Consider the following 227,044-nt stretch of genomic DNA (forward strand, 5'->3'; position numbering starts at 1 on the left):
TACTCCTTACTGACCGATAGCGAACCAGTACCGTGAGGGAAAGGTGAAAAGCACCCCGACGAGGGGAGTGAAACAGTACCTGAAACCGGACGCCTACAAGCAGTCGGAGGGACATCAGTCCTGACGGCGTACCTTTTGTATAATGGGTCAACGACTTGGTCTTACGAGCAAGCTTAAGCCGCTAGGTGAAGGCGCAGCGAAAGCGAGTCTTAAAAGGGCGCATGAGTTCGTGGGATCAGACCCGAAACCAGGTGATCTAGCCATGTGCAGGATGAAGGTACGGTAACACGTACTGGAGGTCCGAACCAACACCCGTTGAAAAGGGTCTGGATGACGTGTGGCTAGGGGTGAAAGGCCAATCAAACCTGGAGATAGCTGGTTCTCCGCGAAAGCTATTTAGGTAGCGCCTCGGACGAATACCTGCGGGGGTAGAGCACTGCATGGATGATGGGGGCCCACAGCCTTACTGAGTCTAAGCAAACTCCGAATACCGCAGAGTACTATCCGGGAGACACACGGCGGGTGCTAACGTCCGTCGTGAAGAGGGAAACAACCCTGACCTGCAGCTAAGGCCCCTAATTCGTGGCTAAGTGGGAAAGCATGTGGGACGGCCAAAACAACCAGGAGGTTGGCTTAGAAGCAGCCATCCTTTAAAGATAGCGTAACAGCTCACTGGTCTAGATAAGCTGTCCTGCGGCGAAGATGTAACGGGGCTCAAGCCACGAGCCGAAGCTCAGGATGCATAGCGATATGCGTGGTAGCGGAGCGTTCTGTGATATAGAACGCTGTCTGTTCTGTTTAAGCGGGTCGCCGCGCTCAAGTAGCGTAGCGGTAGCGCAAAGCAGTGAAGACAATGTTCTGTCTGTGAAGCCGGGCCGGAAGGCATCCGGTGGAGAGATCAGAAGTGAGAATGTTGACATGAGTAGCGACAAACAGGGTGAGAGACCCTGTCGCCGAAAGTCCAAGGGTTCCTGCTTAAAGCTAATCTGAGCAGGGTAAGCCGGCCCCTAAGGCGAGGCCGAAAGGCGTAGTCGATGGGAACCAGGTTAATATTCCTGGGCCGTGAGATGGTGACGGATCCCGAGTGTAGTTTGCCCTTATCGGATTGGGTGAGCTGCTTAGGGGTTCCTGGAAATAGCCTCTCTATAAGACCGTACCCGAAACCGACACAGGTGGACTGGTAGAGAATACCAAGGCGCTTGAGAGAACCACATCAAAGGAACTCGGCAAAATGCCTCCGTAAGTTCGCGAGAAGGAGGCCCCACTTGCAGGCAACTGTGGGTGGGGGGCACAAACTAGGGGGTGGCGACTGTTTACTTAAAACACAGGGCTCTGCGAAGTCGCAAGACGACGTATAGGGTCTGACGCCTGCCCGGTGCCGGAAGGTTAAAAGGAGGGGTGCAAGCTCCGAATTGAAGCCCCGGTAAACGGCGGCCGTAACTATAACGGTCCTAAGGTAGCGAAATTCCTTGTCGGGTAAGTTCCGACCTGCACGAATGGCGTAACGATCTCCCCGCTGTCTCTGATGTGGACTCAGCGAAATTGAACTGTGTGTCAAGATGCACACTTCCCGCGGTTAGACGGAAAGACCCCATGAACCTTTACTATAGCTTCGCACTGGCATCAGGATTGTGATGTGCAGGATAGGTGGTAGGCATCGAAGCGGGGACGCCAGTCCTCGTGGAGCCATCCTTGAGATACCACCCTTCGCACTCTTGATGTCTAACCGCGGCCCGTTATCCGGGTCCGGGACCCTGCGTGGTGGGTAGTTTGACTGGGGCGGTCGCCTCCTAAAGTGTAACGGAGGCGCGCGAAGGTTGGCTCAGACCGGTCGGAAATCGGTCGTTGAGTGCAATGGCAGAAGCCAGCCTGACTGCAAGACTGACAAGTCGAGCAGAGACGAAAGTCGGCCATAGTGATCCGGTGGTCCCAAGTGGGAGGGCCATCGCTCAACGGATAAAAGGTACTCTGGGGATAACAGGCTGATGATGCCCAAGAGTCCATATCGACGGCATCGTTTGGCACCTCGATGTCGGCTCATCTCATCCTGGGGCTGGAGCAGGTCCCAAGGGTATGGCTGTTCGCCATTTAAAGAGGTACGTGAGCTGGGTTTAGAACGTCGTGAGACAGTTCGGTCCCTATCTGCCGTGGGTGTAGGAGACTTGAGAAGAGTTGCCCCTAGTACGAGAGGACCGGGGTGAACGAACCACTGGTGGACCAGTTATCGTGCCAACGGTAGTGCTGGGTAGCTATGTTCGGACAGGATAACCGCTGAAGGCATCTAAGCGGGAAGCCCCCTTCAAAACAAGGTCTCCCTTGAGGGCCGTGGAAGACCACCACGTCGATAGGCCAGAGGTGTAAGTGCAGCAATGCATTCAGCTGACTGGTACTAATTGCCCGATAGGCTTGATTTGATCCGGAAAAAGCCGGACCAAAAGCAACCACGACTTGAACACAGGATCAAAACGATCCCTGATGTTGTAAAACCCTCCCGGCAAACATGCCGGGACGGGGTCTTCCTCGGTTTGGTGGTCATAGCACGAGCAAAACACCCGATCCCATCCCGAACTCGGCCGTTAAGTGCCGTCGCGCCAATGGTACTGCGTCTCAAGACGTGGGAGAGTAGGTCACCGCCAAACCTAGAAAGACCCCATACTCTCAAACGATAATCCCTCTCTCGACACAAAAGTAGCGCTCCCACAAAAGCGCAACTCCCGCGGGATGGAGCAGCCCGGTAGCTCGTCAGGCTCATAACCTGAAGGTCGTAGGTTCAAATCCTACTCCCGCAACCACCGATACAGACCCCGAAGGATCAAACCCTTCGCTTCCAGCCCCGGCTTTCCGCCGGGGCTCTTTGCGTTGCGATGAACGGTTCCCCATCTGACCGTCATCCAAAGGACTTTCAGCAAGCTGAAGAATGCCCGCCAGATCGCCAATCAATTCCATATGATGGCCGCCGGGAGCACCCCTGTCAGGGATCATCCGCACCTCCGAAATCAGCCCTCGCAGGATCTCCGTCGCCTCCCGCTTCAGTCCCGGTGCCTGAAGGGACTCCGGATGATGTCCCCAGACGTGGTGTAGCTTGCGGTGGCCATCGGGTTTCTCGGTAGGGTCGGGTTGTGACCACCAACCTGAACCGAGGACTACACCCGATGACCAAGCCCATGATGGTGCCGCGCGAACTGACGGCTAGCACGATTTCAGGCTCCGGATTGTTCCAGGTAGAGATCGGATGCAGCCCGACATCCGCACCGGGTCCGACCGCGCTCAGGACCTGCGCCTTCGAAAAGACCTCGGCATCGGGGCCTATGCCGACCTCCAGATACTGCGACCATAACCCTTCGGCGATCAGCAGCGTTTTGACCTCTTGCGCCTCGGGACTCCCCGCGCGGATGTCGCGCAGGCTGTCGCCGATCAGCGCGCCCACGCGGGTTCTGATTGCAGCGGCGCGGGCGGGATCGCCTGCGGATTTTTCCTCGATCACGCGTTCGACCATGGATCGGGCAAAGGTCACGCCGCAGGCCTTGATCGCCTGAAGATCGCAGGGGGCAAGAAAGTGCAAAACGCTGGATCGATCGGGTTTCCTGCAATCGTATCGAGCGATCCGACGTCCGTGCCGGGGCATGTCGCAACATAGGCGGCAGGCGTGTCCATCTCGCAGATGTCGCGCACGGTCGGTGCGGTGCGAGACGTGATGTCAACGACGACGCCCCGGCGCACAGTCACCACAGATGGTCCCGCGACCTCGGGCCGCCAAATACGTCCAAGCCAGATACCATTCGGATCGTCGATCATTCCATCCCCCATATGTCGAAGAAGGTTGCGGCACGCGTCAGCCTTCTCTAGGAATGTAGTATTGTATACTAAGCTTCAGGGGCAACCATGATCTCGCGCGTGCTGACACTCAATCAAGGTGATCCAAGCGAGGCGAGGCTTTATTACCTGCCGCATCTCGTGGCCGAGGCGGCCGGTTTCTTCGCGGAAGAGGGGCTGGAGATCCGGTTGCTCACTGCGGCGGAGGGTGGCGATACCATCGCGGGTGGGCAGATCCCGTCGGTTCTTTCGGGAATGGCGGACCTGACCATCGGTGGGCCGATGGTAACAATGAAGATGGCTGAAGAAGGCACCCGGCTGGTCAACTTCTGCGCAGCCGTGCGCAGCAACCCGTGGTTCATACTCGGAGAAAAGCCAGAGCCGGATTTCGATCTGACGAAACTGGCAGGCCAGGTCGTGGTGGATGTGGCGCAGGTCGGCACGGCAGGATTCATCTTCGATGCGGTGATGGCCGAGCGTGGAATTGCGGCGATACGCATTGGTGGGGCCTTTCCGCACGGGGGCCACCGCTATGCCATCCACCATCTTCATGCCACTGCAAACGCAATTGCCGAACGGCGGATCGCGCCCTTGGCCGATCTTGCAGGTCCGACGGGCGGCGTTCCATGGAGCGCTTATATTGCACGGCCGGACACCATTGCAGCCATGCCCGAGAAGTTCGCCGCCTTTCGTCGGGCAATCGGTGCGGCGCTGACGTTGATCTCCATGGCCGAACCTGCGGAAATCGCTGCAATGATCGCGTCAAGCTTTCCCGATCACGGCATCGACGCGCTGACCATGGCCATAGCGCTCTATCGTGATGCCGATCTTTGGCCCGCCACGACCGCCATCCCGCGCGAGGATTTCGACCGCTTCGGTGCGTTGCTGATGCGCGCGGGGTGGTTGACGCGCATGCCCTCTTGGGCCGACCTGACGGAGACGAGCGATGCTTGACAGGATCATCACTGGCGCGACTGTCGTTCTGGACAGTGGTGCCACCCACGTTGATGTCGGGATCGCTGATGGCCGGATCGCGGGTCTTTATGCGGCCGGAGCCGCGCCCGATGCGGCGGATCGCCTGAAGGCCGAAGGCCTTGTCCTTATGCCGGGAGCGATTGACGCGCATACACATTTCACGGCCTCGCCGGACGGGGTGGAGGATGAGATCTTTGCCGGAACGCAAGGCGCGGCCGCGGGGGGCGTGACCACTGTGATCGAGATGCCGCATTCGCTGCCCCCCGCGATCGACCTCGCAGGATTTGCCGCGAAACATGCGCTTTGCGCGGCGAATGCCGCCGTGGATTTCGCGCTTTGGGCGGGGTTGGATGGGGTCAATGCGGGGCAGCTTCGGGCCCTGCACAAGGCGGGGGCCATCGGCTTCAAGGGGTTCCTTTGCAGCCCGCGTGCGGATGGTGCCGCCCCCGACCCAACGGCGCTTCCGGCCATCGGCGACCGCGCATTGCTGGAGGCGATGCGTGTCGCGGCCGAGATCGGAGCGCTGGTCGGCATCCATTCCGAAAACCACGACATCCTGCTTGCGGCACAGGCGCGTCTGCGGGCCGAGGGTCGTATGGACATGCGCGCCCATGCCGAAGCCGGGCCGGAACTGGCCGAGATCGAGGCCGTGCAGCGGCTGATCCTGTTTGCCGAGATGACCGGGGCAAAGACGCATGTCGTGCATATGGCCTCGGCCCGAGCGGCTGACCTTTTGAATGCGGCACGGGGGCGTGCGGATCTGACAGCGGAGACCTGTCTGCATTACCTCTGCCTCGACGAGGAGGACCTGGTGCGGATCGGTCCTGTTGCGCGGTGTGGCCCGCCCTTGCGCCCGCGTGCGGTCGCGGATGCCTTGTGGGATCGGGTGATGGCGGGCGCAATCGACATGATCGCCTCGGACCATTGCCCCTACGATCCCGCACTGAAACACAATAATCTCCCGGTTTGGGAGGCTGGCATGGGCCTGACCGGTATCGAGACCAATGTGCCTTTGTTGATGAGCGAGGGTGTGATCGCGCGGGGGTTGCCGCTGCACGCGTTCGCCCGAATGACCGCGACCGCGCCAGCCCAACGCTTCGGCCTGAAACAGAAGGGCGCGATCCGCATCGGGCTGGATGCCGATATGACGTTGTGGGACCTGAACGGCAGCACCACCGTGCGTGGCGACGCATTTCATGGTCGCGCGAAGTTCTCCGCCTTTGAGGGGACGGTGATGCGCGGGCAGCTTCGGCGCACGATCTTGCGCGGCGAAGATGTCTTTGCAGATGGCCACGATTTGGGGCGGCGCGGGCAGGGGAGGTTTCAGCGCGCCTGAACCTCTCCATCCCCCATCCAGAGCGTCAGGGCATAGAGCCCATCGATCATCCGGCGCAGAAACGCATCGACCGCCGCCTCGCCCCCACCCGTCAGGGCAGAAATCACGGGCCGGGTTGTAACCGCAAGATCTGCGCCCAGCAGGCGCGCAATCAGGATGTCCGCAGGATGGCGGATGCCGCCGTCGATCAGGATTTGGGCCTGCGGAACCGCCGCACGAACCCTTGGCAGCTGATCAAGCGCCGGGGCCCAGCGGTCGCTTTGACGCAGACCGATGTTGGACACGGCAAGACCGGCGGCACCTGCCTGCATCACCGGCATTGCATCGCCCGGATGCAGGACGCCCTTGACGATCAGCGGCAGCCGGGCGTCGTAGGCGGCTTGGACGGCGTCGCGCAAATCCTCTGCCCCCCAGATCGGGAGCGCTGGAAGTGGCGCAACGCCGATGGCGTTCGATCCGTCCAGCATCGTGCCGATGGTCTGCCAGCCACGTCGCCGCAGCTCTGCCCCGATGTCGAAGCCACCCGGGCGCTGACCGGGGCGCGGATGCGACGGGGCCATCAGGGTCAGGACGATGCCCACCGCCCCCGCATTTGCCGCACCCTTTATGATACGGGTCACGCGGTCGACCGAACCGGCGGCGCGCAACTGCAGCCACGTCTCGGGGTTGGCGGCGGTGATCTCGTCCAGCGGCGTCACGGTTTCCTCGGATACCACCATCGCAAGGCCCATGCGCTGCGTAGATCGCGCGACAGGCAGCAGGCCCTCGGGGTGAAAAACCCTGTCACCCGCAAAGGCGCCGATGACCAGCGGAGCCGCCAATGGGCGTCCCGCCAGCGACGCGCGCAGATCGGGCGGCTCTCCGCCGAACAGGCGTGGGACCAGCTCGAAGCGTTGGAAGGCCGCGACATTGGCATCCTCGACCCCAAGCGCGTCATCTGCCCGCCCGATCATGTAATCAAAGAGCGCGTGGCCCAGAGCATTTCGGGACGCTTCTGACATGGGAAGGTCATGGTGCGGCATTCAACGCTCCGTCGCGGGCTGCGGCAGAGCGGGGGGAAGGCGTTGCGGCTCGGGGGCATCGCGCACCTCCTCCTGCCGGAGATAGGCGGCAAAGGTTTCCGTCTGTGGTGCATCGAGGATGGAGGGCGGCCCGGATTCCACCAGCTTGCCATCCTTGAGGAAGACGATCGTATCCGCGACGCTGCGGGCGAACCCGACGTCATGCGTGCTGATGACCATTGTCAGACCGGTATCGGCCAACCCGCGGATGGTGGCGTTTACCTCGCGCACCAGTTCGGGGTCCAGCGCCGAGGTCGGCTCGTCGAACAGCAGCAATTGCGGATCGCTGGCAAGAGCACGGGCGATGGCGACGCGCTGTTGCTGGCCGCCCGACAGCTCGTGCGGCAGGCGGTAGGCGAAGTCGGCCAGACCGACCTGTGCCAGTGCGCGGTTGGCTGCGGCGCGGGCCTCGTCCTTGTTACGCTTTTGCACGATGGTCGGGATGCTCATCACGTTCTGTTCGGCGGTCAGATGGTCGAACAGAGCGAAGTTCTGGAAGACGATGCCGATCCGGGCGGCGATGCGGTTCTTCGTCAGCGCGCGGGGGCCAAGCGCCGCCCCGTGGGCGTTCTGTCCGATCAGCACGTCGCCGACACGGATGCTGCCCGCCTTGGACGGCACCAGCGCCATGATCGTCTTCAGCAATGTCGATTTGCCTGAGCCGGAGCGCCCCAGAAGCACCACCACCTCGGACCGTTTCACGACCAACGACAGGTCCTTCAGAACGGTCTTATTGCGATATGCGACCTCCAGATTGTGGATGTCCAGCATGCGCTCCGCTTGTCCCATCCTTGCCGGCTGGGCGGGGCTTTGCGTTGGCGCGGGGGGGCGGCGACGTGCGGCGCGATTGGCGCGGGACTCGAGGCTGACGCGGTTCTCGGCCCAGAACTGGCCGCCAGCCAGAACCGATGACATGATGATGTAGATCGCGCCCGAAGCCAGCAGCACCGGCAGAAACTGGAAATTCGTTGAAACGATGGTCTGCCCACGCATCGTCAGCTCCGCCACGCCGACGACCGAGGCGAGCGAGGTCGATTTCAGCAGGCCCACGCTTTCGTTGCCCAATGTCGGCAAGATCGCCCGCAGCGCTTGCGGGATCACGACATGGATCATCTCGGCCCGGCGGGAGAATCCGAAGGCCTGCGCCGCCAAACGCTGGTCGCGGTTCGCCGACATGATGCCGCCTCGAATGATTTCGGCGCAATAGGCCGTTTCGTTGATGGTCAGCGCCAGAAGGGCGCTCCAGAATGGAGACAGACGAATGCCGAATTGCGGCAGCACGTTGTAAAGGATGATCAGCTGCAACAGCACCGGCGTCCCGCGCAGAAGATAGATGTATGTTTTGACCGGATAGCGCATCCACCACGCGTTCGAGAGGCTGGCAAGCGCAAGGAAGAATCCGATCAGGATGCCGCCCGTCAGCGCCGCCACCATGAGCTGGATCGCGATGACTGCGCCTTCCCACAGATAGCCGAGTGTCAGGTAATGCAGGAAGTTGTCCATTCCACCGTCCTAGAAAGGGATTGCCCCCGCACATGGCGGGGGCGGGCAGGTCAGTTGAAGATTTCGACAGGGCGCTGGGCGTCGGCGCCTTGGCCCCACTTGTCCATGATCAGCTTCTGCACGCCAGAATCCTGGATCACCTTGATGCCGTCCAAAATCGCGGCCTGAAGTGCCTCGTTTTCTTTGGCAATGGGATAGCCGTTGCGGATCGGCAGATCGACGTCGAAGGCTTCTTCAAGGTTGGGATCGGCGGCGGCCAATCCTGCTGCGACCGCCTTGGAGGTCAGATGGATGTCGGCACGGCCCGATTGCACGGCAAGGATCGCGCTGTCGGTGTTCTGGACCAGCAGCACGTCGACGGCCGGGTTCCCGGCCTCGATGCATTTGGCGGTCTGCTCAGGGGCGAGCGTCGTCGCCTCGAAGGTGCCGGCGGCGGCAGAGATTGTCATGCCGCAAAGATCGTCCAGCGATTGCAGGTTCTTGGGGTTGCCCTTCGGCACCACGGATCCGTCCACCACCTGATAGGACGATACGAACGCCACCTGTTCCTGCCGTGCCGGGGTCACGTAAAGCGACGGGCCGATGTCCAGCCGACCCGACATGATCGAGGTGACCAGCACGTTGAACGCGCCAAGCTGGAAGGTGTAGTCAAAGCCAAGACAGGCGCCCAGACGATCGAACATGTCGGGGTCCAACCCCTCCAGATCCTCGGGGTTGCCGTCCACCGGCTGCTGGAAGCCTTTGTTATACCCGCCAAGGCCGACGCTCAACGTTTTGCCGACCAGATCGGGATGCTGTTCGCGCAAGGCGATACATGCCGGCATTTCGGTGAAATCGGCGGGGGCGGGCTTCAGCTCGTCCGAGGCGCGAGCGCTGGCCAGAACAGGCGAAAGCACCGTGCTTGCAGCAAGCAGTGCGGGGAGGATATTCGCAAGTTTCATCTGTGTTTCCCTGATGGATTTCGCACATTCCGCGTCTTGGGGCGCGGTAGGGTGCTGCGGCGTTCCTCGCCGATGTGTTGTAGCATTGTATACTATTATACTCTTGGCAAGAGTGGAATTTAGGCTTATCAAGAGAAAAGACGTCAGGGGAGCGAGCAGGCCATGCAGGTCACGACATCGGCAGAAGGGTGGACTGCGGCACGGCCGCGGACGTTGGTGGATCACGTGATCGACCAGATACTCTCCGCTGCGGCACGCGGCCTGATATTGCCTGGCGACCGGCTTGTCGAAAAGGATCTGAGCGCTTCGCTGAACATGAGCCGCGTGCCGATCCGCGAGGCGTTGCGGGTGCTGGAAAGCCAAGGTGTCGTGACAAGCGAGCCCTACAAGGGCATCCGTCTTATGGAAATAACGCAGGATCGGCTGTCCCAGATCCTGGATGTTCGCACAACGCTGGAAACGCTGGCCGCCACCCGCGCTATCGAGGCGGGTCGGAACGCAGGTGAGGCTCTGGCTCCGCTTCGCCGCTCGCTGCAGGAACTTCGTTTGATGGGCGAACGGGGCGAGGTTTTCAGTTTCGCCTCGGCCGATACGGCGTTCCACATGCAACTGGTCTGTCTTGGGGGCAACCAGCCGCTCGTCACGCTTTGGCAATCGCTGGCACGGCAATTGACCGTTATCATAGGGCTGGCGGTGAACAGCAAGGACATGAAGACCATCGTCTCAGAGCATGAACGGTTGCTGGACACCATCGCTTCGGGCGATTTGGCGGCCGTGCGCAAGGAGTTGACTGAACACATCATCACCGAGGGCATGAAGGTCGATTTCGACCTCCTGCACGCACGGCGGATGGCGGCGCAGATCACCGCCGCCTGACTCTCCCCCAGCAAAGACCAACAGGACAACATGAGGAGCGGCCTTGGCCGATTGACGACGCATGAAAATCACCGACATCGAAACCTTCTACCTGCGCCTGCCAAACGTGGAGGCCCGCACCGACAGTTCTCAGGACACGCTGCTGATCAAGGTCAGCACCGATGCCGGCATCGTCGGCTGGGGCGAGGTGGACAGCAGCCCCTCGGTCGTGCAGGCGATCATCGGCGCGCCTTACTCGCATACGATGGTGTCGGGGTTGAAGCGCCTGCTGATCGGCGAGAACCCGATCGAGACGGGGCGGCTTTGGGACAAGATGTATGACGCCACGATCTTCTACGGTCGCACGGGCGCGGTCCTGCAGGCGATGGCGGGGATCGACATCGCGTTGTGGGACATCAAGGGCAAGGCATTCAATCAGCCCATCGTGACTCTTCTTGGCGGGGCGCTGCGCGACCGCATGCGGGTCTATTCGTCCAATATGTTCCAGTTTTCGGTTCAAGATACCGTCGCCCGCGCCAAGGCGGCCGTCGATACGGGCCATACCGGCGTCAAGTTCGGGTGGGAGCCTTTCGGGCAGCATGAAAAGACCGACCTTGCCTATGTCGAGGCGATACGCATGGCCATCGGCGACGACGTCGATTTCATGCTGGATGTGGGCCACGCTTGGGACATGAAAACCGCGCTGCGCCGCGCCCGATTGTTTGAACCTTACAACCTGTTCTGGATCGAGGAGCCGCTTCATCCCGAGGATATCTCCGGCTATGGCAAGCTCTCGGCAGGGGCGCAGCAGCGTATCGCCGCGGGTGAGCAGGACAGTTCCGTCGCGCAGTTCGAACGGCTGATCGATGAAGGCGGCGTCGATGTTGTGCAGATCGACCTGACTCGCGCAGGCATCACCCAAGGCATCCGCGTGGCGAACTACGCGCTCAGCAAGGGGCGCAAGGTCTGCAACCACAACTTCACCACGGATATCAACACGGCGGCCTCGCTGCATTTCCTTTGCGCGATCAAAAATGCGCTGGTGATGGAGTATTGCGTGGAACCGAACGACATCGCCCGCAAGCTGGCGCTGAACCCCGTCAAGTTCGAAGACGGCTATGCTCTCCTGCCGTCTGAGCCAGGTCTGGGTGTAACCCCCGATCCCGCAATCATCGAGAAATATCTGGTGAAGTGAGGGGGCGCGCCCCCCTCAATACCCTTTCGTCGGGTCTACAAGGTTCACCAGCGTCTCGCCCGCGCGGAACCGGCGCAGGTTTTCGGCAAAGATCTCCATGCAGCGGTCAATGTAACCCTCATGGTCGTCGACGCTGCAATGCGGGGTCGCGATCAGACCTGGCCAATCCCAAGCGGGGTCGTCCTTGGGCATCGGCTCGGCGTGGAACACGTCCGAAACGAGGCCCGACAGCCGAGGAAGCGCCGCGCCTAGCGCGTCCTTGTCGAAGACCGCGGCACGGCTGACATTCACGATTCCGGCGCCGTCCGCCAGCAAAGCCAGCTCCACCGCCCCGACGACTCCCGTCGTCTCGGTCGTAGCGGGCAGGGTGTTGATCAAAAAGTCCGCGTCCGGCAGCACCTTCCTCAGTCTCTCAAGCGTCACCGCAGCCTCGACCGGGACCGCGCACGTTCCCGACCGGGTGACCGCGATAACGCGCATTCCGCGTTCATGCAAAAGGCGGATCGCCGCGCCACCGATTGCCCCCGCCCCAAGAATCACGGCGCATTTTCCGCGCAACGGACGCACGAAATCCTGCGCCCAGTCGTGTCGGGCTTGCGCGGCCAGAAAGGAGGGGATGCGATAGTTTAGCATCAACACCGCTGCGAGCACGAACTCCGCCCCTTTCTCCGAATGAACCCCCGACGCGTTTGTCAGCATGACATCAGGCGGCAGGGTCGGCAGATAAGCTTCGACGCCTGCCGAAATAACCTGAACCCAACGCAGATGGGGCGCGCGCTTGCGCAGCGCACCGATATCGACTTTGGCATTTGTCAAAAGGATGTCGGCCGGACCGATCTCCGCCGCCAGGCATGCCGGATCATGAGTGATGGTCAGGGGCGCAGAACCTGCAATACCACGCAGCCGCCCGGCATCGAAGCGCAGATCAGGCGATGCGGAACCGCTGTCGAGAACATGGATGCGCGAGGTCATGAGGCCTCCGGTGCGATGGCGGTGGCCTCGACCTCGATCAGCAGTATTTTCGGCTGGAGCGCGACGATAAGCGTTGATCGACAGGGGTAGGGGGCCGCGAAATACTGCTCGTATATCGCGTTCAACTCCGCAAAATCTTCGGCTCGGGTCAAGAAGCATGTCACCTTGATGACATCTGCCATCGTCACACCGGCCTGCTCGATCAGGGCGCGAATGTTGCGGAAAGCCTGATGGGCCTGTTCGGCAAAGCCCGGCCCCACGATTTGCGCCGTATCCGGATCGATGCCGACCTGACCCGAGGTATAGACCCAAGATCCGCGCCGCAGGGCGGGCGTCAAGGGGGCCGGACCAAGTGGCCGGGAATCCGGGGCATGGCCGGGATAGTTTACGATACGCATGAATTCTCCACTGTAAGATTGTATACTATATCTATTCCAATGTGAGCAGGCGATCCATCATAATCCGCGATCTGGCTGGCATTGCGAATATGTACAAGCCAGTCCTCCACGCGCATTTCAAAGGGTCAGCACTGTGACTTCGTTGCCGATCCAAAACCCGCTTGGCTTGATCGAGGCGCACCGCCAGATGCTGTCCGAAGAATGCCCCATCGCGGCGACATCTGGAGCTTTCGCCCAGGCTTGCTTAAAAAATCTGGCCGCCTAACGTGCTGCTTTTCTTCTGCGATTGTGCTGATTGCGGCCCCTCAAGCAAAGGGAGGTATCGTCAACGCCCATTTCAGGACAGTTCCTGAGAATAGGCCGTCAGGCTGTTCGTGATCTGCATGGCAAATCGGGCGGAGGATACAGGCAATGTTCGCCCTCGTTTCTGGCCAAGAAAGAGATTTCCGGCCGAAATATCCCGGTCGGACATCGGGCGGGAAACGAGACCGGCGTCTTCATACTTCAGACCTATGGGAATCTGAAAGCCGATCGCGCCTTCATGAAGCGCGTAATGGCGGATGAGATCGAAGCTGTCCGATTCGATGACTGGTGCAAGCGTCTGCCGCAATTTGCGCGCCCCCATTTCCAAGAGGTGGCGCACCCCGTATTGTTTCGATGGAAGGACGTAAGGCCGCTGCAGAACGTCGCGCATCCGGATTTCGGTCTTTGCGGCCAGCGGGTCGTCTTTGTGCAGGATCGCGTGAACCGGCTGCGGCAAGGCATGCAAAATTTCAAAGTCCACAAGATAAAGCGGTTCGAACACCAGGGCGAGATCGGCGGCGAAGTTGGCAATCTGTCCCTCGGCCTGCTCGCGATCTCCGACCTTCACGGCAAAAGTCACTCCCGGATGTTTTGCGCGGTAGAGCGCGATCTGTTCGGGCAGGAAATAAGGCGTCAGCGCCTGCGAACAGGCAATGGACACATGACCCCGCCGTTCGCCCGACAAATCCGCCACCTGTGATCGCAACCGTGCCAGATCGGAGCGGGAACTGCGGTAGTGGTGCAGCACCATCTCTCCGGCCGGATTGAGACGGACGCCTGAGGGCAGGCGTTCGAAGATGTCAAAGCCGAACTCCTCCTCGAACCGCCGGATTCGACGGTTCAGGGCCGATCCCGTCAGGTTCATATCGTCCGCCGCCCGACGGATTGATCCGGTTCGCGCCACCGCCTCAATAAGTTGAAAGTCGTAAAGATGCTTCATTACAATGGTCTACCACAGGGTGGTTCTTTAAATGAACCACATAGGTGAATTATTAGCATTTTTCACGCGCACCCCGCCGTGCCAAAAACCGCAAGGAATGACCCGAGCCGGAAAGCGCCTCCATGTTTCACACCGTTCTTGTCGCCAATCGTGGGGAAATCGCCTGCCGGATCCTGCGCACATTGAAGGTGATGGGCCTGCGGACGGTGGCCATTCATTCCGACGCGGATGCTGACGCACCGCATGTCACGATGGCCGATGTCGCCGTGCGGCTGCCGGGGGACAAGGCCGCCGACACCTATTTGCGTGGCGATCTGATCCTTGATGCGGCGCAGGCGCATGGCGCGCAGGCGATCATTCCCGGTTACGGATTCCTGTCGGAAAACGCGGATTTCGCCGAGGCATGTGCCACAGCGGGAATTGTCTTCGTTGGGCCTACGGCGGCACAGATCCGGCAATTCGGCCTGAAACACACCTCCCGCGAGTTGGCGGCGGCGGCAGGCGTGCCTTTGGTGCCGGGGACGGATCTTCTACCCGATCTTGCAACGGCTTTGGCCGAAGCGGGCCGGATCGGCTTTCCTGTCATGCTGAAGTCCACGGCGGGGGGCGGTGGCATTGGCATGGTCCGCTGCGCCGATGCGGCGGGGTTGGAGGCCGCGTTCGACACCGTGCGGCGTCAGGCATTGAACTTCTTCAAGGATGCAGGCGTATTTCTGGAAGCCTGCATTGACGATGCCCGCCATGTAGAGGTGCAGATTTTCGGCGACGGGCAGGGCACTGTGGTGGCCTTGGGCGAGCGTGACTGTTCGCTTCAACGTCGCAACCAGAAGGTGGTGGAGGAAACGCCCGCCCCCGATCTGCCCGCTGCCACGCGCACAGCCATGCTGGCCGCCGCCCGCGATCTGGGCGCCAGCGTCGGATACCAGTCGGCCGGCACGGTGGAATTCATCTATGATCGCGCACGGGACGCGTTTTACTTTCTTGAGGTCAATGCCCGCCTGCAGGTCGAACATCCCGTGACCGAAGCGGTTCTGGGCATCGATCTGGTCGACTGGATGATCCGCACCGCTGCAGGCACCCCGCCGGACCTGACGGCGGTGCCCGCGCCGAACGGGTCGGCGATCGAGGTCCGCATCTATGCCGAAGATCCCGTCCACGATTTCCAGCCCGCTGCGGGAGAGTTGACCGAGGTGCGCTTTCCCCACGACGTGCGCGTGGACGGCTGGGTGGACACAGGATCGCGGGTCACGCCCTATTATGATCCGATGATCGCCAAGCTGATCGTTCACGGCACCACGCGTGCGGATGCGATAGCCAAGATGCGTGCCGCGTTGGATGCCTCCCGCCTGTCGGGCATCGCGACGAACCTCGATTACCTGCGGACGGTGGTCGCGTCGGAGGTGTTCACCTCGGGCAAGGTCTCCACCCGGGCGCTGTCGGACCTGACCTATGCCCCGCGCGCGGTGGAGGTGGTGGTTCCCGGCACCTATACCACCGTGCAGGATTATCCGGGCCGGACGGGTCTTTGGCATATCGGCGTGCCTCCCTCGGGGCCGATGGACGATTTTGCCTTCCGTCTTGCCAACCGGATCGTTGGCAACGATGCGGCAGCGGCCGGATTGGAATGCACGCTGGCCGGTCCGACGCTGAGGTTCCACACCGACACCGTCGTCGCCCTGACGGGGGCAAGCGCCGAGGCGACGCTGGACGGCGTGCCGGTGGCCTTCTGGGCCCCCATCGCGGTGACGGCGGGCCAGGTTCTGACCGTGGGAAAAGCCCTGTCGGGCTGCCGCACCTATGTCGCCGTGGCGGGTGGGCTGGATGTGCCGGAATATCTGGGCAGCCGGTCCACCTTCGTTTTGGGACAGTTCGGGGGCCATGCGGGACGCGTGTTGCACAAGGGCGACGTAATCCCGCTGGGGACCCACGTTCCGCGCGCCGCCGCACCCACCCCGAAGGCGCTGATCCCGACCTATGGCACGGAATGGGAGGTGGGCGTCCTCTACGGTCCCCATGGCGCGCCGGATTTCTTCACGTCCGAGGCGATCGAAACGTTCTTTGCCACGGATTGGGAGGTCCATTATAACTCCAACCGTCTGGGCGTGCGCCTGATGGGTCCGAAACCCACATGGGCCCGCAGCGACGGGGGCGAAGCGGGGTTGCACCCGTCCAACATCCACGACACCGAATATGCCATCGGCGCAATCAACTTTACCGGTGATATGCCCGTGATCCTGACCCGCGATGGGCCGAGCCTAGGCGGCTTCGTCTGCCCCGCGACCATCGCCAAGGCCGAATTGTGGAAGATCGGGCAGGCCAAACCGGGCGACCGTATCCGCTTCATGCCCATGACCTTCGATGACGCCTTGGCGCTGGAACGCGCGCAGGACGCCGCGATCGATTCACTGACCCCGTTGGCCGATCTGCCCGCACCCTTGCCGCCTTCGCGGATGCCGGTAGGCACGGTATCAGCCACGGTTCTGGCCGAGTTGCCCGCCCAAGGCGACCGTCCCGCCGCCGCCTACCGGCAGGCAGGGGATCGGTATATCCTGCTGGAATACGGCCCGAACGAACTGGACCTTCGGTTCCGTTTCCGCATCCACGCGCTGATGAAGGCGTTGACGACGGACCCCATCGACGGGGTGCTGGAATTGTCGCCCGGCATCCGGTCGCTCCAGATCAACTATGACGGGCGGGTGATCCATCAGCGGGACCTGATTGCCCGTCTGCTGGCGGTGGAAGAAACGCTGACCGACACGTCGACGATGAAGGTGCCGACCCGCGTCATACATCTGCCGATGGCGTTCGAGGATTCCGCCACGCTGGATGCGCAGACCCGTTACCGCGAAACCGTGCGCGCCACCGCGCCGTGGATGCCCAACAACGTCGATTTCATCCAACGCATCAACGGTCTGTCGGCCCGCGATCAGGTGCGCGAGATCGTATTTTCCGCCAGCTATATGGTGATGGGCTTGGGCGATGTGTATCTTGGCGCGCCCTGCGCCGTGCCGATCGACCCGCGGCATCGGTTGCTGACATCGAAATACAATCCCGCCCGCACATTCACGGCGGAAGGGACGGTGGGTATCGGCGGCGTCTATATGTGCATCTATGGGATGGATAGCCCCGGCGGATATCAGTTGGTCGGCCGCACCCTCCCCATCTGGAACAAGTTCACGCGCAATCCCTGCTTTGCGGCGGGGGAGCCGTGGCTGCTGCGGTTCTTCGATCAGGTCCGGTATTACGAGGTGACGGAGGAGGAGCTGCAACGCCTGCGCGCCGATTTCCGCGAAGGCCGCGCGACTGTTCGGATCGAGGAGGAGGAGTTCGACCTTGGCGCCTATCACGCCTTCCTTGAGGCGGAGGCGGACAGCATCGCCGCGTTCAAGGCCGGTCAGAGCGCCGCCTTCCGCATGGAGGTGGCCCGCTGGCAGGAGGACGACGCCCTTGCCGCGCTGGAGGATGAACATCCGCCGGAGGACGAGGTCGCGGGCGATGCGATCCTGGCCGAACTGCACGGATCGATCTGGAAGGTGCTGGTGGACGAAGGGCAGATCGTGGCGGAAGGCCAGCCCATCATCATTCTTGAGGCGATGAAAACCGAAATCACCGTCACCGCCACGGTGGCCGGAACCGTGGCCCGCGTCCACGCCCGCCCCGGACGCACCGTTGCCACGGGTGACCGCCTCCTGGTGATCGAGGCGCATTGAGAAACATCATGACACACGCATTTCCCACCATCGCCGCCCTTCATGCCGCCTATGCCTCAGGTGTCGGAGCTTCCGAAATCGTGGCACAGACATTCGCCCGCATTGCCGAAGTGAATGACCCCGGCATATTCATCACCCTGATCCCCGAGGAGGACGTGAGAGCGGCGGCGGATGCGCTTGGCCCCTTCGATCCGGCCAAGCCGCTTTGGGGCGTGCCATTCGTGGTCAAGGACAATATCGACGTGGCGGGCCTGCCCACCACCGCCGCATGCCCCGCGTTCGAACATATCGCCACGGACACGGCATTCGCCGTGCAGAAGCTGCTGAATGCGGGGGCGATCCTGATTGGCAAGACGAACCTCGATCAGTTCGCGACGGGACTGGTGGGGGTGCGGACGCCCTATCCGGTGCCGAAGAACTCCATCGATCCCGGATATGTGCCCGGGGGATCGAGCGGCGGGTCGGGCGTGGCCGTGGGGCACGGCATCGTCACCTTCGCGCTTGGAACCGACACGGCGGGGTCGGGGCGGGTTCCGGCGGGGCTGAACAACATCGTGGGGCTGAAGCCGACATTGGGCACCGTATCGGCGCGCGGGATGCTTCCCGCCTGCCGGACGCTGGACACGATCTCTGTCTTTGCCGGGACCGTGGGGGATGCGGAAACGGTGTTCCGTGCCATGGCCGGATACGACGCCGACGATCCGTGGTCGCGTGCCATATCGGAGGCCCTGCGCCCTTCGGGCCTGCCGGACGGGCTGCGGGTGGGTGTGCCGGATGCGGGCAGCCGTCGGTTTGCGGATGATGCCTTGTCGGAAGCTGCGTTCGATGCCGCGCTGGGCGATCTGGACCATCCTGCAACCAGCATCGACATGACGCCGCTTTTCGATGTGGCGGCATTGCTTTATGCGGGGCCGTGGGTAGCCGAACGCTATCACGCCATTCGCGGCGTGATCGAAGAGAGGCCGGACGCTTTGCATCCCGCAACGCGCAAGGTCATCGGCGCTGCGACGGGGTATTCGGCGGCGGATGCCTTCGACGGCATTTACCGCCTGAAGGCGCTGACCCGCGAGGCAGAGCGGATTTGGGACAAGATCGACGTGCTGGTCGTCCCCACGTATCCTCGCCCGCGCACCCGCGCCGACCTGAATGCGGATCCGATCGGCCCGAACAGCGAGCTTGGCACCTATACCAATTTCGTGAATCTGCTGGACCTGTGCGCCATTGCCGTGCCGTCGCATTGGCGGGCGGATGGGTTCCCATCGGGCGTCACGCTGATTGCGCCGAAAGGGCGGGACGGGTTGATCTCCGCCCTCGGGGCGCGGCTTCATTCTGCGGCGGGCGTCGCCATTGGCGCAACCGACACGCCCGTGCCACCCGTGACCCGCACGCCAATGCTGGCGGAGGGGGAGATCGAGGTTGTCGTCGTTGGCGCGCACCTGTCGGGAATGCCGCTGAACCATGAACTGACGGGACGGGGAGGGCGGTTCCTGCGCGCGGTGACGACCACGCCCGATTACCGTCTGTTCGCGCTGGCGGGTGGGCCGCCCTTCCGCCCCGGACTGATGCGGGTGGCGACGGGGCAGGGCACCGCCATCCAGACCGAGGTCTGGGCCGTTCCCGCACAGCATTTCGGCAGCTTCGTGGCGGGTATTCCCGCGCCGCTTGGCATCGGCACCGCGCGGTTGGCTGACGGCACCGCACCCAAGGGTTTCATCACGGAGGCCGAGGGTCTGACCGGCGCCACCGACATCTCGCATTTCGGCGGGTGGCGGGCCTATATGGCCAGCCTGTCGCAGCCTGCATAAACCAAAGCCTGACGCGCGATCAACGCGCGTATCCCCCCAACACCGGAGATTACCATGACCCTTTCCTTCCGCCTGCCGCTTGCCGCCGCGTTGGCCGCCAGCATCGCTTTGCCCGCCTTTGCCCAACCGACCGGAGAGCCGATCAAGATCGGCGTTCTGCATTCGCTGTCGGGCACGATGGCCATTTCCGAAACCACGCTGAAGGATACCGTCCTCATGCTGATCGATCAGCAGAACGCGGCGGGCGGCGTTCTGGGCCGTCCGCTGGAGGCGGTGGTGGTCGACCCCGCTTCGGACTGGCCGCTGTTTGCCGAGAAGGCGCGCGAATTGCTGACCGTGTCCGATGTGGACGTGATTTTCGGCTGCTGGACCTCCGTCAGCCGCAAATCCGTCCTGCCGGTAATCGAGGAACTGAACGGGCTCATGTTCTATCCCGTCCAGTATGAGGGCGAGGAATCGTCGAAGAATGTCTTCTACACCGGGGCCGCGCCGAACCAGCAGGCCATTCCGGCGGTGGATTACATGATGGAGGAGCTGGGGGTCGAGAAATTCGCGCTTCTGGGCACCGACTACGTCTATCCCCGGACCACGAACAACATCCTGACCGCCTATCTGGGCGACAAGGGCATCGCGGAAAGCGACATCTTCGTCAACTATACCCCGTTCGGGCAATCGGACTGGTCGAAGATCGTCGCCGATGTCGTGGCGCTGGGTGCAGATGGCAAGCAGGTGGGTGTCGTCTCCACCATCAACGGTGACGCCAATATCGGGTTCTACAAGGAACTGGCGGCGGCAGGCGTGTCGGCGGACGATCTGCCGGTCATCGCGTTTTCGGTCGGCGAGGAGGAATTGTCGGGTCTGGATACCAGCGATCTGGTCGGGCATCTCGCGGCGTGGAACTACTTCGAATCCGCCGATACGCCGGAAAACGCGGCCTTCATCGAAGGCTGGCACGAATTCACAGGCGACGACAGCCGTGTGACCAATGACCCGATGGAGGCCACGATGATCGGCTTCAAGATGTGGGTGCAGGCGGTTGAAGAAGCGGGCAGCACCGATGTCGATCCCGTGCGCGAGGCGATGTATGGCCAGACCGTTCCGAACCTGACCGGCGGCACGGCTGAGATGCTGCCCAACCACCATCTGACCAAGCCCGTCCTGATCGGCGAAATTCGCGCCGATGGCCAATTCGACATCATCAGCCAGACCGACCCTGTGCCGGGCGATGCCTGGACCGATTTCCTGCCGGAATCGGCGGTGCTCGAGTCCGATTGGGCCGAGCTTGATTGTGGGATGTATAACACCCGGACCGAAACCTGCATCCAGCAGCAATCCAACTACTGATGCCCGAGGGGCGCCCTTTGAGGGCGCTCCTGACCTGCCAAGGGGCGACGATGCAGATACTCCTTTCCATCTTCTTCATGCTGACATTGGCCCTGCCGGTGGCCGCGCAGGATCTGGCGACCGTCCTGAACGCCAACCGCGACCAGATCGTCCAGCCGTCCCGCACCAGCATCGGGCCGGTCATCGATGCGATTGCAAACAGTGGCGATCCGGCCGTGCGCGATGTCCTTGCCGCGTGGGAAGGCCGCCGGCTGGCCGTGCGCCAAGCCGACGGGGCTTTCGTGATTGCGGATGGTGACAGGCTGACCGATCTCCGCGGTGCGGCACTGCCCGCCGCAGATGTGACCGTGCTGCGGCCGAACGCGGGGGTGCGGGGGCTGATCGCCTCGGCATTGGTGCAATTCCAGTTGACCGATCCGGATCCGGTGGCCCGGGGGGCCGCGCGCGATGCCATCGCGCGAAATGCCGCCCCCGAACATCTGCCGTTGGTCCGCGAGGCATTGGCGAACGGTTCCGATGCCGACTTGGCACGGTTGGAACGGCTTTTGACCCTGCGCTTCGACCCTGATCCGGCGGCCCGCGTGGTCGCGATCCAGGGATTTGGCGCCACATTGTCATTGGACGTGCGCGCGGCGCTGAACCCGCTTCTTGCCACCCGTCGCGTGGCCGCGTTTGACGAACCTGTCGGCAACATCGCCCGCATCCTGTCCGTCGCGGACCTGGGGCGGGAGGGGGCTTACGACCTGCTTGTGCAAGCGAACCTTGCCCCCGCCCGCCTGACGCCGAACGACGCGCATCGCGCGCTGGTCGCCAATATCGTGAACGGGCAGGTGGCGGGCGTTCCGGTCGCCGCGCTCGACACGGCCGAGGCGCGCGAGGGTGCCTACTCCGCGCTGGAAGCGGCAGGCACCGTTCCGACGGCCGCAACCGAGGCGGAGGTGGATTCGATACTAGACCGCGCGCATTTCGCGGATGTCTATGTCGAGCCGGACGCGGTGGTGACCGATGCCGCCCGCGCCGCCCTTCTGGGAATTCAGGCGAAGTTGGGCGCAATGCAGGCCGCAGACCTGGCGCTGGATGCGCTGTCGCTTGCGTCGATCTATTTTCTTGCCGCTATTGGGCTGGCGATCACCTTCGGCGTGATGCGCGTGATCAACATGGCGCATGGTGATTTCATCATGATGGGGGCCTATACCGGCTATGTCGTGCAGCAGATCGTGCCGGACCGAACCCTGTCGCTGGTCGTGGCACTGCCGCTGGCATTTCTTGTGACCTTTGCGGCGGGGGTGGTGCTGGAACGGCTGGTGATCCGCCATCTGTATCATCGCCCGCTGGAAACGCTTCTGGCAACTTTCGGCGTGTCGATCATGTTGCAGCAATTGGCCAAAAACATCTTCGGCACGCAGGCACGCCCTCTGACCGCGCCGGACTGGCTAAGCGGGTCATGGGCCCTGAACGACATCGTGGGAATAAGCTGGATCCGCGTGGCGATCTTCGTTCTGGCACTGCTGTTTCTTGGCCTTTACCTGTTCATCATGCGCCGCACCCGGCTGGGGCTGGAGGTGCGGGCCGTGCAGCAGAACCCGACGATGGCCGCCTCGATGGGCATTTCCCCGAATCGGATCAACATGCTGGCCTTCGGACTTGGATCGGGGATTGCGGGCATTGCCGGTGTGGCGATCGGGCTGTTCGCGCAGGTTACCTCCGAACTGGGGCAGCAGTATATCGTGCAAAGCTTCATGACCGTGGTCGTGGGGGGCGTCGGCAATATTTTCGGCACATTGGCCGGGGCCGCGCTGATCGGGTTCCTGCAAAAGGGGATCGAGTGGCTGAACCCCTCGAATACACTGGCGGCCCAAACCTACATGATCCTGTTCATCATCATTTTCATCCAGTTCCGGCCAAGGGGCATCATTGCCCTGAAGGGCCGCGCGGCGGGGGACTGACATGCGGCGTTCGACAGTGATTTTTCTGGCGCTTTTGCTGATCTTTACCGCCGTCGTGACGATAATGGCCGGGGCGGGGATGGTCTCCACCTCGTTCGTCAAGACGTTGGGGATGACGCTGTGCCTGTGTCTGGCGGCGGTGGCGATGGATGTGGTGTGGGGCTATGCCGGTATCCTCAGCCTGGGGCATATGGCGTTCTTCGCACTTGGGGGATACCTGATCGGCATGTGGCTGATGTATGCGCGGACCGAGGCGATCGTGGTGCAGGCCCTGTCGGGTGCCCCCTTGCCCGCCACGGCGGAGGAAATTCGACAGGGCATCGGCAATCAGATTTTCGGTGTGGTGGGATCCTCCGACATTCCGTGGGTGTGGACCTTCGCGGACAGCCTGCCACTGCAACTGATGCTTGTGGTGCTGGTGCCGGGGGGGCTGGCAGGAATATTCGGCTGGCTCGCCTTCCGCAGCCGCGTGACGGGGGTGTATCTTTCGATCCTGACGCAGGCGATGACGCTGGCGCTGGCACTTTATCTGTTCCAGAATGACAGCGGCCTGCGCGGCAATAACGGACTGTCGGGGTTGCAGAACCTGCCGGGGGTGTCCGCACCCCAGGCGGTGACCGCGGTGTGGCTGTTCTGGGCCTCGGCTTTCGCCTTGGCGTTGGGTTATGCCGGCACGGCGTGGATCGTGGGGGGCAAGTTCGGGTCGGTCATCCGCGCCATCCGCGACGACGAGGCGCGGGTCCGCTTCCTCGGCTATCCGGTCGAAGGGTTCAAGCTGGTGGTCTTCACCCTGACGGCGGTGATCGCGGCCGTTGCAGGCGCGCTGTATTATCCCCAAGCAGGCATCGTTAATCCGGCAGAGATGATGCCCATCGCCTCCATCTATCTGGCGGTGTGGGTGGCGATCGGCGGGCGCGGACGGCTGTATGGTGCCGTGATCGGGGCGGCGGTGGTCTCGCTCCTGTCCAGCTGGTTCACCGGTGGACGCGCCCCTTCGGTCGATCTGGGATTTTACCGCATCGACTGGGTCAACTGGTGGCAGGTTCTGCTGGGCCTGACCTTCGTCCTGGTCACCTTGTTCGCCCCACGTGGCATCGGCGGGCTGTTCGACCGGAGGAAGACATGAGCGCACTTCTGGAAGTGCGCGGCATCTCCGTCACCTTCGACGGGTTTCGCGCAATCAACGACTTATCTTTTGCCATCAACGCCGCCGAACTGCGCGCGATCATCGGGCCGAACGGGGCGGGCAAAACCACGTTCATGGACATCGTGACCGGCAAGACCCGCCCTGACAGTGGCGACGTCCTGTTCGGCGAGGTGCCGAAATCCCTTCTGCGCATGAACGAGGCGCAGATCGCCCGCGCGGGCATCGGACGCAAGTTCCAACGCCCCACTGTGTTCGAGGACCAAGACGTGCGCGCCAACCTGATGATGGCGCTGAAAAAGCCGCGCAACCCCTTCGCCGTCCTGCGATTCCGTCCGACAGCCGAGGATCATGCGAAGGTGGACGCGCTGGCGGACGAGGTCGGTCTGGCCGACCACCTGCCGCGCATTGCAGGCGAGCTTTCGCACGGGCAAAAGCAGTGGTTGGAGATCGGCATGCTTCTGGCGCAGGAACCGCGCCTTTTGCTGGTGGATGAACCGGCGGCGGGAATGACACTGGCCGAACGCGAAACCACGACGGCCCTCCTGCGCCGACTGGCGGCCACACGCGCGGTAGTGGTCGTGGAACACGACATGGATTTCGTGCGTCGCCTGGGATGCCGCGTGACCGTTCTGCATGAAGGGGCGGTTCTGGCCGAAGGCTCGCTTGATCACGTCACCTCGGACCCGCAGGTCATCGAGGTTTATCTGGGACGCGGATGATGCTGAAGACCGAAAACCTGACCCTTCACTACGGCCAGAGCCTGATCCTGCACGGTATCGACATGGAGGCGCGGGCGGGCGAGGTCACCTGCATCATGGGAAACAACGGGGTGGGCAAAACCTCGCTTCTGAAGGCCATCGCAGGGACCCATCCGCGATCGGGCGGCAAGGTTCGGCTGAACGGGGAGGATTTGCCCGTATTGCGCCCCGACGCCATGGCGCGGCGGGGGGTGGCCGTGGTGCCTCAAGGGCGGATGATCTTTCCCCTGCTGACGGTCACCGAAAATCTGGAGACGGCGTTCGCGACTCTGCCGAAAACCGATCGCCGCATTCCGGCAGAGGTCTATGACCTGTTTCCCGTCCTGCACGATATGGCCCGCAGGCGAGGCGGCGATCTCTCAGGCGGCCAGCAGCAGCAGCTGGCCATCGCCCGCGCGATGATCATGCGCCCCAAGCTGCTTTTACTGGATGAGCCGACGGAAGGCATCCAGCCGAACATCATCCAGCAGATCGGGCGGGTCATCCGCTATCTCAAGGATAAGGGCGATATCGCCATCGTGCTGGTGGAGCAGTATTTCGACTTCGCGTATGACTTGGCCGACCATGTCTATGTCATCAAGCGCGGCGTTGTGGAAGTCGAGGGCCCGCGCGATACGCTCGGGCGAGAACGGATGAAAGCGGCCGTCAGCGTCTGAAATCAAATCAGATATTTCTTATATTTGCGATATGGTCTCTGAAAGCAATGGCCGGAGCTGATTCAGGCGTCCCGAAGGAGGGAATTGATCAGGGACCTTTTCTGACCGATTTATGTGCCGAGAACGCACTTGTGGCCTTACTTTCCCAAGTCTCGCGATCCCTCATCCAGATGATGGCGCACGGGGTTCGGAGAGTTCTGCCGATAAAGGCATATGCGCTCCTCCTGCTTGCGCACATAGAACGAGGCCGTCTCGCCCGTCAGATCGACCAGCCGGTGCAGTTCGGGCCGGATCTTTTCGCCCAGATCGAAGCGCCGCCGGAACAACGCGCCCAAGCGCCAGACATTCGCGCCGAGCGCGTATCGCTGGTCGGAATCCCGTGTCACGAAACTGAACAGGATCAGGGAATTGAGCAGTCGGGGAAGGGAGCTTTTCGAGATCCCCGTCTCCGCCGCCAATTCAGTAAGGCTGAACGAACTGCGCTCTTCTGAGAAGGCATCGAGGATCGACAACGCCTTCTCGACCGCTTCGACACGCTGTTCTGAGGACATTGGGGCTGTTCCATTGAGTGAAACCAGGGTTCCGCACTGTGGACACGTCCTGCGGGATTGTCCACTGTTGCGGCAGACGGCGGGGAGGCCGTTACAAGGAGGATGATCATGAACACATCGCGCGCCCTGGGTGCATTTGCGGCACTCGTCCTGTCGGCGGGTTCGTCGACCGCCCAAGATTACCCTGACCGGACAATCAGCATGGTGGTTGCCTACAGTGCGGGCGGCGGCACTGACATCGCCGCTCGGACACTCGTTCCCTACATCGATAAATATCTGCCCGGCGACCAGACCATTGCGGTCATCAACAAGCCGGGTGCCGCAGGTGAACTGGGTTTCAGCGACATCGCCAAGGCGGCCCCGGACGGTTACACTATCGGCTTCATCAACACACCGACAATCCTTACCATTCCGATCCAGCGCGACACGTCTTTCGCATTTGAGCAGATCAAACCCATCGCCAACGTTGTATTTGATGCCGGGTCCCTTGTGGCGCTGCCTGATAATGATTTTGGTGATCTGGCAGGCCTGATCGCCGCGGCCAAAAAGGCTCCGGGCACCATTACCTATGGCACCACGGGCATCGGGTCAGATGATCACTTGTCAATACTGGCCCTTGAACGGGAGGCGGGCATCACGCTTCGGCATGTGCCGTTCAGTGGCTCGTCGGAAATCCGTGCGGCGGTCCTGGGCGGTCACATCGCGCTCGGCTCCATGAATATTGGCGAAGTGATCAACAGCGTGAACGAGGGGGAAATCGTGACTTTCGGCCAGATGGCGGCCCAGAGATGGGAAGGGGCGCCCGACGTGCCGACCTTCCGCGAACAGGGTATCGACATCGTATCGGGCGCCTATCGCGGTGTGGGTGCGCCCGCAGACCTCGATCCTGCCATTATCGATATTCTGTCCGAGGCCGTGGGCAGAGCTGTGGCCGATGAGGACTTCCGCGCCGCCGCTGCAAAACAGGCGTTGCCGCTTGATTACCAAGCTTCGGATGAATTCACGGCCACTTTGATCGAACTGCAAGGACTTTACCAAACGCTCTGGGACGAAAACCCTTGGGTCGATTGATATGTCATCGCGTGACGACTTCGCCGTGCCCTCCCGCTGGCTGATCGCGGCAGAATTTGGTGCCGCCATCTTATTGGCCGCGCTTTTCGCCACGCTGGCGTGGGTGGGCAGCGGGTATGGTGGGACCGCCGCCTTCATGCCTTTGGCGGTATCGACACTCGGCACCCTCGCTTCTCTGGCATGGGCCATAGGGTTGTTGCGCAAATACCCGCGCAATGAGGGGGGGACGACAATCTCGCTGGCGTCCTTGCGCAGGCTTGGCACCCTGGTGGTGCTTTTCGTGACGTTTGTGGCCGCTATCCCGCATTGCGGCTTTTTGACCGCGACTTTCGTCTTCGTTGGGGTCACGCCCATCCTGATGGGCCTGCGCCCGGCGTGGCACGCGGTGATCGCGGCGGCCTGCCTTTCAGGGCTGCTCTGGCTCGTATTCGCCGTCCTTCTCAAAAGCCCTCTGCCCGCGGATATCATTTTCGATCGCCAAGGAGTCTTCGCGTGGATATTCTGACACACCTGGCGGACGGCTTCGCCAATGTCCTGACGCCGACCGTTGTATTGGCGATGTTCGGCGGCACCATAATGGGGGTGCTGATTGGTGCCTTGCCGGGGTTGTCGGCAACGATGGGTATCGCAGTGCTCATCCCGTTCACCTTTGGAATGCAACCCTTGATTGCACTTGGTCTGGTGGCGGGTATCTACAACGGCGCGATGTACGGCGGATCGATCCCCGCGATCCTGCTACGTATTCCCGGAACGCCCGCAGGTATCGCCACGGTCTTTGACGGTTACCCGATGACCCGGCAGGGCCGCGCTCGGCTTGCCCTGCGGGTGTCACTTTATTCCTCTGCCTTCGGATCGTTCGTCAGCGCGCTCTGCCTGATCCTGCTGTCGCCTCCCCTTGCGGCATTGGCCCTGAAGTTCGGTCCGGCGCAGTTCTTCTGGCTCGCGATCTTCGGCATGCTCTGCATTACGTCGGTGTTGGGGGGATCACTTTCAAAGGGTATGATCGCGACCTGCGCAGGGCTGCTGATGGGGCTTGTCGGGATCGATCAGATCACCGGCGCCGAACGCTATACTTTTGGCGCCCCTTACATGCTGTCGGGGTTTTCCATCATTGTCGTGCTGACTGGTCTTTATGCCATCCCGCCCGCGCTTGAGCTGGTCGAAAAGGCACTTCGTGTTTCGGGCAACGATCTTGTGACCGGCAAGCAGGCTGACGACGCCTTTTTCATGCGTTCGTTGCTGCCGGTCTGGCTGCGGTCGTCAGTGATCGGCGTGATTGTCGGTATCATGCCCGGTGCAGGTGGCAACATCGCAGCGGTCATCTCTTGGAATGAGGCTCGCCGCCGCGCGAAAGAGGGTGACCGCTATGGCGATGGCGAACCCAAGGGCATAGCGGCGGCCGAATGCGCCAACAACGCCGATACGGCGGCGACGTTGATACCCGCGCTCACGCTGGGTGTGCCGGGGTCTGCCGTGGCGGCGGTGATAATGGGGGTGCTTTTGGTGCATGGCCTGCGGCCAGGGCCTGCTCTGTTTCGCGAAACCGCCGAAATCACATATGGATTCATGATCGCGATGGGTATCACGGCCCTGATGATGATCCCGGTCGGCCTGTTCGGATCTCGGCTCTTCATTAACGCTTTACGTCTTCCGCCGCTGTTGCTCGCTCCGGGCATCGTGGTGCTGACGTCGATCGGTGTCTACACTGTGGGCAACAGCATTCTTGATGTTTGGACCATGCTCATCGTCGGATTGGTCGGCTATGCAATGGAAAAGCTTCAAATCCCCACCGCGCCCGCCGTTCTGGCAGTCATTCTGGGTCCGATGGCGGAATCGGAATTGCGGCGAGCGCTGCTTATCAGCGGCGACGATCCCGCGATCTTCTTCACGGGTGTTGTGAATTGGGTCTTCATCTTGCTGATCGCGGTGATGCTGGCGCTTCCGTTCCTCAACCGAAGAGGCAAACGCCACAACATGATTGAAAATGAGAAGGTGGAAACATGATCAAATACTCCAACTATATCGATGGCGGCTGGGTCGAGCCAGCGTCGGGGCGTTGGATGGATGCGGTCGAGCCGTTCTCTGGGAAGACGTGGGCCGAGGTCCCACGCTCGGACGCGACCGACGCCGATCGGGCGGTGCGCGCGGCCCATGCCGCAATGGACAATCCCGACTGGGTGGGGCTGACCCCAACCGCGCGGGGCGCGCTGCTGCGCCGCTTTGCCGACTATATCCAAAGCAACTCCGACCGTCTGGTCGAGGTTGAACAGCGCGACAACGGCAAGCTGGTGGCCGAGGTCCGGGGCCAGGTCGCCAATATGGCGCAGTGGCTTAATTACTATTCCGGTCTGTGCGACAAGGTTGGCGGCCACGTGGTTCCGATCAACAAGCCGGGCGTCTTCAATTATGTGAAATACGAACCCATCGGCGTCGTCGTGGCGATCACCGCGTGGAACTCGCCCCTGTCGCTGACCGCATGGAAGCTTGCACCAGCGCTGGCGGCGGGGAATGCCATCGTCGTCAAGCCGTCCGAGTTCGCTTCGGCTTCGGTGCTGGAACTGGCGCGTCTTGCCGATGAAGCCGGGATGCCGAAGGGGGTGATCAACGTGGTGACGGGGATGGGCGACGAAGTGGGCGAGGCGCTCGTCTCTCACCCCCTGACCGCCAAGATCGCCTTCACCGGGGGTGAGGCAGGTGGGAGGCACGTCGCCATGGCGGCGGCTCGTTATTTCAAGCCGGTGACGCTGGAGCTTGGAGGGAAGTCGCCCAATATCATCTTCGATGATTGCGATTTGGACCAGGCCGTCAAGGGGGCCATCGCAGGCATCTTCGCCGCCGCAGGCCAGACCTGCATGGCCGGCAGCCGGGTGCTTGTCCAGAAAAGCGTTCTGGAACCATTTCTTGAAGCCTTCACCGCCGCGACCGAGGCAGCCCGGATTGGCGATCCGGCAGATCCGGACACCCAAATCGGGCCGATCTGCACCCGACCCCAATTCGACAAAATCCTTTCGATGATCGCCATGGCGCAGGAAGACGGCGCACGCCTGGTAACCGGGGGCGATATCGTGAGCGGGCCCGGTCTGGGTCAGGGACAGTTCATCCGCCCCACGATCCTGACCGATGTTACAAACGACATGCGCATCGCGCGACAGGAGGTCTTCGGCCCCGTGGCCAGTGTCATTGCCTTCGACACCGAGGAAGAGGCCTATGCTATCGCCAATGATACCGATTATGGTCTTGCCGCCGCCGTCTGGACCCGCGATCTGGCGCGCGCCATGCGGGCCGTCGACCGTATCCGCGCGGGCACCGTGTGGGTGAACAATTACCGCACCACCAGTTTCGCAACCCCGTTCGGCGGCTACAAGCAATCGGGCCTGGGGCGTGAGGGCGGGGTGGACGCCTTCAAGGATTATCTGGAGACAAAAAGCGTTTGGATCACCCCCGAACCCAACCGTGCCAACCCCTTCGTTCTGGGATAAGTCGATGAAAATTCCTGAATATTCCCGAGCGGCGGTGCTGCGCCGATACAGTGCCCCTTTGAAGATCGAGAACGTGCCCATTCCGCAAGTGATTGAACCGGGGGCCATCCTTGTGAAAACCGATTGCTGCACCATCTGCGGCACCGACGTTCATCTTTCTAACGGTGGCCTGGCGCGACCGGTCGAACTGCCGGTAATCGTCGGCCACGAAATGACCGGCTCGATCGTGGCGTTCGGGTCGGGGGCCGAACGCGACAGCGTCGGACAGGATCTGCGCATTGGCGACCGCATCGTCTGGACCCGGACCAATTGCGGCCACTGCTACATGTGCACCGTCGCGGCCAAACCAACTCTCTGCCAAAACGCCCGCGCCTACATGTATGAGACGATGGAACGCGCGCCCTACCTTCTTGGCGGCTTTTCGGACTATGTCTATGTTCTGCCGGAATCGGGGCGGGTGAAGGTGCCGGAAAGTGTGGCCAGCCCTCTAGCCAGCATGGCCAGTTGCGCCTTCCGGTCGGTCATTCATGCGGTCGAGGAACTTGGCGAGGTCCGGCATACTGATACCGTCGTGGTTCAGGGCACCGGTCCGCTTGGTTTGTTGGCGACGGGCGTGGCCCGGATGTCGGGCGCGCGCCGCGTGATTGCGATCGGCGCCCCGGATGGCCGCCTTGATCTGGCGCGGGATTTCGGGGCAGACGACGTGCTGTCGGTCGAAAGGACGTCGGCCGAGGAACGACGTGCCTTCGTGCTGGACGCCACCGGTGGACGAGGCGCCGACGTGGTGATGGAATTTGCAGGTAACCCCCACGCGTTCACGGAAGGTCTGCATCTGGCGCGTCGCGGCGGCAGCTATCTGCTGGTGGGTCAACTAGGTCAGGGCGAAGTGACGATCAAGCCGTCCACCTTCGTCAACCGCAACCTTCGGGTTTTGGGATCGCTTGCCGGCGGTGCCAAGGATTACTGGGCGGCGATGGAGTTCATCCGCCGCCACGGAACCGATTTGCCATTTGGGCGTCTGATCTCGAACAGCTATGGTCTTGACCAAGTCAATGATGCCCTGACTGCCATGAGGAACCAGACCGAGGTCAAACCCGTCATCACCTTCGGGAACATGGCATGACCTCGCAAAGCCGATCCGTCTCCCCCCTTTCGGGCATCCGGGTTCTGGACATGACGAACGTGCTGGCGGGCCCGTTCGCGTGCCAGCAGCTGGCGCATCTGGGGGCCGAGGTCATCAAGATCGAGATCCCGGGGCGCGGCGACCTTGCCCGTCAGTTGGGCGCATCGCGGGATCTGTCGGCCGATCTGATGGGCGTGTCCTTTCTGGCGCAGAATGCCGGGAAAGGGTCGGTGGAACTCGATCTGAAGACCGACGAGGGCAAGGCCGATTTTCTGGCCCTGGTCGCAACCTCCGATGTCGTGGTGGAGAATTTCCGCCCCGGCGTGATGGATCGGCTGGGACTGGGATGGGAGGTGCTGCGCGCCCGCAAGCCCGATCTCGTCTATTGCGCCATTTCGGGCTTCGGTCAGACGGGTCCATGGGCGAACCGCCCGGCCTATGACCAGATCATCCAGGGGGCCGCCGGGGTCATGGCCGTCACCGGCACGCCCGAGGTGACCCCGCTGCGCGTCGGCTTTCCCGTGGCGGACACGATCGGCGGGCTGACCGCCGCCATGTCGATCTGCGCTGCCCTGGCCGATCGTGGCGAGGCGCGGTTCATCGACGTGTCCATGCTGGAGGCGACGGTGGCGACGATGGGCTGGGCCGTGTCGAACTGGCTGGTGGCGGGGGTGCCGCCGGCGGTGATCGGCAACGAGAACATGACGGCGGCCCCCTCCGGCGCGTTTCAGACGCGCGACGGGCTTTTGAACATCGCCGCCAACGAACATCGCCAGTGGGAGGCGCTGTGCCGCCATATCGGCTGCGACCATCTGCTGACCCATCCCGATTACCGCCAGCGCGAGGATCGCAAGGCCAACCGCGATGCCCTGCGGGGGGAGATCGAGGCGGCGCTGGCCCGCAAATCCGCCCGCGAGTGGGAGGCGGAGCTGAACCCGATCGGCGTGCCGAGCGGCGCGGTCCTGAAGGTCGAGGAGGTTCTGGCCTCCGAACACCTGTCCCAACGCGGGCTCGTCCACGACTTCGGGCCCATGGAGGGGGTCGCGGGGCAACGGCTGTCGCTGGTCGCCTCGCCCGTGACCATCAACGGCCAGCGGCCATGCGTCGCCGCCCCGCCGCCGCGGCTGGGTCAGGACACCGAACGATACCTGCGCGGGCGGGACAAGGAGAAAACACGATGACCGACCCCTCCGTAGAGGACTGGTGGACGACCTCGATCATCCGGATGGAGCCGGGCGTGATCGAGTTCCGCGACCGCCCCATCGAGGATCTGATCGGCACGGTCAGCTTTCCGCAGATGATCTGGCTGATGCTGCGGGGCGATCTGCCGACCCCCGGTCAGGCCAGACTGCTCGAGGCGGCGCTGGTCGCCTCGGTCGATCACGGGCCGCAGGCCCCGTCGATCGCCATTGCGCGCATGGCCGTCACCTGCGGGGTGGGGCTGAACAACGCGATGGCCTCGGCGGTGAACGTGCTGGGGGATGTCCATGGCGGCGCGGGGGAACAATTGGTGGAGCTGTTCGGCCGGATCGACCGGGCGGGCGGACCCGCGGCAGTGCCGGAGGCGCTGAAGGCCCATCGCGCCGAACACGGCAAGTTCGTTCCGGGGTTCGGGCACCGGTTCCACAAGGACGGCGACCCGCGCGCGCCGCGCCTTCTGGGCCTGGTCGACGATCTTGCGGCCCAGGGAGAGATTTCCGGCCGGTTCGCCGCCATCGCCCGGGCCATCGAGGCCGAGCTTGCGCGAGGAAAACCCCGGGGCGTGCCGATGAACATCGACGGCGCCACGGCGGTGATCTTCGCCGAACTGGGATTTGCCGCCCCGCTTGCGCGCGGCATCTTCTGCCTGTCCCGCTCGGTCGGCATTCTGGCCCATGCCTGGGAACAGAGCCAGCAGGGTGGCCGCAACAAGGGGCCGATGCCGCCAAACTATCTTTGGACCTATGGCGGGGCGCCGGGCGCGTGACGGCCCGCTACAGCCGACCCACGATCCTGTCCGCCACACGCAGGGCATTCGCGATGATGGTCAGCGTCGGGTTCACCGCACCGATCGACGGGAAAAAGCTGGCTGCAGATTGGCACGCAGAACTGATCGGGTTAAGGGCATGGTTCCATTGCAAACTAAGTCATGTGAATCATCCTCCGACGTGGTGAGCGAAGGGGGCAACGAAGTGATCCACATCTGCTCACCATTTTACACAGAGTGACCTACTCCCTGGAAATCAGACAGTGACGGAAGCTACGATCTGACGTTTGCTGGTCTTCATGACGAGGAGATCAGGGATGCGGAAACGCAGGAAACCATGACGCGGGCTTCAAGGCTTGGGTTGCGCTCATGGCCGTGAAGGGCGAGCGCACGGTGTCGAAGCTGGCCGCCGAATACGGCGTGCATCCGACGATGATCCATCAGTGGAAGAAATCGCTGCTCGACGGGGCTGCGGATATCTTCGAGCGCGGCGGCAAGAAGCCTGCGACGGAGGTGGATGAAGAGACGGTCCGGTCATTGCATGCCAAGATCGGGGAGCTGGCTGTCGCCAACGATCCTCCGCAAGGCCTACGCGGCCCCACTGGGGCCACGGTCCTTCCTCCGATGTCACGAAAGCTCAAGCCGTGGACCGTAAAGTGAGGCGTGGGATGGTCGAACGGAACCATCCTGCGCTGTCGATCGGGGACGCAGTGCCGCCTGCTGTCGATCTCGCGCTCGTCGTTCTACCACGAGCCTGCGGGCGAGACGGATCAGAACCTCAGCCTGATGCGGCTAATCGACCGACAGTTCCTCGACACGCCGTTCTATGGGGTTCGCCAGATGACCTGGCACCTGCAGAACGAGGGGCATCGCGTGAACCAGAAGCGCATCCGGCGGCTGATGCGTGGCAGAGCGCCTGATGCCGATCTATCAGAAGCCCAACACCAGCAAGCCGAGGAAGGGACACAAGACCTATCCCTATTCGCTGGGCGGACTGCGGGTCCATCGCCCCGGCCAGGTCTGGTGCGCCGATATCACCTGGCTGCCGATGCGGAGCGGCTTTTTGTATCTGGTTGCCATCATGGACTGGTTCACGCGCAAGGTGCTGGCGTGGCGAATATCGAATACGTTGGAGGCTGACCTTTGCGTCGAAGCGCTGAACGAGGCCATCCACCGCTTCGGCGCGCCCACGATCATGAACACCGATCAGGGCAACCAGTTCACGTCCTTCGCTTGGGCAGATCGGCTGAAGCGCGTCGGCACCCGCATCTCGATGGACGGCAAGGGGCGGTGCATCGACAATGCCGTCATCGAGCGCCTGTGGCGATCGCTGTAGTATGAATGCGTCTCCCTGCATGCTTGGGACACAGGGTCTCAGGCAAAGGCTGCCACCGGAGCTTGGGTCCCCTTCTATAACCATCGCCGGTCACACACTGCCCATGGCGGGCTGCCCCCCGCCGTGGTCTACTTCAACAGAACCGAAACCGACCGGCAGGCAGAGGCAATCGCTTAAATATCCCCAAAAACTGTCAAAAGATCGGGGAGTAGTTCACAACATGGGTATCGGCGGCATAACACCTGCACAAAAAACTGAGAATGGCTGCGTGAGTTTTAGGGCCAAACCCCGGTAAAACCGGGAGGAGTACCAGCCAACCGTTCTGCGCGCGATGCGTAGGCATAAGACCGTCGACAATCCGGCACCGCGCAAACGCGCGAATGGGCGATCGGGTTGGGGCGCGGATGTCGAACGGCGATCTAAAATATTCCCGTGGGTGCGGTAAGGCGCGCCTCATATCCCAGCCCGAAGCCCAGAAGTTCGCGATCCCCGCGTGGACGACCGATCAGTTGCAGCCCGACCGGCATTCCGTCCACGAACCCTGCCGGAACATTCAGGACCGGACAGCCGGACAAGGTGGCGGGGGCGACCACCTCCATCCATCGATGATAACTGTCCATCCGGCGCCCGGCGATGGATTTCGGCCAGTCATGCCCGATGGCGAACGGATGCACCTGCGCCGACGGCAGGGCCAGAATGTCGAACCGGTCGAACAGGGACAGGATGCGCGCATACCATTTCGCCCGCGTCATGCTCGCCTGGAGTATATCGTTCGCCGTAAGGGCGAGGAACCCCTCGACTTCCCACCGGGCTTCCGGTTTCAAGAGCGCCCTTTTTGCCAAATCGGCGTGAAGCGGGGACAGGCGGGCGGAGAGATTGAAGTGCCGCAGCGTCACGAACGCCTGCCACAATTCTTCGAAATCCGTGTCCGGGGTGACAGCCTCCATCCGACTTGTGGCCAGGGCATTCTCGCATGTTGCCAAGATCCCATCCTCGAACGGAAGATGCCCGCCCAGATCACCCAGCCATCCGACACGGCACTGCGCGAAATCCCTTGGGGTGATCGACAGATCCTGATCGGGCAGGCTGAGGGGGGCGCGAGGGTCATAGCCCGCCTGAACCGTCAGCAGCAGATGCAGGTCGCGGATGTTTCGCGCCATGGGACCGTCCGTCGCCAATTGCCCGAAGAACGGATCCGCCGACGGGACGGCCGGGACCAATCCTTGGGAAGGGCGATAGCCGAAGATGTTGTTCCAGCCGGCGGGATTTCGCAACGACCCGCCAAAATCGCTGCCGTCGGCCATGGGCACCAGACCAAGCGCCACCGCCACGGCTGCGCCCCCGCTGGACCCGCCCGCGCTGCGCGTAGAGTCGAACGCGTTCCCGGTCGCGCCGAACACCGTGTTATAGGTGTGCGATCCCAGCCCGAATTCCGGCGTGTTCGTCTTGCCGATGATGATGGCCCCCGCCTTCCGGATGCGCGCTACATGCAGGGCGTCGGACGTCGGAATATCCTCGGCGAACAACGGCGAGCCCATCGTGGTGCGAAGGCCCTTGGTCTGGCTCAGGTCCTTGATCGCGAAGGGCAGGCCGTGAAGAGGGCCCGCGGAAGGGGCGGCATCCGCCTGCCGCGCCTCCTCCACCACCTCCGCCAAGGGGCGCAACGATACGATGGCGTTATGCACGGGGTTCAGGCGGGCGATGCGGTCGTAGACCGCTTCGACCAGCCGGGCGGAGGTCAGGCTCCCCTCGCGCAACCGTTGCAGGAGGATATGGGCGGGCAGGGTGGGCAGATCGGACATGGTGTTCCCGGATGGTGATGGCAGGAGGGTGGGGGCCTTAGCCCGCCGCGCCCCGCGTTTCGACCAGACGCGCCAGAAGGCTCGCGCCAAGGGGCAGGGCCGCATCGTCGAACACGAAGCCGGGATTGTGCAGCGGCACCGTCCCGCCATGCCCCAAGGTGCAGTAGGCCCCCGGCACGATGCGCAGCATGTCGGCCATGTCCTCCGACCCCATTTGCAGCCCATCCTTCAGACCGGCCTTGTCCATGCCCACCACGTCCCGCGCGGCGGTGACCAGATCGTCGGCACGGGCGGGGTCGTTCATCAGCACGTCGAACACGTTGCGGATCGAGACGTCGATCTCCACCTCATGCGCGATGGCAAAGCCCTGACAGATCGCGCGGATGCGGCGGGCGATCAGCTCCTCGTCCGCGGTGTCGAAATAACGCACGGTCCCCGACAGCCGCGCCGTTTCCGGAATGACGTTATAGGCCGCGCCCGCGTGGAACTGGGTGATCGACACGACGGCGGGTTTCGTGGGGTCCATGTTTCGCGCGACGATGCCCTGGATTTCCTTGACGATCCCCGCGCCGATGACGACCGGATCGCGGCTGACCTGCGGCATGGCCCCGTGGCTGCCGACGCCCTTGATGTCGATGTCGAAGAAATCCGCCCCCGCCATCGCCGCCCCCGGCTTCACCCCGATCACCCCATGATCGTGATAGGGGGAGTTGTGAAGCCCATAAAGCTCGTCACAGGGAAAGCGGTCGAACAGCCCGTCCGCGATCATCGCGCGCGCGCCGCCCAAGCCTTCCTCGGCCGGTTGGAAGATGAACACCGCCGTGCCCGCGAAATCCCGCGTTTCGGCCAGATAGCGGGCGGCCCCCAGCAGCATCGTCGTATGCGCGTCGTGGCCGCAGGCGTGCATGACGCCGGGCGTGCGGGAGGCGTAGGGCAGGTTCGTCATCTCGTCGATCGGCAGCGCGTCCATGTCGGCCCGCAAACCGATCCGGCGTCCGGGACGAGCGCCGTGCAGCACCCCCACCACACCCGTCTTGCCGATGCCCCGCGTCACCTCGATCCCCCATCCGGTCAGCAGATCGGCCACGAGGGCCGAGGTCCGCACCTCCTCGAACCCCAGTTCGGGATGGGCGTGGATGTCGCGGCGAATTGCGGTCAGGTCGTCGGCAAACGCGTCGATATGGTCGAGGGGGGGCATGGCGTATCCTATGCTGTGATGATGTCACGGGACACCATTCGACATGGTCCGTGCAACCCTCTCGTGGTCTCCATGCCGCCCCCATCGGCCGATGCCCAAATTGCGGGCGCGGGCGCGTCTTGATTGGGCACTGGGCAGTCCCGAGCGGGGCGGGGGCGATTTGGCCTTGTCCGTGCCGGAGGGGGGGCTTTGTATGAAAAGGACACTACGGGAGGGATCGTTCGTGAAAAACCTGTCGCTAAGCCAGCGCACGCGCAAAGTGGTTGAATGGACCGAACGGGGCGTCGTCGCCTCGCAGCACCGGCGGGCGTCGGAGGCGGGGGCCGAGGTCCTGCGCGCCGGTGGCAACGCATTCGACGCGGCCATCGCCACCTCCTTCGCCATCGGCGTGGTGGAACCGTGGATGAGCGGGCCGATGGGTGGGGGCATGATGGTCCTGTGGCCCGCCGAGGGAACGCCCGAAACCATAGAATTCGGAATGCGGTCCCCGAAAGATCTGGATCCGGCGGATTATCCGCTGATACCGGGGGCGACCAACCCGGACCTGTTTCCGTGGACGCGGGTTGAGGGGGACCGGAACGCCTATGGCGGTTCGGCGGTGGCCGTGCCGGGCACGGTCGCGGGGATGGCGATGGCGCATCAACGCCACGGCACGCTTCCCTGGGCCGACCTGCTGGCCCCCGGCATCGCCCTCGCGCGGGAGGGGTTGGAGGTCGATTGGTATGCCGCGCTGATCATCGCCTCGGCCACGCGGCAATTGGCGCAGGACACGGATGCGGCGGCGATGTTCCTTATCGACGGGCAATGGCCGAACATCGGCGGCTGGACCTCGGCGCGCGATGTGCATCTGGACCAGAGCGCGATGGCCGCCACCCTGACCCGACTGGCCGAGGCGGGGGCCGGGGACTTCTATTCCGGCGATATCGCACATGCGCTGGCCGATGACGTTCAGGCCAAGGGGGGCCGTCTGTCGGTGGCCGATCTGGCCGCCTATCGCGCGCGGGTGGCCCCGACGCGGCAGTTCGCGCATAACGGGGGTGTGGTGCACGCGGCGTCCGGTCTCAGCGCGGGGGCGGAACTGGGGGCGGCCCTTGCGGCCGTGAAGGGCGGCGTGGGGCCGGACAGCCTTGCCGCGCTTGCGGCGGCGCTGGGCGATGCCTATCGCGCCCGTCTGGAAAGCTCGGGGGATGTCGCGCCCACCTGCACCACCAGCTTTAGCGTCGTGGATGCGGCCGGAAACATGGTGACGGTGACGCAGACGCTGTTGTCGATCTTCGGCGCGCATGTCGTATCGCCGAACACGGGGATGCTTCTGAACAACGGGATCATGTGGTTCGATCCGGAACAGGGGCGGCCGAATTCGCTGGGGCCGGACAAGGCCTGCCTGATGAACGTTTGCCCGATGGTGGGGGAGGTGGGGGATCGCCGCTTTGCGCTTGGTGCGGCGGGCGGGCGCAAGATCCTGCCCTCCGTCGCCTGCCTGACACATTACATCATGGATGGCGGCATGTCTTTGGAGGAGGCGTTCCACCACCCCCGTCTCGACAATACCGGCGCGGGGATGATTACGGCGGATGACAGCTTCGCACCCGATGTTCTGAACGCCCTTGCACAGGTGGGCGCGGTCAAGACGGCCCGGCGGGGGGTGTTCCCCTATGCCTTCGCGGTGCCGGCGGGCGTCATGCGGCAGGGGGGCCGGAACTGCGGCTGCACCGAGATCATGACGCCATGGGGGGACGTGGCCTTCGGTTAGGCCAGCGTCGTCAGCAGCCCCACCATGATCCGTGTGCGGGGCACGATCATGTCCTCGTGGATATGTTCCTCCAGCGTATGCAGACCCGCACCGATCACCCCGAGGGAACAGAGGCTCGGCACCCCCATCGCGCCGGTGAAATTGGCATCCGACCCGCCGCCCTGACTGCGATGCGGCATATCAAGCCCCAGTTCCGCCGAAAGCCCGCGCGCCAGATCGTAGATCGCCATGGTGCCAGGCATCTCCGGCTCCCATACCGGGCGGGTGACGCCGCGCGTGACGGTGAAGGTGACCCCGTTGCGGTCCCCGCTCAGCGCCAGCATCCGGTCAACGCCCGCGTCCAGATCCTCCTGCCGTTTCGCCATGGACAGGCATTGCGCGCGGGCAAAGGACGGCACGCAGTTCACCCACTGCCCCGAGGACAGGTCGTTGCAGGAAAAGGTGCAGTCCTCGGTCGTCATCTCCTCGATCTCGATGATCCGGCGGGCCAGTTCGCGCACGGCGCTGACCCCGCCCTTCACATCCGCCCCCGCATGGCTGGGGCGGCCGGTCGCCGTCAGATCGAAACGCGCAATGGCATAGCGGCCCGTGGTCACGCCATTGTCGGGATGGCCCGGTTCGGGGCAGAGCACGTATTTCGCCCGCCGCGCCTCCATCTCGATCAGGCGGCGGGTGGCGGGGGTGCCGATCTCCTCGTCCGGGGTGAACAGGGCGGTGATGGGCAGCGGCGTCGCAAGACCCGCCTCCTGTATCCGGCGAATGGCCTCCAGCGTGATGTAGTTGCCGCCCTTCATATCCTGGATGCCGGGGCCATAGACCTTGCCCCCCTCGCGCCGGAAGGGGTTTTTCGCCAGCGTGCCCACCGGATGCACGGTATCCATATGGCCGGAAATCAGGATGCCGGGCGCGCCCATGTCGGGATGGGGAAACCGCGCGCGGACCGACCCGCCAAGGCCCATCGTGCCGGGGATGCGTTCGACGGTCGCGCCAAGTTCGGCGCAGTCCACGGCGACAAGGTCCATCATCCTGTTCAGGGCATCGGCGTCATAGGTCGGGCTTTCGCATTCGATCCACGGGCGCATTCCGTCAATGATGGTGTCGGTGTCGAAGGGCAGGGTTCTCCAATCGGTCATTCGGTCCTCTCAGGCGGGTTGGAACGCGGGGCCAAGCGCCCCGATGCGGCGGCCGGGCCGCAGACGCGTCCACGGCAGACGGGCGGGATCCACCGCCATCGGGCCGGGGGCGGCGCAGACCAGAAGGTGGCTGGCGATGGGATCGAAATCGGCGCGGAAATGGACCGAGCTTTTGACGATCAGGATCGGTTCCTCCTCGGGGATGATGCCGACCTGACGGAACATGCCGCGATCGGCCATCTGCGCCTTGGCCGACACGGTGACGATGCGCAGCGCGCCCACCCGCAGGCAGGCCGATGGCCCCATCTCCATCACCCGGCCGCGGTAATAGGGGCCGGTGGCGGTGAAGGTGCCGTCCGACAGCGCCTCGACCGTGGCCTCCACCTCGAACGGTGTATCCCCCGCCACCCCCGACTGCCCGCCAAGGGTGAAGCGCCGCGTCGCGCCCACGCCCGCCGCATGGGCCGCCCGCGCGGCGGCGGGGTCATAGAGGTTGCCGATCGCCCCCCGCGCGCCCGCCGCGACCATCGCGCGGATCATGCCGGTGGTGTTGCTGTCCGCCCCCGCGCCGGGATTGTCCTGCGTGTCCGCGATCACGACAGGGCCGTGGCGCGACCGCAGGTACAGCGCCTCGGCCACGCCATCCTCGGGGGTGAAGACCCGCCCGAGGAACGCCGGTTCCTGGGCGTTCACCGCCGCCAGCATCGCGTCGGCGGCCCGGTCCGCATCGGGACCATAGGCGAGGATCGTCATCTGGCATTCGGGAAAGTCGGCGGCGGGAAACCCCATGTTGAAGCTCATCGCGCGGTCGTTGCCCGCAAGGTCCGCAAGGCGGGCGTAAAGCCCGCGCGCCGGATCGGCATGGGTGCATTGCCACGCGATCGCCGTCAGGAAATCGGGCACCCGCATCGCCTTGGTCGGGCGACTGCCGTCCAGCATCGCCCCCAGCGACCGCGCGCCGCGCAGGCCCGTTTCGGCCATATCGACATGCGGATAGGTGCGATAGCTTTCCAGAACATCCGCCAGATCGAACATCGCCTGCGTGACATTGGCGTGCAGGTCCAGACACACCACCACGGGCACATCCGGTCCGATGGCGGCGCGCAGACGGGCCAGCAGCTCGCCCTCTCCGTCGTCGTGATGTTCGGTCACCATCGCCCCGTGCAGATCAAGAAACACGCCATCGACGGGCCCAAGGTCCACGATCCGCTGGATCAGTTCGCCCGCGATACGTTCGAACGCATTCTCCGTCACATGGGCCGAGGGGGAGGTGGCGCAGAACAGCGTGGGCAGCAGTTCCCACCCCGCCGCCCACCCGTGACGGATCGCGCCGGAAATGGCCGCGTTGATGTCGGCGCACGCGGTCAGAATCTCGTCGCCGCGCAGCATCCGGCCCGACCCGCCCCCATGGGCGAAATCGTCATAGGTGGCCTTGGTCGGGGCGAAGGTGTTGGTCTCGTGCAGAAAACCGCCAAGGGCGATACGGGGCATGGGCATCCTTTCAGGCGGCGACGGGGCGGAAATTGGCGAAATCCCAGTCCCGTCCGGGGGCTGCGGCCAGAAGCGCGCGGGTGTAGTCGTGCTGCGGATTGCCCAGAACGGCGGCGGCGGGGCCGATCTCCACCACCGCGCCCTGCCGCATCACGGCCACCTCGTCGCAGATCTGGGCCGCGACGCGCAGGTCGTGGGTGATGAACAGGATGGCGATGCCGGTCCGCGCCTGCACATCGGCCAGAAGGTCCAGCACCTGCGCCTGAACCGACACGTCCAGCGCCGACACCGCCTCGTCCGCCACCAGAAGGTCCGGCTCCATCGCCAGCGCGCGGGCAATGGCGATCCGCTGGCGCTGTCCGCCGGAAAACTGATGCGGATAGCGGGCGGCAGCCGTGGCGGGCAGGCCGACCAGTTCCAGAAGCTCCGCCGCCCGCGCCTTGGCCGCCCGGCGCGAGGTGCCGTAGTTGCAAGGCCCCTCGATGATGCTCTCCTCCACCGTCAGGCGGGGGTTGAGCGAGCGGTAGGGGTCCTGAAACACCATCTGCAGCTTCTTGCGGTAAGGGTGCAGCCCCCGGCGCGACAGACCCCCGATCTCCTGCCCCGCCACGCGGATGCCCCCCGAACTGGGGTCGATCATCCGCATCACGCAGCGCGCGACGGTGGATTTGCCGGACCCGCTTTCCCCCACGATGCCCAGCGTGCGTCCCGCCGTCAGTTCGAAGGTCACATCGCGCGCGGCATGGGTGCCCGTGCGTTTGCCCAGCATCCCCCCCGCGCCATAGATCTTGTTCAGCCCGTTGACCTGCAGCGCGGGCTTGCGACTGGCCACCGCCCGCCCCGCGCGCGGCACCAGCGACGGGACCGATGAGAGAAGCTTGCGCGTATAGTCCATCCGTGGCGCGGTCAGGATGTCCGTCACGCGCCCGCTTTCCACCAGATCGCCGCGGTTCATCACATAAACGCGGTCCGCAATCTCGGCCACGACGCCCATGTCATGGGTGATGAACAGGACCGCCGTGCCGTGCTTTTCCTGCAGCTCCTTCACCAGTTTCAGGATCTGCTTCTGCGTGGTCACGTCCAGCGCGGTCGTGGGTTCATCCGCAATCAACAGGCGCGGTTCGAGGACGAGGGCCATGGCGATCATGATCCGCTGCCGCTGCCCGCCCGAAAGCTGATGCGGAAAGCTGCCCGCGATGCGCGTGATGTCGGGCAGGCCGACCTGATCCAGAATGTCCATCACGCGGGCATGAACCTCGGCATTGGACAGGCGGGTATGGGTGTTCAGAACCTCGGCGATCTGGTCGCCCACCTTCATCACGGGGTTCAGGGCGGTCATCGGCTCCTGGAAGATCATCGACATCTTCGTGGCCCGCCGGTCCCGAAGCTGGTTCGGGGTCAGGGTCAGAAGCTCCTCGCCCTCCAGCCGGATCGTGCCTTGGGTCACCTTCAGCGACCCCTTGGGCAGCAAACCCATCGTGGCGAGCGAGCTGACGGATTTGCCCGACCCGCTTTCCCCCACAAGGCAGACGGTTTCGCCCGCCGCGATGGTCAGGGACAGGGCGCGGACCACCTCGGCCCCGTTGGGGGCATCGACCGCGACGTGCAGGTTCTCGATTTCCAGAACGGTCATCTCACGCCTCTCTTTTGCCCATGCGCGGGTCGAGGATGTCGCGGGCGGCATCGCCCAGCAGATTGATCGCCAGAATGCACAGCGACAGCGCCACCCCCGGCCAGAGGATGAGCGAGGGCTTCAGCTGGAAATACAACCGCGCCTCGGCCATGATGTTGCCCCATGTCGGCGTTTCGGTGGACACGCCCGCGCCCAGAAAGGACAGGATCGCCTCGGTCAGGATCGCGCTGGCGCAGACATAGGTGGCCTGCACCGTCAGCGGCGCGAAGGTGTTGGGCATCAGATGGCGCCACAGCACCCGCGGCATCGAAGTGCCAAGCGAGATCGCGGCCTCGACATACGGCTCTTCGCGCGCCGACAGAACAACGGACCGCACCAGCCGGACGACGCGGGGAATCTCGGGGATCGTGATCGCGGCCATCACGGTCCAGATGCTGGCCCCCATCAGCGCCACGATCGCGATGGCCAGAAGCACCGAGGGCATGGCCATCAGCCCGTCCATGATCCGCATGACGACCGCATCCACGCTGCGGAAAAAACCCGACACGAGCCCGATCGCCAGACCGATCGTCACCGCCATGATCGTGACCCCGATCCCGATGACAAGCGACACGCGCGCGCCATACACGACACGGGAAAAGAGATCGCGCCCGTAATTGTCGGTTCCAAGAAGATATTCGGCCGAGGGTGGCTTCAGCCGGGCAAGAGGGTTCTGCGCGATCGGATCATGGGGGGCAAGCCACGGCGCGAAGATGGCGGCCACCACGATCAGCAGCAGAACCACGGCGGCAAGGGTCGGCGCGACCCCCAGACGCAGCGATATCCGGCGGGTGGAAAGGGGCAGGGCCCCACGAAGGCTGTTGCCGGTCATCAATAACGGATCCTTGGGTCAAGCAGCGAATAGGACAGGTCGATGGCCAGGTTGATCAGGACGTAGATGCCCGCCGTCAGCAGGATCAGCGCCTGGATCACGGGGTAGTCGCGGGCGAAGATGCTATCGACCGTCAACCGCCCCAGACCGGGGATGTTGAACACGCTTTCCGTCACAACCACGCCGGAAATCAGAAGGGCAAAGCCGGTGCCTATCACCGTCATCACCGGCACGGCGGCGTTGCGCAGCGCGTGGCGGAACAGCACGCGGCGTTCGGCCAGACCCTTGGCACGGGCGGTGCGGACGTAATCCTCGTTCAGCACATCGAGCAGGCTGGCCCGCGTCATTCGGGCGATCAGCGCGATATAGATCGACGCCAGCGTCAGCGCCGGCAGAACGGCGCGTTGCGCGAACCCCAGCGGGTCCTGGGTCGGGGCGACATACCCCTGAACCGGCAACCAGCGCAGGTTCAGCGAAAAAAACGTGATCAGCAGATAGCCGATGACGAAGACGGGAATGGAAAACCCCAGGACCGAAAAGGTCATGACCGCATGGTCGATCCATGTCTTGTGCCGCCAGGCCGCCAGCACGCCCATCGGCACGGCGACAAGGACCGACAGGGTGATGGTGATAAGCGCCATCCAGATCGTCGGCCACATCCGGTCGCCCACCAGTTCCAGAACCGGGCGGTTGGAGATGAGCGAGGTTCCGAAATCACCCCGCAGAAGATCGAACAGCCACCCGAAGAACTGCACATGCAAGGGCCGGTCCAGACCGAGGCTTTCACGGATGCGGGCCAGTTGATCCGGCGTCGCCATGTCGCCCGCAAGGATCGCGGCGGGGTCGCCCGGCGTCAGGCGCAGCAACAAAAACACGAAGACCGCGACGATCAGCAGAACCGGAATGGCCGCCAGGACGCGGCGAAGAAGATAGGTGGACATGTCATCTCCCGTAAACGAAGGCGGCCGCCCCCGGCGGGGGCGACGTGTCGGTCAGCCGTCGGATTTGCTGACGCCCCAGAAGACGGGGAAGGGGGCGGAGACGACGCCGTCCAGCTTGTCGCTCCATGCCGAGGGGCTGAAATACTGGCCTAGGTGGATGTAGTTCACATTCTCCATCACATGCGCCTGGATCTGTTCCGCGACCTGCTTTTGCGCCTCGGCGTCCGGGGCGCTGCCGAATTCGCTCAGAAGCGTTTCGATCCGTTCATCCGTGGGCCAGCCGAACCACGACCGCTCTCCCCGGCCGCCCATCATGACGTTGCCAAGGGGGTTGGCGACTTCCGGCACGATCCAGTTGGTGAAGAACAGGTTCCAGCCGCCCTCGGCCGGGGGGGCCATGTTGGCGCGGCGGGTGACGAGCGTCTGCCAGTCCATCGGCTGCATGTCGACGTTGAAACCGGCCGCCCGCAGCGCCTGTGCCGCCACGATGGGCTGCGCGGTCAGGGTCACGACATCCGTCGGTTGCATCAGGACGACGGGTGTGCCGTCATATCCCGCCTCGGCCAGAAGCGCCTTGGCCCCTTCGATATCCCCGCCCGAGGTCAGCGTCTCCGACCCCGTCTCGGATGCCAGCGGGGTGCCGCAGCCGGTGATCGCGCCGCAGACCTTGAAGTAATCCGGATTGCCGATCCACGCGGTCAGCACGTCCTGCTGGCTCATGGCCATCATCGCGGCGCGGCGGATCTGCGGATTGTCGAACGGGGGGTAGAGGAAGTTCATCCGCCCGATCGCAACGCCGCCCAGATCGGCCAGCACCTTGGTCTGGATGCCGTCCATCCCTTCCAGCAGCGGCAGAAGATCGACGGGCACCGCCTCCATATAGTCGATCTCGCCGTTGATCAGCGCGTTCATCGCGGTCTGGGCATCGGGCATGGTCACCCATTCCACGCGATCGACCAGCACCTCCTTTCCGCCGGAGAACCAGCTCCGATCGCCGGGGGCGGGGACGTAATCCTCGAACTTGTCATAGACGACGCGGACGCCCGGCTGGAATTCCGCCTCGTTGAACACGAAGGGGCCGGAGCCGACGAATTCGGTGATGGCGGTGTCCGCCGGGGTGTTGGCGATCCGTTCGGGCATGATGAACAGCGCAAGGCCCGAGGGTTTCGCCATCGCCTCCAGCGTATAGCTGAACGGTTCGGTAAGGGTCAGCGTGAATGTCTTGTCATCCGTGGCCTCCAGACTGGCCATGCGGTCGGCCACCATCTGGCCGCCATTGTCGCGTTCCATCCAGCGCCGGATCGACGCGATGGCATCCGCCGATGTCACATCGCCCCCGTCATGCCATTTCAGGCCGTCACGCAGGGCGAAGGTGTAGGTCAGGCCGTCCTCGGACACCTCGAACGTCGCCATCTGGGGCTGAACCTGAAAATCGGAATCCAGCGCCACGAGCGAATCCCAGATCATGGCCGCATTGTCGCGTGTGATGTGGGCCGTCGTCATCACCGGGTCCAGAACGCGAAGGCCGGAGTGCATGACGGCGGTGATCGTTTCCGCAGTGGCCGGCAGGGCTGTGACAAGACATAGCGCTGTGGCCGAGGCAAACCGGGCGCATCTGGAATTGAACGTCATCGTCGATCCTTCGTGCTGTGTTTCAGGCAGGCGTCTTCACCCCAGCATCGGAACGGGTGCGCCGACCGCTCAAGGAATTTTCGGTGTGTTGGGGTGTTTTTCGCACACCGCTGCAAATACAGGCGGCCTTGGGCGGGACGGTGCGGTTTTTCCGGCGCAGGCGAACATATCGGGCATGGGCGATCACGCCCAAGGCCGGCACAGCGGGAATGACAACGCGAGCGGCGCTGCGGCGGAACGACCGTTCCCGTTCTCATCTTGATGAAAAGTTTGTCGAATGCGCGATCATGGGCCGAAATTTGCGGTGGATGATCGTCGGACCTTCATCCGCGCCATCTCCACCCGCACGGACGTTTCGTCATGCGGTTTATGGTTCCTTCCAATGACTCGTCCCCGGAAATGAAAGAGGCCATATGACCGAAGTTCTTCACGCGCTGGATGCCACCACCCTCCTTGCCGGCTATCGGGATGGAACCTTGTCGCCGGTGGAGGTGACGGAGGCGGTCATCGTGCAGATCGAACGAACGGAACCGCATCTGCATGCGATGTATGGCTTCGATCCCGACGGCGCACGGGCCGCCGCGCGTCGGTCCGAACGGCGCTGGCGTGAAGGGGCGCCGTTGACAGGTGCGGATGGGGTGACGCTGGACGGTGTTCCCGCGACGATCAAGGAAAACATCGCCACCAAAGGAACCCCCGTGCCCTTGGGAACGGCCGCCACCCGCCTTGTCCCCGCCACCGCAGATGCGCCACCTGCCGCGCGTCTGCGCGAGGCGGGGGTCGTCATCCTTGGCAAGACCACAATGCCGGAATACGGCGCGATGTCGTCGGGTGTGTCCAGCATTCACGCGACGGCGCGCAACCCGTGGAACCGCGCGATGAACCCCGGCGGATCCTCGGCCGGGGCCGGGGCGGGAGGGGCGGCGGGCTATGGGCCGCTGCACATCGGCACGGATATCGGCGGATCGATCCGCCTGCCCGCGGCATGGAACGGGCTGGTCGGGCTGAAGCCGTCCCTGGGGCGCATTCCGATCGACCCGCCGTATCAGGGGCGGTGCGCGGGGCCGATGTGTCGAACGGTCGAGGATGCTGCGCGGATGATGGCCGTCCTCAGCCGTCCCGATCCGCAGGGTCGGGACAGCATGAACCTGCCCCCCGCCATGCTGGATTGGCTGGCGCTGGATATCGACCTGGCAGGGGTGCGGATCGGATTGCAGCTGGACGCCGGTTGCGGGATGCCGGTCGATCCGCTGACAATTGACCCGGTGATCGCCGCCGCACGCCTGTTTGAAGCGGCGGGGGCGGTGGTGGAGCCGCTGGCGCCATGGATGACCGACGACCTTCTGCAGGGCGTCAACCAATTCTGGTTGATCCGTGCCGCGCAGGATCTGGCCACCCTTGACGACGCGAAGCGGGCCAAGGTTCTGCCGGTGTTTCTGGAATGGGCCGCGCCGGCGGCGAGGATGACGGCACTTGAGGCGTTCCGCGCCTATACCGCGACGATGGAGGTTCGGACCCGCACGGTGGCGGCCACGAAAGGCGTGGATTTTGTCCTGTCCCCGGTATCGCCCAACACGTCGTTTCCCGCCGAATGGTCGTATGTCACCAATGACGTGTCCCGCGCGATGGACCATATCGGTTTTACCTTGCCGTATAACATGAGCGAGCAACCCGCCGTTGCGATCTGCTGTGGTTACGATACCGCCGGTGTGCCGATCGGATTGCAGATCGCGGGTCACAGGTTCGATGATACGGGTGTATTGCGCATGGTGCGCGCGTGGGAACGGATGCGGTCCCCGATGCGTCCATGGCCGATGGACGTGCTGTGAGGGACAATTGCGACAAGGACTTTCGCGTGTCGCCGGACCGATCGACGTTCGAACGAGGGGGGAATCGTCGGGCAGGGCGTCGAAATTGCGAAACGAGCTTTGACGCTGTTGCGACCCACGCGCATTCCTCCCGCATATGGCAGGAGAGTTTCTTGGATTTCAGGATCGCAGGAAACGGCGCGCTTTCTTGACGGCGCGGGTGTGGAGCTGTTCCTGAGTGATCGAAACGAGGGGACGCCTTGGAAGGCTGCGGCGGAAATCACGGCCCACTTTCCCGTGGGCGACCTGTCGTCGCAGCGTGGATTCGATGATTTTCTGCCCCCTTCGATATCGACCGACCCACGCGCACCATGAGTTCGATGCAGGACGAAGGGCTGATCGGCCATATCGGCATCAGTCGAGGAAGGTCGCCTTGACGCTCCTCGAATGCCCGGTTTGTCCCATGATCCACGTTTGGCGCCCACAAAGATACGTGCGCACCGGCCACTGCGACGGCGAAGTATGGTGCCGCAGAAGACCGTGCTTACGCCCAGAGTTCGGGCCTGGCGTCCCCCCTTTTCGCCAGCGTTGTTGCGAGGGCGATGAGGTCGGCATCGCGGCCTTTTGGCCCTATGAGCTGGAGGCCGAGGGGCAATCCATCGGTCGGCAAAGGAACGGTCACCACCGGAAGGCCGAGGAAGCTGATGGGTTGGGTGAAGAGGCCCAGATTGGCGCGGGCGGGCTTCGCCTCTCCGTCGATCAGAAGGGTGGGCTGGTCGATGCGGGGGGCCTCCCCCAGAACGGCCGGAGCGATCAGGACGTCGTGGCGTTCAAAGACGGCGTCGATCTGGCGGGCAAATGTCGCGCGATAGGCGAGGGCGTCGTCATAGGCGGCCTCGCTCAGCGCGGCGCCGGCGATCAGGCGGTCCCGCGTGCCCGGATCGTAGGAGATGGGATCGTCGCGCAGGGCGTCCAGATGCAGGCGCCCGCCCTCATAGGCGGTGATCAGGAACGCCGCCGAACGTGCCTGATCGACCCCGCGAAGGGTCACCTCGGGAACATGCCCCATTCCGGCCGTGAACCGATCCAGCGCCGCCCGCATCCCCGCGGTCAGGTTGCGGGCGAACCAGCCGCCAAGCATGGCGCAGGATAACGGCGCGTCGGCGACATGCGATACCGTGCCGCGCAGCACGTCATCGACCATCCGCATATCCCCGGCCGTGCGGGTGAAGCAGCCCATGTCGTCGAGCGTGTGCACAAAGGGGTAAACCCCGTCCATCGGCAGGCTGTGATGCGTGGGCTTGATGCCGAAGACGCCGCACAGGCTTGCCGGAATGCGGATCGAGCCGTTGGTGTCGGACCCCAGGCTGAAGCTGACCAGACCGGCGGCGACGGCGGCCGCGGACCCGCCCGAGGATCCGCCCGCAAAGCGTTCGGGATCGTGCGGATTGCGGGTGATGCCCCACCGCGCATTGTCGGTCACAAAGCCATAGGCGAACTCGTCCATGTTCAGCGTCGCGACCAGCACGGCCCCCGCGCGCGTCAGACGGGCGATCGCCTCGGCATCCCGTGTCGCGGGGGGCGCGTGCTCCAGTCGGGCCGCCCCGGCGGTGGTGACTTCGCCCGCCACGTCGAACAGGTCCTTGACGCCATACGGAACCCCGGCAAGCGGGCCCGGATCCTCGCCCCGCGCGACCTTGGCATCAACCGCCGCCGCGTCCTGCATGGCGCGTGCCGCAAGGCGGCGCGTCACCGCCATCAGCTCCGGCGCGGCGTCGATCCGGCGCAGCGCCTCGCGGGCAACCTCCACCGCGCTGAGCGTGCCGGCGCGAACGTTGCGGGCAATGTCCGCCGCATCGAAAGAGATGGTCATTTCCCGTCCTCCGGGGCGCGCCGCAGCGTCGCAAGATGGGTGGCCAGAAGCCGTGTGTTCATCGCGACGCCGGCCACGCACGGGGCCGGGATCTCGAATCCAAGGGTCGCGCCGATCTGTCGGGCCAGCGTGGCATCATCGGGGGCGGTGTCGTGATCGGTCATCAAGACCTCCTGTCGTTCGGGGGGGCGTCAATGCGAGGTGCCTTCCAGGCTCACATGCGCCGAGACCACCTTCCAGCCGTCCGCAAAACGGACCCAGCTTTGTGTCTGGCGCCCGCGCAGATCCGAGTTTTCGCGGAAGAATTCGGCATCCGCCGTCGCGAAGCTGTCGCCATAGACGGTGATTGCCACATGGCCCAACCGGCGTCGGGGCGATCCGCCGCGCCCCTTGCGGAAGGCCCGTATCGCCTCGATGCCGTAAAGCACCTCGCCCACGCCAAAGCGGTTCGTGTGCGGCGAGGCGTGGAACAGCGCGTCCATCGCGTCCATGTCGTCCTCCATCAGGGCGCGCTCATAGGCGTGGAAGGCGGCGGTGACTTCGGCCAGCGGGGTGGGGGAGTTGATGGCGATCATGCGGGGTGAACCTTCATCCAGTGGCGGGCGATGTCGATGCGGCGGGCGACCCATACATCGGGAACCCGCGCGATATGGTCGAGGAACCGCGCCAGCGCATGGGCGCGGGCCGGACGCCCCGCCACGCGTCCGTGCAGACCGACGCTCATCATCCGGCCCCCCTCGGCGTGAAGCTGGTCGAACGTGTCGCGCAGATAGCGGTAGAACTGCGCGCCCTCGGTAAAGCCGTTCAGCGCCACGAACTTCATGTCGTTCACGTCCAGCGTATAGGGGACGATCAGCTGCGCGCGGCCATGACGCCGGTCCCAATAGGGCAGATCGTCGGCATAGCTGTCGGCGTCATAGAGGAACCCGCCCTCTTCGGACACCAGACGGGCGGTGTTGGGGCTGGTGCGCCCCTGATACCACCCCAAGGGACGCTGTCCCGTGACCCGTTCATGCAGGGCGACGGCTTGGGCAATATGGGCGCGCTCCACATCCTCGGGGATGTCCTGATAATCGATCCAGCGCAGGCCGTGGCTGGCGATTTCCCAATCGGCGGACTGCATGGCGGCCACCGCCTCGGGATTGGTTTCCAGCGCTTTCGCCACACCAAAGACCGTGACCGGAAGATCACGCGCCGTGAACAGACGGTGCAGCCGCCAGAAGCCCGCGCGGCTTCCGTATTCATACAGGCTTTCCATCGCCATCGCACGGGCGGGGTGGCGCGCGGCCCCCACCATCTCGGACAGGAACCCCTCCGACAGCGGATCGCCGTTCAGGACGGAGTTTTCCGCCCCTTCCTCATAGTTGATGACGAACTGCACGGCGGTCCGCGCCCCCTGCGGCCAGCGGGCGGGGGGCGGCGTCTGGCCATAGCCGACAAGGTCGCGCATCAGGCCGCATCCCATGCCGCAACCGCCGCCGGCACCGCCGCCCCAAGGGGCAGCCTGTGGCCTTCGGCCTGCAGACAGGCCTCCAGCGCAGCAAGGGTGATGAGCACCTTGTGGCGCATGGCGTTGTATCCCATCGCCCCCAGACGCCAGATGCGCCCCTGAAGCGGCCCGAAGGCGGTGCCGATCTCGATCTCGAAATGTGTGCGCATCATCAGACGCACACGGTCGCCATCCACACCGTCGGGGATCCACACGCCGGTCACGTTCGTCATCCGGTGGGCGTCGTCGCCGAACACGCTCAGCCCCATGGCCCGTATGCCCGCGGTCATGGCCCGACCGGCGGCGGCGTGGCGGGCAAACCGCGCGGGCAACCCTTCGGCCAAGGCGACGCGGGCGCATTCGCGCGCACCGTAAAGCATGGTCGTCGCCTCGGTGTGGTGGTTCAGCCGTTTCGGCCCCCAATAGTCCATCACCATCGCCAGATCGAAGTAGTTCGACCCGATCATCCGCCCCGCGCCGTTTTCGATATCATCGCGGGCGATGCCCTTTTCGACATGCCGCCGGTTCAGGATCCGGTCCGCCGCCGCGTCCGAGATGGTGATGGGCGACGAGCCCGACGGCCCGCCCAGGCATTTCTGCAACCCGCCCGTCACCACATCCGCCCCCCAGCGATCGCTCGCGATCTCCATCCCGCCAAGGGTCGCGGTGGCATCGACATAGACGAGGGCGCCGACCTCCTTCGCGATGGCCCCGATCCCCTCCAACGGCTGCGCCATCGTGGTGGAGGTGTCGCCATGCACCGTGCAGATCACCGTGGGCCGCACGCGGCGTGCGGCCTCGGCGATCGCGTCCAGCGGCACCACCTCGCCCCAGGGGGCGTCCACGGTTTCATACCGCGCCCCGATGCGGTGCAGGATTTCCTGAAGAAGCAGGCCGAACCGGCCGAAGTTGACCACGAGCGCGGTGTCCCCCGGTGCCAGCAGGCTGACCAGCGCGGCCTCGATCCCCGCCCGGGCCGTGCCGTCCACCAGCAGGGTCCAGCGGTTGTCCGTGCCGAAGACGGGGCGATAAAGCGCCATCACCTCGTTCATGTAGCCGGTCATCTCGGGGTCGAACTGCCCCAGAAGGTCCGCGCCCATCGCGCGCAGGACACGCGGATGGGCGTTGACCGGCCCGGGGCCCATCAGCAGCCGTTGCGGCGGGTCGATCTGGCCAAACAGGTTCTGCGGAAGCTCAGGCATGCAACTCTCCAAGTTTTTCGATGAACCCCGACATCACGGCCAGCGCCGCCTCGGCGTCGTCCGGCTCCACATGCTCCGCGGGGTTGTGGCTGATGCCGTCGCGGCACCGGATGAACAGCATCGCGGCCGGGCAAAGCGGGGCCATGTTCATGGCGTCGTGCCCCGCACCGGACACAAGGTGACGTGCGGGATGCCCCGCCGCCGCCATCGCATCATCCAGCAGGGCCATCAGCCCGGCATCGCAGGGAGAGGCGGGGAAGTCCTGGACCGTCTCAACCCGCAGATCAAGCTGACGGCGGGCGGCGATGGCCGCGATCTCGTGCAGGATCGCGGCGCTGGCGCGATCACGCCGCCCCGCATCGCCCGATCGCAGGTCGATGGTGAAGCGCACCTCGCCCGGGATGACATTGGTCGCCCCCGGAAACGCCTCCAGACAACCGACGGTGGCCACCAGATCGCTGGCGTCATCGCGGGCGGTCCGTTCGATCGCGACCATCATTTCTGCCGCGCCCGCCAGCGCATCGCGCCGCAGGTCCATCGAGGATGTTCCCGCATGGCCCGCCATACCGATAACGGTGGCCTGCAGACGCAACTGCGCCGCGATCCCCGTCACGATGCCAAGCGCCAGCCCCTCGGCCTGCAGGGCGGGCCCCTGTTCGATATGCGCCTCCAGATAGGCCAGCGCGCCGGAATGCGCCGCCGCCAGCACCTGTTCGGGCGACGTGTCGAAGGCGGCAAGCGCGTCGGCAAAGCGCGTGCCGTCCGCGTCGGCCATCTCGGGAATGCCGGTCAGGCTGCCCGCCAGCGTCTTGCTGGTCAGCATGGAGACGGGAAAGCGGCTGCCCTCCTCGTCCCCGAAGGCGATCACCTCGATGGGGAAGGGCATCCGCCGCCCTTCGGCCGCAAGGCGCGCCACGCATTCGATGCCCAGCATGATGCCCAGCGGACCGTCATAGACCCCCGCATTCCGCACGCTGTCGATATGGCTGGCAAGGATCAGCGGGGGGGCGTCCGTGCTGCCGTCATAGCGTCCGATCAGGTTCACCGCCCCGTCCACCCGCGTGGTCATTCCCGCCGCGCGCATCCACTGTGCCATGCGGTCGATCGCGGCGCGATGCGCGGGCGTCAGATAGCCGCGGTAAAGCCCGCCCTCCATGTCGGAATAGGGCGCGCGCCCCAGTTCAAGGCAGCGGGCAACCGCCCGGGCGCCCGAAGGTGTGGTCCTTACCATGCCGCCGCCTCCCCGTCGGATCGTGGATCGCTCGCCCCGTCCAGACGGCCATCGGGATGACGCACAAGCGCCCCGGCATGGCCCATCATCGCCGAACGCCCCGCGATGCGTTCGACAGCATGGCCGGCGGCCACAAGATCAGCATAAAGCGTCTCATCAAAACCTTCCTCGATCTTGAGCGTGGTGGACACGTCGCCCCAGGTGCGCCCCAGCAGCCAGCGCGGACGGCTGATCGCCTTTTGCAGGTCAACGTCGAAATAGGCGTGGCGCGTGAAGATCGCGGCCTGCGTCTGCGGCTGGCCTTCCCCGCCCATCGTGCCATAGGCCATGATCCGGCCATCCCGCAGCACGGCAAGCGCGGGGTTCAGCGTGTGGAACGGCTTGCGGCCGGGCTTCAGGGCGTTCCAGCCGTCTTTGGCAAGGCGGAACGAGGCCCCCCGGTTCTGCCAGACGATGCCGGTGCGGGGCAGCACAAGCCCCGACCCGAACTCGAAATAGGTGCTTTGTATGCAGGAGACGACCTGACCCCGCCCGTCGGCGGCCCCGAACCACGCCGTATCGCCCCACTGGCCCGGCTGCGGCCAAGGAGCGGCCCGCGTGGCGTCGATGGCCGCCAGCATACCGTCCAGCGTGGCGGGATCGTCCAGCACCGCCTGCGCGTCACGCTCCATCATCGCGGGATCGCCGCAATGACGATCGCGCCACAGGAACGCCTGCTTCGTCGCCTCGATCAGACCGTGCAGATGGTCGAACCCATCGGCGGCATCGGCCCGCATCCGGTCGAACAGCGCAAGGATCAGAAGCGAGGCCGCCCCCTGCGTCGGCGGGGCGGCGTTATAAAGCGTGCCTTGGCCCGTGGTGACCTTCAGCGGCGCGGGGCGGGTGGCGCGATGATCGCGCAGATCCGCACCCGAGATCGGACTGCCCAGACGTTCCAGATCCTGCGCGATGTCGGCGGCGAGATTCCCGGAATAGAAGCTGTCCAACCCCTCGCGCCCCAGACGGAGGAACGTCTCGGCCAAGGCGGGCTGCCGCAGGATCTCGCCTTCCGTCAGGGGGCGACCGTCCGGCTCGAACACATGGCGATAATCGCCCGGAAGATCGCGCAACTCCACGCCCTTCGCCGCCGCGATGGCGGCACCCCCCGCCGTGACCGCCACGCCGTCCCGCGCATGGGCCACGGCATCGCGCAGCAACCGCGCCAGCGGCAGCGCCCCCGCATCCCCCTCCAGCGCCGCCTGCCATGCCGACACCGTTCCCGCCACCGTGTTGGCCGCCAGCGGTCCCCGCCACGGAACGGACTTCATCCCGGCATAGAGCGAAAGCTCCGCTTTCGCCGCCGCCCCGCCGCAGCCGTGGATGGACCTGACCGTGCCGTCCGGCCCGTGGATCAGCCAGAACCCGTCGCCACCGATGCCGGTCATGTGCGGATAGACGGCCGACAGCGTCGCCGCCATCGCAACGCACGCCTCGACCGCCGTGCCCCCCTCCGCCAGCACCGAACGTCCCGCCCGGCTCGCAAGAAAATGCGGCGAGGTTGCCATCCCCTGATGCGAGGTCACCGTCTTCATCCGCATGTCCTGTCGTGTTCAGCCACAAGGTCCTCGATACAAGATCATCAACGTTCCGACATGGCCATGAAGTCTTCGACGGTCGGGGTCACACGCTCGAACTGGTCCAATTGCCGGGCATAGAGGTGCCCACCCAGTCGCCCCACCGCATCGATGCCCATCTGGTCGACATGGAGCGTTTCGGGATCGACCAGCCCTTCGCGCACGAACATGCGCTTCACCTCGCCCAGAACGATGACGCGGGCAGGGGTGATGGGAACGGTCTGCACCAGATGGCATTCGAAGGCGGCGGGGGCGGCAAGGATGCGGGGGCTGCGCACCGTTTCGCCCGCCACCGTCTCCAGCCCCGCCACCTGCAATTCGTCCACATCCGGGGGGAACTTGATCGAACATATCTCCATTTGATCCACCAGCGCGTGATCCGAGATGTGAACGGTGAATTCGCCTGTCGCAAGGATGTTCGCGGCCGTGTCCTTGGGTGTGCCGCAGGGCTTGTATTCGATGCCCACGGCCATGATCGCGGGATCGTGGGTCAGGATGTTGAAGAAGCTGAACGAACCGGCATTGGGCAACCCCTCCGCCGAGACCGTGGTGATCAGGGCGATCGGGCGGGGGATCACGGTGCCGATCAGCAGCTTGTAACGCTCTTTCGGGGTCAGGGCGGCGAAATCGAAGGCAAGGCTGTTCATGCGGCGATCCGATGCGTTTCCAGGGGCGTGTGGTGGGACAGGTTTTCGAATCCGTCCTTGGTGACCACATACATGTCGCCGATGTTGCAGCCGGCGCTTTGCGGTTCCAGCCACTGGGTGTGCAGCACGAAGACCATCCCTTCTTCCAGCATGTCATAGTTGTGGGAGGAGATGTTGAAGGCGTTCTGCCCGCCCGCCATCCCAACCGAATGGCCGAGGTTGGGATTATGCGGGCCGAAGGTCGCAGGATAGACGTGCATCAACCGGCGGCCCTGCGCCTCGTAATCGGCATCGGGGACGTATTGGCGCGGGATCTCGCGCGGGCCGCCATCCGGTGCCGTGGACCAATTGTAAGGCATGGTGCGGGCCTCGGCATCCTTCAGCAGCCCCGCCTCGACATAGCTGTCGAAGGCCGCGTTGTTCAGATCGCGGATCAGGGTGCCGGGGCGGATCAGCTTTTCCGCCGCCTTCACGCCGCGGGTGCAGGCGTCCAGCACCAGTTCCTGCCGCGCGGTCAGATCGCCGAAGGCGAACATGCGGGCGGTCTGCGCGGTGTATCCCTGATACGTCACGTTCGAGACATACAGGTTCGCCAGATCCCCCTTGCGCATCACGCGACCGTAAGGCTTGCCGCAATGGGTGCCCCATTCGTTCGCGCCGATCTGATAGCCGTCTCCGGTCTCGCCCCCGCGCGCCATCTGCGCCATGGTGAAGGCGGCGTAGATTTCGTAATCCGTCACGCCCGTGCGGGCGACGTGATAGGCGGCTTGCGTTGCCACGCTGATCAGTTGCGCGGCGGTGCGGAACTGCGCGATCTCGGCTTTGGTGCGCGTGCGCTGCATCCGCTCCAGCACGGCGGCCTGGTCCGAGAACGTCGCCTTGGGCATTTGCGCAACCAGGGCCGCGCGGAACGCGGCCGAGCGTTTGTCGCCGACAAAGCCGATGCTGCCGGCACGAAGTTCGGTCAGGCGCGCAACCGTCGCCGCGACCGTCTTTGCACCACTGTCGCCGGGGATGTCGGCATATTCGCGGCCCACGGCCCCGATCTGCAAGATGCGGTCCACGCCCACAGGCTCTCCCCCCGGGGGCAGGATGACCGATTGGGTGAAGAAGGACAGGAGAACTAGCTCCTTGTCCTCGTCCATCGGGATGATCAGCACACCTTCGCGCATCCAGTCGCACAGATAGCGCAGATAGGCATGGGCGGCGTGGAACCAGCCCACGCTGTCGCAATGGACCACCACGGCATCGAGGCCCGCGGAGACCGCCTCGCGCTTCAGCCTGCGCATCCGTTCGGCATATTCGGCGGGGGCGATGGGCAGGGCGGGGCGGAAATCAAAATCGGGTTGAAAATCACCCAGCAACCGTTCGATCGACGGGCGGGGTGCGGTATGGGCGTTCATGGGGTGTCCTTTCGACCGCCAAGACGTTGAAGGATGACAAGCAGCAGCGCCGCAGCAAGGATCAGCAGGCCCGACACGGCGGCAACCCGACCGTCAAGGCTTTCCTCCAGCATGGCGAACAGGCGCAGCGGCAGCATCGTGCGGCCCGGATCGCCCAGAAACAGCGTGACCGACACGTTGTCGAGCGACTGCATGAACACAAGGAACGCCCCCGCAACGATTCCGGGCAGGATGGCGGGCAGGCTGATGCGCAGGAACGTGCGCGCACGGGATGCGCCAAGGGTGGACGACGCCTCCTCCAGCGCCGGATCGGACCGCTGGGCCAGCCCCAGCACTGTGCGGAACATCAGCGGCGCGAATACGGCCGCGTGGCCGATCAGCACGGCGAGGAAAGACGGACCCAACCCCAAAAGGCTGAGCGCCAGCAGGGCCGCCAGGGCATAGACGAGGCTGGGCAGGACAAGGGGTGCCAGCAACACAGGCTCCACCGTGCCGGAAAACCGGCGCGGCACACGGGCAAGGGCAAAGGCCGCGGGCGCGGTGATCACCGTGACCAGAACCACGGTCGCCAGCGCCACCTCGACCGAGTTGCGGGCGGCGGTGTGGATCGGTTCGGATGCGACGGGGTCCAGCAGCAGGCGATACCAGCGCAGCGACAGCCCCTGCGGCGGAAAGGCCAGGGTGGCGCCTGCGTTGAACGACATCACCAGCGCCAGCAGGATCGGCCCGATCATGCAGGCCAGCACCGCCAGCCCCCCGACCCAGACGAAGGCCCGATACGATACGACCGACAGGCGCGAACGGACATCAGCCATGACCCTGCAACCTTTCGTGGCGGGCCAGCATCGTCAGGCCCAGCATGATGATGCCGGTGGAGGCCAGCAGAAGGATGGAGATCGCCGCAGCCATGGGCCACTGAAACAACACCCCCACCTCTCGATAGACGTATTGCGGCAGGTAGATCAGACGTGCGCCCCCGATCACGCTTTGCGTGACATAGGAGGTGGTGGCGGAGGCGAAAACCAGCACCCAACCCGCCAGAACGGCGGGGATGATCTGCGGGAATATGGCGCTGAACCATGCGCGCCAAGGGCCCGCGCCCAGTGTCTCGGCCGCCTCCAGCGTGCGGCGGTCGGCGCGGTTCAGCACGGCAAAGACAGGCAGAAGCAGCAGCGGCAGCTCGATCTGGACCAGCGCCATGATCAGGCCCATTTCCGAAAACAGCAGCGAAAAGGGCCGGTCCGTCAGGCCAAGGGCCAGCATCGACTGGCTGATCGGTCCGTTGCGGCCAAGGATGACCACCCAGGCGAATGTGCGCACCACGTTGGCGGTCAGCATCGGCAACAAGGTGCAAATCAGGATCAGCCCGCGCAACCGTGGTCCGCCATGCCAATAAAGCATCACCAGGGGCAGGGCGGCCAAGCTGACAAAGAACGTCACCTTCGCGCCAAGCGCCAACGTGCCCGTCAGCACCCCGCGCGAAAACGGATCCGACAGAAAGGCCGCGAAGTTTCCGAACCCCCATCCCCCATCCGCCCCGCGCAAACTGATGCCCAAAAGCAGCAGCAGCGGAGAGATGAAGAACAGCAGCATGAACCCGATCATGGGCCATGCCATCAACGTGTCCCTGCGGATCATCGCGGCCCCCGTTTCAGCGCACGACCAGACGGTCGAACGTCTCGGTCCATTCGGCACGGTGCGCGTTGATCGCCTGCCAATCGGGATAGACGGCGTTGGCCACCTGTTCGGGCGTGACGAATTCGGACACGACCGCCGAATAGGGCACGTCGGTGTTGGTGGGGATCATCGCCGTCGGCGCTTCGGCCAGCCTGGTCTGGGCGGCGGCGGAGATGGCGGCGTCCATGTAGGCATAGACCCCATCGGGGTTCGCGGCCCCCTTCACCAGATGGATCGTGACGGGCACCGAGGGCGAGCCGCTTTCGGGATGCGCGAATTCGCACGGCATCCCCAGTTCGCGCAGCTTCGCCACGTTGCCGGTGGAGGCCATGAAGACCGCGATTTCGCCCTGCTGATACATCGTCATCTGGTTGGAGCCGGAGGTGGCGATGGCACCCACCTTGGGCAGATAGGCTTCCAGCAGGTCGAACACCGGCTGCATGTTTTCATACGTGCCGCCATAGATCTTGTTGATCTCGGTATAGGCCATCGTTGCGGTGTTCGATCCGAACCCGATCAGGGCCACGTTGTATTCATACTGCGGATCCTCGAACAGGGCCTTGTAGCCCGCGGGCTTGTCCACGACCTGGGGATTGTAGGCGATGCCGTTCACCTCGATCGTGACGTGGGGACCGTATTCGCTTTGCGCGGCCGGGGTCAGCTTGTCCCAGTTCTTCAGGCGCGAGGGGTCGATCGGCTCGATCAGGTCGTTCTGGATCAGGATGTCGCTTTGCCCCGGCGACACCAGAAGCGCGTCATAGGGCGGTTGGCCGGGGCTGGCCATCAGGCGGGCGATCTGGTCCTGCGCCAGGGCGGGCGCAACGGTCAGGCCAAAGCCCGCCTGCTGCACCATCGGCGTCAGGAGGGTGCGATAGGCGTCTTCCCAACTGCCGGGGAAGGTGGCCGCGACCACGTTGGCGCCTTGCGCGAAGGCAGGGCGGATCAGGGCCGGTGCGGCCAGTGTCGACAGGCCGGCAAGGGTGAAGGCACGGCGGGAGAGGTTCAGTGTCATCTCAGTGTCCATCCGGGGTTGAAGGGAAGACGTGCAGTCGGGTCGTGTCGGGGGTCAGCCAGACGGGCTGGCCCTTTTCGGGGCGGGCGGCATCATCGCGCAGGATCTGCGCCTTGATGGCGGTGCCGTCGGCCAAGGTCGCATCGATCATCAGAAAGCGTCCCATCACCACGGCGCGGTCGAACCGCGCGGGAAACGCGTCCGGCGTGGGGGTGAGGGAGAGCGTCAGCTCCTCGGGGCGGCATGTCACCACGACACCGCTGCCGGGGATGAAGTTCACCGGAACGGCGATCCCGGTCCCGTCCGCGGCCTTCAGGCGGGCGGAACCGGTCACCGTGGCCGCGATCCGATTCGCGTGCCCGATGAAACCGTTGACGAACAGGCTGGCGGGGTTGTCATAGATGTCCTCGGGGGTGCCGACCTGTTCGACGCGCCCCTCGTTCATGATCACAAGCTGCTCGGCCACGGCCTGCGCCTCTTCCTGATCGTGGGTGACCATGACCGTCGTGATGCCGACATCGTCCTGCATCCGCACCAGTTCCGCCTGAAGTTCCGCCCGCAATGCGCGGTCCAGCGCGCCGAAAGGCTCGTCCATCAAAAGCGCCGCGGGTTCGGTGGCCAAGGCGCGGGCGACGGCGACGCGCTGCTGCTGCCCGCCCGAAAGGCTGGGTGGAAAGCGATCCGCAAAGGGCGTCAGGCGCACAAGATCCAGAAGCTTCGCCACCCGTTCCCTGCGGTCCTCGCGCAAAAGGTGGGTCAGCCCATACGCCACGTTTTCCGCCACCGTCATGTGCGAGAACAACGCGAAGTTCTGGAAGACCATCCCAAGCTGGCGGTTGCGGACCGGCACCTGCGTCAGATCGCGCCCGTTCAGCAGGATGCGCCCGCCGTCCGGCACGATCAGTCCCGCGATGGCCCGCAGGATCGTGGACTTCCCGCAACCGCTCGGGCCCAGAAGCGCCACGACCTTGCCGTCGGGCACAGTGAAGTCCACGCCATGCAGGACCTGTTTCCCCGCATAGCTGTGATCCACCTGGCTGATCTGCAGTCCGGTTCCGGCCATTGCATCATCCTGTCAGTTTTCTTGATTCGACGGATGCATACACATAATTCGAAAATCAATGCGCATGATGTTGCGAAACTTTACGGATCATGTCTCCGCCTACATTTTGTGCGGTTCACCCGAGTATGCGAATTCTTCGGGCGACGTGACAACGTGTGCTTGCGCCATGAATGCGCGCGTCGCATAGATTGTATGACAGCGCGGCGCGCATCTTTGAGACGGATCCCATGAAAGACGATATTGCCCAACCCGACGACATTTCCGAAGTCATTTGCGCAACGTTGCGTGCCGCGATCTTCGAAGGGGCCCTGAAGCCGGGCGACAAATTGAAGGAAGACATCCTCGCCAAGCATTTCGGAACCTCGCGCACGGTGGTTCGGGGGGCGTTGTCGATGCTGGCACAACAAAGCCTGGCCGAACGGCGGCGCAACCACGGATCCTTTGTCGCGACGCCCAAACCTGACGAGGCGCGCAATCTTCTGGCCACGCGCCGCGTGCTGGAAATGGCGGTGATGGACAGCCTGTCGGGCCAGGTCGGGGCAAGGCAGGTGGAGCGGCTGACGCAGACCATCAAGCGGGAAAAGCAGGTTCATTCCGGCAGCAACGCCACGGAAAAAAAACGGATCGCGGGCGACTTCCACTATTTGCTGGCGGAATTCACCGGAAATGACGTGTTGCGTGAGGTGTTGGAAAATATCCTTACACGCCTTTCGCTGGTGAACTCGCTTTATGAAAAATCGTCTGGATGTTCCTGCGGCACCCCGCACCATGAAGCGATCCTTGCGCAACTGAAGACCGGCGATTTCGCAGGTGCGCGCAAGGCAATGGCCAATCATCTCGACGATATCGAAAGCAGCATCGCGTTCGACGATCAGGTGACCAACGAGGATGACTTCCTTGCGATTCTTGAGCGCATGACCGCCCGAGCCTGACCAACTTCGCAAACTGCCCAAGTTTATATCGCCAGATGTCGCTTGTGCGTTCATCGGGTGCATTTTCGTCGATAAATGCAAAATCTTGCAAATGAACTTGCGAAAGATGTTGCGAATGATTGTTTCGGCGTGACCTCTGGGCTCATCTGAAACGAGATAAACAGGGGCCCACGCTTGAAGACGCTCATTCAACTTACGCTGACCGCTGTTTTGGTCGCATCCGCCGCCCATGCCCAAGGCATGACCGAGACGATGGTTGCCAAACCGGATATTGCCGCTCTGCCGGGGGTCGCCCTGAACCAGACCCTCGCCGACGCGCTGCCCGAGGATATTCGGAACGCCGGCATTCTGAAGGTCGCGACCAGCCTGACGCCGCCCATCAGCTTTCACGACGACGATGGCAAGCTGATCGGCATCGACGCAGATCTTGCCGCTGCCTTCGGGATCATCCTGGGCGTGGATGTGGAGATGACCGATGTCGGCGGCGGCCCGCATATTGTGCCGGCGATCCTGTCGGGGCGTTTCGACATGACGATCTCGGGCATCAACGACGATCCCGAATTGCAAAAGCAGGTCGACGTGATCGACTACATGTATGACGGCACCACGATCATGGTGGTGCAGGGGAACCCGCTGGCGGTCGCTTCGATGGACGATCTGTGCGGAAGGCGCGTGGCCGTGCCCGTCGGCACCTTCCAGAACCGTCTGGCGCAGGCCCATTCCGACGAACATTGCGACGTGCCCATGAACATCATGTCGCTGCCCAAGATGCCCGACGTGTTGCAGGCGATCCGCACGGGGCGCGCCGATGCGACGGTGAACGGCTATGCCACAAGCGTGTATTCGACCGAAAAGCAGGTCGGCCGTGGGGTAGGGCTGCAGGCTCTGCCGGATATCCGGCTTGCCGTGGGCTATCTGGGGATGCTGACCGCCAAGGACGACACCGCCCTGCGCGATACCGCCGCCGCAACGCTGCAGCAGCTGGTGGATTCGGGTGCCTATCAGGCGATCATGGACAAATGGGGTCTTGGCCCGCTGGCGGTCGAAAGCGTCAAGATCAACGATGCGGCCAACCTCGCGATGGAGTAAGCCGATGGCCTCCATCGACACGGAAATCCGTGCTCCGCATGTCGGACTGAAGATCCGGTGGGGGCAAGTCATGGTCGGCGGGGCGGCGCTGGCGGTCATCGCCGCGATGATCTGGGTCGTCGCGCAAAGCCAAAGCATCTACTGGTCCGAAATCCCCGCCTACATGTTCGACCCGCGCATCCTGCGCGGTGTGGTTCTGACGCTGCAACTGACGGCGGCGGCGATGGTTTTCGGCATCGCCCTGGGTGCCGTGATGGCCGCCATGGCGATCAGCCACAACGTCGTTTTGCGGGCCATTGCGGCAGGCTTTGTCTGGTGGTTCCGAGGCGTGCCGCTGATCGTGCAGATTTTTCTGTGGTTCAATATCGCTCTCTTTGTGCCGCATATCGGTCCGTTCGACATCAACACCCTGATCACCCCCACCATCGCGGGCTTCCTTGCCCTCGGTCTGCACGAGGCCGCGAACATGACCGAAATCATCCGCGCCGGCCTGAAATCCGTGGATCGCGGCCAGCGTGAGGCGGCGCAGGCCTTGGGTCTGAAACCGTTGCAGACGATGTGGACGATCATCCTGCCCCAGGCCGTGCGGCTGGTGATCCCGCCCACCGGCAATCAGGCCATCGGGATGCTGAAGGCCAGCGCCATCGTATCGGTCATCGGGATGCGCGATCTGCTGACGCAGGCGCAGCAGATTTATGCCGCCAATTACCTTATCATCGAAATGCTGTTCGTCGCCTCGATCTGGTATCTGGGCATCACCACGATCGCCTCCATCGGCCAGCATTTCATCGAAAAACGCTTCGCGCCGAAAGGGCGCACGGCTTGAAGGAGACTATCGTGAGACTGGGCATCGATTGGCAGAAACTGCCCGAGGCGACCAAGCGCGGCCCGCTGGCCAGCCTTGATCTGGTGAGCGAGTTGGGGCTGGAGGGTATCTTCTTTCCCACCGTTTTGGACATGAGCCCGACGCTGGACAGGGGCCTTCTGCGCGACATCCGCGCCAAGGCCGACGATCTGGGCCTGTATCTGGAAGCGGGCCTTGGCAAGATCAACCCTTATTGCAGCGCCGAGGCACCCGAACTGCGCGCGGCAGGACATGGCGACATCGTCGCGGGCCTGACGCGCATGGTGGAATGTGCGGCCGAAATCGGCTGTCACGAGTTGTGGATCTCCCCCGGCAACTTCAAGGGCCAGTATCCGGGCAGGCTCGCGAACGACCGTTTCCGCACCGATATCAATTGGGCCGACCAACTCGCCGCGATGGAAAAGGTGATGCACCGCATCGCCCCGGCCTTGCGTGCGCACGGCGCGCACATGAACATGGAAACGCATGACGAGATCACCTCGTTCGAGATCCTGCGCCTGATCGAGGCCGTGGGGGAAGACGTGACCGGCGCCGTCTTCGACACCGCGAACGGGTTGCAGCGCGGCGAGCATCCGGTCTGGGCCGCCCGCCGATTGGCCCCCTTTATCCGCCAGACCCATATCAAGGACGCCTATGTCGCCCGCGCCCCCGGTGGACTTGATTTTCAGGGTCGTCCCTGCGGCGACGGGATCGTGGATTTCGCGGTCATCCTCCCGATCCTGCACGCCGCGAACCCTGACCTGAACCTTTCGCTGGAAATGGCGGCCTCCTGCGCCGACAAGCCACGCGCGCCAAACCCGCGCCAATGCATCCAGATTGACGATTCCGTCTGGCGCGCCGTCCATCCCGATCTGACCGCTGACGAATACGATGCCTATATGGCGATGGTCCATGACTACGAGCGCCGCATCGAGCGGGGCGAGGTCGAAGACTGGGTCGCCTATGAGACACGCAATTACGGCTATCCCACATACCGCGAGCAGACTTACGGCTTCGATGAAGCACTCGACTATATCAAGAAATCCGCAAACTACATCGCGCAGACTTGCGAAACCGAAGGAATACGCCTCAAGGGATCGATCCGCTCGGCAGAGCCTGTCGAGTGAATGTCTGACGATGACAGGCGGACACCTATCGAGGTTTGCCGCCTGTCACGAATGTCCGATTCGCGTCGATCCGCGAGGTAGGGTTGATCGAACCGCCGGTGGTCGCCCGCGCATCGGGAGAAAAGCGGGCCTTCCTCTTGCTTGACGGCCATCTTCCCGCCGTGATTTGCGACCGGACCCGTTATCATGCGGGCGAAGACGCCTTACCGCCCCCATCCGCTACCGAGCATCCTGTGCGTCCCGTAGGCAGCGAGAGGGGAACCCAGTGCAATTTGACCCGCGGCTTTGCGTGCGATGTTGGGCGAACGCGGTCCAGACACGCCATGTGCGTATTGCCTGGCCAGAAAAGCTCTGCCTTTTGAACGTGATCACGCAGAGTGATGCATCCTGACCTTGTGGAGAACACAGGGCGTGATGCGAACGGCACCTGCCGCGCCTCATGCACCGATCCGGTTGACATAAGAGGTGCCCCAAGGGCCGATAATGACGTTGCCGCGCCCCCGCAGATACTGGATCATGAAGGGCTGATCCAGACAAAGCTGTGCAGGCACGTCTGGTTGCGCCCGCCCATGCCTAGCGTCGGTATGTCCCGTCGCGGACATTTCGCGCGGGGCGCCGAACGTATAAGGGACAAACCTTTGGGGGGATGACTGCCACATTGCCCCACGCGAATGGGGACGATTCAATGCTGGAAGACGGAAAACCTCGTATGCGCGGCCGTGGACGCCCCAGCTATCACAGCGAAGACGCCGAGGCGGCCGATCGGTTTCACAGGGCTACGGCAAGTCTTTCGTTGGATCGGGCGGATGCGGCCCCGCTTTGGGTGCAACTGAAAAACGAGCTTGGGGGGGCGATCGCGTCCGGTGCCCTTCCCGCCGGCACCCGGCTTCCGTCGGAGCAGGCCATGTGCGCGCTGCTTCAGGTCTCGCGCCCGGTCGTAAGGGCGGCGATCAGCGCGTTGGCGGGCGAGGGGCTGATCCTCAAGATGCCGCGCACGGGCATGTTCGTGGCTGAAAAAGCGCGCGAGACCGATTTTCTGGCCATGCCGATCGGGGTGTTCGAGAACATGCGCGCCAAGGGCCATCGCGTGGACACCACCACCTACGAATATCGCCTGCACGACGCGAACACGCGTGAGCGGGAGGTTTTTGGCCTGCCCGAACGTGCCAAGGTGCTGAGGATCGTCCGTGTCTATCGGCTTGACGGGCAACCGCTGACGCTGACCCACATCTCCCTTCCCGCCCACCGCGTGCCCGGCATGGAATCGCTGGAGATCGGCAACCAGTCCGTGTTCGAGACGATCCGCGCCCGTTACGGGCTGACCGTCCAACGCGCCGATCGCTGGTTCACCGCCGAAATCCCCGACCCCGACGCGGCGGTCCTCTTGGAACTGGCACATGGAAGCCCTGCAATCCGCGTGGAATCAATTGCTTACGATCATGACGGCGTCGCGCTGGAATACTATTGGGCCTATTACAACTCGCAGACGGCGCGGGTTCATATTGCCGTCAATCCCGTCTGATCTTTTCTGGTAATAACCAGATTGACAGATCCCCCGATCCGCCCCTAGGCTTTCATCAGGGAGGCCGGACATCCGGCAATATCGAAAGCGAACACGACGCGGACCATACGTGGCCGCGACCGGGGGAAGCATGTCTGCGGGCATGGCGGGGGGACGGATGGGATATCTCGATAGATTCAGGCTGACGGGGCGCGTCGCCGTCGTCACGGGGGCCGCCAGCGGCATCGGGCTGGAGGCCTGCCGCGCCTTGGCCGAACTGGGCGCCGAGCTGGAGATGCTGGACCTTGACGAAAGCGCGCTTGCCAGGGCGAAGACGGCCTTGGCGGATACGGGCGTGGGGATCGGCACGACGGTCGTGGACGTGACCGATGCCGATGCGGTGGAACGTGCCGCGGCCGCGATCGAAACACGCCGCGGGCGTATCGACATCCTGTTGAATTCGGCCGGTATCGCCCGTCTGCACGATGCGGCGGATGTCGAGGATGCCGAATGGCTGCGGGTGATGGACGTGAACGTCAACGGCACCTTCTGGGCCAGCCGCGCCTTCGGCAAGCGGATGGTCGCGGCCGGTCGGGGCAGCATCGTGAACATGGGGTCCATGTCGGGCACGATCGTCAACCGTCCGCAGAACGCCTCCAGCTATATGGTGTCGAAGGGGGCCGTCCATCAGATGACGCGGGCGCTGGCCGCCGAATGGGCGAAGGCGGGGGTGCGGGTGAATGCGCTGGCACCCGGCTATGTCGCGACCGAGATGACGCTTGCGATGCGGGCGCGGCCCGAACTTTTCGGCACATGGATGGACATGACCCCGATGGGGCGGTGCGGAGAGCCGGAGGAAATCGCCTCGGTCATCGCGTTCCTGGCGTCGGACGCATCCAGCTATGTAACGGGGGCGATCCTTGCCGTCGATGGAGGATACACGACATGGTGAACGAATACGCGCTGCGGCAGGAGATCATCGCCGCCTCCATTCGGATGAACGACAGCGGGATCAACCAGGGCACATCGGGCAACATCAGCCACCGCTTCGGGGACGGGATGCTGATCACCCCATCCTCCATGCCCTATGACACGCTGACCCCCGAAGACATCATGTATGTCGGCCCCGACGGCAGCGCCGAAGGCCGGAACATGCCATCGAGCGAGTGGCGCTTCCACCTCGACATCCTGCGCGCGCGACCCGAGCTGAACGCCGTTGTCCACGCCCATCCGACATATGCCACCACCATCGCCATCATGGGCCACGCGATCCCGCCGATCCACTACATGGTGGCGGTCTGCGGGGGGCCGGATATCCGCTGCGCCCCCTATGCCACCTTCGGCACACCGGAACTGTCGGCCCATGCCGTCAAGGCGCTGGAGGGGCGGACGGCCTGCCTTCTGGCCCATCATGGCATGATCGCCGCCGGCAAGACGCTGGCGAAGGCGATGTGGCTGGCGGTGGAGGTGGAGACGCTGGCCCGCCAGTATCACGGGTGCCTGCAACTGGGCGACCCGCCGTTGCTGCCGGTGGCAGAGATCGAGAACGTGCTGTCGCGCATGGCGGGATACGGCCACGCCTGACGGATGCGACGCGCCCGTTCCGGGGGGAGCCGGAGCGGACGCGTCCAGACTGAAGCGGACCGGGAAGCGGTCCATTAGGGAGGAGAAACGACATGACGATCAGAACCATCCTGGCCGCGACGGCGCTGGCGACCCTTGGTGCAAGCGCGGCCTTTGCGCAGGACGTGCCGTCGCTGGAAGGCAAGACCATCGGCATCACCGCCATCGGCACCGATCACCACTGGGACATCCAGGCCTATCAGGGCGCGATCGAGGCGGTGGAGGCCCTGGGCGGCGAAGTCATCGCGCTGGACGCGCAGCGCAACGATCAGACGCAGATCAGCCAGATCCAGACTCTGATTTCGCAGCGGCCCGACGCGATCATCCAGATGCTGGGCAACGTGGACGTGCTGAACCCATGGCTGAAGCGGATCCGCGATCAGGATATCCCGTTGTTCACCATCGATACCACGACCGAATATGCGATCAACAACTCCACCTCGGACAACTACGCCATCGGCACGGCCATCGCCCTCAAGATGATCGAGGATATGGGCGGGCAGGGCAAGATCCTAGTCTTCAACGGCTTTTATTCGGTTCCCGTCTGCCGCATCCGCTACGATATGCTCAAATACGTCCTGAACGACTTTCCGGGCGTGACGATCGTGGAACCGGAACTGCGCGATGTCATTCCGAACACCGTGCAGTCTGCCTATTCCGACGTGACGGACATGCTCACCCGCTATTCCGGCGATGACAGCATCAAGGCCGTCTGGTCGTGCTGGGACATCCCCCAGATCGGTGCCACGCAGGCGATCGAGGCCGCGGGCCGCGAGGGGGTGATGACCTATGGCATCGATGGCAGCCCCGAAGTGGTGGCGATGGTTGCCGATCCCGACAGCCCTGCCGGCGCCGTAGCGGCCCAACAACCGCGTGAGATCGGAGCGGCGGCCGCCCATAACGTCGCCCGCTATCTTGCGGGGGAGGAGGTTCCGCCCTTCACCTTCATGCCTGCGGTCATCGTGACCAAGGACAATGCGGCCGAAACCGCGCCGCAGTTCCTGGAAGGCACCGACGCGGCCGTGCCCGCCCAGTGATCGACGGGGCCGGCCCCGGCGGCCGGCCCATTCCCTGTGCAGAACTGGAGGCACCATGCCGGATCCATCCGCCCGCCGCCCCGTCGTCGAAATGCGCGGCATCTCCAAGACCTACGGGCCGGTGAAGGCCCTGACCGATGCCGACCTTACGATCCACGAAGGCTCCATCCACGGGCTTGTGGGTGCGAACGGCGCTGGCAAATCGACGATCATCAAGGTCCTTGCCGGGATCGTTCGACCCACCGCCGGAACCATCCGTGTGAACGGGCAGGAGGTGACACGCCTGACACCGGCATCGGTGGAACGGCTGGGCGTGCACTTCATTCATCAGGACCGCCTGCTGGTGCCGACCGCGACGGTGGGCGAGGCGATCTTTCTGCGGCATGAACCGCGCATCGGGCCGTTCCTGAACCATCGTGCCATGAACCGGCAGGCGGATGCGCTGCTGAAACAGTATTTCGATCTGACGCTTCCACCCGGAACGCTGGTGCGCGACCTGACCACGGCCCAGCAGAAGATCGTTCAGATCACTCGCGCGCTGGCGCAAAAGGCCCGCGTCCTCGTGCTGGACGAACCCACGGCGGCGCTGGTCAAGCGCGAGGTGGACAGCCTCTTCGGCGTGCTGCGCCGCCTGCGCGATGACGGGATCGCGGTCGTCTTCATCTCGCACTACATGTCCGAGATCGAGGAGTTGTGCGACACCGTGACGGTGATGCGCAACGGCACCGTGGTCGATGTCGTCGATCCACGCGAAACGCCGATCGACCGTATTGTCGCGATGATGATCAACCGCGACATGACCGAGATGTATCCCCCTCGCCACGCCACCCTTGGCGCCCCGATGCTGGAGGTGGATGGCCTGACGTTGGACGGTGCCTTCCGCGACATCGCACTTCAGGTGCGGGCGGGGGAAATCGTGGGCCTGACCGGCCTTCTGGGGTCGGGGGTGAAGGAACTGGTGCAGTGCCTGTTCGGGCTGATGCGCCCCGATGCGGGCACCATCCGCATCGAAGGGGTCGCGCCCGCCCTGCGCACGCCCATTCAGGCCGTGTCCGCCCGGATCGCCATGTTGCCCGAGGATCGGCGCGCGCATGGTGTGGCGCTTGGCCTGTCGGTGGCCGAAAACGTCTCGCTCGCGTCGCTTTCCCGCTATTCCCGCGGCGGTCTCGTCTCGCGGCAGCGCGAGGCGGAGGTGGTGGACGGTCTCATCCGCGAGTTGTCGATCAAGACGCCGACCCGCACGAACCTTGTCCGCAACCTGTCGGGCGGCAATCAGCAGAAGGTGGCCATCGCCAAATGGCTCAGCTGTCAAAGCCGTGTCTACATCCTGGACGAACCCACCGTGGCGGTGGATGTCGGCGCAAAGGTGGAAATCTACACCCTTCTGAACCGCCTGGCTGCCGAAGGCGCGGCAATCCTGCTGATGTCCTCGGAATTGGAGGAGCTGGTGGGGATGTGCGACCGCACGCTCGTCGTCTATCGCGGCGCGATCACCCATGAGTTTGCCCGCGACGATGTGGACACCGACCGCATTCTGGCCGCCGCATCCGGCGCCCAGACGACCCGACGGAGGGAGATGGCATGACCATGACCGACACCGCCCCACGCGCCGCCCGCACCGGGTTGACGCGCAAGACCCTGGGGGCCTGGGCGATCCGCCTTGGTGCGCTGGCGATGTTCGCGGCGATCCTGATCTATTTCGCGGCCACCGCGCGCGGCTTCGCCAACCCCTACAACATCATGAACGTGGTCGAACAATCGGCCATCCTCGGGCTTCTGGCCTTCGGCATGTCGGTCGTCCTGATCGGCGGCGGGTCCGAGGTGCAGACCGGCGGGATCGACCTGTCGCTGGCTGCCAATACCGGCCTTTGCGCCGCCGTCTTTGCCAACCTGTCGCAGGGGGGCACGCCCGAGGCGGTGGCCATCGCGGCGGCCCTTGCCACCGGCATGGCCATCGGCCTGCTGAACGCCATCGCCGTCGTGCGCCTGCATATCCTGCCGCTCTTGGCCACGCTTGCCGTGATGAACATCGCGGCGGGGCTGGAACTGACGGTGACGCAGAACACGGTCATCTCCGTATCCTCGCCGTTTCTGATGGGGCTGGCGATGGGATCGTTCCTCGGCATCTCCTCGCTCGCCTGGGTGTTCATCGTGTTTTCGGCGCTGATGGTCTGGGGGGTGCATTTCTCCCGCATGGGGCTGCGGCTTTATGCGGTGGGTGGTCACCGCGAGGCGGCGCGCGCGTCGGGCCTGAACGTCGACCGCTATGTCACCGGGACTTACGTCTTCGCCGGGTTGTGCGCGGGGCTGGCATCGGTGCTGATCGTGGCGCGGCTCTCATCCTCCACTCCCGGCACGGGCCAGTTGCTGCTGTCGGTGCTGGCCGCATCGCTGCTGGGCACCGTCTTTTCGCGCCGCTTCATCCCGACGATGGGCGGCACGATCCTGAGCGTCCTGTTCATCGGGTTTCTGGCCAACGGGTTCCAGCTTTCGGGGGTCTCCTCCTACTGGGTGAACGGCGTGCAGGGCGCGCTGATCCTGCTGGTCGTGGCCGTCACCTCGTTCGCACGTCCATCGGAGGGCTGATCCTTGACCACATCGACCATGCCGCGCCTGAACACCGAGCATCTGGCGAATTATGCCGTGCTGGGGGCGTTCTTTGCGATCCTCGTCTATTTCTCGGTCGCCGCACCGGGGTTCCTGAGCGCGGACAACCTGTTCAACCTTGTCGTCAACAATGTTGTGCTGCTGGCCATCGTGGCCCTTGGCATGACGATCGTGATTTCCTCGGGCGGGATCGATCTGTCGGTCGGCATCTCGCTCGATATGGCGGCGATGGTGTTCGTGATGCTTCTGGCGGCCGGCATGACCGGCGGGATCAGCGTGGCGGGGGGCATCGCCGCGGCCGGGGTGGTGGGGATGTTGAACGCCATTCTGATCACGCGCCTGCGCATCAGCCCGTTTCTGGCCACGCTGGGCATCCTGTTCATCGGGCAAAGCGTGCAGCGCCTGGCGACGCAAGGCGGCCAGCCGATCTATCTGACCCGCGCGGAATATGCGGGCACGTTCAACGCCATCGCACGCTCCACGTTCCTGGGCATTCCCACGCCCGTCTGGGTGATGGTGGGGCTGGCCATTGCCGTCTGGGTGCTGCTGCACCGCTCGGTTTTCGGACGGTATGTCCGCGCGCTTGGGGCGCAGCCGGGCGTGGCGTGGTATTCGGGCATCCGCGTGCCGCGCAACACCGCCATGGTCTATATCCTGTGCGCGCTTCTGTGCGGCGTGTCGGGGATCATCCTGTCATCGACCGTGCGCAGCTATGTCCCCCTGTCGGGCGACGGATATCTTCTGGACGCGATCGGCGCGACGTTCATCGGCACCACCCTGTCGGCGGAACGGCGGCCCTCGGTCATCGGCACGATCATGGGGGTGCTGCTGCTGGGCGTCATGCGCAACGGCCTCCTGCTGATCGGCTGGAACTTTTACTGGCAGCAAGTGGGCATCGGCGTGCTGGTGTTCGCGGTGCTGGCCATCAGCTTTGGCCTGAAGGGCCGGGCGGATTGAACAAGGATCATCACATGCCACGTTTCGACGTCAGTTCCATTGGGTTCTACGTGCTCGACATCCTCGGGCGGCCCGTGACACGCATCCCCGAAGGCGGACGTGCCGATTACATCGACGAGATCCGGATGACCGTCGCCGGCACCGCCGGGGCCACCGCGATGGATTGCGGCATCCTGGGCCTGAAGACTCAGGCCGTCACCACGCTTGGCGCGGACGAGATGGGCGATTTCATGATCGCCAAGCTGAACGGATACGGGGTGGATACCGGCTTGATCCAGCGGGACGGATCGGTCCAGACATCCGCCACCATCCTGCCGGTCCGTCCGAACGGCGAGCGTCCGGCCCTGCATGTGCCGGGCACGGCGGCCACCTTCACCATTCCCGACGATCGGCTGGAGGCGGCGCTGGATGCGCGGATCGTCCATCTGGGCGGCACGGGCCTGCTGCGTGCCTTTGACGGGGCACCCACGCTGGCCATGCTGGCGCGCGCCAAGGAACTGGGCCGCATCACCACCTTCGACCTGATTCAGGCGACGCCCGCCGTCTGGGCGCTGGTGGAGCCGATGCTGCCGATGATCGACTACTTCATTCCGTCCATCGAAGAAGCGGCGGCGCTTGCGGGCACCGACGATCCCGCGCAGGCGGCGGCGTTCTTCAAAAGGTGCGGTGCGGCGAACGTGATTCTGACCTTGGGCGGGGACGGTGTGCATGTTTCGCCCGCCGAGGGGGCGGATTTCGCGCTGCCCGCGCATGACATTCAGGTGGTCGATACCACCGGCTGCGGCGACAGCTTCTCGGCCGGGGTGATCACGGGGCTGGCGAAGGGATGGGACATTCACCGCACGGCACGCTTCGCTTCGGCGGTGGCGGCGAAGGTGGCGATGGGCCTCGGCTCGGACGGCAAGCTGGTGTCGTTCGACGACACGCTGGCCGCGATGGAAACGCTGCCGGTGCGCGGCACGAAGGCGGCTTGAAGGGGGAGGGGATGACAATGGAACCTAGAAAAACCGTTCTGGTGACGGGCGCAAGCCGGGGCATCGGCCGTTCGCTGGCCGTGGGCTTTGCCAAGGCCGGATATGATGTGGCGATCACCGACCTGCCCCGAGAGGAGGCGGCGATGCAGGACACCGCCGCCTTGGTGACCCAGGCCGGCGGCAAGGCCCATGTGCAGGGGGTGGACGTCTCGGATGCGGGTTCCGTCAAGGCCGCCATCGCGGCGCTTCTGGAACGGGTGGGCCGGATTGACGTGCTGGTGAACAACGCAGGTATCCTGAAAACCGTCATGCTGGACGAGATCGAGGAGACCGTCTGGGACGCCCATTTCGACGTGAACGTGAAGGGCGTGCATCTGATGTGCCAGGCCGTTCTTCCGGCGATGCGGGCGCGCAGGTCGGGGCGGATCATCAACATCGCCTCCATCGCAGGGCGGCTGGGGGTGCCCAGTCAGGCGCATTACGCGGCGACGAAGGCCGCCGTCATTTCGCTGGCCCGTGTGATGGCGCGGGAATACGGGCCCGAGGGGATCAACGTCAACGCGCTTTGCCCCGGCATCATCCTGACCGAGATGGGCAAGAACAACCTCGGCACCGAGGAGGCGGTAAAATACTGGGAGACCCAGACCGCCTGCCGCCGTCTGGGCCAGCCCGAGGACATCGTGGGCCCTGCGGTCTTCCTCGCATCCTCGCAAGCGGATTTCGTCAACGGCCAGTCGCTGAATGTCTGCGGCGGCCTGTATTTCCATTGAGGCGCACATGACCGATTTCAAATTTCCCCTTCCTCGCCACGATGCCTTCCTGATCGGTGGTGCTTGGGTGGCGCCGAAGGGCGGCGAAACCCACACCCTCGTCAATCCGGCGGACGAGACGCGGATCGCGGACATCCCCATGGCGAACGAGGCGGATGTGAACGCCGCCGTCGCCGCCGCGACCGCCGCCTTCGATGGCTGGGCGCAGACCCCGGTGGACGAGCGTCGCCGCCTTCTGGCCCGCTTGCTGGACCTTTACAACGGTGCCTATGAGGAGTTGGCCGAACTGATGACCCGCGAGATGGGCACGGTGCGCAGCTTTTCCTCGGCGGCGCAGTCCTGGGTAGGCCAGCAGCATCTGGAGGCGACGCTTCGCGCCATGGACGGCTTCGTGTGGGAGGAAAGCCGCGGCGATATGCGCCTGATCCGCGAACCCGTGGGCGTCTGCGCGCTGATCACGCCCTGGAACTGGCCGATGAACCAACTTGTGGTCAAGGTGGCCCCCGCGCTGGCGGCAGGCTGCACGATGGTGGCGAAACCGTCCGAATTCTCGCCCCTGTCTTCCCTGCGCTTTGCCGAACTGGTGATGGAGGCGGGCATCCCGCCGGGCGTCTACAACCACATCACCGGATCGGGACCGATTGCGGGGGCGGCGCTGTCGCGCCACCCGGACGTGGCGATGGTGTCGGTCACAGGCTCCACCCGTGCGGGGATCGCCGTGGCGCGCGATGCGGCCGAGACGGTGAAGCGCGTGCATCAGGAACTGGGCGGCAAATCCGCCAACATCATCCTGCCCGATGCCGATCTGAAGGCCCGCGTGATCGAGGGGGTGGAGACCTGCTTTTCCAACTGCGGTCAGGCCTGCAAGGCACCTGCACGGATGCTGGTGCCCCATGACCGGATGGACGAGGCCGCCGACATCGCCCGTGCCCATGTGGAGACGATCCGCGTCGGCAACCCGATGGACGCCGACACCGCGCAAGGCCCCGTCGTCAACGCCCTGCAATACGACCGCATTCAGGACCTGATCCAGGCGGGCATCGACCAGGAGGGCGGGCGCGCGCGGCTGGTCATCGGGGGCACAGGGCGCCCCGACGGGCTGAACGCGGGCTATTACATCCGGCCCACGGTGTTTTCCCACACCGATCCGAAATCCCGCATTGCGACCGAGGAGATCTTCGGCCCCGTCCTGACCATCATTGGATACGAGGATGAGGACGAGGCGATCCGCATCGCCAACGATACCGTCTATGGCCTGTCCGGCTATGTCCAGAGTGCCGACACGGAGCGTGCTCGCCGCGTCGCCCGCCGCCTGCGCTGCGGCACGGTGTTCATCAACAATGCGGACTGGACGGCGGACATGCCGTTCGGCGGCTATGGCCAATCGGGCAACGGTCGCGAACATGGAGAGTTCGGGCTGGCCGACTTCACCGAGCTGAAAGCGGTGCTGGGTCACGGCTGACATGCGCGTCATCTGGATCGCGCTGGGCCTTGCCTTGGGCCCGGCGGTGGCGATGGGTCTGGGGCGGTTCGCCTACTCGATCCTGCTGCCGGCCATGCGCACGGATCTGGGGTGGAGCTATGCCCAGGCCGGTTGGATGAACACGGCAAATGCCGGGGGATATCTTGTGGGCGCGCTTCTGGCCCCGCTTCTGGTCGGCCGATTTGGCGCGGGGCGGGCCTTTCGGGGCGGGCTTGTCGTGCTGGTGCCCGTCCTTGCTGGGCCGGTCTGCTTTCACGGGGATACGGCGCTGCTCCTGTGGCGCGGTCTGGCCGGGATGGCCGGGGGTGTCGTCTATGTCACGGGGGGCCTTCTGGCCATTGGGCTGGCGGGGGGCGGCACGGCGGGCGTCCGGGTGGTCGGCCTGTTCTATTCCGGGTCGGGGATCGGGCTGGTCGTCGCGGGCGCGGCCCTTCCACCGATCTTGGCCGTGCAAGGGGACGGGGGCTGGCTGACGGGTTGGCTGGTCGTGGGCCTCTTGGCGCTTCCTTGCGCCGCGTTGGCAGCCATCGCCGCTTTCAGGGCCGAACGTCCGATGGCGACCCGTGCGCTGCCCCTTCGGATCGGTCCCGCCCTTGTCCGATCCCCGTGGATGATCGCGGGATACATGCTGTTCGGCATGGGCAGCATCGGCTACATGACATTCATCTATGCCGCGATCACCGCAGGGGGGGACTGGACGCGCGGCATGACGTTCTGGGTCCTTCTGGGAAGCGCCTCCGTCGCCGCACCCTGGGTCTGGTCCGGGCTCCTGGGCCGAATGCGCAGCGGGCGTGCCTTCGCGCTGGTGCTGGCGGTCGCCGGGGCAGGGACGATCCTGCCCTGGATGTCGGACGGGCTGTTCGCGATCGTCCTGTCAGCGCTGTGTTTCGGGGGGAGTTTCTTCATGTCGGTCTCAGTCACCTCGCTTCATATCAAGCGCGCCTACAGTCCTGAAACCGGAGTTGCGGCGGTGTCGGCCTTCACGCTGGCGTTCGGCATCGGGCAACTCATCGGCCCGCCCCTGAACGGCGCTCTTGCCGATCACGGGGTCGCGTTGGCCGCATCGCTTCTGGTGTCGACCGCCCTCATCCTGCTGGGCGCGATGATCGGCGGGGCGCAGCGTGACCCCCAGACCGAGTGACCCGAGATTGCCACAGGATCGTGTCGAAAAACGTGGGCAGCGCGTGCGGCATTTGCCGATCCTGCGCGGCTCAACTTGGCCTGATCGGCCTCAGGTGAGTGGTCGGCTTTTGATCCAAGGTGACGATGGTTTCCGGGGCTGGTGCGCCATGCGGGTTGTGGTCGTTTCGTATAAGAATGCCCATCCAGTATTCGGTCAGAATTTTGTTCTTCACTGCGGCTTGAACCGGACACACCGACGGGGGGCAGGCCACAGCCCAAAGGCGAAGGGCGCCGAAGTTTCGTTGCACGGATTTGCGGTTCCCCGTGGGGCGTCCCTTGCGATCATTTGGTCCGACGTCTGGTAAGATGCCGCATGACGGGTCCATCACAGGGCTGTTCGACGGTGCCGAGCGCGGATTGAGGTGAACAAGGCCAACCCCGGGGCGATGACCCCCGGGCGTCATGGCTTCAGCGGCCATATTCCTCATCGGTCACCAGATCGCCCCAAGCCACGGCCGAGCCGTCCTCTGCCGCCTGGATGGCGATATGGGTGACGGGGGTGCTGTCCGTGGCGCCATGCCAGTGGTTCACGCCCTCAGGGGCGAAGACCACATCGCCCATGCGCATGACCTGCTTCTCCTGCCCCTCTTCCTGATACCAGCCGGTCCCGGAGGTCACGATCAGGTATTGCCCGACCGGATGGGTGTGCCAAGCCGAGCGTGCGCCGGGCATGAAGGTCACCTCGCCTGCGCTGACATCGTTCATGACGGGATCGAAGACCGGCGCGACGTGGACAGTGCCGCTGAACGTGTCGCTGCTGCCGGTCTGGCCGCCCCGTTCCAGCGCGGTGCTGTGTTCCATCTGCTGCGCCTGCGCCAGCGGCGCGGCAAGGATCAGGCCGAGGGTTGCGAGGGTGGTCTTCATGGGGTCGTCTCCTTGATGGATGAGGCGGCCGAGGGCCAAGGAAGTGGCCCGCCCGGAGGGCTCGGGCGGGCGTAGGGTCTTACGCCAGATGGCCTTCGAAGAAGCTCTGCAGGCGGGCGAAGGGGATCACGTCCTTGCGGTCGTAGAGATCAACGTGATCGGCACCGTCGATGATCACCAGCTCCTTGGGCTCGGCGGCGGCGGCATGGGCGTCTTCGCTGAAGTAACGCGAATGGGCCTCGGAACCGGCGATGATCAGAGCCGGGCGGGGGGCGATCTCATGCACATAGGTCAGTTGCGGCATGTTCATGAACGACATGGGCGAGGTGACGTTCCAACCGCCGTTCGAGTTCAGCGAACGGGGGTGATAGCCGCGATCGGTCTTGTAATAGGCGTGATACATCCGCGTCACCGGGTCATCGACGCCGTCGAGACTGTCCGGCAGCCCGCCCGCCCGCGCGGGCGCGTCGTCCGAGGCCGCGTCCTCCCACCGCTGCAGGCTCATGGCGCGCAGGGCTTCCGCGCGGTCTTCGGGCGTCATCGCGTCGTTGTAGCCACGCGCCATGACGCGCGACATGTCATACATGCTGGTGACAGCCACGGCGCGGACGCGCTTGTCGGCCGCCGCGGCGTTCAGGGCCATGCCGCCGAACCCGCAGATCCCGATCATACCGATCCGGTCGCGATCGATCCCGTCCTGAAGCCCCAGGACATCCACCGCGGCCATGAAGTCCTCGGTGTTGATGTCCGGCGAGGCGACATAGCGCGGCATCCCGCCGCTTTCGCCGATATAGGACGGATCGAAGGCAAGGGCCGCAAAGCCCCGCGTGGCCATCTCCTGCGCGTAAAGACCGGCGGCCTGTTCCTTGACCGCGCCGAAGGGGCCGGCAACGGCAATCGCCGGCAGAGGCGCATCGCCGCGATCGGCCGGCAGGTAGAGATCGCCGACCAGCGCGATGCCGTAGCGGTTCGTGAAGCCGACCTTGCGGTGGGTGACCCGGTCATCCTGCGGGAAGGTCTTGTCCCAGGCCTCGGTGGCTTCGGCCAATGCGGCCTCCGCACCAAGCGACGGCAGACCCAAGGCGACCGCGCCGACGCCCCCCGCAAGCAGCAGGTTGCGACGGTCGGGGTTCTGAGGGTGCAGATCAGTGTTCGTCATGTGTGGTGCTCCTGAATGATATCTGACAGGCAAGATGGACCGCCGCTGGTGGTCGGATAAGGCGGGCCATCTTCATTCCTCCCATGAATATGGTTCATGGATCCTGTGCTTCGCCTAAGCTGCGCCATTCATACGAAGGCCGCTGAGAGGTTCCGCGAGGATGGCCTGCCCGATCAGGACGCGGCGGGGCGGCATCCCGCACGCCCCACAGGCACAGGCTGGCGGCATCCATATCATGCCGCCATGAATATCGAAGTCCGCAGGCTCTGTTCTGTCCGCGCGCCTCCGATACTGACCAACATCTGGGCATGTGACTCCCCTAGACCCGGATCGCCCTCGGCGATGACGCGTCTCAATGCGGCGTCCCGGCGAAGGATTTGAAGCACGGTGTTGATGGGCCGACGCCTCTCAACGTGCGTCCAGAACCTCCTTCACCACCGGACCTGCCGAAAACGCGGCAGGCCATCCCGAGTAGAAGGCGAGATGTGTCACGACCTCTCCGGCCTCCGTCGCCGTCAGGCCATTTGCCAAGGCGCGATTCAGGTGTCCCGACAGCTGTTCGGTTTGCCCGAGTGCGATCAACGAGGTGATGGTCACGAGACTGCGATCCCTTGGCTCCAAGCCGGGACGCAACCACACTTCGGCAAAAAGCGGGTCGGTGGTAAAGGTCGCCAGACCGGGCACCGCATCACCAAGGAGGTCGTCGACCGCTTGCACGCGCGTTGCTTCGCCATCGGCGTCCTGCGGCAGAAGTTCAACCTCGCGGCCTGGAAGATCGGCCGGCACCACATCCCGTGCCTCGAATGCGGCTGCGATGATCGGCGCTGCGGCTTGGGCTGTGCCGACACCGGCATAAAACGCGAGATGGGTCACGATCTCGGACAGCTCGGTCGGCGTTACTCCGTTGGCGAACGCACGATCCACCTGTGCGGGCAGATCGGCCGTCTGCCCCCGGGCGATCAGCGCCGATACCGTGACGATACTGCGATCGCGAGGTGCGAGGTGCGGGCGGGACCAGAGATCGCTGTCCACGGTCGTCGTCAGGTAATCCTGAAGGGCGGGGGACACGGCACCGAGGGCCGCTTCCTGAGCAAGCGCAGGCATCGAGAATGACATGGCAAGGGCGAACGGGGCAAAGCGTTTCACGGGTGTCTCCTGTTATGCGGCATTGGAGACTATGATCCACGATTGCCGCAGAACAAATGAGCCAGTCTCATATCTGATAGTATATCCTCGTATCTAATCTTCCTTCGGCGCGCCCCATATGTTCGATGGCCCGGCGCGACCCGCCCGCTCTCAACGCGACGACGGACCTCGTCATGAAAGACGGACGCCATCATATCCCGCAATGGACGGAAAAAGGACCCATCATGACCATACTCGCCATCGGCACTGCCGCCAGCGATCAACCGCTGGACCGCATGGAAATCACCCGCCGCGATACCGGCCCGCATGACGTGCGCATCGACATCGCGTTCTGCGGCATTTGCCATTCGGACATTCACACCGCGCGCGGCGAATGGCCCGGCACGATGTATCCCTGCGTTCCCGGGCACGAAATCGTGGGCCGCGTGGCCGAGGTCGGTGCCCATGTCACCTCGCACAAGGTGGGTGATCTGGTTGGGGTCGGCTGCATCGTCGACAGCTGCCAGCATTGCGAGGAATGCGCCGACGGGGCCGAGAATTATTGTGACAACATGGTCGGCACCTATAACGCCCCGACCGACGATCGCCCCGGCCATACCCTTGGCAGCTATGCCAAGGGGGTGGTCGTGCATGAGCGTTATGTTCTGAAGATCACCCACCCCGAGGAACAGCTGGCCGCCGTGGCCCCCCTGCTGTGTGCGGGCATCACCACCTATTCGCCGCTGCGGCACTGGAAGGTCGGGCCGGGAATGAAGGTGGGCGTCGTGGGCATTGGCGGGCTTGGCCATATGGGCCTGAAGCTGGCCCATGCCATGGGCGCGCATGTGGTGGCCTTCACCACCTCGGACAGCAAGCGCGAGGCGGCCAAGGCCCTTGGCGCCGACGAGGTCGTGTTGTCCCGCAACGCCGACGAACTGGCGGCACATGCAAAATCGTTCGATTTCATCTTGAACACGGTCGCGGCGCCGCATGATCTGGACGCCTTTCTCACGCTTCTGAAGCGGGACGGCACCATGACGCTGGTGGGCGCGCCCGCATCCCCCCACCCCTCGCCCAATGTGTTCAACTTCATCATGAAGCGTCGCAGTCTGGCCGGATCAATGATCGGGGGCATTCCCGAAACGCAGGAAATGCTGGACTTCTGTACCAATCATGGGATCGTCTCCGACATCGAGATGATCCGCGCGGACGAGATCGAGCCCGCCTATGACCGCATGGTGAAGGGCGACGTGAAATACCGGTTCGTCATGGACATCGCCACACTGGGCTGAGGCCCCCATCCCATCGAAAGGACATCTTATGAAAATCATCCGCTCCGGCACCAATCCTTCCGCCAAGGGTCCCGAGGAGTATTTCACCGGCACCGTTCGCGTCGATCCGCTGTTCACCGCCGAGGAGCCCGGTCGCACATCGGGATCGCATGTCACGTTCGAGCCCGGTGCCCGCACGGCGTGGCACACGCACCCCGCGGGCCAGACGCTGATCGTGACCTTTGGCCGGGGCCGCGTGCAGCGTGAAGGCGACGTCGTGGAAGAGATCCGTCAAGGTGACGTGGTCTGGTTCCCCGCCGGGGAAAAGCACTGGCACGGTGCCGCTCCCGATACGGCCATGAGCCACATCGCCATTCAGGAAAGCATCGACGGCACCCCCGTCACCTGGATGGAAAAGGTCTCTGACGAGGATTACCAAGGCTGAATCCCATCCTCCGCGCCTTCGGGCGCGGGGTCCCGAAGGGAGGGAACGTTGAAACTGAATGTCATTTTGGGTTCGACTGTGCTGTCCGCCACTTTGAACGACAGTCACGCCGCGCGCGATTTTGCCGCCATGATGCCGCTGGATCTGCACCTGAGCGATTATCACGGGGTGGAGAAGGTGTCGGACCTTCCCCGCCGCCTTGCGACAACTGGGGCGCCCGGCCGCTATGATCCGCGTAGGGGCGATATCACGCTCTACGCGCCTTGGGGCAATCTCGCGCTCTTTTACGAGGACGCTCCCGCCGCCGCTGGGTTGGTTCCCCTCGGCCGCTTCGACGGGCCGGTCATGGCCCTGAGGAACGCGAATACCGTGCGTTTCGAGGTGGCGGCGGACTGACCTCGGGCGTTCCGGCCCCTGCGGCCGGGATGCGTGCTTGGACCAAATCCCGGCGCGCAGGAGGTATCGTCAGTTGGGGGTGAAACCGCCGTGGCCTTGCCGATGGCGACCGGCAGGCGGAGAACGAACGCTCACGCCGCTGCTGTGTTCGCGCATGTGGCGCCTGATAATGGCCCAGATCACCCACAGGCGGACGCCCGCGTCGCCCTTCAAAAGACCCATTTTGGACAGAATGGCCTGATGGCCGACTGGAAAGGCCCTGCACGATATGCAAGTTTCAAATGATCTATGTGTGGTGGGGCAGCGCGCGGGAGGGAGATGCGGATGCTACGTGAAAACATCACCGACCTGATCGCCTTCGCCACCGTGGCCCGGGAAAGCAGCTTCACACGGGCGGCGGGCCAGCTTGGCGTTTCACAATCTGCGCTCAGCCATTCGATCACAGGGCTGGAGAAGCGGCTTGGCCTGAGGCTCCTGACCCGGACGACACGAAGTGTCGCGCCGACCGACGCCGGTGAGCGGCTGTTGCAGACGCTGGCACCACGGCTTCAAGAAATCGAACTGACGCTGAAGGACATCGCCGACATGCGGGAGGTCCCCGCAGGCACCATACGCCTTACCGTCCCGGATTTCGCGGTCGAGAAACTCCTCTGGCCGCGACTGATGCCGGTTGTCATGGCCTATCCGGATGTGAACCTTGAAATTGTCGTCGATTACAGCCTGACAGATATCGCGGCGGATCGGTTCGATGGAGGGGTCCGCTATGGCGACTCCGTGTCGCAAGGGATGATCGCCATGCCCATCGGGCCGGATGTCCGCCAGCTTTGTGTCGCGACGCCCGATTATCTGGACCGTCGCGGGCGGCCAGGCGTTCCAAACGACCTGTTGCACCACAACTGCATCAACGTCCGTCTTCCATCTCATGGGGGCATCTACAGCTGGGAGTTCTCGCAGGGGGGGCGCGATCTGCGGATCAGGGCGCCCGGCCAGCTCACGTTCAACTCCGCCGCCCCCATGCTGGCCGCAACCCTTGACGGGGCTGGCATCTGCATGTTGCCGGATTTCTACGTCGCCGAGCATCTTGCATCCGGGCACCTGCAAACGGTGCTGGAGGATTGGTGCCCGCCGTTCCCCGGCCTGCATCTTTTCTATCCCAGTCGACGGCACTCCTAGACGGCGTTCAGCTTGGTTCTTGACGCCTTGAGGTATCGGCCCTGAGGAAGGAAACGTCGTGCGGCTCCGATTGCAAGGTTGGAGATGACCGATGATTTGGCGTGGTCTTGCTGGCATCGCATCGTCATGAGTTCGTTGCACCCGGCGCGTAGCCCACAGAGCTTCAACGTGCCAATCGCGGCCATGATGTCAGCGCGGTCCGCCACAGGGCCATGGGCCAACATTATCCGTGTTCGATCCGAAACATACGTATTTATTCGCTTGGTCCGGACATCCCCTCCGCGCCCTGACCGCGGCGCGGAACAACACTCCCCGGTTTCGCCGAACACCCGTGTGCCGGAGGGGGCCGTGTTCGCCTTTGGCGGTCACCCCGTTCCGGTGTCCGTCGATACGTGTGTCGAATAATGCGAACCCCACTCGCGCATCGCGACCAGAACCGGTTCCAACGACTGCCCCAGCGGCGTCAATTCATAGTCCACGCGCGGGGGAACTTCGGCGTGCACCGTGCGGGTGATGATCCCGGCCTCCTCCAATTCGCGCAGCTGCAGGGTCATCATGCGTTGCGTGACGGACGGGATCGCGCGCCCCAGTTCGCTGAACCGCATTCGCCCCTTCAGCAAATGGAACAGGATGACCGGCTTCCACGTGCCACCCATGACGGAAAGCGTCACCTCCACCGCGCAGCCGCTTTTGCCGTTCAACCGCCGCATCGTATTTGCCCCCAAGCCATTCGCCACGGACACTTACATTTATGTATGTAGCGGCGCAATATGTGCGTTCTTGAAGATTTCGACGCGGTTCCCCTACTAGGCAGGGACGGCCACCGCATAACGCCGGCCAAGTCTTGGGAGAAACCATGAAAGCGATCCGCCTTGCCGCCGCCGGTGGCCTTGAAAACCTGCATCTGATCGATCTTCCCGAACCGCCGGCCCCCGGGGTGGGGGACATCACGGTCCGCATTCGCGCAAGTTCCTTGAACTATCACGACCTGATGGTCGTCACCCACCCCGAGGCCGAAGGGCGCGACCGCATTCCCATGTCCGACGGGGCGGGCACGGTCACGGCGGTGGGGGACGGCGTGACCGAATTCGCGGTGGGCGACGCGGTGGTGTCCTGCTTCTTTCCGCAGTGGCAATCGGGTCGCAAGGTGCCCACCGATTTCGCGGCAACGCCCGGGGACGGCGTTGACGGGTTTGCCTGCGAAAGCGTGACGCGGCCTGCGACGGCCTTCACCCATGCCCCCGAAGGCTACAGCCATGAAGAAGCGGCGACCCTGACGACGGCGGGTCTGACCGCGTGGCGGGCGCTGGTCGTGGATGGGGGGATCAAGGCGGGCGACACCGTGTTGGTGCTTGGCAGCGGCGGGGTGTCGGTCCTGGCCTTGCAGATGGCGCGGTCCATGGGGGCGCGGGTGATCGCCACCACCTCCAGTGCCGCGAAGGCGGATCGCTTGCGCGCGCTTGGGGCCGAGACGGTCATCAACTACAAGGAGACGCCCGAATGGGGCGATGCGGTGCTTGCGGCCACGCATGGGCGCGGCGTCGATATCGTGGTTGAGGTGGGCGGCCCCGGCACCCTTGCCCAGTCGATCCGGGCCTGCGCCCCCGGCGGGCATATCGCCCTGATCGGCGTGCTGACCGGCTTTGGCGGAGAGGTGCCGACGATCGAATTGATGTCGAAGCAGCAAACGCTACAGGGTCTGATCGTGGGCAGCCGCGAGCATCAGGAGGATATGGTCCGCGCGCTGGGCGGGTTCGACTGGCGTCCGGTCATCGATCGGAGCTATCCGCTGAACAAAATCGCCGAGGCCTTCGCCCTGCAAAAGGACGGGCAGCATTTCGGCAAGATCTGCCTGACCATGTGACGGGCCTTTCGGGCGGGGTTCCGGCGGAAACGTCAGGCGGCGGCTTGGCAGGCCCCGGCCCCCCCCGCAACCTCAAAGGATGCGGGGGCGGATCCTCAGTGCCGGTGTTGGTCGGTCAGCGCATGGATATGCTCGGCCCCGATCCCGCAGCAGCCGCCGATGATGGTGGCCCCCGCCGCCGCCCAATCGCGGGTCCATCCGCAATAGGCGTGCGGATCGAGATCGTCGCGCACATCGCTCACGACATCGTTCGCATCGCCATCCTCGTCCTGCGAGGCGAAGGCGTTGGCATAGACGCCGATCTGCAGATCGGCCCCCAGATCGGCCAGCACCTGCCGCGTTACGGCGATGGCGGGGCCCATTACTTCGGGCATGGCGCAGTTGAACAGGATCGCCTGCGCCCCCACCGAATGGGCAAGGCGCACCGCGTCGGCCACCCGCTCTCCCGACCGCAGAAGCGGTTCGGGCAGGTCCGCCAGCACACCGCCGTCGCGCAGCGTGAAGGAAATCCACAGCGGTTTGTCGCTGTCGGCCACGGCCGTCGCGGCGGCCTGCGCTTCGGCAAGGCTGGAGGTGGTTTCCGCCAGCCAGAGATCGACCGAGGGGGCAAGGCCGGTCACCAGAACCGAAAGGTAGTCCTGCGCGGTGTCCGCGCGGAAATGCTCGGGCCGGTAGGAGCCGAAGACCGGCGGCAACGATCCCGCGACACGCGTGCCGGGGGCCGCATCCGCCGCCTCCCGTGCCAGCCGCCCGGCCAGCGCGGCAAGATCGGCGGCCTGATCGCGAAACCGATCCTCGCCGATGTGATAGGGCACGAGGGCATAGCTGTTGGTGGTGATGACCTGCGCGCCCGCCTTGATGAAGCGGGAATGGGCGGCGGTCACCGTTTCGGGGGCCTCCATCAGGGCCAGCGCCGACCATTCGGGCTGGCGGAAGGGGGCGCCGCTGCGCTCCAGCTCGCGGCCCATGCCGCCATCAAGGATCGTGATCGCCATGTCGTCTTTCCTTCGCACCCGTGACGCTGTGCCTCGCTCCTATCTGGATGTGTTCCATGCAACAAGGTGGGGGGCCTTCCATATCTGCGACGGTTGACTGGAATTTGATATACAAACGTGCAACAAGGGCGCGACCGACGATTTCAGGAGATGTCATGACCACACCTGTCCATGGGGTGTATCTGAGCGATATGCTGGATCTCGACGCGCTTTACGGCGACGCACTGGCGGCCTTGGGGCCGGATGTCGTTCTTCATCGGCCCGAGGATGTCCGCGATCCCGACGCGATCCGGTTCGCGATCTGCTGGTTGCCGGGGGCGGGGGCGTTCGCGCGGTTTCCAGGGATCGAACTGGCCATGTCCATCGGGGCGGGGGTGGATGCCCTGCTGACCCATCCGGGTGTGGGGCCGGACACGCAGATCGCCCGGGTGCGCGACCCGTATCAGGCGTCGTTGATGGCGGGCTTTGCCGTGCATGAGGTGCTGCACGTCCGGCGCGGGTTCGATGCGATGGCGCGGAACGCGGCCCGGGCCGAATGGCGGCCCCCCGCGCTGACCTCGCCGGATGCCACCACGATCGCGGTGCTGGGGGACGGCACGATGGGGCGGGCGGTGTCGGTGGCGTTGCGCCAGCTTGGGTTCGATGTCCGCATCGCCTGCCGCTCGGTCCCGCAGACCCCGGCGGCGGGGTGCCGATATTTCACCGGGCCGGAGGCGGTCGCCCAGGCGGCCGAAGGCGCGCATGTCCTGATCAACGTGCTTCCCCTGACCGCCGCCACGGAAAACGTGCTGGATGCGGCGCTGTTTGCGCGGCTGGCGCGGGGCGCGTGGCTGGTCCAGATCGGGCGGGGTGAGCATCTGGTCGAGGCGGATCTGACCGCCGCGCTGGCGGCGGGCTATCTTGCCGGGGCCTCGCTGGACGTGTTCCGCACCGAACCGCTGCCCGCCGATCACCCGTTCTGGCGCGACGACCGCCTGCGGATCACGCCGCATGTCGCCAGCGATTCCATCCCCGAGGTGGTGGCACGGCAAGTGGTGGAAACGGCGCGCGAACTGGCGGAGGGGCGCCCCCTGACCCTTGGCATCGACCGGGCCCGAGGCTATTGACGAAGGAGATTTCCATGACCACCGACATCAGCGCTGCGGAATGGCAGACGCGCGTGGATCTGGCGGCCTGTTACCGGCTTGCCGCGCATTTCCGCCTGACGGACCTGATCTATACCCATATCACCGCCCGCGTGCCGGATGCGGAGGGGCATTTTCTGATCAACCCTTACGGCTTTTCGTGGGAGGAGATCACCGCCTCCTCGCTTGTGAAGATCGACGTGGAGGGGAACAAGGTCGGCGCGTCGCCGCACAACGTGAACCCGGCGGGCTTTACCATCCATTCGGCCATTCACCGCGCCAATCACGATGCGGCCTGGATCATGCACACCCATTCGCGCGCCGGGGTGGCCGTCGCCACGACCGAGGAGGGCCTGCTGCCGCTGAACCAGATTGCGCTGCAGTTCCATGATCGCGTCTCCTATCACGATTACGAGGGGATCGCGCTGGATCTGTCCGAACGTGACCGGATCGTGGCCAGCCTGGGGGACAATCCGGTTCTGGTGCTGCGCAACCACGGGCTTCTGACCACGGGGGCCACGGCGGCGCAGATGTTCAACACCATGTTCTATCTGGAACGGGCGTGCGAGATTCAGGTGGCGACGCTGTCGATGGGCCAGCCGTTGCGGGCCGTGCCGAAGGACGTGGCCCGCCATGTCGCCAACCAATATGCCGGCAGCATGGGCGAGGATGACGATGTGGCGCTGGAATGGGCGGCGCATCTGCGGCTGCTGGACCGGATCGCCCCCGATTACCGGGAATAAGGCGTGGGTGGCCGCCCAAGGCGGCCACCGACATCAGGCGTGTTCGGGGGTGTTCTGGCGGGCAAGGCGCGACGCCAGGGCGGCCATCCGGCCAAGCGCGTCGCCCAGCACGTCATCGGGCACGGTCAGGGCCACGCGGATCAGATGCCCGGCCCGGCTGCCGAAGGCCGAGCCCGGCATGATGGCGACGTTCTCCTCCTTCAGAAGACGCCAGCCGAACGCCTCGCCATCCAGACCTGTGGCGGACACGTCCACCATCATGAACATGCCGCCCTGCGGCAGGCAGGCCGAAAGGGCGGGGGTGGCGGCCACGATCCCGTGGGCCAGCCGCGCCCGGCGGCCAAGGGCGGTGCGCAGCCGCTCCGACGTGTCGTAATCCCCAAGAAGCGCCGCCTCGGTCATGTCGGCGATGAAGGGCTGGTTGCCGAACAGCATGGTTTCCGAAATCGGAAGAAGCCGCTCCATGAACGGCGCGGGCCCGATCGCCCAGCCGCTGCGGAAGCCCGTCGCGGCATGGCTTTTGGAGATGGAGGAGACGACGATCGTCCGCTCCCGCAGCTCTGCCATTTCAAGCGGAGAGACGAATTCCCCGGCGAAGATGAGGGACTCATACACCTCGTCGCAGACGATCCACAAATCGTGCTCGATCGCGACCTGCCCGATGGTCCGCATGGTGGCGCGGTCGATCACCGCCCCCGTGGGGTTGTGCGGGGTGTTCAGCAGCAGAACGCGGCTTTCGGGGGTGACGGCGGCGCGCAGGTCGTCGGGATCGAGCACGAAGTCACGCTCCATCCGCAGGGGGACGGGTTGCACGTGGGCGCCGGTGGTGCGGACCACGCCGTCATAGGTGGCGTAGTAGGGGTCGCCGATCAGCACGCCGTCGCCCTTGTCGGTCAGGGCCAGTATGACCGCGAACAGCGCGGTCTGGGTTCCGGGAAAACACAGCACGTTCGAAGGCCCGATGCCCGGCATCCGCGGGGCATAGGTTTGGCACAACGCCGTCACCAGCCCGGTTTCCCCCCGCCCGTTGGAATAGCGGGTGCGCCCGCCGCGCATCGCGTCGGCACAGATGTCCACAAGGCCCGGATCGGGGGTGATGTCCGGCTCGCCCACGGTAAGGGCGATGATCGCCTCCCCCCTGGCCGTGCGGTCGCGGGCGGCGTTGTGAATGGCCCATTTGTCGCCGCCCAGATCCTTCAGGCGGTCGGTGATCGGTGCAAATCGCATGGTCATGTCCTTTCGTCAGCGCGTCAGGTGGCGCGTCAGGGTGGTGTCGGGCAGGCGCAGCAGACCTTCGGCGGCCGTCAGCGCGATGGTGGGCAGGCGCGCGGCGTCGTAAAGGCCGTGCCCCAGGGATCCCTCCAGCCACAGCCCGTCGATCAGGCCGTTCAACGCGATGGCCAGCCCTTGGCAGGTGGCGGGGTCGGCGGGGCGGTCGTGGGCGGTCAGTACTGGATGGATGAGCGCCTCCAGCACCTGCAGAAACTCGCGATAACTCTCGCGGTGGATTTCGGCATACCGGACATCGTCGCGGATATGGCCGATGAACGTGGCCCAGAGCGAGACGTTGCGCACCGACAGGTTCGGGCGCGTCAGGTTGGCGGCGATGAAACGGGCCAGCGCCTGTTCGGGCGTGTCCGAGGCGCCTTGCGCCGCATCGGCCGCCCGCCCGGTCAGACGCCCCATCAGATGGGCATAGGACGCCCCCACCATATCGTCCTTGGACTGGAAATAATGGCGGATAAGCCCGGCGGACACGCCGGCCCGTTCGGCGATCCGCCGCACGCTCGCCCCCCCCATGCCGTCTTCGGCCAGACAATCCAGCGTCGCATCCAGCAGGGCGTTGCGCCGGACATCCTCCCCAAGCCGTTGATAGCTGCGACGGGTCATGGTGTGCCTTTCACATGCTGCTTGAATTTCCGGCAAGAGCGGGCTTAATCGCGCCGTTCGGAAGGGTAAGTCCGTCCCGTGGCGGTTTTTCCCTTTCATATCCGTGGTCGTTTTAATATACAATCGTATAACAACACGAAATATCAGCGGCACGCCAACCCGGTTTCCGGGGTGCGGTGCCGCATGTTGACCCATCTGGGAAAGGAAACGCATGTCCACCCTCGCCAATGATCCGGCCCCCCGCATCGACGCCCTCGTGCGCCAGGTGGAGGAGCGGATCGTCGCCTTGCGGCGCGACATCCACGCCCATCCCGAAACCGGCTTCGACACCGTGCGGACGGCCGGGCTCGTGGCCGACGAACTGCGCGGCATGGGGATCGAACCGGTGACGGGGGTGGGCCGGACCGGCGTCGTGGCCGAGATCGAGGGGAGCGGGCCGGGGCCCTGCCTGATCCTGCGCGCCGACATGGACGCCCTGCCCATTCACGAGATGACGGGCCTGCCCTATGCCTCCACCGTTCCGGGCAAGATGCATGCCTGCGGGCACGACCTGCACACGGCGGCGCTTCTGGGGGCGGCCTCGGCGCTGAAGGAACTGGCCCCCACGCTGCGCGGCAAGGTGCGGCTGGTGTTCCAGCCCGCCGAGGAAACGCAGGAAAGCGGCGCGGCGGCAATGGTGGCCGATGGGGCCGCCGACGGGGCGGACATGGCGATCGCCTTTCACAACCGCCCGGAACTGGAGGCGGGCCGCATTCTGCTGACGCGCGGCGCCTCCACCGCATCGAGCGACGAATTCAAGGTGGTGATCCGGGGCGTGTCGGGACACGCGGCGCGGCCCCACGCGGCGGTGGACCCGATCGTGGGCGCGGCCCATGTCATCACCCAGCTTCAGACCGTCATCTCGCGCGAGATGGACCCCGCGATGTCCGCCGTGCTGACCATCGGCCATATCGAGGGCGGGCAGACCCAGAACATCATTCCCGACACCTGCATGTTCGAGGGCACGGCCCGCTGCCGCTCGCCCGAGACGCGGGACCGGGTGGAGGCGTCGTTCCGCCGCATCTGTGCGGGGGCGGCCGCCGCGATGAACCTGCAGGCCGAGGTGGACTATATCCGCGGCGTGCCGCCGTTGATGAACGACGACAAACTGGTGGACACCGCCAACGACGCGCTGTCGGCCCAGTTCGGCGCACCCGCGCTGGTGGAACAGGGCGAGAGTTTCGGGGCGGAGGATTTCTCCTATTTCTCCGAACGGATGCCGTCGATCCAGATCAATGTCGGATCACGTGTTGCAGGGCGCGACGACCGCGTTCACAACTCCGACTATCAGCCCGACGAATCCTGCATCGCGACCAGCGCGATCGCCCTGACGCGCATGGCTGTGACCCTGCTGGCCTGAGGCCGATGACCCATAAGACGAGGATAAGATACATGACCACCCTTCGCCGCGCCGCGTTGCGCGCCACCATCGCCGCCACGGCCCTTTTCGCCGGTGTTCAGGGCGCCTTTGCCGACCTGTCCGACCGCACGGTGGTTTTCGCCACCGAAGGGACGTTCCCCCCGTCCAACATGACGCGGCCGAACGGCGAACTCTATGGGTTCGAGATCGACCTCGTGAACGAGATCGCCGCGCGCGCGGGCTTTGACGTGCAGTTCATCGCGCAGGCTTGGGACGGCATGATCCAGGGTCTGGTCGACGGCAAATACAACGCGGTCGTCGATGGGGTCAGCATCACGCCCGCCCGGCAGGAGGTGGTGGACTTCTCGCTGAACTACACCACAGGCGGATCGACCTTTGTCGTGATGAACGAAAGCGGGCTGGTTCTGCCGCAGCAGGGAGAGATGGCGGATCTGGATGATGAAGCCGCCATCAACGCCACCACCGACGCCGTGGCCGAAGTTCTGAAGGGCAAGACGGTCGGTGTTCAGCAGGCCACGATCCAGTCGGCCTTCCTTGAGGAGTTTCTGGTCGGGCGTGGCGTGGATGTCCGCACCTATCCCAACGGGCCGGACGTGTATCAGGACCTGCTGACCGGGCGTTTGGATGCGGGCATCGCCTCGGTCACCAACGTGCCGGCCTTTCTGGAGCGGAACGAAGGCGTCGCGATGGCGACCGGGCCGATCTTTGCCGGGGGCGTGATGGGCAACGGGTCCGGCGTGGCGATCCGCAAGGGCGATACGGAACTGAAAGAGGGCATCGATGCCGCGCTGCGCGACATGGTGGCCGACGGCACGCTGAAGGACCTTTCGGAAAAGTGGTTCGGTCTGAACGTCACTCCGACGGAATACTGAGCACGTGATGGCGGGGGATCTTGGCCTTCTGGGCTTCGGGCCGGACGGATGGGGCATGGCGCTGTTTCGCGCCGGCTGCATGACGCTGGCGGTCTCGGTGCTGGCATTCCTGTGCGGCACCGTTCTGGGCACGATCACGGTCTGGGGGCGGGTGTCGGGCAATGCCTTCGCGCGCCGTCTGGCCGAGGTGTATGTCGTGGTGCTGCGTGGGGTGCCGGATATCCTCGTCATCTATCTTTTCTATTTCGGCGGGCGTCAGGTGGTGGCCGCTGTGGGGAGCACGCTGGGCTTTGAGGGCCCATTCGACATCAGCGGCTTTGTCGCGGGAATGCTGGCGATCGGCCTGATTTCGGGCGCGACCCAGTCCGAGGTTCTGCGCGGCGCCTATCAGGCCGTGCCCAGGGGCACGATCGAGGCGGGGCGCGTGGTGGGCATGACCCGCTGGCTGATCTTCCGCCGCATCACCGCCCCGCAGGCCTTGGTCACCGCCATTCCCGGCATGGGCAACCAGTGGCAGTCCGTCATCAAGGAATCCGCGCTGGTTTCCGTGACGGGGCTGGTGGAAACCATGCGTCAGGTCTCCATCGCGGCGGGCACCACGCAGGAGCATTTCCTGTTCTATGCCGCCGGGGCCGGCATCTATCTGATCATCACCACCCTGTCGGATCAGGTGTTCCGCCTGGTCGAACGGCGCAGTCTGGCCGGTTACGCGCCGGAGGGCCGCTGAATGGACATGATCTTTCTGCGCGACACGGTGCTGATGCTTCTGACCGGGCTGCCGCTGACCCTGAACCTTGCGGTGTTCGGCCTTCTGGGCGGGGCGATCCTTGCCTTGATCCTGAACCTGATGCGGACCACGCGGGTCGGCAACGCGGTGGCGTCCACCTATGTCTTCTTCTTTCGCGGAACGCCGCTCCTGGTCCTGATCTTCATGATCTATTACGGGCTGGCCACGTTCGCGACCATTCGCGGCAGCTTCCTGTGGCCCTTTCTGCGCGAACCGTATTGGTGCGGGCTGCTGGCGCTGGTGCTGAACGACGCGGCCTATACGTCGGAAATCCTGAAAGGGGGGCTGCGCGCCGTTCCCAAGGGCGCGGTCGAGGCCGCGCGCGTCAGCGGCATGGGGCGCATCGCCGTCTTCCGCCGCGTGGTGCTGCCCATCGCCATCCGTCAGGCGCTGCCCGCCTATTCGAACGAGGTGATCTCCATACTGAAATCGACCGCGCTGGTCAGCACCATCACCCTGATGGACATGACCGGCATCGCCCGTGAGGCGGTAGCCGAAAGCTGGCGGGCGATCGAGATCTTCCTGTGCGCCGCCGCGATCTATCTTGTGCTGTCGCTGATCGTGACGCGCGCGACGATCTGGCTGGAACGGCGCCTCTCCCCCTGGCAATTCGGAGCATGACCATGACCCTTCCCAACCCCGCCATCGCGGTGTCCGGCCTGCGGAAAAGTTTCGGTTCCAACGATGTGCTGCGCGGGATCGACCTTCAGGCCCGTGACGGCGACGTCATTTCCCTGATCGGCGCCAGCGGATCGGGCAAAAGCACCTTGTTGCGCTGCATCCCGATGCTGGACATTCCCGATGCGGGCACCGTCACCGTGGGGGAGCACAGCCTGTCCCCCCGGAACGGCCGCCTGACCCGCGCCGAGGAGGGGACGGTCCGCGCGATGCGCCGCGATCTGGGGTTCGTGTTTCAGAACTTCAATCTGTGGCCCCACCGCACCGTGCTTGAGAACGTGATCGAGGCCCCGCTGGTCGTGCAGCGCCGCAGCCGCGCCGAATGTCGCGACGAAGCGATGGCCCTTCTGGAAAAGGTGGGCCTTGCGGAAAAACGCGACGCCTGGCCCAACCAGCTGTCGGGCGGCCAGCAGCAGCGGGTCGCGATTGCCCGCGGATTGGCCCAGCGTCCCCGCGCACTTTTGTTCGACGAACCGACGTCGGCGCTGGACCCCGAACTGGTGGGCGAGGTGTTGAAAGTGATCCGCGATCTGGCCGAAGAAGGCCGCACGATGATCATCGTCACCCACGAGATGGGTTTCGCCCGCGAGGTGTCGAGCCGGACGATCTTCCTGCATCAGGGCAGGGTGGAAGAGGACGGATCCCCCGAAACGGTGTTCACCAACGCCTCGTCCGAGCGATGCCGGGCGTTCCTGAGCGGTTACTTCGCGCGGGCCTGAGGGAGACGGTCTCGTGTGACACCGGGGGGGCATCCCCCGGCCGAACCCTTCGCGCTGACCCGCGCCCGCCTACGCGGTCATTCCGAACCGCAAACCCGGAACCCGATATGGCTGGTCGTCATCGCGTCGGACTGCGCCATCCGCGCGGCAATGCGGTATCGGTGGCAATAGCTGGGGTGGCACAGATGCGACCCGCCCTTCAGCACCCGGTCCGCCCCCTTGGTTGAGGCGGTCCATTCCCAGACATTGCCGCACATGTTGAACAGGCCATAGCCGTTCGGCGCGAACGACCCTGCGGGGGCCAGGCCCGCATGACCGTCAAGGCCCGTGTCCATGTGGGGAAAGCGGCCTTGCCAGATGTTGCAGGGGTGAAATCCCGTCTCATCCGGCGGCTGGTCCCCCCAGGGGTAGGTGGGGTTGGAGAGACCGCCGCGCGCCGCGTGTTCCCACTCCACCTCTTGCGGCAGGCGCAGGCCATACCAGGCGCAATAGGCGGCGGCATCGGTCTGCGCCACCTGAACGACGGGGTGATCGGGACGCTCGGCGCTGTCGGATCGCCGGCCCCCCGGATGACGCCAATCCGCCCCCTCCACCCGCATCCACCAGGCGGGGTCCGCAACCGACACCTCGGACGCCTCCGCCTGCACATGCCCGCGAAAGACGAACCCGTGGCCGCAATGTTCGGCCTGGGTGACATGCCCGCTTTCGGCGACGAACCGGGCGAACTGCCGGTTCGTCACGGCGGTCGCGCCCAAGGTGAAGGAGCGGATCGGCACGGCGCGCATCGGCCCCTCGTCATCCTCGGGGATCAGGGGGGTATCCGTTCCCAACTGCGCCAGACCGCCGGGGATAAGAACCAGCGGATCGGGCGCGGGCAGGGCGCATCGCCCCGGTCGCCCCCCTTGCGTCGCGGGGCCCGTGGGCGCGCGGGGGGCGCAGCAGCTCATTTCCGGGACGACCGACCGCGCATGTAGCGCATCTCGGGCCCCGGACGACGACGTGCGGCGATGGCGCGGCGGACGGCAAGAAGAACACGGCGAAGATATGACATGGCGGCCCGGTCGAAATGGAATCGTTGCCCTGATATTCCAATCATGATAGCAAGATATTTCATATTTGGAATAAGCAACATGACGAGCGCGCCCACCGACCGCATAATCGACGTTCTGGAATACGTCATGAATGCCCCCGCAGGGCCGGTGAAGCAGGTGGACATCGCGCGCGATCTGGGTCTCGCCCCCGCCACGCTCAACCGCATCGTGCGGATCTTGTCCGACCGCGGCTATCTGTTCCGCACAAGCGAGAAGTATCTGATCAAGAACTTCACGCTGGACCGCATCGTCCCGATGTCCGCGGCCTATCTGGCCGAACTTCAGACCACCCTCACCTCGCTGACGGACCGTCTTGGGGCTGCGGCCGAGGTGATCGTCGTCGCGGGGCATGAGCTTTTGTGGCATTCCCGCACACCGCATCCCGACCGCGCCATCACGATCTGGGCACGCGAGGGGTTTCGACGCAGCCTGTTCGAATTCGACGCCCTGTCCTGCCTCTATCTCTCCACACTTGCGCCCGAACGTCTGGGCGAAGGGTTCTTCATCGGCGGGTTCTTCGACACCTCGACCCGTGGGGCGACCCGCCAGATTTCCTGGCTTGAATCGGAGGACGTTGAACGCGCGGTCACCGCCGCGCGGGGCCGGACCTTCGTCAGTGACGCCGCGGGCAACCATTTCGGGATCCGCCGCTTCGCCACCATCATCCGCGACGCCGAAGGGCGGTTCCTGCACCTTTTGTCGATCGCCGACGCGGCAACCTCGGTCACCGCCGAAACCGAACACCGGATAGAGGCCGCGCTTGAAGAGGAGCGCGCCCGTCTGGAACGGATCCTGCAACACGAACACCGCACGGCACGCCTTGCGGGATCGGGGCATCTGCGCCTCGTCCGATAAGCTTTCGCTACCGAAACTACAGAGAATCTGGGAGGAATATCTGTGTTGTCCATGAAACGTCGAACCCTGCTGGTTGCCGCCTTGCTGTCGGCCAGCGCCCTTGCCCCGGTGGGCGCCGCCGCCCAGCAGCAGGAGGTGAACGTCCTGATGTTCTCCATGCCCGTGACGCTGGGCCTGCAGAAGCTTGCGGGGGATTTCGAAGCTGAAACCGGCATCAAGGCCAATATCGAGGTGGTCGGCCAGAACGTGTTTGAAAGCCGCATCACCCTGTCCTTCACCGGCGGCGGCGGTGATGTGGATGTCGTGCACACCCCCGGCATCCAAGTGCAACGGTGGGTGCAGGCCGGATGGCTCGCCCCGATGACGGACGCCGTGGCCGCGCTGCCCGAGGCGGACGACATCATCCCGTCCACGCTGGAATCCTTCAAGGTGGACGGGGACACCTGGGGCGTGCCCTTCTTTGCCGAAACCGGACTTCTCGCCTATCGCAAGGATCTGCTGGACGCCGCCGGAAAGGCCCCGCCCACCACGTGGGAGGAGATGCTGGACGTGGCCGCCGCCGTCGACAGCCCGCAGACGGCCGGCGTCGTGATGCGCGCGGCCCCCGGTCAGGGCTTCAACATGTTCGTCTTTCCGATGATCATGCGCGCCTATGGCGGGGAATTCTTTGCCGATTATCCCGACGACCTGACCCCCGCCATCAATTCGCCCCAGACGCTGGAGGCGCTGAACCTTTATGTCGATCTTCTGGCCAAATACGGTCCCGACGGCATCGGCAGCTTCAACTTCCCCGAGGTGGTGGCCGCGATGCAGGCGGGGCAGGCGGCGATGACGGTGGATGGAACCTCCATCACCAGCCAGATCGTGGATGCCAGCAAAAGCCAGTTCGCGGACCGTATCCAGCTTGCGCTGCCCCCGGCCGGCCCCGAAGGCCGCTCGCCCGCTTTGGCCGTGCACGGTCTGGGGATCAGCGGCGCGGCCCGCAACGCCGACGCTGCGGCGACATTCATCGCCTGGGCCACGTCGCCGGAAACGATGACCAAGCTTGCGCTGAACGAAGCCTATCCCGACTTTACCCGCGCCTCCATCGCGCAGGATCCGGCGGTGCAGGAGAAATACGCCGCCATCCAGTCCGACTTTCTGGACCTGCGCGTGGCGGCCCTGGGCGAGGCGCGCAGCGACTACCGCCCGCTGATCCCCGAATGGCCGGAGATCGGCGCCGTGATCGGTGAAAACATCAACGCCGCCGTGAACGGCCTGATCGACCCCGAAGAGGCGCTGGAAACCGCCAGCGACGAAATGGGCTACATCACCGGCCAGTGATCGCGACGCCGGGCCCCGCGGCCCGGCACCACCCCCTGACATGACTACGGAGTTCGCATGACATCGACCCGTGCCTCGGCTGCGATGGATCGCAGCTATCGCATGATGCTGCTTCCGGCATCCCTTGCCGTGGGCGTCTTCGCCATCGCGCCCCTGGCGGGAATGTTCCTGTTGTCGGTGACCGATTACCATCTGATCCGGGGATGGAGCGGCAAGATCAGCCTGGACAACTTCCTGCGGCTGGCGGGCGACCGTCGGTTCATCTCCTCGGTCTATATCATGGCCGCGCTCAGCGTGTTCGGGGTGATCGCTCAGGTCGTGATCGGCACCATGATCGCCGTCGGTCTGGAACGGATCGTGAAATCCTGGCGGTTCGCGCGGGGCATCTTCGTGATCCCCTTCGCCGTGCCGCATATTGCAGTGGCGCTGATCTGGCTGTCGCTGTTCACGCCCACCCTGTCACCGATCAACGCGTTCTTCGACATCTTCGGCATTCCGGTGCCCGCGATGCTGACCAGCCAGACGGGGGCCATCGCCGCCATCGTCATCGCCGACACCTGGGCCACCTATCCCTTCGTCATGCTGATCGTCCTGGCCGCGCTTCAGGGCATCTCGCCCGATCTGGACGAGGCGGCGGCGATCGACGGGGCAAGCCGGGTGAAGACGTTCTTCCTGATCACCCTGCCGCTGTTGTATCCCACGCTTCTGATGGTCGCGCTGTTCCGCTTCATTGAGACGTTGAAGCATTTCCCCCTGATCTTCGTGATGACCAATGGCGGGCCGGGACGCGCGACGCAGGCGACGAACTACTACGCCTACATCCAGACGTTCCAGAATTCCAACGCCGCCTATGGTGCCGCGATCGCGGTGTTCCTGTTCGTCTTCGCCGGAGCGATCAGCTTCTATATCGCCCGCGCCAATGCGAGGTTGTCCGATGCGTGACCTGTCCCCATCCTACCGCGTCAAGAAGGGGGCGGGCGTTATCGTCATGCTGGCCCTGTTGGCGTTTTCCCTTCTGCCGATCCTGTGGACGTTGATCCTGTCCCTGCGCCCCGCGACACAACTGTTCGAGCCGATCTGGCAGTCCCCCACCGCCCTGAAGCTGGAGAATTTCGGCGCCATCGCCCGGTCGGATTTTCCGCGCGCGCTGATGAACAGCTTCATCACGGCGGGGTCGTCCACGCTCCTCGCCCTTCTGCTGGGCGTGCCGGGGGCCTTCGCCTTGTCCAAGCGGCGATTCGCGGGCAAGTTCTTTGCGTCGTGGCTGCTGTTGCTGCTGCGCATGGCGCCGCCCGTGGGCTTCGTGATCCCGTTGTTTTTGTTTTACGTGAACACCGGGCTGATCGACACCTATACGGGGCTGATCGTGGCCTACACCTCGCTGACGCTGCCCTTCGTCGTGTGGTCGATGTGGACCTCGTTCAACCAGATCCCGAACGAGCTGGTGGAGGCCGGCCTGATGGACGGCGCGTCGCTGTGGCAGGTGCTGCGCCTGATCGTCATTCCCGCCGCGCGCCCCGGTCTGGTGGCCGCGGGGGTGCTCAGCTTCCTGCTGGCATGGAACGACTTCTTCTTCGCGCTGGTCATCACGCGCGCCGACACGACGACGGCCCCGGTGGCGGTGATGAACTTCGTCTCCTATGCCAGCGTCGATTGGGGGGCCATCGCGGTCGCCGCCCTTGCCCTGACGCTGCCCATCGTGCCCGTCATCATCATCGCCAACAAATATATCGTCCAGTCGCTCGGCGGCGCGGTCAAAGGCTGAAAGACCCATGCAGAAACGCCCTAACATCGTTTTCATCATCACCGACCAGCAGCGGCTGGACACGATCCGCGCCTTGGGTCATCCGCATATGGATACGCCCATCCTCGACCGGCTGGTCGCGGGGGGGACCGTGTTTCGCAACATGTATGTCACCTCCCCCTCGTGCAGCCCGTCGCGCGCATCGCTGTTTTCCGGCACCTATCCCCACACCAACGGCGTGTTCCGCAACGACGAGCCGTGGGTCTGGTCCTGGGTCTCGCTTCTGTCGGGGGCGGGGTATCGCTGCGTGAACGTGGGCAAGATGCACACGATGCCGGTGGAAGGCCCTTTCGGTTTTCACGAACGGCATGTGGTGGAGAACAAGGACCGCGACCACCCGAACCTGCCCTTCTATCTGGACAACTGGGACAAGGCCTTCTGGACGCGCGGCCTTCGCAAGCCCAGCCGTGTCAGCTATCGCGAGCGGGGGGACTATCGCGACGCCCTTGGTGCCTTCGTGTGGGAGGCGCCCGAGGATCTGCACCCCGACGTGTTCGTCCCCAGCCTCGCCTGTCTGTGGCTTGAACGCTACAAGGGGACGGAGCCGTTCTTTCTGCAGATCGGCATCCCCGGCCCGCACCCCCCGTATGACCCGACGCAGGACTATCTGGACCGTTACGCGGGCCGCAACGACCTGCCGATGCCCATCACCTATGATTTCGACGCCCAGCAACCCGAACCGATCCGGGAATTGCGCCGTCACCACCACGCCGAGGATCACGATGCGGTCGTGCATCTGGAGCATCCGACCGAGGATCAGCAGCGCCGCCAGCGCGCGCATTATTACGCCAACGTGTCGATGATCGACGCGCAGGTGGGCCGGATCATCGACACGCTGGAGGCCCGGGGCGTGCTCGATGACACGATCATCGTCTTCACCTCGGATCACGGGGATTGTCTGGGCGATCATGGCCATTCGCAGAAGTGGAACATGTTCGAGCCGTCCGTCCATGTGCCCGCCATCGTCTGGGGCCGGGACGTGCCGCAGGGCCATGCCATCGACGATCTTGTGGCACTGTTCGATCTGGGGCCGACCATCCTGCAATGGGCCGGGATCACCCCGCCCGAATGGATGGAGGCCCGATCCCTCATTCCGCTGATGGAGGGGGAGGGCCACCGCGACCGGGTCTTTGCCGAACATGCGAACGACGCGATCCTGACCGGCACGCAATTCATGACCATGATCCGCAAGGGGGACTGGAAGCTTGTGCATTTCGTGGACAGTGCCGAAGGCCAGCTTTTCGATCTCGCCTCCGACCCGGAGGAGCGGGTGAACCGCTGGGACGATGCCGCCTGCGCCGCGCGGCGGCAGGAGATGCTGACCGACATCCTGCGCTGGCGCATCGAAAGCGATCGCAAGACCCAAGGATTCCGCCGCGAACTCGCCGGCGTCTGAACACAGGAAAGGTGCCGCAGATGGGCAGCATTACACTCGACCGCGTCGTCAAGCGCTTCGGCACGACCGAGGTCATTCCCCCGCTGGATCTGGAGATCGCGGATGGGGAGTTCGTCGTTTTCGTCGGCCCCTCGGGGTGCGGCAAGTCCACCCTTCTTCGGCTGATCGCGGGGTTGGAGGACATGACCTCGGGCCGGATCGTGATTGCCGACCGCGATGTTTCCGACGCCGCGCCGGGGGATCGGGGGCTGGCGATGGTGTTCCAGTCCTATGCCCTTTATCCGCACATGACGGTGGCCGAGAACATCGCCTTTCCCCTGCGCATGGCCAATGTCCCCGCGGCGGCGCAGAAGGAGAAGATCGCCCGCGCGGCAGAGGTTCTGAACCTCGGCTCCTATCTGGATCGGCGGCCGGGGCAGCTGTCGGGCGGTCAGCGTCAGCGGGTGGCGATCGGGCGCGCGATCGTGCGCGAACCGGCGGCCTTCCTGTTCGACGAACCCCTGTCGAACCTTGACGCCGCCCTGCGCGTCACCATGCGGCAGGAGATCACGGAACTGCACCGCAAGCTTGCGACCACCATGATCTATGTCACCCACGATCAGGTGGAGGCGATGACCATGGCCGACAAGATCGTCGTTCTGAACGCCGGACGGATCGAGCAGGTGGGCACCCCGATGGAGCTTTACGACCATCCTCGCAACCTTTTCGTCGCGGGCTTCATCGGCAGTCCGAAAATGAACCTGATCGATGGGGCCGAAGCCGCCCGCCACGGGGCCCACACGGTCGGCATCCGGCCCGAACATCTGGACACCGTGGCCGAGGGCGGTTGGGAAGGCCGCGTCGTGATGGCCGAGCACCTCGGCTCCGACACCTTCGCGCGGATCGAAACCGCCGAGGCGGGCGAGCTGACCCTTCGCGCGGATGGCGAGATCGGTCTGGCGCATGGCGATGTCGTTCGGGTGGCCCCCCGTGCCGGTCGGCTGCATCGGTTCGCGCAAGACGGAACGGCGATGCCCATGGCGTGAACCGGATATCGGGGATGGCCCCCGCACCGGGCGTCCGTGTAGGGTCGGGGGACCATCAACGGAGATCCCCATGTCGTCCCCCGTCACAGAACGCTATGGCGCCCCGGTCGCGCCCACCGCCCCGCTGAACGAGGCCACGCGCGTCATTCTTCATCATAAAAGTTGTCGCGCCTACACCGCGCAGCCGGTGCCCGACGATGTCCTGAACCTGCTGATCGCGGCGGCGCAATCCGCGCCCAGTTCCAGCAACCTGCAATGCTGGAGCGTCGTCGCCGTCGGTGATCCCGCGCGTCGGGCCGAACTTTCCGCGCTGTGCGGACATCAGCGGCATATCGAACAGGCCCCGCTGATGCTGTGTTTTCTGGCCGATCTGGACCGGATCGGCACGGTTGCGGCCCGCCACGACCTGCCGACCGACACCCTGGACTATGTGGAGATGTCGGTCGTGGGGGTGATCGACGCGTCTCTGGCAGCGCAGAACCTTGTGACGGCGGCAGAGGCGCATGGCCTTGGCACCTGCTATATCGGCGGGTTGCGAAACGATATCGGCGCTGTGCGTCAGGCGCTGAACCTTCCCGATCGGATCATGCCGGTGTTCGGTCTGACGCTTGGCTATCCCGATCCGGCGGTTCCGGCGGCGGTGAAGCCCCGTCTGGCCCCTGCGGCGGTGCTGCACCGCGACACCTTCACCCCGCCGGATTACACGACGCTGATCGATGATTACGACGCGACGATGGCCCGGTTCAACGAAGGGCAGGGCCGCGACGTTGACGATTGGAGCCTGCTGAGCGGCAAGCGCGTGGCGACCGTGGACCGGATGGCGGGGCGCGACCGTTTGCTGGGCCTGATGCGGAAGATGGGGATGGCCCTGAAATAAGGGCCGCTTGCGACCTACCGCCCGCCCCCTTCGGCGGGCCGGATCGGGGGGAAGGTGCATCGGAACCTAACGATCCCGTTATCGCTTAGTGAGGGACATCGCCACGAAAGACCGTGACGCCCAACAGCGAAGAGGAGATACGCATGTCCCAATTTCCCCCCGACAGCGACGCAAGCGGTGCGGATCACCTGAGGCAGAAGGCCGACGAGGTGCGGGCGCAGGCCGCGCATGAGGGTGCGGCCTTGAAGGACAAGGCGAAGGCCGGTCTGCACGATGCCAAGGACGCCGCGATCGACAAGGGCGAAAGCGCCAAGAACCGCGCGGCGGACGAAATCTCGCGCACCTCCGACGCCCTTCGTGCCGCCGCACGCGAGTTGGATGACGGCTCGATCCAGCACCAGATGTTCACCGAGGCGTCGAATGCGGTCGGCAGCGTGTCCACCGCCCTGACCGACCGCAGCATTTCCGAGATCGTCGAGGATCTGGCGCAATTCGGGCGCCGGAACCCCGCCGCAGTGATCGGCGGCGCGGTGCTGGCAGGTCTGATCGTGTCCCGGTTCGCCCGGGCCAGCGCCAAGGGCACGAACGCGACCGCAGAGGCGTCCCCTCAGCCGGTGGCGCCCACCTATCGCCCGAAGGAGACGTTCCATGGATGATCCCAACCGGAAATCGACAACGGGTCTGATGGGCGATCTGGTCGGCAATGTGAACGAGTTGTTCCGCAAGGAAATCCAGCTGCTTCGCGCCGAGACGAGCGAGAAGATCAGCCAAGCGTTCACCGCCGTCGGCAAGATCGCCGCAGGTCTGGTCATCGTGCTGGTGGCGCTGAACGTGCTAGCCTTTGCCCTGGTGGCCGGTTTGGCCGAACTTGGCCTGGGTGCAGGTTGGGCCGCGGTCCTCGTGGGTGTCATCTTCTCCGTGATCGCGCTGATCCTGGTGAAGAACGGCATCAACGATCTGAAGGCTGGCCATCTGGCCCCCGCGCGCACCGCCAACTCTCTGTCGAAAGACGCCAACGCGATCAAGGACACGGTATCATGAGCGACACCACCAACCCCGGAAGCAAGAGCGCGCATGAGATCGAGCGTGAGGTCGACCAGACGCGGGACAATCTGACCGCGACCATCGACGCGCTGCAGGAACGTTTCTCGGTCGAGACGCTGATCGACCGGGCCATGCAGTCGGTCACCCAGAATGGTGGGGAGGTCAGCCGCAATCTGGGCCGCACCGTGCGCGACAACCCCGTTCCGTTCATCCTGACCGGCATCGGTCTGGCATGGATGATGGCCAGCGGGAACCGTGGTCCGGCACCGGGTCCGTCCGTCAACCGTGACGCTCCGGAGCCGCCTGTGACGCCGGTTCACCCGCAACCCGTCCGGCCCGCGCCCTATTCGGCGTCGACCGACATGCCGGTGCGCAGCCCGTCCCTAACGCCCGCGCCAGGGGATACGACCTCTGGCCCGTCGCTGAAGGATCGCGCGCATGACGCGATGGATTCCGTCAGCGAGGCTGCCGGCCATGCCAAGGATCGCGTTGCCCACCGTGCCGCCTCGCTTCAGGACGCGGCAGGCGCGCGGTATGACAGTGCCCGTCAGAACATGGCACAGACGGGGTCCGATCTGTCCCACAAGATCGAGAAGTTCGTGACCGAACAACCCCTTGTCGTGGCCGCCTTGGGCTTTGCGGCGGGGGCCGGTCTTGGGGCGATGTTCCGGTCCACGCGTCTGGAAAACCGGCTTGTCGGCGACTATGCCGATCAGGCCAAGGCCGCCGCCAGCGAGTTTGCCGAAGAACAGGTCGAAACGGCAAAGGCCGTGGCGAGCGAGGTTGCCAGCGAAGCGAAGCAGATGGTGAACGAAGCGACGGACGCTTTGGACCAGAAGACGCCGAACGGAACGGACTTCGTGGAGAAGGTGAAAGACGAGGCGACCGCCGCGGGTGAACGTCTGGCCGATGCCGCCTCGCGCGGCGCGGCCGACCGGACGTCCGACAAAGGGTAAGGCCCGGTTCCTTCGGATCCGCCCAAATTTACAGCCGCCCTTTTTACGGGGCGGCTGTAAGCTTTTTACGGCAATCGGATTCCCCGGATAACCATCTGCGCAATTCCTGGCCTTGACGAAGGCCATGTGCGATATCGGCGGCCTCCATGTCGCGCGGTCGGGCGGCACACCCGATTAACGATTATAGATCGGACCCCGTTGCCACTGGCCCGCGTTCCTATGTGCATATCACAGGAGAATGGCATGGACCTCGGGATCAAAGGCCGCCGCGCGCTCATCACTGGCGCCAGCGGCGGCATGGGGCGGGAAACGGCACGGTTTCTTGCGGCGGAAGGCGTGAAGCTGTTTCTGACGGACATCGACGACGACAAGCTTGCGCCGATCGCGGCCGAGTTCGACGCGGAGTATGCGGCGGGCGACTTGTCTTCGCAAAAGGGGTGTGAGGAGTTCCTCGCGAAATCCGGTACCGATTTCGACATCTGGGTCCATGCGACCGGGGTGACCGGGGGCAAGGGCGATCCGCTGCACATGTCGGAAGACGATTGGTCGGATGCGCTGAACATCGACTTTCTGTCCGCCGTCCGCATGGCCCGCCACATGTGCCCGCCGATGATGGACCGCGGATGGGGGCGGGTGGTCTTCGTGACCTCCGAAAACGTGGCGCAGCCCTACCCGGATGAGACTGTTTACAACTCGGCCAAGTCAGCGCTTCTCAGCTTTGCGAAAAGCATTGCCATGCAGCATTCCCATTCGGGCATGTTGGTGAACTGCGTGGCCCCCGCCTTCATCGAGACGCCGATGACCGACGGCATGATGGAGAAACGCTCTGAAGAACGGGGGGAGAGCTTTGACGAGGCGGTGGAAAGCTTCCTCAAGGAGCAACGCCCCTATCTGGTGTTGAAGCGCCGGGGCAAGGCCGAGGAAGTGGCGGCGGTGATTGCGATGCTGTGTTCGGACCACGCCTCGTTCGTGACCGGGGCCAATTGGCGCGTGGACGGTGGGGCGGTCGGTTCGATCAACGTCTGATGTGCCAAGGCAGCGACCGGCAGGGCGGGGTGTGTCTGCCCTGCCGGGTGACAGGAAGGATGCCGACCGGCGGCCCGTTCGCATGGGACTCGCCGCGCGCGGCACGACATACGGACAGGACCCGACATGACCGATGACCCCTTGATGGAGCGCGCCCGGCGGCTTGGCGTCATGACGGAATACGAGGGCATGGACGGAACGGCGGTGACACCGCCTCGGTCCACGATCCAAACGCTTGTCGGCATGTTGGACACCCGCGATGCGCCGCCCGAGGCCGATTTGCGCCTGCGCGTCCCCGACGGCGTGCGCTGTCACGGTGACGAGGATGCGGCGCGGCGTTGGGGTGTGGCGGTCCAACTGTATCAATTGCGGTCCGATCGGAACTGGGGCATCGGTGATTTCGCCGATCTGGCGGATTTGGCGGCCCTGCTGGCGGCCGAGGGGGCGGATTTCATCGGGTTGAACCCGCTTCACGCCCCGTTCCTGTCCGGCCCGGAAAGGTGCAGCCCGTTTTCCCCGTCCGACCGCCGGATGCTGAACCCGCTTTACATCGCGGTGGACCGGGTCCCGGGGTTTGACCCGACCTTGGCCGATGCGGCGACGCTCCACAGGCTTCGGGGGGCCGAGCATGTGGATTATACCGGGGTGGCGGCCTGCAAGCTTGCGACGCTCCGCGGCATCTGGCGCGGGCAGGGGGCGATGGCCACGCCGGAGGTGACGCATTGGGCCCGGTTCGAGGTGGTGTCCGCCCACCGGGTGGCCTGCGGCGATGGGCCGACCTGGCGCGATTGGCCCGTGGAATGGCAGGACCCGAACAGCCCGACCGTGCAGGAGTTTATCGCCCGGAATGCGGACGAGGTCGGCTTTTACACGTGGTTGCAGACCGTCGCCGCGGACCAATTGGCGATGGTGCGACGGACCTGCCGGGACGCCGGTATGGCGATCGGCCTCTATCTCGATTTCGCGGTGGGTGAGGATCCCGGCGGGGCGGGCAGTTGGGGTGTGTCCGATGTGGTGGCGACGGCCCGCGTCGGGGCCCCGCCGGATCAGTTCAGCGACGAGGGGCAGAATTGGGGCCTCCTCCCGCTGTCGCCCGTGCGGATGGCCGAGACCGGGTCCGAACCCTTTCGCCACGCGATCGAGCCGGTGCTGGCCCAAGCCGGGGCGGTGCGGATCGATCACGCAATGGGTTTGTGGCAACTGTTCCTCATTCCGCAGGACGGCTCGGCCGCCGAGGGGACCTATGTTCGCTACCCCCTGTCGGATACCTTGCGCGTGCTGGCGGAATTGTCGCACACCCACCGGGCCCTTGTGGTGGGGGAAGATCTGGGCAACGTCCCCAGGGGCTTCCGCGCGGTCATGGAGGCGGCGGGCATCCTTTCCTATCGCATCCTGTTTTTCGAACGGGACGGCGCAGAGTTCACGCCGCCCGCCGATTATCCCGTTCAGGCGCTGGCCTGCCTGTCCACCCACGATCTCCCCCCGTTTCGCAGTTGGTGGACCGGCGTGGACAACCAACTGCGCGAGGAGCTTGGCCTTGTGACCGTCAGCGGAAACGCCGAGCGCGCCGCCGAACGGCAACAGGATCGCGACCGCCTTGTCGCCGCCCTGCACCAAGGGGAACAGGAGGTTGATCCGTCCGACATGGACGGTCTGGTGATCGCGGTGCATCGCCATCTGGCAATGGCCCCCTCCCGGCTTTTCGTCGCCCGGTTCGAAGATATGGCCGGTGAGACGGTGGCGGTGAATGTGCCGGGCACGTCGGACGATCTCTATCCGAACTGGCGGCCGAAGCTGCGCGCAACCTTTGCCGATATCATGGCCAGCGTCCTGGCCCGCAAGGTCACGTCGGCGCTAAGGGATGTGCGTCCGGCCGAGGCGGATTGACGCGAATGATCCCGGAGCATGATTTTGCGACGAAGTTGTCGGGGACATGAACGACTGGCGCACGAGATCATGGCGATCTCGGGCCAATGATCCCTTGCCGAGGTCACGCCCTATACCGTGACTGCCAGTCGGAAAGACCTCGCCACGAGGGCGATGGCATCATCGAGCAGGGCCGAACAGGAAACAGAAATTGTCAAACCGGCGAAAGAAGCCTGACAGTTCGGGCGCTGAGCGCGTGAATGCACGACAGGATTTAAGGTAAATGGCGGAGAGACAGGGATTCGAACCCTGGGTCGGCGCAAACCGACAACGGTTTTCGAGACCGCCGCATTCGACCACTCTGCCACCTCTCCGCATCAGGGGTCGTCGTGAGGCGCTCTTTACCGAGGGTGGGGGGGCTTCGCAAGAGGGTCCGGCACCTGTTTCGACTTTTTTGCGATCCGCATATCGCGGTTGACATTGGGGGTGCGATCCTTGATATGTCCGCCGTCTGGCATCGTACGTGGTGCGCAGACCCGTAATCTATTACGCCCGCAGGGGCGCGCTGTCCGAGGTTTCAACGCCGGTTCGCCGGGGCCGCAGGACGCGGAACACGAAAAGGAAAGACCATGTTCGCGGTCCTCAAGACAGGCGGCAAGCAATATACGGTTCGCACGGGAGATATCCTGCGCGTCGAAAAGCTGTCCGCGGAAGCTGGTGAAACGATCCAGTTCAACGACATCCTGATGGTGGGTGGCGACAACCTGACCGTGGGCGTGCCCTTCGTGGCCGGCGCCGCCGTGCAGGCCGAAGTCATCGCCCAGATCAAGGGCGAGAAGGTCATCCACTACGTCAAGCGCCGCCGGAAGCACTCCTCGCAGCGCACGAAGGGCCACCGTCAGCACCTGACCCTGCTGCGCGTGACCGACGTTCTGGCCTCGGGTGGCGACAAATCCGACGTGAAAGCTGCCACCGGCACCGCCGATGCGCGCCGCGCCGCACACGAATCGAAGGAGTAATCCCCCATGGCACACAAGAAAGCAGGCGGTTCATCCCGCAACGGTCGCGACTCGGCCGGCCGTCGTCTTGGCGTGAAGCTCTATGGTGGCCAGCTGGTCAACCCGGGCAACATCATCGTGCGTCAGCGCGGAACCACCTGGTTCCCCGGTGAGGGCGTTGGCATGGGCAAGGATCACACGATCTTCGCCGTGCGCGAAGGCAACGTGTCGTTCAAGAAGGGCCTGAAAGGCCGCACGTTCATTTCGGTCCTGCCAGTGGCGGAAGCCGCCGAGTAAGCCGAACCTGAACAGGTTGCATGCAACAGGGGATCGGCGTCGAAGCCGGTCCCTTTTTCGTTCCGGGCGATGCCACACAACGAAGGACGATCAGAATGACCGAAACGGCCATGGATCGCGACGTGCAGACCATCGAAACCCCGCGGCTGGTGCTGCGGCCCGCCCGCCGTTCGGATGTGGGGCTTCTGTCGCTCTATGCCGGGGATCGGCGGGTGGCGAACATGACGTCCTCCATTCCCCACCCCATGCCGCCCGGTGCGATCGACGCCTTCGTCGCCCGCGCGATGAAGCTGGGGGCGGAGGAGGCGATCTGGATCATGGACGGCACCATCGCCGGATCGGGAGAGGTTTTGGGCGTCATCAGCCTGAAGAAGATGGACCGCGACCAGTCCGAGATCGGCTATTGGGTGGCGCCCCCGTTCTGGAACACCGGAATCGCGTCCGAAGCGGTGCGCGCGCTGGTGGACGCCAACCCCCTGAGAAACTCCGAAATCTTCGCCTCGGTGTTTCAGGACAATCCGGGATCGGCCCGCGTGCTGACCAATTGCGGCTTCCGCTATCTTGGCGACGCCGAGACGTTTTCGGTCGCGCGCAACGCCCATGTCGCGACCTGGACCTACATCCGCAAGAACCAATAACCTTACAGGGTTGAGGCGGCACCGCCGATCCTGTATCGCCCGAACGAACCGCAGGAAGGCCCGATCATGAAGTTCCTCGACCTTTGCAAAGTCTACATCCGCTCGGGTGGCGGCGGCTCGGGCTGTGTCAGTTTCCGGCGGGAGAAGTTCATCGAATTCGGTGGACCGGACGGCGGCGACGGGGGCAATGGCGGCTCGGTCTGGGCCGAGGCGGTGGAGGGGCTGAACACCCTGATCGACTTTCGTTACCAGCAGCACTTCTTTGCCAAGACCGGCCAGCAGGGCATGGGCGCGCAGCGCACCGGCAAGACGGGCGACGACATCGTCCTGCGCGTGCCCGTCGGGACCGAGATCATCGACGAGGATGAGGAAACCGTCATCGCCGACCTGACCGAGGTGGGCCAGCGTCTGCTGCTGGCCAAGGGCGGGAACGGCGGCTGGGGCAATCTGCACTTCAAATCCTCCACCAACCGTTCGCCCACCCGCGCCAATCCCGGCCAGCCGGGGGTGGAACGGACGTTGTGGCTGCGCCTGAAGCTGATCGCCGATGCGGGGCTGGTGGGTCTGCCGAATGCGGGGAAATCGACCTTTCTGGCCGCCGTGTCGAACGCGCGGCCCAAGATCGCCGATTACCCCTTCACCACGCTGGTCCCGAACCTGGGCGTCGTGGGTGTGGACGGGCGGGAATTCGTCATGGCCGACATTCCCGGCCTGATCGAAGGCGCAAGCGAGGGGCGGGGCCTTGGCACGCAGTTCCTCGCGCATGTCGAACGCTGCGCCGTGCTGCTGCATCTGGTCGATGGCACGTCCGAGACGGTGGTCGAGGATTACCGCACCATCGTGACCGAGCTTGAGGCCTATGCCGACGAGCTGGGGGACAAGCCGCGCATCGTCGCGCTGAACAAATGCGATGCGCTGGACGACGACACCGTGACCCTTCTGCGCGACGCGTTGGAAGAGGAGACGGGCGGCCGCGTCCACGTGATTTCCGGTGCGGCCAATATGGGGGTGCAGGACGTGTTGCGCGCCATCTATGCGCAGATCGACGCCGCCCGCGTGGTGGAGGAGGATCCCGCACCGTGGCAGCCCTGACGCCGGATATTCGCGCCGCGAAACGGCTGGTCGTCAAGATCGGGTCGGCCCTGCTGGTGGATCGCGACAGCGGTTTGCGTCGCGACTGGCTTGAGGCGTTGGCGCTGGACGTGGCCGAGGCGAAGGCGCGGGGCACGGATGTCGTGCTCGTTTCCTCCGGCTCCATCGCGTTGGGGCGGGGGATGCTGCATCTGGGCTATGGCTCGCTTGCGTTGGAGCAAAGCCAAGCGGCGGCTGCCGTGGGGCAGATCGAACTCGCCCGCGCCTATTCCGAGGTTCTGGCCCTGCACGGCATCACGGCGGCACAGGTCCTGGTCACGCTGGAGGACAGCGCCGATCGCCGCCGTTACCTCAACAGTCGCGCGACGATGGAGACGCTTCTGGGCCTGGGCGTCGTGCCCATCGTCAATGAAAACGACACGGTGGCCACGGATGAGATCCGGTTCGGCGACAACGACCGTCTGGCGGCGCAGGTGGCGGTGACGGTGGCGGCGGATCAGTTGATCCTTCTGTCGGATGTGGACGGATTCTATTCCGCCAATCCCAAGGAAGACCCGACGGCGTATCGGTTCGACACCGTGGACGCGATCACCCCCGCGATCGAGGCGATGGCCGGCGATCCGGTGTCGGGCCTGTCGAAGGGCGGCATGAAGACCAAACTGATGGCCGCCAAGACCGCCGTGGCGGCAGGCTGTGCCATGGCGATCATGGAAGGGTCGGTGGAACGCCCGCTGAAGGCGCTGGCCGACGGGGCGGCACGGACGTGGTTCGTCGCGCATGGCGACCCGCAGGCGGCGCGCAAGCGCTGGATCAACGCGATGAAACCGCGGGGGCAGGTGCGGGTGGATGACGGCGCAGTGGCCGCGCTTGCGGCGGGGCGGTCGCTGCTTCCGGCGGGGGTGACCGCGGTGGCGGGGGCTTTCGGGCGCGGCGACCCGGTGGAGATCTGCGCCCCGGACGGCGAGGTTCTGGCGCGCGGCCTCATCCGCTATACCGCCGCCGAGGCGCGGGCCATTGCGGGCCACCGCTCGACCGAGATCGAGCAGATATTGGGATATGCCGGGCGCGCAGCGCTTGTGCATCGTGACGACATGGTTGTGTAAAGGAGACGGACATGGACGCGGCCACCTTGATGCGGACGATGGGAACGAAGGCGAAAGCCGCCGCGGCCGAGCTGGCCTTCGCCCCATCCGAGGCGAAGGCCGCCGCCCTGACCGCCGCCGCCCGCCATATCCGCGCAGCCGAGGCGGACATCCTTGTCGCCAATGCCGAAGATCTGGGCTTTGCGCGGGAAAAGGGCCTGTCGCCCGCGATGACGGATCGCCTGATCCTGAATGCCGCCCGCGTGGCCGCCATTGCCGACAGCCTGGACGCCATTGCCGCACAGCAGGATCCCGTGGGGCAGGTGATCGCGGAATGGGATCAGCCCACGGGCCTGCATATCCGCCGCGTGCGCACGCCCTTGGGGGTGGTGGGCGTGATCTATGAAAGCCGCCCGAACGTCACGGCGGATGCGGGCGCGCTGTGTCTGAAGGCGGGCAACGCCGTCATCCTGCGCGGCGGTTCGGAAAGCCTGCACAGCGCCTCGGCGCTGCACGCCTGTCTGGTTGCGGGCTTGCGCGAGGCGGGCCTGCCCGAAGATGCGATCCAGCTTGTCCCCACCCGCGACCGGGAGATGGTGGCCGAATTGCTGCGCGCGACGGACTTCGTGGACGTGATCGTCCCGCGCGGCGGCAAGAGCCTTGTGGGTCTGGTCCAGCGCGAGGCGCGGGTGCCGGTCTTCGCCCATCTGGAGGGGATCTGTCACGTCTATGTCGATGCCGAGGCCGATCCCGTGATGGCGGAGCGTATCGTCCTGAACGCCAAGACCCGGCGCACGGGCATCTGCGGGGCGGCGGAATGCCTGTTGATCGACCGTGCCTATCTGGCGCGGCACGGCGACCACCTGATCCGCGCCCTGCTGACCGAAGGGGTGGAGGTGCGGGCCAGCGCCGATCTGGCGATCCCCGGCACGGTTCCCGCGACCGAGGAGGATTTCGGCAAAGAGTTCCTCGACCTGATCATCGCCGCCACCGTGGTGGACGGCGTGGACGGGGCCATCGCCCATATCCGCCGCTTTGGCAGCCAGCATACCGAGGCGATCGTGACCGCCGACGACGCGGCGGCCGACCGCTTCTTCACCCGGCTGGACAGCGCGATCCTGCTGCGCAACGCCTCCACCCAGTTCGCCGATGGCGGTGAATTCGGCATGGGGGCGGAGATCGGCATTTCCACCGGCAAGATGCACGCCCGTGGTCCGGTGGGGGCGGAACAGTTGACCAGCTTCAAATATCTGGTGACGGCCGATGGGGCCGTGCGTCAGTAACGCAAGGCAAGGGCGGTCGGGGTCTCCGTAACCTCGACCTGCCGACCCAAGGTCGAAATGGCCCGGGCCGCCAGCAGGAAATGCGCCTGAGCGGGGCCAACCTCGCCCACGGCGCCCTGAAGCACCGGCCACAGGTCGGGCAGGGCGCGCAGGCGGGGGGCCTCCGCCTCGATCCGGTCGGGACCGTGCACGGTGATGCGCCCGCCGTAAGGCATGGCCGTCTCCAGGCATTGCAGCAGAAGAAACGCGATCTTCACCTCGCGCCGCGTGGCGGACGGGGGCTGCCAGTCGATGACCAGCCGGGTGCCGGCCGTCATCCCGTCCAGGATCTCGCGCACCTCGCGCACGGGGACCGCGCCGTCCCCGGCCGCGCCGAAGGCCAGACGGAACAGCCGGAGGCGCGCGTTGGCCTGCGCCACGCTTTGCACGATCAACTCCATTTCCGGCCCGTTCGGCGCGCCGGTCATCGCCACAAGTTCCAACCCATTGCCGATCGCGCCGATCGGGCTGATAAGGTCGTGACAGATGCGCGAGGCGACAAGTGCGGCAAGATCGTGGTCATCGGGCATGGGAGAGCTCTGCAATGAATGACATACTGGAACCCGGAATGATCGTCCGCCATCCGGGGCAGCCCGATTGGGGCTTGGGGCAGGTGCAGTCGAAGATCGGCAGCAAGATCACCGTGAATTTCGAACAGGCGGGCAAAGTCGTCTTCGATGGGCGCGAGGTGACGTTGCAGCCCGTCTTCGACGTGTAACGCGGTAAGGCAGATGCGCCCGCATATCAAGCGCGATTGCAATTCGAGGGGCGGGCGGCTACGCCTTCGGCCATGACCGAAGGTTCCCCGCTTCACCTGCGCCTTGCGCGCGACGACCGCGACCTGCGCGCGGCCCAACGCCTGCGTTATGCGGTGTTCGTGGAGGAATTGGGCGCCTCGGGCGATCTGGTCGATCATGACCGGCGGCTGGAAATCGACGCCTTCGATGCGCAGTGCGACCACCTCGTTCTGGTCGATCCGGCGCGCTCGGGTCTGGACGATGTCGTGGCCGCCTATCGCCTGCTGCCGTCGGACCGGGCGGTGGATGGGTTTTATTCCGCCGCCGAATTCGATCTGGACCCGCTGCAACGTTCAGGTCGCAAGTTGTTGGAATTGGGGCGATCCTGCGTTCATCCCGATATGCGCGGCGGGCTGGCCGTGGCGCAGATGTGGGCGGGGCTGGCCGATTACGTCGTGGCGCGGGGGATCGAGATCCTGTTCGGCCCCGCCAGTTTTCGTGGCACCGACCTGCAGGCGTTGGCCCAACCCTTGTCGCTTTTGCACCGCGACCATCTGGCCCCGCCCGAGTTGCGCGTGCGGGCGATCGGCGCGTCGGCCCGGACGATGGACATCCTGCACCCGGAACAAATCGACCGCCGCGCGGCGATGCTGGCCGTCCCTTCGCTGATCAAGGCCTATCTTCGTTTGGGCGGCTGCGTGGGGGACGGGGCGTGGATCGACCATGCCTTCAACACCACGGATGTCTGTCTGGTGATGGACACGGCCCGGATGGGCGAACGATACAATAGTTTTTCGGCGCGAAGAGGAGCGGGACATGGCGTGGCAGGATGAACGGATTTCCCACCCCCCGCTTGCGGTCGGAGGATGGATACGGTTGATCCTGCGCGCGCCGGCTTTGGTGGTGATCAATTTCGGCTGCCTGCTCCTCTTGCTTCTGCTGCGCGTGATCGAGCGTCCGATCTTCGGCCTGCGCCGCCCGCTGACGCCGTTCATCACGCAATTCGTCTGCCGCGCCTCGCTTGCGGTTCTTGGCATCCGGCTGCGCCAACGGGGTCGGGTGATGACCGAACGCGGGGCGATCGTCGCGAACCATGCAAGCTGGCTCGACATCTATACCCTGAACGCCTGCGCCCGCATTTACTTCGTGTCAAAGGCCGAGGTGGCGAAGTGGCCGGGCATCGGCTGGTTGGCGCGGGCGACGGGCACGGTGTTCATCAACCGCAAATCGAACGAGGCGCGGGCCCAACAACAGGTGTTCGAGGCGCGGCTGCGGGCCGGTCATCACCTGCTGTTTTTCCCCGAAGGCACCAGCACCGACAGCCGCCGAATTCTTCCCTTCAAATCAACGCTGTTCGCCGCGTTCTTCGCGCCGGATCTGAGGGAGGACATGGCGATCCAGCCGGTGACCGTCGCCTATCACGCGCCCCCGGGGCGGGATGCGCGGTTTCACGGCTGGTGGGGCGGCATGGGCTTTGGGGGGCATCTGAAGCAGGTGCTGGCCGCCCCGGGCGGCGGGGCGGTCGATGTCGTGTTCCACGCGCCGGTTCCCGTCGCCGCTGTCGCCGATCGCAAGGCCATGGCCGCGCAGGTGGAGGCTACAGTGCGCCATGCCCACCCGATGGGCGCCCTCACCCCAGAGGAGCGATAAGCCCGCGCAGCGCCGCCAGCGGGTCGTCCTGGCCCCAGATCTCGTCGCCGATGCCGAAGAAATCCGTGTGCGGGGCCAGCGCCGCGACCAGCTCCGGCGTCAGGGCGCCTTCGGCCACGACCGGAACCTCGATCATCTCGGACCACCAGGCGAAAAGGTCGGTATCGGCCCGGTCGCCGGTTCCCAGCGGCGTGTCGCCCACGGGGCCGAAGCCCACGTAATCGGCCCCCGCCTCGCCCGCGTTGATGCCTTCGTGCCGGGTGATGCCGCAGAAAGCACCGACGATCGCCTCGGCCCCCAGGTCGGTGCGGACCTTGCGGATCGACCGCGCCCCGTCGGTCAGGTGCACGCCGTCCAGCCCCAGCCGATCCACCAGCAGGACGTGGTTCTCGATCACAAGCGCGATGTCGCGGGCATGGCAGATCTCGCGCAGGGCGTCCGCGGCGCGCGACAGCCGCACCTCGTCCCGCGTGGCAAGCGACAGGCGCAGGCAGGCGACCTCCGCCCCGTCCAGCACGCGGGCCAGCGGGTCGGCAAAGGTCTCCGGGTCGAAATCCGCCGGCGTGGAAAGATAGATTTGCGGGCGTTCGGCGTCGGCCATGGAAAATCTCCGGATTGTCTGGCGATCCCCCTAACCTGTTTCGCATCGGTTGTCATCACGCCGCGCGCACCGTATCAGGATGCACCCGTCAGGAGAGCCGCCATGATCCCGCCCGTCTTCATCCTCGTCCGCCCCCAGATGGGGGAGAACATCGGTGCCGCCGCCCGCGCCATGTTGAACTTCGGGCAGGAGCGGATGCGGATCGTGGCCCCGCGCGACGGCTGGCCGAACCCCAAGGCGAACGCCATGGCCTCCGGTGCGGGGCGGGTTCTGGACGGGGCTGGGCTGTTCGACGATCTGCCCGCCGCGATCGGCGACTGCGATTTCGTCTTCGCTACCACCGCGCGGGGGCGGGAACTGACCAAGCCTGTCATGACGCCCGAACGCGCGATGGACTACGCCCGCGCGCTGGCCTCCGAAGGCAAACGTGTCGGCATCCTGTTCGGGCCCGAACGGGCGGGGCTGGAGAATGACGACGTGGCGCTGGCCAATGCCATCATCACCGTTCCGGTGAACCCGGATTTCCCGTCGCTGAATCTTGGACAATGCGTGCTCCTGACCGCCTATGAATGGCGCCGCCAGACGGAGGATATCGCGCCCGAGGTGATGGCCATGGGCCGGACCGAGTTCGCCACCCAGATCGAGGTGCAGAAGCTGGGCGATCATTACGAGGAACGTCTGGAGGAGGCGGGCTTCTTCTTCCCCCCGGCCAAGGCCGACGGAATGCGCCTTGCGCTCCGCAACATGTGGAGCCGCCTGCACCTGACCCGGGCCGAGGTGCAGACCTTCCACGGCATGTTGCGCCAGATCTTGCGCAAACGCGGATAACATGTTCGTCGCAATCTGAAATCTTGCACGACGTGTGTTGAACTCGGGCTATGTGCGGACAATAACCCGATCAAGCGTTTCAGCCCCGATCCCCGTCATCCTGCAGAAAGCGGTCCGCACACGTATGCTTCCCTCCTCGCTCCTTCTCGTCCTTCTCGTGCTTCCCTTCCTTGCCGGCACGATCGTGGCGACGATGCAGCGTCCGGCGCGCAACGCCAGCGCGATGGTCGCGGGCGCGACGATGGCCCTCGGGACGATGATCCTGTGCGCCTTCTGGCCGATGATGGACGCGGGCGAGGCGGTGCGCGACTACAACGCGTGGTTGCCGCGTCAGGGCATCAACATGACCCTTCGGCTGGACGGATTGTCCTGGCTGTTTGCGGTGATGGTGATGGGGATCGGGTTCCTGATCGTCATCTATGCCCGCTACTACCTTTCCTCCAAGGACACGGCGCCGCGGTTCTTTGCGCTGCTGCTGTTCTTTGCCGGGGCGATGAACGGGATGCTGCTGTCGGGCAACATCATCGTCATGACCATCTTCTGGGAAATCACGAGCCTTGTGTCCTTCCTCCTGATCGGGTTCTGGCGGTCGAACGGCAACGCCCGGGATGGGGCGCGGATGGCGCTGATCGTGACGGGGTCGGGGGGCTTGTGCCTTCTCGCCGCGATGCTGATCGTGGGATATGTCGCGGGCAGCTACGATCTGGACCGCGTCCTGGCCTCGGGGCCGGTGCTGCGCGAACATCCGTTGTATCTTCCGGCCTTGCTGTTGTTCCTGATCGGCTGCTTCACCAAGTCGGCGCAGTTCCCGTTCCATTTCTGGCTGCCGAACGCGATGTCGGCGCCGACGCCCGTGTCCGCCTATCTTCATTCCGCCACCATGGTGAAGATGGGGGTGTTCCTGCTGATCCGCTTCTTCCCCGTCTTCGGCGGCACGGCCGAGTGGTTCAACATCGTCACGGGCGCCGGAATGGCCACGTTGATCGTGGGGGCGGTGGTCGCGCTGTTCCGGCACGATCTGAAGGGGCTTCTGGCCTATTCCACCATCAGCCATCTGGGTCTGATCACCGCGCTGGCCGGGATCGGCAGCCCGGAGGCGATCGTGGCCGCCATCTTCCACGTCATCAACCACGCGATCTTCAAGGCGTCGCTGTTCATGGCGGCGGGCATCGTCGATCATGAAACGGGCACGCGCGACATCCGCAAGCTGTCGGGCCTGCGGCGTGTCATGCCGATCACGGCCACGCTGGCGGCCATCGCCTCCGCCTCCATGGCGGGGGTGCCACTGCTGAACGGGTTCCTGTCGAAAGAGATGTTCTTTGCAGAAGCCTATGCGTGGCACGGCGGTTCGCCCTTTGACGATGCGCTGCCTTATCTTGCGGTCTTCGGGTCGATCTTCTCGGTCGCCTATTCGCTGCGTCTGGTGCTGGCGGTCTTCTTCGGCCCGCTGGCCCCCGGACTGGAAAACGCGCATGAACCCACCCCGTGGATGCGCCGCCCGGCCGAGGTTCTGGTGGTCCTGTGTCTCGCCGTCGGCATCCTGCCCGCGCTGACCGTGGGGCCGATCCTTGCGGCGGCGGCGTTCGCCGTCCTTGGGTCCGACGTGCCGTATTACTCGCTGGCCCTGTGGCACGGCGTGAACGTCCCCCTGATCATGAGCGTGATCGCCGTGGTCGCCGGGATCGTGCTCTATGCCGTGACCCACAAGGCGATCGCCCGTGGCCCCGAGGGGCCGCCGCTGCTGCACCGCATTCGGGGCGCGCGGATATTCGACAGCCTCATGGTCTATGCGACGTGGCGGGCCCCGCGTAAATTGACCCGCGCCTTCGGAACGGGGCGGTTGCAGCCGCAGATCCGTCTGCTGATCCTGCTCGCTTTGGGATTTGCCGCCGTTGCCCTGTGGCCCAGCGCGATCATTGCGGGCGTTCCGGCTGTGACGGGCGTCAATCCGATCTTCGCACTGATCTGGATCGTGGGGGCGGGCTGTGCCGTGGGTGCGGCCTACATGGCCAAGTATCACCGATTTGCCGCCCTGATCCTGCTGGGCGGCGCGGGGGTGATGACCTGCGTGACCTTCGTGTGGTTCTCGGCCCCCGATCTTGGTGTGACGCAGCTCTTGGTGGAGGTTGTGACGACCGTCCTGCTGCTTCTGGGCCTGCGCTGGATGCCGCGCCGCCGGACCGAGATCGTGGAGGTGAACTCGCTGCGCGCCAAGCTGCGCCGGCGGGGCGATCTGGTCGTGGCCGTCCTGTGCGGGGCGGGCGTGGCGCTCATGGCCTATACCGTCATGATGATGCCGCAGGGCAATCTTGCCTCCGACTGGTTCCTGCAGCACGCGTATTCCGAAGGGGGCGGCACGAATGTCGTCAACGTGATCCTGGTCGATTTCCGCGGCTTCGACACGTTCGGCGAGATTTGCGTCCTGGCCATCGTCGGCCTGACGATCTTCGCCCTTCTGCGCCGTTTCCGTCCCGCGATGGAAAGCAACGAACTGACCCCGCAGCAGCGGTTGCAGAACGAATACGACGATGCGGCGGACGGGCGTGAGCGGGGGGATACCGTGCGCGACTATCTGATGGTGCCGTCGGTGATCATGCACTGGATGTTCCCGGTCATCATCCTTCTGTCGGCCGAACTGTTCTTCCGCGGGCATGACCTGCCGGGGGGTGGCTTTGCCGCAGGTGTGGCGCTGGCGATCGCGTTCCTTTTGCAATATCTGGCCGCCGATGTGACCTGGGTGGAGGATCGGCTGCGCATCCTGCCCGTGCGCTGGATCGGGGCGGGCTTGCTTGTCTCCACCTTCGTGGGCATGGGATCGTGGCTGTTCGGCTATCCCTTCCTGACGGCGCATTCGCAATATCTTGATATCCCGCTGATCGGGCAGGTTCCGGCCGCCACGGCGCTGCTGTTCGATCTGGGCGTGTTCCTCGTGGTCGTCGGGGCCGTGGTCCTGATGCAGATCGCCATCGGCCACCAATCCCTGCGGTGGAGCCGGGCGCGCGAAAAAGCCGCCGAGGAGGAGAGCTGATGGAACTGATACTGGCCCTCGCCATCGGAACGCTCGTCGCCTCCGGCCTCTGGCTCGTCATGCGGCCACGCAGCTTTCAGGTCATCATCGGCCTGTGCCTGCTGTCCTATGGCGTCAACATGTTCATCTTTTCGATGGGCCGGCTGCGCATGGGCGCGGCCCCGATACTCGATCCGTCGGTCGACATCGACCCGACGGCCTATACCGACCCTATCCCTCAGGCGCTGGTCCTTACGGCCATCGTCATCAGCTTTGCCACCACGGCCTTGTTCCTTGTGGTGCTGCTGGCGGCGCGGGGCTTTACCGGAACCGACCACGTCGATGGGAAGGAGCGCGATTCGTGAACGAGACGGCACTTTTCGATTTCGCGGGGCCGCAGCACATGCTGATCGCGCCGATCCTGATCCCCGTCATCGCGGGCGCGCTGATGCTGTTCTATGAGGATCGGCAACGTCAGTCCAAGCTGGGCATCAGCCTGGTCGCCTGCGTGCTGATGCTGGTGGTGTCGGTCGATCTGCTGCTGCGGTCGAAGGGCACCGGCCCGTCGGGCGGCAACCTGATCGGCCTTTATGTCTTGGGCGACTGGCCGACGCCGTTCGGGATCAACCTGGTGCTGGACCGTCTTTCGGCGCTGATGCTGGTGCTGGCATCGCTGCTGTCGATCCCGGCGCTGGTCTATGCCTCGGCGGGGTGGCACGGGCGGGGGCAGCATTTCCACAGCCTGTTCATGTTCCTGCTGATGGGCGTCAACGGCGCCTTCCTGACCGGCGATTTCTTCAACCTCTTCGTGTTTTTCGAGGTGATGCTTGCGGCGTCCTACGGCCTCATGCTGCACGGGTCGGGGGCGGAGCGGGTGAAGGCGGGCTTTCACTACATCGCCGTCAACCTTGTGGCGTCGCTGTTCTTCCTGATCGGAATCGCGCTGATCTATGGGGTGGTGGGCACGCTGAACATGGCTGATCTGGCGCAGCGGATGCCCGGCATCTCGGATCAGGACCGGCCGTTGGTCCATGCGGCGCTGGCCATTCTGGGGATCGCGTTTCTGGTGAAGGCCGGGATTTGGCCCCTCTGCTTCTGGCTCCCCTCGGCCTATCAGATGGCGTCGCCCCCATCGGCCGCGATGTTCGCCATCCTGACCAAGGTGGGGGTCTATGTGATCCTGCGGCTTGGGTTTCTGGCCTTTGCCCCGGGCAGCGGACCGTCCGCCGGGTTCGGGGCCGAGGTGCTGTTCGTCGGCGGCATCGCCACGATGGCCTTTGGCAGTGCGGGCATCCTCGGGTCGCAGGCGATGTCGCGGATGGCGGGCTATGCCGTCCTGATCTCCTCCGGCACGTTGGTGGCCGTCATCGCGCTGGCGATGCAGGACGGGGGCGTGCCGATCCTGGGGGCGGCCCTGTATTACATGGTGGCCTCCACCTTGGGGATTTCGGCGTTCTTCCTGCTGGTGGAACTGGCCGAACGCGGGCAGGGCGCGGTGGCGGCGATGCTGGCGCTGTCGGCTGACCTTTACGGCGCCCCGGATGAGGAACCGGAGGAGGAGGTCACGGGCCTGACCCTTCCGGCAACGATGACCATCCTCAGCATCTGTTTTGCCGCGCTGGCGGTGCTTCTGGCGGGTCTGCCGCCCTTGCCGGGGTTCCTGGGCAAGGTGATGATGCTGTCCAGCCTGCTTCAGGGGGGGCAGGGCGGCACGACCGCCTCTTGGGTGTTCTTCGCCGTGCTGATCCTGTCGGGTCTTGCCACGCTGATCGCGCTGGTCCGCGTGGGGGTGCAGACCTTCTGGGCCGGCGATGATGAAGGGCCCCGCGTCATGGCGATCGAGATCGTGCCGATTGCCGCACTGGTGCTCATGGTGCTGGTGCTGACATGGCAGTCGCGTCCCGTCATGCGGTATATGGAGGCGACCGCCTCGGCCCTGCATCGGCCGCAGGTCTATATCGACGGCGTCATCACCGCCGAACGCACCGTCGACCAACGTGAAGAGGAGGCCGCGAGCGAATGAAGCGCGTCGTTCCCCACCCGATCTTCTTCTGCCTGCTGCTGCTGATGTGGATGATCCTGACCCGATTTTCCCTGGGCCAGCTGATTCTGGGGTCGGCGGTGTCGGCAGTGGCGTGCCGCGCCTTGTCCGCCTTGGAACCAAAGAACGTCACCATCCGCCGCTGGCGCCCGATCCCCCGGCTGATCGGGGTCTTCCTGATGGACATGGCCTGGTCCAATCTGCAGGTGGCCAGGGTCATTCTGGGGCGGCGGCAGCCCCGCTCCAGCATCGTGGAGGTGCCGTTGGACACCCGCGACCGCGCCATTCTGGCCATCATGTCGATCATCATCACGGCCACCCCCGGCACGGCTTGGCTGGGCTGGAACCCCCGCAGCGGCATATTGCTGATGCACGTCTTCGACCTTGAGGAAGAAGAGATGTGGCGCGACCTGATGAAAACTCGCTACGAAAAGACGTTGAGGGAGATTTTCGAATGATCCTGCCGATCGCGCTGTTCCTTGCGCAGGGGATGCTGGCCTTCGCGCTGCTGTTCGCCTGCATCCGCATGATGCGCGGCCCGCGCGCGCAGGATCGCGTTCTGGCGCTCGACACAGCCTATGTCGTGTCGATGCTGCTTCTGATGACCCTTGGCATCCAGACCGGCACCGTCTTCTTCTTCGAAGCGTCGCTGGTCATCGCGATCCTCGGGTTCGTGGCGACCGTGGCCCTTGCGAAATTCCTGATGCGCGGTGAGGTGATCGAATGAGCACGCTGCCGCTTTGGGCCGATATCCTCGTGAGCCTGCTTCTCCTGCTGGGCGCGTCTCTGGCGCTTATTGGGGGGATTGGGCTTTTGAAGCTGGACACCTTTTACAAGCGCATCCACGCGCCATCGATCATCACCTGCGGGGCGACGGTGGTGATCGTGCTTGCCTCGATGCTGTATTTCTCGGTGAAGGGCGGGCGGTTCACCATCCACGAGATCCTGATCGCGGTATTCGTGATCTGCACCACGCCCGTCACGCTGATGCTTCTGGGGCGGGCGGCGCTGTATCGCGACCGATTGGAGAACCGCGCGCCCGCGGTGGCCAAGGACGGCGACACCACCCGTCAGCCCTGATCGCCCAAGGCCACGGTCTTCAGAATGGCATGCACCGCCTGCCCAATCTCCAGCCCCATTTGCCGGCGGGCGCGGCGGGTGATGCGGGCCACGAGGTGATCCCCGTCGGACAGAGCCAGCCGCACAAGGACCGCGCCGTCCTGGTCCGTCAGGCCGACGATGCGCCCGTTCAGGATGTTCTGGGCCGACAGACCCTCGGGCCGGTGCAGCGACAGGAGGACATCCTCGGACGCGATGCGGATGCGGACGGTGGCACCGGGCGGGGCCCGGGTCGCCAGCCAAACCGGCCCACCGGCCGTCTCGACCCGCGTCAGGCCGTCATCCTCCGTCCCATGCACAAGGCCGGAGATCACGCCGCCCAGTTCCCGACGATCCAGATGCGGGGCAAGGTCGGGATTGCCGAACATTTCGGCCGGGGTGCCGATGCGGCTGACCGCCCCCCGATCCAGCAGGATGACCTGCCCTGCAAGGCGCGTCACCTCCGCAATCGAATGGCTGACATACAGCATGGGCAGGGCCGTCTCGTCCCGCAGACGCTCCAGATAGGGTAGGATTTCGGCCTTCCGGGCGGTGTCGAGGGCGGAGAGAGGCTCGTCCAGAACCAGAAGCTCCGGTTTCATAAGTAGGGCGCGCCCGATGGCCACGCGCTGCTGCTCGCCGCCCGACAGGCCGGCGGGGCGGCGGTCCAACAGCCCCTCGATCCCCAAAAGCGCGGCGATGGCGGGCAGGTCGCGGTCCGACGGCGCGCCATAAAGAAGGTTGCGGCGGACGGACATATGGGGAAACAGCCGGGCGTTCTGAAAGACGTATCCCACCCGCCGCCGATGCGGGGGAACCCAGACGTGCCCGTCGAACAGGGTCCGACCTGCCAGCCGGATATGCCCTGCATCCGGACGAAGAAGGCCCGCTATGGCATTGGCGACGGTGGATTTTCCGGCGCCCGAGCGGCCGAAGAGGGCGGTCACGCCCCCCGCCGCGTCGAAGGCGACATCCAGCCGGATCGTAGGAAAGGCATGGCGGAGATGGACGGACAGGGTCATGCGCGCAACCGCCTTGCAAAGGCGCGGGCCAGCCATTCCGACATCAGGATCGCCCCCAGCGACAGGACCACGGACACGACGACCAGCCGAATCGCCCGCTCCTCCCCGCCGGGGGCCTGCAGCAGCGCATAGATGGCCGAGGGAAGGGTTTGCGTCTGGCCGGGAATGTTCGACACGAAGGTAATGGTCGCGCCGAATTCCCCCATCGCCTTGGCGAAGGCCAGGATGGAGCCTGCGAGCACCCCCGGCACCGCCAAGGGCAGGGTGACGGTGGCGAAGACCCGCATCGGGTGGGCACCCAGCGTGGCGGCAGCGGCCTCCAGCCCGGGGTCGATCGCCTCGAAGGAAAGGCGCATGGCGCGGACCATCAGCGGGAACGCCATGATGCCTGCCGCCAGCGCGGCCCCGGTCCAGTTGAAGGCGAAAACGATCCCCCATTCGGCCAACGCGCCCCCGATCCATCCGCGCCGCCCGAAGGTCAGAAGCAGAAGATACCCCGTCACGACCGGGGGCAGGATCAACGGCACATGGACCAGACCGTTCAGCAGGTCGCGCCCCGGAAACCGCCAGCGGGCGAGGGCAAAGGCGATGAACACCCCGAAGGGCAGGCTGACCGCCGTGGCGACGCCGGCCACCTGCAGCGACAGGCGGATGGCCTGCCATTCCTCGGGCGTGAACAGCATGTCAGGGCAGGACCTTGAATCCCTGATCCGCGAAGACCGCCCCGGCGGCGGGCTGGGACAGGTAGGTCAGGAACGCCTCCGCCGCCTCGGGATGGGTGCCACGGATCACGGCGGCGGGATAGGTGATGGGGGTGTGGCTGTCCTCGGGGAAGGTGGCCACCACGCGAACCGCGGGTTCCGCCACCGCATCCGAGGCATAGACGATGCCATAGGGCGCTTCGCCCGCCGCCACGAGGGCCAGCGCCGCGCGCACGTTGTCGGCCTGCGCCACGTCAGCGCGGACGTGGTCCCACAGGCCAAGTGTGCGCAACGCCTCCTGCCCGTAAACCCCGGCGGGGACCGAATCGACCAGCGCCATCGCCAGCTTCCCCCCCGACAGGGCGTCGGGCAGGCGTTCGATCGTTGTCTCCGGCGCGTCCGTGGCCGCCACGAGGACCAAGGTGTTTCCCAAAAGATCCCTCCGCGTTCCCATTATCGTTACCCCCGCCTCATCCACCGCGTCCATCCAGTCGGTCGAGGCGGAGATGAAGACGTCGGTGGGCGCGCCTTGGATGATCTGCTGCGCCAAGACCGAAGAGCCGGCATAGGAGATGACCAGATCGTCGCCCGACTGCGCCTTCCAGTCCGGGGCGATGGTGTCGAACGCGGTCTTGAGGCTGGCGGCGGCGAACACCGTCACGGTGTCGGCCTGGGCCATGACGGGCAGGGCGATCAGGACAAGGGGGGCAAGGCGCAGCATCGGAATATCCCGTTGTGTTTCATCGAACATATCACGTGGAACAGCGATCCTGCGCAAGGGAAAAGAAAAACCGCCCCGAAGGGCGGCGTTCACGGGGTGCCGTTCTTTTGCCACGCGGCCAGCGCCTGATCGTTCAGCGCCAGCACGGGAGAGGGGATCACGTCGATCGGCGTTGCAAATAGGCGCGACCGGCTGCGCTGCGACGTCCAGGATATGATCAGGGGGGCCAGGATCATCGGCACCACGATGGGCAGCAGCCACGGCACAAGACCGGACACGAAGAACCAGGTCGCGGCCAGGCCCGCCGCGCCGGTCAGGACGATCCACCACGTCGCCTCCCACCCCTCGGCCACGGTCAAGGTGCCGTCGCCACGGTTGTTCGTGGGCCAGCCGCTGTCGGCGCCAAGCAGAACCTGCAGCACCGACCGCGTCTGAAACATCATCAGGATCGGCGCGTTGATCGACGACAGGAGGAGTTCGGCGAAGGTCGACCGCGCCACAAGCCCCGCACCCCCGAACCGTTTGGCCCGACCCGAGGTAATCGCATCCGCCACCACAAGAAACTTCGGCAGGAACAGAAGGCCGAAAATGCCGATGGCCAGCCCGATGGCCTTCCACGTCTCGTCCGATGGAAAGATGGGGAAGGGCCAGTTTTCGACGGGGAAATAGTTCAGGGGCGGGGCGAACCACGGCGCCGCGATGGAGGAGATGAGGAATCCCAACCAGAACAGCGGCGCGATATAGGACAGGATGCCCTGCACGAAGACAAAGCGGTTCCATGGACGCAGGCCCGGGGCGGCGACGATCTTGGAATGCTGCAGGTTGCCCTGACACCACCGCCGGTCGCGCTTGGCGTGATCGACGATGTTCTCCGGCCCCTCCTCGAAGCTGCCGGCCAGATCGTCATCCAGGCGCACGACCCAGCCCGCACGGGCCAGAAGGGCCGCCTCGACATAGTCGTGGCTGAGGATGTGCCCGCCGAACGGGGGGCTTCCGGGCAGTTCGGGCAAGCCGCAGCTTTCGGCAAAGGCGCGGCATCGGACGATGGCGTTATGCCCCCAGAAAGGCCCCGTGGTGCCCTGCATCATTGCCAGACCACGCGCGAAGATCGGGGAATGGAAGCTTGCGGAAAACTGCATCGCCCGCCCGAAACGGGCGGTGGCGCGGGTCACCTTGGGCAGGGTCTGCAACAGGCCCAGCTTGGGATCCGCCTCCATCCGGCGGGCCATTTCGACGATGGTCGCCCCCTCCATCAGGCTGTCGGCGTCCAGGATCAGCGCGAAATCATAGGCCGCGCCCGAGCTTTGGAAGAAATCCTCGATATTGCCGGCCTTGCGCCCCGTATTGTCCGCGCGCCGACGATAGAACATCCGCCCCTCGCCATCGCAATCGTCCAGCAGGCGTTCGAACCAATGCCGCTCCAACGCCGCGATGTCCTCCTTGCGGGTGTCGGACAGGATGGCGAAGTGGAAATGGTCGGAATGGCCCGTCGCCTTCAGGGAGCGGTCCATCGCGACGATGCGGGCAAAGACCGTGACTGGATCCTCGTTATAGACCGGAACCAGAATCGCGGTGCGTGTCGTCAGCCCGGTGAATGGCGGAAGGGCCGGGGCCTTGGCGCGGGTCATCATGCCCAGAATGGCCTGCACCGCCCCCCACGCCAGCCAGAAGGTCGAGATCCAGATGAAGGCCGACCGGACGATATCCATCGCGTCCAACCCGTCCGACCAGCCGAATTGCAGGAACAGCAAGAACGCCCCGCAGGCCGACAACAGGCTCACGCTCAGTCCAAGGGTGCGAGAGAGATAGGCACCAGCGGAGGTGTGGGCGGACACCATGGATCAGAGACCCGCCTTCGCACGCCAAGGGCGGAACAGGCGCGCGATGAGCGAGGGTGTGGACCGTGTCAATACTTGCTTCGGCATCGCAAGCGGCGCGTTCGGAAGTGTTCCGCGAGGCGCCGAGGGGGCAGCGGGCGTCGGCTTGGGCTGGGTCGTCATGCGTTGATCCATTGATAAAGCCAGGTTTCCGACAATTTGCGTCCGTAACCGGCCAGATGTGCGCCAAGTTCCACGACCGCCCCGGAATCGCCCGTCACGTCCATGATCAACCGCCACATGTCGGTGCCCGGAATGCGCACCAGACTGACATGTTCGACCGTGCCGTTCTGGACGTTGACCACAGGTTCCAGCATCGCGTCGGCGGGCAGGTTGGCAATCACGCCGCCCCGGAAATCCACGACATACTTGCGGAAGTTGTCGCCGTTGTTCAGCCCCGAAACGCCGCCCGCGCCCGAACGGGTGTCATAGACATAGGCGAGCGACTGGTTCGGATCGGCCGCCATCGCGCCCCACCGCAGGGAATAGGCGTATTCGCGGGCGTCGCCCTTCTTGAACTCTTCATCCGGAACCCAGAAGGCGACGATGTTGTCGTTCACCTCGGAGTCGGTGGGGATCTCCACCAGCCGCACGGATCCCGGACCCCAGTCGCCGATGGGTTGCACCATGGCCGACGGTCGGCGTTCATACAGCGCCTCCATGTCTTGGAAGCTTTCGAATTCGCGGTCCCGCTGATACAGGCCGAAGGACCGGGGCGAGCTTTCGCCCAGATACGAGCCGCCAAGGCGCGGCGGGTTGTTCAGCGGCCGCCAGATGATCTCACCCGAGTTGCGCTCGATCCGCAAACCGTCGGAATCGTGAACGTTGGGGCGGAAGTCGTCGTAGTTCGCCCGGTTGGATTCCGAGAACATATACATCGACGTCAGCGGGGCCACGCCCAGTTGCTGCACATCCTGACGGGCGAAGATGCGCGCGGTGACGACCATCACCGTCTCCTCGCCCGGCGTGATCAGGAAGCGATAGGCCCCCGTGACGGAGGGGCTTTCCATCGCGGCATAGACCACGATCGTCATCGACCCGTCGGTCGGACGCTCAAGATAGAAGCGGGAGAAGCGGGGGAATTCCTCCTGCCCGCCGGACGCGGTGTTGATCGCCAGCCCGCGCGCCGACAGGCCATAGCTGTTGCCGCGCCCCAGTGCGCGGAAATACGACGCGCCCAGAAAGGCCACCAGTTCGTCATAGACGTCCGGGCGGTTCAGCGGGGTCGCAAGACGGAAGCCCGCAACGCCCGGCAGTTCCAGATGCGGTTGAAACCGGTCGGCAAGATCGTTGTAATAATCAAAGTCGTCGGTGGAGAAATGCATCTCGGTCGCCGAACCGTCCTGCACTTCGAACACTCGCACGGGATCGCTGTAGAGCCACCCCATGTGGAACGCCTCGACCCGGAACATCGATCCGGGGGCATCGGACCAGCGCGCATTGGGGGAACGGAAGTTGATCGCGCGGTAATCGTCATATCCAAGGTTGCCAAGGGCGCCGGTCGGTTTGGACGGGGCCACATACGCCTCGGTCGCGGCCGTCCGCATCTCCTGGGTCAGCATGTCGAAATCGAACGGCATCGTCACCGGCGCGGTGGGCGGCGTCAATTCGGTCGCGACCGGGGGCTGCGGATCCTGGGGCGGCGGCGGCGCGTCCTGGGCGTGGACCGGCATGGCCATCAGGGCGGCACTGGCGGCCCCGGTCGCCAGCAACGCGCGGCGGGTGAAACGGGCTGACGACGGACGTGTGCGGGACTGGGACAATGCGGGATACCAAACGTGACGTAGGATTCGGGTTGCTTGCGTATATTGCCCGTAAATTGGGCGTGGCAAGCGGATGCCGGGCCGTGGCCCCCATTTCGGCACCAGATCGCCGGTATTTCTCCGTGTCACTGCCGGAAAATTGGGCGGAGGGGGACCCGCAAAACGCCACGATGTCATGAAACTGTCACATTGGTTTTACATACAGGTCGCATTCCGCCGGTAGCCATACGGGCAAGAGGTCCGACCAAGGCCTTGGGTAATCGTATATCAGGAGACAGAGATGTCGCTCATGAAACTCACCGCGTCCACCTTCGCCATCGCCACGGCTTTTGCCGGGGTCGCCTCGGCTCAGGGCCGCGAGCAGGTGCAGGTCGCCGGGTCGTCGACCGTTCTTCCCTACTCCACCATCGTGGCCGAAGCCTTTGGCGAGAACTTCGACTTCCCGACCCCGGTCGTGCAATCGGGCGGTTCGTCGGCGGGCCTGCAGCAGTTCTGTCAGGGCGTGGGCGAGAATACGCCCGACATCGCCAACGCCTCGCGTCTGATCCGCGAAAGCGAGATCGAGACCTGCCACGCCAACGGCGTGACCGACATCATGCATGTCCAGATCGGGTATGACGGGATCGTCTTCGCCTCCGACATCAACGGCGAAGCCTTCGAATTCACTCCGGAAGACTGGTACAAGGCGCTGGCCGCGCAGGTCGTCGTGGACGGCGAACTGGTCGCCAACCCCTACACCACCTGGAACGAAGTGAATGCCGACCTGCCGGAACAGCCGATCCTGGCCTTCATTCCGGGCACCAAGCACGGCACCCGCGAAGTGTTCGAGGAGAAGGTCATGGCCGCGGGCTGCGAAGCCTCCGGCGCGCTGGAAGAAATGACGGCGATGACCGACGAGGACGCGGCGGAAGAGGCCTGCGTCGCGATCCGCACCGACGGTCGTTCGGTCGATATCGATGGCGATTACACCGAGACGCTGGCCCGCATCCAGTCGGACGCGAACGGCATCGGCGTGTTCGGTCTTTCGTTCTATGAAAACAACACCAACACGCTGCAAGTGGCGACCATGTCCGGTGTGACCCCGTCGACCGAGACCATCGCCTCGGGCGAATACCCGGTGTCCCGCCCGCTGCAGTTCTATGTCAAGAAGGCCCATATCGGCGTCATCCCCGGCCTGAAGGAATTCGTCGAATTCTTCGTGTCCGACGACATGGCCGGCCCGAACGGCCCGCTGGCCGCCTATGGCCTCGTGTCGGACCCGGAGCTGGCCCAGACGCAGGCGGCTGTCGCGGCGGAAGAAACCATGTAAGACGCGCGGAGGGGCGCCCGCCCTTCCAAATGTCCAAAAGCCCGGCCGCATCCGGCGGCCGGGCGTTCCCATGAACGAGATCCGATATGTCCGTGCTCTGGATTACGCTGATCGTGGTTGCCATCGCCGCCATCGCCTTCGCGCTCGGTCGGCGTGGGGCCATTGCCAGCACGTCGGGCGATCCCCGGCGCCTTCATTCGCTGCCCTCCTACTACGGGTGGTTCGCCTTCATGACGGCGGCCATTCCGGCCTTCCTGATCCTGATCGCATGGCTGATCGTGCAGCCCCTTGTCGTCGAACAGCGGGCCGAGGGGGCGCTGGCGTTGCCGGACAGCGTGGCCCAGGGGGACCGGGACGCGGCAATGCGCGATGTGCGGACACTCGCCTCCGCCATGCAGACGGCGGTGGGCAGCGGGGCGATGACGGCGGACAGGATCGACGGCTTTGCCACGGACCCGGCGGCACTGGCCGGTGCGCTGCGGGATGCGGGCGTGCCGAACCTGCTGACCATCACCCGGCCGATGTATGACGCCGCGCGCGCGATGCGCGACACGGCCGGGGCGCTGAACCTTGGCATGGCCATCCTTGTGATTGCGGTGGCGCTGGCCGGGGCCGTCTGGGGCATCCGCCGCTGCCGCCCCGATTTCCGCGCCCGCAACAGCGTGGAGCGGGTGACGATGGGCATCCTGATGCTCGCCTCGCTGATCGCGATCCTGACGACGGTCGCCATCGTCTTCTCCATGGTGTTCGAGACGGTGAACTTCTTCCGTCAGTATCCGTGGACCCAGTTCTTCTTCGGCACGACCTGGTCGCCGGTGTTTCAGGGGCAGAGCCAGCTTGGCATCCTGCCACTCTTGTGGGGCACGCTCTATGTCAGCCTGATCGCGCTGCTGGTCGCCGTGCCGATCGGCATTTTCTCCGCCATCTATCTTTCGGAATACGCGACCCGGCGGGTGCGCGCCGTGGCCAAGCCGCTGATCGAGATCCTCGCCGGCATCCCCACCATCGTCTATGGTCTGTTCGCGCTGATCACCGTGGGGCCGTTGCTGCGGGATTACTTCGCCCAACCGCTGGGTCTGGGATCGTCGGGATCGTCGGTGATGACGGCGGGGCTGGTGATGGGGATCATGATCATCCCCTTCGTGTCCTCGTTGTCGGACGACATCATCAACGCCGTGCCGCAATCCCTGCGCGACGGATCGCTGGGTCTTGGCGCCACGCCGTCGGAAACCATCCGCAAGGTGGTTCTTCCCGCCGCCTTGCCGGGCATCGTGGGCGCCGTCCTGCTCGCCGCTTCCCGCGCCATTGGCGAGACGATGATCGTCGTTCTGGGGGCAGGGGCCGCGGCCCGAATGGACGTGAACCCGTTCGAGGCGATGACCACCATCACCGTCAAGATCGTCAGCCAGCTGACCGGCGACACCGACTTCAACTCGCCCGAGACTTTGGTCGCCTTCGCCCTCGGCCTGACGCTGTTCGTGATCACGCTGGGGCTGAACATCCTCGCCCTCTATATCGTCCGTACCTATCGGGAGCAGTATGAATGACCGATGCCAGCATCCCCCGTTCGTCGCTGCTGACGCTGGACGACCGCACCCGCAAGCGCAACGCGGCCGAACGCCGGTTCCGCCTGTATGGCATCATCGCGATCACCATCGCCCTTCTGGCGCTGGTGACGCTGCTGACCTCCATCGTGTCGCGGGGGTCGTCGGCCTTCACGCAGACCTATGCCCAGTTCGAAATGACATTGCCGGCGGACACGCTGGACCCCCAAGGCAACCGTGATCCGGCCGAGATGGCGCGTGTCACGACGGTCGGCTATCAAAACGTCCTGCGCGACGGGGTGGTTGCCGCGGTGCGCGAACGCGGCATCGTGCCCGAGGGCATCGCCGACGCCGACATCACCGGCATCCTGTCGCCCGAAGCGGCCGCCGACCTGCGCCGCCGGGTGCTGAACGATCCCGACCTGTTGGGCCAGCGGGTGGAGATCGACGCCCTGACCCATGGCCGGATCGACGGGTTCTTCAAGGGCCGCGTGTCGATGGAAAGCGCCACGCGCGACGCCAACATCACCCCCGAACGGTTGCAGATCGCGATGGCGATGGCGGCGGACGGGCTGATGACCACGCGCTTCAACTGGGGGTTCATCACCAAACCCGACGCCTCGGACCAGCGGCCCGAGGCGGCGGGCCTGGGGGTCGCGATCCTCGGCTCGCTCTACATGATGCTCGTGGTGCTGGTTCTGGCCGTGCCGATCGGCGTCGCCTCCTCGATCTATCTGGAGGAATTCGCGCCGAAGAACCGCTGGGTCGATGTGATCGAGGTCAACATCTCGAACCTTGCCGCCGTGCCCTCCATCGTGTTCGGGATCCTGGGCCTTGCGATCTTCATCAACTTCGCCCACCTGCCGCAATCGGCGCCCATCGTCGGCGGGCTGGTCCTGACGCTGATGACCGTGCCGACCATCATTATCTCCACCCGCGCGGCGCTGAAGGCCGTGCCGCCCTCGATCCGCGATGCGGCGCTTGGGGTGGGGGCCAGCCGGATGCAGACGGTGTTCCACCATGTCCTGCCGCTGGCCATGCCGGGCATCCTGACGGGCACGATCATCGGTCTGGCGCAGGCGCTTGGCGAAACGGCGCCGCTTCTGCTGATCGGCATGGTGGCCTTCGTGCGCGATTTCCCCGCCGCGCCGCCGGCGGGCCTGTTCGATCCAGCCTCGGCCCTGCCGGTGCAGATCTACAACTGGACGCAGCGGTCGGACCCTGCTTTCGTGGAGCGGGCCTCGGGGGCGATCATCGTCCTTTTGGCCTTCCTTCTGGTGATGAACGCCATCGCCGTCATCCTGCGCCGCAAATTCGAACGCCGCTGGTAAGGGGGACCGATCATGAACGATATGCGAATTGTGGAGAGAGACGTGTCCACCACGGAAACCAAGATCAAGGCGCGCGACGTCAACGTCCATTACGGCGACAGCCACGCGCTGAAGGGTGTGGGCATCGACATCCTGAACGGCCATGTCACGGCCTTCATCGGCCCCTCGGGCTGCGGAAAGTCCACGTTCCTGCGCTGCCTGAACCGGATGAACGACACCATCGCCGCAGCCAAGGTGACGGGCCTGATCGAACTGGATGGCGAGGATATCTATGACCCCAAGGTCGATCCGGTGCGCCTGCGCGCCAAGGTCGGCATGGTGTTCCAGAAGCCGAACCCGTTCCCCAAGTCGATCTATGACAACGTGGCCTACGGGCCCAAGATCCACGGGCTGACCCGCAGCCGCGCCGAACTGGACGAGGTGGTGGAAACCGCGCTGCGCAAGGCGGCGCTGTGGAACGAGGTCAAGGATCGGCTGACCGCGCCGGGCACCGGCCTGTCGGGGGGGCAGCAGCAGCGTCTGTGCATCGCCCGCGCCGTCGCCACTTCGCCCGAGGTGCTGTTGATGGACGAGCCGTGCTCGGCCCTCGACCCCATCGCAACCGCGCAGGTGGAGGAGTTGATCGACGAGCTGCGCAGCCAGTTCGCGGTGGTCATCGTCACCCACTCCATGCAGCAGGCCGCCCGCGTCAGCCAGAAGACCGCGTTCTTCCATCTGGGCAACCTGGTGGAGACCGGGGAAACCGGGCAGATTTTCACCAACCCGCGCGATCCGCGCACCGAAAGCTATATCAGCGGCAAGATCGGTTAAGGAGGCATCATGAACAGTGACGTCCACATCCACTCCGCCTTCGACCGCGATCTGGAAGCGGTGCAGGCGATGATCATGAAGATGGGCGGTCTGGTGGAGGCGGCGATCATCAACGCCGCCGACGCGCTGGAGGCCCGCGACGACGAGGCGGCCGACATCGTGCGCCGGTCCGACAAGGCCATCGACGCGCTGGAAGAGCAGGTGAACGTCGAATGCGCGCGCATCATCGCCCTGCGCTCGCCCATCGCCGGGGATCTGCGCACCGTGCTGACGGTGATCAAGATCGCCTCCAGCCTTGAACGCTGCGGCGATTTCGCCAAGAACCTGGCCAAACGGTCCACCGTCCTGTCGCAGATGGCGCCCATTCCGGGGGCGGCGCTGGCGATCCGCCGCATGGCCAAGACGGTGGAACTGCAGCTGAAGGACGCGCTGGACGCCTATATCCAGCGTGACGAAAAGCTGGCCGCCGATGTCCGCCAGCGCGACGCCGAAGTGGACCAGATGTATAACGCGCTGTTCCGCGAATTTCTGACCCACATGATGGAAGATCCGCGCAACATCACCGCCTGTATGCATTTGCACTTCATCGCCAAGAACATCGAACGCGTGGGCGATCATGCCACGACCATCGCCGAACAGGTCATCTACCTTGTCACCGGCGCGCTGCCCGAGGAATCGCGGGCCAAGGGGGACACCACTTCCTTCGCGGGGGGCGAGGCATGAGCACCGACCGCCCGACGGTCCTTCTGGTCGAGGACGAACCGGCGCAGCGCGAGGTCCTGGCCTACAATCTGGAGGCGGAGGGGTTTCGCGTCGTCCAGGCCTCGAACGGCGAGGAGGCGCTGGTTCTGGTGGACGAAGTGTCGCCCGACGTCATCGTGCTGGACTGGATGATGCCGCATCTGTCGGGGATCGAGGTTTGCCGCCAGTTGAAGACACGCCCCGAAACGCGCGAGATGCCGATCATCATGCTGTCGGCCCGGTCGGAAGAGGTGGACCGGGTGCGGGGGCTGGAAACGGGGGCCGATGACTATGTCATCAAACCCTATTCCGTGGTGGAGTTGATGGCGCGGGTGCGGGCGCAGTTGCGCCGGTCGCGTCCGGCGACGGTGGGGGTGGTGCTGGAATGGGACAACATCCGTCTGGATGCCGAAACCCACCGCGTCTATCGCGCGGACAAGGTGCTGAAGCTGGGACCGACCGAGTTCCGCCTGCTGACCACCTTCATGGAAAAACCCGGTCGGGTGTTCAGCCGCGAGCAGCTTCTGGATCGTGTCTGGGGCCGCGACATCTATGTCGATACGCGGACCGTGGACGTGCATATCGGGCGGTTGCGCAAGGCGCTGTGCGTTTTCGGCGGGGACGATCCCCTGCGGACGGTGCGCGGGGCGGGCTACGCCCTCGGCTGAGGGTCGCCATTCGCGGCGGGAGGTGGTAACCTGCCGCTTCCTGCCAGCGGAGATGACACATGGCTGAACTGCGCGCCCATATCACCACGCTCGACCCCGTCTGGCAGCGCATCTGCGACGAGGCGACCGACACGATCCAGCGCGAGCCGCTGATGGGGGGGTTCGTCCATGCCAGTATCCTGCATCACCCCACGCTGGAACGCGCGCTGGCCTACCGTTTCGCGTCCAAGCTCGCTTCCAACGACATGAGCGAGCAGATCCTGCGCGAAATCGCGGAGGAGGCGCATACCAACGAGGCGGAGTTGGGCCAAAGCGCCCGCGCCGACCTGACGGCGGTGTTCGACCGCGACCCGGCCTGCGAGACGTATTTGCAGCCGATCCTGTTCTTCAAGGGATATCAGGCGCTGCAAGCCTATCGCATCGGCCACTGGCTTTGGACGCATGACCGCCGGGAAATGGCCTATTTCATCCAGACGCGGGTGTCCGAAGTCTTCGGTGTGGATATCCACCCCAATGCCCGGATGGGGCGGGGGGTGATGCTGGATCATGCCCATTCCATCGTCATCGGCGAAACCGCCGTCGTGGGGGACAATGTGTCGATGCTGCATTCGGTTACCCTGGGCGGTACGGGCAAGGAAGACGGGGACCGGCACCCCAAGATCGGCAACGGGGTGATGATCGGCGCCGGGGCCAAGGTGCTGGGAAACATCACCGTGGGGCAATGCAGCCGGATTGCGGCAGGATCGGTGGTGCTGCGCGACGTGCCCGCCTGTTCCACTGTCGCGGGGGTTCCGGCCAAGGTCGTGGGCACGGCGGGCTGCGACCAACCTTCCATCAGCATGGATCAGGTGATCAACGACTGATCCAACGGAAAAGGGCCGGAGGAAATCTCCGGCCCTTTGTGCGATGCAGGGGATGCTGGCCTCAGGCGAGCATCGTCATCGGGTTCTCAAGGTTGTCGCAGATCGCGGTCATCAGTTCGGCACCAAGCGCACCGTCGATGACCCGGTGATCGACCGACAGGGTCAGCGACATCATCGTGGCCACGGTCAGTTCACCATCCGCACCGACGACCGGCTTCTTCAGGCCGGCACCGACCGCCAGGATCGCGCCATGCGGCGGGCTGATGATCGCGTCGAAATTCTCGATCCCGAACATTCCAAGGTTGGAGATGGCAAAGCTGCCGCCCTGATATTCGTGCGGCGCCAGTTTCTTGCCCCGCGCGCGGCCGGCCAGATCCTTCATCTCCGCCGACAGGGTCGACAGGGATTTCTGATCGGCATCCTTCAGGACCGGCGTGAACAGCCCGCCCTCCACCGCGACGGCCACAGCGACGTCGGAGGCCTTCATCTTCAGGATACGGTCCCCCGCCCAGACGGCGTTGGCGTCCCCCACCTGCTGCAACGCAAGCGCGCAGGCCTTGATGACGAAGTCGTTGACCGACAGCTTGACGTTCCGCGCCTCCAGCTGCTTGTTCAGCTGGCTGCGGAATTTCATCAGCGGATCAAGGTTCACCGACCGCCGCAGATAAAAGTGCGGGATCGACTGCTTGGCCTCGGTCAGGCGCGCGGCGATGACCTTGCGCATTCCGTCCAGCGGCATTTCCTCGAAGCTGCGACCGTCATACATCTTCTTGACCGCATCCGCATTCGACGCCGCCGGGGCGACCGGGGCCGCGGCTGCCGCTTTCGGTGCCTCCGCCGCTTTGGGGGCCTCACCCGCCTTGGCCGCTTCGACATCGGCCTTCACGATGCGCCCATGGGGGCCGGAGCCCTTGACGCCGCTCAGGTCCAGACCCTTGTCCTTGGCGATCCGCCGCGCGAGGGGGGAGGCGAAGATACGTTGGCCGTCGGCCTTCGGGGCAGGGGTGCCGCCCTTGGCCACCGCTCCGCCGGGGGCGGGTTGGACGGCCTTCGGCTCCACCTTCTCCTCGCGACCGGCCTTTTCCTCGGCGGTGTCCTTCTTCTGGGCGGCCCCGGCATCGGCCGGAACCTCCTCGCCATCCTCGACCAGGATCGCGATGGCCGTGTTGACCTTCACGCCCGAGGTGCCCTCGGCGATCAGGATCTTGCCCATCGTGCCTTCGTCCACGGCCTCGAACTCCATCGTGGCCTTGTCGGTCTCAATCTCGGCGATGACCATGCCGGAGGTGATCTCGTCCCCCTCCTTCACGTGCCATTTCGCCAGCGTCCCTTCCTCCATCGTGGGGGACAGGGCGGGCATCAGGATTTCGGTAGCCATTCGTCCCTCCTCAGCGATAGCAGACGGATTTGACAGCCTCGATCACCTCGGCGGTGGTGACCAGCGCCAGTTTCTCAAGGTTCGCAGCATAAGGCATGGGAACGTCCTTGCCCGTCAGGTTCACCACCGGCGCGTCCAGGTAATCGAACGCCTGCTGCATGATCGTGGCCGAGATGTGGTTGCCGATGGAGCCCACCGGGAAGCCTTCCTCGACCGTGACGCAGCGGTTGGTCTTCTTGACCGATTCCAGCACGGTTTCGTAATCGATGGGGCGCAGGGTGCGCAGGTCGATCACCTCGGCCTCGATCCCCTCTTCCGCCAGCTTGTCCGCCGCTTCCAAGGCATAGGTCATGCCGATGCCGAAGGAGACGATGGTGACGTCCTTGCCCTCGCGCCAGATGCGGGCCTTGCCGAACGGAATGGTGAAATCGTCCAGCACCGGCACCTCGAACGAGCGGCCGTAAAGGATCTCGTTCTCAAGGAAGACCACCGGGTTCGGATCGCGGATCGCCTGTTTCAGAAGGCCTTTCGCATCCGCCGCCGAATAGGGCATGACGACCTTCAGACCCGGAATGGCCGCGAACCAGGCCGCGAAGTCCTGGCTGTGCTGCGCGCCCACGCGGGCGGCGGCGCCGTTCGGGCCGCGGAACACGATCGGGCAGCCCATCTGACCGCCGGACATATACAGCGTCTTGGCGGCGGAGTTGATGATCTGGTCCATCGCCTGCATGGCGAAGTTGAACGTCATGAACTCCAGGATCGGGTTCAGCCCGCCGAACGCCGCGCCGACGGCCACGCCGGTGAAGCCGTGTTCGGTGATGGGCGTATCGACCACGCGCTTGGGGCCGAATTCATCCAGCAAGCCCTGGGAGATCTTGTAGGCGCCCTGATACTCGCCCACTTCCTCGCCCATCAGGAAGACCTTGTCATTCCCGCGCATTTCTTCGGCCATGGCCTCGCGCAGGGCTTCCCGCACGGTCATGGTCTTCATCTCCGTGCCCTCGGGCCAGTCGGGCGACCGGTCGCGCTCGCCCGGAACCGATGCACCGGGAGAGGCGACAACGGGTTCGTCCATGTGCTTGGCGTCGGAGCCTTCGGACTTCTCGGGCTGCTTTTCCTGCGTGGACTGGACCGGCGCGGCGTCGATGTCGTCCGCGCTCTCGCCCTCTTCCACCAGAACGGCGATGGGGGTGTTGACCTTCACGCCCGCCGTGCCTTCGGCGATCAGGATCTTGCCGACGATGCCTTCATCGACCGCTTCGAATTCCATCGTCGCCTTGTCGGTCTCGATCTCGGCCATGACCATGCCGGAGGTGACGGTGTCGCCTTCCTTCACCAGCCATTTCGCCAGCGTGCCTTCTTCCATCGTCGGCGACAGGGCCGGCATCAGAACTTGCGTTGCCATATCTCTGCTCCCTTACGCGTAGATGTCGGTCCAAAGCTCGGCAATCGCCGGCTCGGGGCTTTCCTTGGCGAACTCGGCGGATTCGTTGACGACCGCCTTGATCTCCTTGTCGATGGCCTTCAGGTCATCCTCGGTCGCGTGGCCGCCTTGCGTCAGCAATTCGCGCACATGCTCGATCGGGTCCTTTTCGGACCGCATCTTCTCCACCTCGTCCCGGCTGCGGTATTTCGCAGGGTCGGACATGGAATGGCCGCGATAGCGATAGGTGTTCATCTCAAGGATATACGGACCCTTGCCCGCGCGGCAATGCTCGACGGCCTTTTCGCCCGCCGCCTTGACCGCCAGGACGTCCATGCCGTCCACAGCCTCGCCCGCGATGCCGTAGGCCACGCCGCGTTCCCAATAGGAGGGCGACTTGGTCGAACGTTTCACGCTGGTGCCCATGGCATACTGGTTGTTCTCGATCACGAAGATGACCGGAAGGTTCCACAGCTGCGCCATGTTGTAGGTCTCGTAGACCTGACCTTGGTTCGCCGCGCCATCGCCGAAATAGGTGAAGGTCACGCCGCCGTTTTCCAGATAGGCATCGGCAAAGGCCAGACCTGCGCCGATCGGCACCTGCGCGCCGACGATCCCGTGGCCGCCGTAGAAGTGCTTCTCGCGGCTGAACATGTGCATGGAGCCGCCCTTGCCCTTGGAGTAGCCCCCCTCACGCCCGGTCAGTTCCGCCATCACGCCGTTGGCGGACATGCCGCAGGCCAGCATGTGGCCGTGATCGCGGTAGGAGGTCAGGCGCTTGTCGCCTTCCTTCGCCGCGGCCTCAAGGCCCACGACCACCGCTTCCTGTCCGATGTAAAGGTGGCAGAACCCACCGATCAGGCCCATGCCATACAACTGGCCGGCCTTCTCCTCGAACCGCCGGATCAGCAGCATGTCGCGATAAAAGCCAAGGAGTTCTTCCTTGGAAATGTTCGGTTTCTCGGCCGGATTTTGGGGTGCCATTGCGTCCTCCTCCACCAAAAGCGGAAATAGTTTAGCCTTAAACTATTTCCTACAGCATTTTGTTCGCGGAGTGTAGGGGCAAAATATCAGCGGATCACGATCTCATCCGGGCGCAGGAATCCCAGCATGTCGCGGGCCTGCTCGTCCAGCAGATCAAGGTCGAGATATTCATCCGACAGCCGCCGCGTCTTGTTCTCGATCACATCAAGCTGGGCCTGCAGGCGGTCGCGCTCAAGTTCCAGCTGCTCGGTCTCTGCCCGGATCTGGACCTGACGGAAGACGCCGTAATCCCCCTGAACCGCCGCAAAGACGAAATAGAGGCCAAGCGTGGCCAGAAGCATGAAATAGATCGTGGCGCCAAGCGCGGGACGGTTCGTGGACATGGGGGCACTCGATCAGGCGGCGGTGCGCAATCATGCCATGCGCACCGCCGAAAGGTAAAGGGTTTCCCGAACGGGGAAACCCGCGGCCCGGATCAGGCCTGACCCTTGTAGATCGAGACGAGCTTCGCCAGCATCGCCAGCGCATCCTCGCGCGAGCGTTGGAACGAGTTCCGCCCGATGATCGACCCGTTGCCGCCGCCGGCCAGAATCGCGCGCGCGTCGTCATAGACCGCATCCTCGCCCTTCGTCGCGCCGCCCGAAAAGACGATGATCCGGCGACCGGCGAAGGAGGCTTCGACGCAATGCTTCACGCGGGCGGCCATGTCCGAAATGTCGATCTTCTGTGCGTCATAGACCTTCTTGGCCTCCGGCTGCATCAGGTGATCGGTGGACAGCTTGATCTTGATGATGTGCGCGCCCAGAAGGGCGGCCACATGGGCGGCATAAGCCGCGACGTCGATCGCCGTTTCGCCGTCCTTCGTCACCGCTTCGCCGCGCGGATAGGACCAGATGACGGTCGCGATGCCTTTGGAGGCCGCTTCCTTGCGCATCTCCACGATCTCTTCGAACATGTCGAGCGCCATGTCGGAACCGGGATAGATGGTGAAGCCGATGGCCGAACAGCCCAGACGCAGCGCATCATCGACCGAAGCGGTGACCGCCTGGTTCTTGCCCGCCGTGTCCGACATCAGGCTGTTGGCCGAGTTCACCTTCAGGATCGTCGGGATCTGGCCCGCGAAGGTGTCGGCGCCCGCTTCCAGCGGCCCCAGCGGCGCGGCATAGGCCGACATGCCCGCATCGATCGCCAGCTTGTAATGGTAGTGGGGGTCGTAGCCCGCCGGGTTCGGGGCGAAGCTGCGGGCGGGGCCGTGCTCGAAACCCTGATCGACCGGCAGGATGATCATCTTGCCGGTGCCACCCAGCTTCCCTTCCATCAGCATACGGCAAAGGTTGCCTTTGACGCCGGCGTTCTCGCCTTCGTAATTGGCAAGAATACGTTGGACGGTTCTGGACGCGCGCATGGACTACTCCTCAATAGCACTGTGAGTATGGGTGTAGGGGGCCACCCCGGCACTGGCAATCATGATGACGCTAACATACCGGAGCAGAGGGGAAAATTTTCTGAAACCGGCGGAAATCAGGCGTTGAGGGCCGTGACGCCGGGCAGGTCCTTGCCTTCCATCCATTCCAAGAACGCGCCCCCGGCGGTGGAGATGTAGGTGAACTGCGCCGCAGCCCCCGCCTTGTTCAGCGCGGCCACCGTGTCGCCGCCCCCCGCGACGGAGATCAGCTTGCCCGCCTGCGTCTGTTCGGCGGCGATGCGGGCGGCGGCGTTGGTGGCGGCGTCGAAGGGCTCGATCTCGAACGCGCCAAGGGGGCCGTTCCAGATCAGGGTCGCGGACGCCTCAAACACCTCGCGCAGGGCGGCGACGGTGGACGGACCGGCATCCAGGATCATCGCGTCCCCCGGGCAGGCGTTCACGTCCACGGTTTCCGACGCGGCCCCGGCCTTGAATTCCCGCGCGACGACGATGTCCACCGGCAGGTGAACGGTGCAGCCCGACGCCTTGGCCTTGTCCAGAATGCTGCGCGCCGTGTCGGCCATATCGCGTTCGGCCAGGCTTTTGCCGACCTCGATCCCCTGGGCCACAAGGAAGGTGTTCGCCATGCCGCCGCCGATCACCAGATGATCGACCTTGGTCACAAGGTTGCCCAACAGTTCCAGCTTGGTGGAGACCTTGGCCCCGCCGACCACCGCCACCACGGGCCGCTTCGGTGTGCCAAGCGCCGCATCAAGGGCCTTCAGTTCCGCCGCCATCAGCCGACCGGCGGCGGACGGCAGAAGCCGCGCGACCCCTTCGGTGGAGGCGTGGGCCCGGTGGGCGGCCGAAAACGCGTCGTTGACATACATATCGCCCAGATCGGCGAAGGCCAGCGCCAGCGCGGGATCGTTCGCCTCCTCGCCCGCGTGGAAGCGGGTGTTTTCCAGAAGGACGACCTCGCCCTCGCGCGCCTGTTCGATGGCCGTGCGGGCGGCGTCGCCCACACAATCGCGCGCGAAGATCACGCGCATCCCCAGATGTTTCTCCAGCGTGGGCAGGATGGCCTCAAGGCTCATCTCCGGCACGACCTTGCCCTTGGGGCGGCCGTAATGGGCCAGAAGCACCGGCGTGCCGCCCGCCTGGACGATGTCGCGGACGGTGGGGACGATCTTTTCGATCCGGGTCGCGTCGGTGACGATGCCGTCGTCCATCGGCACGTTCACATCCACACGCACCAGCACGATCTTGCCGTCCACGTCCATGTCGTCCAGCGTTTTCCAGCCCATCGGGTTCTCCTGTCTGCTGATGATCAAGTTGCACCCGTCATCGGCCCCGTCAACAGGCAGGAACGCGCGTTCCCGCCTTTTCTTGCGCGCCCCGCCGCATTACGTTGCGCCCATCATCGAAGAAGGAGAGGCCCAGATGGCCGATATCACCGATCCCGAGAACACCATCATCATGACGCTGAAAGGCGGCGATGTCGTCATCCAGCTGCTGCCCGACGTGGCCCCCAGGCATGTGGAGCGCATGAAGGATCTGGCCCGCGCCGGCGCCTATGACAACGTGGTGTTCCACCGCGTGATCGACGGCTTCATGGCCCAGACCGGCGATGTGGCGAACGGCAATGCCGAACAAAACTTCGACATTCGCCGCGCGGGCACGGGCGGGTCGGACATGCCGGACCTTCCGGCGGAATTCTCCAAGGTGCCACATGCGCGCGGATCGTTGGGCGCGGCGCGCTCGGCCAACCCGAATTCGGCCAACAGCCAGTTCTTCATCAACTTCAACGACAACTCGTTCCTGAACGGGCAATACACCGTCTATGGTCAGGTCATCTCGGGGATGGAGCATGTGGACGCGATCGTGCGGGGCGAGCCGCCGGCATCGCCCGACCGCATGATCAAGGTGCGCGTGGCCGCCGATGCGTAAGGCGCTTCTTGCCGCCGCATTTGCGGCGATGGCCGGGGCCGCCTTTGCGCAGACGGACGGCCCGGGCCCGAACCTTGTGATCGACGTGGCGGGATCCGGCGCCAACGGGCAGGTCGTGATCGACCTGTTTCCCGATGTGGCCCCCAAGCATGTGGCGCAGATCGTGCAACTGGCCCAAGCGGGCGAGTATGACGACGTGGTGTTCCACCGCGTGATCGACGGGTTCATGGCGCAGACGGGCGATGTCGAATTCGGCAAGGGTGCCGTGACGCGGCAGTCCGGCATGGGCGGGTCCGATCTTCCCGATCTTCCGGCCGAATTCTCGGACAAGGCGTTCCAGCGCGGCACCGTCGGCATGGCACGTTCGCAAAGCCCCAATTCGGCCAACAGCCAGTTCTTCATCATGTTCGCGCCGGGCGATTTCCTGAACGGCCAATACACGGTCGTGGGGCAGGTGATCGAAGGTATGGACGTGGTGGACGCCATCACGCGGGGCGAGCCGCCGGCGGATGCCGACCGGATGGTCAAGGTCGCGGTCCAGCAATAAGAAAAAGGCCCGCATCGCGGGCCTTTTTTACATCAGGGGTTCGGCGCATCGTCGCTGCGCAGCGCCTCGCGCGGGACGGGATCGATCTGCTCTTCCAGCGGGGGATCGTTGCGAGTCTTCCACAGCGAATAGGCAATGCCCGCCCCCAGCGTCCCGATGGTGATGACCAGCGAGATCAGCGTGTCGATGTGGTATCCCATCGGCACAAGCGTGATCTTGATCCCGACATAGATCAGCACGATCGCCAACGCGGTCTGCAGATACCGGAAGCGCGCCATGGCCGCCGACAGGGCGAAGAACAGCGCCCGCAGGCCCAGAACGGCGAACACGTTCGAGGTGTAGACGATGAACGGATCCTGCGTGATCGCGAAGATCGCGGGAACGCTGTCCACCGCGAAGATCACGTCCACGATCTCCACCATGATCAAGGCAACGGCCAGCGGGGTCAGCCACAGGACGACCTTGCCGGTGCGCGGGTGGGGCTGACGGACCAGAAAGCTGTTGCCGTGGAATTCCGGCGTGATGCGGAACCGCTTGCGCAGGAATTTCAGGATCTTGTTGTTTTCAAGGTCGTTATCCTCATCCACCTGCTTGAACATCTTGAAGCCGGTGAAGATCAGGAAGGCGCCGAACACGTAAAGGATCGGTTCAAACGCATTGACCATCGCCACGCCGACGCCGATCAGGATCGCACGGAACACCAGAACGCCGATGATGCCCCAGAACAGGACGCGGTATTGGTAAAGCCGCGGCACGCCCAGAAAGGCGAAGATCGACGCGATGACGAAGATGTTGTCCATCGCCAGCGACTGTTCGATGATATAGCCGGTGAAGAATTCCAGACCCGCCTGCGAGCCGCGGACGAACCAGACCCATGCGCCGAACGCACAGGCCACGAGCACATACATGCCGTAAAGAAGGAAGCTTTCCTTCGCGCTGATCTCCTTCTGCTCCTTGTGCAGAAAGCCAAGGTCGAAGACCAGAATGACGATCACCACCGCCAAGAAGGCGAACCAGAACCAGACCGGCGTGTCGAGAAAGTGTTGGGTAAAAAAGGACGCGGATTCCATTGCCGGGACCATTCTCCATTTTCAGTTGGAGCAGTTCCGACATCACGCAGCATCACGCTGCGCCAGAGGGGCCCGGCACTGCGCGCATGATCATAATGCGCGAAGGCCCCTGGGAAAAGGGGGCAGTTGTCGGAAATTTGATGGATCAGCCGCGCCGGGCGTCGGGCAGGGCGATGCGGGCCACCTGTTCGGCGATGGGATCGACACGCTGTGGATGGCGGGCGGCGTCGTGGTCGGCGGGATCGCCGATGTCCTGCCAGAAGTTGTCCTTGAAGATGTCCAGCGCCGGGAAGGTCGCCTTGTAGCCCATCTTGCGGCTGCCTGGCACCCAATATCCCAGATAGACATAGGGCAACCCCGCCTCACGCGCGATGGCGACATGGTCGAGGATCAGGTAGGTCCCGAGGCTGCTGGCCGCGAGATCGGGATCGTAGAAGGAATAGACCATGCTCAGCCCGTCATCGAACACATCGGTCAGGCAGACGGCGGCGAGACCATCCTCGCCCTGATATTCGATGACGCGACTGCGGATCGGCGTCTCCTCGATCATCGCGGCGAATTCGAAGATGTCCATATCCGCCATGCCGCCCGCCGCATGACGCGCGTCCAGATAGCGGCGGAACAGCGCATATTGATCCTCGGTCGCCCAGGGGGCCGTGGGATTGCGGCGCAGATGGCCGTTGCGGCGCAGAATCTTGCGATGGGTGCGGTTCGGTTCGAAATCCGCCACACGGATGCGCGCCGACATGCAGGCGCTGCAATCCGCGCAGGACGGGCGGTAAAGCACGTTCTGCGACCGCCGGAACCCCTGTTTCGACAGCGAATCGTTCAGCGTCTGCGCCTGATCGCCCTGCAGCGCCGTGAACAGCTTCCGCTCCATCCGCCCGTCAAGATAGGGGCAGGGCTGGGGGGCGGTCACATAGAACTGCGGCGCGATGGGAAGGGTGTGGCGCATGGGGGTCCGGCGGGAAGGCGTTTCGCGACAAAGGTAACGCTGCGAAACGCCTTCGCCAAGCGGGTATGACGATTTTGTTCCTATGCCGCCCGGTTGATCGCCACGGTGCCCATCGCAAGGTCCGTCAGGCCCTGACGGCGCGGGGTCATCAGCATCAGGCCGATCGACAGGACCTGCACCAGGAACGTGCCCATCGACAGGACATAGCCCGCAACATGCAGCGCCGCCTCGACCGGGCCCAGAGGATCGCCGTCGCGGTTCAGGAAATGGATGCCGCAGATGCGCATCCCCGGCGTGGCCGATTTCCGCGCCAGCGACCACCAGCGATAAAGAACGCCCACCGTCACGAACAGGATGGGATAGAACAACAGACCGATGAACAGCGTGAACGGCAGCGCGATCAGGGTCAGCACGAAGATGAACGTGATGTCGATCAGCCAGGCCAGAAACCGTTTGGTGACCACACCGTCATAGAATTCGGCATGAAGGTCGGGGTCGGGCAGGGCGTCCATCATTGGGGCAGCGGTCATCGGTCCTCCGGGGCAAGGGGGCGGCGCAGGGGCCGCCCGCACGGGTCAGGGCTCAGGCGTCGGACGGGGTCGTCGCCGGAAGATCGTCGCGGCGTTTCGCGCGGTCGTCCATGAAGGCGTCGAACTCCTGCTTGTCCTTGGCTTCGCGCAGGCGTTGCAGGAAGGATTCGAAGGCGACCTGCTCATCCTCCAACCGGCGCAGCGTGTCGGCCTTGTAGGAATCGAAGGCGCTGTTGCCGCTGGATTTCGCAGAGGTGAACATCTGTTTGGCGCGGGTGGCGCAGGTGGAACGGCTGAACATGCGTTTGCTCCAGATCATATAGGCGAGAAGCGCGAGGCCGACGGGCCACACGAAGATGAAACCAAGGACCATGGCGGCGATCCAGGCGAATTTGCCGCGGGCATCGAGCCAGGCCTCGGCCTGACGGGGCCAGGACAGAAGACCGCCGGACGCGGCCGTGGACGAAAGGTTCATGAGGGCGTCTCCCTGTTTACGGTTGATGTGAAGCGCTTTCACATCCCCAAGATCGGGATGCCGCCCCCCCGGCGCAAGGGGCCGATGTTAAGAATGTTTACATACTTGCCGCGCGCCCCGCTTCGCGAAACAATGCGGCATGACCCTGGCCCAACGCATCACCCGCCTGCCTTTGCCCCACGACGCCGACATCGCGGCGGATCTCCGGACCGACTGGGGCGGTGGCGATCTGGCCGATCTGGTCGCCAACACCGCCAGCGCCAGCCCCTTCCTGCGTGAGATGCTGCGCAAGGAGGGGGGCTGGCTGCGCGATGCGGTGCAGGCGCCTGAAGATGCCCTGCGGGAGGAACTGGCCCGCGACGGCGATCTGGCGGGCCTGCCGTCTCTTCTGCGGCAGATGAAGCGGCGCGTGGCGCTGCTGGCGGCCTTGGCCGACCTTGGGGGCGTCTGGACGCTGGAGGAGGTGACCGGCGCGCTGACCGCCTTGGCCGACCGCGCGGTGGACCTGTGCGTGCACCATCTGGTGCAGGCCGAAATCCGGCGCGGCAAACTGCCCGACCTGCCCGATGCGGCGGGCATGGTCGTGCTGGCCATGGGCAAGATGGGGGCGGGGGAACTCAACTACTCCTCCGACATCGATCTTGTATGCCTGTTCGACGATGCGGCGCATGACGATCCGCCGCAGGCGCGCACCGCCTTCATCCGTGCCACGCGGCGCATGGCGGCGATGCTGTCGGACAACACCGCCGAGGGGTATGTCTTCCGCACCGATCTGCGCCTGCGCCCAGATGCGGCGGTGACGCCGGTCTGCCTGTCGATCCGCGCCGCCGAATCTTATTACGAGGCCGAGGGCCGCACCTGGGAACGCGCCGCCTATATCAAGGCGCGGCCGTGCGGGGGGGATATCGCGGCGGGCCGGCGGTTCCTGTCGGCGATCGCGCCGTTCGTCTGGCGCAAGCATCTGGATTTCGCGACCATCGACGACACCTATGAGATGCGCCTGCGCATCCGCGACCACAAGGGGCTGAACGGCCCCCTGCGGGTGGAGGGGCATGACATGAAACTGGGGCGTGGCGGCATTCGCGACATCGAATTCTATACCCAGACCCGACAACTGATTTCCGGCGGGCGCGACCCGTCGTTGCGGGTGCCCACGACCGTGGGCGGGCTGGCCGCCCTGTCGCAGGCGGGCTGGATCACGCCCGGGGACGCGGCCGAACTGACCACGCTTTACCGCGCGCATCGCGAGGTGGAGCATCGGTTGCAGATGATCGGCGATCAGCAGACCCACCGCGTGCCCGTCGACCCCGACATGTTCGCCCGCGCGGCGCATTTGTCGGGCCAGACACCGAAGGCGTTCCATGACGGCATTCTGGAACGGCTGACGCGGACGGCCGATCGGACGGAGGCCTTCTTCGCGCCGGCCGAGGCCCCCGCCGATCCCGACATTCCTGAGCGTATGAGGGAGATCGTCACCCGCTGGGCCGCCTATCCCGCGCTGCGGTCGTCGCGGGCGCAGTCGGTTTTCCGTCGCCTGCGGCCCCAGCTTCTGGCCCGGTTGCATGGGGCGCCGGACCCGGAGCGGGCCCTTCTGGCCTTTGACGGATTCCTGCGCGGCTTGCCGTCGGGTGTGCAGATCTTTTCGCTTTTCGACGCAAATCCGCAACTGGTGGACCTGCTGGTCGATATTGCGTCCATGTCCCCCGACCTTGCCGAATACCTGTCGCGCAACGCGCAAGTTCTGGATGCGGTGATCGTCGGGGATTTCTTCGCCCCCTGGCCGGGTGAGGCGGCATTGCAGGCCGACCTGACCGCCCGGCTGCGCGCGATTCCCGAATATGAGGGGCAGTTGGACGCCGCCCGACGCTGGATGAAGGATCACCATTTCCGCATCGGGGTGCACCACCTTCGCGGCCTTGTCACCTCCGCCCAGGCGGGCGCGCACTATGCCGACTTGGCCGGGGCGGTGATCGCGGGGCTGTGGCCGGCGGTGGTGGCCGAGTTTTCGCGCCGCCACGGCCCGCCGCCCGGGCGCGGGGCGGTCATGCTGGGGATGGGAAGCCTGGGGGCCGGACGGTTGCACGCGAAATCCGACCTCGACCTGCTGATCATCCATGACAGCGATGCGGGGGAGGAAAGTTCCGGCCCCAAGCCCTTGGTCGCCAAGGCCTATTACGCACGGCTGACCCAGGCGCTGCTGACGGCGCTGACCGCCCAGACGGCGGAGGGGCATCTTTATTCCGCCGATATGCGCCTGCGCCCGTCGGGACGGCAGGGTCCGGTGGCCACCGCGCTGGCCGCGTTCGAAACCTATCAGATGAACGAGGCGTGGACGTGGGAGCATCTGGCCCTGACCCGCGCCCGCCCCATTGCGGGCGATCCCGCCCTTACCCGGCGGGTGGAGGCGCTGCGCCGCGAGGTCCTGACCGTGCGTGGGAAAGACCCCCGGGTGCCGGGCGACGTGGCCGATATGCGGCGCAGGCTGGCGGCGGCCAAACCGCCGAAAGGGCCGTGGGATGTGCGCAACGGGCCGGGGCGGCTGATGGATCTGGAACTGCTGGCGGAGTTCTGCGCTCTGGACGGCGCCTCTGCCGAACGGGCGCTGCGCGCGCAACTGGATGTCGGGCTGGAGACGGGCCGGATTTCGGCAGATGCCCATGCCGACCTTGTCGCCGCCGATACCGTTCTGTGGCACCTGCGCGCCGCCGAACGTCTGCTGGGGGCGTCCGCCCTGACCGACCCGACCGAGGGGGTGCAGGCCTTTTTGTTCCGCGAGGTCGGCACGGCACGTCATGCCGACCTGATCGCAAAGGTGGACTGGATATTCCGGAATATCCTGTCAAATCCGAGGGGTCGGGGCGATCCTTAACCCCGGATGGTCGCCGCCTCCCGTGCGAGGTCGGTCACCCGCGACCAGTTGCCCGCCGCCAGATCCTCCTTCGGCGCGAACCAGCTTCCGCCGACGCAAAGAACGTTCGGCAGGGCAAGGTAATCGCGCGCATTCTTCATGGAGACGCCGCCCGTCGGACAGAACTTGGCCTGCGGGATCGGACCGAACAGGGCCTTGAGCGCCGGTGCCCCGCCCGAGGTTTCGGCAGGGAAGAACTTCATCATGCCATAGCCGCGTTCCAGAAGGCCCATGACCTCGGTCGCGGTGACCGCGCCGGGCAACAGCGGCAGGCCCTCATCCTCGCAGGCGCCGATCACGCGGTCGCTGGCCCCGGGCGAGACGCCGAACTTCGCCCCCGCCTTCACCGCCGCCTTCACGTCGGCGGGCGTCAGCAGCGTTCCCGCCCCGGCCACGCCGCCTTCAACATCCGACATCGCGCGGATCGCGTCCAGCGCGGCGGGGGTGCGCAACGTCACCTCAAGCGCCACCAGCCCGCCCGCCACCAGCGCCTTGGCCAAGGGGGCGGCGTGGGCCACGTCCTCGATCACGAGGACGGGGATAATCGGCGCGCGGCGGCACAGGGCCTCGGTCGCCACGGTTTGCTGCTCCGGGGTCATGGTCTTCCTTTCAGATAACGACGGCCGCGCCTTCGGTGGCGTTGCCCACATGCTGACGAAACGCCTCGAACAGCTCGCGCCCAAGGCCGTGCCGATTGGCGGAAAGATCCTCGGTCACCGGATCGCGGGTTTCGAAATCGGCCTCCAGCACGTCAAGCTGGCCGGACACCGCATCCACCCGCAGGCGGTCACCGTCGCGGACACGCGCCAGCGGTCCGCCGCTTGCCGCTTCGGGCGCGATGTGGATCGCCGCCGGGACCTTGCCCGACGCGCCCGACATCCGGCCGTCTGTCACCAGCGCCACCTTCAGGCCGCGATCCTGCAACACCGACAGGATCGGCGTCAGCGAGTGCAGTTCGGGCATCCCGTTCGCCTTGGGGCCCTGGAACCGAACGACGACGACCGTATCGTCGGTGAATTCGTTGTTGCGGAAGGCCGTCTTGACCTCGGCCTGATCGCGGAAGACGCGGGCTTTCGCCTCGATCACATGACGCTCGGGCGCCACGGCCGACACCTTCATCACGCCGCGCCCCAGGTTGCCTGCCAGTTGCTTCAGCCCCCCGGTCGCCTGGAACGGGTCCGATGCGGGGCGCAGGATCTTGTCGTTCAACGTCTCCTGCGGGCCCTCGGCCCAGGTCAGCTCTCCGTCGATCAGCTTGGGATCCTGACGATACAGATCCAGACCGTCGCCCAGGATGGTTTTCACATCGCCATGCAGCAGGCCGTTGTCCAGAAGCTGGCCGATCATGTATCCAAGGCCGCCCGCGGCGTGGAAGTGGTTCACATCCGCCAGCCCGTTGGGATAGACCTTGGCCATCAGCGGCACGACCGAGGAAATGTCCTCGAAATCCTCAAGGTCCAAAATCACGCCTGACGCGCGGGCCATGGCGGGCAGGTGCAGCACGAGGTTCGTCGACCCCCCCGTCGCCATCAGCCCGACCAGCCCGTTGACATAGGCGCGTTCGTCCAGAATGTCCGATGCGGGGCGGTAATCGTTGCCAAGGGCGGTGATCGCCGCCGCCCGCTCCACCGCCGCGGTTGTCAGCGCGTCGCGCAGGGGGGTGTAGGGGTTCACGAAGCTGGCCCCCGGAAGGTGAAGCCCCATGAACTCCATCAGCATCTGGTTGGAGTTTGCCGTGCCATAGAAGGTGCACGTCCCCGGCCCGTGATAGGAGGCCATTTCGGCGGCCATCAGCTCGTCCCGCCCGATCTCGCCCGCGGCGAAGCGGTTGCGGACCTTGGCCTTCTCGTCGTTCGGCAGGCCCGAGGTCATGGGACCGCCCGGAACGAAAATCGACGGCACATGCCCGAAGGTCGCCGCCGCGATCACCAGACCGGGCACGATCTTGTCGCAGATCCCCAGGTAAAGCGCGGCATCGAACACGTCATGCGACATGGCAACACCCGCCGATAACGCGATGACATCACGGGAGAAAAGCGAAAGTTCCATCCCGATCTGGCCTTGGGTCACCCCGTCGCACATGGCGGGAACGCCCCCCGCGACCTGCGCCGTGGCCCCCACCTTGCGGGCCACCTCGCGGATGTGTTTGGGATAATCCTCATACACGCGGTGGGCCGACAGCATGTCGTTATAGGCGGTGACGATGCCGATATTGGGCGCGCGCCCATCGGCCAGGGCGGCCTTGTCCTCTTCCATCGCGGCATAGGCGTGGGCCTGGTTGCCGCAGGTCAGATGCGCGCGATGCGGGCCGTTGCCGGCCGCCGTGGCCATGCGGTCGAGATACGCGGCGCGGGTCTTGGCCGAACGTTCGCGGATGCGGTCGGTCACACGGTCGAGTGTGCTGTTCAGTGTCATGGGTCGAACCACCTCTGGCTGTGTCGTTCAACATGGGGCGCAAGGGCTTCATGTCCAAGATGTCGGGCAGACGTTAGCGGTAACTGCCGCGAAGGGAAAGGGCACCCCTTCCGCTGGCCCACGAATATGGTAATCGGAAGCCATGAATGATGCATCCTATCCCACCGTCCGCCTGAAACCCAAGGCCGAAGCCCGCGCGATCCGTCACGGGTTCCCTTGGGTCTATGCCGATGAGCTTGTGACCGACCGCCGCACGCAGGCCCTGCCCAAAGGCGCGCTGGCCGTGCTGGAGGATGGCGAACGGCGTCCGATGGGCCTTGTCACCGTCAACACCGGATCGAAGATCATCGCGCGAATGCTGGACCGAAATCCGGCGGCGCGGATCGACGCCGACTGGTTTCGCGCCCGCCTGACACGCGCGCTGGCCTTGCGCGAACGGCTGTTCGACGCGCCCTTCTACCGTCTGGTTCATGCCGAGGCGGACGGCCTTCCGGGGGTGGTGATCGACCGCTTTGGCGATGCCGCCGTGATCCAGCCGAACGCGGCCTGGGCCGAGGATCATCTGGACCTTCTGGCGCAGGCGCTGACCGACGTGACGGGGGTGCGCGTCATCGTCAAGAACGGCTCGGGCCGGTCGCGGGGTCTGGAGGGGCTGGCGGAGGAGACGGTTGTCCTGAACGGCACGCTGGACGGTCCGGTGCCGGTGCCGATGAACGGCGCGACCTATATGGCCGATCTGACGGGCGGGCAGAAGACCGGTCTGTTCTATGACCAGCGGCCCAACCACGCCTTTGCCGCAAGGCTGGCCCTGAATGCGCGGGTGCTGGACGTGTTCACCCATGTGGGCGGGTTCGCATTGGCCGCGCTGGCGGGTGGGGCGCAGTCGGCCCTGGCCGTCGATGCCTCGGCCCCGGCCTTGGCGCTTGCGACCGAAGGGGCGCGGGCCAGCGGGGCCGCGGATCGGTTCACCACCCGTCAGGGCGACGCCTTCGCCGTGCTGGAGGAGTTGGGGCAGGAGGGACAGACCTTCGATCTGGTCATCTGCGATCCCCCCGCCTTCGCCCCCGCCAAACCGGCGCTGGAGGCGGGGCTGCGCGCCTATGAACGCATTGCCCGTCTGGCGGCGCCTCTGGTGGCACCGGGGGGGTATCTGGTCCTGTGTTCGTGTTCCCATGCCGCCGATCTGTCGGCGTTCCGCAACGCCTCGGCCCGCGGGATCGGGCGCGGGGGGCGGCGGGGGCAGCTGATCCATACCGGATATGCCGGGCCCGACCATCCGACCCTGCCGCAACTGGCCGAAAGCGGCTATCTCAAGGCGCTGTTCTTCCGGCTGGACGGGTGAGGGCGGTCCTTGACACCTGCGTGATCTTTCCGCCGGTGTTGCGCGACATTCTTCTGGGATGCGCGGCGCGGGGGCTGTATCAGCCGCTCTGGTCCGACCGGATTCTGGAGGAGTGGGCCCGCGCCGCCCGCCGCAAGGGCTTTGGGGATGCAGCGCGGGATCTGGCCGCCGCGATGGACGCGCAATTCCCGAACGCCAAGGTGCCGCCCCGGCCGGGGCTGGAGGGACGCCTTCATCTGCCCGACCCCGCCGACATCCACGTTCTGGCCACCGCGATCACCGGCAGCGCCGATGCGATCATCACCCTGAACGCGGGCGATTTCCCCCAACACGTGCTGCGCGCCGAAGGGGTGGAGCGTCGCGCCCCCGACAGCGTTCTGTGGGAGATGTGGTCCCACGATCCCAAGGCGGTGGGCGCGGTTCTGGCCCGCGTCCACGCCCGCGCCGAGGAGATGGCCGGGGCGGAGGTGTCCCTTCGGGCGCTGCTGAAACGCGTGCGCCTGCCGCGTCTGGCAAAGGCGGTTACGGGCTGACGCGGTCCGGCGACAGGGCCTGGATGTCGCCCATCCGCTGCCGCACATCCGCGTCATCGGTGAAGCCAAAGCGCGCCCAACCCAACGCCTCGCGCCGCGCGTCTCGGGACGCGGCGGGCTGATCCAACAGGCGCAGTGCCTCGGACCGCATCATCAGTAGGGTGGCCATCAGCCCCGCATTTTCCGACTGCCGCGCCGCCGGAAGGGCCACGTCGGTCAGCAGGATCGCCGCCTCGGCCTGCCCGGAGGCGAGGGCGAAGGCCGCCATCTGCATATCCTCATGCGCCGTGTGCACACCCTTGTCGGGCAGGGCGCGGAAGGCGCGCGCCGCCTCGATGAACCCGCTCAGCGCGGTGGGCACGTCGCGATCAAGGCTCAGCCGGGCCAGGGCGAACCAACTGAACCCCAGCCGATTGTCGGTCCAGCCCTGTTTCTGCGCGATGGCCAGCGCGCGCTGCGCCGCGCTGTGACGGCGGGCGGTGCTGCCGTCCGGGCCGAACGCCGTTTCGATCGCGCGGATCCAGGCGCGCGGCGTGTCGGGCGGGATCTGCGGGGCGGAAAAGGCCCCCTTGGGGTTGAAGCGGCGCAGCAGGGTCGGCACCACCTCCGCCGCCTGCGCGCGGGTCATGCCGCTGCGCAGTTCCGGCGCGTAGTAGGTGCGCAGCATCAGCATGTCGAAGCCGGTCAGGATGCCGTGGAAATTGTCGTCGTTGAAGACCGAGTCGGGCAGCCGATAAAGATCGTTCAACGGGCCGATCGCCTGCGCCAACTCCTCGTTCAGGCAGTCGCGCACCTCTTGCGGCGCTTCGTCCGACGGGATGAAGATCGCGGCGTTCGTGCGGGTGGTCAGACGGGTCCAGTCCAGATCGGGGCTGCGCAGATTGGCGGCATATTCGTCAAAGGTGCGCACCCCCGGCACGACGAAACAGGCCGCGGTGGGGGCGATGCCGCGCATCCGCGCCACGGGCACGAATTCGATGCTGACCGAGGCCGCGCCCGTTGTGCGCGAAATCGGCAGCCGCGCCTCGCGCCGCATCCGGGCCAGAACGCGGTCCAGATCGGCCGAGGCGGTCGCCGGCGCGGGCCCCCGGATGGCCACGGTGATCGGGCCCTCGAACCGGCTCATGACGGCAAGCTGGTCGCCGTTTTCCATGGCGAAGGACAGGTCGAGGAAATCTCGCGCCATTTCGGCGTTGCTGCGCTGGGCCGGGACGGGGTTCACCGCGCCGAACGTCTTCATCGGGGGCAGCGCGTCGGTGATCGGCGGCACGTCGGGCAGGGGTCTGTCCGTCTGCGGCGCCGCACAGGAGGTTAGCAGAGGAACAAGAAGGAGAAGACGGAAACGCATGAAGCACCCCTGGCCGTGACGGTTTGGGCGATGTGCCGATCCGTGCCCCCTTGATAACGATTTTCGGGCCACCGCCAAGGGGCATCCCCCGGAATGCGGTTCGGACGGTGCCGCAAAATCGGGCGGTTCGCCCCGAAGGCGCGGCCCGTTTCGCAAAAGGGCCGGGTCCGTTTCATGCGATAGTGACAAAGACCCGTCAAAGGAGTAAGCGAACGCGGGGAAAAGGAGCGCCGGGTCTCGCCGTGCTGTGGGCCCGGTCTGCGGAAAGGCAGCCATGACAGCAGAACTGTGTCTATCGGACGATTATCGACCCGCCGAGTCGGAACCCTTCATGAACGACCGGCAACTGGAATATTTCCGCCGCAAGCTGCTTGCCTGGAAGGCCGAACTTCTGGAACAAAGCGCCGAAACGATCGAAGGTCTGCAGGAATCCGGTCGCAACGTCCCCGACATCGCCGACCGCGCCTCCGAGGAAACCGACCGTGCGCTGGAGCTGCGCACGCGTGACCGGCAGCGCAAGCTGGTGTCCAAGATCGACGCCGCCCTGCGCCGGATCGCCAATGGCGAATACGGATATTGCGAGATGACGGGCGAGCCGATCTCGCTCAAACGTCTGGACGCGCGGCCCATCGCCACCATGACGCTTGAGGCGCAGGAACGGCACGAGCGGCGCGAGAAGGTTCACCGCGACGACTGACATGACCCGTCACGCCACCATTGTCGGGGCCGGGGTTGCGGGCCTTGCCACGGCGTGTGCGCTGGCCCGGCGCGGGTGGTCGGTGGATGTGCTGGAGCAGGCCCCCGCGCTGACGCAGGTGGGGGCGGGGTTGCAGATCGCGCCGAACGGTCTGCGGGTGCTGGACGCTTTGGGGCTGGACGTGGATCACCTGCCGCAGGGGCGGGCGGTCACCTTGCGCGACGGCCCTTCGGGGCGGGCGGTCCTGCGGATGGCCTTGGGCGCGCGGGCCTGGCGGATGACGCACCGCGCCGATCTGATCGATATTCTTGCGGCGGGGGCGGAGGCGGCGGGCGCGCGACTGCACCTTGGGCGCACGGCGACCGTGGCGCAGGGGATCACCATCGCGGCCGACGGCCTGCATTCCCGGTTCCGCAGCGGCCTGAACGGCCCCGATGCCCCGACCTTCAGCGGCCATGTTGCCTGGCGCGCGACGATTCCCGGCGATGACGGTCCGCCCGAGGCGGAGGTCTTCATGGGCCCGGGCCGGCATCTTGTCACCTATCCCCTGCGCGGGGGGGCCCTGCGCAACATCGTGGCGGTGGAGGAACGCGGCACTTGGGCCGCCGAAAGCTGGTCGGCCCGTGACGCGTCGGGCGATCTTCAGCGCGCCTTCGCAGGCTTCTGCCCGCGGGTGCGCGCATGGCTGGACCCTGTGGCCGAGCCGTATCTTTGGGGCTTGTTCCTGCATCCCGTGGCGGCGCGGTGGCATGGGGACGGGGTGTTTCTGGCCGGAGACGCCGCGCATCCCACATTGCCCTTCATGGCGCAGGGCGCGAACATGGCGCTGGAGGATGCCTGGGTACTGGCCGCCTGTCTGGACGGCCTGCCGCCGGATCGGGCGGGCGGAACCTATCAGGCGCTGCGGGCGCAGCGGTGCCGCCGCATCGTGGCCGTGGCGGCCGCGAACGCGCGCAACTATCATCTGGGCGGGGCCATGCGGCTGGCGGCGCAGGCGGCGCTGCGTCTGGCCGGGCGGATCGCGCCCGAAGCCCCTTTGCGCCGATACGACTGGATCTACGATTACGACGCGGTTCAGGCCGCAAGCTCGATCCAGACGGGAACGTGATCGGACGGTTTTTCGCCCGCCCGCACGTCCCGGTCGATCGCCACATCCGTCATCAGATCCGCCGCCTGCGGCGAGAGCAGCAGATGATCGATGCGGATGCCGTTGTTGCGCGGCCACGCCTGCGCCTGATAATCCCAGAACGAATAATGCCCCGGCCCCTGAACACGGGCGCGAAACGCCTCGGTCAGGCCCAGGTTCACGATCCGGCGGAAGGCGGCCCGGGTGGCCGGCAGGAACAGCGCATCCTCGCGCCAGCCATCGGGCTTGGCCGCGTCCTCGGGCTGGGGAATGACGTTATAGTCGCCGGCGAAGACCAACGGCTCCTCGGTGGTCAGAAGTTCGGCCACCCGCGCTTCCATCCGTGCCATCCACGCCAGCTTGTAATCGTATTTCGGCCCCGGCGCGGGGTTGCCGTTGGGCAGATAGAGGCCGCAGACCCGCACGGCACGATCCCCGATCACCGTCGCCTCGATCCAGCGGCTTTGTTCGTCCGTCTCATCGCCGGGCAGGCCGCGCACCACATCCTCCAACGGCAGGCGGGACAGGATCGCGACCCCGTTGAAGCCCTTCTGCCCGTGGGTTTCGACGCGGTAGCCCTTGTCCTCGATCAACTCTCTCGGGAATGTTTCATCCGTGGATTTGATTTCCTGAAGCAGCACCACGTCGGGCGACGCCTCGTCCAGCCAGGACAGAAGCGCCTCGATCCGGGCCTTGACGCCATTGATGTTGAATGTCGCGATTTTCATGGCCACAGGCTTACGACGCCGAAGCGCGCCGCGCAATCACATCGAAAAGCTGATGCCGCAGCCGCAGGACGACGCCGCGTTCGGATTCTGCACCACGAAGCGCGCGCCGATCAGTTCCTCGGTGAAATCGATCACGGCATTCGACAGGAAGGGCAGTGACACGCTGTCAACCAGCACCTGCGCGCCGTCCTTTTCCAGCACCAGATCGTCGTCCGTCGCGTCGTCCAGCTTGATGTCATACTGGAACCCCGAACAGCCGCCGCCTTCCACCGCCACGCGCAGGGGGCGGGCGTGGCCGGTATCCTCGGCAATTTCGGCCAGGCGGGCGAAGGCCCGGTCCGTCACGCGGGGGGGGAGTGTCATCTCCATGGCGAAAATCCGTGTCATTTCTGCGGTAGACCCCATATAGGATGCAGTAAAACGACGAACAAGAACAGGCCGATTTATGACCGCCCCCTATGCCTGCCAGCCCGCACAGTCGCGTGGGCGGCTTTACGGCGAAAATCTCTCCTCCTTTCGTTCGGCCTTTCAGCGGGATCGTGACCGGATCATTCATTCGTCGGCCTTTCGCCGTCTGAAGCACAAGACCCAGGTGTTCGTGGAGCATGAGGGCGATTATTACCGCACCCGCCTGACCCACACGCTGGAGGTGGCGCAGGTGGCGCGCACCATCGCCGGGGTCCTGGGCCTGAACACCGATCTGGCCGAGGCGATCGCGCTGGCCCACGATCTGGGCCACACCCCTTTCGGCCACACGGGCGAGGATGCGATGGCCCGTCTGATGGCCCCCTATGGCGGGTTCGACCACAACGCGCAGGCGCTGCGGATCGTGACGAAGCTGGAACGGCATTACGCCGAATTCGACGGCCTGAACCTGACATGGGAAACGCTGGAGGGGATCGCCAAGCACAACGGTCCGGTGACCGGCGATCTGCCCTATGCGCTGGCCGAGGCGAATGCCGAATGGGATCTGGAGCTGCACACCTTCGCCAGCGCCGAGGCGCAGGTGGCGGCGATTGCCGATGACGTCGCCTATTCCCATCACGACCTGCATGACGGCCTGCGCTCGGGCCTGTTCGACGAAAACGATCTGATGGACCTGCCGATCACCGGCCCGGCCTTTGCGGCGGTGGACCGGCTTTATCCCGGCCTCGACCCCTCGCGCCGACGGCATGAGGCGCTGCGGCGCGTGTTCGGTGCGCTGGTGGAAGATGTGATCCACATCGCCCAGAACCGGCTGGAGGCCGCCGCCCCGAAATCGGTGGAAGACATCCGGGCGATGGATCAGACGGTCATCCGCTTTTCCAAGCCGATGTATCAGGAGTTGAAAGTCATCCGCCATTTTCTGTTCACCCGCATGTATCGCGCCCCGTCCGTGATGGTGGAGCGCGCCCGGGTGACCGAGGCGGTGGACGGGCTGTTCGGCCTGTTCATGGCCAACCCCGCGCTTCTGCCCGCCGAATGGCGGCAGGGCCTGCCCGAGGGGGACGAGGTGCAATTCGCCCGCCACGTTGCCGATTATGTAGCGGGGATGACCGACCGCTATGCCTTACAGCAACACGCGCGGCTTGGCTGACGCCCGCGCCGCGATCAGCCAGACGGCCACGAGGACCAGCGACAGGATGGCGTTCCACGACGCCATCGACAGCCCCCACATCGACCAGGCGACCTGATCGCACATCACCAGATGCACGGGCGCGTCGGTGGACAGAAGGTCGGCCCCCGACAGACCGGACAGCGCGTTGCCCGCACCGGTGCAGCTGGCCGGGCCCTCCCACCATTTCCGTTCCACCCCGGTGTGAAAGATGCCGATGGCCGCGCTGGTCAGCGGGCCCAGCGCGCCGATCCGCATCAACCACGGGCGCGGCATCGCCAGCGCCACGGCCCCCACGATCACCGCCGCCAGATGTGGCCAACGCTGATAAAGGCACATCGGACAGGGGGCCAGCCCGCCGATATACTGGAAGGCCAGCGCCCCAAGAAGCAGCGCCCCCGATCCCGCCGCGGCCAGCGCCGCCCATACCCGTCCCGTCATCTGTCGCCCTTTGCATTCCGTGCCGCGACCATAGGCGTCTGTCGCGGAACCGGAAGGCGAATTTCACCGTCATCGCGCAGGCGTGAGGGGGCACGCCCTTCAGCGCGCAAGGGCGCGGGCCAGAAACGTCCCCAGGATCGCCGAGCCGCGGGCGGACGGGTGCGTCCGGTCCGGGCCAAGAAGCCCCGGATCGGAGGGGGGCATCACCGCTTCGGAATCAACGAAATACACCCCGTCATGCGCGCGGGCATAGGTGGCGATGCGGGTTTCCAGCTTGCCCAGCGCGGCGCTGCACCCCGCGAACGAGGCCGATTGCGGCGCCTGATAATACCCCATCCACATGACACTTGCGCCGGTGCGGCGGGCGCGCGCGATCAGGTCGGGAATGGCCCCCGCGGTGGCATCGGGCGACATCAGCGCGTCGATCTCGGCCTCGCACGGGCCGCAGCCGCAGGTTCCCACCAGATCGTTGGCCCCGCCGTTCATCACGATCCAGTTCCAGCGACCGTCCGGCAACTGGTTCGGAATGCTCAGCCCCACCAGCGCCGCGGCCGCGCCGGGCATCATGCGGGCCCCGGCGCGGGCACGGGTGATGACGGGGCGGTCCAGATCGGCGCCGATCGTCTTTCCCACCGCGCCGTTGTTCCAAGCCAGAACGGAATCGCCCATGACCAGGATGTCGCCGCTGGCGTTCCGCGACGCGGCCCCGCAGGCGGTGAGGCCGCACAGGGCCAGGATCAGGATCATGCGCATTCGGGTCGTTCCTCCGGCCGTCATCATGCCCGGCGTGGTCCGGTTCGACAAGGGGCGGCCCGACGCGTGGGGGGTTTGCTTTGGCCACGACCTCTGCCTACAAAAGTGGGCAGAGGCCTTGACGACCGGCTGACATCACCTGACGGAGGACACCTTGGATCATCACAGCACCCTCGCCCGCATCGGCCATCACATCGGTGGGGTGCCCGTCGCGGATGGCGACGCCCCCGCCCAGGACGTGACCAACCCGGCCACCGGCGCCGTGACCGGGCAGGTGGCGTTGGCCCGTGCCGAAACGGTCGACCGCGCGGTGGCGGCGGCCAAGGCGGCGTTTCCCGCGTGGCGCGATACGCCCCCGATCCGGCGCGCGCGGTTGATGAACGCGTTTCTGGCGCTGGTGCGCACGAAGAAGGACGATCTGGCCCACGCGATCACCGCCGAACATGGCAAGGTCTTCACCGACGCGCAGGGTGAGGTGGAGCGCGGGATCGACATCATCGAATTCGCCTGCGGCATTCCGCAGCTTCTGAAGGGCGATTACACCGAACAGGTGTCGCAGGGCATGGACAACTGGACCCTGCGCCAGCCCCTCGGGGTGGTGGCGGGGATCACGCCGTTCAACTTTCCGGTCATGGTGCCGATGTGGATGTTCCCCGTGGCCATCGCGACGGGCAACACCTTCGTTCTGAAACCGTCGCCCACGGATCCCTCGGCCTCGTTGCTGATGGCCGATCTGATGGTGCAGGCGGGCTTTCCCGAAGGCGTGTTCAACGTGGTGCAGGGCGACAAGGTGGCGGTGGACGCGCTCTTGGCGCATCCCGACGTGAAGGCCGTGTCCTTCGTCGGATCGACCCCCATTGCGAACTACATCTATGAGACCGGGGCGCGGCAGGGCAAGCGGGTGCAGGCGCTGGGCGGGGCCAAGAACCACATGATGATCATGCCCGACGCCGATATGGACAAGGCGGCGGATGCGCTGATCGGCGCGGGTTTCGGATCGGCGGGCGAGCGTTGCATGGCGATCTCGGTCGCAGTGATGGTGGGCGATGCGGGCGACCGTCTGATCCCGGCCCTGAAGGCGCGGGCCGAGGCGTTGAAGATCCGAAACGGCACCGATCTCGAAGCCGAGATGGGGCCGATCGTCACCGCCGCCGCGCGGGACCGCATCGCAAGCTATATCGAGGCGGGGGTGGCCGAGGGGGCCGATCTGGTGGTCGATGGGCGCGGGTTCACCGTTCCGGGGCATGAGAACGGCTTCTGGCTGGGGGCCACGCTGTTCGACCGGGTGACGCCGGACATGAAAATCTATCGCGAGGAGATTTTCGGGCCCGTCCTGTCCTGCCTGCGCGTGGACAGCTTTGCCAAGGGTCTGCAGCTGATCAACGATCATGAATTCGGCAATGGCGTGTCGCTGTTCACCCGCGACGGCCATCTCGCGCGCGAATTCGGGCGTCAGGTGCAGGTGGGTATGGTCGGCATCAACGTCCCGATCCCGGTGCCGATGGCGTGGCACGGCTTTGGCGGCTGGAAGCGCAGCCTGTTTGGCGACATGCACGCCTATGGTGAGGAAGGCGTGCGCTTCTATACCAAGCAGAAGTCGATCATGCAGCGTTGGCCCGAAAGCATTGTCGAGGGGGCGGAGTTCACGATGCCTGTCGCGCGCTGATGTCGGATCGTCCCACTATTTGAACATGACGTATTTTATTTGACACCTTGCCCCGCAGACCCCATCACGGTCGGCGGGGGAGGGACAGGGATGGATGATCGCCACACCGAGGATCGACGTCCGGTGCCGGGCACGCAGACCCTGTCACGCGGGCTGCGTCTTCTGGAGCATGTGGGCGCAGGGGTCACCGATCTGCGCGGCCTGTCCGAACGGATGGGCGCGCCGCGCAGCACCGTGGCCCGCATGTTGGCCAATCTGGTGGCCGAGGGGTATCTGCACCACGTCCCCTATCAGGGCTATTCCCTCGGCACCAAGCTGATTCTGCTTGGGCAGCGCGCGCGGGAGCAGCGTCCGCTGACCGCTCTGGCCCGCTCTCAGCTGGAGGCGCTGGCCCGCGCGACCTGCGACACGGTTCATCTGGGCACGTTGGACGCGGGCGAGGTGCTGTATCTGGACAAGGTGGCCGGGTCGCGGGGGCTTGAGATGCGCTCGCGCGTGGGGGCGCGGATGCCCATCGCCTCGACCGGGTTGGGCAAGGCGATGATGATCGGCCTGCCCGAAGAAACCTGGCCCGACGCCCATGGCCGGGCGGTGATATTCGCCGCCGCCCCGAACCGCCCCGACATGCGCGATTACGCCACCCTGGCCGATGATCTGCGCCAGTCCCGCGCGCGCGGTTTCGCCGTCGATCTGGAGGAGAACGAGTTCGGCATTCGCTGCGTCGCGGCCCCCTTGCGGGATGCGACGGGGGCGGTGGTCGGCGCGATCAGCGTGGCAAGCGCGGTGACCTTCCTGCCCGAGCCACGACTGCACGATCTGGGCCCCGATGTGGTCCGGGCGGCGAACGAAATTTCGATGGTCTTGGGGTGGACGGGATGACGAACGAACTGGTCGCTCTGGATTGGGGCACAAGTAGCCTGCGGGCCTTTCTGATGCGTGACGGGCAGGTGGTGGCGGAACGCACCAGTCCTCACGGCATCCAGAACCTGCCCACGGGCGGGTTCGCCGGGGCCTTCGCCGACATTTGCGGCGATTGGGTGGCGCAGGGGCGCCCGGTGGTCGCGGGCGGCATGGTCGGGTCGCAACAGGGCTGGGCCGAGGCGCCCTATGCGCGCTGCCCCGCGCGGCTGGAGGATCTGATCGGGCAGGGGGCCGAGGTGGCTTTGCCCCAGGGCGGGGTTCTGCACATCGTGCCGGGTGTTCTTCTGGATACGCCGGGCGCCCCGCCCGACGTGATGCGCGGCGAGGAGGTGCAGATCGCGGGCGCCATCGCCGACCGGCCCGATCTGGCGGCGCGGGCCTTGTTCGTTCTGCCCGGCACCCATTCCAAATGGGTTCTGGTGGAGGGGGGGCGGATCGTCACCTTCGCCACCTACATGACGGGTGAGATGTTTGCCCTTTTGCGCGGCCATTCGATCCTGGGGCGTCTGATGACCGATGCCCCGGCCTTTGGTGCCGATGCGTTCGATCGCGGCGTCGGGTTGGCGCGGCAAGGCGGGGCGGGCGATCTGACGCGGCAGATCTTTTCGGCCCGCACCATGGGGCTGACCGGACGTCTGCCCGGATCGGGGTTGGCCGATTACCTGTCGGGCCTGTTGATCGGGAGCGAAATCCGGTCGGCGGCGCGGATGCGGGACGCCGCCTCCCCCCCCGTATTGATGATCGGCGACGGGGCCTTGTGCGACCGATACCGCAGGGCGCTGACGATCTGCGGGATCGAGGTCGCGGCCCAGCTTGGCAACACCGCGCCGCATGGGCTGTGGCGCTTTGCCGAAATCCGTGGCCTTGTGACGGCGGCCCCACCCAAGGATGCGCGTGCATGAACATCGTCATTGCCGATCCCGATCACGAAGCGCACCCCGCCGTCGACGCGGCGGGCCTGACAGCCACCCCCATCCCCTGCGGGACGCAGGATGACCTGATCCAAGGCGCGCAGGGGGCGGGGATCATCCTTGCGGGGCCGGTTGATTTCACCGCGGATGGTCTGGCGGCGCTGCCCGATCTGCGGCTGATCGTGCGCCTGGCGCCGGGTGGGACGATCGACTGGGCGGCGGCGCGGCGGATGGGGGTGGCGGTGAGCGACCCTGCCGAAGCCGACGCGCCCGAGGCCGCTGACCATGCGATTGCCCTGACCCTGACGCTGCTGCGCAAGATCCCCGCCATGACGGCGGCCACCCGCAGCGGCATCTGGGACCACGCGCTGGCCCGCCCCCTGCGTCGGCATTCGGAATTGACGGTCGGCCTGATCGGGGCCGGGCCGGTGGGCATGGATTACGCGACAAAGATGGGGGCGCTGGGCTTTCGCACGCTGGTTCACGATCCGCTCGACATCACCGGGGCGGTCTTGGGCGACGTGATCGAGCTTTCGGACGTGATCGCCGTCTTCGCGTTGCTGACCGAGGCCACGCGCGATCTGCTGGATGCCGCGATGTTCGACCGGATGAAGACCGGCGTTTACGTCATCAGCCTGGCGGAGGGCGGCATTCTTGACGAAGACGCGCTGGCCGAGGCGCTGCGCACGGGCAAGGTCGCGGGCGCGGGCATCGACCGGACGCGGATCGAACCCTTGCCCGCCGACAGCGCGCTGCGCGAATTCGACACCTGTCTCATCACGCCGCACATGGCTTGGTATTCCGAAGATGCCGTGCGCGACCTGCACCGCCGCGCGGCCGAGGAGGCCGTCCGTTTCGCCCGGGGCGAGCCCATCCTGTGGCCCGCCCCCGCACTTGAGGAGCCGACATGAACTTTGAAACCGCCTTCACCGCCTGCCCGCTGGTCGCGATCCTGCGCGGCCTGACCCCGGACGAGGCGCTGCCCGTGGGGGAGGCGCTGGTCGCGGCGGGCATCACCCTGCTGGAGGTGCCGCTGAATTCACCCCGCCCGCTGGACAGCATCGCCGCGCTGGCGGATGGACTGGAAGGGCGGGCCGTGGTGGGGGCGGGCACCGTTCTGACGCCGCAGGCGGCGGAGGATGTGGTGCAGGCCGGGGGGCGGATCATCGTCATGCCCCATGCCGATACGGCGGTCATTGCGCGGGCGAAGGCGCTGGGCGCCGCCTGCGTGCCCGGGGTCGCCACCCCGACCGAGGCCTTTGCCGCGCTGGCCGCCGGGGCCGATGCGCTCAAGATCTTTCCGGCGGAGTTGGTCAGCCCGGCGGCGGTGAAGGCGATGCTGGCCGTCCTGCCCAAGGGGGTGCGGCTGCTGCCCGTGGGGGGAATCACCCCGGCGGGAATGGCGCCCTACCGCACGGTGGGCGTGGCGGGATTCGGCCTTGGTTCGGCGCTTTACGCCCCAGGTACCCCGGCGGAGGAGGTGGGCCGCCGCGCCCGCGCCTTCCAGGAGGCCTTCGCATGATGCGCTTCGTTTCGATCGGGGAATGCATGGTGGAACTGACCGGCGCGGGCGAGGATCTGTGGCGGCAGGGCTTTGCGGGCGACACGTTCAACACCGCCTGGTATGCCCGCCGCGCCCTGCCCGCCGACTGGACGGTCGATTACCACACCGCGCTGGGCACGGATCCGATGTCGGACCGGATGGTGGCCTTCATGGCCGCGGCGGGGGTGGGGACGGGCACCATCCTTCGCCACCCCACCCGGCAGGCGGGGCTTTACATGGTCTCGCTGACGAATGGCGAACGCTCGTTCACCTATTGGCGCGACAGTTCGGCGGCGCGGACGCTGGCCGACGATCCGGCGGGTCTGGACACGGCGCTGGCCGGGGCGGGGGTGATCTATTTCTCGGGGATCACCGTCGCCATCCTGGGCGATCGACGCGCCGCGTTTCTGGCGGCGGTGGGCCGCGCGCGCGACGCGGGCGCGCGCGTGGCGTTCGATCCGAACCTCCGCCCGCGCCTGTGGACCGACCGCGAGGCGATGTGCCAAGGCATCACCGAAGCCGCCGCCGCCGCTGATATCGTCCTGCCCAGCTTTGACGACGAGGCCGCGTTCTTTGGCGACGCCGACCCCGCCGCCACCGCCCGCCGATACCGCACCGGCCGCACGACCGAGGTCATGGTGAAAAACGGCGGCGGTCCCATGGCCTTCGACGGCCCCGACGGGGCGGACGGGATGTCCTTCGGTCCGGCCGCGGAACCGGTCGATACCACGGGCGCGGGCGACAGTTTCAACGCGGCCTATCTTGCGGCCCGCCTCTCAGGGGATAGTATGCGCGACGCAGCCCGGGCGGGCGACGCGCTGGCACGGCAGGTCATCTTGCAACGTGGCGCGCTGATCCGTCCCGGCGCGGCATAGAACAAAGGATTGGCAGGCTTCATGCGCGGACGCATACAGAACACCCTTCGGGGATTTTTGGACAACGAGGCGGGGGGCGGCGTTCTCCTGATGGCGGTCGCGGCGCTGGCGCTGATCGTGGCGAATTCGCCCTTGTCCGGGGCGTATTTCGATGCGCTGCACATGTATGTCGGGCCCTTGTCGGTCCAGCACTGGATCAACGACGCGCTGATGGCCGTGTTCTTCCTGATGGTGGGGCTGGAAATCAAGCGCGAGATGACGGACGGGCACCTGTCCTCTTGGCCCCGGCGCATCCTGCCGGGGGCGGCGGCAGCGGCGGGCATGATCGTGCCCGCGATGTTCTTCCTGATCTTCAACCTCGGCACGCCGGCGGCGCATGGTTGGGCCATTCCTTCGGCCACCGACATCGCGTTCGCGCTTGGGGTGATGTCGCTTCTGGGGCCGCGGGTTCCGGTCTCGCTCAAGGTGTTTCTGGCCGCGCTGGCAATCATCGACGATCTGGGGGCGGTGGTCATCATCGCGCTGTTCTACACCGCCGAGATTTCGATGATCGATCTGGCGCTGGCGGCCGTGACCATCGTGGCGCTTCTTGCGATCAACCGGATGGGCGTGCGCCGGATCCTGCCCTATGTCATTTTGGGTCTGATCCTGTGGTTCTTCACGCTTCGCTCGGGTGTCCATGCCACGCTGGCGGGTGTGATCCTGGCGCTGTGCGTGCCGATCAAACGCACCCCCGCCACGCCCGAGGCGCAGCATTCCGAAAGCCCGCTGCATTATCTGGAACATATCCTGCAACGGCCGGTGGCCTTTCTGATCGTGCCCGTGTTCGGTTTTGCCAATGCGGGCGTCAGCTTTGTGGGGCTGGGGCCGGAGACGCTGGTCGCCCCCGTCACGCTGGGTGTGGCGCTGGGGCTGGCCTTGGGCAAGGTGATCGGTATTTTCGGTTCGGTCCTTGTGCTGGTGAAAACCGGCGTCGTGCGGCTGCCGTCGGGGGCGACATGGATGCAGATGGTGGGCACCTCGCTTCTGTGCGGCATCGGATTCACGATGAGCCTGTTCATCTCGCTTCTGGCGTTCGGCGATCCCGTCCTGCAGGACGAAGCGAAGATCGGCATTCTGCTGGGGTCGCTTGTTGCGGGCACGATCGGATATCTGGTGTTGCGCGCGGCCCCGCCGGCGAAAAAAAGAATGCACCGCGTCGGATAGCGTATATAAGCGACCGATGCCCCGACGATCTTGTCACAGAATCGGCCCGTTTCCCCGCCGCCATGCGCCGGGGGCCGGGGCATGACCGACCCGTCCCGAAGTTCGGATGACGTCCCGCCCGAGGGCGAGCGACGTCGTCCTGACCCTCTCCGACACCGGAGACACGCGGCCCGCCCAGCGGGACCGCGCTTTTTTGCATATCTGATGGAGTTTGCCCGTGTTCTTTGAATGGATGTCCGACCCCGCCGCGTGGGCCGGACTGGCCACGCTGATCGTTCTGGAAATCGTGCTGGGGATCGACAACCTCGTCTTCATTGCGGTTCTGGCGGACAAGCTGCCGCCGCATCAACGGGCCCGGGCACGGCAGATCGGTCTGACATTGGCGCTGGTGATGCGTCTTGGCCTTCTGGCCTCGGTCGCGTGGATCGTGACGCTGACGAACCCGCTGTTCACGCTGTTCGGGCATCCGTTCTCGGGGCGCGACCTCATCCTGATCTTCGGCGGCCTGTTCCTTCTGTTCAAGGGCACGATGGAGCTGCACGAACGGCTGGAAGGACAGTCGCATCAAAAGCAGACCAATCCGGTCCATGCCGTTTTCTGGCAGGTTCTGGTGCAAATCGTGGTTCTGGATGCGGTCTTCTCGCTGGACAGCGTGATCACCGCCGTGGGCATGGTGCAGCACCTGTCGGTCATGATGATCGCGGTGATCATCGCCGTGGGCGTGATGATGCTGATGGCCAAACCGCTGATGGCTTTCGTTTCGCGCCACCCGACGGTGGTGATCCTGTGCCTCGGCTTCCTGATGATGATCGGCTTCTCGTTGATTGTCGAAGGGTTCGGGTTCCATATTCCCAAGGGATATCTCTATGCCGCGATCGGCTTCTCGGTCGGGATCGAGGCGTTGAACCAGATCGCGCGTCGCAACCGCGAACAGGTTCTGACCACGGGCGATCTGCGCGAACGGACGGCGGGCGCGGTTCTGCGCCTTCTGGGCGGCCGCAAGGGGGAAGAGCTTGGCGGATCGGCCGATGCCATGGCGCGCCACGCCGAACAGCAGGCGATCTTCGGACCGGAGGAGAAGGACATGATCCGCTCGGTCCTTCTGCTGGCCGAACGCCCCGCCACGTCGGTCATGACCCCGCGAAACGAGGTGGACTGGCTGGACCTGAACGCGGATGAGGCGACGCTGCGCGAACAGATCCTGACCAAGGGGCATTCGCGGTTCCTGCTGTCGCGCGGGCGGATCGAGGATTTCGTCGGCGTGGCCCTGGCCCGCGATCTGCTGCGCGACCTGCTGACGCAAGGGCGGATCGACCTGACGGGATCGGTGCGCGAACCCCTGGTGGTGCATGAAAGCCTGAGCGCGCTGCGCCTGATGGAGCGGCTGCGGAAATCGCCGGTGCAGCTGGCGGTGATCCTGGACGAGTTCGGCACGCTGGAGGGGATCGCCACTCCGACCGATATCCTTGAGGCGATCGCGGGCGAATTCCCCGACGAAAACGACGAACCTCTGGTCGCGACCGTGGAGGAGGACGCCTGGCTTCTGAGCGGCTGGATCGACATCCACCGCGCGGAACAGATGCTGGATGCCGAACTGGCCGACGAGGCCGAGCGGTTCTCGACCCTCGCGGGCTATATCCTCTGGTCGCTGGGGCGGTTGCCCGAGGCGGGCGAGGTTATCGTGATCGGCGACATGTCGTTCGAGATGGTGGAGGTTCAGGGCCGCGCGATCCAGACCGTGCGGGTCCGCCGTCTGGGGAACGGGGCCGAGATCGACATGCCCTGATCACGCGTGGGGGCCGGGCGGACCGGCCCCCGCGCGCCCATGTCAGATGCGCAGGGTGACGCCGGGCAGGCCGTGCATTCCGACCACGTGCACCGGCAGGTCGTGGCGCGCGAAGCGGTCCTGCACCTTGGCGACGGCCTGCGCGGCGGTGATGTCCCAGATGTTCGCCCCGCTCAGGTCGATGGTGACGGGACCGTCATGGGCCAGCGGGTCGAACGCCTCCACGAACGCATCGGCGGAGGCGAAGAAGACCTGTCCCTCAACAAAATAGGTGTCGCCGTCACGCGTGATCCGCTGCATCCGCGACACCTTGGCGGCAAAGAACACGCCGCTGAGCAGCACACCTGCAAGAACGCCCAGCGACAGGTCGTGGGTCGTCACGGTCACGGCCACGGTGGCCAGCATCACAAGGTTCGACAGGCGCGGCGTGGCCCGCAGCCGGGCAAGCGAGCCCCAGTCGAACGTGTCGATCGACACCATGATCATGATCGCCACCAGCGCCGCCACCGGCACCGCCGCCACCAGATCGCCCACCACGGTCATGAGGCCCAGAAGAACCACCCCCGCCGCCATGGTCGAAAGCCGCCCCCGCCCGCCGTATTTCACGTTGGAGATGGTCTGCCCGATCATGCCGCACCCTGCGATGCCGCCGAACAGGCTGGCCCCGACATTGGCCAGTCCAAGGCCCCGCGCCTCGGCGTTCTTGTCCGAGGGGGTGCCGGTCTGGTCGTCCACCACGCCGGCGGTCATCAGCGATTCCAGCAGGCCCACCATGGCGATGGCGATGGCGGGCGTGACGATGATGCCCAGCAAGGTCAGATCGACCGGAACGTCCGGCAGGGCAAAGACGGGCAGCCCTTCGGGCAGGCGGCCAAGTTCGGACACGCGCGGCACGTCCAGGCCGATGGCCCAGCAGGCGAACGTCAGGACGATGACGCAGATCAGGGGTGACGGGATGATCGTCGTCAGGCGCGGCACCAGATAGATGATCGCCAGCCCCGCCGCCATGACGGCATAGCCCGCCGCCCCCGCATTCAGGATATGGGGAAGCTGCGCCGCGAAGATCAGGATCGCCAGCGCGTTGACGAATCCGGTCCGCACCGAGTTTGAGACGTAGCGAAGAAGCGTCGACAGGCGCGCAACGCCGAACAGGATCTGGATCGCCCCGGCCAGAAGGCCCGCGGCAAACAGATATTCCACCCCGTAATCGCGCACCAAGGGGGCCGCGACCAGCGCGACCGACCCGGCGGCGGCCGAGATCATGGCCGGACGCCCGCCGAACACCGCGATGATGATGCTGATGACGAACGAGGCATACAGGCCGACCGCGGGATCGACGCCGGCGGTGAAGGAAAAGGCGATGACCTCGGGGATGAGGGCGAACGTGGCGACGGCACCGGCCAGAATTTCCCGAATGGGGTTTTCCTGCCATTGGCGCATATAGATGCGTTGGCTGTGCATAATGATGAAAATACGCGTCTTGAACTGCGTTGTCCGGCGGATCGGCGGCCGGAATAGCCACCCGGGCTTGCACCGGGTCCATGCGAATGACGGCGGGTATAGGGCAGGGCGGGGCGAAAGCCAATGCCCTTCAGCCCATTCGGGCGCGCATCCAGTTCAGCAGGCTCAGGGCGGCGGGGGGCATTCGCCGATCTTCGGGGGTGGTCAGCCAGTAGCTGCCAAGGGTCACGGTCGCGGCGAAGGGGCGGACCAGACGCCCCGCCGCCAGCGCGTCCTGAAACATCGGCAGCGGCAGAAGTGCCATTCCGTGGCCCGCCGCCGCAAGGTCGGCCAGCGCGACGGAACTGTCCAGAACCGGGCCGGTCAAAGGTGGGCAGGGCACGCCCGCCGCCGCGCACCACCGGGGCCATTCGTCGGCGCGAAAACTGCGCAGCAGCCGGTGATGTCCAAGCTCCGTCAAGGGAAGCTGCCCCATCGCGGGCGCGCAGAGCGGGGTCATGGGGGCCTCGCAGATCGGAACGGCTGCGACGCCCGGCCAACGTCCCGTGCCGAACCGGATGGCGGCGTCCAACCCCTCGCGCGCGATCTCCACGCGGTTGTTGTGGGTGGACAGGCGCAGGGCGATGCCCGGATGGTCGCGTTCGAACGCGCTTAGCCGTGGGATCAGCCATCCGGTGGCGAAGGTCGTGACGACGCCGAGGTTCAGAACCTCGTGCCGCCCGCCCGCGACACGGTCCAGCGCGCGGGCCATCGCGTCCAGACTGTGCTCCATCACGGGAAAGATCGTCTGCGCCGCATCCGTCAGCACCAGCCCCGCCGGGGTGCGCCGGAACAGCGCAACGCCCAAGGCATCCTCCAGCCGGGCGATCTGGTGGCTGACGGCCGCCTGGGTCACCCGCAATTCGATCGCCGCGCGGGTAAAGCTGCCTTGACGGGCGGCCACCTCGAACGTGCGCAGGGCGTTGAGAGGAATGTCCGGGCGATCACGCATGAGAGGATCTTATGCGACAATCGAGTTTTTGTCGCCTGCAAAGCGCCGGTTGGGCGGCGTAAAGCCATCCTTACAAGATATATTGATAGGAGATGAGATGCGTCTTTTCCACGCGATGATGGTGCTGGCCTGCGCCGCGCTGCCCGCCGCCGCCCAAATGCCCGAGGTCGCGCTGACCTCGCGAATCGATCACTGGGAATCACGCCTCGACGCGCGGATCGGGGTCGTGGTTCAGGGCGCGGATTGGGTGTTCGGCCACCGTGCGGATGAAAGGTTTCCGATGACCAGCGCGGTGAAGGTGCCGATCTGCGGTGCCGTTCTGGCGCGGGTGGATCAGGGGGACGTGTCGCTGGCGGAAGATGTGCTGATTGCGGCGGATGACATCTTGGACTGGGCCCCGGTGACCGCCGCGCATGTGGGGGCGGACATGTCCATCGGGGATCTTTGTTTTGCCGCCCTGGACCAGAGCGACAACACCGCCGCCAACCTGTTGTTCCATCGGCTGGGTGGGCCGAATGCAGTGACGGCGTTTCTGCGCGGCATCGGGGATGGGGTGACCCGCTCGGACCGGACGGAGCCGACGCTGAACGAGGTTGCCCCCGGGGACGCTCGCGATACGACCACCCCGCAGGCGGCGGCCCGTTGGATGGACCTGATGTTGACCCGCGACGTGTTGAGCCCGGGCTCGCGGGCGCAACTGGCCGAATGGATGCGGCCCGGCGCGGTGACGGGGGCGCTGTTGCGCCCCTTGGTTCCGGCGGGGTGGGATGTGGTGGACAAATCCGGCAATGGCCGCACCTCGCGCGCGCTGGTGGCCATGGTCGGCCCGCCGGAGGGGGCGCCGGTCACGGTGACGATGTTCATCGCGGATACGACGGTCGGTCTGGCCCAGAAGGACGAGGCAATGGCCGATATCGGGGCCGCAGCCATGCAGATGATCGTGGCGCGATGAAAAACGCCGTCAGGGATCGTCCCTGACGGCGTCTAGGCAGCGGCGGTGGTGCCTGTCATTCCCACTCGATCGTGCCGGGGGGTTTTGACGTGATGTCATATGTGACGCGGTTGATGCCCGGCACCTCGTTGATGATCCGCGTTGCGGTCTCACCCAGGAAGTCGTGGCTGAACGGGAAGTAATCCGCCGTCATCCCGTCGACCGAGGTGACCGCCCGCAAGGCGCAGGCGAAATCATAGGTCCGCCCGTCGCCCATCACGCCCACCGTGCGCACCGGCAGGATCGCGACGAAGGCCTGCCAGATGTCGTCATAAAGGCCGTGACGGCGGATCTGGTCGATATAGACGGCGTCCGCTTTCCGCAGGATTTCCAGCTTTTCGCGCGTGATTTCGCCGGGGCAGCGAATGGCGAGGCCGGGGCCGGGGAAGGGGTGGCGTCCGATGAAGCTTTCGGGCAGGCCAAGCTCGCGGCCAAGGGCGCGAACTTCGTCCTTGAACAGTTCGCGCAGCGGTTCGACCAGTTTCAGGCCCATCTTCTCCGGCAGGCCGCCGACATTGTGGTGCGACTTGATGGTGACCGACGGCCCGCCCGAGAACGAGACCGATTCGATCACGTCGGGATAAAGCGTGCCCTGGGCCAGGAAGGTCGCGCCGCCCACCTCGGCCGCGTGTTTCTGGAACACGTCGATGAACAGGCGTCCGATGATCTTGCGCTTCGTTTCCGGGTCCGATTGGCCGTCAAGCTCACCAAGGAACAGGTCCGATTCGTCGGCATGGATCAGCGGCATGTGGTAATGATCGCGGAACATCGTCACGACCTGCTCCGCCTCGCCCTGACGCAGCAGGCCGTGATCGACGAAAACGCAGGTCAGCTGATCGCCGATCGCCTCATGGATCAGGACCGCCGCGACCGACGAATCGACGCCGCCGGACAGGCCGCAGATGACCTTCTGGTCGCCCACCTGTTCGCGGATCTTGCGGATCGCTTCCTCACGATAGGCGCCCATCGTCCAGTCGCCGGTGAACCCGGCCAGACGCACGAAATTCTCGAAGAACTTGGCGCCGCGGGGGGTGTGGTGCACCTCCGGGTGGAACTGCACGGCGAAGAAGTTCCGGTCCAGATCCGCCGTGATGGCGAACGGCGCGTTGGGGGACGTGCCATAGACCTCGAACCCCGGCGCAAGGGCGGAGACGTGGTCGCCATGGCTCATCCACACCTGCTCGCGCCCGTCGGCATCGGCGAACCACCCTTCCAGCAGGGGAATGCGGCCTTCGGGCGGGGTGACGAAGGCGCGGCCGAATTCGGCGGTGCCGTGGCCGCGTTCCACCTTGCCGCCCAGACAATGCATCATAACCTGCTGGCCATAGCAGATGCCCAGCATCGGCACGCCCAGATCGAAGACCGAAGCGGGCGGCATGGGCGCGCCCTCGGCAAAGACCGATGCGGGGCCCCCGGACAGGATCACGGCCTTCGGCGCGAACTCGGCCAGAAAGGCGTCGTCGACCTTGTTGAAGGGGTGGATTTCGCAATAGACGTTCAGTTCGCGCAGACGCCGCGCGATCAGTTGCGTGACTTGCGAGCCGAAGTCGATGATGAGAAGGCGGTCATGCTGGGTCATGTCCCGCCATTAGGCGCAAACCCCCGTCCGCGCAAGGGGTCAGACGAGCGTCAGGGCCGGGGCCGAACGCGGCTGCATACGGGCTTCGGCCATAAGGGCGATCATCACCTCCACATGGCGGGTCACGGAATAGGCGGCATCGCCCGACAGGCGGGTCCGTTCCAACAGATCCTCCTGCTCCAGAAGACGGGGCAGGGCCGATTCGGGGGTGGGACAGTCCGTCAGGCGACCGAGGTCGCGGTCGCGCCGGTAATCCTCCATGCCCAGGCGGGCCGCGCGGATCAGCAGGCGGGGGCGGCGAAGAGTGGCGAGGATGGCGCGGAAATCGGTCATAGTTGTGTCTCCAATGTGGCAGCTGCGATCATGACGCATCGGAAGGGGTGTTGCGTTTTCGCCCGATCACCGCGCGCTGCACCGCGTGTAAATTGACGATTGTCGGAAAGTATCGAGGGTGCCCGGCGCTGTTAACAGTCCGGTAACCATCTCACGCCATAGGTCACATTGTGGCGAAAAGAAGGCCACTACGATCTGCGAGGACATATGGGCCAGCTCACTGCTTTCGACACACTGCCGACCGACCGGATTCCGGCCGCCGCCCGCCTTTACCTCGATCATGTGGAGGGGGGGCTTTCGCTGCGGGCACTGGCGCGGCGGGAGGGGATCCACGCCTCGACCGTGATGCGGCAGATCCGCCGATACGAAAACCGCCGCGACGATCCGCTGATGGATGCGGCCCTGACCCGTCTGACCCCGAACAAGAAAGCGCCCGAGATGATCGCCCAATCCCGCCCCGCATCCACCGACCTGCGTCTTGAGGTGGAGGCCGTTCGCGCCCTGCGCCGCATGGCCGAGCCGCAGACGGTTTTGGCCTTCGCCGCGGGCATGGACAAGGCGGTGGTGCTGCGGGAGCTGCCGGGGGTGGACCCGCAGCGTCTGGCCGTGATTGACCGCGCGGTGGCCGAGGCGCTGATCCTGAAGGACTGGATCGCCTGCCGCACGGCGGGGCGGATCAGCACCTATGTCATCGCGAATGCGGGCAAGGCGCAGCTGCGCGCGGGGTTGGCCGAAGCGCCGGCGGGGTTCGATTGGGCGGGCGCGGATGCGGCGGAACGGCTGCCCCGATACGGTCAGGCGGAAACGCCGGTGGCGGTTATGGGTCGGCGGTTGGACAAGGATGGCAAGCCCTTCCTTCCCCCCGAACTGGTCATGGCGGCGGAACGCCTGCGTGAGGATTTCGAATTGGCGCAGATGGCCTCCGCCACCACCCAGAACTGGGAGCGGTTTCTGGATGGCGGCGCGCGCAGCACGGGCGGCGACGCGGATGGGCGTGGGCCGGCGGCGGCGCGGGAACGGGTGGCGGGCGCGTTGCGCGATCTGGGGCCGGGTCTGGGCGACGTGGTCCTGCGCGTCTGCTGCTATCTCGAAGGGCTGGAGCAGTGCGAAAAGCGGATGGGCTGGGCCGCGCGGTCGGGCAAGGTGGTCCTGCGCATCGGGTTGGAGCGGTTGCGCCGCCACTACGCCGAACGTTATGGCCGAGGGCCGATGATCGGATGACGCGGATCGAATGAAAAAGGCGCCCCGCGGGGCGCCTTTCGTTTAGGCGGCTTTGGCGTTTTGCTGATCGCGCAGCCAGGCCAGCACGGTTTCGGGTGAGGATTCCCCATACGGATCTTCGCCGAAATTGTCGCACAGGCCCGGTTCTTCGAACCACGCCTCCACCACGCCGTCGTTGACGACGGCGGCATAGCGCCACGAACGTTGGCCGAAACCGAGGTTGTCTTTGGCCACCAGCATTCCGATGCGGCGGGTGAATTCGCCCGATCCGTCGGGGATGACCTTCACGTTCTGCAGGCCCTGGGCCTTGGCCCATTGGTTCATCACGAAGGCATCGTTGACCGACAGGCAATAGATGTCATCGACACCGGCCGCGCGGAAATCCTCGAACCCGTTCTCGAACCCCGGAAGTTGATAGGTGGAGCAGGTGGGCGTGAACGCGCCGGGCAGGGCGAACAGCACGACGCGCTTGTTCGCGAAATAATCGGCGGTGGTCTTCATCTCCCACCGGAAGGGATTCGGCCCTTCGATGGACTCGTCCCGCACGCGGGTCTTGAAGTTGACGGAAGGCAGCTTAACGCCCGTTTGCATCGTGTCATCCTCTGGAGTTGTGGTCCTTGCGGACCGACTACTCCTCCCCGCGCGCAAGGTAAACCCAACTGGCCCGCCCATCAAGGTTGCGCGCGGGGGGCGTTCGACATATGTGATGCGGACCACTTTTTCGAAGGGAAGCCCCGCCGTGCGTGACCTCAAGATCCCGGACCAGCGCCACCCTGAAAAGGCGCATCGCGCCGACAATGCCCAACCCAAGAAGCCGGACTGGATCCGGGTGAAGGCCCCGACCTCGGCCGGATACAAGGCGACGCGCGACATCATCAAGGAAAACCGGCTGGTCACGGTGTGCGAGGAGGCGGGCTGCCCCAACGTGGGCGAGTGCTGGAGCCAGGGCCACGCCACCATGATGATCATGGGCGAGATCTGCACACGCGGCTGCACCTTCTGCAACGTGGCGACCGGCAAACCCCAAAGCCTCGACGCGTTCGAACCGGGCCGCGTGGCCCATGCGGTGGCGAAGCTGGGTCTGAACCACGTCGTCATCACCTCGGTCGATCGCGACGATCTGGACGATGGCGGGGCGGAGCATTTCGCCCAGACGATCCGCGCGATCCGTCACCGTTCGCCCACCACCACGATCGAGATCCTGACGCCGGACTTTCTGAAATGCGCGCCCTCCGCCGTGGAAAAGGTGGTCGAGGCGAAGCCGGACGTGTTCAACCACAACATGGAAACCGTCCCGAGCCTTTACCTCGAGGTGCGCCCGGGCGCGCGGTATTTCCATTCGCTGCGCCTGTTGCAGCGCGTGAAGGAGATGGATCCGACCATTTTCACCAAATCCGGCATCATGGTGGGTCTGGGTGAGAATGGGGTCGAGGTGCGGCAGGTCATGGACGACATGCGCGCCGCCGACATCGATTTCCTGACCATCGGGCAATATCTGCAACCGACGCCCAAGCACCACCGCGTGGACCGGTTCGTCACGCCCGAGGAATTCGCCAGCTACGAGAAGGCGGCCTATGGCAAGGGCTTCCTGATGGTGTCGGCCACGCCGCTGACGCGCTCCTCCTATCATGCGGGCGACGATTTCGCGCGGCTGCGGGATGCGCGGTTGGCCAAACTGGGTGCTTGACCTCTTTGTAAGGGCGTGAAACAGGGAACCGTCAAACGAACCCTCCCAAGGAGATACCCCATGGAGATTCGCGAGGCATTCACCTTCGACGATGTTCTTCTTGTTCCCGCAGCCAGCTCGGTCCTGCCGTCGGATGCCGATGTGTCCACCTTCGTCACCAAGGCGATCCGGCTGAACATCCCGCTTTTGTCCTCGGCCATGGATACCGTGACCGAGGCGCGCATGGCGATCGCCATGGCGCAGGCGGGCGGCATGGGAGTGGTTCACCGCAACCTCGACATCGCGAAACAGGCCGATGAGGTTCGCCGCGTGAAGCGGTTCGAAAGCGGCATCGTCTATAACCCCATCACGCTGCGCGCCAACCAGACGCTGGCCGACGCCAAGGCGCTGTGCGAACGCTACAACGTCACGGGCTTTCCGGTGGTGGACGAGATGGGCCGCGTCGTGGGCATCGTGACGAACCGCGACATGCGGTTCGCCTCGGACGACAAGACGCCGGTGTCGGTGATGATGACCTCGGACAACCTCGCGATCTTGCAGGAACCGGCGGACCGTGCGACGGCGATCGACCTGATGAAGGCCCGCCGGATCGAAAAACTGCTGGTCACGGACGGCATGGGCAAGCTGACGGGCCTGCTGACGCTGAAGGACAGCGAGAAGTCGGTGCTGAACCCCAACGCCTGCAAGGACGATCTGGGGCGACTGCGCGTGGCGGCGGCCTCCACGGTCGGCGATGCAGGGTTCGAGCGGTCCGAGGCGCTGATCGATGCGGGTGTGGACATGGTGGTGATCGACACCGCGCACGGCCATTCCGAAGGTGTGGCGAAGGCGGTGGCGCGGATCAAGGCGATCTCGTCCGACATTCAGGTCGTGGCGGGGAACGTGGCAACGGCGGCCGCGACCCGGGCGCTGATCGATGCGGGCGCGGATGCAGTGAAAGTGGGGATCGGCCCCGGCTCCATCTGCACCACGCGGATCGTGGCGGGTGTGGGCGTGCCGCAGCTGACGGCGATCATGGACGCCTCCCGCGCGGCGGGCGACGTGCCCGTCATCGCCGATGGCGGCATCAAGTTCTCGGGCGATTTCGCCAAGGCCATCGCGGCGGGCGCAAGCTGTGCGATGGTGGGATCGGCCATTGCCGGCACCGATGAAAGCCCTGGGGAAGTCATTCTTTATCAAGGGCGTAGCTACAAATCCTATCGTGGCATGGGAAGTCTGGGTGCCATGGCCCGTGGCTCCGCCGATCGGTATTTCCAGAAAGACGCCGCCTCTGACAAGCTGGTGCCCGAGGGGATCGAGGGGCAGGTGCCCTACAAGGGTCCGGCGGGCGCGGTGATCCACCAACTGGTCGGGGGTCTTCGCGCCTCCATGGGCTATACCGGCAACGCGACGGTCGCGGATATGCGGTCGAAATGCGAATTCGTGCGCATCACCAATGCCGGGCTGAGCGAGAGCCACGTTCATGACGTGACCATCACGCGCGAAAGCCCGAACTACCGCATCGGCTAACCCGGATGCGGGCCTTCCTTGCCATCCCGGTGCCCGAGGCGCTGGCGGCGGTGCTGGACCCGCTGACTGACCTGCCCAATACGCGGGCCGTCGATACCCCGCACCTGACCTTGCATTTTCTGGGCGAGGTGCGGGACGCCGTTCTGGCCGAGGCGTGGGAGGATGTCGCAACCCTTCCCCTGCGCCCCGTGACCCTGACCTTGGGCGCGTTGGACACGCTGGCCTCGGGCGCGGTGGTGGTCCATGTGGTGCCGGAGCCTGCCTTGATCGACCTGCATGACGCCTTGGCCCGCCGCTTGCGGCAGGCGGGGCTGGACCTGCCGCGCCGCCGGTTTCGCCCGCACATCACCGTCGCGCGCCACGGCACCCTGACGGGTGCGGAGGCGGAACGGCTGGCCTCCGCGCTTGGCCGAGCCGCCCGGCCCGTGGGGCAGGCGGCGGCAGAGCGGCTGGTTCTCTATCAATCCCTGCTTCGCCCCGACGGCGCCGAATATCACGAGCTGGACGATCTGGACTTTCCCCAAGATTGACAGGGGCCGCCGGACCCCCTAACCCCAAGGGCGACGGTTCCCTCACGGGATCAAAAGGGAATGCGGTGAAGTCCGCAACTGCCCCCGCAACTGTAGGCGGCCGCGTCGCACATGGCCCAAGGGCCGGCCACTGCCATCGGCGGGAAGGCGTGCCACGCAACGGACGCGAGTCAGGAGACCTGCCGTCAGCCGGAACGATCCGGCCCTGTCCCATATGCGATGTGCGGTGGGCGCATCGAGGAGAATGACGATGCGCATCCTGCTTCCGCCGCTTCTGGTCGGCCTGTTGTCCACCCCCGCCCTTGCGGCCCCCGTCACCATCGAGAACTGCGGCCGCACCCTGACATTCGAGGCCGCGCCGACCCGGGCCGTGTCGATGGGTCAGGGCATGACCGAAATCGCCTATACCCTGGGTCTGGCCCCGTCCATCGCGGGCACGGCGATCTGGATCGGGCCGCTTCCGGCCGCGATTGCCGAAGATGATGCGGGCATTCCCCACCTGTCGGAAAGCGGCAGCCCCAGTTTCGAATCCGTCCTGTCCGTTCGTCCCGATCTGGTGATGACCGAATGGTATGCCGATGTCGAACCCGGAAGCGGGCGTGTGGCCAGCATGGAGCAGTTCGACGATTTCCGGCTGCCCGTCTATGTGAACCCCGGCGAATGCGCGAAATCGGATTTCAGCACGGGGGACGGCGCGCGGGAGGTGGCGTGGACGACGGACCTCATCTATCGCACCGTTGACGAGATGGCGGCGATCTTCGCCGTTCCCGACCGGGGCGCCGCCCTGACTGCGGCCCTGCGGACCCGCGAGGCGGAGGCCGAAGGCGCCGCGGTGGGGGCGGGCCGGGATGTGAAGGTGGTCTACTGGTTCTCCAGCCCCGAAATCGACGGCGAGGCCTATGTCGCCGGGGCGTTGGGTGCGCCGGGATATATGTCGAAGGTGGTCGGCCTGACGAACGTCATCACCTCGAACGAGGAATGGCCGCTGGTGGGCTGGGAAACCATCGCCGCCGCCGATCCCGACGTGATCGTGCTGGGCGAGATGGACCGCCGCCGCTATGCCGCCGACAGCGCCGCCTCCAAACGGCAGTTTCTGGAAACCGATCCCGTCGCGCGCAACATCACGGCGGTGCGCGAGGGCCGGATCGTGGTGATGGACGCGCAGGGAATGAACGGAACCATCCGCACCTTCGACGCCATCGACACCTTGGCGGCGGCCCTGCGCGGGATGGACCTCGCCCCATGACCAAGGGCCATCTTGGCTGGATGGCGGTCATCCTGGCGGGGGGGGCGGCGCTGGTCCTGACCATGGCGCTGGCCGTATCCGTGGGGGAGGCCCCCATTCCCTTGCGCGCGGTGTTCGCGGCGGTGTCGAACGGTGTGATCGGCACCGATCTGCCGGTGGACCGGATGGAGGCGGGGATCATCTGGCACTATCGCCTCAGCCGCGCGATCGTCACGGCCTGCTGCGGGGGTGCGCTGGCCCTTTCGGGGGCGGTGTTGCAGGCGCTGCTGCGCAATCCGCTGGCCGAGCCTTATCTCCTTGGGATTTCGGCAGGGGCGTCGACCGGGGCGGTGGCGGTCATGGTGCTGGGCGTGGGCGCGGGGACGATCGGCCTGTCGATGGGCGCGCTGGTGGGGGCCGTGGCGGCCTTCGCCTTCGTCGTCCTGCTGGCGCAGGGCGCGGGCGGCGGGATCGAGCGGATCATCCTTGCCGGTATCGCCGGATCGCAACTTTTCAACGCGGCCACCTCGTTCATCGTCACCACATCGGCCAGCGCCGAACAGGCGCGGGGGGTGATGTTCTGGTTGCTGGGCGGGCTTGGTGGCATCCGGTGGCCCGACGTCTGGGTGGCGGTGCCGGTGGTGGTCCTGGGGCTCGCCCTGTGCCTGCGCCACGCCCGCGCGCTGGACGCCTTCGCCTTTGGCGAGGAGGCGGCGGCCAGTCTGGGCGTGGCGGTCGGGCGGCTGCGGGTCATTCTGTTCGCCGTGACCGCATTGATGACCGGCGTGATGGTCAGCCTTGTGGGGGCGGTGGGCTTCGTGGGTCTGGTCGTGCCCCATGCGGTGCGGTTCCTGACGGGGGCCGACCACATGCGCCTGCTTCCGGCCTGCGTCGGGGCGGGGGCGATCTTCATGGTGCTGGCCGATATCCTGTCGCGCATCATCGTGCCGGGGCAGGTGGTGCCCATTGGGGTCGTGACCGCGTTGTTCGGGGCCCCGGTCTTCACCCTTATTCTGCTGGGGACGCGACGGGGATGAGCTTTCAGGTCCGCCATCTGGGCTTTGCCCATCGCACACACGCCATCCTGCACGATGTGACCTTCGACGTGCAGACGGGGGAGATTCTGGGGATCCTCGGGCCGAACGGATCGGGCAAGTCAAGCCTGTTGCGCCTGATGGCGGGCAGCCGCCGCCCTGCGACGGGCCGGGTCACGCTGGAAGGCGTGGCGGTGGCCGACATGCCGCGTCGCCAGTTGGCGGGGCGTCTGGCCGTCGTGGCGCAGAAAAGCGAGACGAGTTTGCGCATGGCTGCGGTGGATGTGGTGCGGCTGGGTCGCCTGCCACGCCGCGGCCCCTTCACGGCGTGGACCGCGGGGGATGAGGCGGCGGTGTCCGACGCGTTGGAGCGCGTGGGAATGACGGCGCATCGCCATCAGGATTGGCACACCTTGTCGGGGGGGGAGCAGCAGCGCATCCAGATCGCCCGCGCGCTGGCCCAGGATCCGCAGGAGATTCTTCTGGACGAACCCACCAACCATCTGGACATCGCCCATCAGTTCGATCTGCTGCGGTTGCTTGCGACCTTGCGGCTGACGACCGTGATCGCGCTGCACGATCTGAACCATGCGGCGATGTTCTGTCACCGGATTCTGGTGATGGAGGGTGGACGCATCGCCGCCATAGGCCCGCCTGCGGACGTTCTTACGGCGGAGCTGATCCGGCGGGTCTTTCGCGTTCGGGCGGGGGTGGAGATTGTGGAGGGATGCCCCCGGATCACCTATTACCCATAAAAAACGCCCGCATCGCTGCGGGCGTTTCCGTCACGGCGAAGCCGCCCTCAGTTCCCTTCGGAGTTCGAGCCGATGAACCACGCATCCTTGTCAACCGTCCGGCTGGCCCCGGTGAACAGGTCCGAGGTGTCCTCGTCGCCCGCCTCGCTGGTGGTGTCGATCGCTTCGCGCAGCGATGCCGCCACTTGCTTGTAGCGTTCGGTCAGCTCCTTGACGTGATCCTTCACCGCGATGATGTCGGTGGGATAGGGGGCGAGTGGCGTTTCCTTTGCCACATGCTGCGACGTGCCGATCGGCGTGCCGCCCAGAATGACGCAGCGTTCCGCGATGGTGTCCAGAATATCGCTGAGGTTGGTATAGGCGGAATCCAGAAGTTCGTGGACGCCGATGAAGTTGTTGCCGCGCAGGTTCCAATGCGCCTGCTTCACCGACAGCTGAAGGTCGATCACCATGCTCAGGTTGGTCTGCAACGCCTCGATCGAGACCTTGGCTGCCTTGTCGTCCAAACCACTTGCGAACCGTTCGCGCATCTTGTGTCCTTTCATTGCCGGGCCGGTGCCCGTTCACGAGGACAGCGCGCGACCCCGCCCGAAAGTTCCGACAGGGGCGCGAATTTTCATGCGTGGTCCGCTATTGGCCGAACGTGCCGCGCAGGTTCTGCACGGTCCAGACCAGGGTTTCGGGCGGGTTTTCGGCCAAGGGCGTGACATCGGTGCCGCGAATGGCCTCGGGCAGGGGGTGGCAATCGGCCCAGACCGCGCCCGCCGGCACGATCCGATCGGAAAAAACGTCGCGGCTGCGATAGAGGGGGACGCTGTAGCCTTCGCGGTATCCGGCAAGATCAAACGTCACCGCATCCAGCCGCAGGCCCGAGGTGTTGTCGAGGATCAGACGCAGCGGGGTCAGGGGCGGGCAGGTGGTGTCGAACACGACCTCGGTCACAAGGCGCGCGTTCCGGTCCGCAACGTCGCGCTGCGCGGCCCGTTGATGGGCCAGATAGATGGCGACGCTGGCGAACATCAACGCGACCAGCCCCGCCATGACCGCGACCGTGCGGCGTGTGAAGCCGATGACCAGAAGCGCCAGAATGGCGGCGGCGACGATGTATCCCATGAATCCCCCCTTGCCCCTGACCATTTGGGGCGAAACGGGGGGAGGGGCAAGGCGCCAGACCGTCGCGCCGGTTAGGCGCCGTTCAGGTCCACGCGCGCCTTGGGGAACGCCTCGCTGTTCAGGATGACGGGGGTGTTCAGGGCGATCACGGTGCGCCCCACCTCGGCCTGCCCGCCGAACAGGTGGAAATCCGGGAAGGCCCCGCCTTCGTTGTCGGTGGTGACGACGATGTCGCCATAGATCAGGTTGTCCACCGTTCCCCGGCCGCCCGAGCCCAGAAACACCGCCTGCTGAAGACCGTTGGCCTGCACCCCCTCGATCCGGGTCAGGCGGGTCTTGCCGTAATTGTCGGTGCGGAACCGCACGACCGTGCGCAGGCGTCGGTTCAGCCAATCGGCCCCCGCCTCGTAATTGCGGGCGTTTTCGGCGGGGCCAAGCTGGGTCACCCCGTCCTCGTATCGGATGTCGGAGGCGACAAGACCGGAACCGCCGTATTGCATCAGGATCATCCGGTCCATCCGCCCATGCCCGTAAAGGCCGCGCGCCGTTTCGTTCAGGCCGCGGATGTTCAGCACGCCCTGCACATCATGGCCGGAGATGTTCTGATAGAGCGTGCCCGCCGCGCCGCCATGCGATCCGGCCACTTCCACCAACTGGTCCCCTTCGGGCCAGAACGCATCGCCGCCGAACCCCATCCCCCCGCCCGACGCGGTGATGTCGCGCAGGATGTTGTTCCACGACACCCCTTGCGTGCCCCCCACATCGATCAGCCGGCGGCAGCGGTGGCCGGTGATGTCCACGAACCGCCCGAAGCTCGACTGGAAGATGGCCAGGCCGTATCCCGTGCCGTCATAACGGTCGAACACCCGGTTCGCTCCGGTCAGCCGCAGATTCGTCATGTCGGTGCCATAACACCATTCCGTCCGTATGCCGCACGCGGAGAAGTTGGCCACCGCCACCCGGTCCACCACCGCGCCCGAGGTCCGCGCCATCACAAGGCCCACGAATCCCGCCGTGCCCTTGGTCGGGTTCGTGACCCGATGTTCCTCGCGCATGAAAACGAGACCGGAGATCGCCACGAACGCGGGGGCGGAAAACAGGACCGACGCGGCGCGTTCGATGACGAACCGGTCCCCCGGCCGCACCTCGTCCGGCACGGTGTTGTTGCTGCCATGGGTGATCAGGGTCTGCCGCTCGGGGTCGTAATCCACGATGCGGGCCGTCTTGTCGGCGGCGCGCCCCGTGGTGAAGCGCAGGGTGTGGCGCGCCTCTGCCGCGTCGATCGCCAGCCCGTCGGCGCGCAGGAAGGTGCCGTCCCGGTCCACGACCGTGCCCTCGCTCGTGCCGATCATGATGGGAAAGGGCAGCGCGTCGGACAGGCGAACGCGGGTGGGGGACAGGACCTCCTCCACCCGCGAGACGATGCCGTCGCGGGCCTGACCGCGCGAATCCGTGTCGATGGTCTTTGTCGTGCCGATCAGCGCCAGATGGCCGGGGCGCAGGTCGCGCGTGGTTCCGACCTCGATCTCGGTCACGCCGGCGGGGGTGGAGGCGGTGATGGACGTGTTTGTCACCGTCTGACCGGACAGGCGAATGAAGCTGTCCCCGTCGGTCGGCGCGGTCTTCAGGCTGCGCAGGGTGCAGATGCCCGGGCAATGCCAGTTGGCATAGACCGCGTCGCCTGTGTTGCCATATTCGCCCAGCCAGTATTCCCCGCCATCCGGCCAGACGACGCGGCTGCGCGTGGCGGAGGCCCAGTCCAGCATCCGGGCGATGCGTTCGGTTTGATCCTGCCGCTGGACGATGCCCCATTCGTCCGGTGTCGTGTCGCCCCCCGCGACAAGACCCTCCGGCACATCCTCCGGCGCGGCCCAGACGGGGATGGGCAGGGCGGTGGCGGCAAGGCCGATCAGCACATGGCGGCGCGTGGCGGGGGGGAGATCGAGGGACATCTTCGGCCTTTTCCGTTGGGATGGGAGGGTGTCTTGGCGTCACGCCCTCGTGGTCGGAACCCGGTTGTCCTGAAGATCCTGCGTCAGGATCCCCAACAGGGCACGGCGATCCTTGCGCGTGTGCAACTGCCGGGTTTCCACGGTCATGCCGCGCATCCGCGTGCGGCCCGACTGCTCCACGACCTTGGCAAAGCTGCGGGCGGCGCCGGTCAGGGTCGGCCCGGCGCTGGTGGCCGCGACGATCGTCACGGTGATGCGGACGATCTCGCCCATCTCGCTGATTTCGGGGTTGTCGTCGGTGGCGCGTTTCAACAGGGTCGAAAACCGCCCGATGTCGCGCATGGTGCCAACGGCCATCGGGCCCTGGTTGGTGGCCAGGGTCTGTTCGTTCCCCTCATCGACCATCAGTTCGTTGCGTTCGGGGATCACGGCGCGCAAGCTGGTCGTGTCATCCGCCACGTCCAGAATGACGCTGAGGATCGAAATCGGCTCCAACCCCAACTGCGTCACGATGCAATGGCTTTCCATTCCGCGCCCGCCCGCGGCGGTGATCAGGATCATCGACCGGCGTTGCCGCAGATAGCTGCGCAGGAACACCTGAAGATAGATGATCCACACGACGGACGTGATGGCCGTCGCGCAGAACATCAGGAACGGAGAATGGTCGAGAACCCAATCTATCATAGGGCGCTACAGCTGGCGGGTCATGAAGGTGCTGGCGGGATCGGGGGCATAGCTTCCGAACGGGGGGCATTCGTTGAAGCCGAAGGCCTGATACAGGGTGCGCGCCGGTTGAAAGCTGGGCTGCGCGCCGGTTTCAAGGCTGATCTGGGTGATGCCCATGGCCCGCGCCTCGTCCAGCAGAAAGACGACCATCTGGCGGGCAAGGCCGCGACCCCGGGCTTCGGCCAGAACATGCATCGACTTGATCTCGGCATGGGTGGCGTCCAGCCGCTTCAGCGCGCCCATGCCAAGCGCCGTGCCGTTGTCGCGCAGGACATAGAAGTCGATCTGCGGCGAATGCAGCCCGCTGGCGTCCAGCATGTGGTTCGATCCGGGGGGCGTGTCCGCGTGCATGGCGTCGTGATGCCGCTGCATCATCGGTGCCAGGTCGGGGCTGCGCGGATCTTCTTTGCCGATGGTGACGGTCATGGGGCCTGCCGTGATATGACTTAGCGTTTCGCGATGATCCATACGGCATGCACGATCCCGGGGATATAGCCCAGAAGCGTCAGAAGGATGTTCAGCCAGAACGCCCCGCGAAAGCCCACCTGCAGAAAGACGCCCAGCGGCGGAAGCAGGATCGCGATGATGATACGGATAAGGTCGGCCATGGGTTCGCTTTTTCGCTATGTCACAGAATTCGGGAGGTAATCCTGCGGGTTCGCCCGTCAACCGTCCAGCGTGGTCAACGCGCGCGCAAACATCGCCGCATCCACATTCCCGCCCGAGGCGACGCAGATCACGGCGTCGCCCTCGATCCGGTCGCGGCGGAAAAGGGCGGCGGCCAGGGCCACGGCCCCGCCGGGTTCGACCACGATCTTCAACCGCTGGAAGGCCAGCGCCATCGCGCGCAGCGCCTCGTCATCGCTGATCGCAAGGCCCGGACCGGCCAGCCGCTGCAGGATGGGAAAGGTCAGCCGCCCCGGTTCGGGCGTGACGATCGCGTCGCAGATCGACGTGGCGGGCGCGTTGCCGACCGGCGTTCCCGTGGCCAGGGAACGGGCCATGTCGTCGAACGCCTCCGGTTCCGCCGTGCGCACCCGCAGGGACGAGCCTTCCAGCGCCAATGCCGTGCCCGCCGACAGACCGCCGCCGCCGCAGCAGACAAGGACATCGGCGGCGCGAACCCCCATTTCGGCCGCCTGTTCGGCGATCTCCAGGCCCATCGTGCCCTGTCCCGCGATCACCTGCGGTTCGTCATAGGGGCGGATCAGCGTCAGTCCACGTTCGGCGGCCAGACGTTCGCCGATCTCCTCCCGGCTTTCGGAATAGCGGTCGTAGAGCACGACCTCGCCGCCCAGGGCGCGGGTGTTCGCGATCTTCAGCGCGGGCGCATCGGCGGGCATGACGATCACGGCGGGGGCATCGTGGCGGCGGGCGGCCAGCGCGACCCCTTGCGCATGGTTGCCCGACGAAAACGCAATGACCCCACGTGCCCGTGTGGCCGGATCCAGCGCCGAGACGGCGGACCATGCCCCGCGAAACTTGAACGATCCCGTATGTTGCAGGCATTCCGCCTTCACGAACACCCGCCGGCCCGCGATCTCGTCCAGAAAGGGCGAGGTCAGCAGGGGGGTCCGCAGGACCTCACCCTTGGCGCGGGCGGCGGCGGCGGCGATCATCTCGATATCCATGGGCGGTCTCCTGTCTGCGGGACAAGTCGTGGCACAGGTTCGGGGGCGGGGAAAGGGGGTGGACGAAACGCGCCTTGCCCGCAGACCGTCATGGGCCTACACCCGCGCGGGCATGGCAGGAGGGCACCCGATGAGCAAGACCATCCCGGATCGCACGCCGTCGCGGCGCGTGGGGGCACTGCGCGCGCTGGTGCCGTTCCTGCGCCCCTATCGCCTGCTGGTGGCCGGGACGCTGATCGCGCTGACCGTCACGGCGGGGGCGAGCTTGTCGCTGCCCTTGGCCGTCCGGCGGGTGGTGGACGGGTTTGGCACCTCGACCGAGGCGCTGCTGGACGACTATTTCCTTGCGTTCCTTGGGATTGCCGCGGTGTTGGCGGTGGGCACGGGCGCGCGGTATTACATGGTCACGCGGCTGGGGGAACGGGTGGTGGCCGACATCCGCCGCGCGCTGTTCGCCCGCGTCACGGGGATGAGCCCCGGGTATTTCGAGAATGTGGTCACCGGAGAGGTCATCTCGCGCCTGACGACCGACACGACGCTGATCCTGTCGGTCATCGGATCGTCGGTATCCATCGCGCTGCGCAACATCCTCATGCTGACGGGCGGGCTGGTGCTGATGGTCTTCACCTCGGCCAAGCTGACGGGGCTGGTGCTGTTGCTGGTGCCGCTTGTCATCGTGCCGATCGTGGTGATGGGGCGCCGCTTGCGCACGTTTTCCAGGGTCAATCAGGATCTTATCGCGCAATCCTCAGGCAACGCGGTGGAGGTGCTGATGGCCATCCCCACCGTGCAGGCCTTCACCCAGGAATCCGCGACCCGCGCCCGGTTCGACGCCCTGAACGAGGCGGCCTTTGCCGCCGCCCGCCGCCGCATCACCACGCGGGCGGTGATGACGATGATCGTGATCTTCCTTGTCTTCTCGGGTGTTGTGGGCGTTCTTTGGGTCGGCGCGCGCGATGTTCGGGTGGAGGGGATGACGACGGGCGAACTGGTGCAGTTCGTCATCTATTCCGTGCTGGTGGCGGGTTCTGTGGGCGCGCTGTCGGAAATCTGGGGCGAATTGCAGCGGGCTGCCGGGGCCACCGAACGGCTGAGCGAGCTGCTGGCCGCCGAGGATCCGATCACCGATCCCGCGACCCCCGTGCCCATGCCGCGCCCCGTGCGGGGCGAGATCGCGTTCGACGATGTGCGGTTCCATTATCCCCAGCGCCCCGGTCAATCGGCATTGGACGGGGTGACGTTGCATGTGGCGGCGGGGGAGACGGTGGCGCTGGTCGGCCCGTCCGGCGCGGGGAAGACGACGGTTCTGCAACTGTTGCTGCGGTTCTATGATCCGCAGGCGGGCGTGGTGCGGATTGACGGGGTGGACATCGCCACCCTGGCCCGGGCCGATTTTCGCCGCGACATCGCGCTGGTGCCGCAGGATCCGGTGATCTTTGCCGCCACGGCCCGCGACAACATCCGTTTCGGCCGCCCGGAGGCGACGGATGCCGAGGTGGAGGCCGCCGCCCGCGCCGCCGCCGCGCATGATTTCCTGACCGCTCTTCCCGAGGGGTATGACACGCAGGTGGGGGAACGTGGTGTGATGCTGTCGGGCGGGCAGAAGCAGCGCATTGCCATCGCTCGCGCCATCCTGCGCGATGCCCGTATCCTGCTGCTGGACGAGGCGACCTCGGCGCTGGATGCCGAGTCGGAGGCGGCGGTGCAGGCGGCGATGGAGCGGCTGGCCGAAGGGCGCACGGTCATCGTCATCGCCCACCGTCTGGCCACGGTGAAGACGGCGGACCGGATCGTCGTGCTGGATCACGGGCGGGTCGTGGCGACCGGCACGCATGACAGCCTGATTGCCGATGGGGGGCTTTACGCGCGGCTTGCGAGGTTGCAGTTTACCGACAGTTGATCGGGGAGGATCGATGTCTTTCGCAACCCGCGCCGACCGGGAGGAGATCGAGGCGGAGGCCTCCTGGGACGACCGCCCGCGCCCTGCGACGATGCTGCGCTTTCTGGATGACGGCGTAGCGCGGCATGGCGATCGGCCCGCGCTGACTTTCCGCCTGCTGGCCGATCCGAACAGCAAGGTCACCACCTGGGACTGGCAGACCCTGCGGACCCGCGCGGTGCAGGCGGCGAACCTGTTCCGCAGCCTTGGCATCGGCGCCGAGGATCGCGTGGCCCTGATTTTGCCCAATGCGCCGGAAACGGCGGCGGCGCTTCTGGGCGGCATGATCGCGGGGGTGGTCGTGCCCATCAACCCGCTGCTGGAGCCGGGCCAGATCGCCGCCCTGCTGCGCGAGACGGGGGCCAAGGTCGTCGTCACGCTGAAACCCTTTCCCAAGACCGACATTGCGCAGCGCGTGGCCAAGGCGCTGGTGGGGGCGCCGCAGGTGCGCACGCTGATGGAGGTGGACCTGCTGCCGCATCTGGCCGCGCCGAAATCGTGGGTAGTGGGGTTGATGCGTCCCCGCCTGCGGGTGCGGCATCGGGCGAAGGTGGTGGAGTTCGATCTGACGGCGCAGCCGACCGACCTCACCTTTGACGACCCCGATATCGACCGCGTGGCCGCCTGTTTCCATACGGGCGGCACGACGGGGATGCCGAAACTGGCGCTGCATCGCGTGTCGGGCATGATCTATAACGGTTGGGTCGGCAGGCGGCTTTTGTTCACGGCGGAGGATGTGATTCTGCTGCCGTTGCCGCTGTTTCATGTGTTCGCGGCCTATCCCGCGCTGATGTCGGCCATCGCGTCGGGCGCGCATGTGGTGATGCCCACGCCCGCCGGATATCGCGGGGCGGGGGTGTTCGATGCCCTGTGGCGGTGGGTGGAGGCGCACCGGGCGACCTATCTTTTCGCGGTGCCGACGGCGCTGTCGGTGCTGATGCAGAAGAAGGTCGATGCCGACATTTCCAGCCTGCGGGTGGTGTTTTCCGGCTCCGCCCCGCTGCCCGCCGAACTGTTCCACCGCTTCAAGAAGGTCGCGGGGGTGGAGATCATCGAAGGCTATGGCCTGACCGAGTCGACCTGCCTGATCGCCGCCAACCCGCCGGACGGGGAAAAGAAGGTGGGGTCGGTCGGCCTTCCCATGCCCTATACCGAGGTGCGGGTGGACACGGGGCGGGAGATCCATGTCCGTGGTCCGGGAACGGGCGGTGCGTGGCTGGCCACCGGCGATCTGGGGCGGCTGGACGGCGACGGGTATCTGTTCATCACGGGGCGGGCGAAGGATCTGATCATTCGGGGCGGTCACAACATCGACCCCGCCGATATCGAGGAGGCGTTGATGGCCCATCCCGCCGTGGCCATGGCGGGGGCCATCGGCCAGCCCGACGCCCATGCGGGCGAAGTGCCCTGCGCCTATGTCGAATTGGTGGCGGGAGGGCGGACGAGCGGCGTGGCCCTGCGCGCCTTCGCCAGGGATCGGATCGGCGAACGTGCGGCGCTGCCCCGCCATATCGAGATCGTGGACGAATTGCCGAAAACGGCGGTGGGCAAGGTGTTCAAGCCCGAATTGCGCCGACGCGCGATCACCCGGGTTCTGGACGCGGCACTGGACGGCACGGGATCGTCCGTCGCGCGGGTGGAGGAGGATGCCGACCGCGGTCTGGTGGCCCGCATTTCCCCCGGCACGGACCGCGCCCGGGCGGCGGAGGTGCTGGACACCTTCACCGTCGCCTGGGCCTGGGACGAATCAGGTCGCTGATCCGCCGATCGTCAGCCCACCGATCATCAGCGTGGGCTGCCCCACGCCCACCGGCACCCATTGGCCCGCCTTGCCGCAATTGCCGATGCCGGGGTCCAGCGCCATGTCGTTGCCGATGGCGCGGATGTGCTGCAGCGCCGTCGCCCCGTCACCGATCAGCGTGGCGCCCTTGATCGGTTCCTGCACCTGACCGTTTCGGACGCGGTAGGCTTCGGTGCAGGAAAAGACGAACTTGCCATTGGTGATGTCCACCTGTCCGCCGCCGAACCCCACGGCATAGATGCCGTCCTTCAGGTCCGACAGGATCGCGGCAGGATCGGCGTCGCCGCCCGTCATGTAGGTGTTGGTCATGCGCGGCATGGGAATATGGGCATAGCTTTCGCGCCGCCCGTTGCCGGTCGGCTCCACCCCCATCAGGCGGGCGTTCTGGCGATCCTGCATGTAACCGACAAGGATCCCGTCCTCGATCAGCACGTTGCGGGCGGACGGCGTCCCTTCGTCGTCGATGGTGAGAGAGCCGCGGCGGTCGGGCAGGGTGCCGTCGTCCAGAACGGTCACGCCGGGGGCGGCGACGCGTTGCCCCAGAAGCCCCGCGAAGGCAGAGGTTTTCTTGCGGTTGAAATCCCCCTCCAGCCCGTGGCCCACCGCCTCGTGCAGCAGGATGCCCGGCCAGCCGGGGCCAAGAACCACGTCCATCGTCGCCGCCGGGGCGGGCACCGCGTCGAGGTTCAGGACGGCGATCCGCACCGCCTCGCGCACCAGCGGCTGCCAGTGGTCGGGATCCATCAGCGAGATCAGGCCATGACGCCCACCGCGCCCCATCCCGCCGGATTCCCGCTGGCCGTTCCGTTCGACGATGACCGAAATGTTGATGCGGGCCATCGGGCGGGCGTCGGTCAGGCGCAGGCCTTCGGGGCGGAGGATCTCCACCTCCTGCCGACTGGCCGACAGTGATGCGGATACCTGCACCACGCGCGGATCAAGCGCGCGGGCGTAGGCGTCGATCTCGCGCAGCAGGTCCACCTTGGCGGCGAAGGCCGCGTCGGTGATGGGGTTGATGTTGTGATACAGATGCCGGTTCGTCCCCTTGGGCGGCGGGGCCATCGTGCCGCCGCCCGACCCCACCGCCAGACGGGCGGTGTCGGCGGCGCGAAGAAGCGCCGCCTCGGACACCTCGGTCGAATGGGCATAGCCCGCCACCTCGCCCCGGACGGCGCGCAGGCCGAACCCTTCGACCGCGTCATAGCTTGCGGATTTGAGGCGACCGTCGTCCAGAACCAGGCTTTCGGACCGCGTGCGCTCCAGAAACAGCTCTCCGTCATCGGCGCCGGCCACCGCATCGCGCAGGATGGTCAGCGCGCGGCCTTCGTCCAGACGGGTCTCGAACGGGCGGAAGGGGCTGTTTGGCATGGTCATCCTCGGCTCTGGTCAGGGCGGTCGTTGCGCCTTAATATGGGCAGGACGTGGCGTTGAACAATGCGTATCCGCGCCCCCCTTGGGCGTTATGTCCAGTTGCGATACGGGCCGCGCCGGTCCAGAAGCCAGCATTCCCGCGTGCGAGGAGGAGCCAGCCATGAGCGATATCCGCAGTTTCGAAGGGTCCGGCACCGCCGGGGCGGGCGACTATCTCGCGCTGTTGAAGCCGCGGGTGATGTCGCTTGTCGTGTTCACGGCGATGGTCGGCCTGCTGGTGGCGCCCGAAGGGGTGCATCCGGTGGTGGCCTTGGCCTCGATCCTGTTCATCGCCTTGGGCGGCGGGGCGTCGGGCGCGCTGAACATGTGGTGGGATGCCGATATCGACGCGGTGATGTCCCGCACGCAGAACCGCCCCATCCCCGCCGGGCGGGTGACGGCGGGCGAGGCGCTTTGGTTCGGGCTGGCGCTGTCGGTCATTTCGGTGGTGCTGCTGGGGCTGACGGCGAACTGGTTTTCTAGCGCGTTTCTGGCGTTCACCATCTTCTTCTATGTCGTGATCTATTCGATGTGGCTGAAGCGGACGACGCCGCAGAACATCGTCATCGGCGGGGCGGCGGGGGCGTTCCCCCCCATGATCGGCTGGGCCGTGGCGACGGGCGGCGTGTCGGTTGAAAGCGTGCTGATGTTCGCCATCGTCTTCATGTGGACGCCGCCGCATTTCTGGGCGCTGGCGCTGTTCATGAAGGCCGATTACCACAAGGCGGGCGTGCCGATGCTGACGGTGACGCATGGGCGCCGCGCCACGCGGGCGCATGTGCTGGTCTATACCCTGCTGCTGGCGCCGGTGGCGATCGGGGCGGCCTTCACCTCCATCGGGGGGCCGATCTATCTGGCGGTGGCGGTGGTGGCGAATGCGATCTTCATCGCGGGCGGCTGGCGCATCTGGCGGCGGGACGAGGTGGTGGCCGAGGCGGATGGCTACAAGGTGGAGAAGAAGGTCTTCGCCTTCTCGCTCCTCTATCTGTTCGTGCATTTCGGCGCGTTTCTGGCCGAAGCCGCGCTGCGCCCCTGGGGCCTTGGCGGCTGGTGATGGGGCGCAACCGGGGGCTGGCCCTGACCTTGGGGCTGTTCGTGATCCTGATCTTTGCCATATCGGTGGCCAAGATCGGCTGATGCGCTTGCCGTTTCCGCCGGGGCCCGTAATGTGGCGCGGGTTCGGGGGTGGAATGGCGTTTTTCGGAATGAAGCGATATGGGATGGCCCTGCTGGCGGCGGGGGTCGTGGGGGCCGTCGTCCTGACCGGTATGGGCGCGCGCGACCTGTATCTGGCCCCGCGCGAGGCGGCGCGGCAGGCGGCGGCGATGCGGGCCGTGGACGCGGTGCCGGAGGCGATGCCCACCGACCCGGTGGAGGCGCAGGACGCTTATCGCGCGGTGCGGGTGCACGGTATGCTGCTGCCGGACCCTGTGACCCGGCCCGTCGATCACCCCGAAATGGGGCCGGGGCTGCGCGTTTTTCAGGTGCTGGAGACGCCGGAGGGCCGCATCACGCTGGACCGGGGCTTTTTGTATGACGCCTGGGCGCAGGACCCCCTGACCGCGACCGAGGTGGAGGTGAACGGCACCCTGGTCTGGCGGGACGCGGAGGTGGCGCGCGATCTGGGGGCCGCATTGCCGATCCTTGTGGCGACGACGCCCACCGGCGATGGGATCGTGCCGATGCCCGCCCGCGCCCCCGCGCCCCCCCTGCGCCGCCCGTGGATGTGGTTCGGCCTGGCCCTTGCATGGGTGGGGATGACATGGAGGGCAACGTCGCGTATCAAGCGGCGTGGCGAAGGAAATGTGACGCAATGAAATATATCTCGACCCGTGGTGCGGCCCCCGCTCTGACCTTCGATCAGGCGATGATGACGGGCCTTGCGCGCGATGGCGGCCTGTATCTGCCCGAAACCATCCCGACGCTGAGCGAGGGGGAAATTTCGGCGCTGGCAGGCCTTCCCTATGAGGAGGTGGTGTTCCGCGTCATCCGCCCGTTCACCGGGGATGCCTTTGCCGACGACGAATTGAAGGGTCTGATCGCCAAGGCCTATGCCGGGTTCAACCACACCGCCCGCGCGCCGCTGGTGCAGCTGGATGCGAACCATTTCCTGCTGGAACTGTTCCACGGGCCCACGCTGGCCTTCAAGGACTTCGCCATGCAGTTGATCGGCCAGCTGATGCAGGCCGCGTTGGCGAAATCGGGGGAACGGATCACCATCGTGGGCGCGACCTCGGGCGATACCGGGTCGGCGGCGATCGAGGCGTTCAAGGGGCTGGAGAATGTGGATGTCATCATCCTGTTCCCGCATGGCCGCGTGTCCGAGGTGCAGCGCCGCCAGATGACCACCCCGCAGGAGCCGAACGTCCATGCTCTGGCGGTGGATGGGGATTTCGACACCTGTCAGGCCCGCCTGAAGGACATGTTCAACGATTTCGCCTTCCGGGACGAGGTGCGCCTGGCGGGTGTGAACTCGATCAACTGGGCGCGGGTTCTGGCGCAGGTGGTCTATTACTTCACGGCGGCGACGGCCCTTGGCGCGCCCGCGCGCGAGGTGAGCTTTGCCGTGCCCACCGGCAATTTCGGTGACATCTTTGCGGGTTACATCGCGCGCCGGATGGGCCTGCCGATCAAGACGCTGGTAGTGGCCACGAACCAGAACGACATCCTGCACCGCGCGCTGACCACCGGCGAATACCGGCCCGATGGCGTCGTGCCCTCGATCAGCCCGTCGATGGACATTCAGGTGTCGTCGAATTTCGAACGGGCGTTGTTCTATGCCTATGACGGCGATGGTGCGGCGGTGGCGCAGGTGATGGAAGAGCTGAAATCCGGCGGCTTCCGCATCAGCCAGGGTGCCCTTGAGGCGCTGCGCGACACCTTCGCCTCGGGCCGCGTGTCCGAGGAGGAGACGGCCGCCACCATCCGCGACATGCTGGCCGAAACGGGCGAATTGCTGTGCCCGCATTCCGCCGTGGGTGTGGCTGTGGCCAAGGCCCATCTGGGGCCCGAGCCGATGATCACGCTGGCGACCGCGCATCCGGCAAAGTTCCCCGACGCGGTGGAGGCGGCGACGGGCCAACGCCCGGAACTGCCGCCGCATATGGCAGGGCTGTTCACGCGCGGCGAGCGTGTGACGCGGGTGGGGAACGATCTGGCGGCGTTGCAGGCCGTGATCCGCGAAAGGATCGCGCGTTGACCATTCGTCTGACGACCCTGCCGAACGGGTTTCGCATCGTGACCGAACACATGCCGGGGCTGAAATCCGCCTCGGTCGGGGTGTGGGTGACCGCGGGCGGGCGGCATGAACGGGCCGACCAGAACGGCATCGCCCATTTTCTGGAGCATATGGCCTTCAAGGGCACCAAGACCCGCAGCGCGCTGCGCATCGCCGAGGAAATCGAGGATGTGGGCGGGTATATCAACGCCTATACCAGCCGCGAGATGACCGCCTATTACGCGCGGGTGCTGGAAAACGACGTGCCTCTGGCGCTGGACGTGATTTCGGACATCCTGCTGAACCCCGTGTTCGACCCGCGCGAGATCGAGGTGGAGCGGGGGGTGATTTTGCAGGAGATCGGGCAGACACTGGACACGCCCGACGACATCATCTTCGACTGGCTGCACGAGGTGTCCTATCCCGACCAGCCGTTCGGGCGCACGATCCTTGGCCCGGAGGCGCGGGTGGCGGCGTTCACGCGCGACGATCTGCGCCGCTTCGTGGGCGAGCATTACGGGCCCGCGCAGATGATCCTGTCGGCGGCGGGCGGGATCGACCACGACGCCATCGTGGCGCAGGCGACGGATCTGTTCGGCGGCCTGCCCCCCGCGACGGCGCCGGTGGCCCCCGCGGCGACCTTCATCGGTGGCGAGCGGCGGGAGCGCAAGAAGCTGGAGCAGGCGCATTTCGCCCTGTCCTTCGAGGGGCCGGGATATCGGTCCGACGACATGTTCGCGGCGCAGGTCTATGCCATGGCGATGGGGGGCGGCATGTCCTCCCGCCTGTTCCAGAAGATCCGCGAGGAGCGGGGGCTGTGCTATACCATCTTTGCGCAGGCCGGGGCCTATGAGGATACGGGGCAGGTCACGATCTACTCCGGCACCTCGGCCAGCGATATCGGCGATCTGGCCACGATCACGGTGGACGAGTTGAAGCGGGCGGCCGACGACATGACCGAGGCCGAGGTGGCGCGGGCGCGGGCGCAGATGAAGGCGGGAATGCTGATGGGGCTGGAAAGCCCGTCGTCGCGCGCGGAACGCATCGCCCGCTTGTTGGCCATCTGGGGCCGCGTGCCGGATGTGGAGGAAGCCGTGGCCAAGGTGGATGCGGTGGGGGTCGAGGATGTGCGGCGGTATGGCGCGGATCTGTTGACGGCCCCGTCGGCACTGGCGCTTTACGGTCAGGTGGCGGCGGCGCCGGGTCTGGACGACATCCGGCGGAGGCTGGTCGTCTGATGCTGGGCCTGCGGCGTGGGGTGCGGATCGAGACCGAGCGCCTGACGCTGCGGCTGCCGCAGGCCGCCGATTACGCCGCATGGGCCGGATTGCGCCAGCAAAGCGCCGAGTTTCTGAAACCGTGGGATCCGGTCTGGTCCGCCGATCATCTGACGCGACGTGCGTTCACCCATCGGGTGTCGTGGTCGGCACGATCGGCAGGCGACGGTTCGGCGCTACCGCTGGTCCTGATCCGGCGCAGCGATGGCGCGCTGGTGGGGGCGATCACGCTGGACAACGTGCGGCGGGGGCCCGCGCAAGCCGGCACGCTGGGATATTGGGTGGGCCAGCCGTTCGCCCGCCACGGATACATGCGCGAGGCGATTCTGGGCCTGACGCACTACGCCTTCACCGCCTTGGACCTGAGCCGCCTTGAAGCGGCCTGCCTGCCGGAGAACGTCGCCTCGCGCGGGGTTCTGGAAAAGTGCGGGTTCAAATATGAGGGGGTGGCACAAAGCTATCTTCAGATCGCGGGGCGGTGGCGGAACCACGTCCTCTATGCCAACCTGCGCAACGACCGGCGGGGGCGAACGGGGGTAGGGGCATGAGCTTGCGCGATGCGGACGGGGCGTTTTTGGACGATCTGGCCGGTCGGTTGCCGCCGGATACGGTGCAGAGCGCCGAAGATCGCCATCTGACCGAACCGCGCGGCCGGTTCCGGGGCGAGCCGACCGCCGTGGCCATGCCGCGCACCGTGGCCGAAACGTCCGCGATCATCGCCGCCTGTCAGGCGGGCCGTGTGCCGGTCGTCCCGATCGGTGGCAGCACGGGACTGGTCGGGGGGCAGGTCATGCGGGGGGCACGTCCGCTGCTCGTGTCCACCGAGCGGATGGGCGCGGTGCGCGGGGTGTATGCCGCCGAAAGCACGCTGGTGGCCGAAGGGGGTGCGATTCTGGCCACCGTGCAGGCGGCGGCCGAGGAGGCGGACCGCCTGTTTCCCCTGTCCTTGGGATCGGAAGGGTCGGCGCGGATCGGGGGATTGCTGGCGACGAATGCGGGCGGGGTGAACGTTCTGCGCTATGGCGTGGCGCGGGAATTGTGTCTGGGGATCGAGGCAGTACTGCCCGATGGATCGGTGTTGAACGGGCTGCGGCGGTTGCGCAAGGACAACACCGGCTATGATCTGCGCAATCTGCTGATCGGGGCCGAGGGGACGTTGGGACTCATCACCGCCGCCAGCCTGCGGCTGTTCCCGCGGCCCGCGCGGACGGGAACGGCGTTTCTGGTTGTGCCGGACCCAGAAGCGGCGTTGCGCTTGCTGGGCCTGGCGCAAGCGCGCCTGCCGGGGATGATCGACGCGTTCGAACTGATCGCGCGGCAGAGCTTCGTATTTCTGGCAGACGCCTTTCCCGACATGCGCCGGCCCTTTGCCGATCCGCCGGACTGGGCGGTTCTGATCGAACTGGGCCTTCCCGCCTCGCTGGACGGGGGGGCAGAGCTGGAGGCGCTGTTTGAGGCGGGGATGGCGGCGGGGCTGGCCTTGGACGGTGTGATCGCCGCGTCCGAAACGCAACGGCGGCAATTCTGGCATCTGCGCGAATCGATCCATCACGCGAATGTCCATGTCGGCGCGATCGCGAGCCATGACATCGCGCTTCCCCTGTCCTCCGTTCCCGAATTCCTTCGCCGGGCGGCGGAGGGTCTGGCGCGGTTCGATATTCGCGTGAACTGCTTCGGGCATCTGGGGGACGGCAATCTGCACTACAACCTGTTCCCAGCCGTGGGGCGCAGGAAGGGCGATTATCCAGACGCGGCGGAGATGACGGGAATCGTCCACGATCTGGTGCATGATCTGGATGGGTCGTTCAGCGCCGAACATGGGGTGGGGCGGCTCAAGGTGGGGGAACTGGAACGCTATGGCGATCCGGCCCGGCTGGCGGCGATGCGCGCGATCAAGGCGGCCTTGGATCCGAACGGGATCATGAACCCCGGCGCGGTTCTTCGGATATGAAAAGGCCGCCCCGAGGGGCGGCCTTTCTGTCTCAGATCTCGTCCAGCGCGTCGATGGACTTTTGCAAATCCTCTTTCGACACTTCTTTGTCGGTGACCTTGGCACCGGCAACGATGTGATCGACGACCTTGTCTTCGAAGATCGGGGCGCGCAGTTGCTGTTGCATCTGCGGGTTCTTCTGCACGAATTCGAAGAACTGACGCTCCTGACCCGGGTATTGACGGGCCTGGTTCAGCACGGCCTGGGTCATTTCCTGATCCGTCACCTGCACGTCGGCCTTGCGACCGATCTCGGCCAGCAGCAGACCCAGGCGCACGCGGCGTTCGGCCAGCTTGCGGTGTTCGTCCGTGGCTTCGATGTTGCCGTGGTTGTGGTCGTGAACCTCAGGGTTCTCTTCGTGCCACAGCTGGTGTGCGATCTGGCCGGCTTCGGCCTCCAGCAGGCTGGGCGGCAGGTCGAAGCTGACCAGAGCGTCCAGCTGGTCCAGAAGCGCGCGCTTCATGACCGCGCGGGATGCGCCCTTGTATTCGGCCTCAAGACGTTCGGCGATCTGGGATTTCAGACCGGCCAGATCCTCGGCGCCGAATTTCTTGGCCAACTCGTCGTCCAGCTCGGCCTCTTTCGGGGCCTTGACCGCCTTGACCTTGCATTCGAACACGGCGTCCTTGCCGGCGAGGTGCTTTGCGCCGTATTCGGCGGGGAAGGTCACCTTGACCTCGACCTCGTCATCGACCTTGGCACCCGTCAGCTGCTCTTCGAAGCCGGGGATGAACGAGCCGGAGCCCAGAACCAGCGGATAGTCTTCCGCGGTGCCGCCCTCGAACACTTCGCCGTCGACCGAGCCCTTGAAGTCGATCGTGACCTGATCGCCGTCCTTGGCCTTCGTGCCTTTCTTGCGATCGGCGAAGGTCTGCGACGTGGCGGCGAGGTTTTTCAGCGCCTCATCGACCGACGCGTCGTCGGCCTTGACGACCAGACGCTCCAGCGTGACGGAGGAGGTGTCGACCTCGGGGATCTCGGGCAGGGTCTCGTAGGTCATCTCGACCACGACGTCCTGACCTTCCTTCCACTCTTCCCCGTTTGTCATCTTGACGTCGGGCTGCATGGCGGGACGGTCGCCCGTCTTTTCGAAGTGATCCTTCATCGCGCCGTCGATGGCGTCCTGCATCGCGTCGCCCAGGAGGCGCGGGCCGAACTGCTTTTTCAGCATCGCCAGCGGGACCTTGCCCTTGCGGAAGCCCTTCATCTCGATCTCGGGCTGCGACTCGAGCAGTTTTTCCTGCACCTTGGCATCCAGATCCGCCGCCGGAACGGTGATGGTGTAGCTGCGCTTCAAGCCTTCGTTCAAGGTCTCGGTGACCTGCATATGATCGTCCTTCTCAAACCTTTGTGGTGCGGGTGGAGGGACTTGAACCCCCACGCCTTGCGGCGCCAGAACCTAAATCTGGTGCGTCTACCAATTTCGCCACACCCGCAAACCGGCAGGCCGCCCGGAAGGCGGCCCACTGCTCCGGGGCGTTCTAGCAAAGCCGAAAGGGGGATGCGAGAGGAAAAGCGTCAAGGAATGTGCGTGGCGAGTGTTCGGGGGATCAGGTCTGGCAGATCCTCGGCGATCAGGCCGGGGCCGAAGGCGCGCGCGGCGTCCACATGCAGGCAGGCGGCCTGTTCGGCGGCGTCGTGCGGAGACAGGCCGCGCGCCAGAAGCCCGACAATCAGGCCCGCCAGAACATCACCCGCACCCGCCGTCGCCAACCACGGCGCCGCGCGGTCGTAGCTGGCATGGGCGAGGGTGGTTTGGCCCTCGGGGGTGGCGATGATGGTGTCATGGCCTTTGAGCAGGATGGTGCAGCCCGCGCGGGCCGCGGCGTCGCGGACACGGTCGGGTTTGGCGCGCAGGTCCGTCTTTTGCGCAAGGTCGGGGAACAGGCGGGCGAACTCCCCCTCATGCGGGGTCAGGACGCAGCGGTCGTGGAGCGGGGTCGGCATGTGCGCGATGTGGGTCAGGGCGTCGGCGTCCAGTACCGTGGCCCGCCGCGCGGCGAGGGCGGTCGGAACCAGTGCGGCCGCGCGGTCCGCCCCAAGGCCGGGGCCGAGGCAGAGGGCGTTGATGCGATGGTCCTCCAGCCATCCTGTCACGTCCTGGGGGTGGTCGACCAGGTGCAACATGATCGCGTTCAGATGGGCCGCGTTTTCGGCCAAGGCGTCCTGCGGCGGGGCGAGGGTCACGAGACCTGCGCCGATCCGCAACGCCGCGCGGGCGGCCATGCGGGCGGCGCCGCCTTGGCCCGGAGGACCGCCAAGGATCACCGCGTGGCCATGGTCGTATTTATGCCCCCGCACCTTGGTCAACAGCTCGGGGCGGGGTCTGGCCAGATGCACGGCGCGGGGGCATTGCGGGAGATCCAGCGGGGCGATCCGCAACGCGCCGCAGGTGGCCGGACCGTCGGCCAGATAATGGCCCAGTTTCGCGGTGTGCAGCGCGATGGTGAGGTCGGCCGTCCACGCGCCGGGGGCGGCCTGTCCGGTGTCAGGGTTCAGGCCCGAGGGAAGGTCGATGGCGATGCGGAATGCGTTTGGCGGGGCGGGAATCCCCGCCATCCTTGCGCCTCCTGTGCCGAAAAGGGCGTCGATGACGACCTCAACCTCGACGGGGTGGGTCAGGGGATGGACGGGGCCGGTCCAGCGGTCCCGCATGATCCGCGCGGTGGGATGGCGCGGCGGGGCGAGGGCCAGGACGGTGACGGGCCAGCCTTGGGCCGCCAGGTGGCGGGCGATGACGTATCCGTCCCCGCCATTTCCGCCCGGACCGCACAGGATCGCTGTATGAGGAGGGCGGTCGCCCCATGCCGGGTTGAGAGAGGCGATGATCCGGGCGGCGGCGGCCCCCGCCTCCTCCATCAGGCGGGCAGGCGTGGTCGTCTGGGCGGCGAAAGCGGTCCGCTCGATGCCTGTCATTTGGGCAGATGTCAGAACTTGGCAGGCGGGGGAGGAGGTTCGGTTCATAACGTGCCCATAAAATAGACTGAATGCCGTAATAATATGCGTGACTGTCGCGAAATTGCGCTTCTTTTCTATGCAGGTTGCGGAGCCGATTGTTCCCCGCGCGCAGAAATGGTCACTAACATGGAAACGAATACGCGGGAGAGTCGGCCCAATGAAGAAGATTGAAGCGATCATCAAACCCTTCAAGCTTGACGAGGTGAAGGAGGCGCTTCAGGCGGCGGGCGTCCAGGGCCTTTCGGTGACGGAAGTGAAGGGGTTCGGGCGTCAGAAGGGACATACCGAACTTTATCGCGGGGCCGAATACGTGGTCGATTTCCTGCCCAAGGTGAAGATCGAGGTCGTCATTTCCGACGATCTGGTCGATGCGGCGGTCGAGGCGATCGTGCAGGCGGCCCGCACCGAGAAGATCGGCGACGGAAAGATTTTCGTCAGCCCTGTCGAGCAAGCCATTCGCATCCGCACCGGTGAAACCGGCGACGACGCGGTCTGAAGCCATTCCAAAGACGACGGAAGGAAAGTTTTGACTATGAACGTTCAAGAAGTTCTGAGCCTGATGCAGGACGAGGAGGTCGAATATGTCGACATCCGTTTCACCGACCCCAAGGGCAAGCTGCAGCACGTGACGCTGGTTGCGGATCTGGTCGACGAAGACTTCTTCGAGGAAGGCTTCATGTTCGACGGTTCGTCCATTGCCGGGTGGAAGTCGATCGATCAGTCCGACATGAAGCTGATGCCGGACCCGGAATCGGTCTATGTCGACCCGTTCTATGCCGAAAAGACGCTGTGCGTGCATTGCAACGTGGTGGAGCCCGACACTGGCGAGGCCTATGACCGCGATCCGCGCGGCACGGCCGTGAAGGCCGAGGCCTATCTGAAATCCTCGGGCATCGGCGACGCGTTCTATTGTGGGCCGGAAGCCGAATTCTTCATCTTCGACGACGTGCGGTATTCCGTGTCGATGAACAAGGTGTCGTTCCAGGTCGATTCGATCGACGCATCGTGGAACACCGACACCGTGTACGAGGGCGGCAACTCGGGCCACCGTCCGGGCATCAAGGGCGGGTATTTCCCGGTCAACCCGATCGACGACGCGCATGACCTGCGTGGCGAGATGCTGTCGACCATGAAGCGCATGGGCATCAAGGTGGACAAGCATCACCACGAAGTCGCCTCGTGCCAGCACGAGTTGGGGATGATCTTCGGCGGGCTGACCGAGCAGGCCGACAACATCCAGAAATACAAATACGTGATCCACAACGTGGCCCACGCCTATGGCAAGACCGTCACCTTCATGCCGAAACCCATCAAGGGCGACAACGGCACGGGGATGCACGTGAACATGTCGATCTGGAAGGATGGCAAACCGCTGTTCGCGGGCGACAAGTATGCCGACCTGAGCCAGGAGGCCCTGTGGTTCATCGGCGGGATACTGAAGCACGCCAAGGCGCTGAACGCGATCACCAACCCGTCGACCAACAGCTACAAGCGTCTGATCCCGGGCTTCGAGGCGCCGGTGCTGCGCGCTTATTCCGCGCGCAACCGGTCGGGCTGCGTCCGTATTCCGTGGACGGAATCGCCGAAAGCCAAACGTGTGGAAGCCCGCTTCCCCGATCCTTCGGCGAACCCCTATCTGGCCTTTGCCGCGCTGCTGATGGCCGGTCTGGACGGGATCAAGAACAAGATCGATCCGGGCCCGGCTTCGGACAAGGATCTTTATGATCTGCCGCCCGAGGAACTGGCCGCCATCCCCACCGTCTGCGGTTCGCTGCGCGAGGCGCTGGAGGAGCTGGAGAAGGACCACGAGTTCCTGCTGGCCGGCGACGTGTTCACCAAGGATCAGCTGGACGGTTACATGGCGCTGAAATGGGAAGAGGTTTATGCCTATGAGCATACGCCGCACCCGATCGAGTATCAGATGTATTATTCCTGCTGATGCCAGGGCCGCCCTTCGGGGCGGCCTTTCTCGTTCCGGGGAAGGTTGCGGCGACGTGTGGGGCGGGGTATTCCGGTTCAAACCGCAAGGAGCCGACAGATGCGCGCATTCGTTTTCCCCGGGCAGGGTGCCCAGACCATCGGCATGGGCCGAGCCTTGGCCGACGCCTATCCGGCCGCGAAGGCCGTGTTTGATGAGGTGGACGACGCCCTGTCGGAAAATCTGTCCGATCTGATCTGGAACGGCGATATCGAGACGCTGACCCTGACGCTGAACGCGCAGCCTGCGTTGATGGCCACCTCCATCGCCGCGCTGCGGGCGCTGGAAACGGAGGGCGTGACGCTGGAGGCGGCTGATTTCGTCGCCGGGCATTCGCTTGGCGAATATTCGGCCCTGTGCGCGGCAGGATCGTTGAGCCTGAGCGACACGGCGCGGCTGCTGCGCGCGCGCGGGGCGGCGATGCAGGAGGCGGTGCCGGTCGGCGTGGGCGCGATGGCGGCCATTCTGGGACTGGATTTCGAGGCGGTGGCCGAGGTTGCGGCCGAGGCGGCCGAGGGCGAGGTGTGTCAGGCCGCGAATGACAACGACCCCGCGCAGGTCGTGGTGTCCGGCCATGCGGCGGCGGTGAACCGCGCGGTGGATCTGGCCAAGGCACGGGGGGCGAAGCGGGCGCTTTTGTTGCCCGTCTCGGCCCCCTTCCACTGCGATCTGATGCAACCTGCGGCGGCGGCGATGGCCGAGGCGTTGGCGGCGGTGTCGTTCGACGCGCCGGTTGTGCCGATCGTTGTGAACGTGCGGGCCGAAGCTGTGACCGAGCCGGACCGTCTGCGCGCGTTGCTGGTGGCGCAGGTCACGGGCTCGGTCCGGTGGCGCGAATCCGTGCAGTTCATGGAAACGGCGGGCGTGACGGAATTCTGGGAAATCGGCGCGGGCAAGGCGCTGTCGGGGATGATCAAGCGGATCGCCAAGGGGGCGGAGACGCGGGCCATCGGCCAACCCGAGGATGTTGTGGCGGCGGCAGCCGCGCTGAAGGCGTAAGGAATGACGATGTTCGATTTGACGGGCAAGACGGCGCTGGTGACCGGCGCTTCGGGTGGCATCGGGGCGGATATCGCCCGTATGTTGCACAAGGCGGGGGCGACCGTGGCGCTGTCGGGCACGCGGGCAGCGCCGTTACAGGAATTGGCATCGGAGTTGGGGGAGCGGGCGCATGTCGTGACCTGCAACCTTTCCGACATGGCGGCGGTCGATGCCTTGCCGAAGGCGGCGGCGGAGGCCATGGGGTCGGTCGATATCCTGGTCAACAATGCCGGGATCACGCGCGACAATCTGGCGATGCGGATGTCGGACGACGAATGGCAGTCGGTGATAGACGTGAACCTGACCTCCACCTTCCGGCTGTGCCGTGGGGTGTTGCGCGGGATGATGAAGGCGCGGTGGGGGCGGATCGTCAACATCACCTCCATCGTCGGGGCGACGGGGAATCCGGGGCAGGTAAACTATTCCGCTGCCAAGGCTGGAATGGTGGGTCTTTCCAAGAGCTTGGCGTTTGAAGTTGCCAGCCGTGGGATCACGGTGAACTGCGTGGCGCCGGGCTTCATCGCGACGGCGATGACCGAGAAACTGAACGACGACCAGAAGGGACGCATTCTGACGCAGATCCCGTCGGGCCGCATGGGCACACCGGACGAGATCGCGGCGGCGGTGCTGTATCTGGCCAGCGCCGAGGCCGGCTATGTGACCGGTTCGACACTGCATGTGAACGGTGGGATGGCGATGCTTTGATCCGGGTTTCAACCCGGCTGAAAGCATTTGCCTTGGGTCATAACCCTTGCTATAGCCCGCTTTAAGACCACGGGGGCGTGATGCCACCGGGGCACCCCGTCGCGCTGTCGGGTTTAACCGCCTTTCGGGGCAAGACAACTGGGACGGGACCGCTCCCGCAATGAATGAGGAATGACATGAGCGACATCGCAGATCGCGTGAAGAAGATCGTCGTCGAGCATCTGGGCGTTGAAGAAGAGAAAGTGACCGAGAACGCCTCGTTCATCGACGATCTGGGTGCAGACAGCCTCGACACGGTCGAGCTGGTGATGGCGTTCGAAGAAGAGTTCGGCATCGAGATCCCGGACGACGCGGCCGAGACGATCCAGACCTTCGGCGATGCCGTGAAGTTCATCTCGGAAGCGCAATAAGCTGTTCGAGACGTTAAAAAGCGCCCTTCGGGGCGCTTTTTTCGTTTGAGGCGATGGTTGGGTCGCCTCAGCCCGCCGTGAAGCTTTCGGTCAGGGCGGCGACGAGATTGCCCTGATCGTAGGGTTTGCGCACGACCTGCACGTCTCGCATATGTTTGGGCAGGGCGGAGCCTTCGTCATAGCCGGTGGCGAAGACGAAGGGGATGCCGCGGGCGTGCAGCGCCTCGGCCACGGGGAGCGAGGTCTCGCGGCCGAGGTTCACGTCCAGCACTGCCAGTTCCACGACGCCGCTTTCGACAAGGGCCAATGCGTCGTTCACGTTGCTGGCCAGCGAAATGGTCTGGAAGCCCGCATCCTCCAGCATCGCCTCGACATCCATGGCGATGAGGAACTGATCCTCCAGGAGCATGACATGGGCGGCCTGGGGGGCGGGGGTGGCGCTGGAGGCCATGGGGTCGTGCGGGGCGGCGGACATGGCGGGAAACTCCAAGTTCAGGTATTGGGCGGGCAGGACGAAACGGGCTTCGACGCCCGTGGGAGGATAGTCGATCTGGCTGGCACCCCCCAGATCGAAGGGAAGAGATCGTTCGAGAAGCAAGGAGCCGAAGCCCGTGCGATCGGGGGGGATCACGGTAGGACCTTCGGTTTCGGTCCACAAGACCTCGCAATCGCCATTGGGGGTCAGACGCCATTGGATCGACAGATGGCCGCCGGGACGCGACAGTGCGCCGTATTTCGCGGCGTTGGTGGTCATTTCATGCAGGATCTGCGCCATGACGGAAAAGCTGCGGCTGTCCATCATCACATCCGGCCCTTCAAGCCGCAGGACCGCCATGCCGCGATAGGGGGCCAGTTCGGCGCGCAGGAGATCGCCGAGCGCGCCGCCGCCCTCGCCGTGGGTGACCTGGTCATGGGCGTGGGACAGGGCCTGGATGCGGCCTTTCAGGGCATGGACGTAGGATTCGAGGCTGCGCCCTTCCTCCACCGGGTGGCCGACGACGGATTTCAGCACTGCAAGGATGTTCTTCACGCGGTGGTTCAGTTCGTCGTTCAACACGCGCTGGCGCACATCGGCCCGGCTGCGTTCCTCGGCCAGGATTTCCTTGTGGCGCAGGACGATCTCCACCAAGGTGCTGCGCAGGGTGCGGGCGGTTTCGAGGTCGTCCTCGGTCCAGGGAAGCGAGCGGTCGCGCACATCCTCCTTCCAGAGGGCAAAGCTGGTCCGGGGGGTCAGGCGGTCGCCCATGGGACCGGTTTTGTAGATTTTTTCCGGGTTGCCGGCCCAGTTCAACGTCTCGACCTGTTCCTGCCGGAAGAAGAGTATCCAGCTTGCCCGATGCGTGGCTGTGGGTTGGGATGCGGGGACGGCCAGAACCCCGGGGGGGCAGGTCCCCTGCAAGTCCGGCAGGTGACGCGGAAGGGTGTCCGTGGACCAGATATTGCCCCCGGCCAAGCGCCCGACCGCCTGTGTCAGGGTCTGGATGTCCGCATCCGTCGGGGTGATGCCATGTCGGGTGACGGACCCGTCCGACACGACCGCGACGCCGTCGCAGGGCATGAGGGCGTGAAAATCGGCGATGCGGTCCCGCAGGGTGGTGGCAATGTCGCCGTTCTGGTTCGGCAGGGAGAGTTTGGCCAGCCGCGCGCGGGTGTTGGCGGCGGCGTCCAGTTTGCGTTTGTGCAGCAGGGTGCCCAGTTGCAGCGAGAAGAACTCCCCAAACATTTCCGCGGCGATCCGTTCGGATTGCGGCAGGCGGCGGGGGCTGTAGTGGTGGCAGGCGATCAGGCCCCAGAGGGTGCCGTCGATCAGGATGGAGATCGACATGGAGGCACCGACGCCCATGTTCTGCAGGTATTCGCAATGGATGGGCGAAACGGCACGCAGGTGAGCGTGGGACAGATCGAGGGGCAGGCCGTCGAACGTTTCGGGCAGGATGGGCACGCGCGGGCCGGTCGCGTCCGAGATGATGCGGATGGTGTTTGCGGCATAGAGCCTGCGCGCCTGCACCGGAATGTCGGAGGCGGGAAAGTGCTGGCCGAGAAAGCTTTCGAGATGGTCCGTGCGGCGTTCGGCGATCACCTTGCCCGATCCGTCGGAGGCGAATTCGTAGACCATGACCCGGTCATAGCCGAGCGTGTCCGCCACGACATCGACCGCCTGTTCGACCAGTTCGGTCAGGTTGTCGGTGTTGGCGATCACGCTGGTCATCGCGCGGGTCAGGTTCAGGGGGGAGGCGTGTGTGAGGGTCGTGGCCTCCACCTCCACCACGACGGTGGTATCGGAGCGGTGAATCGCGATGTCGGCCAGGGCGCCGGAGGGAAGGGTGACGGCGAAGAGCTGGATTGCCCGGTCACGGGGCGATGGGGGGATGTTCTGTTCGATGACATGGCAGAGCGCGTCACCGAAAAGGGTCGCGGGGTGATCGCCGAAGCCCAGATGGTCGGTCGGAAGCAGGTCGCCGAGATTTGCCGACATCTGCCGCAGCTGACGGAAGGTGCAATCGAAGGCGGCCAGAACGCCGTGTGGTTGGATCGCACCGGGAATGTGGATCGGCTCTCGGTCGCAATTGGCAAGGGTGACAGGGTCGCGTGGGGTCATGTCATGTCCTTGAGGAACGCGGTGTGGGCGGTGGCGAAGGCAGCGACCGCCCCGGCGGTTGCCGCGTCCGCGTCATAGGGGCTGGCCTGATCCAGCCGGTCGAGGAAGGCGCGCCAGCTGTCCAGCGGCTGGGCCAGATGGCGGGCGCCGAATGTGTCGTCAAAGCCCAAGGCTGCGGCGCGGCGGCGCAGAAGCTGCGCGCCCAGGGCCGAGCCTTCGAGGACGTAGGTCACGCCCCATGCCGCGTCCCCCGCAAGCGAGGGCGGGGCGGGGATCGGGCGGGGGGCGAGGCCACAATCGGTCATGTCCGCCGTCAGTTCGAGCAGAAGGCGGGTGGGGTGCCATCCGTCAAGCGGACGCAAGGCGGGTTCGATGGCGGCGCGGAAGGCGTGGAGGCCCGCGAGATAGGCAAGATAATCGGCCCGCGTGTCGAAGGTACCCATGGCCGTATCCAACGCGTCGTGAAACGGCGCGGTGGCCTGACGCAGGGACCAGCGTCGGTCGGAGGGGCGGGCGGGATTTTTCATCGTCGGGAACGTAGCGAGGTGCGGCCCGGGTGCAAGGGCTGTTTGCAGGAGGGTGGCCTTGTGTTGCAGGGCGGCACGGGCACGTGTATCAGGCGGGGATGTCCAAGGAAGGAAAGCGTCTCATGCGGCGGGTTGTTGTCACGGGTCTGGGATTGGTCACGCCATTGGCCTCGGGGGTGGAGGAGACGTGGAAGCGGCTTTTGGCGGGGGAGTCCGGTGCGGGTCCGATCACGCGGTTCGACACGTCCAATGTTGTGACGAAATACGCCTGCGAGGTGCCGCGCGGCGACGGGACGAACGGGACGTTCAACCCCGACGACTGGATGGAGCCGAAAGAGCAGCGCAAGGTGGATGACTTCATCCTTTACGGTGTGGCGGCGGCGGTGCAGGCGGTGCGGGATTCCGGCTGGGAGCCGCAGACGGACGAGGATCGTGAGCGGACCGGTGTGATGATCGGCTCTGGCATCGGCGGCCTTTCGTCGATTGCCGACACGGCCGTGCTGATCAAGGAAAAGGGGCCGAAGCGGGTGTCGCCCTTCTTCATTCCGAGTGCGTTGATCAACCTTGTGTCGGGGCAGGTGTCGATCCGGTTTGGGTTCAAGGGGCCGAACCACGCGGTCGTGACGGCCTGTTCGTCGGGCGCGCACGCGATTGGCGATGCGGCGCGGATGATCGCGTTCGACGATGCCGACGTGATGGTGGCCGGCGGGGCGGAGAGCCCGATTTCGGAAATCGGGATTGCGGGGTTCAACGCTTGCAAGGCCTTGTCGAGCAAGCGGGCGGACGAGCCTGCGAAAGCCTCGCGCCCCTATGACGCGGATCGGGACGGATTCGTGATGGGCGAGGGCGCGGGGATCGTCGTGCTGGAGGAATACGAGCACGCGAAGGCGCGCGGTGCGAAGATCTATGCCGAGGTGATCGGGTATGGGATGTCGGGCGACGCCTATCACATCACCGCGCCGTCCGAGGATGGCGACGGGGGGTATCGTGCGATGCAGGCGGCGTTGAAGCGCGCGGGGATCCCGGCGTCGGACGTCGATTACATCAACGCGCATGGCACATCGACCATGGCGGACACGATCGAGTTGGGGGCCGTGGAGCGGCTTTTGGGGGATGCGGCGGGATCGGCGACGATGAGCTCGACCAAGTCCTCCATCGGGCATCTGCTCGGCGCCGCCGGCGCGGTCGAGGCGATTTTCGGGGTGTTGGCGATCCGCGATCAGGTGGCGCCGCCGACGCTCAACCTTGACAATCCGGCGGTCGAAGCGACGTTGGACCTTGCGCCGAATGCGGCCGTGAAGCGGAAGATCGATGTGGTTCTTTCGAACTCCTTTGGGTTTGGCGGGACGAATGCCAGCCTGATCCTGCGCAAGGTTGATGCCTGATGTGGAAGTCCATCGCCTCCAACGCGCTGACGATGTTCATCGTGATTCTGGTTGTTGTGGCCGGTTTGATCGCGTGGGGGCGTGAGACATTCTATGCCCCCGGCCCGCTGACCCAGGCGATCTGTCTGCAGGTGGATCGGGGTGCGAACATGCGTGCAGTGGCTGAGAAGCTGGACGCGCAGGGGGCCATCCGGTCGAGCACGGTGTTTCTGGTGGGTGCGGCCTATACCGAGAAGCAGGGGCAGTTGAAGTTCGGGAGCTATCTGATCCCGACCGCGGCCTCGATGCCGCAGATGCTGGAGATCGTGACGGCGGGGGGGCAATCGACCTGCGGGCGCGAGATCAATTATCAGATCGGGGTGGCGACCGCGCAGATGGTGTTGCGTGACCTGAACCCTGAAACGGGGCGGTTCGAGGAAGTCGCGAAATATGACCCGGCGGCGGGTGACGCACCGGAGGCGTTTTCCGAGGAGGGCGATCTGCGGTTGCGGGTGACCTTGGCCGAGGGGGTGACGAGCTGGCAGGTGGTGGACAGCCTGAAGCGCGCGGGTTTCCTGTCGGGGGAGGTCGCCGATGTGCCTGCGGAGGGGAGCCTTGCGCCGGACAGCTATGAAGTGACGGACGGGTTGTCGCGCGAGGTGCTGTTGACGCAAATGGCGGAACGTCAGACGCGGATCCTGGCCGATATGTGGGCGAGCCGGGCGTCGGACCTGCCTTACGAATCGCCGGAGGAGGCGTTGATCATGGCCTCCATCGTCGAGAAGGAGACGGGGATTGCCGATGAGCGTCCGATGGTGGCGAGCGTGTTCGTGAACCGTTTGCGCCAGGGGATGCGGTTGCAGACCGATCCGACCGTGATTTACGGCGTGACGAATGGCGAGGGGGTTCTGGGGCGCGGGATTCGGGCAAGCGAGTTGCGGGCGCGCAATCCCTACAACACCTATGTCATCGACGGGCTGCCGCCGACGCCGATCGCCAATCCGGGGCGGTTGAGCATTCAGGCGACGCTGCATCCGGCGGAATCCGACTATGTCTATTTCGTGGCGGATGGGTCTGGGGGGCACGCCTTTGGCCGGACGCTGGAGGAGCACAATGCCAATGTCGCGAAGTGGCGCGAGATCGAGCGTGCGCGGGGCGAGACGCCCGAAGGGGGCGTGCAGACCGGGAACTGATGAACGGACCGTTACGACGGAGTGCGGTCAAGGTCATGATATGATTGACTTTTGGCACGGTGTGCTGTAGGTCTTTTGCCATGCTGGAAGAATGATGCGAGCGGCCTTGGGGGTGACCCTTGGGCCGTTTTTTCATTTGCTCGTGCGGGGGGCATGAGAGGCGGGACAGGCAGACGATGACAATGGATCCTCAGCAAGAGGGCGGTTCGCAGGTGGATGTGCTTGCGGAGACGGAAAGGCTGTATCGCGAGGTGGCCGGTGAATTGGCGGCGGCCTCGCGGCGGATCGGCTTGGGGGATATCGGTGAGGCGGCGGCGGCGATGCGGGCGGTGAAAGACCTGCGGGCGGCGTTCCAGATGGTGATGGATGAGAGGACACGGGTTGAAAAGCTGCGAAAACTTGGGGCGGGGGTCGTCCATGACTATGCGCTCGACCTTGCGGGGGCACGGGACGAGATCGGGCGCAGACTGGCTCGCCTCCGCGACGCGGGGTGAGGTGGAGGCGTTTCTGGACGGGTTGGGGGAGAATGCGCTGATGGCGCTGCCCTGGCTGTTCGAGTTCTGGGCGTTGCCGCATCAGTTGCCGCCGGAAGGGGCGTGGAAAAGCTGGGTCATCATGGGGGGGCGCGGGGCGGGCAAGACCCGTGCCGGGTCCGAATGGGTGCGGTCGGAGGTCGAGGGGGCGCGCCCCCTCGACCACGGTCGGTCGCGGCGGGTGGCGTTGGTGGGGGAGACCATCGATCAGGTGCGCGAGGTGATGGTGTTCGGCGAGAGCGGGATACTGGCATGCTCGCCCCCCGACCGGCGGCCTGTCTGGGAGGCGGGACGGCGGCGGCTGGTCTGGCCGAACGGGGCTGTGGCGCAGGTGTTTTCGGCTCACGAGCCGGAGAGTTTGCGCGGGCCGCAATTCGATGCGGCTTGGGTGGACGAGTTGGCCAAATGGAAGAAGGCCGAGGAAACCTGGGACATGCTGCAGTTTGCATTGCGGTTGGGGGAGAACCCTCGACAGGTGATCACGACCACGCCGCGGAATGTCGGCGTGTTGAAGGGCATTTTGAAGAACGCCTCGACCGTGGTGACACATGCGCCGACGGAGGCGAACCGTGCGTGGTTGGCGGCGAGTTTTCTGGAGGAGGTTCGGGCCCGGTATGAGGGGACGCGTCTGGGGGCGCAGGAGTTGGACGGGGTTTTGCTGGAGGATGTGGAGGGGGCGTTGTGGACGACGCCGCTTTTGGAAGCGGGGCGGTTGGATGCCGTGCCGGCGTTGAGCCGGGTTGTGGTGGCGGTGGACCCCCCGGTGACCGGACATGCGGGATCGGACGAGTGCGGGATTGTGGTTGTGGGGGCCGTGACGGAGGGGCCGCCGCAGTCGTGGCGGGCGGTGGTGCTGGAGGATGCGAGCGTGCGGGCGGCCAGCCCGGATCAGTGGGCACGGGCGGCTTTGGCCGCGATGGCGCGGCATGGGGCGGATCGGCTGGTGGCGGAGGTCAATCAGGGAGGGGATCTGGTCGAGACGGTCATTCGGGGGATCGACGCCTCGGTTCCGTTCCGGGCGGTGCGGGCGAGCAAGGGGAAGGCGGCGCGGGCGGAGCCGATTGCGGCGCTTTATGAGCAGGGGCGGGTGCGGCATGTGCGCGGCCTGGCGAAGTTGGAAGATCAGATGTGCCGGATGACCCTGCGCGGGTATGAGGGGAAGGGGTCGCCGGACCGGGTGGATGCGTTGGTCTGGGGGGTATGGGAGTTGATGGTGGAGCCATCCTCGGCCTGGGCGAAACCGCAGGTTCGGCGGTTGTGAGGGGCACCGCGCGGAGGGGTTAATCGGCGTTAACCGGCATTCGGTAGGTTGCTTTCAACGGACAAGAAGTTCGGAGGGGGTGCGGATGTTCGATTTCCTGAAGCGGGGTGCGGCGGTGGTGCCGGAGGCGAAAGCCTCGGCCACGGGGCCCGTGATCTCGTATCAGAGTTCGGGGCGGGTGGCGTGGTCCCCGCGCGATACGGTCAGCCTGACGAAGGTGGGGTTTCAGGGAAACCCGATCGGGTTTCGGGCGGTGAAGCTGATCGCCGAGGCGGCGGCGGCCTTGCCGTTGGTGCTGCAGGATGCGGAACGTCGGTATGACGCGCATCCGGTGCTGGACCTGGTGCGGCGTCCGAACGGCGCGCAGGGGCGGGTCGAGTGGTTCGAGGCGGTCTATGCCCAGTTGCTGCTGTCGGGGAACGCCTATCTTGAGGCGGTTCCGGGGGAGCGGTTGCCGGTTGAGCTGCATGTGTTGCGTTCGGACCGGGTCAATCTGGTGCCGGGGGCCGATGGGTGGCCGGTGGCCTATGACTATACCGTCGGGGGCCGGTCGTTGCGGTTCGACATGACGGGGGGTATGCCGCCGATCTGTCATATCAAGGCGTTCCATCCGCAGGACGATCATTACGGTCTGTCGCCGATGCAGGCGGCGGCGGTGGCGTTGGACGTGCATACGAGCGCCTCGCGCTGGTCGAAGGCGCTGCTGGACAATGCGGCGCGGCCTTCGGGGGCGATCATCTATAGCGGGTTGGATGGGCAGGGGACGTTGTCGCCCGACCAGTATGACCGGTTGGTGGCCGAGATCGAGATGAACCATCAGGGCGCGCGCAATGCCGGGCGACCGATGTTGCTGGAAGGCGGGTTGGACTGGAAGCCGATGGGGTTCAGCCCGTCGGACATGGAATTCCAGAAGACCAAGGAGGCGGCGGCGCGCGAGATCGCCATCGCCTTTGGGGTGCCGCCGATGATCCTGGGAATACCGGGGGATGCGACCTATGCCAACTATCAGGAGGCGAACCGGGCGTTTTATCGCCTGACGGTGTTGCCGTTGGCGGCGAAGGTGACGGCCGCGGTGTCGCACTGGTTGTCGCTGCATTCCGGCGTCGAGGTGGAGTTGCGGCCCGACCTGGATCAGGTTCCGGCATTGGCGGTGGAGCGGGATCAGCAATGGGCGCGGGTTGGGGCGGCGGAGTTTCTGAGCCAAGCCGAGAAGCGGATGCTGCTGGGACTGCCGAGGGTGCCGGACGAATGAGGGTGGGCGAGACGGGGTCTCGCTTCCTCTATGACAGTTTCGATGCGGCGACGGCGAGGATCGAGGCGAATGAGCGTGTGTCCGAAGAACGCTGGAACGGGTTGGCCTACCGCCTGAGCCAGATCGAGGGCACGTTGGACCGGTTGGAGCGGCGCATCTGGCTGGGGGTGTATGGCGTGGCGGCGTTCTTGTTGACGCAAGGGGCCGAGACGCTGGTCAGCGCGGCGATGAGGTGAGGATGAACGGGATTTATGGAGCGCCAGGTTTCGGGGCACCGGAGCGCAAGTTTCATGCCACCGGCACGCTGGAGGTGCGGGGCGGGGTGATCGAGGGATATGCCTCGGTGTTCGGCCGCCGCGATCAGGGGGGGGACATGGTTCTTCCCGGGGCCTATGGCGCGAGTTTGGCGGCATTGGGCGGGCGGCGTGTGAAGATGCTGTGGCAGCATGATGCGGGCGAGCCGATCGGCGTGTGGGAGGACGTGCGCGAGGATGGGACGGGGCTGTATGTCCGCGGTCGCATTCTGCCCGAGGTGGCCCGGGGGCGCGAGGCGATCGCGTTGCTGGATGCGGGGGCGATCGACGGGCTGTCCATCGGATACCGCACCGTGCGGGCCGAGCGGGACGCCAAGGGCCGGCAGCTGGCCGAACTGGATCTGTGGGAGGTGTCGCTTGTGACGTTCCCGATGCAGATCGAGGCCAGGGTCCAGGGCAAGAGCGAGGATTTGGGCGGTTGGCGCAGCATTGCCGCCGCCTTGCGGGGGGCCACGGCCGAATTGGCCGCCGCCCGCTGATCAAAAGTTTTCAACCGGAGGGACGAATGACCGAGACGAAGTCACGGATCGGAGGCGGCATGTCGGACGAGGCTGCCGACATGGCGCAGGCCATGGGGGGGTTCCTGAATGAGCTCAAGGGCTTTCAGGCCGAAGTTTCCAAATCTTTGCAACAACAGAACGAGCGACTGACCATGCTGGACCGCAAGACGATGACCTATGGCCGTGCGCCGCTTTCGACTGTCGCCGAGGTGGAGGTGCCGCATCAGAAGGCGTTCAACGCCTATCTGCGGTCGGGGGATGATGACGGGCTGCGTGGGCTGGCCCTGGAGGGCAAGGCGCTGGGCACGACCGTGGCGGCGGATGGTGGCTATCTGGTCGATCCGCGCACGTCGGAGACGATCCGGTCGATGCTGGTGTCCACCGCGTCGGTGCGGGCGATTGCCAATGTGGTGAATGTCGAGGCCACGTCCTATGATGTGCTGGTCGATCGCAGCGAGGTTGGTTCGGGCTGGGCCACGGAGACGGCGGCGCAACCGGAAAGCGCGACGCCTGTGATCGAGCGGATTTCGATCCGACTGCACGAGCTGTCGGCCATGCCGAAGGCGAGCCAGCGCCTGCTGGACGACAGTGCGTTCGATGTCGAGGGCTGGCTGGCCGACAAGATCGCGACGCGGTTCATGCGGGCGGAGTCGGCGGCGTTCGTGAACGGGGACGGCGTGGACAAGCCCAAGGGCTTTCTGACCGCGCCGAAGGTGGCGAACGCGTCCTGGGCGTGGGGAAGCCTTGGGTTTGTGACCTCGGGCGCGGCGGCGGATTTCGCGTCGACCAATCCGGCGGATTGCATCGTGAACCTGGTGTATTCGCTGCAGGCCCAATATCGCGCCAATGCGAGCTTCGTGATGAATTCGAAGACCGCCGGTGCGGTGCGCAAGATGAAGGATGCTGACGGCCGCTTTCTGTGGTCGGACGGGCTGGCGGCGGGGCAGCCGGCGTTCCTCATGGGCTATCCCGTGTTGATTTGCGAAGACATGCCCGACATCGCGGCCAACGCTTTTGCGATCGCCTTCGGGGATTTCGCGGCGGGTTACACCATTGCCGAGCGTCCCGATCTGCGTCTGCTGCGTGACCCGTTCTCGGCCAAGCCGCACGTGCTGTTCTATGCCACCAAGCGCGTGGGCGGTGACGTGACGGATTACGCGGCGATCAAGCTTCTGAAATTCGCGACCTCGTAAGGGGTCGTGGATGTCGGACATCACGGGGGCTGCGTTTCCAGCCGTTCTCCCTCCGCAGGGTGCGCGCGCCCGTGGTGTCCATCTTTTCGCAAGTTTGGAAGGAGTAGCGATGTATCTGACCGAGGATACCCCTGTCGCCACCGCCGCGTTGCCCGTGGGTGCGATGACGGAACATCTGCGTCTGGGAACCGGGTTCTCCGATGACGGGATGCAGGACCGTTTGATCGAGACTTATGTGCGGGCGGCCATCGCAACTTTGGAAGGGCGGATCGGCAAGGCGCTTCTGGCCCGGCGGTTTCGTCTGACGTTGGGGCGGTGGCGGGGATACGGCCCGCAGGCCTTGCCGATGGCCCCAGTGACGAAGGTTTTGTCGGTGACCGTGGCGGGGCGTGAGGTTCTGGACACGCGACTTCGACTTCTGGCCGATATGCACCGTCCGATGGTGGATGTGCGGGGCGGGTTCCCGGCCATTCCGGCGGGTGAGCAGGCGGAGATCGTGTTCGAGGCGGGATTTGGCGAGTGGAGCGACGTGCCGCATGATCTGCAACAGGCGGTGATGTTGTTGGCGGCGGAGTATTACGAGGCCCGGACCGAGGTTGGATCGCGTCCGTCGGCCCTGCCGATGCATGTCGCGGCCCTGATCGACCGGTGGCGTCTGATGCGTGTGATGGGGGGAGCGGCATGCGTCTGAGCCGGGTTCTGGAGTTGCAGGAGGAATCGCGGGAATCGGATGGTGCAGGAGGCGTGCGGACGGGCTGGCGCACTTTGGGTCGGGTTTGGGCCGATGTGCGCGCGGGGTCTGCGCGCGAGGTGGCCGGGGTCGAGACCGTGGCACCGGCGGTGTCTTTGAAGATCACCGTGCGGGCGGCGCCCTTCGGAGCACCATCGCGGCCCGTGGCCGGCCAGCGGTTTCGAGAGGGGGAGCGTGTGTTTTCCATTCTGGCCGTGACTGAGCGGGATGCGCGGTATCTGACCTGTTATGCGGAGGAGCGGGCATGAGTTATGCCATTTCGGCCCCATTGCAGGCGGCGATTTATGCCCGCCTGACGGAAGCTCTACGGGTGCCGGTTCTGGATGCGACGGATGAGGCGCGGGGTGGAACCTGGGTTCTGATCGGACCGGAGGATGTGCGGGACCGATCGGACGTCACGGGACGGGGCGCAGAGTTTCGCCTGGTGATCAGCGTGCTGTCGGATGCCTCGGGATTTCAGGAGGCGAAGGCGGTGGCCGGTCAGGTTGGCGACGCGTTGGTGCGACCTTTGGAATTGGAGCGGGGGCGGGTGGTCGGGGTTTGGTTCGATCGCGCCCAAGCGCGCCGCTTGAACGCGGGGCGGGCGCGACGGATCGACCTGACCTTCCGCGTCCGGGTTGAAGATAATCAGATGGGGGATGTGTGATGGCGGTTCAGAATGGCAGGGATCTGCTGATCAAGCTGGATATGACCGGGGACGGTCAGTTCGAGACGGCGGCAGGGCTGCGTGCCACCCGTATCAGTTTCAATGCGGAAACGGTGGATGTCACCAGCCTTGAGAGCCAGGGCGGATGGCGCGAGTTGCTGGGCGGGGCGGGGGTGAAGTCGGCCTCGATCTCCGGATCGGGGGTGTTTCGCGATGCGGCGACGGATGAGCGGGCGCGGCAGATTTTTTTCGATAATCAGACGCCGTTGTTTCAGGTGATCATTCCCGATTTCGGTGTGGTGGAGGGGGCGTTCATGATCACGGCCGTCGAGTATGCGGGCAGCCATAACGGGGAGGCGACGTATGAGATGACGCTCGCCTCGGCCGGGGCGCTATCGTTTACGGCACTGTGATGAACCCTTGGGCGGGTGAGGTCGCGCTGATCCTTGATGGGGAGCGGCGTGTGGCGAAGCTGACACTCGGGGCGTTGGCGGAACTGGAAGCGGCGATGCAGGCGGACAGCCTCGTGTCGATGATCCAGCGGTTCGAGGAGGGCGCGTTCACCACGCGGGATGTTCTTGCCGTTGTCGTGGCGGGGTTGCGTGGGGGCGGTTGGCGCGGGACGGCGTCGGATCTGATGACGTTGGAGATCGGCGGCGGGGCTGGAGAAGCCGCGCGGATTGCGGCGCGGTTGCTGGCGCGCGCGTTTGCCCCCTTTGAGGCGACATGATCGACTGGGCGGGGCTGATGCGGGCCGGGTTGCTTCATCTGCGTCTTGAGCCGGCAGTGTTCTGGAGCCTGACGCCGTTGGAGTTGCGGATCATGCTGGGGGCGGAGCGGGCGGCCCCGCCCCTTGATCGCGCGCGGCTGGAAGAACTGTCGCGTGCGTTTCCGGATGTGAAGGGGGTGGATGATGGACGGGATTGAAGAGCTGGAGGGTCAGGTGACCGCCCTTGAGACCACGTTGGGGTCCGTCTCGGGGATGGTTGGCACATTCGAGGGAGAGTTGTCGCGGATGCGTGAGACGATGACCTTTACCGGACGTGAGGCCGAGCGGCTGTCGAACAACGTGGGCGGTGGGGTCCGTCGGGCGTTCGACGGGCTGATTTTCGATGGTGAGCGGCTTTCGGATTCGATGCGAAATCTGGGGCTCTCCATCAGCCAGGCGATTTACAAGACTGCGATGAAACCCATGGAGGGCGCGATCGGATCGCTGCTTTCGAACGGGCTGGGTGCGCTTATGGGCGGGGCGATGCCCTTTGCTAAGGGCGGGGCGTTTACCCAAGGGCGCGTGATGCCGTTTGCGAAGGGGGGCGTCGTGTCATCCCCTGTCACGTTCCCGATGCGGGGCGCGACAGGGCTGATGGGTGAGGCAGGGCCTGAGGCGATCATGCCGTTGACCCGTGGGGCGGACGGACGTCTTGGCGTTCAGGCGCAGGGCGGGGGGCGGCCTGTGAACATCGTCATGAATGTAAGCAGCCCGGATGTGCAGGGATTTCAACGCAGTCAGGCGCAAATCGCCGCACAGATGAGCCGGGCCTTGTCGCGCGGTCAGAGGAACAGATGATGTCGTTTCATGAAATACGTTTTCCCGCAAACCTGTCGTTCGGATCGGTGGGCGGGCCGGAACGTCGCACGGATGTGGTCACGCTCGCCAACGGGTTCGAGGAACGCAACACGCCTTGGGCCCATTCGCGACGCCGTTACGACGCGGGGGTGGGGTTGCGGTCGTTAGACGATGTCGAGGCTTTGATTTCGTTCTTCGAGGCGCGGCGAGGGAAGTTGTTTGGATTTCGCTGGAAGGATTGGGCCGATTTCAAATCCTGTGCACCGTCCTTGGTTCCTGGTGCCATGGATCAGGGTCTGGGCTTTGGCGATGGGGTGCGGCAGGAGTTTTCGCTGATGAAGACGTATGTCTCGGGCGAACAGAGCTATGTCCGGCCTGTCGTGAAGCCGGTGGATGGAACGGTTCGTGTTTCGGTGGCCGGCGATCCCAAGGCTCTGGGCGTGGAATTCACCGTGGACGCGACGGCGGGTGTGGTGCGGTTCAAGACGGCCCCGGCGCGAGGTGCGGAAGTGCGCGCCGGATTCGAGTTCGACGTGCCGGTCCGATTTGATACGGATGCCATCCGCATCTCGGTTTCCTCGTTTCAGGCCGGGGATGTTCCGGATGTGCCCGTGGTGGAGGTCCGCCTATGAGCCTTGGGGATCATCTTGCATCTGGTTTGACGACGGTCTGCCGCGCATGGGCGATTACGCGATCGGACGGGCAGGTCTTGGGGTTTACCGATCATGACCGTGATCTGCGTTTTGGCGGTATCGCTTTTCGGGCCAATTCGGGCCTGAACGCCCGGGCCTTGCAGCAGGCGACGGGACTTTCGGTGGACAATACCGAAGCGCTGGGCGCGTTGAGCGATGCGGGTATCAGCGAGACCGACATTCGCATCGGCAAGTTCGACGGCGCCGGGGTTCGGTGCTGGCTGGTGAACTGGGCCGATGTGGTGGAACGTGAACTGGAGTTTTCGGGCTCGATTGGCGACATTTCATTTTCGGACGGTGTGTTTCGGGTGGAACTTCGCGGTCCTGCCGAAGCCCTGAACCGGCCCCAGGGGCGCGTGTTCCAGCGTGGCTGCTCTGCCGTGCTGGGCGATATGGACTGTGGGTTTGATCTGAGCCGGGCCGGGTTTGCCGCTGAGCTGCCGGTCGAGGTGATTGAGGACCGGCGGGTCTTTCGTTTCGGCGGCCTTGTCGCGTTTGACGACCGATGGTTCGAGCGGGGGCGGTTGCGGGTGTTGTCCGGGGTGGGAACAGGTGCCGTCGGGTTGATCAAGAATGATCGTCTGACGCGCGAGGGGCGTCTTATCGAGTTGTGGGAGGCGCTTGGTCCCGCCGTTGGGGAAGGGGATGCCGTGCGCCTGGAAGCCGGGTGTGACCGGCGTGCGGACACCTGTCGGCTGAAGTTCAACAACCTCGTCAACTTTCGAGGCTTTCCCCACATTCCAGGAGAGGACTGGCTGGCCGCCTATCCCACATCTGCGGGAAAGAATGACGGTGGGAGCTTGTTCCGGTGAGGGAAGCGATTGTCGTCGAGGCGCGGCGCTGGATCGGCACCCCATATGTGCATCAGGCGGATGTCCGCGGGGCAGGGACGGACTGTCTTGGTCTGTTGCGGGGCGTTTGGAGATGCGTGATGGGTCCGGAGCCCGAAGAGGTGCCTCCCTATACCGAGGATTGGTCTGAGCCGTCGGGCGATGAGGCTTTGATGCGGGCGGCGAAGCGTTGGTTGACGCCTGCGTCCGATTTGAGTCCCATTGCCGGGAACGTTCTGCTGTTTCGGATGCGGCATGGGGCGGTTGCAAAGCATTTGGGGATCGTCAGCGGCCCCGCGAGCTTCATTCACGCATATACCGGGCATGGGGTGGTCGAAAGTCCGCTCTCTGCCCCTTGGAAGCGCCGGATTGCGGCGTGTTTTGCGTTTCCGGAAAGGATCTGACATGGCGACACTTCTGCTTGCAGGTGCGGGCGCGGCCATTGGCGGCGGGTTCGGCGGCACCCTTCTGGGTCTATCGGGCGCGGTATTGGGGCGGGCGGTCGGTGCCACCTTGGGGCAGGTGATCGACCAACGTCTTCTGGGGGGAGGGTCGGACCGCATTGAGACGGGGCGGCTTGAGCGATACCGTATCATGGGGGCGGGCGAGGGCGCGCCGATCCCCTATCTGTTCGGCCGGACGCGGGTGGCTGGTCAGGTCATCTGGGCCACGAGGTTTCGCGAGGATCGAACGACAACCTCGGGGCGGGGAAAGGGCGCGAAACCGCAGAAGGTGACGGAATATTCTTATTCGGTCAGTATTGCGGTGGCGTTGTGCGAAGGCGAGATTGCAAGTCTGGGCCGGATATGGGCGGACGGGATCGAAATCCCGGCCGAGGACCTGAACCTGCGCCTGTATACCGGGCGCGCCGACCAGTTGGCCGATCCGAAGATCGAGGCGGTCGAGGGTGCGGGTATGGCTCCGGCCTATCGCGGGACGGCCTATGTCGTTCTGGAGGATCTGGGGCTGGCGCGATTTGGCAACCGTATCCCGCAATTTTCGTTCGAGGTCATGCGTCCGGCCGAAGGCGATACGTTGCAGACCGATGTGCGTGCGGTGGCGATGATTCCGGGCACGGGGGAATATGCGCTGGCCACGAGCCGCGTGACGAAGACCTATGGCTTGGGGGTGAGTGAGGCGGTCAACGTCAACAGCCCGTCTGGCAAGTCGGATCTGGAAACGTCTCTGGACCTGTTGGGTGCTGAACTGCCCAAGGCCGGATCGGTTGCGATGGTCGTATCCTGGTTCGGCAATGATCTTCGGGCGGCATCCTGCGAGGTGCGGCCGAAGGTCGAGCAGGTGGAGGTTGACGGATCGATGCGGTGGCGGGTTGCCGGGGTGTCTCGTCGCACGGCGAAGACGGTTCCGCAGGCGGCGGGGCGTCCGGTGTATGGTGGAACCCCGAGCGATCAATCGGTGATCGAGGGGATAAGGGCTATTCGTTCCTCGGGACGGGAGGTAATGTTCTATCCCTTCATCCTGATGGAGCAGATGGCCGACAACACGCTTCCTGATCCTTGGAGCGGTGATGAGGGACAGGCCGTTCTGCCGTGGCGCGGGCGGATCACGTCAGATCGAGCGCCCGGACGCGATGGCACGACCGACCGGACCGATGCGGCCCGTATGGAGGTCGAGGCGTTCTTTGGCACCGTGAAGTGGGAGGATTACGGCAGCGCCGGTTACTCCGGTCCCGACGAATGGCGTTATCGCCGCTTCATCCTGCACTACGCACATCTGTGTGCGCTGGCGGGAGGGGTCGATGCCTTCTGTATCGGATCGGAGATGCGCGGTCTGACCTCCATTCGGGGGGCGGGCGACACGTTTCCGGCGGTGGAGGCGCTGTGCCGTCTTGCGGCGGATGTCAGGGAGATACTGCCAGACGCGAAAATCAGCTATGCCGCCGATTGGTCGGAGTATTTTGGCTATCACGCGGATGGAGATGTGTATTTCCATCTCGACCCGCTATGGGCGCACCCCGCGATCGACTTTGTCGGGATCGACAACTACATGCCGCTGTCGGACTGGCGGGATGGGGATGATCATGCCGATGCAGCCTGGGGGTCCATTTATTCGCTTGATTACCTTACCTCGAACGTCGCCGGAGGGGAGGGGTATGACTGGTATTATGATGGTGCGGAAGGGATCGCTTCGCAGAACCGGCTGCCCATCACCGATGGGGCGCATGATGAGGCATGGGTTTTCCGTTATAAGGACATTCGCAACTGGTGGTCGCGGCCGCATCACGAGCGTCGTGATGGCGCGCGAATGGTCGAGCCCACGGCATGGGTGCCGCAGTCCAAGCCGATCCGGTTCACGGAATACGGATGCGCGGCCATCGACCGCGGCACGAACGAGCCAAACAAGTTTCTGGATCCGAAATCGTCGGAATCCGTTCTTCCACGCATGTCCAATGGGCGGCGGGACGATCTGATACAGATGCAGTATCTGCGCGCGGTAAACCGATATTGGGGGAATGGAACCAACAATCCGACGTCTCCAGTCTACGGTGGGCGTATGATCGACATGGATCGGGCGCA

The 227,044-nt window shown here is 65.3% G+C and carries 219 protein-coding genes, 3 tRNA genes, 2 rRNA genes, 1 pseudogene, 1 riboswitch and 1 other annotated feature (2 of these 227 only partly in view); of the genes and pseudogenes, 144 read left to right on the forward strand and 81 right to left on the reverse strand.

What is annotated here, in order from left to right; genetic code table 11:
* The 3 genes from MU449_RS04450 to MU449_RS04460 all read left to right on the forward strand — a co-directional run.
* Positions 1-2,414, forward strand: a 23S ribosomal RNA gene (locus MU449_RS04450); it begins 450 nt to the left of the window's first position.
* Positions 2,415-2,524: 110 nt separating this feature from the next.
* Positions 2,525-2,639, forward strand: a 5S ribosomal RNA gene (gene rrf / locus MU449_RS04455).
* A gap of 76 nt (positions 2,640-2,715) precedes the next feature.
* A tRNA-Met gene (locus MU449_RS04460) sits at positions 2,716-2,792 on the forward strand.
* A gap of 179 nt (positions 2,793-2,971) precedes the next feature.
* Here the strand turns inward: MU449_RS04460 and MU449_RS15855 are convergent.
* Positions 2,972-3,514, reverse strand: coding sequence for a hypothetical protein (locus tag MU449_RS15855; RefSeq protein ID WP_342345640.1), 543 nt, complete (start codon positions 3,512-3,514; stop codon positions 2,972-2,974).
* Positions 3,511-3,795 (reverse strand): hypothetical protein, encoded by a 285-nt coding sequence (locus MU449_RS15860; RefSeq protein ID WP_342345641.1) that lies wholly within the window; start codon positions 3,793-3,795, stop codon positions 3,511-3,513. The genes MU449_RS15855 and MU449_RS15860 overlap by 4 nt, the downstream gene beginning before the upstream one ends.
* A gap of 87 nt (positions 3,796-3,882) precedes the next feature.
* Between MU449_RS15860 and MU449_RS04470 the strand changes: the two genes are divergently transcribed.
* Positions 3,883-4,767 (forward strand): ABC transporter substrate-binding protein, encoded by an 885-nt coding sequence (locus MU449_RS04470; RefSeq protein ID WP_244736799.1) that lies wholly within the window; start codon positions 3,883-3,885, stop codon positions 4,765-4,767.
* The gene (gene allB, locus MU449_RS04475; RefSeq protein WP_244736800.1) at positions 4,760-6,124 is read left to right on the forward strand and encodes an allantoinase AllB; all 1,365 of its coding nucleotides are present in this window, start codon (positions 4,760-4,762) and stop codon (positions 6,122-6,124) included. The genes MU449_RS04470 and allB overlap by 8 nt, the downstream gene beginning before the upstream one ends.
* On the opposite strand, the gene MU449_RS04480 is transcribed toward allB, so the two are convergent.
* Genes MU449_RS04480 through MU449_RS04490 form a run of 3 tightly spaced genes read right to left on the reverse strand, consistent with a single transcriptional unit; the run spans position 6,112 to position 9,629 of the window.
* Entirely contained in the window at positions 6,112-7,125 is a 1,014-nt protein-coding gene (locus tag MU449_RS04480) for an alpha-hydroxy acid oxidase (protein WP_244736801.1), read from the reverse strand. The genes allB and MU449_RS04480 overlap by 13 nt on opposite strands.
* 21 nt (positions 7,126-7,146) lie before the next feature.
* Positions 7,147-8,688: an amino acid ABC transporter permease/ATP-binding protein gene (locus MU449_RS04485; RefSeq protein ID WP_244736802.1), complete on the reverse strand. Its 1,542-nt coding sequence runs from the start codon at positions 8,686-8,688 to the stop codon at positions 7,147-7,149.
* A 50-nt stretch (positions 8,689-8,738) separates the two neighbouring features.
* Positions 8,739-9,629: a transporter substrate-binding domain-containing protein gene (locus MU449_RS04490; RefSeq protein ID WP_244736803.1), complete on the reverse strand. Its 891-nt coding sequence runs from the start codon at positions 9,627-9,629 to the stop codon at positions 8,739-8,741.
* A 162-nt stretch (positions 9,630-9,791) separates the two neighbouring features.
* Here MU449_RS04490 and MU449_RS04495 point away from each other — a divergent pair, with 162 nt between their 5' ends.
* Both MU449_RS04495 and MU449_RS04500 read left to right on the forward strand, forming a co-directional pair.
* Positions 9,792-10,505, forward strand: a complete 714-nt coding sequence (locus tag MU449_RS04495; RefSeq protein WP_244736804.1) for a GntR family transcriptional regulator — start codon at positions 9,792-9,794, stop codon at positions 10,503-10,505.
* A gap of 61 nt (positions 10,506-10,566) precedes the next feature.
* A complete protein-coding gene (locus MU449_RS04500) occupies positions 10,567-11,679 on the forward strand; it encodes a mandelate racemase/muconate lactonizing enzyme family protein (protein WP_244736805.1) in 1,113 nt (370 codons plus the stop codon).
* Between the two features lie 15 nt (positions 11,680-11,694).
* Here the strand turns inward: MU449_RS04500 and MU449_RS04505 are convergent, their stop codons facing one another.
* The 3 genes from MU449_RS04505 to MU449_RS04515 all read right to left on the reverse strand — a co-directional run bounded on the left by MU449_RS04505 (position 11,695) and on the right by MU449_RS04515 (position 14,292).
* The gene (locus MU449_RS04505; protein ID WP_244736806.1) at positions 11,695-12,651 is read right to left on the reverse strand and encodes a D-2-hydroxyacid dehydrogenase; all 957 of its coding nucleotides are present in this window, start codon (positions 12,649-12,651) and stop codon (positions 11,695-11,697) included.
* The gene (locus tag MU449_RS04510) at positions 12,648-12,989 is read right to left on the reverse strand and encodes a Rid family detoxifying hydrolase (RefSeq protein ID WP_244736807.1); all 342 of its coding nucleotides are present in this window, start codon (positions 12,987-12,989) and stop codon (positions 12,648-12,650) included. Before MU449_RS04510 ends, MU449_RS04505 begins: the two co-directional genes overlap by 4 nt.
* 397 nt (positions 12,990-13,386) lie before the next feature.
* Positions 13,387-14,292, reverse strand: coding sequence for a LysR family transcriptional regulator (locus MU449_RS04515; protein ID WP_280517630.1), 906 nt, complete (start codon positions 14,290-14,292; stop codon positions 13,387-13,389).
* A 122-nt stretch (positions 14,293-14,414) separates the two neighbouring features.
* Between MU449_RS04515 and uca the strand changes: the two genes are divergently transcribed.
* The 7 genes from uca to urtE are packed head-to-tail and all read left to right on the forward strand — an operon-like array spanning position 14,415 to position 25,658.
* Positions 14,415-18,002 carry an urea carboxylase gene (gene uca / locus MU449_RS04520; protein WP_244736809.1) on the forward strand — a complete coding sequence of 1,196 codons (3,588 nt, stop codon included), beginning with the start codon at positions 14,415-14,417 and terminating at the stop codon, positions 18,000-18,002.
* 8 nt (positions 18,003-18,010) lie between these two features.
* A complete protein-coding gene (gene atzF, locus MU449_RS04525) occupies positions 18,011-19,807 on the forward strand; it encodes an allophanate hydrolase (RefSeq protein ID WP_244736810.1) in 1,797 nt (598 codons plus the stop codon).
* 54 nt (positions 19,808-19,861) lie between these two features.
* Positions 19,862-21,151: an urea ABC transporter substrate-binding protein gene (urtA, locus tag MU449_RS04530; RefSeq protein WP_244736811.1), complete on the forward strand. Its 1,290-nt coding sequence runs from the start codon at positions 19,862-19,864 to the stop codon at positions 21,149-21,151.
* A gap of 50 nt (positions 21,152-21,201) precedes the next feature.
* Complete coding sequence (gene urtB, locus MU449_RS04535; protein WP_244736812.1) at positions 21,202-23,097, forward strand: urea ABC transporter permease subunit UrtB; 1,896 nt, start codon at positions 21,202-21,204, stop codon at positions 23,095-23,097.
* 1 nt (position 23,098) lies between these two features.
* Positions 23,099-24,223 carry an urea ABC transporter permease subunit UrtC gene (urtC, locus tag MU449_RS04540; protein WP_244736813.1) on the forward strand — a complete coding sequence of 375 codons (1,125 nt, stop codon included), beginning with the start codon at positions 23,099-23,101 and terminating at the stop codon, positions 24,221-24,223.
* Entirely contained in the window at positions 24,220-24,963 is a 744-nt protein-coding gene (gene urtD / locus MU449_RS04545) for an urea ABC transporter ATP-binding protein UrtD (RefSeq protein WP_244736814.1), read from the forward strand. Before urtC ends, urtD begins: the two co-directional genes overlap by 4 nt.
* Positions 24,960-25,658, forward strand: coding sequence for an urea ABC transporter ATP-binding subunit UrtE (urtE, locus tag MU449_RS04550; protein ID WP_244736815.1), 699 nt, complete (start codon positions 24,960-24,962; stop codon positions 25,656-25,658). Before urtD ends, urtE begins: the two co-directional genes overlap by 4 nt.
* A 137-nt stretch (positions 25,659-25,795) precedes the next feature.
* Here urtE and MU449_RS04555 read toward each other — a convergent pair whose 3' ends face one another.
* Positions 25,796-26,209, reverse strand: coding sequence for an IclR family transcriptional regulator (locus MU449_RS04555; RefSeq protein ID WP_244736816.1), 414 nt, complete (start codon positions 26,207-26,209; stop codon positions 25,796-25,798).
* A gap of 108 nt (positions 26,210-26,317) precedes the next feature.
* Between MU449_RS04555 and MU449_RS04560 the strand changes: the two genes are divergently transcribed.
* The 8 genes and pseudogenes from MU449_RS04560 to MU449_RS04595 all read left to right on the forward strand — a co-directional run bounded on the left by MU449_RS04560 (position 26,318) and on the right by MU449_RS04595 (position 35,361).
* A complete protein-coding gene (locus MU449_RS04560; protein WP_244736817.1) occupies positions 26,318-27,280 on the forward strand; it encodes a Bug family tripartite tricarboxylate transporter substrate binding protein in 963 nt (320 codons plus the stop codon).
* 1 nt (position 27,281) lies between these two features.
* Positions 27,282-27,785, forward strand: coding sequence for a tripartite tricarboxylate transporter TctB family protein (locus tag MU449_RS04565; RefSeq protein ID WP_244736818.1), 504 nt, complete (start codon positions 27,282-27,284; stop codon positions 27,783-27,785).
* Positions 27,773-29,284, forward strand: coding sequence for a tripartite tricarboxylate transporter permease (locus tag MU449_RS04570; protein WP_244736819.1), 1,512 nt, complete (start codon positions 27,773-27,775; stop codon positions 29,282-29,284). Before MU449_RS04565 ends, MU449_RS04570 begins: the two co-directional genes overlap by 13 nt.
* The gene (locus tag MU449_RS04575) at positions 29,281-30,759 is read left to right on the forward strand and encodes an aldehyde dehydrogenase (protein ID WP_244736820.1); all 1,479 of its coding nucleotides are present in this window, start codon (positions 29,281-29,283) and stop codon (positions 30,757-30,759) included. The genes MU449_RS04570 and MU449_RS04575 overlap by 4 nt, the downstream gene beginning before the upstream one ends.
* A 4-nt stretch (positions 30,760-30,763) precedes the next feature.
* Positions 30,764-31,882, forward strand: coding sequence for a zinc-binding dehydrogenase (locus MU449_RS04580; protein WP_244736821.1), 1,119 nt, complete (start codon positions 30,764-30,766; stop codon positions 31,880-31,882).
* Positions 31,879-33,063: a CaiB/BaiF CoA transferase family protein gene (locus tag MU449_RS04585; protein WP_244735984.1), complete on the forward strand. Its 1,185-nt coding sequence runs from the start codon at positions 31,879-31,881 to the stop codon at positions 33,061-33,063. The genes MU449_RS04580 and MU449_RS04585 overlap by 4 nt, the downstream gene beginning before the upstream one ends.
* Entirely contained in the window at positions 33,060-33,848 is a 789-nt protein-coding gene (locus tag MU449_RS04590; RefSeq protein WP_244735985.1) for a citryl-CoA lyase, read from the forward strand. The genes MU449_RS04585 and MU449_RS04590 overlap by 4 nt, the downstream gene beginning before the upstream one ends.
* Before the next feature lie 369 nt (positions 33,849-34,217).
* A pseudogene (locus tag MU449_RS04595) lies at positions 34,218-35,361 on the forward strand (IS3 family transposase).
* Positions 35,362-35,603: 242 nt separating this feature from the next.
* On the opposite strand, the gene MU449_RS04600 reads toward MU449_RS04595, so the two are convergent.
* Entirely contained in the window at positions 35,604-36,986 is a 1,383-nt protein-coding gene (locus tag MU449_RS04600) for an amidase (RefSeq protein WP_244736822.1), read from the reverse strand.
* Between the two features lie 37 nt (positions 36,987-37,023).
* On the reverse strand, positions 37,024-38,184 hold the full coding sequence (locus tag MU449_RS04605; protein WP_244736823.1) for a M20 aminoacylase family protein: 1,161 nt from the start codon (positions 38,182-38,184) through the stop codon (positions 37,024-37,026).
* Between the two features lie 223 nt (positions 38,185-38,407).
* On the opposite strand from MU449_RS04605, the gene MU449_RS04610 reads away from it, so the two are divergent.
* Complete coding sequence (locus MU449_RS04610; protein WP_244736824.1) at positions 38,408-39,937, forward strand: gamma-glutamyltransferase; 1,530 nt, start codon at positions 38,408-38,410, stop codon at positions 39,935-39,937.
* Here MU449_RS04610 and MU449_RS04615 read toward each other — a convergent pair.
* Genes MU449_RS04615 through MU449_RS04640 form a run of 6 tightly spaced genes read right to left on the reverse strand, consistent with a single transcriptional unit; the run spans position 39,934 to position 47,509 of the window.
* Positions 39,934-41,070 (reverse strand): M20/M25/M40 family metallo-hydrolase, encoded by a 1,137-nt coding sequence (locus MU449_RS04615; protein ID WP_244736825.1) that lies wholly within the window; start codon positions 41,068-41,070, stop codon positions 39,934-39,936. The two genes, MU449_RS04610 and MU449_RS04615, sit on opposite strands and share 4 nt — an antisense overlap.
* Before the next feature lie 9 nt (positions 41,071-41,079).
* Complete coding sequence (locus tag MU449_RS04620) at positions 41,080-42,561, reverse strand: M81 family metallopeptidase (protein ID WP_244736826.1); 1,482 nt, start codon at positions 42,559-42,561, stop codon at positions 41,080-41,082.
* A 10-nt stretch (positions 42,562-42,571) separates the two neighbouring features.
* Positions 42,572-44,194 (reverse strand): ABC transporter ATP-binding protein, encoded by a 1,623-nt coding sequence (locus MU449_RS04625; RefSeq protein WP_244736827.1) that lies wholly within the window; start codon positions 44,192-44,194, stop codon positions 42,572-42,574.
* A gap of 1 nt (position 44,195) precedes the next feature.
* The gene (locus tag MU449_RS04630) at positions 44,196-45,065 is read right to left on the reverse strand and encodes an ABC transporter permease (RefSeq protein ID WP_244736828.1); all 870 of its coding nucleotides are present in this window, start codon (positions 45,063-45,065) and stop codon (positions 44,196-44,198) included.
* Positions 45,065-46,006: an ABC transporter permease gene (locus tag MU449_RS04635; protein WP_244736829.1), complete on the reverse strand. Its 942-nt coding sequence runs from the start codon at positions 46,004-46,006 to the stop codon at positions 45,065-45,067. Before MU449_RS04635 ends, MU449_RS04630 begins: the two co-directional genes overlap by 1 nt.
* Before the next feature lie 51 nt (positions 46,007-46,057).
* Positions 46,058-47,509, reverse strand: a complete 1,452-nt coding sequence (locus MU449_RS04640; protein ID WP_244736830.1) for an ABC transporter substrate-binding protein — start codon at positions 47,507-47,509, stop codon at positions 46,058-46,060.
* A gap of 31 nt (positions 47,510-47,540) precedes the next feature.
* Here MU449_RS04640 and MU449_RS04645 point away from each other — a divergent pair, with 31 nt between their 5' ends.
* Positions 47,541-47,900 (forward strand): hypothetical protein, encoded by a 360-nt coding sequence (locus MU449_RS04645; RefSeq protein WP_244736831.1) that lies wholly within the window; start codon positions 47,541-47,543, stop codon positions 47,898-47,900.
* Positions 47,901-48,051: 151 nt separating this feature from the next.
* Positions 48,052-49,467 carry an amidase gene (locus tag MU449_RS04650; RefSeq protein ID WP_244736832.1) on the forward strand — a complete coding sequence of 472 codons (1,416 nt, stop codon included), beginning with the start codon at positions 48,052-48,054 and terminating at the stop codon, positions 49,465-49,467.
* Between the two features lie 523 nt (positions 49,468-49,990).
* Here the strand turns inward: MU449_RS04650 and MU449_RS04655 are convergent.
* From MU449_RS04655 to MU449_RS04715, 13 genes are read right to left on the reverse strand one after another with little or no spacing between them, the layout of a single operon-like run.
* Positions 49,991-51,319: an AtzE family amidohydrolase gene (locus MU449_RS04655; protein WP_244736833.1), complete on the reverse strand. Its 1,329-nt coding sequence runs from the start codon at positions 51,317-51,319 to the stop codon at positions 49,991-49,993.
* Positions 51,316-51,483, reverse strand: a complete 168-nt coding sequence (locus tag MU449_RS04660) for a hypothetical protein (RefSeq protein WP_244736834.1) — start codon at positions 51,481-51,483, stop codon at positions 51,316-51,318. The genes MU449_RS04655 and MU449_RS04660 overlap by 4 nt, the downstream gene beginning before the upstream one ends.
* Before the next feature lie 27 nt (positions 51,484-51,510).
* Entirely contained in the window at positions 51,511-51,894 is a 384-nt protein-coding gene (hpxZ, locus tag MU449_RS04665; RefSeq protein ID WP_244736835.1) for an oxalurate catabolism protein HpxZ, read from the reverse strand.
* Complete coding sequence (gene puuE / locus MU449_RS04670) at positions 51,891-52,769, reverse strand: allantoinase PuuE (RefSeq protein WP_342345642.1); 879 nt, start codon at positions 52,767-52,769, stop codon at positions 51,891-51,893. The genes hpxZ and puuE overlap by 4 nt, the downstream gene beginning before the upstream one ends.
* Positions 52,769-54,010 carry a pyridoxal-phosphate-dependent aminotransferase family protein gene (locus MU449_RS04675; protein ID WP_244736836.1) on the reverse strand — a complete coding sequence of 414 codons (1,242 nt, stop codon included), beginning with the start codon at positions 54,008-54,010 and terminating at the stop codon, positions 52,769-52,771. Before MU449_RS04675 ends, puuE begins: the two co-directional genes overlap by 1 nt.
* Positions 54,003-55,241 (reverse strand): allantoate amidohydrolase, encoded by a 1,239-nt coding sequence (locus MU449_RS04680; RefSeq protein WP_244736837.1) that lies wholly within the window; start codon positions 55,239-55,241, stop codon positions 54,003-54,005. Before MU449_RS04680 ends, MU449_RS04675 begins: the two co-directional genes overlap by 8 nt.
* The gene (locus MU449_RS04685) at positions 55,235-56,812 is read right to left on the reverse strand and encodes a gamma-glutamyltransferase family protein (protein WP_244736838.1); all 1,578 of its coding nucleotides are present in this window, start codon (positions 56,810-56,812) and stop codon (positions 55,235-55,237) included. The genes MU449_RS04680 and MU449_RS04685 overlap by 7 nt, the downstream gene beginning before the upstream one ends.
* Positions 56,813-56,859: 47 nt before the next feature.
* Positions 56,860-57,501 (reverse strand): flavin reductase family protein, encoded by a 642-nt coding sequence (locus tag MU449_RS04690; RefSeq protein WP_244736839.1) that lies wholly within the window; start codon positions 57,499-57,501, stop codon positions 56,860-56,862.
* Positions 57,498-58,904, reverse strand: coding sequence for a M24 family metallopeptidase (locus MU449_RS04695; RefSeq protein WP_244736840.1), 1,407 nt, complete (start codon positions 58,902-58,904; stop codon positions 57,498-57,500). The genes MU449_RS04690 and MU449_RS04695 overlap by 4 nt, the downstream gene beginning before the upstream one ends.
* Positions 58,901-59,719, reverse strand: coding sequence for an ABC transporter permease (locus tag MU449_RS04700; protein ID WP_244736841.1), 819 nt, complete (start codon positions 59,717-59,719; stop codon positions 58,901-58,903). Before MU449_RS04700 ends, MU449_RS04695 begins: the two co-directional genes overlap by 4 nt.
* Positions 59,712-60,542, reverse strand: a complete 831-nt coding sequence (locus MU449_RS04705; protein ID WP_244736842.1) for an ABC transporter permease — start codon at positions 60,540-60,542, stop codon at positions 59,712-59,714. Before MU449_RS04705 ends, MU449_RS04700 begins: the two co-directional genes overlap by 8 nt.
* A 13-nt stretch (positions 60,543-60,555) precedes the next feature.
* The gene (locus tag MU449_RS04710) at positions 60,556-61,593 is read right to left on the reverse strand and encodes an ABC transporter substrate-binding protein (protein ID WP_244736843.1); all 1,038 of its coding nucleotides are present in this window, start codon (positions 61,591-61,593) and stop codon (positions 60,556-60,558) included.
* Between the two features lies 1 nt (position 61,594).
* Positions 61,595-62,656 carry an ABC transporter ATP-binding protein gene (locus tag MU449_RS04715; protein ID WP_244736844.1) on the reverse strand — a complete coding sequence of 354 codons (1,062 nt, stop codon included), beginning with the start codon at positions 62,654-62,656 and terminating at the stop codon, positions 61,595-61,597.
* A gap of 227 nt (positions 62,657-62,883) precedes the next feature.
* Between MU449_RS04715 and MU449_RS04720 the strand changes: the two genes are divergently transcribed.
* The 15 genes from MU449_RS04720 (at position 62,884) to MU449_RS04790 (ending at position 78,741) form a co-directional block, all read left to right on the forward strand.
* The gene (locus MU449_RS04720) at positions 62,884-63,588 is read left to right on the forward strand and encodes a GntR family transcriptional regulator (protein ID WP_244736845.1); all 705 of its coding nucleotides are present in this window, start codon (positions 62,884-62,886) and stop codon (positions 63,586-63,588) included.
* Between the two features lie 174 nt (positions 63,589-63,762).
* Complete coding sequence (locus MU449_RS04725) at positions 63,763-64,677, forward strand: ABC transporter substrate-binding protein (RefSeq protein WP_244736846.1); 915 nt, start codon at positions 63,763-63,765, stop codon at positions 64,675-64,677.
* Between the two features lie 4 nt (positions 64,678-64,681).
* Positions 64,682-65,503 (forward strand): amino acid ABC transporter permease, encoded by an 822-nt coding sequence (locus MU449_RS04730; protein WP_244736847.1) that lies wholly within the window; start codon positions 64,682-64,684, stop codon positions 65,501-65,503.
* An 11-nt stretch (positions 65,504-65,514) separates the two neighbouring features.
* On the forward strand, positions 65,515-66,648 hold the full coding sequence (locus tag MU449_RS04735; protein ID WP_244736848.1) for a sugar phosphate isomerase/epimerase family protein: 1,134 nt from the start codon (positions 65,515-65,517) through the stop codon (positions 66,646-66,648).
* Positions 66,649-67,357: 709 nt separating this feature from the next.
* The gene (locus MU449_RS04740; protein WP_244736849.1) at positions 67,358-68,170 is read left to right on the forward strand and encodes a GntR family transcriptional regulator; all 813 of its coding nucleotides are present in this window, start codon (positions 67,358-67,360) and stop codon (positions 68,168-68,170) included.
* A 130-nt stretch (positions 68,171-68,300) separates the two neighbouring features.
* The gene (locus MU449_RS04745) at positions 68,301-69,101 is read left to right on the forward strand and encodes an SDR family NAD(P)-dependent oxidoreductase (protein WP_244736850.1); all 801 of its coding nucleotides are present in this window, start codon (positions 68,301-68,303) and stop codon (positions 69,099-69,101) included.
* Positions 69,086-69,733, forward strand: a complete 648-nt coding sequence (locus MU449_RS04750; RefSeq protein WP_425310578.1) for a class II aldolase/adducin family protein — start codon at positions 69,086-69,088, stop codon at positions 69,731-69,733. The genes MU449_RS04745 and MU449_RS04750 overlap by 16 nt, the downstream gene beginning before the upstream one ends.
* 92 nt (positions 69,734-69,825) lie before the next feature.
* Positions 69,826-70,809: a sugar ABC transporter substrate-binding protein gene (locus MU449_RS04755; RefSeq protein ID WP_244736852.1), complete on the forward strand. Its 984-nt coding sequence runs from the start codon at positions 69,826-69,828 to the stop codon at positions 70,807-70,809.
* 55 nt (positions 70,810-70,864) lie between these two features.
* A complete protein-coding gene (locus MU449_RS04760; RefSeq protein WP_244736853.1) occupies positions 70,865-72,394 on the forward strand; it encodes a sugar ABC transporter ATP-binding protein in 1,530 nt (509 codons plus the stop codon).
* Entirely contained in the window at positions 72,391-73,395 is a 1,005-nt protein-coding gene (locus MU449_RS04765) for an ABC transporter permease (protein WP_244736854.1), read from the forward strand. The genes MU449_RS04760 and MU449_RS04765 overlap by 4 nt, the downstream gene beginning before the upstream one ends.
* 3 nt (positions 73,396-73,398) lie before the next feature.
* The gene (locus tag MU449_RS04770; RefSeq protein WP_244736855.1) at positions 73,399-74,373 is read left to right on the forward strand and encodes an ABC transporter permease; all 975 of its coding nucleotides are present in this window, start codon (positions 73,399-73,401) and stop codon (positions 74,371-74,373) included.
* Positions 74,374-74,387: 14 nt separating this feature from the next.
* Entirely contained in the window at positions 74,388-75,347 is a 960-nt protein-coding gene (locus MU449_RS04775; protein WP_244736856.1) for a carbohydrate kinase family protein, read from the forward strand.
* Positions 75,348-75,364: 17 nt separating this feature from the next.
* Positions 75,365-76,117 carry an SDR family NAD(P)-dependent oxidoreductase gene (locus MU449_RS04780; protein ID WP_244736857.1) on the forward strand — a complete coding sequence of 251 codons (753 nt, stop codon included), beginning with the start codon at positions 75,365-75,367 and terminating at the stop codon, positions 76,115-76,117.
* Positions 76,118-76,124: 7 nt separating this feature from the next.
* The gene (locus MU449_RS04785) at positions 76,125-77,579 is read left to right on the forward strand and encodes an aldehyde dehydrogenase family protein (protein ID WP_244736858.1); all 1,455 of its coding nucleotides are present in this window, start codon (positions 76,125-76,127) and stop codon (positions 77,577-77,579) included.
* 1 nt (position 77,580) lies between these two features.
* Entirely contained in the window at positions 77,581-78,741 is a 1,161-nt protein-coding gene (locus MU449_RS04790) for a YbfB/YjiJ family MFS transporter (RefSeq protein WP_244736859.1), read from the forward strand.
* Positions 78,742-79,190: 449 nt separating this feature from the next.
* Here MU449_RS04790 and MU449_RS04795 read toward each other — a convergent pair whose 3' ends face one another.
* The 3 genes from MU449_RS04795 to MU449_RS04805 form a co-directional block, all read right to left on the reverse strand.
* Complete coding sequence (locus MU449_RS04795; protein ID WP_244736860.1) at positions 79,191-79,646, reverse strand: (R)-mandelonitrile lyase; 456 nt, start codon at positions 79,644-79,646, stop codon at positions 79,191-79,193.
* Between the two features lie 79 nt (positions 79,647-79,725).
* Positions 79,726-80,805, reverse strand: coding sequence for an alpha/beta hydrolase (locus MU449_RS04800; RefSeq protein WP_244736861.1), 1,080 nt, complete (start codon positions 80,803-80,805; stop codon positions 79,726-79,728).
* A 408-nt stretch (positions 80,806-81,213) separates the two neighbouring features.
* On the reverse strand, positions 81,214-81,951 hold the full coding sequence (locus tag MU449_RS04805; protein ID WP_244736862.1) for a carboxymuconolactone decarboxylase family protein: 738 nt from the start codon (positions 81,949-81,951) through the stop codon (positions 81,214-81,216).
* A gap of 224 nt (positions 81,952-82,175) precedes the next feature.
* Between MU449_RS04805 and MU449_RS04810 the strand changes: the two genes are divergently transcribed.
* The 4 genes from MU449_RS04810 to MU449_RS04825 all read left to right on the forward strand — a co-directional run bounded on the left by MU449_RS04810 (position 82,176) and on the right by MU449_RS04825 (position 85,215).
* Positions 82,176-83,222, forward strand: a complete 1,047-nt coding sequence (locus tag MU449_RS04810) for an NAD(P)-dependent alcohol dehydrogenase (RefSeq protein WP_244736863.1) — start codon at positions 82,176-82,178, stop codon at positions 83,220-83,222.
* A gap of 28 nt (positions 83,223-83,250) precedes the next feature.
* Positions 83,251-83,646, forward strand: coding sequence for a (R)-mandelonitrile lyase (locus tag MU449_RS04815; protein ID WP_244736864.1), 396 nt, complete (start codon positions 83,251-83,253; stop codon positions 83,644-83,646).
* Positions 83,647-83,694: 48 nt separating this feature from the next.
* A complete protein-coding gene (locus MU449_RS04820) occupies positions 83,695-84,042 on the forward strand; it encodes a cyclophilin-like fold protein (RefSeq protein ID WP_244736865.1) in 348 nt (115 codons plus the stop codon).
* A 324-nt stretch (positions 84,043-84,366) separates the two neighbouring features.
* On the forward strand, positions 84,367-85,215 hold the full coding sequence (locus tag MU449_RS04825) for a LysR family transcriptional regulator (RefSeq protein WP_244736866.1): 849 nt from the start codon (positions 84,367-84,369) through the stop codon (positions 85,213-85,215).
* A gap of 365 nt (positions 85,216-85,580) precedes the next feature.
* Here MU449_RS04825 and MU449_RS04830 read toward each other — a convergent pair whose 3' ends face one another.
* The gene (locus MU449_RS04830; protein ID WP_244736867.1) at positions 85,581-85,925 is read right to left on the reverse strand and encodes a winged helix-turn-helix transcriptional regulator; all 345 of its coding nucleotides are present in this window, start codon (positions 85,923-85,925) and stop codon (positions 85,581-85,583) included.
* A gap of 146 nt (positions 85,926-86,071) precedes the next feature.
* On the opposite strand from MU449_RS04830, the gene MU449_RS04835 reads away from it, so the two are divergent.
* A complete protein-coding gene (locus tag MU449_RS04835; RefSeq protein WP_244736868.1) occupies positions 86,072-87,079 on the forward strand; it encodes a zinc-dependent alcohol dehydrogenase family protein in 1,008 nt (335 codons plus the stop codon).
* Between the two features lie 95 nt (positions 87,080-87,174).
* Here MU449_RS04835 and MU449_RS04840 read toward each other — a convergent pair whose 3' ends face one another.
* Positions 87,175-88,074, reverse strand: a complete 900-nt coding sequence (locus tag MU449_RS04840) for a homocysteine S-methyltransferase family protein (protein WP_244736869.1) — start codon at positions 88,072-88,074, stop codon at positions 87,175-87,177.
* A 155-nt stretch (positions 88,075-88,229) separates the two neighbouring features.
* Between MU449_RS04840 and MU449_RS04845 the strand changes: the two genes are divergently transcribed.
* Both MU449_RS04845 and MU449_RS04850 read left to right on the forward strand, forming a co-directional pair.
* On the forward strand, positions 88,230-89,180 hold the full coding sequence (locus tag MU449_RS04845) for an NAD(P)-dependent oxidoreductase (RefSeq protein ID WP_244736870.1): 951 nt from the start codon (positions 88,230-88,232) through the stop codon (positions 89,178-89,180).
* 14 nt (positions 89,181-89,194) lie between these two features.
* A complete protein-coding gene (locus MU449_RS04850; protein ID WP_244736871.1) occupies positions 89,195-89,941 on the forward strand; it encodes a class II aldolase/adducin family protein in 747 nt (248 codons plus the stop codon).
* 33 nt (positions 89,942-89,974) lie between these two features.
* Here MU449_RS04850 and MU449_RS04855 read toward each other — a convergent pair whose 3' ends face one another.
* Together MU449_RS04855 and MU449_RS04860 are read right to left on the reverse strand one after the other, a co-directional pair.
* Positions 89,975-91,168, reverse strand: coding sequence for a pyridoxal phosphate-dependent aminotransferase (locus MU449_RS04855; RefSeq protein WP_244736872.1), 1,194 nt, complete (start codon positions 91,166-91,168; stop codon positions 89,975-89,977).
* A 15-nt stretch (positions 91,169-91,183) separates the two neighbouring features.
* The gene (locus MU449_RS04860) at positions 91,184-91,831 is read right to left on the reverse strand and encodes a TetR family transcriptional regulator C-terminal domain-containing protein (protein WP_244736873.1); all 648 of its coding nucleotides are present in this window, start codon (positions 91,829-91,831) and stop codon (positions 91,184-91,186) included.
* Positions 91,832-92,042: 211 nt separating this feature from the next.
* Between MU449_RS04860 and MU449_RS04865 the strand changes: the two genes are divergently transcribed.
* From MU449_RS04865 to MU449_RS04885, 5 genes are read left to right on the forward strand one after another with little or no spacing between them, the layout of a single operon-like run.
* Positions 92,043-93,230, forward strand: a complete 1,188-nt coding sequence (locus tag MU449_RS04865) for a M20 metallopeptidase family protein (RefSeq protein WP_244736874.1) — start codon at positions 92,043-92,045, stop codon at positions 93,228-93,230.
* Between the two features lie 32 nt (positions 93,231-93,262).
* On the forward strand, positions 93,263-94,123 hold the full coding sequence (locus tag MU449_RS04870; protein ID WP_244736875.1) for a transporter substrate-binding domain-containing protein: 861 nt from the start codon (positions 93,263-93,265) through the stop codon (positions 94,121-94,123).
* A gap of 7 nt (positions 94,124-94,130) precedes the next feature.
* Positions 94,131-94,850, forward strand: a complete 720-nt coding sequence (locus tag MU449_RS04875; protein WP_244736876.1) for an ABC transporter permease — start codon at positions 94,131-94,133, stop codon at positions 94,848-94,850.
* On the forward strand, positions 94,851-95,531 hold the full coding sequence (locus tag MU449_RS04880; protein WP_244736877.1) for an ABC transporter permease: 681 nt from the start codon (positions 94,851-94,853) through the stop codon (positions 95,529-95,531). It begins immediately after the preceding gene.
* Positions 95,532-95,533: 2 nt separating this feature from the next.
* The gene (locus MU449_RS04885; RefSeq protein WP_244736878.1) at positions 95,534-96,307 is read left to right on the forward strand and encodes an ABC transporter ATP-binding protein; all 774 of its coding nucleotides are present in this window, start codon (positions 95,534-95,536) and stop codon (positions 96,305-96,307) included.
* Between the two features lie 77 nt (positions 96,308-96,384).
* Here the strand turns inward: MU449_RS04885 and MU449_RS04890 are convergent, their stop codons facing one another.
* Complete coding sequence (locus tag MU449_RS04890) at positions 96,385-97,254, reverse strand: formylglycine-generating enzyme family protein (protein WP_244736879.1); 870 nt, start codon at positions 97,252-97,254, stop codon at positions 96,385-96,387.
* Positions 97,255-97,437: 183 nt separating this feature from the next.
* Between MU449_RS04890 and MU449_RS04895 the strand changes: the two genes are divergently transcribed.
* The 12 genes from MU449_RS04895 (at position 97,438) to malQ (ending at position 109,591) form a co-directional block, all read left to right on the forward strand.
* Positions 97,438-98,253, forward strand: coding sequence for a helix-turn-helix domain-containing protein (locus MU449_RS04895; protein ID WP_244736880.1), 816 nt, complete (start codon positions 97,438-97,440; stop codon positions 98,251-98,253).
* Positions 98,254-98,304: 51 nt separating this feature from the next.
* Entirely contained in the window at positions 98,305-99,576 is a 1,272-nt protein-coding gene (locus MU449_RS04900; protein WP_244736881.1) for an extracellular solute-binding protein, read from the forward strand.
* A 57-nt stretch (positions 99,577-99,633) separates the two neighbouring features.
* The gene (locus tag MU449_RS04905; RefSeq protein WP_244736882.1) at positions 99,634-100,518 is read left to right on the forward strand and encodes a carbohydrate ABC transporter permease; all 885 of its coding nucleotides are present in this window, start codon (positions 99,634-99,636) and stop codon (positions 100,516-100,518) included.
* A complete protein-coding gene (locus tag MU449_RS04910; RefSeq protein ID WP_244736883.1) occupies positions 100,511-101,341 on the forward strand; it encodes a carbohydrate ABC transporter permease in 831 nt (276 codons plus the stop codon). The genes MU449_RS04905 and MU449_RS04910 overlap by 8 nt, the downstream gene beginning before the upstream one ends.
* Before the next feature lie 7 nt (positions 101,342-101,348).
* Positions 101,349-102,776, forward strand: a complete 1,428-nt coding sequence (locus MU449_RS04915) for a sulfatase family protein (RefSeq protein ID WP_244736884.1) — start codon at positions 101,349-101,351, stop codon at positions 102,774-102,776.
* A 20-nt stretch (positions 102,777-102,796) separates the two neighbouring features.
* A complete protein-coding gene (locus MU449_RS04920) occupies positions 102,797-103,801 on the forward strand; it encodes an ABC transporter ATP-binding protein (RefSeq protein ID WP_244736885.1) in 1,005 nt (334 codons plus the stop codon).
* A 70-nt stretch (positions 103,802-103,871) separates the two neighbouring features.
* The gene (locus MU449_RS04925) at positions 103,872-104,678 is read left to right on the forward strand and encodes an NADPH-dependent oxidoreductase (protein ID WP_244736886.1); all 807 of its coding nucleotides are present in this window, start codon (positions 103,872-103,874) and stop codon (positions 104,676-104,678) included.
* 143 nt (positions 104,679-104,821) lie between these two features.
* Positions 104,822-105,334 carry a hypothetical protein gene (locus tag MU449_RS04930; RefSeq protein ID WP_244736887.1) on the forward strand — a complete coding sequence of 171 codons (513 nt, stop codon included), beginning with the start codon at positions 104,822-104,824 and terminating at the stop codon, positions 105,332-105,334.
* Positions 105,327-105,719 (forward strand): phage holin family protein, encoded by a 393-nt coding sequence (locus MU449_RS04935; protein WP_244736888.1) that lies wholly within the window; start codon positions 105,327-105,329, stop codon positions 105,717-105,719. The genes MU449_RS04930 and MU449_RS04935 overlap by 8 nt, the downstream gene beginning before the upstream one ends.
* Positions 105,716-106,678 carry a DUF3618 domain-containing protein gene (locus MU449_RS04940; protein WP_244736889.1) on the forward strand — a complete coding sequence of 321 codons (963 nt, stop codon included), beginning with the start codon at positions 105,716-105,718 and terminating at the stop codon, positions 106,676-106,678. Before MU449_RS04935 ends, MU449_RS04940 begins: the two co-directional genes overlap by 4 nt.
* Before the next feature lie 243 nt (positions 106,679-106,921).
* A complete protein-coding gene (locus tag MU449_RS04945; protein WP_244736890.1) occupies positions 106,922-107,704 on the forward strand; it encodes an SDR family NAD(P)-dependent oxidoreductase in 783 nt (260 codons plus the stop codon).
* 126 nt (positions 107,705-107,830) lie between these two features.
* Positions 107,831-109,591, forward strand: coding sequence for a 4-alpha-glucanotransferase (gene malQ, locus MU449_RS04950; RefSeq protein ID WP_244736891.1), 1,761 nt, complete (start codon positions 107,831-107,833; stop codon positions 109,589-109,591).
* A gap of 263 nt (positions 109,592-109,854) precedes the next feature.
* On the opposite strand, the gene MU449_RS04955 is transcribed toward malQ, so the two are convergent.
* Positions 109,855-109,944: transfer RNA gene (locus MU449_RS04955), tRNA-Ser, on the reverse strand.
* A gap of 255 nt (positions 109,945-110,199) precedes the next feature.
* On the opposite strand from MU449_RS04955, the gene rplU reads away from it, so the two are divergent.
* The 6 genes from rplU (at position 110,200) to MU449_RS04985 (ending at position 114,960) form a co-directional block, all read left to right on the forward strand.
* Positions 110,200-110,589 (forward strand): 50S ribosomal protein L21, encoded by a 390-nt coding sequence (rplU, locus tag MU449_RS04960; protein WP_244736892.1) that lies wholly within the window; start codon positions 110,200-110,202, stop codon positions 110,587-110,589.
* A 6-nt stretch (positions 110,590-110,595) separates the two neighbouring features.
* On the forward strand, positions 110,596-110,865 hold the full coding sequence (gene rpmA / locus MU449_RS04965; RefSeq protein WP_244736893.1) for a 50S ribosomal protein L27: 270 nt from the start codon (positions 110,596-110,598) through the stop codon (positions 110,863-110,865).
* 95 nt (positions 110,866-110,960) lie between these two features.
* Complete coding sequence (locus tag MU449_RS04970) at positions 110,961-111,503, forward strand: GNAT family N-acetyltransferase (RefSeq protein WP_244736894.1); 543 nt, start codon at positions 110,961-110,963, stop codon at positions 111,501-111,503.
* A 66-nt stretch (positions 111,504-111,569) separates the two neighbouring features.
* A complete protein-coding gene (gene obgE / locus MU449_RS04975; RefSeq protein ID WP_244736895.1) occupies positions 111,570-112,595 on the forward strand; it encodes a GTPase ObgE in 1,026 nt (341 codons plus the stop codon).
* Positions 112,583-113,698, forward strand: a complete 1,116-nt coding sequence (gene proB / locus MU449_RS04980) for a glutamate 5-kinase (protein ID WP_244736896.1) — start codon at positions 112,583-112,585, stop codon at positions 113,696-113,698. Before obgE ends, proB begins: the two co-directional genes overlap by 13 nt.
* Positions 113,699-113,709: 11 nt before the next feature.
* A complete protein-coding gene (locus MU449_RS04985) occupies positions 113,710-114,960 on the forward strand; it encodes a glutamate-5-semialdehyde dehydrogenase (protein ID WP_244736897.1) in 1,251 nt (416 codons plus the stop codon).
* On the opposite strand, the gene MU449_RS04990 is transcribed toward MU449_RS04985, so the two are convergent.
* On the reverse strand, positions 114,954-115,529 hold the full coding sequence (locus tag MU449_RS04990) for a histidine phosphotransferase family protein (protein WP_244736898.1): 576 nt from the start codon (positions 115,527-115,529) through the stop codon (positions 114,954-114,956). The genes MU449_RS04985 and MU449_RS04990 overlap by 7 nt on opposite strands.
* Before the next feature lie 14 nt (positions 115,530-115,543).
* Here MU449_RS04990 and MU449_RS04995 point away from each other — a divergent pair, with 14 nt between their 5' ends.
* The 3 genes from MU449_RS04995 to olsA all read left to right on the forward strand — a co-directional run bounded on the left by MU449_RS04995 (position 115,544) and on the right by olsA (position 117,386).
* Positions 115,544-115,717: a DUF3553 domain-containing protein gene (locus MU449_RS04995; protein ID WP_244736899.1), complete on the forward strand. Its 174-nt coding sequence runs from the start codon at positions 115,544-115,546 to the stop codon at positions 115,715-115,717.
* 72 nt (positions 115,718-115,789) lie between these two features.
* Positions 115,790-116,569, forward strand: a complete 780-nt coding sequence (olsB, locus tag MU449_RS05000) for an L-ornithine N(alpha)-acyltransferase (protein WP_244736900.1) — start codon at positions 115,790-115,792, stop codon at positions 116,567-116,569.
* Positions 116,553-117,386, forward strand: a complete 834-nt coding sequence (gene olsA, locus MU449_RS05005; protein ID WP_244736901.1) for a lyso-ornithine lipid O-acyltransferase — start codon at positions 116,553-116,555, stop codon at positions 117,384-117,386. Before olsB ends, olsA begins: the two co-directional genes overlap by 17 nt.
* Here olsA and MU449_RS05010 read toward each other — a convergent pair.
* Positions 117,367-117,987, reverse strand: coding sequence for a thiamine phosphate synthase (locus MU449_RS05010; protein ID WP_244736902.1), 621 nt, complete (start codon positions 117,985-117,987; stop codon positions 117,367-117,369). The two genes, olsA and MU449_RS05010, sit on opposite strands and share 20 nt — an antisense overlap.
* 102 nt (positions 117,988-118,089) lie before the next feature.
* Here MU449_RS05010 and MU449_RS05015 point away from each other — a divergent pair, with 102 nt between their 5' ends.
* The 7 genes from MU449_RS05015 (at position 118,090) to mnhG (ending at position 124,943) form a co-directional block, all read left to right on the forward strand.
* Positions 118,090-118,815 carry an RNA methyltransferase gene (locus tag MU449_RS05015; protein WP_244736903.1) on the forward strand — a complete coding sequence of 242 codons (726 nt, stop codon included), beginning with the start codon at positions 118,090-118,092 and terminating at the stop codon, positions 118,813-118,815.
* A gap of 124 nt (positions 118,816-118,939) precedes the next feature.
* Complete coding sequence (locus MU449_RS05020; RefSeq protein ID WP_244736904.1) at positions 118,940-121,843, forward strand: monovalent cation/H+ antiporter subunit A; 2,904 nt, start codon at positions 118,940-118,942, stop codon at positions 121,841-121,843.
* Positions 121,843-122,187 carry a Na+/H+ antiporter subunit C gene (locus tag MU449_RS05025; protein ID WP_244736905.1) on the forward strand — a complete coding sequence of 115 codons (345 nt, stop codon included), beginning with the start codon at positions 121,843-121,845 and terminating at the stop codon, positions 122,185-122,187. Before MU449_RS05020 ends, MU449_RS05025 begins: the two co-directional genes overlap by 1 nt.
* Positions 122,184-123,845 (forward strand): monovalent cation/H+ antiporter subunit D, encoded by a 1,662-nt coding sequence (locus MU449_RS05030; protein WP_244736906.1) that lies wholly within the window; start codon positions 122,184-122,186, stop codon positions 123,843-123,845. Before MU449_RS05025 ends, MU449_RS05030 begins: the two co-directional genes overlap by 4 nt.
* Positions 123,842-124,321 (forward strand): Na+/H+ antiporter subunit E, encoded by a 480-nt coding sequence (locus MU449_RS05035; protein WP_244736907.1) that lies wholly within the window; start codon positions 123,842-123,844, stop codon positions 124,319-124,321. The genes MU449_RS05030 and MU449_RS05035 overlap by 4 nt, the downstream gene beginning before the upstream one ends.
* A complete protein-coding gene (locus MU449_RS05040) occupies positions 124,318-124,590 on the forward strand; it encodes a K+/H+ antiporter subunit F (protein ID WP_244736908.1) in 273 nt (90 codons plus the stop codon). The genes MU449_RS05035 and MU449_RS05040 overlap by 4 nt, the downstream gene beginning before the upstream one ends.
* On the forward strand, positions 124,587-124,943 hold the full coding sequence (mnhG, locus tag MU449_RS05045) for a monovalent cation/H(+) antiporter subunit G (protein ID WP_244736909.1): 357 nt from the start codon (positions 124,587-124,589) through the stop codon (positions 124,941-124,943). Before MU449_RS05040 ends, mnhG begins: the two co-directional genes overlap by 4 nt.
* On the opposite strand, the gene modC is transcribed toward mnhG, so the two are convergent.
* The 5 genes from modC to MU449_RS05070 form a co-directional block, all read right to left on the reverse strand.
* Positions 124,934-125,983: a molybdenum ABC transporter ATP-binding protein gene (gene modC, locus MU449_RS05050; RefSeq protein WP_244736910.1), complete on the reverse strand. Its 1,050-nt coding sequence runs from the start codon at positions 125,981-125,983 to the stop codon at positions 124,934-124,936. The genes mnhG and modC overlap by 10 nt on opposite strands.
* Positions 125,980-126,666, reverse strand: coding sequence for a molybdate ABC transporter permease subunit (gene modB / locus MU449_RS05055; protein WP_244736911.1), 687 nt, complete (start codon positions 126,664-126,666; stop codon positions 125,980-125,982). The genes modC and modB overlap by 4 nt, the downstream gene beginning before the upstream one ends.
* A gap of 1 nt (position 126,667) precedes the next feature.
* On the reverse strand, positions 126,668-127,405 hold the full coding sequence (gene modA / locus MU449_RS05060; protein ID WP_244736912.1) for a molybdate ABC transporter substrate-binding protein: 738 nt from the start codon (positions 127,403-127,405) through the stop codon (positions 126,668-126,670).
* Between the two features lie 89 nt (positions 127,406-127,494).
* A complete protein-coding gene (gene mdoH, locus MU449_RS05065; RefSeq protein WP_244736913.1) occupies positions 127,495-129,243 on the reverse strand; it encodes a glucans biosynthesis glucosyltransferase MdoH in 1,749 nt (582 codons plus the stop codon).
* Positions 129,244-129,401: 158 nt separating this feature from the next.
* Positions 129,402-130,862: an OpgD/OpgG family glucan biosynthesis protein gene (locus MU449_RS05070; RefSeq protein ID WP_244736914.1), complete on the reverse strand. Its 1,461-nt coding sequence runs from the start codon at positions 130,860-130,862 to the stop codon at positions 129,402-129,404.
* On the opposite strand from MU449_RS05070, the gene MU449_RS05075 reads away from it, so the two are divergent.
* From MU449_RS05075 to cysE, 8 genes are all read left to right on the forward strand, one after another.
* Entirely contained in the window at positions 130,843-131,064 is a 222-nt protein-coding gene (locus tag MU449_RS05075; RefSeq protein WP_244736915.1) for a hypothetical protein, read from the forward strand. The genes MU449_RS05070 and MU449_RS05075 overlap by 20 nt on opposite strands.
* A gap of 261 nt (positions 131,065-131,325) precedes the next feature.
* The gene (locus MU449_RS05080) at positions 131,326-132,354 is read left to right on the forward strand and encodes a PstS family phosphate ABC transporter substrate-binding protein (protein ID WP_244736916.1); all 1,029 of its coding nucleotides are present in this window, start codon (positions 131,326-131,328) and stop codon (positions 132,352-132,354) included.
* An 86-nt stretch (positions 132,355-132,440) separates the two neighbouring features.
* Positions 132,441-133,901, forward strand: a complete 1,461-nt coding sequence (gene pstC, locus MU449_RS05085; protein WP_244736917.1) for a phosphate ABC transporter permease subunit PstC — start codon at positions 132,441-132,443, stop codon at positions 133,899-133,901.
* The gene (gene pstA / locus MU449_RS05090) at positions 133,898-135,229 is read left to right on the forward strand and encodes a phosphate ABC transporter permease PstA (protein WP_244736918.1); all 1,332 of its coding nucleotides are present in this window, start codon (positions 133,898-133,900) and stop codon (positions 135,227-135,229) included. Before pstC ends, pstA begins: the two co-directional genes overlap by 4 nt.
* A 12-nt stretch (positions 135,230-135,241) precedes the next feature.
* Complete coding sequence (gene pstB / locus MU449_RS05095; protein WP_244736919.1) at positions 135,242-136,039, forward strand: phosphate ABC transporter ATP-binding protein PstB; 798 nt, start codon at positions 135,242-135,244, stop codon at positions 136,037-136,039.
* Between the two features lie 9 nt (positions 136,040-136,048).
* Positions 136,049-136,762 carry a phosphate signaling complex protein PhoU gene (gene phoU / locus MU449_RS05100; protein WP_244736920.1) on the forward strand — a complete coding sequence of 238 codons (714 nt, stop codon included), beginning with the start codon at positions 136,049-136,051 and terminating at the stop codon, positions 136,760-136,762.
* Positions 136,759-137,448 (forward strand): phosphate regulon transcriptional regulator PhoB, encoded by a 690-nt coding sequence (gene phoB, locus MU449_RS05105; protein ID WP_244736921.1) that lies wholly within the window; start codon positions 136,759-136,761, stop codon positions 137,446-137,448. The genes phoU and phoB overlap by 4 nt, the downstream gene beginning before the upstream one ends.
* Before the next feature lie 59 nt (positions 137,449-137,507).
* On the forward strand, positions 137,508-138,311 hold the full coding sequence (gene cysE, locus MU449_RS05110; protein WP_244736922.1) for a serine O-acetyltransferase: 804 nt from the start codon (positions 137,508-137,510) through the stop codon (positions 138,309-138,311).
* A 61-nt stretch (positions 138,312-138,372) separates the two neighbouring features.
* Here the strand turns inward: cysE and MU449_RS05115 are convergent, their stop codons facing one another.
* The 6 genes from MU449_RS05115 to MU449_RS05140 form a co-directional block, all read right to left on the reverse strand.
* Complete coding sequence (locus MU449_RS05115; protein WP_244736923.1) at positions 138,373-139,689, reverse strand: pyruvate dehydrogenase complex dihydrolipoamide acetyltransferase; 1,317 nt, start codon at positions 139,687-139,689, stop codon at positions 138,373-138,375.
* A gap of 10 nt (positions 139,690-139,699) precedes the next feature.
* Positions 139,700-141,094, reverse strand: coding sequence for a pyruvate dehydrogenase complex E1 component subunit beta (locus tag MU449_RS05120; protein ID WP_244736924.1), 1,395 nt, complete (start codon positions 141,092-141,094; stop codon positions 139,700-139,702).
* A 12-nt stretch (positions 141,095-141,106) separates the two neighbouring features.
* Positions 141,107-142,096 (reverse strand): pyruvate dehydrogenase (acetyl-transferring) E1 component subunit alpha, encoded by a 990-nt coding sequence (pdhA, locus tag MU449_RS05125; protein WP_244736925.1) that lies wholly within the window; start codon positions 142,094-142,096, stop codon positions 141,107-141,109.
* An 86-nt stretch (positions 142,097-142,182) separates the two neighbouring features.
* On the reverse strand, positions 142,183-142,479 hold the full coding sequence (locus MU449_RS05130; protein WP_244736926.1) for an FtsB family cell division protein: 297 nt from the start codon (positions 142,477-142,479) through the stop codon (positions 142,183-142,185).
* Between the two features lie 92 nt (positions 142,480-142,571).
* Entirely contained in the window at positions 142,572-143,501 is a 930-nt protein-coding gene (locus MU449_RS05135; protein WP_244736927.1) for a class I fructose-bisphosphate aldolase, read from the reverse strand.
* A 116-nt stretch (positions 143,502-143,617) separates the two neighbouring features.
* Positions 143,618-144,808, reverse strand: a complete 1,191-nt coding sequence (locus MU449_RS05140) for a phosphoglycerate kinase (protein WP_244736928.1) — start codon at positions 144,806-144,808, stop codon at positions 143,618-143,620.
* A gap of 136 nt (positions 144,809-144,944) precedes the next feature.
* Between MU449_RS05140 and MU449_RS05145 the strand changes: the two genes are divergently transcribed.
* Positions 144,945-145,451 (forward strand): peptidylprolyl isomerase, encoded by a 507-nt coding sequence (locus MU449_RS05145; protein ID WP_244736929.1) that lies wholly within the window; start codon positions 144,945-144,947, stop codon positions 145,449-145,451.
* Positions 145,444-145,998: a peptidylprolyl isomerase gene (locus MU449_RS05150; protein WP_244736930.1), complete on the forward strand. Its 555-nt coding sequence runs from the start codon at positions 145,444-145,446 to the stop codon at positions 145,996-145,998. The genes MU449_RS05145 and MU449_RS05150 overlap by 8 nt, the downstream gene beginning before the upstream one ends.
* Positions 145,999-146,030: 32 nt before the next feature.
* On the opposite strand, the gene MU449_RS05155 is transcribed toward MU449_RS05150, so the two are convergent.
* The 4 genes from MU449_RS05155 to MU449_RS05170 all read right to left on the reverse strand — a co-directional run bounded on the left by MU449_RS05155 (position 146,031) and on the right by MU449_RS05170 (position 149,028).
* The gene (locus tag MU449_RS05155) at positions 146,031-147,068 is read right to left on the reverse strand and encodes a TerC family protein (protein ID WP_244736931.1); all 1,038 of its coding nucleotides are present in this window, start codon (positions 147,066-147,068) and stop codon (positions 146,031-146,033) included.
* A gap of 145 nt (positions 147,069-147,213) precedes the next feature.
* Positions 147,214-148,023 (reverse strand): arginyltransferase, encoded by an 810-nt coding sequence (locus tag MU449_RS05160; RefSeq protein ID WP_244736932.1) that lies wholly within the window; start codon positions 148,021-148,023, stop codon positions 147,214-147,216.
* Positions 148,024-148,103: 80 nt separating this feature from the next.
* Positions 148,104-148,553 carry an RDD family protein gene (locus tag MU449_RS05165; RefSeq protein ID WP_244736933.1) on the reverse strand — a complete coding sequence of 150 codons (450 nt, stop codon included), beginning with the start codon at positions 148,551-148,553 and terminating at the stop codon, positions 148,104-148,106.
* 52 nt (positions 148,554-148,605) lie between these two features.
* The gene (locus MU449_RS05170) at positions 148,606-149,028 is read right to left on the reverse strand and encodes a DUF2852 domain-containing protein (RefSeq protein ID WP_244736934.1); all 423 of its coding nucleotides are present in this window, start codon (positions 149,026-149,028) and stop codon (positions 148,606-148,608) included.
* 139 nt (positions 149,029-149,167) lie between these two features.
* Between MU449_RS05170 and MU449_RS05175 the strand changes: the two genes are divergently transcribed.
* Positions 149,168-151,897, forward strand: coding sequence for a [protein-PII] uridylyltransferase family protein (locus tag MU449_RS05175; protein WP_244736935.1), 2,730 nt, complete (start codon positions 149,168-149,170; stop codon positions 151,895-151,897).
* Here MU449_RS05175 and eda read toward each other — a convergent pair.
* Both eda and edd read right to left on the reverse strand, forming a co-directional pair.
* Positions 151,894-152,535 carry a bifunctional 4-hydroxy-2-oxoglutarate aldolase/2-dehydro-3-deoxy-phosphogluconate aldolase gene (gene eda / locus MU449_RS05180; protein WP_244736936.1) on the reverse strand — a complete coding sequence of 214 codons (642 nt, stop codon included), beginning with the start codon at positions 152,533-152,535 and terminating at the stop codon, positions 151,894-151,896. The two genes, MU449_RS05175 and eda, sit on opposite strands and share 4 nt — an antisense overlap.
* A 10-nt stretch (positions 152,536-152,545) precedes the next feature.
* The gene (edd, locus tag MU449_RS05185) at positions 152,546-154,351 is read right to left on the reverse strand and encodes a phosphogluconate dehydratase (RefSeq protein WP_244736937.1); all 1,806 of its coding nucleotides are present in this window, start codon (positions 154,349-154,351) and stop codon (positions 152,546-152,548) included.
* A 142-nt stretch (positions 154,352-154,493) separates the two neighbouring features.
* Here edd and MU449_RS05190 point away from each other — a divergent pair, with 142 nt between their 5' ends.
* Positions 154,494-155,693 carry an RSP_2647 family RNA methyltransferase gene (locus tag MU449_RS05190; RefSeq protein ID WP_244736938.1) on the forward strand — a complete coding sequence of 400 codons (1,200 nt, stop codon included), beginning with the start codon at positions 154,494-154,496 and terminating at the stop codon, positions 155,691-155,693.
* Complete coding sequence (locus MU449_RS05195) at positions 155,690-156,226, forward strand: RSP_2648 family PIN domain-containing protein (protein ID WP_244736939.1); 537 nt, start codon at positions 155,690-155,692, stop codon at positions 156,224-156,226. The genes MU449_RS05190 and MU449_RS05195 overlap by 4 nt, the downstream gene beginning before the upstream one ends.
* On the opposite strand, the gene MU449_RS05200 is transcribed toward MU449_RS05195, so the two are convergent.
* A complete protein-coding gene (locus MU449_RS05200) occupies positions 156,216-157,574 on the reverse strand; it encodes a DUF2927 domain-containing protein (RefSeq protein WP_244736940.1) in 1,359 nt (452 codons plus the stop codon). The two genes, MU449_RS05195 and MU449_RS05200, sit on opposite strands and share 11 nt — an antisense overlap.
* Positions 157,575-157,848: 274 nt before the next feature.
* On the opposite strand from MU449_RS05200, the gene dksA reads away from it, so the two are divergent.
* Positions 157,849-158,271 carry an RNA polymerase-binding protein DksA gene (dksA, locus tag MU449_RS05205; protein WP_244736941.1) on the forward strand — a complete coding sequence of 141 codons (423 nt, stop codon included), beginning with the start codon at positions 157,849-157,851 and terminating at the stop codon, positions 158,269-158,271.
* Position 158,272: 1 nt separating this feature from the next.
* Positions 158,273-159,379 (forward strand): FAD-dependent oxidoreductase, encoded by a 1,107-nt coding sequence (locus MU449_RS05210; protein ID WP_244736942.1) that lies wholly within the window; start codon positions 158,273-158,275, stop codon positions 159,377-159,379.
* Here the strand turns inward: MU449_RS05210 and xth are convergent.
* Together xth and MU449_RS05220 are read right to left on the reverse strand one after the other, a co-directional pair.
* Positions 159,346-160,125 carry an exodeoxyribonuclease III gene (gene xth, locus MU449_RS05215; RefSeq protein WP_244736943.1) on the reverse strand — a complete coding sequence of 260 codons (780 nt, stop codon included), beginning with the start codon at positions 160,123-160,125 and terminating at the stop codon, positions 159,346-159,348. The genes MU449_RS05210 and xth overlap by 34 nt on opposite strands.
* 36 nt (positions 160,126-160,161) lie before the next feature.
* Positions 160,162-160,488, reverse strand: coding sequence for a HesB/IscA family protein (locus MU449_RS05220; protein ID WP_244738965.1), 327 nt, complete (start codon positions 160,486-160,488; stop codon positions 160,162-160,164).
* Positions 160,489-160,570: 82 nt separating this feature from the next.
* On the opposite strand from MU449_RS05220, the gene MU449_RS05225 reads away from it, so the two are divergent.
* Entirely contained in the window at positions 160,571-161,701 is a 1,131-nt protein-coding gene (locus tag MU449_RS05225) for a deoxyguanosinetriphosphate triphosphohydrolase (protein ID WP_244736944.1), read from the forward strand.
* On the opposite strand, the gene MU449_RS05230 is transcribed toward MU449_RS05225, so the two are convergent.
* Both MU449_RS05230 and MU449_RS05235 read right to left on the reverse strand, forming a co-directional pair.
* Positions 161,675-162,160, reverse strand: coding sequence for a disulfide bond formation protein B (locus MU449_RS05230; RefSeq protein WP_244736945.1), 486 nt, complete (start codon positions 162,158-162,160; stop codon positions 161,675-161,677). The two genes, MU449_RS05225 and MU449_RS05230, sit on opposite strands and share 27 nt — an antisense overlap.
* A 99-nt stretch (positions 162,161-162,259) precedes the next feature.
* Positions 162,260-162,913 (reverse strand): SGNH/GDSL hydrolase family protein, encoded by a 654-nt coding sequence (locus tag MU449_RS05235; RefSeq protein WP_244736946.1) that lies wholly within the window; start codon positions 162,911-162,913, stop codon positions 162,260-162,262.
* A 154-nt stretch (positions 162,914-163,067) separates the two neighbouring features.
* Here MU449_RS05235 and MU449_RS05240 point away from each other — a divergent pair, with 154 nt between their 5' ends.
* The 8 genes from MU449_RS05240 to MU449_RS05275 all read left to right on the forward strand — a co-directional run bounded on the left by MU449_RS05240 (position 163,068) and on the right by MU449_RS05275 (position 171,821).
* Positions 163,068-164,579, forward strand: coding sequence for a CoA-acylating methylmalonate-semialdehyde dehydrogenase (locus tag MU449_RS05240; protein ID WP_280517631.1), 1,512 nt, complete (start codon positions 163,068-163,070; stop codon positions 164,577-164,579).
* Positions 164,580-164,669: 90 nt separating this feature from the next.
* Positions 164,670-165,458 carry an IclR family transcriptional regulator gene (locus MU449_RS05245; protein WP_244736947.1) on the forward strand — a complete coding sequence of 263 codons (789 nt, stop codon included), beginning with the start codon at positions 164,670-164,672 and terminating at the stop codon, positions 165,456-165,458.
* The gene (locus MU449_RS05250) at positions 165,455-166,402 is read left to right on the forward strand and encodes a 2-dehydro-3-deoxygalactonokinase (protein WP_244736948.1); all 948 of its coding nucleotides are present in this window, start codon (positions 165,455-165,457) and stop codon (positions 166,400-166,402) included. The genes MU449_RS05245 and MU449_RS05250 overlap by 4 nt, the downstream gene beginning before the upstream one ends.
* The gene (locus MU449_RS05255) at positions 166,399-167,322 is read left to right on the forward strand and encodes an NAD(P)-dependent oxidoreductase (protein ID WP_244736949.1); all 924 of its coding nucleotides are present in this window, start codon (positions 166,399-166,401) and stop codon (positions 167,320-167,322) included. Before MU449_RS05250 ends, MU449_RS05255 begins: the two co-directional genes overlap by 4 nt.
* Positions 167,319-167,933, forward strand: coding sequence for a 2-dehydro-3-deoxy-6-phosphogalactonate aldolase (locus MU449_RS05260; RefSeq protein WP_244736950.1), 615 nt, complete (start codon positions 167,319-167,321; stop codon positions 167,931-167,933). Before MU449_RS05255 ends, MU449_RS05260 begins: the two co-directional genes overlap by 4 nt.
* Positions 167,930-168,829 carry a sugar kinase gene (locus tag MU449_RS05265; protein ID WP_244736951.1) on the forward strand — a complete coding sequence of 300 codons (900 nt, stop codon included), beginning with the start codon at positions 167,930-167,932 and terminating at the stop codon, positions 168,827-168,829. Before MU449_RS05260 ends, MU449_RS05265 begins: the two co-directional genes overlap by 4 nt.
* Before the next feature lie 21 nt (positions 168,830-168,850).
* Positions 168,851-170,035 carry a Na+/H+ antiporter NhaA gene (gene nhaA / locus MU449_RS05270; RefSeq protein WP_244736952.1) on the forward strand — a complete coding sequence of 395 codons (1,185 nt, stop codon included), beginning with the start codon at positions 168,851-168,853 and terminating at the stop codon, positions 170,033-170,035.
* A 217-nt stretch (positions 170,036-170,252) separates the two neighbouring features.
* On the forward strand, positions 170,253-171,821 hold the full coding sequence (locus tag MU449_RS05275; protein WP_244736953.1) for a TerC family protein: 1,569 nt from the start codon (positions 170,253-170,255) through the stop codon (positions 171,819-171,821).
* Between the two features lie 42 nt (positions 171,822-171,863).
* Here MU449_RS05275 and MU449_RS05280 read toward each other — a convergent pair whose 3' ends face one another.
* Both MU449_RS05280 and MU449_RS05285 read right to left on the reverse strand, forming a co-directional pair.
* Positions 171,864-173,282, reverse strand: a complete 1,419-nt coding sequence (locus tag MU449_RS05280) for a SulP family inorganic anion transporter (protein WP_244736954.1) — start codon at positions 173,280-173,282, stop codon at positions 171,864-171,866.
* Positions 173,283-173,309: 27 nt separating this feature from the next.
* Positions 173,310-173,365: a sequence feature (sul1 is cis-regulatory element that is thought to sense ions involved in sulfur or methionine metabolism; They are found in Alphaproteobacteria), on the reverse strand.
* Positions 173,366-173,412: 47 nt separating this feature from the next.
* Entirely contained in the window at positions 173,413-174,273 is an 861-nt protein-coding gene (locus tag MU449_RS05285) for a LysR family transcriptional regulator (protein WP_244736955.1), read from the reverse strand.
* 97 nt (positions 174,274-174,370) lie between these two features.
* Between MU449_RS05285 and bla the strand changes: the two genes are divergently transcribed.
* Positions 174,371-175,225 (forward strand): class A beta-lactamase, encoded by an 855-nt coding sequence (gene bla, locus MU449_RS05290; protein ID WP_244736956.1) that lies wholly within the window; start codon positions 174,371-174,373, stop codon positions 175,223-175,225.
* 55 nt (positions 175,226-175,280) lie between these two features.
* Here bla and guaA read toward each other — a convergent pair whose 3' ends face one another.
* Both guaA and MU449_RS05300 read right to left on the reverse strand, forming a co-directional pair.
* On the reverse strand, positions 175,281-176,843 hold the full coding sequence (guaA, locus tag MU449_RS05295; RefSeq protein ID WP_244736957.1) for a glutamine-hydrolyzing GMP synthase: 1,563 nt from the start codon (positions 176,841-176,843) through the stop codon (positions 175,281-175,283).
* Positions 176,844-176,882: 39 nt separating this feature from the next.
* Complete coding sequence (locus MU449_RS05300) at positions 176,883-177,176, reverse strand: DUF6477 family protein (protein WP_244736958.1); 294 nt, start codon at positions 177,174-177,176, stop codon at positions 176,883-176,885.
* Between the two features lie 207 nt (positions 177,177-177,383).
* Between MU449_RS05300 and MU449_RS05305 the strand changes: the two genes are divergently transcribed.
* On the forward strand, positions 177,384-178,397 hold the full coding sequence (locus MU449_RS05305) for a DUF6456 domain-containing protein (protein ID WP_244736959.1): 1,014 nt from the start codon (positions 177,384-177,386) through the stop codon (positions 178,395-178,397).
* 42 nt (positions 178,398-178,439) lie between these two features.
* On the opposite strand, the gene MU449_RS05310 is transcribed toward MU449_RS05305, so the two are convergent.
* Positions 178,440-178,988: a peroxiredoxin gene (locus MU449_RS05310; RefSeq protein ID WP_244736960.1), complete on the reverse strand. Its 549-nt coding sequence runs from the start codon at positions 178,986-178,988 to the stop codon at positions 178,440-178,442.
* A 115-nt stretch (positions 178,989-179,103) separates the two neighbouring features.
* Between MU449_RS05310 and lipA the strand changes: the two genes are divergently transcribed.
* From lipA to MU449_RS05340, 6 genes are all read left to right on the forward strand, one after another.
* A complete protein-coding gene (lipA, locus tag MU449_RS05315) occupies positions 179,104-180,084 on the forward strand; it encodes a lipoyl synthase (protein WP_244736961.1) in 981 nt (326 codons plus the stop codon).
* A 60-nt stretch (positions 180,085-180,144) separates the two neighbouring features.
* Positions 180,145-181,593, forward strand: coding sequence for an IMP dehydrogenase (gene guaB / locus MU449_RS05320; protein ID WP_244736964.1), 1,449 nt, complete (start codon positions 180,145-180,147; stop codon positions 181,591-181,593).
* 5 nt (positions 181,594-181,598) lie between these two features.
* Entirely contained in the window at positions 181,599-182,123 is a 525-nt protein-coding gene (thpR, locus tag MU449_RS05325) for an RNA 2',3'-cyclic phosphodiesterase (protein ID WP_244736965.1), read from the forward strand.
* Between the two features lie 17 nt (positions 182,124-182,140).
* Positions 182,141-182,324, forward strand: a riboswitch (cobalamin riboswitch).
* 49 nt (positions 182,325-182,373) lie between these two features.
* Positions 182,374-183,369, forward strand: coding sequence for an ABC transporter substrate-binding protein (locus MU449_RS05330; protein ID WP_244736966.1), 996 nt, complete (start codon positions 182,374-182,376; stop codon positions 183,367-183,369).
* Positions 183,366-184,385: a FecCD family ABC transporter permease gene (locus MU449_RS05335; protein ID WP_244736967.1), complete on the forward strand. Its 1,020-nt coding sequence runs from the start codon at positions 183,366-183,368 to the stop codon at positions 184,383-184,385. The genes MU449_RS05330 and MU449_RS05335 overlap by 4 nt, the downstream gene beginning before the upstream one ends.
* Positions 184,382-185,137, forward strand: a complete 756-nt coding sequence (locus MU449_RS05340; protein ID WP_244736968.1) for an ABC transporter ATP-binding protein — start codon at positions 184,382-184,384, stop codon at positions 185,135-185,137. Before MU449_RS05335 ends, MU449_RS05340 begins: the two co-directional genes overlap by 4 nt.
* A gap of 47 nt (positions 185,138-185,184) precedes the next feature.
* Here the strand turns inward: MU449_RS05340 and dps are convergent, their stop codons facing one another.
* From dps to MU449_RS05375, 7 genes are all read right to left on the reverse strand, one after another.
* Positions 185,185-185,667, reverse strand: a complete 483-nt coding sequence (gene dps / locus MU449_RS05345) for a DNA starvation/stationary phase protection protein Dps (protein WP_280517632.1) — start codon at positions 185,665-185,667, stop codon at positions 185,185-185,187.
* Between the two features lie 100 nt (positions 185,668-185,767).
* Positions 185,768-186,250 (reverse strand): hypothetical protein, encoded by a 483-nt coding sequence (locus MU449_RS05350; RefSeq protein ID WP_244736969.1) that lies wholly within the window; start codon positions 186,248-186,250, stop codon positions 185,768-185,770.
* A gap of 71 nt (positions 186,251-186,321) precedes the next feature.
* The gene (locus MU449_RS05355; RefSeq protein ID WP_244736970.1) at positions 186,322-188,202 is read right to left on the reverse strand and encodes a hypothetical protein; all 1,881 of its coding nucleotides are present in this window, start codon (positions 188,200-188,202) and stop codon (positions 186,322-186,324) included.
* 39 nt (positions 188,203-188,241) lie between these two features.
* On the reverse strand, positions 188,242-188,886 hold the full coding sequence (locus MU449_RS05360) for a hypothetical protein (RefSeq protein ID WP_244736971.1): 645 nt from the start codon (positions 188,884-188,886) through the stop codon (positions 188,242-188,244).
* 6 nt (positions 188,887-188,892) lie between these two features.
* Positions 188,893-189,354 carry a GNAT family N-acetyltransferase gene (locus MU449_RS05365; protein ID WP_244736972.1) on the reverse strand — a complete coding sequence of 154 codons (462 nt, stop codon included), beginning with the start codon at positions 189,352-189,354 and terminating at the stop codon, positions 188,893-188,895.
* Between the two features lie 20 nt (positions 189,355-189,374).
* Positions 189,375-189,536, reverse strand: coding sequence for a YqaE/Pmp3 family membrane protein (locus tag MU449_RS05370; RefSeq protein WP_244736973.1), 162 nt, complete (start codon positions 189,534-189,536; stop codon positions 189,375-189,377).
* Positions 189,537-189,593: 57 nt separating this feature from the next.
* Positions 189,594-190,559: a threonine ammonia-lyase gene (locus tag MU449_RS05375; RefSeq protein WP_244736974.1), complete on the reverse strand. Its 966-nt coding sequence runs from the start codon at positions 190,557-190,559 to the stop codon at positions 189,594-189,596.
* Positions 190,560-190,689: 130 nt separating this feature from the next.
* Between MU449_RS05375 and MU449_RS05380 the strand changes: the two genes are divergently transcribed.
* Both MU449_RS05380 and MU449_RS05385 read left to right on the forward strand, forming a co-directional pair.
* Positions 190,690-192,459, forward strand: coding sequence for an ABC transporter transmembrane domain-containing protein (locus MU449_RS05380; RefSeq protein WP_244736975.1), 1,770 nt, complete (start codon positions 190,690-190,692; stop codon positions 192,457-192,459).
* Between the two features lie 13 nt (positions 192,460-192,472).
* Positions 192,473-194,257, forward strand: a complete 1,785-nt coding sequence (locus tag MU449_RS05385; protein ID WP_244736976.1) for an AMP-binding protein — start codon at positions 192,473-192,475, stop codon at positions 194,255-194,257.
* On the opposite strand, the gene tldD is transcribed toward MU449_RS05385, so the two are convergent.
* A complete protein-coding gene (gene tldD / locus MU449_RS05390) occupies positions 194,246-195,667 on the reverse strand; it encodes a metalloprotease TldD (RefSeq protein ID WP_244736977.1) in 1,422 nt (473 codons plus the stop codon). The two genes, MU449_RS05385 and tldD, sit on opposite strands and share 12 nt — an antisense overlap.
* 163 nt (positions 195,668-195,830) lie before the next feature.
* On the opposite strand from tldD, the gene cyoE reads away from it, so the two are divergent.
* The 6 genes from cyoE to MU449_RS05420 all read left to right on the forward strand — a co-directional run bounded on the left by cyoE (position 195,831) and on the right by MU449_RS05420 (position 202,154).
* Positions 195,831-196,763 (forward strand): heme o synthase, encoded by a 933-nt coding sequence (gene cyoE, locus MU449_RS05395; protein ID WP_244736978.1) that lies wholly within the window; start codon positions 195,831-195,833, stop codon positions 196,761-196,763.
* Between the two features lie 151 nt (positions 196,764-196,914).
* Entirely contained in the window at positions 196,915-197,526 is a 612-nt protein-coding gene (locus MU449_RS05400; RefSeq protein ID WP_244736979.1) for an SURF1 family cytochrome oxidase biogenesis protein, read from the forward strand.
* Positions 197,523-198,908, forward strand: a complete 1,386-nt coding sequence (gene thrC / locus MU449_RS05405; protein WP_244736980.1) for a threonine synthase — start codon at positions 197,523-197,525, stop codon at positions 198,906-198,908. Before MU449_RS05400 ends, thrC begins: the two co-directional genes overlap by 4 nt.
* A complete protein-coding gene (locus tag MU449_RS05410; protein ID WP_244736981.1) occupies positions 198,905-200,164 on the forward strand; it encodes a M16 family metallopeptidase in 1,260 nt (419 codons plus the stop codon). The genes thrC and MU449_RS05410 overlap by 4 nt, the downstream gene beginning before the upstream one ends.
* Positions 200,164-200,751, forward strand: coding sequence for a GNAT family N-acetyltransferase (locus MU449_RS05415; RefSeq protein WP_244736982.1), 588 nt, complete (start codon positions 200,164-200,166; stop codon positions 200,749-200,751). Before MU449_RS05410 ends, MU449_RS05415 begins: the two co-directional genes overlap by 1 nt.
* Positions 200,748-202,154: an FAD-binding oxidoreductase gene (locus MU449_RS05420; RefSeq protein WP_244736983.1), complete on the forward strand. Its 1,407-nt coding sequence runs from the start codon at positions 200,748-200,750 to the stop codon at positions 202,152-202,154. The genes MU449_RS05415 and MU449_RS05420 overlap by 4 nt, the downstream gene beginning before the upstream one ends.
* Before the next feature lie 31 nt (positions 202,155-202,185).
* Here MU449_RS05420 and tig read toward each other — a convergent pair whose 3' ends face one another.
* The 3 genes from tig to MU449_RS05435 all read right to left on the reverse strand — a co-directional run bounded on the left by tig (position 202,186) and on the right by MU449_RS05435 (position 205,109).
* Positions 202,186-203,520, reverse strand: coding sequence for a trigger factor (gene tig / locus MU449_RS05425; RefSeq protein WP_244736984.1), 1,335 nt, complete (start codon positions 203,518-203,520; stop codon positions 202,186-202,188).
* A gap of 24 nt (positions 203,521-203,544) precedes the next feature.
* Positions 203,545-203,629, reverse strand: a tRNA-Leu gene (locus MU449_RS05430).
* Positions 203,630-203,711: 82 nt separating this feature from the next.
* Positions 203,712-205,109 carry an NAD(P)H-hydrate dehydratase gene (locus MU449_RS05435; protein WP_244736985.1) on the reverse strand — a complete coding sequence of 466 codons (1,398 nt, stop codon included), beginning with the start codon at positions 205,107-205,109 and terminating at the stop codon, positions 203,712-203,714.
* A 199-nt stretch (positions 205,110-205,308) separates the two neighbouring features.
* On the opposite strand from MU449_RS05435, the gene MU449_RS05440 reads away from it, so the two are divergent.
* The 5 genes from MU449_RS05440 (at position 205,309) to MU449_RS05460 (ending at position 209,285) form a co-directional block, all read left to right on the forward strand.
* Positions 205,309-205,647 carry a P-II family nitrogen regulator gene (locus tag MU449_RS05440; protein ID WP_244736986.1) on the forward strand — a complete coding sequence of 113 codons (339 nt, stop codon included), beginning with the start codon at positions 205,309-205,311 and terminating at the stop codon, positions 205,645-205,647.
* A 36-nt stretch (positions 205,648-205,683) separates the two neighbouring features.
* A complete protein-coding gene (gene glnA / locus MU449_RS05445) occupies positions 205,684-207,090 on the forward strand; it encodes a type I glutamate--ammonia ligase (protein ID WP_244736987.1) in 1,407 nt (468 codons plus the stop codon).
* A gap of 99 nt (positions 207,091-207,189) precedes the next feature.
* Positions 207,190-208,128 carry an ACP S-malonyltransferase gene (fabD, locus tag MU449_RS05450; protein ID WP_244736988.1) on the forward strand — a complete coding sequence of 313 codons (939 nt, stop codon included), beginning with the start codon at positions 207,190-207,192 and terminating at the stop codon, positions 208,126-208,128.
* A 9-nt stretch (positions 208,129-208,137) separates the two neighbouring features.
* A complete protein-coding gene (gene fabG, locus MU449_RS05455; protein ID WP_244738969.1) occupies positions 208,138-208,875 on the forward strand; it encodes a 3-oxoacyl-ACP reductase FabG in 738 nt (245 codons plus the stop codon).
* 176 nt (positions 208,876-209,051) lie between these two features.
* On the forward strand, positions 209,052-209,285 hold the full coding sequence (locus tag MU449_RS05460; RefSeq protein WP_244736989.1) for an acyl carrier protein: 234 nt from the start codon (positions 209,052-209,054) through the stop codon (positions 209,283-209,285).
* Positions 209,286-209,352: 67 nt separating this feature from the next.
* On the opposite strand, the gene MU449_RS05465 is transcribed toward MU449_RS05460, so the two are convergent.
* A complete protein-coding gene (locus MU449_RS05465) occupies positions 209,353-211,884 on the reverse strand; it encodes an HWE histidine kinase domain-containing protein (protein WP_244736990.1) in 2,532 nt (843 codons plus the stop codon).
* Complete coding sequence (locus MU449_RS15785) at positions 211,881-212,411, reverse strand: biliverdin-producing heme oxygenase (RefSeq protein ID WP_280517633.1); 531 nt, start codon at positions 212,409-212,411, stop codon at positions 211,881-211,883. The genes MU449_RS05465 and MU449_RS15785 overlap by 4 nt, the downstream gene beginning before the upstream one ends.
* Before the next feature lie 122 nt (positions 212,412-212,533).
* On the opposite strand from MU449_RS15785, the gene fabF reads away from it, so the two are divergent.
* From fabF to MU449_RS05565, 19 genes are all read left to right on the forward strand, one after another.
* The gene (gene fabF, locus MU449_RS05475; RefSeq protein WP_244736991.1) at positions 212,534-213,796 is read left to right on the forward strand and encodes a beta-ketoacyl-ACP synthase II; all 1,263 of its coding nucleotides are present in this window, start codon (positions 212,534-212,536) and stop codon (positions 213,794-213,796) included.
* Positions 213,796-214,968 carry an endolytic transglycosylase MltG gene (gene mltG, locus MU449_RS05480; protein WP_244736992.1) on the forward strand — a complete coding sequence of 391 codons (1,173 nt, stop codon included), beginning with the start codon at positions 213,796-213,798 and terminating at the stop codon, positions 214,966-214,968. Before fabF ends, mltG begins: the two co-directional genes overlap by 1 nt.
* A gap of 176 nt (positions 214,969-215,144) precedes the next feature.
* Positions 215,145-215,462 (forward strand): hypothetical protein, encoded by a 318-nt coding sequence (locus MU449_RS05485; RefSeq protein WP_244736993.1) that lies wholly within the window; start codon positions 215,145-215,147, stop codon positions 215,460-215,462.
* Positions 215,392-216,762, forward strand: coding sequence for a DNA-packaging protein (locus tag MU449_RS05490; protein WP_244738971.1), 1,371 nt, complete (start codon positions 215,392-215,394; stop codon positions 216,760-216,762). The genes MU449_RS05485 and MU449_RS05490 overlap by 71 nt, the downstream gene beginning before the upstream one ends.
* 85 nt (positions 216,763-216,847) lie before the next feature.
* Complete coding sequence (locus MU449_RS05495; RefSeq protein ID WP_244736994.1) at positions 216,848-218,014, forward strand: phage portal protein; 1,167 nt, start codon at positions 216,848-216,850, stop codon at positions 218,012-218,014.
* Positions 218,011-218,250 (forward strand): GTA head formation protein, RCAP_rcc01685 family, encoded by a 240-nt coding sequence (locus tag MU449_RS05500; RefSeq protein ID WP_244736995.1) that lies wholly within the window; start codon positions 218,011-218,013, stop codon positions 218,248-218,250. The genes MU449_RS05495 and MU449_RS05500 overlap by 4 nt, the downstream gene beginning before the upstream one ends.
* A gap of 2 nt (positions 218,251-218,252) precedes the next feature.
* Positions 218,253-218,807 carry an HK97 family phage prohead protease gene (locus MU449_RS05505; protein WP_244736996.1) on the forward strand — a complete coding sequence of 185 codons (555 nt, stop codon included), beginning with the start codon at positions 218,253-218,255 and terminating at the stop codon, positions 218,805-218,807.
* Positions 218,808-218,833: 26 nt separating this feature from the next.
* Complete coding sequence (locus tag MU449_RS05510) at positions 218,834-220,021, forward strand: phage major capsid protein (protein WP_244736997.1); 1,188 nt, start codon at positions 218,834-218,836, stop codon at positions 220,019-220,021.
* Between the two features lie 109 nt (positions 220,022-220,130).
* A complete protein-coding gene (locus MU449_RS05515; RefSeq protein ID WP_244736998.1) occupies positions 220,131-220,712 on the forward strand; it encodes a head-tail connector protein in 582 nt (193 codons plus the stop codon).
* Positions 220,703-221,020: a head-tail adaptor protein gene (locus tag MU449_RS05520; protein WP_244736999.1), complete on the forward strand. Its 318-nt coding sequence runs from the start codon at positions 220,703-220,705 to the stop codon at positions 221,018-221,020. The genes MU449_RS05515 and MU449_RS05520 overlap by 10 nt, the downstream gene beginning before the upstream one ends.
* Positions 221,017-221,418, forward strand: a complete 402-nt coding sequence (locus MU449_RS05525; RefSeq protein ID WP_244737001.1) for a DUF3168 domain-containing protein — start codon at positions 221,017-221,019, stop codon at positions 221,416-221,418. The genes MU449_RS05520 and MU449_RS05525 overlap by 4 nt, the downstream gene beginning before the upstream one ends.
* Positions 221,418-221,831 (forward strand): phage major tail protein, TP901-1 family, encoded by a 414-nt coding sequence (locus MU449_RS05530; RefSeq protein WP_244737002.1) that lies wholly within the window; start codon positions 221,418-221,420, stop codon positions 221,829-221,831. The genes MU449_RS05525 and MU449_RS05530 overlap by 1 nt, the downstream gene beginning before the upstream one ends.
* Positions 221,828-222,148 carry a gene transfer agent family protein gene (locus MU449_RS05535; protein ID WP_244737003.1) on the forward strand — a complete coding sequence of 107 codons (321 nt, stop codon included), beginning with the start codon at positions 221,828-221,830 and terminating at the stop codon, positions 222,146-222,148. Before MU449_RS05530 ends, MU449_RS05535 begins: the two co-directional genes overlap by 4 nt.
* Positions 222,145-222,345: a rcc01693 family protein gene (locus MU449_RS05540; protein WP_244737004.1), complete on the forward strand. Its 201-nt coding sequence runs from the start codon at positions 222,145-222,147 to the stop codon at positions 222,343-222,345. Before MU449_RS05535 ends, MU449_RS05540 begins: the two co-directional genes overlap by 4 nt.
* Positions 222,332-222,985: a phage tail tape measure protein gene (locus MU449_RS05545; protein ID WP_244738972.1), complete on the forward strand. Its 654-nt coding sequence runs from the start codon at positions 222,332-222,334 to the stop codon at positions 222,983-222,985. The genes MU449_RS05540 and MU449_RS05545 overlap by 14 nt, the downstream gene beginning before the upstream one ends.
* The gene (locus MU449_RS05550) at positions 222,985-223,617 is read left to right on the forward strand and encodes a DUF2460 domain-containing protein (RefSeq protein ID WP_244738973.1); all 633 of its coding nucleotides are present in this window, start codon (positions 222,985-222,987) and stop codon (positions 223,615-223,617) included. Before MU449_RS05545 ends, MU449_RS05550 begins: the two co-directional genes overlap by 1 nt.
* The gene (locus MU449_RS05555) at positions 223,614-224,489 is read left to right on the forward strand and encodes a DUF2163 domain-containing protein (RefSeq protein WP_244737005.1); all 876 of its coding nucleotides are present in this window, start codon (positions 223,614-223,616) and stop codon (positions 224,487-224,489) included. The genes MU449_RS05550 and MU449_RS05555 overlap by 4 nt, the downstream gene beginning before the upstream one ends.
* Positions 224,486-224,911 carry an NlpC/P60 family protein gene (locus tag MU449_RS05560; RefSeq protein ID WP_244737006.1) on the forward strand — a complete coding sequence of 142 codons (426 nt, stop codon included), beginning with the start codon at positions 224,486-224,488 and terminating at the stop codon, positions 224,909-224,911. The genes MU449_RS05555 and MU449_RS05560 overlap by 4 nt, the downstream gene beginning before the upstream one ends.
* Before the next feature lies 1 nt (position 224,912).
* On the forward strand, positions 224,913-227,044 hold the 5' portion of the coding sequence (locus MU449_RS05565; protein WP_244737007.1) for a baseplate multidomain protein megatron. It continues 1,723 nt past the right edge of the window; only the first 2,132 of its 3,855 coding nucleotides appear in the window; its start codon is at positions 224,913-224,915; its stop codon lies off the right edge, out of view.

The organism is Falsirhodobacter halotolerans (genome assembly GCF_022899245.1).
Taxonomy (GTDB): Bacteria; Pseudomonadota; Alphaproteobacteria; order Rhodobacterales; family Rhodobacteraceae; genus Falsirhodobacter; species Falsirhodobacter halotolerans.

Coding starts and splice junctions, on each gene's coding strand:
- MU449_RS15860 (WP_342345641.1), bottom strand. CDS start 3,795: ATGATCGACGATCCGAATGGTATCTGGCTTGGACGTATTTGGCGGCCC.
- MU449_RS04470 (WP_244736799.1), top strand. CDS start 3,883: ATGATCTCGCGCGTGCTGACACTCAATCAAGGTGATCCAAGCGAGGCG.
- allB (WP_244736800.1), top strand. CDS start 4,760: ATGCTTGACAGGATCATCACTGGCGCGACTGTCGTTCTGGACAGTGGT.
- MU449_RS04480 (WP_244736801.1), bottom strand. CDS start 7,125: ATGTCAGAAGCGTCCCGAAATGCTCTGGGCCACGCGCTCTTTGATTAC.
- MU449_RS04485 (WP_244736802.1), bottom strand. CDS start 8,688: ATGGACAACTTCCTGCATTACCTGACACTCGGCTATCTGTGGGAAGGC.
- MU449_RS04490 (WP_244736803.1), bottom strand. CDS start 9,629: ATGAAACTTGCGAATATCCTCCCCGCACTGCTTGCTGCAAGCACGGTG.
- MU449_RS04495 (WP_244736804.1), top strand. CDS start 9,792: ATGCAGGTCACGACATCGGCAGAAGGGTGGACTGCGGCACGGCCGCGG.
- MU449_RS04500 (WP_244736805.1), top strand. CDS start 10,567: ATGAAAATCACCGACATCGAAACCTTCTACCTGCGCCTGCCAAACGTG.
- MU449_RS04505 (WP_244736806.1), bottom strand. CDS start 12,651: ATGACCTCGCGCATCCATGTTCTCGACAGCGGTTCCGCATCGCCTGAT.
- MU449_RS04515 (WP_280517630.1), bottom strand. CDS start 14,292: ATGAAGCATCTTTACGACTTTCAACTTATTGAGGCGGTGGCGCGAACC.
- uca (WP_244736809.1), top strand. CDS start 14,415: ATGTTTCACACCGTTCTTGTCGCCAATCGTGGGGAAATCGCCTGCCGG.
- atzF (WP_244736810.1), top strand. CDS start 18,011: ATGACACACGCATTTCCCACCATCGCCGCCCTTCATGCCGCCTATGCC.
- urtA (WP_244736811.1), top strand. CDS start 19,862: ATGACCCTTTCCTTCCGCCTGCCGCTTGCCGCCGCGTTGGCCGCCAGC.
- urtB (WP_244736812.1), top strand. CDS start 21,202: ATGCAGATACTCCTTTCCATCTTCTTCATGCTGACATTGGCCCTGCCG.
- urtC (WP_244736813.1), top strand. CDS start 23,099: ATGCGGCGTTCGACAGTGATTTTTCTGGCGCTTTTGCTGATCTTTACC.
- urtD (WP_244736814.1), top strand. CDS start 24,220: ATGAGCGCACTTCTGGAAGTGCGCGGCATCTCCGTCACCTTCGACGGG.
- urtE (WP_244736815.1), top strand. CDS start 24,960: ATGATGCTGAAGACCGAAAACCTGACCCTTCACTACGGCCAGAGCCTG.
- MU449_RS04555 (WP_244736816.1), bottom strand. CDS start 26,209: ATGTCCTCAGAACAGCGTGTCGAAGCGGTCGAGAAGGCGTTGTCGATC.
- MU449_RS04560 (WP_244736817.1), top strand. CDS start 26,318: ATGAACACATCGCGCGCCCTGGGTGCATTTGCGGCACTCGTCCTGTCG.
- MU449_RS04565 (WP_244736818.1), top strand. CDS start 27,282: ATGTCATCGCGTGACGACTTCGCCGTGCCCTCCCGCTGGCTGATCGCG.
- MU449_RS04575 (WP_244736820.1), top strand. CDS start 29,281: ATGATCAAATACTCCAACTATATCGATGGCGGCTGGGTCGAGCCAGCG.
- MU449_RS04580 (WP_244736821.1), top strand. CDS start 30,764: ATGAAAATTCCTGAATATTCCCGAGCGGCGGTGCTGCGCCGATACAGT.
- MU449_RS04585 (WP_244735984.1), top strand. CDS start 31,879: ATGACCTCGCAAAGCCGATCCGTCTCCCCCCTTTCGGGCATCCGGGTT.
- MU449_RS04590 (WP_244735985.1), top strand. CDS start 33,060: ATGACCGACCCCTCCGTAGAGGACTGGTGGACGACCTCGATCATCCGG.
- MU449_RS04600 (WP_244736822.1), bottom strand. CDS start 36,986: ATGTCCGATCTGCCCACCCTGCCCGCCCATATCCTCCTGCAACGGTTG.
- MU449_RS04605 (WP_244736823.1), bottom strand. CDS start 38,184: ATGCCCCCCCTCGACCATATCGACGCGTTTGCCGACGACCTGACCGCA.
- MU449_RS04615 (WP_244736825.1), bottom strand. CDS start 41,070: ATGACCGATTGGAGAACCCTGCCCTTCGACACCGACACCATCATTGAC.
- MU449_RS04620 (WP_244736826.1), bottom strand. CDS start 42,561: ATGCCCCGTATCGCCCTTGGCGGTTTTCTGCACGAGACCAACACCTTC.
- MU449_RS04625 (WP_244736827.1), bottom strand. CDS start 44,194: ATGACCGTTCTGGAAATCGAGAACCTGCACGTCGCGGTCGATGCCCCC.
- MU449_RS04630 (WP_244736828.1), bottom strand. CDS start 45,065: ATGACCGGCAACAGCCTTCGTGGGGCCCTGCCCCTTTCCACCCGCCGG.
- MU449_RS04635 (WP_244736829.1), bottom strand. CDS start 46,006: ATGTCCACCTATCTTCTTCGCCGCGTCCTGGCGGCCATTCCGGTTCTG.
- MU449_RS04640 (WP_244736830.1), bottom strand. CDS start 47,509: ATGACGACGGCCCACATCACACGCGACAATGCGGCCATGATCTGGGAT.
- MU449_RS04645 (WP_244736831.1), top strand. CDS start 47,541: ATGACGGCGGTGATCGTTTCCGCAGTGGCCGGCAGGGCTGTGACAAGA.
- MU449_RS04650 (WP_244736832.1), top strand. CDS start 48,052: ATGACCGAAGTTCTTCACGCGCTGGATGCCACCACCCTCCTTGCCGGC.
- MU449_RS04655 (WP_244736833.1), bottom strand. CDS start 51,319: ATGACCATCTCTTTCGATGCGGCGGACATTGCCCGCAACGTTCGCGCC.
- MU449_RS04660 (WP_244736834.1), bottom strand. CDS start 51,483: ATGACCGATCACGACACCGCCCCCGATGATGCCACGCTGGCCCGACAG.
- hpxZ (WP_244736835.1), bottom strand. CDS start 51,894: ATGATCGCCATCAACTCCCCCACCCCGCTGGCCGAAGTCACCGCCGCC.
- puuE (WP_342345642.1), bottom strand. CDS start 52,769: ATGCGCGACCTTGTCGGCTATGGCCAGACGCCGCCCCCCGCCCGCTGG.
- MU449_RS04675 (WP_244736836.1), bottom strand. CDS start 54,010: ATGCCTGAGCTTCCGCAGAACCTGTTTGGCCAGATCGACCCGCCGCAA.
- MU449_RS04680 (WP_244736837.1), bottom strand. CDS start 55,241: ATGGTAAGGACCACACCTTCGGGCGCCCGGGCGGTTGCCCGCTGCCTT.
- MU449_RS04685 (WP_244736838.1), bottom strand. CDS start 56,812: ATGAAGACGGTGACCTCGCATCAGGGGATGGCAACCTCGCCGCATTTT.
- MU449_RS04690 (WP_244736839.1), bottom strand. CDS start 57,501: ATGAACAGCCTTGCCTTCGATTTCGCCGCCCTGACCCCGAAAGAGCGT.
- MU449_RS04695 (WP_244736840.1), bottom strand. CDS start 58,904: ATGAACGCCCATACCGCACCCCGCCCGTCGATCGAACGGTTGCTGGGT.
- MU449_RS04700 (WP_244736841.1), bottom strand. CDS start 59,719: ATGGCTGATGTCCGTTCGCGCCTGTCGGTCGTATCGTATCGGGCCTTC.
- MU449_RS04705 (WP_244736842.1), bottom strand. CDS start 60,542: ATGATCCGCAGGGACACGTTGATGGCATGGCCCATGATCGGGTTCATG.
- MU449_RS04710 (WP_244736843.1), bottom strand. CDS start 61,593: ATGACACTGAACCTCTCCCGCCGTGCCTTCACCCTTGCCGGCCTGTCG.
- MU449_RS04715 (WP_244736844.1), bottom strand. CDS start 62,656: ATGGCCGGAACCGGACTGCAGATCAGCCAGGTGGATCACAGCTATGCG.
- MU449_RS04720 (WP_244736845.1), top strand. CDS start 62,884: ATGAAAGACGATATTGCCCAACCCGACGACATTTCCGAAGTCATTTGC.
- MU449_RS04730 (WP_244736847.1), top strand. CDS start 64,682: ATGGCCTCCATCGACACGGAAATCCGTGCTCCGCATGTCGGACTGAAG.
- MU449_RS04740 (WP_244736849.1), top strand. CDS start 67,358: ATGCGCGGCCGTGGACGCCCCAGCTATCACAGCGAAGACGCCGAGGCG.
- MU449_RS04745 (WP_244736850.1), top strand. CDS start 68,301: ATGTCTGCGGGCATGGCGGGGGGACGGATGGGATATCTCGATAGATTC.
- MU449_RS04755 (WP_244736852.1), top strand. CDS start 69,826: ATGACGATCAGAACCATCCTGGCCGCGACGGCGCTGGCGACCCTTGGT.
- MU449_RS04760 (WP_244736853.1), top strand. CDS start 70,865: ATGCCGGATCCATCCGCCCGCCGCCCCGTCGTCGAAATGCGCGGCATC.
- MU449_RS04765 (WP_244736854.1), top strand. CDS start 72,391: ATGACCATGACCGACACCGCCCCACGCGCCGCCCGCACCGGGTTGACG.
- MU449_RS04775 (WP_244736856.1), top strand. CDS start 74,388: ATGCCACGTTTCGACGTCAGTTCCATTGGGTTCTACGTGCTCGACATC.
- MU449_RS04780 (WP_244736857.1), top strand. CDS start 75,365: ATGGAACCTAGAAAAACCGTTCTGGTGACGGGCGCAAGCCGGGGCATC.
- MU449_RS04785 (WP_244736858.1), top strand. CDS start 76,125: ATGACCGATTTCAAATTTCCCCTTCCTCGCCACGATGCCTTCCTGATC.
- MU449_RS04790 (WP_244736859.1), top strand. CDS start 77,581: ATGCGCGTCATCTGGATCGCGCTGGGCCTTGCCTTGGGCCCGGCGGTG.
- MU449_RS04795 (WP_244736860.1), bottom strand. CDS start 79,646: ATGAAGACCACCCTCGCAACCCTCGGCCTGATCCTTGCCGCGCCGCTG.
- MU449_RS04800 (WP_244736861.1), bottom strand. CDS start 80,805: ATGACGAACACTGATCTGCACCCTCAGAACCCCGACCGTCGCAACCTG.
- MU449_RS04810 (WP_244736863.1), top strand. CDS start 82,176: ATGACCATACTCGCCATCGGCACTGCCGCCAGCGATCAACCGCTGGAC.
- MU449_RS04815 (WP_244736864.1), top strand. CDS start 83,251: ATGAAAATCATCCGCTCCGGCACCAATCCTTCCGCCAAGGGTCCCGAG.
- MU449_RS04825 (WP_244736866.1), top strand. CDS start 84,367: ATGCTACGTGAAAACATCACCGACCTGATCGCCTTCGCCACCGTGGCC.
- MU449_RS04830 (WP_244736867.1), bottom strand. CDS start 85,925: ATGCGGCGGTTGAACGGCAAAAGCGGCTGCGCGGTGGAGGTGACGCTT.
- MU449_RS04835 (WP_244736868.1), top strand. CDS start 86,072: ATGAAAGCGATCCGCCTTGCCGCCGCCGGTGGCCTTGAAAACCTGCAT.
- MU449_RS04840 (WP_244736869.1), bottom strand. CDS start 88,074: ATGGCGATCACGATCCTTGATGGCGGCATGGGCCGCGAGCTGGAGCGC.
- MU449_RS04845 (WP_244736870.1), top strand. CDS start 88,230: ATGACCACACCTGTCCATGGGGTGTATCTGAGCGATATGCTGGATCTC.
- MU449_RS04850 (WP_244736871.1), top strand. CDS start 89,195: ATGACCACCGACATCAGCGCTGCGGAATGGCAGACGCGCGTGGATCTG.
- MU449_RS04855 (WP_244736872.1), bottom strand. CDS start 91,168: ATGCGATTTGCACCGATCACCGACCGCCTGAAGGATCTGGGCGGCGAC.
- MU449_RS04860 (WP_244736873.1), bottom strand. CDS start 91,831: ATGACCCGTCGCAGCTATCAACGGCTTGGGGAGGATGTCCGGCGCAAC.
- MU449_RS04865 (WP_244736874.1), top strand. CDS start 92,043: ATGTCCACCCTCGCCAATGATCCGGCCCCCCGCATCGACGCCCTCGTG.
- MU449_RS04870 (WP_244736875.1), top strand. CDS start 93,263: ATGACCACCCTTCGCCGCGCCGCGTTGCGCGCCACCATCGCCGCCACG.
- MU449_RS04875 (WP_244736876.1), top strand. CDS start 94,131: ATGGCGGGGGATCTTGGCCTTCTGGGCTTCGGGCCGGACGGATGGGGC.
- MU449_RS04880 (WP_244736877.1), top strand. CDS start 94,851: ATGGACATGATCTTTCTGCGCGACACGGTGCTGATGCTTCTGACCGGG.
- MU449_RS04885 (WP_244736878.1), top strand. CDS start 95,534: ATGACCCTTCCCAACCCCGCCATCGCGGTGTCCGGCCTGCGGAAAAGT.
- MU449_RS04890 (WP_244736879.1), bottom strand. CDS start 97,254: ATGAGCTGCTGCGCCCCCCGCGCGCCCACGGGCCCCGCGACGCAAGGG.
- MU449_RS04895 (WP_244736880.1), top strand. CDS start 97,438: ATGACGAGCGCGCCCACCGACCGCATAATCGACGTTCTGGAATACGTC.
- MU449_RS04900 (WP_244736881.1), top strand. CDS start 98,305: ATGAAACGTCGAACCCTGCTGGTTGCCGCCTTGCTGTCGGCCAGCGCC.
- MU449_RS04905 (WP_244736882.1), top strand. CDS start 99,634: ATGACATCGACCCGTGCCTCGGCTGCGATGGATCGCAGCTATCGCATG.
- MU449_RS04910 (WP_244736883.1), top strand. CDS start 100,511: ATGCGTGACCTGTCCCCATCCTACCGCGTCAAGAAGGGGGCGGGCGTT.
- MU449_RS04915 (WP_244736884.1), top strand. CDS start 101,349: ATGCAGAAACGCCCTAACATCGTTTTCATCATCACCGACCAGCAGCGG.
- MU449_RS04920 (WP_244736885.1), top strand. CDS start 102,797: ATGGGCAGCATTACACTCGACCGCGTCGTCAAGCGCTTCGGCACGACC.
- MU449_RS04925 (WP_244736886.1), top strand. CDS start 103,872: ATGTCGTCCCCCGTCACAGAACGCTATGGCGCCCCGGTCGCGCCCACC.
- MU449_RS04930 (WP_244736887.1), top strand. CDS start 104,822: ATGTCCCAATTTCCCCCCGACAGCGACGCAAGCGGTGCGGATCACCTG.
- MU449_RS04935 (WP_244736888.1), top strand. CDS start 105,327: ATGGATGATCCCAACCGGAAATCGACAACGGGTCTGATGGGCGATCTG.
- MU449_RS04940 (WP_244736889.1), top strand. CDS start 105,716: ATGAGCGACACCACCAACCCCGGAAGCAAGAGCGCGCATGAGATCGAG.
- MU449_RS04945 (WP_244736890.1), top strand. CDS start 106,922: ATGGACCTCGGGATCAAAGGCCGCCGCGCGCTCATCACTGGCGCCAGC.
- malQ (WP_244736891.1), top strand. CDS start 107,831: ATGACCGATGACCCCTTGATGGAGCGCGCCCGGCGGCTTGGCGTCATG.
- rplU (WP_244736892.1), top strand. CDS start 110,200: ATGTTCGCGGTCCTCAAGACAGGCGGCAAGCAATATACGGTTCGCACG.
- rpmA (WP_244736893.1), top strand. CDS start 110,596: ATGGCACACAAGAAAGCAGGCGGTTCATCCCGCAACGGTCGCGACTCG.
- MU449_RS04970 (WP_244736894.1), top strand. CDS start 110,961: ATGACCGAAACGGCCATGGATCGCGACGTGCAGACCATCGAAACCCCG.
- obgE (WP_244736895.1), top strand. CDS start 111,570: ATGAAGTTCCTCGACCTTTGCAAAGTCTACATCCGCTCGGGTGGCGGC.
- MU449_RS04985 (WP_244736897.1), top strand. CDS start 113,710: ATGGACGCGGCCACCTTGATGCGGACGATGGGAACGAAGGCGAAAGCC.
- MU449_RS04990 (WP_244736898.1), bottom strand. CDS start 115,529: ATGCCCGATGACCACGATCTTGCCGCACTTGTCGCCTCGCGCATCTGT.
- MU449_RS04995 (WP_244736899.1), top strand. CDS start 115,544: ATGAATGACATACTGGAACCCGGAATGATCGTCCGCCATCCGGGGCAG.
- olsB (WP_244736900.1), top strand. CDS start 115,790: ATGACCGAAGGTTCCCCGCTTCACCTGCGCCTTGCGCGCGACGACCGC.
- olsA (WP_244736901.1), top strand. CDS start 116,553: ATGGCGTGGCAGGATGAACGGATTTCCCACCCCCCGCTTGCGGTCGGA.
- MU449_RS05010 (WP_244736902.1), bottom strand. CDS start 117,987: ATGGCCGACGCCGAACGCCCGCAAATCTATCTTTCCACGCCGGCGGAT.
- MU449_RS05015 (WP_244736903.1), top strand. CDS start 118,090: ATGATCCCGCCCGTCTTCATCCTCGTCCGCCCCCAGATGGGGGAGAAC.
- MU449_RS05020 (WP_244736904.1), top strand. CDS start 118,940: ATGCTTCCCTCCTCGCTCCTTCTCGTCCTTCTCGTGCTTCCCTTCCTT.
- MU449_RS05025 (WP_244736905.1), top strand. CDS start 121,843: ATGGAACTGATACTGGCCCTCGCCATCGGAACGCTCGTCGCCTCCGGC.
- MU449_RS05035 (WP_244736907.1), top strand. CDS start 123,842: ATGAAGCGCGTCGTTCCCCACCCGATCTTCTTCTGCCTGCTGCTGCTG.
- MU449_RS05040 (WP_244736908.1), top strand. CDS start 124,318: ATGATCCTGCCGATCGCGCTGTTCCTTGCGCAGGGGATGCTGGCCTTC.
- mnhG (WP_244736909.1), top strand. CDS start 124,587: ATGAGCACGCTGCCGCTTTGGGCCGATATCCTCGTGAGCCTGCTTCTC.
- modC (WP_244736910.1), bottom strand. CDS start 125,983: ATGACCCTGTCCGTCCATCTCCGCCATGCCTTTCCTACGATCCGGCTG.
- modB (WP_244736911.1), bottom strand. CDS start 126,666: ATGCTGTTCACGCCCGAGGAATGGCAGGCCATCCGCCTGTCGCTGCAG.
- modA (WP_244736912.1), bottom strand. CDS start 127,405: ATGCTGCGCCTTGCCCCCCTTGTCCTGATCGCCCTGCCCGTCATGGCC.
- mdoH (WP_244736913.1), bottom strand. CDS start 129,243: ATGGTGTCCGCCCACACCTCCGCTGGTGCCTATCTCTCTCGCACCCTT.
- MU449_RS05075 (WP_244736915.1), top strand. CDS start 130,843: ATGTCGAAATCGAACGGCATCGTCACCGGCGCGGTGGGCGGCGTCAAT.
- MU449_RS05070 (WP_244736914.1), bottom strand. CDS start 130,862: ATGCCGTTCGATTTCGACATGCTGACCCAGGAGATGCGGACGGCCGCG.
- MU449_RS05080 (WP_244736916.1), top strand. CDS start 131,326: ATGTCGCTCATGAAACTCACCGCGTCCACCTTCGCCATCGCCACGGCT.
- pstC (WP_244736917.1), top strand. CDS start 132,441: ATGTCCGTGCTCTGGATTACGCTGATCGTGGTTGCCATCGCCGCCATC.
- pstA (WP_244736918.1), top strand. CDS start 133,898: ATGACCGATGCCAGCATCCCCCGTTCGTCGCTGCTGACGCTGGACGAC.
- pstB (WP_244736919.1), top strand. CDS start 135,242: ATGAACGATATGCGAATTGTGGAGAGAGACGTGTCCACCACGGAAACC.
- phoU (WP_244736920.1), top strand. CDS start 136,049: ATGAACAGTGACGTCCACATCCACTCCGCCTTCGACCGCGATCTGGAA.
- phoB (WP_244736921.1), top strand. CDS start 136,759: ATGAGCACCGACCGCCCGACGGTCCTTCTGGTCGAGGACGAACCGGCG.
- cysE (WP_244736922.1), top strand. CDS start 137,508: ATGGCTGAACTGCGCGCCCATATCACCACGCTCGACCCCGTCTGGCAG.
- MU449_RS05115 (WP_244736923.1), bottom strand. CDS start 139,689: ATGGCTACCGAAATCCTGATGCCCGCCCTGTCCCCCACGATGGAGGAA.
- MU449_RS05120 (WP_244736924.1), bottom strand. CDS start 141,094: ATGGCAACGCAAGTTCTGATGCCGGCCCTGTCGCCGACGATGGAAGAA.
- pdhA (WP_244736925.1), bottom strand. CDS start 142,096: ATGGCACCCCAAAATCCGGCCGAGAAACCGAACATTTCCAAGGAAGAA.
- MU449_RS05130 (WP_244736926.1), bottom strand. CDS start 142,479: ATGTCCACGAACCGTCCCGCGCTTGGCGCCACGATCTATTTCATGCTT.
- MU449_RS05135 (WP_244736927.1), bottom strand. CDS start 143,501: ATGCGCGCGTCCAGAACCGTCCAACGTATTCTTGCCAATTACGAAGGC.
- MU449_RS05140 (WP_244736928.1), bottom strand. CDS start 144,808: ATGGGCTGGAAAACGCTGGACGACATGGACGTGGACGGCAAGATCGTG.
- MU449_RS05145 (WP_244736929.1), top strand. CDS start 144,945: ATGGCCGATATCACCGATCCCGAGAACACCATCATCATGACGCTGAAA.
- MU449_RS05150 (WP_244736930.1), top strand. CDS start 145,444: ATGCGTAAGGCGCTTCTTGCCGCCGCATTTGCGGCGATGGCCGGGGCC.
- MU449_RS05155 (WP_244736931.1), bottom strand. CDS start 147,068: ATGGAATCCGCGTCCTTTTTTACCCAACACTTTCTCGACACGCCGGTC.
- MU449_RS05160 (WP_244736932.1), bottom strand. CDS start 148,023: ATGCGCCACACCCTTCCCATCGCGCCGCAGTTCTATGTGACCGCCCCC.
- MU449_RS05165 (WP_244736933.1), bottom strand. CDS start 148,553: ATGACCGCTGCCCCAATGATGGACGCCCTGCCCGACCCCGACCTTCAT.
- MU449_RS05170 (WP_244736934.1), bottom strand. CDS start 149,028: ATGAACCTTTCGTCCACGGCCGCGTCCGGCGGTCTTCTGTCCTGGCCC.
- MU449_RS05175 (WP_244736935.1), top strand. CDS start 149,168: ATGACCCTGGCCCAACGCATCACCCGCCTGCCTTTGCCCCACGACGCC.
- eda (WP_244736936.1), bottom strand. CDS start 152,535: ATGACCCCGGAGCAGCAAACCGTGGCGACCGAGGCCCTGTGCCGCCGC.
- edd (WP_244736937.1), bottom strand. CDS start 154,351: ATGACACTGAACAGCACACTCGACCGTGTGACCGACCGCATCCGCGAA.
- MU449_RS05190 (WP_244736938.1), top strand. CDS start 154,494: ATGAATGATGCATCCTATCCCACCGTCCGCCTGAAACCCAAGGCCGAA.
- MU449_RS05200 (WP_244736940.1), bottom strand. CDS start 157,574: ATGCGTTTCCGTCTTCTCCTTCTTGTTCCTCTGCTAACCTCCTGTGCG.
- dksA (WP_244736941.1), top strand. CDS start 157,849: ATGACAGCAGAACTGTGTCTATCGGACGATTATCGACCCGCCGAGTCG.
- MU449_RS05210 (WP_244736942.1), top strand. CDS start 158,273: ATGACCCGTCACGCCACCATTGTCGGGGCCGGGGTTGCGGGCCTTGCC.
- xth (WP_244736943.1), bottom strand. CDS start 160,125: ATGAAAATCGCGACATTCAACATCAATGGCGTCAAGGCCCGGATCGAG.
- MU449_RS05220 (WP_244738965.1), bottom strand. CDS start 160,488: ATGACACTCCCCCCCCGCGTGACGGACCGGGCCTTCGCCCGCCTGGCC.
- MU449_RS05225 (WP_244736944.1), top strand. CDS start 160,571: ATGACCGCCCCCTATGCCTGCCAGCCCGCACAGTCGCGTGGGCGGCTT.
- MU449_RS05230 (WP_244736945.1), bottom strand. CDS start 162,160: ATGACGGGACGGGTATGGGCGGCGCTGGCCGCGGCGGGATCGGGGGCG.
- MU449_RS05235 (WP_244736946.1), bottom strand. CDS start 162,913: ATGCGCATGATCCTGATCCTGGCCCTGTGCGGCCTCACCGCCTGCGGG.
- MU449_RS05245 (WP_244736947.1), top strand. CDS start 164,670: ATGGATGATCGCCACACCGAGGATCGACGTCCGGTGCCGGGCACGCAG.
- MU449_RS05250 (WP_244736948.1), top strand. CDS start 165,455: ATGACGAACGAACTGGTCGCTCTGGATTGGGGCACAAGTAGCCTGCGG.
- MU449_RS05255 (WP_244736949.1), top strand. CDS start 166,399: ATGAACATCGTCATTGCCGATCCCGATCACGAAGCGCACCCCGCCGTC.
- MU449_RS05260 (WP_244736950.1), top strand. CDS start 167,319: ATGAACTTTGAAACCGCCTTCACCGCCTGCCCGCTGGTCGCGATCCTG.
- MU449_RS05265 (WP_244736951.1), top strand. CDS start 167,930: ATGATGCGCTTCGTTTCGATCGGGGAATGCATGGTGGAACTGACCGGC.
- nhaA (WP_244736952.1), top strand. CDS start 168,851: ATGCGCGGACGCATACAGAACACCCTTCGGGGATTTTTGGACAACGAG.
- MU449_RS05280 (WP_244736954.1), bottom strand. CDS start 173,282: ATGCACAGCCAACGCATCTATATGCGCCAATGGCAGGAAAACCCCATT.
- MU449_RS05285 (WP_244736955.1), bottom strand. CDS start 174,273: ATGCGTGATCGCCCGGACATTCCTCTCAACGCCCTGCGCACGTTCGAG.
- bla (WP_244736956.1), top strand. CDS start 174,371: ATGCGTCTTTTCCACGCGATGATGGTGCTGGCCTGCGCCGCGCTGCCC.
- guaA (WP_244736957.1), bottom strand. CDS start 176,843: ATGACCCAGCATGACCGCCTTCTCATCATCGACTTCGGCTCGCAAGTC.
- MU449_RS05300 (WP_244736958.1), bottom strand. CDS start 177,176: ATGACCGATTTCCGCGCCATCCTCGCCACTCTTCGCCGCCCCCGCCTG.
- MU449_RS05305 (WP_244736959.1), top strand. CDS start 177,384: ATGGGCCAGCTCACTGCTTTCGACACACTGCCGACCGACCGGATTCCG.
- MU449_RS05310 (WP_244736960.1), bottom strand. CDS start 178,988: ATGCAAACGGGCGTTAAGCTGCCTTCCGTCAACTTCAAGACCCGCGTG.
- lipA (WP_244736961.1), top strand. CDS start 179,104: ATGCGGACCACTTTTTCGAAGGGAAGCCCCGCCGTGCGTGACCTCAAG.
- guaB (WP_244736964.1), top strand. CDS start 180,145: ATGGAGATTCGCGAGGCATTCACCTTCGACGATGTTCTTCTTGTTCCC.
- thpR (WP_244736965.1), top strand. CDS start 181,599: ATGCGGGCCTTCCTTGCCATCCCGGTGCCCGAGGCGCTGGCGGCGGTG.
- MU449_RS05330 (WP_244736966.1), top strand. CDS start 182,374: ATGCGCATCCTGCTTCCGCCGCTTCTGGTCGGCCTGTTGTCCACCCCC.
- MU449_RS05335 (WP_244736967.1), top strand. CDS start 183,366: ATGACCAAGGGCCATCTTGGCTGGATGGCGGTCATCCTGGCGGGGGGG.
- MU449_RS05340 (WP_244736968.1), top strand. CDS start 184,382: ATGAGCTTTCAGGTCCGCCATCTGGGCTTTGCCCATCGCACACACGCC.
- dps (WP_280517632.1), bottom strand. CDS start 185,667: ATGCGCGAACGGTTCGCAAGTGGTTTGGACGACAAGGCAGCCAAGGTC.
- MU449_RS05350 (WP_244736969.1), bottom strand. CDS start 186,250: ATGGGATACATCGTCGCCGCCGCCATTCTGGCGCTTCTGGTCATCGGC.
- MU449_RS05355 (WP_244736970.1), bottom strand. CDS start 188,202: ATGTCCCTCGATCTCCCCCCCGCCACGCGCCGCCATGTGCTGATCGGC.
- MU449_RS05360 (WP_244736971.1), bottom strand. CDS start 188,886: ATGATAGATTGGGTTCTCGACCATTCTCCGTTCCTGATGTTCTGCGCG.
- MU449_RS05365 (WP_244736972.1), bottom strand. CDS start 189,354: ATGACCGTCACCATCGGCAAAGAAGATCCGCGCAGCCCCGACCTGGCA.
- MU449_RS05370 (WP_244736973.1), bottom strand. CDS start 189,536: ATGGCCGACCTTATCCGTATCATCATCGCGATCCTGCTTCCGCCGCTG.
- MU449_RS05375 (WP_244736974.1), bottom strand. CDS start 190,559: ATGGATATCGAGATGATCGCCGCCGCCGCCGCCCGCGCCAAGGGTGAG.
- MU449_RS05380 (WP_244736975.1), top strand. CDS start 190,690: ATGAGCAAGACCATCCCGGATCGCACGCCGTCGCGGCGCGTGGGGGCA.
- MU449_RS05385 (WP_244736976.1), top strand. CDS start 192,473: ATGTCTTTCGCAACCCGCGCCGACCGGGAGGAGATCGAGGCGGAGGCC.
- tldD (WP_244736977.1), bottom strand. CDS start 195,667: ATGCCAAACAGCCCCTTCCGCCCGTTCGAGACCCGTCTGGACGAAGGC.
- cyoE (WP_244736978.1), top strand. CDS start 195,831: ATGAGCGATATCCGCAGTTTCGAAGGGTCCGGCACCGCCGGGGCGGGC.
- MU449_RS05400 (WP_244736979.1), top strand. CDS start 196,915: ATGAAGCGATATGGGATGGCCCTGCTGGCGGCGGGGGTCGTGGGGGCC.
- thrC (WP_244736980.1), top strand. CDS start 197,523: ATGAAATATATCTCGACCCGTGGTGCGGCCCCCGCTCTGACCTTCGAT.
- MU449_RS05415 (WP_244736982.1), top strand. CDS start 200,164: ATGCTGGGCCTGCGGCGTGGGGTGCGGATCGAGACCGAGCGCCTGACG.
- MU449_RS05420 (WP_244736983.1), top strand. CDS start 200,748: ATGAGCTTGCGCGATGCGGACGGGGCGTTTTTGGACGATCTGGCCGGT.
- tig (WP_244736984.1), bottom strand. CDS start 203,520: ATGCAGGTCACCGAGACCTTGAACGAAGGCTTGAAGCGCAGCTACACC.
- MU449_RS05435 (WP_244736985.1), bottom strand. CDS start 205,109: ATGACAGGCATCGAGCGGACCGCTTTCGCCGCCCAGACGACCACGCCT.
- MU449_RS05440 (WP_244736986.1), top strand. CDS start 205,309: ATGAAGAAGATTGAAGCGATCATCAAACCCTTCAAGCTTGACGAGGTG.
- glnA (WP_244736987.1), top strand. CDS start 205,684: ATGAACGTTCAAGAAGTTCTGAGCCTGATGCAGGACGAGGAGGTCGAA.
- fabD (WP_244736988.1), top strand. CDS start 207,190: ATGCGCGCATTCGTTTTCCCCGGGCAGGGTGCCCAGACCATCGGCATG.
- fabG (WP_244738969.1), top strand. CDS start 208,138: ATGTTCGATTTGACGGGCAAGACGGCGCTGGTGACCGGCGCTTCGGGT.
- MU449_RS05460 (WP_244736989.1), top strand. CDS start 209,052: ATGAGCGACATCGCAGATCGCGTGAAGAAGATCGTCGTCGAGCATCTG.
- MU449_RS05465 (WP_244736990.1), bottom strand. CDS start 211,884: ATGACCCCACGCGACCCTGTCACCCTTGCCAATTGCGACCGAGAGCCG.
- MU449_RS15785 (WP_280517633.1), bottom strand. CDS start 212,411: ATGAAAAATCCCGCCCGCCCCTCCGACCGACGCTGGTCCCTGCGTCAG.
- fabF (WP_244736991.1), top strand. CDS start 212,534: ATGCGGCGGGTTGTTGTCACGGGTCTGGGATTGGTCACGCCATTGGCC.
- mltG (WP_244736992.1), top strand. CDS start 213,796: ATGTGGAAGTCCATCGCCTCCAACGCGCTGACGATGTTCATCGTGATT.
- MU449_RS05485 (WP_244736993.1), top strand. CDS start 215,145: ATGACAATGGATCCTCAGCAAGAGGGCGGTTCGCAGGTGGATGTGCTT.
- MU449_RS05490 (WP_244738971.1), top strand. CDS start 215,392: ATGCGCTCGACCTTGCGGGGGCACGGGACGAGATCGGGCGCAGACTGG.
- MU449_RS05495 (WP_244736994.1), top strand. CDS start 216,848: ATGTTCGATTTCCTGAAGCGGGGTGCGGCGGTGGTGCCGGAGGCGAAA.
- MU449_RS05500 (WP_244736995.1), top strand. CDS start 218,011: ATGAGGGTGGGCGAGACGGGGTCTCGCTTCCTCTATGACAGTTTCGAT.
- MU449_RS05505 (WP_244736996.1), top strand. CDS start 218,253: ATGAACGGGATTTATGGAGCGCCAGGTTTCGGGGCACCGGAGCGCAAG.
- MU449_RS05510 (WP_244736997.1), top strand. CDS start 218,834: ATGACCGAGACGAAGTCACGGATCGGAGGCGGCATGTCGGACGAGGCT.
- MU449_RS05515 (WP_244736998.1), top strand. CDS start 220,131: ATGTATCTGACCGAGGATACCCCTGTCGCCACCGCCGCGTTGCCCGTG.
- MU449_RS05520 (WP_244736999.1), top strand. CDS start 220,703: ATGCGTCTGAGCCGGGTTCTGGAGTTGCAGGAGGAATCGCGGGAATCG.
- MU449_RS05525 (WP_244737001.1), top strand. CDS start 221,017: ATGAGTTATGCCATTTCGGCCCCATTGCAGGCGGCGATTTATGCCCGC.
- MU449_RS05530 (WP_244737002.1), top strand. CDS start 221,418: ATGGCGGTTCAGAATGGCAGGGATCTGCTGATCAAGCTGGATATGACC.
- MU449_RS05540 (WP_244737004.1), top strand. CDS start 222,145: ATGATCGACTGGGCGGGGCTGATGCGGGCCGGGTTGCTTCATCTGCGT.
- MU449_RS05545 (WP_244738972.1), top strand. CDS start 222,332: ATGGACGGGATTGAAGAGCTGGAGGGTCAGGTGACCGCCCTTGAGACC.
- MU449_RS05550 (WP_244738973.1), top strand. CDS start 222,985: ATGTCGTTTCATGAAATACGTTTTCCCGCAAACCTGTCGTTCGGATCG.
- MU449_RS05555 (WP_244737005.1), top strand. CDS start 223,614: ATGAGCCTTGGGGATCATCTTGCATCTGGTTTGACGACGGTCTGCCGC.